At 39.0% G+C, this 178,800-nt stretch carries 147 protein-coding genes, 13 tRNA genes, 2 rRNA genes and 8 pseudogenes (2 of these 170 only partly in view); 49 read left to right on the forward strand and 121 right to left on the reverse strand.

Annotated elements, in window-relative coordinates:
- The 11 genes from R4Z09_RS28495 to R4Z09_RS28545 all read right to left on the reverse strand — a co-directional run.
- Positions 1–805, reverse strand: the 5' portion of a protein-coding gene (locus R4Z09_RS28495) for an XdhC family protein (RefSeq protein ID WP_338450033.1). 23 nt of this gene lie to the left of the window's left edge; only the first 805 of its 828 coding nucleotides appear in the window; the start codon lies at positions 803–805; its stop codon lies beyond the left edge, outside the window.
- Positions 806–839: 34 nt separating this feature from the next.
- Positions 840–1,163, reverse strand: coding sequence for an XdhC family protein (locus tag R4Z09_RS28500; RefSeq protein ID WP_338450034.1), 324 nt, complete (start codon positions 1,161–1,163; stop codon positions 840–842).
- A 352-nt stretch (positions 1,164–1,515) separates the two neighbouring features.
- Positions 1,516–2,373, reverse strand: a complete 858-nt coding sequence (locus R4Z09_RS28505; RefSeq protein ID WP_338450035.1) for a xanthine dehydrogenase family protein subunit M — start codon at positions 2,371–2,373, stop codon at positions 1,516–1,518.
- A gap of 1 nt (position 2,374) precedes the next feature.
- Positions 2,375–4,720, reverse strand: a complete 2,346-nt coding sequence (locus R4Z09_RS28510; RefSeq protein WP_338450036.1) for a xanthine dehydrogenase family protein molybdopterin-binding subunit — start codon at positions 4,718–4,720, stop codon at positions 2,375–2,377.
- Positions 4,717–5,232, reverse strand: a complete 516-nt coding sequence (locus R4Z09_RS28515) for a (2Fe-2S)-binding protein (protein ID WP_422392323.1) — start codon at positions 5,230–5,232, stop codon at positions 4,717–4,719. Before R4Z09_RS28515 ends, R4Z09_RS28510 begins: the two co-directional genes overlap by 4 nt.
- Before the next feature lie 39 nt (positions 5,233–5,271).
- Entirely contained in the window at positions 5,272–5,718 is a 447-nt protein-coding gene (locus R4Z09_RS28520; RefSeq protein WP_338450038.1) for a carbon monoxide dehydrogenase subunit G, read from the reverse strand.
- Positions 5,719–5,795: 77 nt separating this feature from the next.
- Positions 5,796–6,560: a 5-oxoprolinase subunit PxpA gene (locus R4Z09_RS28525; protein WP_338450039.1), complete on the reverse strand. Its 765-nt coding sequence runs from the start codon at positions 6,558–6,560 to the stop codon at positions 5,796–5,798.
- A gap of 54 nt (positions 6,561–6,614) precedes the next feature.
- The gene (locus R4Z09_RS28530) at positions 6,615–7,967 is read right to left on the reverse strand and encodes an acetyl-CoA carboxylase biotin carboxylase subunit (RefSeq protein WP_338450040.1); all 1,353 of its coding nucleotides are present in this window, start codon (positions 7,965–7,967) and stop codon (positions 6,615–6,617) included.
- 47 nt (positions 7,968–8,014) lie between these two features.
- Positions 8,015–8,263: an acetyl-CoA carboxylase gene (locus tag R4Z09_RS28535; protein WP_338450041.1), complete on the reverse strand. Its 249-nt coding sequence runs from the start codon at positions 8,261–8,263 to the stop codon at positions 8,015–8,017.
- Entirely contained in the window at positions 8,256–9,254 is a 999-nt protein-coding gene (locus R4Z09_RS28540; protein WP_338450042.1) for a biotin-dependent carboxyltransferase family protein, read from the reverse strand. The genes R4Z09_RS28535 and R4Z09_RS28540 overlap by 8 nt, the downstream gene beginning before the upstream one ends.
- Positions 9,251–10,120 carry an allophanate hydrolase subunit 1 gene (locus tag R4Z09_RS28545; protein WP_338450043.1) on the reverse strand — a complete coding sequence of 290 codons (870 nt, stop codon included), beginning with the start codon at positions 10,118–10,120 and terminating at the stop codon, positions 9,251–9,253. Before R4Z09_RS28545 ends, R4Z09_RS28540 begins: the two co-directional genes overlap by 4 nt.
- A gap of 381 nt (positions 10,121–10,501) precedes the next feature.
- Between R4Z09_RS28545 and R4Z09_RS28550 the strand changes: the two genes are divergently transcribed.
- Positions 10,502–10,681, forward strand: coding sequence for a hypothetical protein (locus R4Z09_RS28550; protein WP_338450044.1), 180 nt, complete (start codon positions 10,502–10,504; stop codon positions 10,679–10,681).
- A gap of 249 nt (positions 10,682–10,930) precedes the next feature.
- Here the strand turns inward: R4Z09_RS28550 and R4Z09_RS28555 are convergent, their stop codons facing one another.
- Positions 10,931–11,413, reverse strand: a complete 483-nt coding sequence (locus tag R4Z09_RS28555; RefSeq protein WP_338450045.1) for an HAD-IIIA family hydrolase — start codon at positions 11,411–11,413, stop codon at positions 10,931–10,933.
- A 400-nt stretch (positions 11,414–11,813) separates the two neighbouring features.
- Between R4Z09_RS28555 and R4Z09_RS28560 the strand changes: the two are divergent.
- Together R4Z09_RS28560 and R4Z09_RS28565 are read left to right on the forward strand one after the other, a co-directional pair.
- Positions 11,814–12,361, forward strand: a pseudogene (locus R4Z09_RS28560) (FUSC family protein).
- Positions 12,362–13,089: 728 nt separating this feature from the next.
- Positions 13,090–13,253, forward strand: a pseudogene (locus R4Z09_RS28565) (IS4 family transposase); the annotation flags it as partial.
- 540 nt (positions 13,254–13,793) lie between these two features.
- On the opposite strand, the gene sfnG reads toward R4Z09_RS28565, so the two are convergent.
- The 6 genes from sfnG to R4Z09_RS28595 form a co-directional block, all read right to left on the reverse strand.
- Positions 13,794–14,858 carry a dimethylsulfone monooxygenase SfnG gene (gene sfnG / locus R4Z09_RS28570; RefSeq protein ID WP_338450046.1) on the reverse strand — a complete coding sequence of 355 codons (1,065 nt, stop codon included), beginning with the start codon at positions 14,856–14,858 and terminating at the stop codon, positions 13,794–13,796.
- A 318-nt stretch (positions 14,859–15,176) separates the two neighbouring features.
- Positions 15,177–16,301, reverse strand: coding sequence for an FMNH2-dependent alkanesulfonate monooxygenase (gene ssuD, locus R4Z09_RS28575; protein WP_338450047.1), 1,125 nt, complete (start codon positions 16,299–16,301; stop codon positions 15,177–15,179).
- A gap of 49 nt (positions 16,302–16,350) precedes the next feature.
- Positions 16,351–16,893, reverse strand: a complete 543-nt coding sequence (gene ssuE / locus R4Z09_RS28580) for an NADPH-dependent FMN reductase (RefSeq protein WP_338450048.1) — start codon at positions 16,891–16,893, stop codon at positions 16,351–16,353.
- Positions 16,894–16,943: 50 nt separating this feature from the next.
- A complete protein-coding gene (locus R4Z09_RS28585; protein ID WP_338450049.1) occupies positions 16,944–18,131 on the reverse strand; it encodes an acyl-CoA dehydrogenase family protein in 1,188 nt (395 codons plus the stop codon).
- Between the two features lie 98 nt (positions 18,132–18,229).
- Positions 18,230–18,577, reverse strand: coding sequence for a hypothetical protein (locus R4Z09_RS28590; protein ID WP_338450050.1), 348 nt, complete (start codon positions 18,575–18,577; stop codon positions 18,230–18,232).
- A 105-nt stretch (positions 18,578–18,682) separates the two neighbouring features.
- On the reverse strand, positions 18,683–20,125 hold the full coding sequence (locus R4Z09_RS28595; protein ID WP_338450051.1) for a 4-hydroxyphenylacetate 3-hydroxylase family protein: 1,443 nt from the start codon (positions 20,123–20,125) through the stop codon (positions 18,683–18,685).
- Between the two features lie 854 nt (positions 20,126–20,979).
- Here R4Z09_RS28595 and R4Z09_RS28600 point away from each other — a divergent pair.
- The 3 genes from R4Z09_RS28600 (at position 20,980) to R4Z09_RS28610 (ending at position 23,461) form a co-directional block, all read left to right on the forward strand.
- The gene (locus R4Z09_RS28600) at positions 20,980–21,591 is read left to right on the forward strand and encodes a TetR/AcrR family transcriptional regulator (protein ID WP_338450052.1); all 612 of its coding nucleotides are present in this window, start codon (positions 20,980–20,982) and stop codon (positions 21,589–21,591) included.
- Positions 21,592–21,987: 396 nt separating this feature from the next.
- Positions 21,988–22,575 carry a 50S ribosomal protein L25 gene (locus tag R4Z09_RS28605; RefSeq protein ID WP_338450053.1) on the forward strand — a complete coding sequence of 196 codons (588 nt, stop codon included), beginning with the start codon at positions 21,988–21,990 and terminating at the stop codon, positions 22,573–22,575.
- A gap of 619 nt (positions 22,576–23,194) precedes the next feature.
- On the forward strand, positions 23,195–23,461 hold the full coding sequence (locus tag R4Z09_RS28610) for a hypothetical protein (RefSeq protein WP_338450054.1): 267 nt from the start codon (positions 23,195–23,197) through the stop codon (positions 23,459–23,461).
- A 316-nt stretch (positions 23,462–23,777) separates the two neighbouring features.
- On the opposite strand, the gene R4Z09_RS28615 is transcribed toward R4Z09_RS28610, so the two are convergent.
- Positions 23,778–24,854: an S-layer homology domain-containing protein gene (locus R4Z09_RS28615; protein WP_338450055.1), complete on the reverse strand. Its 1,077-nt coding sequence runs from the start codon at positions 24,852–24,854 to the stop codon at positions 23,778–23,780.
- Positions 24,855–25,312: 458 nt separating this feature from the next.
- Here R4Z09_RS28615 and R4Z09_RS28620 point away from each other — a divergent pair, with 458 nt between their 5' ends.
- Complete coding sequence (locus R4Z09_RS28620; protein ID WP_338450056.1) at positions 25,313–25,564, forward strand: hypothetical protein; 252 nt, start codon at positions 25,313–25,315, stop codon at positions 25,562–25,564.
- 260 nt (positions 25,565–25,824) lie between these two features.
- Here the strand turns inward: R4Z09_RS28620 and R4Z09_RS28625 are convergent, their stop codons facing one another.
- Positions 25,825–26,211 carry a YkvA family protein gene (locus tag R4Z09_RS28625; RefSeq protein WP_338453382.1) on the reverse strand — a complete coding sequence of 129 codons (387 nt, stop codon included), beginning with the start codon at positions 26,209–26,211 and terminating at the stop codon, positions 25,825–25,827.
- Between the two features lie 352 nt (positions 26,212–26,563).
- Here R4Z09_RS28625 and R4Z09_RS28630 point away from each other — a divergent pair, with 352 nt between their 5' ends.
- The 3 genes from R4Z09_RS28630 (at position 26,564) to R4Z09_RS28640 (ending at position 32,676) form a co-directional block, all read left to right on the forward strand.
- A complete protein-coding gene (locus tag R4Z09_RS28630; protein WP_338450057.1) occupies positions 26,564–27,457 on the forward strand; it encodes a permease in 894 nt (297 codons plus the stop codon).
- 12 nt (positions 27,458–27,469) lie between these two features.
- A complete protein-coding gene (locus tag R4Z09_RS28635; RefSeq protein ID WP_338450058.1) occupies positions 27,470–28,324 on the forward strand; it encodes a TIGR03943 family putative permease subunit in 855 nt (284 codons plus the stop codon).
- Between the two features lie 650 nt (positions 28,325–28,974).
- On the forward strand, positions 28,975–32,676 hold the full coding sequence (locus R4Z09_RS28640) for a polysaccharide deacetylase family protein (RefSeq protein ID WP_338450059.1): 3,702 nt from the start codon (positions 28,975–28,977) through the stop codon (positions 32,674–32,676).
- A gap of 788 nt (positions 32,677–33,464) precedes the next feature.
- On the opposite strand, the gene R4Z09_RS28645 is transcribed toward R4Z09_RS28640, so the two are convergent.
- Complete coding sequence (locus R4Z09_RS28645) at positions 33,465–34,166, reverse strand: hypothetical protein (protein WP_338450060.1); 702 nt, start codon at positions 34,164–34,166, stop codon at positions 33,465–33,467.
- A gap of 481 nt (positions 34,167–34,647) precedes the next feature.
- Between R4Z09_RS28645 and R4Z09_RS28650 the strand changes: the two genes are divergently transcribed.
- Both R4Z09_RS28650 and ilvA read left to right on the forward strand, forming a co-directional pair.
- Positions 34,648–35,394 carry a 3D domain-containing protein gene (locus R4Z09_RS28650; protein WP_338450061.1) on the forward strand — a complete coding sequence of 249 codons (747 nt, stop codon included), beginning with the start codon at positions 34,648–34,650 and terminating at the stop codon, positions 35,392–35,394.
- 273 nt (positions 35,395–35,667) lie between these two features.
- A complete protein-coding gene (gene ilvA, locus R4Z09_RS28655; RefSeq protein WP_338450062.1) occupies positions 35,668–36,897 on the forward strand; it encodes a threonine ammonia-lyase in 1,230 nt (409 codons plus the stop codon).
- A gap of 154 nt (positions 36,898–37,051) precedes the next feature.
- Here ilvA and R4Z09_RS28660 read toward each other — a convergent pair whose 3' ends face one another.
- The 3 genes from R4Z09_RS28660 to R4Z09_RS28670 all read right to left on the reverse strand — a co-directional run bounded on the left by R4Z09_RS28660 (position 37,052) and on the right by R4Z09_RS28670 (position 43,694).
- Positions 37,052–40,012 carry a DPP IV N-terminal domain-containing protein gene (locus tag R4Z09_RS28660; RefSeq protein WP_338450063.1) on the reverse strand — a complete coding sequence of 987 codons (2,961 nt, stop codon included), beginning with the start codon at positions 40,010–40,012 and terminating at the stop codon, positions 37,052–37,054.
- 153 nt (positions 40,013–40,165) lie between these two features.
- Positions 40,166–41,908, reverse strand: a complete 1,743-nt coding sequence (locus R4Z09_RS28665) for an amidohydrolase (RefSeq protein WP_338450064.1) — start codon at positions 41,906–41,908, stop codon at positions 40,166–40,168.
- Positions 41,909–42,332: 424 nt separating this feature from the next.
- A complete protein-coding gene (locus R4Z09_RS28670) occupies positions 42,333–43,694 on the reverse strand; it encodes a sigma-54 interaction domain-containing protein (RefSeq protein ID WP_338453383.1) in 1,362 nt (453 codons plus the stop codon).
- A 296-nt stretch (positions 43,695–43,990) separates the two neighbouring features.
- Between R4Z09_RS28670 and fumC the strand changes: the two genes are divergently transcribed.
- On the forward strand, positions 43,991–45,370 hold the full coding sequence (gene fumC / locus R4Z09_RS28675; RefSeq protein ID WP_338450065.1) for a class II fumarate hydratase: 1,380 nt from the start codon (positions 43,991–43,993) through the stop codon (positions 45,368–45,370).
- Positions 45,371–45,556: 186 nt separating this feature from the next.
- Here the strand turns inward: fumC and R4Z09_RS28680 are convergent, their stop codons facing one another.
- Genes R4Z09_RS28680 through R4Z09_RS28690 form a run of 3 tightly spaced genes read right to left on the reverse strand, consistent with a single transcriptional unit; the run spans position 45,557 to position 48,557 of the window.
- Positions 45,557–46,648 carry an endospore germination permease gene (locus R4Z09_RS28680; protein ID WP_338450066.1) on the reverse strand — a complete coding sequence of 364 codons (1,092 nt, stop codon included), beginning with the start codon at positions 46,646–46,648 and terminating at the stop codon, positions 45,557–45,559.
- 19 nt (positions 46,649–46,667) lie between these two features.
- Positions 46,668–46,898 (reverse strand): hypothetical protein, encoded by a 231-nt coding sequence (locus R4Z09_RS28685; protein ID WP_338450067.1) that lies wholly within the window; start codon positions 46,896–46,898, stop codon positions 46,668–46,670.
- A 60-nt stretch (positions 46,899–46,958) separates the two neighbouring features.
- Positions 46,959–48,557, reverse strand: a complete 1,599-nt coding sequence (locus R4Z09_RS28690; protein WP_338450068.1) for a spore germination protein — start codon at positions 48,555–48,557, stop codon at positions 46,959–46,961.
- A 182-nt stretch (positions 48,558–48,739) separates the two neighbouring features.
- Here R4Z09_RS28690 and R4Z09_RS28695 point away from each other — a divergent pair, with 182 nt between their 5' ends.
- Together R4Z09_RS28695 and R4Z09_RS28700 are read left to right on the forward strand one after the other, a co-directional pair.
- On the forward strand, positions 48,740–49,942 hold the full coding sequence (locus R4Z09_RS28695; RefSeq protein ID WP_338450069.1) for a Ger(x)C family spore germination protein: 1,203 nt from the start codon (positions 48,740–48,742) through the stop codon (positions 49,940–49,942).
- 107 nt (positions 49,943–50,049) lie between these two features.
- Positions 50,050–50,289: a hypothetical protein gene (locus R4Z09_RS28700; RefSeq protein ID WP_338450070.1), complete on the forward strand. Its 240-nt coding sequence runs from the start codon at positions 50,050–50,052 to the stop codon at positions 50,287–50,289.
- Between the two features lie 345 nt (positions 50,290–50,634).
- Here the strand turns inward: R4Z09_RS28700 and R4Z09_RS28705 are convergent, their stop codons facing one another.
- From R4Z09_RS28705 to R4Z09_RS28730, 5 genes are all read right to left on the reverse strand, one after another.
- A complete protein-coding gene (locus R4Z09_RS28705; RefSeq protein WP_338450071.1) occupies positions 50,635–52,089 on the reverse strand; it encodes a gluconate:H+ symporter in 1,455 nt (484 codons plus the stop codon).
- Positions 52,090–52,728: 639 nt separating this feature from the next.
- A complete protein-coding gene (locus tag R4Z09_RS28715) occupies positions 52,729–53,952 on the reverse strand; it encodes a type III PLP-dependent enzyme (protein ID WP_338450072.1) in 1,224 nt (407 codons plus the stop codon).
- Positions 53,953–53,978: 26 nt separating this feature from the next.
- A complete protein-coding gene (locus tag R4Z09_RS28720; protein ID WP_338450073.1) occupies positions 53,979–55,202 on the reverse strand; it encodes an MFS transporter in 1,224 nt (407 codons plus the stop codon).
- A gap of 6 nt (positions 55,203–55,208) precedes the next feature.
- Positions 55,209–57,311, reverse strand: a complete 2,103-nt coding sequence (locus R4Z09_RS28725) for an IucA/IucC family protein (RefSeq protein ID WP_338450074.1) — start codon at positions 57,309–57,311, stop codon at positions 55,209–55,211.
- Positions 57,311–59,308, reverse strand: a complete 1,998-nt coding sequence (locus R4Z09_RS28730) for an IucA/IucC family protein (RefSeq protein WP_338450075.1) — start codon at positions 59,306–59,308, stop codon at positions 57,311–57,313. The genes R4Z09_RS28725 and R4Z09_RS28730 overlap by 1 nt, the downstream gene beginning before the upstream one ends.
- Before the next feature lie 497 nt (positions 59,309–59,805).
- Here R4Z09_RS28730 and R4Z09_RS28735 point away from each other — a divergent pair, with 497 nt between their 5' ends.
- On the forward strand, positions 59,806–60,705 hold the full coding sequence (locus R4Z09_RS28735; RefSeq protein WP_338450076.1) for a VOC family protein: 900 nt from the start codon (positions 59,806–59,808) through the stop codon (positions 60,703–60,705).
- A gap of 140 nt (positions 60,706–60,845) precedes the next feature.
- Here R4Z09_RS28735 and R4Z09_RS28740 read toward each other — a convergent pair whose 3' ends face one another.
- The 6 genes from R4Z09_RS28740 to R4Z09_RS28765 form a co-directional block, all read right to left on the reverse strand.
- Positions 60,846–61,391 (reverse strand): group II intron maturase-specific domain-containing protein, encoded by a 546-nt coding sequence (locus tag R4Z09_RS28740; protein WP_338450077.1) that lies wholly within the window; start codon positions 61,389–61,391, stop codon positions 60,846–60,848.
- A gap of 118 nt (positions 61,392–61,509) precedes the next feature.
- On the reverse strand, positions 61,510–62,754 hold the full coding sequence (gene ltrA, locus R4Z09_RS28745; RefSeq protein ID WP_338450078.1) for a group II intron reverse transcriptase/maturase: 1,245 nt from the start codon (positions 62,752–62,754) through the stop codon (positions 61,510–61,512).
- Between the two features lie 518 nt (positions 62,755–63,272).
- Positions 63,273–64,043, reverse strand: coding sequence for a group II intron reverse transcriptase/maturase (gene ltrA, locus R4Z09_RS28750; protein ID WP_338450079.1), 771 nt, complete (start codon positions 64,041–64,043; stop codon positions 63,273–63,275).
- A 687-nt stretch (positions 64,044–64,730) separates the two neighbouring features.
- Positions 64,731–65,735: an amidohydrolase family protein gene (locus R4Z09_RS28755; protein WP_338450080.1), complete on the reverse strand. Its 1,005-nt coding sequence runs from the start codon at positions 65,733–65,735 to the stop codon at positions 64,731–64,733.
- A gap of 212 nt (positions 65,736–65,947) precedes the next feature.
- Positions 65,948–66,427, reverse strand: a complete 480-nt coding sequence (locus tag R4Z09_RS28760; protein ID WP_338450081.1) for an aromatic-ring-hydroxylating dioxygenase subunit beta — start codon at positions 66,425–66,427, stop codon at positions 65,948–65,950.
- A gap of 16 nt (positions 66,428–66,443) precedes the next feature.
- Positions 66,444–67,730 carry an aromatic ring-hydroxylating dioxygenase subunit alpha gene (locus tag R4Z09_RS28765; RefSeq protein ID WP_338450082.1) on the reverse strand — a complete coding sequence of 429 codons (1,287 nt, stop codon included), beginning with the start codon at positions 67,728–67,730 and terminating at the stop codon, positions 66,444–66,446.
- Positions 67,731–68,186: 456 nt separating this feature from the next.
- Between R4Z09_RS28765 and R4Z09_RS28770 the strand changes: the two genes are divergently transcribed.
- Positions 68,187–69,005 (forward strand): alpha/beta hydrolase, encoded by an 819-nt coding sequence (locus R4Z09_RS28770; RefSeq protein ID WP_338450083.1) that lies wholly within the window; start codon positions 68,187–68,189, stop codon positions 69,003–69,005.
- Between the two features lie 175 nt (positions 69,006–69,180).
- Here the strand turns inward: R4Z09_RS28770 and R4Z09_RS28775 are convergent, their stop codons facing one another.
- Complete coding sequence (locus R4Z09_RS28775; RefSeq protein ID WP_338450084.1) at positions 69,181–69,477, reverse strand: hypothetical protein; 297 nt, start codon at positions 69,475–69,477, stop codon at positions 69,181–69,183.
- 785 nt (positions 69,478–70,262) lie between these two features.
- Positions 70,263–72,383: an ATP-dependent Clp protease ATP-binding subunit gene (locus R4Z09_RS28780; protein ID WP_338450085.1), complete on the reverse strand. Its 2,121-nt coding sequence runs from the start codon at positions 72,381–72,383 to the stop codon at positions 70,263–70,265.
- Positions 72,384–72,684: 301 nt separating this feature from the next.
- Between R4Z09_RS28780 and R4Z09_RS28785 the strand changes: the two genes are divergently transcribed.
- Positions 72,685–72,912, forward strand: coding sequence for a hypothetical protein (locus tag R4Z09_RS28785; RefSeq protein ID WP_338450086.1), 228 nt, complete (start codon positions 72,685–72,687; stop codon positions 72,910–72,912).
- A 78-nt stretch (positions 72,913–72,990) separates the two neighbouring features.
- Here the strand turns inward: R4Z09_RS28785 and R4Z09_RS28790 are convergent, their stop codons facing one another.
- The 3 genes and pseudogenes from R4Z09_RS28790 to R4Z09_RS28800 form a co-directional block, all read right to left on the reverse strand.
- Positions 72,991–73,488 carry a DoxX family protein gene (locus R4Z09_RS28790; RefSeq protein ID WP_338453384.1) on the reverse strand — a complete coding sequence of 166 codons (498 nt, stop codon included), beginning with the start codon at positions 73,486–73,488 and terminating at the stop codon, positions 72,991–72,993.
- Between the two features lie 398 nt (positions 73,489–73,886).
- Entirely contained in the window at positions 73,887–75,188 is a 1,302-nt protein-coding gene (locus R4Z09_RS28795) for a glycerophosphodiester phosphodiesterase family protein (RefSeq protein ID WP_338450087.1), read from the reverse strand.
- A gap of 112 nt (positions 75,189–75,300) precedes the next feature.
- Positions 75,301–75,474, reverse strand: a pseudogene (locus R4Z09_RS28800) (ATP-binding protein); the annotation flags it as partial.
- A gap of 236 nt (positions 75,475–75,710) precedes the next feature.
- On the opposite strand from R4Z09_RS28800, the gene R4Z09_RS28805 reads away from it, so the two are divergent.
- The 4 genes from R4Z09_RS28805 (at position 75,711) to R4Z09_RS28820 (ending at position 81,171) form a co-directional block, all read left to right on the forward strand.
- Positions 75,711–76,826: an acyltransferase gene (locus tag R4Z09_RS28805; protein ID WP_338450088.1), complete on the forward strand. Its 1,116-nt coding sequence runs from the start codon at positions 75,711–75,713 to the stop codon at positions 76,824–76,826.
- Between the two features lie 424 nt (positions 76,827–77,250).
- A complete protein-coding gene (locus R4Z09_RS28810; protein ID WP_338450089.1) occupies positions 77,251–78,210 on the forward strand; it encodes a DUF4097 family beta strand repeat-containing protein in 960 nt (319 codons plus the stop codon).
- Positions 78,211–78,658: 448 nt separating this feature from the next.
- On the forward strand, positions 78,659–79,852 hold the full coding sequence (locus R4Z09_RS28815; RefSeq protein ID WP_338450090.1) for a glycerophosphodiester phosphodiesterase: 1,194 nt from the start codon (positions 78,659–78,661) through the stop codon (positions 79,850–79,852).
- A 191-nt stretch (positions 79,853–80,043) separates the two neighbouring features.
- Positions 80,044–81,171: an NADH-dependent flavin oxidoreductase gene (locus R4Z09_RS28820; protein WP_338450091.1), complete on the forward strand. Its 1,128-nt coding sequence runs from the start codon at positions 80,044–80,046 to the stop codon at positions 81,169–81,171.
- A 135-nt stretch (positions 81,172–81,306) separates the two neighbouring features.
- On the opposite strand, the gene R4Z09_RS28825 is transcribed toward R4Z09_RS28820, so the two are convergent.
- The 4 genes from R4Z09_RS28825 to R4Z09_RS28840 all read right to left on the reverse strand — a co-directional run bounded on the left by R4Z09_RS28825 (position 81,307) and on the right by R4Z09_RS28840 (position 84,868).
- Positions 81,307–82,281: a 2-keto-3-deoxygluconate permease gene (locus tag R4Z09_RS28825; RefSeq protein WP_338450092.1), complete on the reverse strand. Its 975-nt coding sequence runs from the start codon at positions 82,279–82,281 to the stop codon at positions 81,307–81,309.
- A 128-nt stretch (positions 82,282–82,409) separates the two neighbouring features.
- Positions 82,410–83,441: a Gfo/Idh/MocA family oxidoreductase gene (locus R4Z09_RS28830; protein WP_338450093.1), complete on the reverse strand. Its 1,032-nt coding sequence runs from the start codon at positions 83,439–83,441 to the stop codon at positions 82,410–82,412.
- A 134-nt stretch (positions 83,442–83,575) separates the two neighbouring features.
- Positions 83,576–83,911: a 2Fe-2S iron-sulfur cluster binding domain-containing protein gene (locus R4Z09_RS28835; RefSeq protein ID WP_338450094.1), complete on the reverse strand. Its 336-nt coding sequence runs from the start codon at positions 83,909–83,911 to the stop codon at positions 83,576–83,578.
- 42 nt (positions 83,912–83,953) lie between these two features.
- On the reverse strand, positions 83,954–84,868 hold the full coding sequence (locus R4Z09_RS28840; protein WP_338450095.1) for a catechol 2,3-dioxygenase: 915 nt from the start codon (positions 84,866–84,868) through the stop codon (positions 83,954–83,956).
- Between the two features lie 386 nt (positions 84,869–85,254).
- Between R4Z09_RS28840 and R4Z09_RS28845 the strand changes: the two genes are divergently transcribed.
- Positions 85,255–85,968 (forward strand): FadR/GntR family transcriptional regulator, encoded by a 714-nt coding sequence (locus tag R4Z09_RS28845; protein WP_338450096.1) that lies wholly within the window; start codon positions 85,255–85,257, stop codon positions 85,966–85,968.
- 62 nt (positions 85,969–86,030) lie between these two features.
- Here the strand turns inward: R4Z09_RS28845 and R4Z09_RS28850 are convergent, their stop codons facing one another.
- The 3 genes from R4Z09_RS28850 to R4Z09_RS28860 form a co-directional block, all read right to left on the reverse strand.
- On the reverse strand, positions 86,031–86,312 hold the full coding sequence (locus R4Z09_RS28850; RefSeq protein ID WP_338450097.1) for a hypothetical protein: 282 nt from the start codon (positions 86,310–86,312) through the stop codon (positions 86,031–86,033).
- Between the two features lie 596 nt (positions 86,313–86,908).
- A complete protein-coding gene (locus tag R4Z09_RS28855) occupies positions 86,909–87,352 on the reverse strand; it encodes a substrate-binding domain-containing protein (RefSeq protein WP_338450098.1) in 444 nt (147 codons plus the stop codon).
- A complete protein-coding gene (locus R4Z09_RS28860; protein ID WP_338450099.1) occupies positions 87,333–87,749 on the reverse strand; it encodes a LysR family transcriptional regulator in 417 nt (138 codons plus the stop codon). Before R4Z09_RS28860 ends, R4Z09_RS28855 begins: the two co-directional genes overlap by 20 nt.
- A 537-nt stretch (positions 87,750–88,286) precedes the next feature.
- Between R4Z09_RS28860 and R4Z09_RS28865 the strand changes: the two genes are divergently transcribed.
- The 3 genes from R4Z09_RS28865 (at position 88,287) to R4Z09_RS28875 (ending at position 89,443) form a co-directional block, all read left to right on the forward strand.
- Complete coding sequence (locus R4Z09_RS28865; RefSeq protein ID WP_338450100.1) at positions 88,287–88,640, forward strand: hypothetical protein; 354 nt, start codon at positions 88,287–88,289, stop codon at positions 88,638–88,640.
- The gene (locus R4Z09_RS28870; protein WP_338450101.1) at positions 88,612–88,881 is read left to right on the forward strand and encodes a tannase/feruloyl esterase family alpha/beta hydrolase; all 270 of its coding nucleotides are present in this window, start codon (positions 88,612–88,614) and stop codon (positions 88,879–88,881) included. Before R4Z09_RS28865 ends, R4Z09_RS28870 begins: the two co-directional genes overlap by 29 nt.
- Before the next feature lie 337 nt (positions 88,882–89,218).
- Complete coding sequence (locus R4Z09_RS28875) at positions 89,219–89,443, forward strand: hypothetical protein (protein ID WP_338453386.1); 225 nt, start codon at positions 89,219–89,221, stop codon at positions 89,441–89,443.
- Positions 89,444–89,514: 71 nt separating this feature from the next.
- On the opposite strand, the gene R4Z09_RS28880 is transcribed toward R4Z09_RS28875, so the two are convergent.
- Positions 89,515–90,012 carry a DoxX family protein gene (locus R4Z09_RS28880; protein ID WP_338453387.1) on the reverse strand — a complete coding sequence of 166 codons (498 nt, stop codon included), beginning with the start codon at positions 90,010–90,012 and terminating at the stop codon, positions 89,515–89,517.
- Positions 90,013–90,234: 222 nt separating this feature from the next.
- A complete protein-coding gene (locus tag R4Z09_RS28885; RefSeq protein WP_338450102.1) occupies positions 90,235–91,671 on the reverse strand; it encodes a LysM peptidoglycan-binding domain-containing protein in 1,437 nt (478 codons plus the stop codon).
- 1,163 nt (positions 91,672–92,834) lie between these two features.
- On the opposite strand from R4Z09_RS28885, the gene R4Z09_RS28890 reads away from it, so the two are divergent.
- Positions 92,835–93,797: a DUF3895 domain-containing protein gene (locus R4Z09_RS28890; RefSeq protein WP_338450103.1), complete on the forward strand. Its 963-nt coding sequence runs from the start codon at positions 92,835–92,837 to the stop codon at positions 93,795–93,797.
- 753 nt (positions 93,798–94,550) lie between these two features.
- Here R4Z09_RS28890 and R4Z09_RS28895 read toward each other — a convergent pair.
- The 5 genes and pseudogenes from R4Z09_RS28895 to R4Z09_RS28915 all read right to left on the reverse strand — a co-directional run bounded on the left by R4Z09_RS28895 (position 94,551) and on the right by R4Z09_RS28915 (position 100,539).
- Positions 94,551–95,756 (reverse strand): glycosyltransferase, encoded by a 1,206-nt coding sequence (locus tag R4Z09_RS28895; protein ID WP_422392324.1) that lies wholly within the window; start codon positions 95,754–95,756, stop codon positions 94,551–94,553.
- Between the two features lie 533 nt (positions 95,757–96,289).
- Positions 96,290–97,864: an exosporium glycoprotein BclB-related protein gene (locus tag R4Z09_RS28900; RefSeq protein WP_338450104.1), complete on the reverse strand. Its 1,575-nt coding sequence runs from the start codon at positions 97,862–97,864 to the stop codon at positions 96,290–96,292.
- Entirely contained in the window at positions 97,861–98,082 is a 222-nt protein-coding gene (locus R4Z09_RS28905) for a hypothetical protein (RefSeq protein WP_338450105.1), read from the reverse strand. Before R4Z09_RS28905 ends, R4Z09_RS28900 begins: the two co-directional genes overlap by 4 nt.
- Positions 98,083–98,639: 557 nt before the next feature.
- Positions 98,640–99,652: pseudogene (galE, locus tag R4Z09_RS28910) on the reverse strand (UDP-glucose 4-epimerase GalE).
- A gap of 533 nt (positions 99,653–100,185) precedes the next feature.
- Positions 100,186–100,539, reverse strand: coding sequence for a hypothetical protein (locus R4Z09_RS28915; RefSeq protein WP_338450106.1), 354 nt, complete (start codon positions 100,537–100,539; stop codon positions 100,186–100,188).
- Positions 100,540–101,040: 501 nt separating this feature from the next.
- Between R4Z09_RS28915 and R4Z09_RS28920 the strand changes: the two genes are divergently transcribed.
- Positions 101,041–101,652 carry a hypothetical protein gene (locus R4Z09_RS28920; protein WP_338450107.1) on the forward strand — a complete coding sequence of 204 codons (612 nt, stop codon included), beginning with the start codon at positions 101,041–101,043 and terminating at the stop codon, positions 101,650–101,652.
- 259 nt (positions 101,653–101,911) lie between these two features.
- On the opposite strand, the gene R4Z09_RS28925 is transcribed toward R4Z09_RS28920, so the two are convergent.
- From R4Z09_RS28925 to R4Z09_RS28935, 3 genes are all read right to left on the reverse strand, one after another.
- A complete protein-coding gene (locus R4Z09_RS28925; RefSeq protein WP_338450108.1) occupies positions 101,912–103,492 on the reverse strand; it encodes an FMN-binding glutamate synthase family protein in 1,581 nt (526 codons plus the stop codon).
- 376 nt (positions 103,493–103,868) lie between these two features.
- Positions 103,869–104,141: a DUF1292 domain-containing protein gene (locus tag R4Z09_RS28930; RefSeq protein WP_338450109.1), complete on the reverse strand. Its 273-nt coding sequence runs from the start codon at positions 104,139–104,141 to the stop codon at positions 103,869–103,871.
- Between the two features lie 220 nt (positions 104,142–104,361).
- Positions 104,362–104,484 carry a GapA-binding peptide SR1P gene (locus tag R4Z09_RS28935; protein ID WP_338450110.1) on the reverse strand — a complete coding sequence of 41 codons (123 nt, stop codon included), beginning with the start codon at positions 104,482–104,484 and terminating at the stop codon, positions 104,362–104,364.
- A 451-nt stretch (positions 104,485–104,935) separates the two neighbouring features.
- Here R4Z09_RS28935 and R4Z09_RS31210 point away from each other — a divergent pair, with 451 nt between their 5' ends.
- Positions 104,936–105,205 (forward strand): TM2 domain-containing protein, encoded by a 270-nt coding sequence (locus tag R4Z09_RS31210; RefSeq protein WP_422392226.1) that lies wholly within the window; start codon positions 104,936–104,938, stop codon positions 105,203–105,205.
- A 206-nt stretch (positions 105,206–105,411) separates the two neighbouring features.
- Here the strand turns inward: R4Z09_RS31210 and R4Z09_RS28945 are convergent, their stop codons facing one another.
- From R4Z09_RS28945 to R4Z09_RS28970, 6 genes are all read right to left on the reverse strand, one after another.
- Complete coding sequence (locus R4Z09_RS28945; RefSeq protein WP_338450111.1) at positions 105,412–105,660, reverse strand: hypothetical protein; 249 nt, start codon at positions 105,658–105,660, stop codon at positions 105,412–105,414.
- Between the two features lie 331 nt (positions 105,661–105,991).
- Entirely contained in the window at positions 105,992–106,732 is a 741-nt protein-coding gene (locus tag R4Z09_RS28950; RefSeq protein WP_338450112.1) for a CPBP family intramembrane glutamic endopeptidase, read from the reverse strand.
- A gap of 187 nt (positions 106,733–106,919) precedes the next feature.
- Positions 106,920–107,042 (reverse strand): GapA-binding peptide SR1P, encoded by a 123-nt coding sequence (locus R4Z09_RS28955; protein ID WP_338450113.1) that lies wholly within the window; start codon positions 107,040–107,042, stop codon positions 106,920–106,922.
- 51 nt (positions 107,043–107,093) lie between these two features.
- A complete protein-coding gene (locus tag R4Z09_RS28960; RefSeq protein WP_338450114.1) occupies positions 107,094–107,216 on the reverse strand; it encodes a GapA-binding peptide SR1P in 123 nt (40 codons plus the stop codon).
- Between the two features lie 360 nt (positions 107,217–107,576).
- Positions 107,577–109,055, reverse strand: coding sequence for an S-layer homology domain-containing protein (locus R4Z09_RS28965; protein WP_338450115.1), 1,479 nt, complete (start codon positions 109,053–109,055; stop codon positions 107,577–107,579).
- 275 nt (positions 109,056–109,330) lie between these two features.
- The gene (locus R4Z09_RS28970) at positions 109,331–109,732 is read right to left on the reverse strand and encodes a FadR/GntR family transcriptional regulator (protein ID WP_338450116.1); all 402 of its coding nucleotides are present in this window, start codon (positions 109,730–109,732) and stop codon (positions 109,331–109,333) included.
- Between the two features lie 84 nt (positions 109,733–109,816).
- On the opposite strand from R4Z09_RS28970, the gene R4Z09_RS28975 reads away from it, so the two are divergent.
- Positions 109,817–110,113 carry a Gfo/Idh/MocA family oxidoreductase gene (locus R4Z09_RS28975; protein ID WP_338453389.1) on the forward strand — a complete coding sequence of 99 codons (297 nt, stop codon included), beginning with the start codon at positions 109,817–109,819 and terminating at the stop codon, positions 110,111–110,113.
- A gap of 187 nt (positions 110,114–110,300) precedes the next feature.
- Positions 110,301–111,238: pseudogene (locus tag R4Z09_RS28980) on the forward strand (2-keto-3-deoxygluconate permease).
- Between the two features lie 362 nt (positions 111,239–111,600).
- On the opposite strand, the gene R4Z09_RS28985 reads toward R4Z09_RS28980, so the two are convergent.
- The 9 genes and pseudogenes from R4Z09_RS28985 to R4Z09_RS29025 form a co-directional block, all read right to left on the reverse strand.
- Positions 111,601–112,725 (reverse strand): endospore germination permease, encoded by a 1,125-nt coding sequence (locus R4Z09_RS28985; RefSeq protein ID WP_338450117.1) that lies wholly within the window; start codon positions 112,723–112,725, stop codon positions 111,601–111,603.
- Between the two features lie 18 nt (positions 112,726–112,743).
- Complete coding sequence (locus R4Z09_RS28990; protein ID WP_338450118.1) at positions 112,744–112,977, reverse strand: hypothetical protein; 234 nt, start codon at positions 112,975–112,977, stop codon at positions 112,744–112,746.
- Between the two features lie 6 nt (positions 112,978–112,983).
- On the reverse strand, positions 112,984–114,177 hold the full coding sequence (locus tag R4Z09_RS28995; protein WP_338450119.1) for a Ger(x)C family spore germination protein: 1,194 nt from the start codon (positions 114,175–114,177) through the stop codon (positions 112,984–112,986).
- Positions 114,178–114,202: 25 nt separating this feature from the next.
- Positions 114,203–115,729, reverse strand: coding sequence for a spore germination protein (locus R4Z09_RS29000; protein WP_338450120.1), 1,527 nt, complete (start codon positions 115,727–115,729; stop codon positions 114,203–114,205).
- Positions 115,730–116,597: 868 nt separating this feature from the next.
- A complete protein-coding gene (locus tag R4Z09_RS29005; RefSeq protein ID WP_338450121.1) occupies positions 116,598–117,512 on the reverse strand; it encodes an endonuclease/exonuclease/phosphatase family protein in 915 nt (304 codons plus the stop codon).
- Positions 117,513–118,293: 781 nt separating this feature from the next.
- The gene (locus R4Z09_RS29010) at positions 118,294–118,617 is read right to left on the reverse strand and encodes a metalloregulator ArsR/SmtB family transcription factor (protein WP_338450122.1); all 324 of its coding nucleotides are present in this window, start codon (positions 118,615–118,617) and stop codon (positions 118,294–118,296) included.
- 170 nt (positions 118,618–118,787) lie between these two features.
- Complete coding sequence (locus R4Z09_RS29015; RefSeq protein ID WP_338450123.1) at positions 118,788–120,212, reverse strand: PAS domain S-box protein; 1,425 nt, start codon at positions 120,210–120,212, stop codon at positions 118,788–118,790.
- Between the two features lie 114 nt (positions 120,213–120,326).
- Complete coding sequence (locus R4Z09_RS29020; RefSeq protein ID WP_338450124.1) at positions 120,327–121,022, reverse strand: Na-translocating system protein MpsC family protein; 696 nt, start codon at positions 121,020–121,022, stop codon at positions 120,327–120,329.
- 451 nt (positions 121,023–121,473) lie between these two features.
- A pseudogene (locus tag R4Z09_RS29025) lies at positions 121,474–121,641 on the reverse strand (terminase large subunit); the annotation flags it as partial.
- Positions 121,642–121,680: 39 nt separating this feature from the next.
- Here R4Z09_RS29025 and R4Z09_RS29030 point away from each other — a divergent pair.
- Positions 121,681–122,235, forward strand: coding sequence for a hypothetical protein (locus R4Z09_RS29030; RefSeq protein WP_338450125.1), 555 nt, complete (start codon positions 121,681–121,683; stop codon positions 122,233–122,235).
- A gap of 320 nt (positions 122,236–122,555) precedes the next feature.
- Here R4Z09_RS29030 and R4Z09_RS29035 read toward each other — a convergent pair.
- From R4Z09_RS29035 to R4Z09_RS31215, 5 genes and pseudogenes are all read right to left on the reverse strand, one after another.
- Positions 122,556–123,854: pseudogene (locus R4Z09_RS29035) on the reverse strand (CitMHS family transporter).
- Positions 123,855–124,352: 498 nt separating this feature from the next.
- Positions 124,353–126,167 (reverse strand): bifunctional UDP-sugar hydrolase/5'-nucleotidase, encoded by a 1,815-nt coding sequence (locus R4Z09_RS29040; protein ID WP_338450126.1) that lies wholly within the window; start codon positions 126,165–126,167, stop codon positions 124,353–124,355.
- A gap of 216 nt (positions 126,168–126,383) precedes the next feature.
- Positions 126,384–126,656, reverse strand: coding sequence for a DUF1292 domain-containing protein (locus R4Z09_RS29045; protein ID WP_338450127.1), 273 nt, complete (start codon positions 126,654–126,656; stop codon positions 126,384–126,386).
- A gap of 331 nt (positions 126,657–126,987) precedes the next feature.
- Positions 126,988–128,562 (reverse strand): alkaline phosphatase D family protein, encoded by a 1,575-nt coding sequence (locus R4Z09_RS29050; protein WP_338450128.1) that lies wholly within the window; start codon positions 128,560–128,562, stop codon positions 126,988–126,990.
- 887 nt (positions 128,563–129,449) lie between these two features.
- Positions 129,450–130,811, reverse strand: a complete 1,362-nt coding sequence (locus R4Z09_RS31215) for an N-acetylmuramoyl-L-alanine amidase (RefSeq protein WP_422392227.1) — start codon at positions 130,809–130,811, stop codon at positions 129,450–129,452.
- 651 nt (positions 130,812–131,462) lie between these two features.
- Here R4Z09_RS31215 and R4Z09_RS29065 point away from each other — a divergent pair.
- From R4Z09_RS29065 to R4Z09_RS29075, 3 genes are all read left to right on the forward strand, one after another.
- Positions 131,463–133,127, forward strand: a complete 1,665-nt coding sequence (locus tag R4Z09_RS29065) for an amidohydrolase (protein WP_338450129.1) — start codon at positions 131,463–131,465, stop codon at positions 133,125–133,127.
- Between the two features lie 21 nt (positions 133,128–133,148).
- The gene (locus tag R4Z09_RS29070) at positions 133,149–134,528 is read left to right on the forward strand and encodes an MFS transporter (RefSeq protein WP_338450130.1); all 1,380 of its coding nucleotides are present in this window, start codon (positions 133,149–133,151) and stop codon (positions 134,526–134,528) included.
- A 134-nt stretch (positions 134,529–134,662) separates the two neighbouring features.
- The gene (locus R4Z09_RS29075; protein ID WP_338450131.1) at positions 134,663–135,382 is read left to right on the forward strand and encodes a GntR family transcriptional regulator; all 720 of its coding nucleotides are present in this window, start codon (positions 134,663–134,665) and stop codon (positions 135,380–135,382) included.
- A 27-nt stretch (positions 135,383–135,409) separates the two neighbouring features.
- Here the strand turns inward: R4Z09_RS29075 and R4Z09_RS29080 are convergent, their stop codons facing one another.
- The 5 genes from R4Z09_RS29080 to R4Z09_RS29100 all read right to left on the reverse strand — a co-directional run bounded on the left by R4Z09_RS29080 (position 135,410) and on the right by R4Z09_RS29100 (position 141,947).
- A complete protein-coding gene (locus R4Z09_RS29080) occupies positions 135,410–136,351 on the reverse strand; it encodes an AEC family transporter (protein WP_338450132.1) in 942 nt (313 codons plus the stop codon).
- Positions 136,352–137,292: 941 nt separating this feature from the next.
- Positions 137,293–138,060: a tyrosine-protein phosphatase gene (locus R4Z09_RS29085; RefSeq protein WP_338450133.1), complete on the reverse strand. Its 768-nt coding sequence runs from the start codon at positions 138,058–138,060 to the stop codon at positions 137,293–137,295.
- 243 nt (positions 138,061–138,303) lie between these two features.
- Complete coding sequence (gene galU, locus R4Z09_RS29090) at positions 138,304–139,182, reverse strand: UTP--glucose-1-phosphate uridylyltransferase GalU (RefSeq protein WP_338450134.1); 879 nt, start codon at positions 139,180–139,182, stop codon at positions 138,304–138,306.
- A gap of 250 nt (positions 139,183–139,432) precedes the next feature.
- Positions 139,433–141,412, reverse strand: a complete 1,980-nt coding sequence (locus R4Z09_RS29095) for a penicillin-binding transpeptidase domain-containing protein (RefSeq protein ID WP_338450135.1) — start codon at positions 141,410–141,412, stop codon at positions 139,433–139,435.
- A 382-nt stretch (positions 141,413–141,794) separates the two neighbouring features.
- On the reverse strand, positions 141,795–141,947 hold the full coding sequence (locus tag R4Z09_RS29100) for a hypothetical protein (RefSeq protein WP_338450136.1): 153 nt from the start codon (positions 141,945–141,947) through the stop codon (positions 141,795–141,797).
- Positions 141,948–142,177: 230 nt separating this feature from the next.
- Here R4Z09_RS29100 and R4Z09_RS29105 point away from each other — a divergent pair, with 230 nt between their 5' ends.
- The gene (locus R4Z09_RS29105) at positions 142,178–143,446 is read left to right on the forward strand and encodes a LysM peptidoglycan-binding domain-containing protein (RefSeq protein WP_338450137.1); all 1,269 of its coding nucleotides are present in this window, start codon (positions 142,178–142,180) and stop codon (positions 143,444–143,446) included.
- A 439-nt stretch (positions 143,447–143,885) separates the two neighbouring features.
- Here the strand turns inward: R4Z09_RS29105 and R4Z09_RS29110 are convergent, their stop codons facing one another.
- The gene (locus R4Z09_RS29110; RefSeq protein WP_338450138.1) at positions 143,886–145,085 is read right to left on the reverse strand and encodes an MFS transporter; all 1,200 of its coding nucleotides are present in this window, start codon (positions 145,083–145,085) and stop codon (positions 143,886–143,888) included.
- Between the two features lie 154 nt (positions 145,086–145,239).
- Between R4Z09_RS29110 and R4Z09_RS29115 the strand changes: the two genes are divergently transcribed.
- Complete coding sequence (locus R4Z09_RS29115; protein WP_338450139.1) at positions 145,240–146,136, forward strand: LysR family transcriptional regulator; 897 nt, start codon at positions 145,240–145,242, stop codon at positions 146,134–146,136.
- Between the two features lie 586 nt (positions 146,137–146,722).
- Complete coding sequence (locus tag R4Z09_RS29120) at positions 146,723–147,445, forward strand: hypothetical protein (protein WP_338450140.1); 723 nt, start codon at positions 146,723–146,725, stop codon at positions 147,443–147,445.
- Positions 147,446–147,506: 61 nt separating this feature from the next.
- Here the strand turns inward: R4Z09_RS29120 and R4Z09_RS29125 are convergent, their stop codons facing one another.
- Entirely contained in the window at positions 147,507–148,046 is a 540-nt protein-coding gene (locus R4Z09_RS29125; RefSeq protein ID WP_338450141.1) for a PadR family transcriptional regulator, read from the reverse strand.
- A 245-nt stretch (positions 148,047–148,291) separates the two neighbouring features.
- On the opposite strand from R4Z09_RS29125, the gene R4Z09_RS29130 reads away from it, so the two are divergent.
- Positions 148,292–149,524, forward strand: coding sequence for a cytochrome P450 (locus R4Z09_RS29130; protein ID WP_338453391.1), 1,233 nt, complete (start codon positions 148,292–148,294; stop codon positions 149,522–149,524).
- Positions 149,525–149,607: 83 nt separating this feature from the next.
- Here the strand turns inward: R4Z09_RS29130 and R4Z09_RS29135 are convergent, their stop codons facing one another.
- On the reverse strand, positions 149,608–153,159 hold the full coding sequence (locus tag R4Z09_RS29135; RefSeq protein WP_338450142.1) for an EAL domain-containing protein: 3,552 nt from the start codon (positions 153,157–153,159) through the stop codon (positions 149,608–149,610).
- A gap of 193 nt (positions 153,160–153,352) precedes the next feature.
- A complete protein-coding gene (locus R4Z09_RS29140) occupies positions 153,353–153,502 on the reverse strand; it encodes a hypothetical protein (protein WP_338450143.1) in 150 nt (49 codons plus the stop codon).
- A 263-nt stretch (positions 153,503–153,765) separates the two neighbouring features.
- Between R4Z09_RS29140 and R4Z09_RS29145 the strand changes: the two genes are divergently transcribed.
- Both R4Z09_RS29145 and R4Z09_RS29150 read left to right on the forward strand, forming a co-directional pair.
- A complete protein-coding gene (locus tag R4Z09_RS29145; protein WP_338450144.1) occupies positions 153,766–154,578 on the forward strand; it encodes a glycerophosphodiester phosphodiesterase family protein in 813 nt (270 codons plus the stop codon).
- A 128-nt stretch (positions 154,579–154,706) separates the two neighbouring features.
- The gene (locus R4Z09_RS29150; protein ID WP_338450145.1) at positions 154,707–155,555 is read left to right on the forward strand and encodes a sulfurtransferase; all 849 of its coding nucleotides are present in this window, start codon (positions 154,707–154,709) and stop codon (positions 155,553–155,555) included.
- Between the two features lie 89 nt (positions 155,556–155,644).
- Here R4Z09_RS29150 and R4Z09_RS29155 read toward each other — a convergent pair whose 3' ends face one another.
- From R4Z09_RS29155 to R4Z09_RS29170, 4 genes are all read right to left on the reverse strand, one after another.
- Positions 155,645–156,559 (reverse strand): glycine betaine ABC transporter substrate-binding protein, encoded by a 915-nt coding sequence (locus tag R4Z09_RS29155; RefSeq protein ID WP_338450146.1) that lies wholly within the window; start codon positions 156,557–156,559, stop codon positions 155,645–155,647.
- A gap of 20 nt (positions 156,560–156,579) precedes the next feature.
- A complete protein-coding gene (locus R4Z09_RS29160) occupies positions 156,580–157,197 on the reverse strand; it encodes an ABC transporter permease (RefSeq protein WP_338450147.1) in 618 nt (205 codons plus the stop codon).
- Positions 157,194–157,994, reverse strand: coding sequence for an ABC transporter ATP-binding protein (locus tag R4Z09_RS29165; protein WP_422392228.1), 801 nt, complete (start codon positions 157,992–157,994; stop codon positions 157,194–157,196). Before R4Z09_RS29165 ends, R4Z09_RS29160 begins: the two co-directional genes overlap by 4 nt.
- A 291-nt stretch (positions 157,995–158,285) precedes the next feature.
- Positions 158,286–158,993, reverse strand: coding sequence for a DNA alkylation repair protein (locus tag R4Z09_RS29170; RefSeq protein WP_338453392.1), 708 nt, complete (start codon positions 158,991–158,993; stop codon positions 158,286–158,288).
- 201 nt (positions 158,994–159,194) lie between these two features.
- Here R4Z09_RS29170 and R4Z09_RS29175 point away from each other — a divergent pair.
- A pseudogene (locus R4Z09_RS29175) lies at positions 159,195–159,797 on the forward strand (nitroreductase family protein).
- 109 nt (positions 159,798–159,906) lie between these two features.
- Here R4Z09_RS29175 and R4Z09_RS29180 read toward each other — a convergent pair.
- The 4 genes from R4Z09_RS29180 to R4Z09_RS29195 form a co-directional block, all read right to left on the reverse strand.
- Entirely contained in the window at positions 159,907–160,674 is a 768-nt protein-coding gene (locus tag R4Z09_RS29180) for a TSUP family transporter (RefSeq protein WP_338450148.1), read from the reverse strand.
- A gap of 83 nt (positions 160,675–160,757) precedes the next feature.
- A complete protein-coding gene (locus tag R4Z09_RS29185; RefSeq protein WP_338450149.1) occupies positions 160,758–161,312 on the reverse strand; it encodes an NUDIX domain-containing protein in 555 nt (184 codons plus the stop codon).
- A 157-nt stretch (positions 161,313–161,469) separates the two neighbouring features.
- Positions 161,470–161,757, reverse strand: a complete 288-nt coding sequence (locus R4Z09_RS29190) for a hypothetical protein (RefSeq protein ID WP_338450150.1) — start codon at positions 161,755–161,757, stop codon at positions 161,470–161,472.
- A 171-nt stretch (positions 161,758–161,928) separates the two neighbouring features.
- Complete coding sequence (locus tag R4Z09_RS29195; protein WP_338450151.1) at positions 161,929–162,687, reverse strand: DUF2935 domain-containing protein; 759 nt, start codon at positions 162,685–162,687, stop codon at positions 161,929–161,931.
- A gap of 319 nt (positions 162,688–163,006) precedes the next feature.
- On the opposite strand from R4Z09_RS29195, the gene R4Z09_RS29200 reads away from it, so the two are divergent.
- Positions 163,007–163,165, forward strand: a complete 159-nt coding sequence (locus tag R4Z09_RS29200) for a hypothetical protein (RefSeq protein WP_338450152.1) — start codon at positions 163,007–163,009, stop codon at positions 163,163–163,165.
- A gap of 109 nt (positions 163,166–163,274) precedes the next feature.
- Here R4Z09_RS29200 and R4Z09_RS29205 read toward each other — a convergent pair whose 3' ends face one another.
- Complete coding sequence (locus R4Z09_RS29205) at positions 163,275–163,439, reverse strand: hypothetical protein (protein ID WP_338450153.1); 165 nt, start codon at positions 163,437–163,439, stop codon at positions 163,275–163,277.
- A gap of 159 nt (positions 163,440–163,598) precedes the next feature.
- Between R4Z09_RS29205 and R4Z09_RS29210 the strand changes: the two genes are divergently transcribed.
- Entirely contained in the window at positions 163,599–164,174 is a 576-nt protein-coding gene (locus R4Z09_RS29210; RefSeq protein ID WP_338450154.1) for a CBO0543 family protein, read from the forward strand.
- 148 nt (positions 164,175–164,322) lie between these two features.
- Here the strand turns inward: R4Z09_RS29210 and R4Z09_RS29215 are convergent, their stop codons facing one another.
- A complete protein-coding gene (locus R4Z09_RS29215; protein ID WP_338450155.1) occupies positions 164,323–165,174 on the reverse strand; it encodes a patatin family protein in 852 nt (283 codons plus the stop codon).
- Positions 165,175–165,357: 183 nt separating this feature from the next.
- Here R4Z09_RS29215 and R4Z09_RS29220 point away from each other — a divergent pair, with 183 nt between their 5' ends.
- Entirely contained in the window at positions 165,358–167,229 is a 1,872-nt protein-coding gene (locus tag R4Z09_RS29220; RefSeq protein WP_338450156.1) for a bifunctional diguanylate cyclase/phosphodiesterase, read from the forward strand.
- Between the two features lie 182 nt (positions 167,230–167,411).
- Here the strand turns inward: R4Z09_RS29220 and R4Z09_RS29225 are convergent, their stop codons facing one another.
- A complete protein-coding gene (locus R4Z09_RS29225; protein WP_338450157.1) occupies positions 167,412–167,828 on the reverse strand; it encodes a hypothetical protein in 417 nt (138 codons plus the stop codon).
- A 249-nt stretch (positions 167,829–168,077) separates the two neighbouring features.
- On the opposite strand from R4Z09_RS29225, the gene R4Z09_RS29230 reads away from it, so the two are divergent.
- Together R4Z09_RS29230 and R4Z09_RS29235 are read left to right on the forward strand one after the other, a co-directional pair.
- Complete coding sequence (locus R4Z09_RS29230) at positions 168,078–168,740, forward strand: nitroreductase family protein (protein ID WP_422392229.1); 663 nt, start codon at positions 168,078–168,080, stop codon at positions 168,738–168,740.
- A gap of 255 nt (positions 168,741–168,995) precedes the next feature.
- The gene (locus R4Z09_RS29235; RefSeq protein ID WP_338450158.1) at positions 168,996–169,658 is read left to right on the forward strand and encodes a carboxymuconolactone decarboxylase family protein; all 663 of its coding nucleotides are present in this window, start codon (positions 168,996–168,998) and stop codon (positions 169,656–169,658) included.
- A gap of 163 nt (positions 169,659–169,821) precedes the next feature.
- Here the strand turns inward: R4Z09_RS29235 and R4Z09_RS29240 are convergent, their stop codons facing one another.
- Positions 169,822–170,502, reverse strand: coding sequence for a DUF421 domain-containing protein (locus tag R4Z09_RS29240; RefSeq protein ID WP_422392230.1), 681 nt, complete (start codon positions 170,500–170,502; stop codon positions 169,822–169,824).
- Positions 170,503–170,644: 142 nt separating this feature from the next.
- Positions 170,645–171,343: a DUF421 domain-containing protein gene (locus tag R4Z09_RS29245; protein WP_338450159.1), complete on the reverse strand. Its 699-nt coding sequence runs from the start codon at positions 171,341–171,343 to the stop codon at positions 170,645–170,647.
- Between the two features lie 182 nt (positions 171,344–171,525).
- Between R4Z09_RS29245 and R4Z09_RS29250 the strand changes: the two genes are divergently transcribed.
- On the forward strand, positions 171,526–171,903 hold the full coding sequence (locus R4Z09_RS29250; RefSeq protein WP_338450160.1) for a VOC family protein: 378 nt from the start codon (positions 171,526–171,528) through the stop codon (positions 171,901–171,903).
- 81 nt (positions 171,904–171,984) lie between these two features.
- Here the strand turns inward: R4Z09_RS29250 and R4Z09_RS29255 are convergent, their stop codons facing one another.
- On the reverse strand, positions 171,985–172,365 hold the full coding sequence (locus R4Z09_RS29255; protein ID WP_338450161.1) for a hypothetical protein: 381 nt from the start codon (positions 172,363–172,365) through the stop codon (positions 171,985–171,987).
- Between the two features lie 382 nt (positions 172,366–172,747).
- Between R4Z09_RS29255 and R4Z09_RS29260 the strand changes: the two genes are divergently transcribed.
- On the forward strand, positions 172,748–173,842 hold the full coding sequence (locus R4Z09_RS29260; RefSeq protein WP_338450162.1) for a mechanosensitive ion channel family protein: 1,095 nt from the start codon (positions 172,748–172,750) through the stop codon (positions 173,840–173,842).
- Between the two features lie 62 nt (positions 173,843–173,904).
- On the opposite strand, the gene R4Z09_RS29265 is transcribed toward R4Z09_RS29260, so the two are convergent.
- From R4Z09_RS29265 to R4Z09_RS29350, 18 genes are all read right to left on the reverse strand, one after another.
- Entirely contained in the window at positions 173,905–174,228 is a 324-nt protein-coding gene (locus R4Z09_RS29265; RefSeq protein ID WP_338450163.1) for a hypothetical protein, read from the reverse strand.
- A 256-nt stretch (positions 174,229–174,484) separates the two neighbouring features.
- Positions 174,485–175,681 (reverse strand): hypothetical protein, encoded by a 1,197-nt coding sequence (locus R4Z09_RS29270; protein WP_338450164.1) that lies wholly within the window; start codon positions 175,679–175,681, stop codon positions 174,485–174,487.
- A gap of 12 nt (positions 175,682–175,693) precedes the next feature.
- Positions 175,694–176,353 carry a hypothetical protein gene (locus tag R4Z09_RS29275; RefSeq protein ID WP_338450165.1) on the reverse strand — a complete coding sequence of 220 codons (660 nt, stop codon included), beginning with the start codon at positions 176,351–176,353 and terminating at the stop codon, positions 175,694–175,696.
- A 446-nt stretch (positions 176,354–176,799) separates the two neighbouring features.
- Positions 176,800–176,873 (reverse strand) — tRNA-Arg (locus R4Z09_RS29280).
- Between the two features lie 13 nt (positions 176,874–176,886).
- Positions 176,887–176,977 (reverse strand) — tRNA-Ser (locus tag R4Z09_RS29285).
- Positions 176,978–176,980: 3 nt separating this feature from the next.
- Positions 176,981–177,055 (reverse strand) — tRNA-Asn (locus R4Z09_RS29290).
- A 148-nt stretch (positions 177,056–177,203) separates the two neighbouring features.
- Positions 177,204–177,280: transfer RNA gene (locus tag R4Z09_RS29295), tRNA-Ile, on the reverse strand.
- A 9-nt stretch (positions 177,281–177,289) separates the two neighbouring features.
- A tRNA-Gly gene (locus R4Z09_RS29300) sits at positions 177,290–177,363 on the reverse strand.
- A 38-nt stretch (positions 177,364–177,401) separates the two neighbouring features.
- Positions 177,402–177,485: transfer RNA gene (locus R4Z09_RS29305), tRNA-Tyr, on the reverse strand.
- A gap of 21 nt (positions 177,486–177,506) precedes the next feature.
- Positions 177,507–177,583 (reverse strand) — tRNA-Asp (locus R4Z09_RS29310).
- 3 nt (positions 177,584–177,586) lie between these two features.
- Positions 177,587–177,660: transfer RNA gene (locus tag R4Z09_RS29315), tRNA-Met, on the reverse strand.
- Between the two features lie 37 nt (positions 177,661–177,697).
- Positions 177,698–177,790, reverse strand: a tRNA-Ser gene (locus R4Z09_RS29320).
- A gap of 7 nt (positions 177,791–177,797) precedes the next feature.
- A tRNA-Ala gene (locus R4Z09_RS29325) sits at positions 177,798–177,873 on the reverse strand.
- Positions 177,874–177,893: 20 nt separating this feature from the next.
- Positions 177,894–177,982: transfer RNA gene (locus R4Z09_RS29330), tRNA-Leu, on the reverse strand.
- A 37-nt stretch (positions 177,983–178,019) separates the two neighbouring features.
- Positions 178,020–178,095 (reverse strand) — tRNA-Val (locus R4Z09_RS29335).
- 48 nt (positions 178,096–178,143) lie between these two features.
- A tRNA-Glu gene (locus R4Z09_RS29340) sits at positions 178,144–178,218 on the reverse strand.
- Positions 178,219–178,271: 53 nt separating this feature from the next.
- A 5S ribosomal RNA gene (rrf, locus tag R4Z09_RS29345) occupies positions 178,272–178,387 on the reverse strand.
- A gap of 59 nt (positions 178,388–178,446) precedes the next feature.
- Positions 178,447–178,800, reverse strand: a 23S ribosomal RNA gene (locus tag R4Z09_RS29350); it runs 2,578 nt beyond the window's last position.

Consider the following 178,800-nt stretch of genomic DNA (forward strand, 5'->3'; position numbering starts at 1 on the left):
CACCTGCCGGCTGATGTATCGTGTCAGACCCTTTCAAGAATCCACCTGTGTGACCGTTCTTTAACGCAATCATTTCCGCTAAAATACTCATCGCAATTTCCTCCGGTGTGACAGCACCAATATCCAACCCAATCGGACTGTGCATTCGTTTCAGCATTTCTGGAGCAAAGGTAACTCCTTCATCTTCCAACGCTTGTAACATTCGCATTCTCCTAGAACGCGGACCAAGTACACCTACATAGGCCGCAGGGGATGGAAGAACAAATTTCAACGTTTCCTGATCTTTTTCAATATGATGATTCATCACCACAATATAGGTTCTGCTGCTAATTTTTACTTTTTCAACAAATTCATCTGGTTTGGCTAGGATTTGATTGGTTCCGGGGAAACGCTCCTCATTATTATAAGCATCACGCTGATCGATGACGCTTGTGTTGAACCCTAACGAAACGGCATATTTGGCAACGGGAATGGCATCATGACCAGCACCGAAGATCAACAGTTCCACAGGGGGAATATACACATCGATAAACACATGGATCTCCTTTCCTTCCGGCATTGTAAATACCCGTGTCTCCGACTTCGGATTGGATTCAGTTAATTTTCTCCGCGCCAGTTCAGATACACGCAAATTCAGCTCTTCATCTTGTAAATCACCGATACATTTATACTCTTGTGAAATAAATAAACGGCAAGGTTCATTGTCTGCAAATGGTTGATTGATTGGTAGGATAGTAGCCAGAACACATTCCTGCTCTTCCTGCACACTAGCTAACCATGCCTCAAATGGTGATTGCTTCCCCATTTTTAACCCTCCTTTGAATTTTCCTTTATAGAGTTTACGGCCTAACAGGTTCGATAAAGATTTTAACCGTACCGGGGCAGCCCAGTCCAAGTCCCCAGACCACATCCTCACCAAGATCATATGTTTTCAAAACAGGGGTTCCTGTCTCTATCACGGACATTGCTACTTCAGCTACATCCGACTCAAGACAGCCGCCAGAAATCACTCCAGTTAAATTGGCATCCTCATCAATCAGCATTTTCGTCCCCTCTCTTCGATAGGCCGAACCCGAAACATTGACGATCGTTGCTAAAGCAGACCGTTTGCCCAGCATCTGTGTTTGGCGAATCGCCTCCAGCAATAATTCATGATCAGTCATTCTATGTCCTCCTTCTTTCTATTAGGAAAATAGGGGCTTCTTGTAAAAGATCCCCCCTATTAAATTACTATTTTTAAAATAGATTCTGTTATTATTCATTGTTGATTTTCGTGTAGGTATATAAATTCATAGGCGGAGAATTTCCGTCTAAATGTATATAGTGGAGACTTATTAGCAGATATAAGCGGAGATATTCCGATTAACTGCTCTAAATAAGACAAAATCCAAAGGTTTGGATAATATAAACGGAAAAACCCCCTTTATTCTTAGGAAAATATAGGTATTTCCAAATATTAACGGAATTTTTCCGTTTATTTTTCAAAGGAAATCAACATTCAGTTATAACAGAGCCTTATAATAAAACAGACTTCAACGCTCTTTCCGTATACACCTTACAAAGATTTTCTCTATACTCTGCTGAAGAGAATAAATCATGCGCCATTTCAACATTATCAGCAGCGTGTTGGGATGCTTCCTTAATCAATATTTCTGATAATGGCTGCCCTAAAAGTCTCTCTTCTACAGCCACTGCACGGTAGGCAACGTCCCCAACACCTGTGATCGAAACTTTTGCATAATCGATTACATTATTTTTATTCACACCGGCAATAACCGCGACACCGATAACCGGGTAACCGGATGCCGGATGGGAAAATTTTAAATAAGCGGATTTCGTGTGGGCCGGCGGAATTGCAAAGGAGATGGCCGTTAAGATGCTATTTTCAGGCAGCATCGTGATGAGCGGGCCGATCACAAAGCTTTCCATATCCATTGTTTCCAAGCCGTCTTCTTTTTGAATCATGATTTCAGACTCAAGGACATGGGCAGCGGCCGGTAAATCTGCGGCAGGATCGGCATGGGCAATATTCCCGCCAATCGTCCCCCGGCTTCGCACCTGTAAATCACCGATTTGACGGACCGTTTCCGCCAAGACAGGAATATGTTCTTTCACAATCGGATCATTGGCCACTTGGTAATGGGTGCTGAGCGCGCCGATTACGATACGATCCCCAACTTTACGAACACCCTTCAGCTCGTCAATCCGGCTAATATCAATTAACACTCCTGGCTCTGTTAAACGAAACTTCAAAAGCGGTACTAAGCTGTGACCTCCGGCAATGAGCTTTCCTTCCCCATTACACTGCTGTAATTGCGTAATCGCCTCATCAATTGAATGTACGCGGACATAATCAAATTTAGAAGGTATCAACTTACATGCCCTCACTTTCCGAAATGGCACGCCATACTTTTTCAGGTGTAAGCGGCATTTCAATGTCTTTTATCCCATATGGCTCTAATGCATCCATAACAGCATTCATGATGGCAGGTGTGGATGCCGTCGTTCCAGTCTCACCGACACCTTTGGCCCCAAGCGGGTTAACAGGGGATATTGTTTCGGTAAAGGCTGTTTCAAATGTAGGGAAAAAGCGTGCCTTTGGCATGGCGTAATCCATGAATGTACCTGTTAGGTTCTGGCCATCCTTGCTATAAACAATTCCTTCCCATAAGGCTTGACCGATTCCCTGGGCTAGACCGCCATGCACCTGGCCTTCAGCTGTCAGCGGGTTGATGACACGTCCTACATCATCGACTGCCACATAACGCTTCAGTTCAATTTGCCCTGTTTCTTTATCCACTTCTACAACGGCAATATGTGTTCCAAATGGATACACAAAGTTTTCCGGATCGAAAAACGAGGAGGCTTCAAGGGATGGTTCTAACCCTTCAGGAAGATTCCATGCCATATTCGCTGATTTGGCAATCTCCTTGAAGGTCCGTTGAAAGTCTGGGGATCCTTTAACAGAGAAAACCCCATTTTCAAATACAATTTCCTCAACAGATGCCTCAAGTTCATGTGCAGCAATTTTCTTAGCCTTTTCTATGACCCGGTCTGCCGCAATCGCCACAGAGGAGCCTCCTACAGCTACCGAACGGGAACCATATGTCCCCCAGCCCATTGAAACAGACTTTGTATCACTAAAAACGAGTTCGATATCATCAAGCGGGATACCCAGTTTTTCAGAAACAATTTGCCCGAATGTCGTGGCATGTCCCTGTCCATGTGGCGAAGTGCCGCAATAAACAGTAACACTTCCACGAGGATGAACACGAACGGTGGCATTCTCCCATATACCGCCTTGGAAACCGATGCCGCCTGCTACCTTTGACGGTCCAAACCCGCATAATTCCACATACGTGGAAAAACCAATACCAACTAATTTTCCTTGCTTTCTTAATTCTTTTTGTTCTTCTCTAAACTTTTGGTAATCAACGATTTCCAATGCCTTCTCTAGCGGCTTTTCATAGTCCCCGCTGTCATATACAAGACCTTGTGCGTTTGTAAAAGGAAACTCCTCTCTTTTGGCCATATTTCTCCGTCGGATTTCCACAGGGTCCATCCCGATTTCTTTTGCGAATAAATCAATCGCCCGTTCAATCTGGTAGGTGGATTCCGGCTTTCCAGCACCGCGATATGCATCAGTTGGTGTTGTATTGGTGTAAACCCCAAACGTTTCACACATCGCATAGGGAATTTTATAAATACCGGTAATCATTAACCCAAAGTCGATCGTTGAGACACCTGGTCCCATTGTTGATAGGAAGGCCCCGACATTATGGGTGTTGGTCACGCGAAGGGCCGTTAACGTGCCATCTTTTTGCCCGTAAAGTTCAACATCAATCACTTCATCGCGGCCAAAGTTAGCAGCCGTAAAATGTTCACTGCGCTCCTCAATCCATTTCACTGGACGGCATAGGTCGCGGGCAGCATAGCCGACAAGCGCTTCGTCAGGGTAGACACCGATTTTCCCACCAAAGCCGCCGCCTATGTCAGGAGCGATGACCCTTAATTTAGCCTCTGAAATATCCAGTATTTCTGATAAAACCATCCGGTGAATATGCGGATTTTGCGAGGTGCACCAAAGGGTTAGTTCACCGCTTCCCGGATTGTACTGACCAATGGCCGCACGGGTTTCAATCGGACTAGGGGCAACCCTTTGGATGTAAAAGCTTTGCTTAACCGATACCTCAGCCTTTTCGCAAACCTCTTCAGGCACGGCACCTGCCATCCAATGAAACGCAAGATTATTCTCGATCTCATCATGGACAAGGGGAGCATTTGCCTTCATCGATTCCTTTTGACCTATGGCAGGGTCAAGCGTTTCATATTCCACATCGATTAAATACATCGCATCTCTGACGGTATAACGATCTTCCGCGATCACAAGGGCCACACCGTCCCCTACATAGCGGACACGCTCAATCGCCAGCGGATATTGCGGTCCTTCTTTTAAATCACAGCCTGGAACATACCATGAAGTAGGAACAGGACCAATTTTTCCTTCCAGATCCTTTCCGGTATAGACCGCGACAACACCAGGTAGCTTTAAGGCTTCTTCGATATTGATTTTTTTGATGACCGCATGTGCATGCGGGCTTCGCAGCACAGCAGCATGCAGCATGCCAGGGAGTTGAATATCATCTGAAAAATTCCCATTTCCCGTAATCAGCTTCGGATCTTCTTTTCGCTTTAAGCGGGCACCAACAACCTTTGTCATGATGGGCGCTCCTCCCCTACTAATTGAACTTTCGTTTCAGCCTCACTCATAAGCTGTGCCGCATGTTTCACAGCATCGACAATAAATTGGTAGCCGGTACAACGGCAAATAACCCCTTCAAGTCCTTCACGAATGTCTTCATCACTAGGATTAGGATTTTGCTGTAATAGACCAACCGCTGCCATCATCACACCAGGAGTACAATAGCCGCATTGCAGTCCATGCTTTTCCCAGAAGCTTTGCTGGATTGGATGTAAATTCCCCACTTGTCCAAGACCTTCTACTGTTGTTATCTCGGAACCATCCGCTTGAACGGCCAATAATGTACAGGATTTCACCACCTGTCCATCAACCATGACGGTACAGGCCCCACACTGACTTGTGTCACAGCCAATATGCGTACCTTTCAAGTTCAGCTCATCACGGATAAAGTGTGCCAAGAGGGTTCTTGGCTCCACATGTACACTTCTTTCTTTTCCGTTGATTTTCACCGTTACATTCACTTTTTCAATTTCCAATCATTGCACCTCCTAAATGATTTCGTGATTGGATTACACAATCTGCTTTGCCTCTTCATCAATTTCCTTGAAAAATTGTCCAAGCACGACTTTTGCTACACCACTCATGACTCTCTGTCCAACAGATGCGAGAACCCCCGTTAACTTTACTTCTGCACTACATTGAAGACGAGTACCTTCCTCTGTTTCTTCAAAAACCATTTTGGCATCTGCATCAATCTCACCTGGTTTGCCCTTGCCCCGTACCAGTAAACGATAGGATTCAGGTTCATCTCGGTCCACTTGCCGGACATCACTTGTAAACAATCCCTTAACAGGTCCAATGCTGATACCAAGCTCTGACGTAAAAACATCTTCCTGCACTTCTTCAAACGACTTACAGCCTGGTAACGCCCTTTGCAACACCTCCTTATTTTGAATCGTTTTCCATAACACGTCCCTTGGAATCCCTTTAAAGGTATAGGTATGTTCAATGTTCAATACTTTCGCTCCTTTGGTGTTGTTTTTAAAATATTCAAATATTTCTTTGCGGATGTTCTCCCATTTATAGGATTTTTTTATAGGATTGTATGAATGGGGGCCACTTCGATGTTGTTTTCTTTTAATGCTTCAACGATTTTCTTTGCTAACTTTGGTGCGCCTGGTGTATCTCCGTGGATACAAATCGTATCCGCTTTAATCGCTGCATCTTTGCCATCGTACGTCAGGACGCGCTCTTCTTTCACCATCCGTACCACACGCTGGGCCATGGCATCATAATCTGTAATCTCTGACCCTTTTCGTGTCAGGATAATCGAGCCTGTTTCTGTATGCTCACGATCGGAATACGCCTCTCTTGCAAAAGGTACACCCATTTTGATGGCTTCTTCTATTACTTCGGATTGATTCATAGCAAAAATAATCATCTCCGGATCAATTCTATGCATGGTTTCTAAGATGGCTCTTGCCAATTCCTTATCTTCGCCTGCTTTCATATATAAAGCCCCATGCGGTTTACAATGTTGAATTCTAACCTTTTCTGCAGCGCAAAACTCTCGTAATGCCCCGACTTGATAGAGGATATAATCTTTAACTTCTGATGGCGTACAGGTCATATAGCGCCGGCCAAAACCTAAAAGATCAGGAAATCCGGGGTGCGCACCGATTCCTACACCATATTTTTTCGCCAGTTCCACCGTTCTTCTCATGACATGCGGGTCACCCGCGTGGAAGCCGCAGGCAATATTGGCTGAAGTAATATAAGGCATAATCTCTTCGTCATTGCCCATTTGATAAAGACCAAAGCTTTCTCCCATATCACAGTTCAAATCTACTTTATACATCCTTTCACCTCTCCCTAATCAAACAAGCATTTGTTGGCATGATCATGGTAAACCTTAATTTTTCAGTAAGGTCCCTTGGTTTTGTGTAAGAAATTGCGTGGTATAATCTCCGCCAATAAATTGGTCGTTCTTCATGATTTTTACAAGGAGTGGCTGATTGGTCTTGATGCCTTGAACGTTCATTCCTTCAAGCGTTTTTCTCATCTTCTCAATGGCATGATCGCGATTGAGGCCATGAACGATGATTTTTCCAATCATCGGATCATAGAACGGGGTTACCTTGCTGCCGCTTTGAAAGCCGAAATCATATCGGGCCTCCTCTGGCAATTCCATTGTGGTAATCACCCCCGGGCTGGGGAAGAAGGTAACAGGATCCTCTGCATAAAGTCGGCACTCAATCGCATGGCCGGCTTTCGTGATCTCTTCCTGTTTAAATGGGATTGCTTCTTTTGCCGCAATCTTCAACTGCAGTTCCACTAAATCGAGCCCTGTTATTTCTTCGGTTACTGGGTGTTCTACCTGCAGACGGGTATTCATTTCGAGAAAATAGAAATCCTTTTGTTCGTTAAAAATAAATTCCATCGTACCGACATTCCTATATCCGATTTGCTTCACACCACGAACCGCTGCTTCCAACAGCCGCTGTCTAAGCTCCTCGTCCAAAAATGGCGACGGGCTTTCTTCAATAACCTTTTGGTTTCGCCGTTGAATCGAGCATTCCCGCTCATATAGATGGAGCACATTCCCATGCGCATCAGCAATGACTTGGACTTCAATATGACGCGGCTCGGAAATCCATTTTTCGAGAAACACCGTGCCATCATTGAAATAAGAGCTGGCTGTCTGTCTTGTCGTATCAAAAACCTTGATTAACTCATCCTCGTTCTGCACAAGCTGCATCCCGATCCCACCGCCGCCGGCACTTGCTTTTAACATGAGCGGATAGCCGAGATCGTCTGCAATCTTGATTGCTTCCTCGATGGAATCAATACTTTGATCCGTTCCCGGCACAACCGGAACCCCCGCTTTTTGCATTTGAATCCGGGATTCCAGCTTACTACCCATCAGACGAATCGTTTCAGCGGAAGGGCCAATAAAAACAATATTCTCCTCTTCACAACGCCTAACAAACTCAGGATTCTCCGAAAGAAAACCATAACCTGGATGAATGGCATCGGCATTTGTTTCCTTCGCTGCCTGAATCACTTTTTCCATATTCAAATAGCTTTTTTTCGCTTGGGACGGTCCAATACATACGGCCTCCGTTGCCTCGCTGACATGCAGCGACTCAGCATCTGCCTCAGAATAAACCGCGACTGTTTTAATCCCGATTCTATGACAAGTACGGATAATTCTTCTGGCAATTTCGCCTCTATTTGCAATCAGTACTTTTTTAAAATAGGCCACCCGTGTTCCCCCTCCTTTTTGCTAAAAGATTCTTCTATAAAATCGCTTTATTGTTCAATAATGACTGCGATTTCCTGTCCAGCATCAAGAAGCTCTTCATTCTCAACAAAGTATTGGGAAAGGATGCCTTCATTCTCTGCTTTTATCTCGTAAAAGCTTTTCATTACTTCAACAAGTCCGATGACATCGCCGACTTTGACATAGCCGCCTTCTTTTACATATTCCTCTTTATCTGGTGCTGGCTTACGATAAAACACGCCAGGAATGGGTGAGATTACTGGGTTTTGATTAGCCATTTTGAAATCCTCCTACTTGTCCTAGTACTTGCTCTTTTATTTGGTTGATTCTGTTCTGGTACTCTTTCCGAATGTTAAGGGCTTCATGAATATCAACCGCAACAAAGCGGACTTTCTCATTTGTTTTGATTTGTGCCATTTTATCTAAATCGGTGCTGATAATCGTACAAATGGTAGCATACCCGCCTCCTGTTACCGCGTCATTTAATAAGGCAATCGGTTCAACACCATCTGGAACTTGAATCGACCCAATCGGATAGCCTAAATCCACCACATTGGAAGGGTTACTTCCGGCGCCAAATGGCTGTTCACGCTCGACAAAGTTCAAGCGCTCCCCTTTAAAACGATAGCCCACCCGATTGGCCTCAGGTGTAACGGTCCAATCAATTGAAAAGAACATCTCTTTGCTCTCCTCTGTTAATCGATAACTGCACAACCCAACAACCACCCGAACTTCATGCTGCTTTGAAAAGGTCGGTATGAGGTCATCACTAATTCGTGTTCCCTCCGCGATCGTCCTTTCGTAGTCATCGCCAATTTTCAGCACATCACCTGCTTGAAGGGCACGACCTTCATAGCCGCCGATCCCGCATAATGTGTAGGTGGCGCGTGAATCCATCACAAGCGGCACGTCAATTCCCCCGGCAACGGCTAAGTATACGCGGGCCCCTTGTTTGATAAAATCGAATGACAGGACGTCGCCTGCTTCCACTTGCAGCGTTTCCCACATGGCGGCCGGCTGGTCGTTGATTTTCGGCTGCATCACTCCACCTGTAACAGCAATCACCGTATCTTGTTGGAACTCTAGCACCGGACCCATATAAGTAATCTCGAGAACCGCAGCCTTTTCATTGTTACCAACTAATAGATTACTAGCTATATAGGAATACTTATCCATTACACCCGATGGGGGCATCCCTACCTCGTAATAGCCAATTCTCCCAAAATCCTGTACGGTTGTTTGAAGACCAGGACTGACGACATTAATCATGCATACAACCTCCCTAATACAGACTCTGAAAACGCTTTTGGATTTTCAAGCACTTCATGCGGTTTGAACGTAATTTCCTTTGTTAAATAGCGGAATTCACCGCTTCCTACCTGTTTACGAATATCTTCGTATTCCTCCATCGTAATGCTGCGGTAGCGGAACACATCTCCTTGTCTTGGGAAGGTCATCGATTCTTTGAAATCATATAACCGCTGTTCTTTTTCAAAAATAGGTGCAGCCGCCGTCCCAAACAGCTGGTAACCGCCTGCCCCTTGTACCGGGTAAATCACGGCAAACGCCCCGCCAAAGCCAAAAGCCCGCTCCGGTGTAAATGTTCTCGGACGTACATATTTTGGCGCTTCTATTTGCTGTTCGTTCGGTACCATTTGATAGCACCATGGCAGCCCAGGTACAAATCCAATCATTGAAACAAGATAAGGGCTGTCAGTAATCGCCTTAATCAGTTCCTCCTTTGAGTTGAAACCGTTCGTGCGCGCCACATACTCAAGGTCTGTCGATGAGGGGTCCTGGTGTCGATCCCGGAAGCGCATTAATGCCTCATGTGTCCAAGGGTCTTCAAATAAGACCGGTACATCAACAGCCCGGGCAGTGATTTCAAAGTTCTCCAGCGAAACCTCCTGCTCAAGCTCTTTCAATTTTGCAATTAATATATCAGGCTGTATCATGTCAGGATTAAAACGAACCATATACGATGCATTAGAAGGACAAATATCTAAAATTCCTGGTATTTTCTCCTCTCTTAACGTCCTCGTGATCGCCATCGCCTGAAAGTTCACTTCCAAACTCATTGCCTCAGACAATTCCACAAAAATAAACTCGTCACCGCCATATTCATAACGACTCAACAAACGTCACCTCGCCATAAGTTAGTTAACACTAACAACATTGTTGCAAGTATCATGCCAACTTGGTTTTTGGTTTATTTTTCAGATTATTCATACACTTTTAGAGTTAGCTAGTCTCCTAATCTTTCAGAATTGAAATTGTGTCTTTCATTTTTGAAAGATTAAGGAAGCATGGGGTGGTTTGAGATTGCTGAAAAAGGTTAAGCTACCGGGTTACGTAGGGACAGGTACCGTGACCCAGTTTTCTCAACCATACCATTCCGGGTCACGGTGCCTGTCCCTGGGTTCCAAGGTGCAACTTTTCAGTCCCTCAATTTTACATTTTCAATAATCAAGCAGATAATATAGATAGATCATTATAATGAAGAAAGGTGAAATACTTTGTCTGATGAGAATAAATATAACGGATACGACACATCGATTGTTTACAACTACACAGATTATCCCGATAAACAAGCAGGACGTTGTGACAACTGCGGTCATTCTAATTTCAAAAGTACGGCGAAGGATTATAAGTTCATACGAGAATGCCGGAATTGTGGAATGAAAAAGTCCATTTAGCGGTAACACAAACATTGGAGCGGGTCCGTAAGACTTTCATGTTAAGCAGGCTAAAAGAAATATAAAATTTGAATTTTTATTTTAACCTTTCAAATTTCATTTTGACTAGCTATGATGTATTTAACAAATCAAAATAAAGGCGGTTTTGGATTATTTTTAACCTTAGGTGGGTTGTTTTAACTTGAAAGATTTTGACTCATCTATTAGGAGAATACATGAAAACGCAGGAGCAGTTCTGGTGTATCACCATCAGAACTGCTCCTGCGTTTCCCTTACAGTTAACAAATAATCAATGAATTCCCTAACTGCACCCTCTCCACCGTTTCTTTTACAAACAAAATCAGCAATGTTTATAACCGAATGGACTGCATCTGCCGGACATCCTATCAATCCACATAGCTTCATGGATTCGATGTCATTCTCATCATCACCAATATAGGCGAGTTCTTTAAGATCATATTCATATTTATCTGCTATTTGTCTTAATATCTTAACCTTATCTTTTATACCTTGATGAACCTCAGTAATTCCTAGCTCTTTTGCTCTCTTTTCTACTATTCCCGATATACGACCTGTAATAATGACAGGAACAATATGTTGAGTTTGAAGTTTAACAATTCCTAACCCATCTTTTACGTTAAAAGCTTTCATCAATTCTCCTTGAGAACCGATATATATTTTTCCGTCTGTAAGTGTTCCATCGACATCTAAGACTAGCATTTTTATATTCATAACCATACCCCTGCATTAAAATATTAAGTAACTAAATTCTCCGACTACCATTCTATTATAAGGAATGGATTGGTTCTCGTCTCGGTCTATTTGAAACTACTAATTGATTTAAAATTTAATCAAACATTTGTTTAAATTAACCAGCAAAACAAATTGGGTCGCGGTGCCTGTCCCCGTGTTCCTGCGCAAATTTCGACAAATTCCAAGTCGTTCCTGTGACTTTATTTGAAATAACATAAAGGTTTAGATATACTTAGTTTATAATGCCGATGCAGTCATGAATGAACCAACAGCTAAAATTAATCAAGTGATTCGAATTACGAGACCCTCACTTAAGACCACCTTTAGTGGAGCTCTTGATAAAAATTCCATTGTTTTTATTTCCTCTTTGCGATTAAGTATGATCACGATCATTGCTGCTATTATAGCCTATGAATTTGAAATAGTACGCTCCTATTGGGTACCTTTATCTTGTGTAGCCGTTATGTCTGGCTCTACTCTTGTGGCTACTTATCATCGTCCGATTCAAAGAGGAATTGGTACAGTCCTGGGATCTTAATTGCTAGTTTTATACTCGCCATGCAGCCATCTGGATACATAATAGTCCTTTATATTTTACTTTTGACCATGATTACAGAGCTTTTTATTGTGAAAAATTATGTATTAGCTGCATTGTTCTTTACACCAAATGCTTTACTTATGGCGGAAAGCACAACTCAAGGAAGCTATACCTTTCGCCATGCCTTTGCGATTATTTCTCATAAAAGTAAGGTAGATATTTATCAAATAATGCGTTCACTAGGACATGAAAAAATTGAAACGACTATGATCTATTTGGAAAAGATTTTTGAAAAAGAACGACATGCAATTCACGGTTGGAATCCTGAAGTATTTGGGGAGTATATAATAGAAGAAACAAGAAAATCAATAATTCACTCTTTAAACTGAAGTTTTGAAAAAAAAGTGAATTAAATTGAAGTTGCAAACTTCGAAAAAAAAGTGCAAAAAGAGTATGTTTTGAAAAAAGGGTTGTTCGGAAACTAACGGGGCGTTTTTGGAATTTCATTTATTTACTATTTACCTATTATTTCCGGCTCTGTTTTCACTTATTAGTCCTACTCTTCAAACTTAAATAGATGAATTGGTTTTCGTGCTAACTGGCTGAAGCCGACCGAGAACTCATACCAAATAGGGACCCTCCTATCTGTCTCGGTCAAACCAACAGTATAGCACGGAAAACAAGCCTCCTTGTATAGCGCTCTTCCTTTTGTTGCCTCCCTTCCAAGCTTAACCAAATAGGCATCACCAAAACCTCCACTATTTCTTCTTTTTAACCGGTGGATTCTGCGCTATAGCTACCTGTTTTTTCGTTTCTAGCATGTCCTACATAACCTCGATTAGTTGCTGATCTCTCTTATTCAATGACTTTTCTATATAGCGCTACTGCACTTCTAATTTGGCAAGCAATTGCTGGTTAAACGCTAATTGTTGCGACTTAAATTGTGAAACTACTGAATTTTAACAAAATGCTACTTTATGCTGTTAATCCAACAGTTAGTGGATACAATTCACTCGATTTTGGGATAACGTCACATATCCATCAAGCTACAGGCTTCCCCAAAAATGAAAAAACGTTATTCTTTCAGTAAAATACTCGAAAAGGATCACGTTTTTTCATGGTTCTCTCGGTTTCTGAAGAATTACATCTATTCTCACAAGAATTACAACGTTTTCTATCTCCAACCGTCCTGAAAGAAATCACCAAACAAGTGGCTTTGTACAACGATCTAGTAAGTATCAAGCAAACGGACTCATTGCCTTTTGCGTATGGGTTAGTCAGTGTCTTCGATTTGATCAAGACAAGCTTGTACCCTCCTCTCCAAATCATGAAACTGCTCATTAATTCGACTAAATACACTTTCCTATTTATCTCGAACTTAACCAAAATGATAAAGGAAACCAACCTTCCTTTTTTATTGCATCGGTCATCGTTTGTAGGACCACATACTTTTCGTCACGCATTTGCGATTATCTCACATTTAAGCAAGGTAGATGTTTATCAAAATATGCGCTCAACAGGGCATGAGAAAATTGGGACAACCATGATCTATTTAGAGAAAACCTTTGAAAAGGAACGACATGCAATTCAGGCTTGGAAACCTGATGTTTTTGGGTAGTATATTTAAATAGAAGGAACTCGGAAAGACTATAAGATATAAATACTAGCTAGAGACCTGGAGCAAAAGGAATCTAGCTGGTTAAAATGCAGTACAATTTTAGTACTAATTCGACTACTGATTCAATTGCTAATTGCACTACTGATTGTAATTTTGTACTTCAAAACCCAACCCGTTATCCTTCTATGGAGTTTTTATATTTTTCAGGAAACTACTAACTCTTTTTCTTTAACGATTGGAATGACCTTCTCTCCAAACGCTCTTAGGTCTTCTTCATAGTGAAGAAACCCTGTCAGTACAATGTCAACACCAATTTTTTTAAGTTCAATGATGCGGTCCGCCACTTGCTCGGCTGTTCCAATTAATCCTGTTTTAAAGCCATCATTATATTGGACAAGATCTTCAAAAGTGGATTCTGCCCACATTCCTTTTCCTTCAGGCGAGGATGCCCCTGCTGCTTGGACAGCACTTCTAAATCCTTCTACTGCATCACTATCCGCATTTTCGACTATATCACGTAATACTCTTTTGGCCTCTTCTTCTGTATCACGGACAATGACGAAACCATTTACGCCAAATTGAATGTCCCCTTTTCCATTCACCTTTCTTAAAGCTCTTACTTCCTCTATTTGTTCCTTAATTTTTTCAAGAGAGCCACCATTCATAAAATAGACATCTGAAACGCGTCCAGCCATTTCTTTAGCTGCTTTGGAATTGCCTCCTTGAAAGATTTTTGGCGGATTAATCGGTTTTGGTTTTAATGGTGCGTTGTTTAACCGGTAAAAATCGCCTCGATAATTTGCCTCTTCTTCTGTCCACATTTCCTTAAGAACTTCGATAAATTCTTCGGAACGTCGATAACGTTCGTTGTGGTCCAACCATGGTTCTCCATAGCCATGGAATTCACCTTTAAACCAGCCACTTACAATATTAACAGATGCACGCCCGTTACTAATATGGTCAATGGTCGAGATGATTTTCGCCATTACACCTGGATGCCATAGACCAGGCAGCACGGCTGTAATAATGTTCAATTTTTTTGTCACAGCAGCAAGTGCAGAAGCAAGTGCAGCTGCTTCTAATTGATTTTCTGCACCATAGCTTGCAAAAAAACGTGTTTGTAATAGAACATAATCAAATCCAATTTCTTCAGCAATTTGTGCATAGCGTTTATTATCTTCAAAGGTCCAGCCTGTTTTTTGTGGTAAACGAGAAACGACTAGACCGCCACTAACGTTTGGTGCCCAATAAGCAAATTGTAAACTCATGAAATTTCCTCCTTTATATTAGAAAAATGATATTATAGAAAAAGAGGCTCAAATCAGAATCCTACATGAAAGGAATCGACTTGAGCCTCTGGTAGTCCAGTCGGCTATTGTAGAAAAAGTACTTTCTTTTTAAATAATATTAAACCTATCGATTAAGGTTGTTTTAAAAATATAGTTTAGCATATTAAAAGAAAGATTCTCTCTCCTCTAGAAAGTGAATGAAACAGAATAAGTGCATTCTGTGTCCAATTAGAAACTAGGATTTATAAAAAAAATCAAAAACCTCTAGTTTTCTAGTCGGTTCTTCTATTATTATTATTATTTAACAACTGCCGGTTTTATATCACCACCGAACGGACTTAAGAAGGTTCGTTGATTTGAAGTATCCTTTTGTTGTAATGGCAGTTTAGGGAATAACAATTCTGCTGTTGTATAGGCTTCCTCTAAATGAGGGTAGCCTGATAAAATAAAGGTCTCAATGCCTAAATCCGCGTATTCTTTCATCCTTGCAACAACCGTATCGGGATCTCCTACAAGAGCCGTACCTGCACCTGTTCGCACTAAACCTACACCCGCCCATAGATTTGGACTTACTTCTAATCGTGCACGGTCGCCTTCATGCAGGCTCGTCATTAAGCGTTGACCTTCTGAATCCATCCGCTTAAATACTTTTTGCGCTTGGGCAATTGTTTCGTCATCCACATGTTCAATGAGCTTATTAGCCGCTTCCCATGCTTCCTCTTCTGTTGGACGGACAATGATATGCAGTCGTATCCCGAATTTTAAAGTTCTTCCTTGAGCTGCAGCAAGCTCACGCATTTTATTGATTTTTTTCTCCACTTGAGCTGGCGGCTCACCCCATGTTAAATAGACATCAACGTGCTCTGCAGCCACATCTAAGGCAGCTGGTGAAGAGCCTCCAAAGTATAGTGGCGGATATGGTTTTTGAACCGTGGGGTATGGTAATTGTCCCCCTTCAATTTGTAGATATTCTCCTTTTACATCGACTTCTTCTTCTGTAAATAATTGACGCCAAATCTTTAAAAACTCATCGGTTAACTCATAGCGTTCATCGTGATCTAAAAAGACGCCTTCTCCTGCCATTTCTACTGGATCTCCCCCCGCTACCACATTAATCAACAAACGGCCATCCGAAAATCGATCCAATGTGGCAGACATACGTGCTGCAAAGCTTGGTGACATTAACCCTGGGCGTACGGCAACTAGATACTTTAATTTTTTGGTTACCGGTACAAGTGTAGAAGCGACAATAAATCCTTCTTCGCAAGTTTTCCCCGTTGGAATTAACACACCACTATAACCTAAATCATCGACAGCTGTGGCAATTTGCTTGCAATAGTCATACGTTGCAGGACGCGAACCCTCACTCTTATTTAATTGGCGAAAATCACCGTTTGTAGGAATGAACCAAAAAATTTCCATTTATATACCACCCTCTCTATCTATCATTCTATCTTAATTAACAAGTGTTTTATTTTATCGTTTCTTCCCTTGGCAGCTTATTTAATAAATTGTTCAAAGCTGCTTTTAGTCTTTGTTCGATTTCTGGGTCAGCAAAAGCAAGCTGCTCCTTGTAACTAACTTGTGAATCAACCATATAGACTCCATTAACGATTTCCTGACTGCCTAATACTGAAAACACTGGATTAAAGGCATACTCTATTGATAAAAGATGGGAAAAGGTTCCACCTGTTACAACCGGGAGAACGACTTTATTCACAAGTCCTTTTTCTGGAATTAAATCCAAAAATGCTTTTAACACGCCTGGATAGCTCGCCTTGTAGACCGGACTTACAACAATGACTCCTTGAGCCTGTTGTATTAGTGATTGAGCCTTCTTAATCTCCGAACTATTGAAGTTAGCAAATAATAAGTCTTCTGCTGGTAAATCACGAATATGAATAGTATTTACTCGCTTCCCTTCCGTAACTAAAATATTTTCTAAATAGCTAGAAATAGCAGAACTTCTAGAGGGTTGAGACGGACTACCAGAAATAATAACGATATTTGACATGTTTCTTGTCTCCTTTTCTTTGTTCTATTTCATTCATTTATTTATTGATTTTAAGAATAAGGTGTAATCTCAGGCAACTGATCATTTAGAGCCCAGTTTCCAAGATCCCGAATTTTATATTCAATTGGATCATGCAGGGTATGAGTTCTTACATTACGCCAAAAACGATCGAACCCATACCGTTCTGAAGTAGCCCTTGCTCCCATCACCTCAAACATTCGATTTGTTACCTCTAATGCTGTTTGGGTAACGGAAACCTTTGCTGTGGCAATCTTTATCCCACATTCTCCTCGCTCCTGTTCTGTTACTGACCTCTCTTTTTCCCATGCTTCTTGTAAAGCATCTACCGCTTGTTGAGCTAATGCTTCAGAGGCCTTTAACTGAACGAATAGATCTCCATATTGGCGAATATTATAAGGATCACGCTTGGCTTCATCTATTCCGGAAGTCAACCAAGGACGAGAAACATTTTTTGTATAACTCTTAGCTTCTTCGAATGCTCCTTCCGCCACACCAAGGAGAACATGAACTAAAATCGTTTGCGCAATATGTGTCCGTAAAGTAGGAAACAGATTTTCTCGCTGTTGTTCGTAAAAATCCAGCACCTCCTCTTTTTCTAGCAGCACATCATTAAAAAGGACGGATCCACTGTCTGTTTGACGCTGACCAAAGCTATCCCAATCACCATTTATCACTATTCCTGTTCGTTTAGTTGGAATAACAGCAATAACAGGTCTATTATGTTCTGGATTTTTGGCTGAAATAAGCAGTTGATCTGAATCTGTAGCGCCGGAACAAAAGGATTTCTTCCCATTCAATCGAAACGAAGTACCTTCTTGCTTGACTATTAAATTTTCATCTCGAGGATTAAAGGCATTGCCCCAAAACCAATCATTTTCAGTAGTTTCCCGATAAAGCTTTTCTTTTTGCTGTTCTGACCCGTATAGATGAACAGAGGTCAAGCACAAAAAGTGGTAACCGAATAAATGAGCCATCGAGCCATCGATTTTTGCCAATTCACGGATTATGAGAAAAATCGTTTTCCAATTCTCACCATGTCCCCCTAACGACTTTGGAATGATAAGAGAGAGTAATCCGCTTTTACGAATGAGATCACGCTCCACCTTTGCTGTTCCACCTTGTTTATCCCGCCCGATTGCCGTTTTGGCAAATTCTTTTGCTAATGAATTAACGATCTCAGGGTAATCCTGTTTTGTATCTTTTGCCGCTATACTCATGTCTGAAAATCCTCCTTTTTTTCTCCTAACGCTGAAAGTCAATCCCTAAGAGGACTCACCATCCTTTTACTGGATATTACGGACAGAAAATACTGTGTTTAGATTATATATTTATCGCTTTCCGATTCCTTCATAAACTCTTGGAGCTTAGTAATAAGTCCGCCATTTCCAAATCGTATATACTTATGATGATTCTGTTTTAAATTCGATTCTGTAACAAATTCCAAAAAACCTAAAAGATAGATTCTACGGTGAATAATATTCTCTATTCCATTTTGATAAAACCAGCGATCTATCGTGTTATATACTCCCTTATTTACCCTATATTGCCTCTCACAAAAAAGAAAAAAATCTATATCTGGTAAGTTGAGATACTCGCTTCTTTCTGGATTTCCCCTTTGTACTTCTTTAGAATGTTCTAATAAGCTAACTTTTTCTGTATTCATATGAAATACCCCTTAGTCATTGATGTATAGAACGATTGTTAAATCGTAAGAAGCCTTTTTCTTTTCCTGTCATAGTTAAAGGTCTCAACCAGTTATGTATTTCACCTACTTACTGCTTTCCCTTAATAACCGCCAAATCGGCTCTGTAAAAGAGGTTTGGTCTGATTCACAATACTGTTTGGCATAAGCACGAACCGGATCACCCGCATAAAATCGTTCATAAAGTTCATGACGTGACCCTAAAGGACTCCCGATTAAATCCCAAGCTAGCTTAAATAATTGTACTTTTTTCTCCGCACTGACCGTTTTTCCTTCAAAGTAGTGATGCATGTGATTAGAATTTACTCCAAAGAAATCTTCAAACTTAGAAGGAACCTGAACAAATCCTCCTCCGCCTATTTGTTGTAAAATTTCGAGGGCTCTCGGATAAAAACGGGTTCCGATATTTCGAGCAGTATGGATATAGGAGAGTTCAGGCACTAAAACTCCCGATTCATCTAGCTTTGCTTGAACCTCTGAGGCAATCACAAGGGCCTTTATGGTATCAATCTGAATAAGCAGCTCACCCAACTTTTCTTGGATATGCAAATATTCATTAACACCTATTGCTTCCGCTACTGCAAAGGTGATACCTGTCACGAATTCCAACTTTGCAACGTATCGAACAATATTCTGATGAAAAGCAAGCGAATTAGCTGTTTTATTGGCTCGAAGTGCTAATACCTTCTCTGCGTTATCATGAAGCAAGACCCTTTCCCATGGAACGAAGACATCATCGAAAAATAGAACTGAATCCATTTCCTCATATCTAGAACTTAAAATATGGTCGTTTTTCCTTCTATCAGCGAAGGATTCCCGACAAACGATATGAAGCCCCCTAGAGTTCGCTGGAACAATCAGAACGTGTGCGTGTTTCGCCTGTTCCGGTTTAAATTCTAGAAAGGAAGATATAATAAAATCATGTGTATAGGGAGCCCCTGTTGCAATCATTTTAGCACCGCGTAAAATGATTCCATCATTGGTTTCTCTTACTATATGGAGAAACCTTTGAGCCACTCTGGTATCCTCCAGACCACTAGAGCGATCAATTTGTGGATCGACAATAGCAGTGGTTAAAAACAAATCTTGATCCCTTGCCTCTGTATAGTAAGCTGTAATCTTAGATTCAAAATGTGGATCTAGCTTCCCAAGTTCTTTTCTAGCTGCATACCATCCTGTTATCATCGATCGTGCATAATCAGACAACCGGCTCATCATACCATGAGTTTCTTTAGACCAGTAATGGAACGCCATGCTGCGCTTTTGTAAACCCTCTAATGTATAGGGTACTAAAAACGAATTGTGTACATATGACTTTCTTCCTGGTAATTTATAACCAACATTTTCTTTTTCATTGGGATCATCTAGCATATTGAAAAGCCGTGTAATGGTTTCAAGAGTTCCTTTAAACGCTGGATGAGATGCCAAACCCTCTATTCTTTCACCTTCAAGTAATACACTGCGTCCATCATTTAAGCTTTTTATAAATCGTTCTCCTCTGCTTAGCACTTGCGAACCTCCTTCCATCCAAATTAAACAGTTTTATACGTTTGCCCTAAGAATGCCAACAAACAAAAACAGAGACCTTTATTATTAGCTTAAACCTCAAGGGATTAAGCCTACATAAAAGTCTCTGGTAGTCCAGTTGACATATTAAATTAAGAGTGTTTTTACATATACCTATAATTCGCATTAATAAAATCGGAATTTGATATTTATTATAGCAAGACTACACTCCATTGCAACAAACATTTAACACTATTTTGACGTTTAATATATATTCAATTTATAAATGTTTTATATTTCTAAATTAAACCACATTTTTTTATAAATTGTACATTAAAGATTCTAGAAAAATTCTTTTACTCCTTTAATTTTTTAACATCATACTGAAATTCATCGAGATAATCCGTTTTGAAAGATTGACAAGTATGTTCTTAAAAATAAGTGGCTATAGTAGCTAAATCAAATCCTTATTACAAATTTTTTACAACAAAACTTATAATTCATATTGATTAAATTGGAATAGTATGATTATTATAATTACATTAGCGAAGATCTTATTATCAATCAATTAATAGCATTTCGACGTTTTATGGATACTTAATTTATAAGTGTGCGATAAATTGGGATCTTTCATTGGATGTATTTTATTGATCTGTCATAAATCAAACTGAAGAAACTTATGAATAAGAATAAAATGAAATTTGGGATATATCGATTTCAAAGCAAATCATTTTCTTCACATAGTAGCGATAAAATTCCACTTGAATAACTACTCTTCTATAGATTTTAGAAACAATCTAAAAAGAGATTTTTGGCTTTAACTTCGAATTTTATTCATTTCTTTTGGAGGAGGTAAAATGGAGAAACTTCAACCCATTCTTGACCGCCGAATTACCAGGACTCGTCAACTTATATATGAAACTTTTATATCTTTTATTTCGGAAAAAGAATTTACTCAAATATCTATTAAAGACATTACCAATGGAGCTAATATCAGCCGGTCTACTTTTTATGCCCATTATCAAGACAAATATGATTTGTTAGATAAAACGATTCAAGAGAAACTATCAGAATTAAATAATTCTTTAGTAGAAACCAAATCTAACTATATAAATTATCAGTCTAACATTGAGATTTCTGACCCCTACTTTGTAACATACTTTGAACATTTAGCTATGAATCATAGATTCTACCATACAATGTTCACTAAAATGGACTCCTCCGAATTTCTTTCAAAAATGTATGAAGTGATTAGAGAGAGCTTTTACATCCGTGTATCAAGTATGGAGAAGGAACAAAAATTATTAGTACCATTAGACATATTACTCGATTATTGTAGTTCATCAATTATAGGCATTACAAAGGTATGGATGGAAAATAATATGATTTATTCCCCTCATTACATGGCTTTACAACTAACGCGTCTAGCTATTTTGGGCATTTATAAAACAATGGGTAAAATGAATTAGAATTGTAGGAAAGTCATGCTCCAAAGACATAAATTATACTTTCTTAATATAATAAACACATAAGTTACAACAAAACTATTAGGACACAAGAATTGTGGAACGCCAACAAAGGTAGAGTGAAAACTTTATGAATATATTGATTACCCAAAAGAGAAATCCAAACAAAAAACACACTTATATAAGTGGCGATTAATTTTTCTTGTGGCGTGAAACCGATTGACATTGACAATTCCTTTTAACCAACCCCAAATACGCTCGACGACATTCAACTAGAAAAGTGCTTGACGTTGAATAGGATGATAAAAAGAATAGTAAGCTAATTTTAATAATTCTTAGATATTTCTATAAAGATGAAAGTCTAGGATTTATATAATCATTCAGGAAGGTGGAAGTTAAGTGAATACGTTAGTAGCTGAAGAAAGATATGAGTTTAAAAAATCTGCTTTGAAAAAGTGGAGAAATGATGGGGAGATTCCCACAATTGTTTATGGAAGTGATATTAACACTAAATCTATTTTTATTAAAAACGCAGATTTAGTTAGAGTCATAAAGAATGTTGGTAGAAATGGTATTATCTCTCTAAATCTTGATGGAGATTCCAAAGATGTTATTTTAAGAGATTACCAATATGAACCTTTAAAAAAGGAAGTACTTCATGTAGATTTCCTTCAAGTTAATAAGGATACTGAACTTGATACAAAAGTTAGTGTCTTTCTAAAAGGAACATCTGTTGGCGAAAAAGCCGGAGGCATTGTTAAACAATTTCTTCATGAATTAGATATAACAGCAAAAGCGAATGATATCCCAGATAATATTGAAATTGATATCACTAATTTTGATATTGGTCATTCCGTTCGAATAGCAGATATTAAAAAAGTTTATTTTAATTGTACAATCAACCATGAGGATGAAGAAATCATTGTTATGGTCGACTATGTAAAATCTGCAACGGAAGAGGAGGAAATTACTCAAGCCCAAGCATAAAATAATTGAAATAAGTTAAAGTGACAGAAATCAAACTTGATTTAGCACTCTATGCTAATAATCTAGCATATGAAACTTATTTCAAATTTTATACTTCGTCTATTTTCCCTTTTAAAGTATAAATAAAACGAAAAACTATGTCAATAATTTTCAAGAAAATATTCATTGGTTTTAATCAGTCTATAGCAGAGGCATTTATTTGTTCTTCTGCTATAGATTAGCATATCGTTCCTCCTGAAAGTATGCCTGCCGCAAGTTAACACAACCGAACTGGGTCGCGGTGCCTGTCCCCCTGTTCCATAGCAATTACATCCCGCCTAAAAACGGCCGATCTTAAAATTACTCAGTAAAAAAGAAACCTTTCCTAACCTTCGGTCGTGCGGCTGAAGATTTTTTTACATTTATACTTGTAAGTGATGGTACTGTTACCACTCTATGGCCTCCCAGAGTTTGTCAGTGCTAGGAAATGAGGAGAAATTCCAAAGATAATTTTTGTCAAACAAATTTTTTTGGTATTTTTCAAGCGAATAGACAATAAACTCTCAATAGAACAGCAATGTGGACAAGTAGGTTTCATATAAAATATAGAAGAAATTTTGAATGAATAGGAGGAAACGGGTTGAGCAAAGGCAAAAAAATCATTAAAGATACAATTAACAGAGCAGAAAAAGATTTAGCCAACGCACCGAAACAACAAACGTATGTTTTTTGGATATGCGTAATTATGACTATTTATTTTGTGTTTAGCTTGATCGTATATCACCACATCCTTTACTTGATTTTAATACCTATTTCTTGGACTCTATATTTTCTGAAAGTCGGATTAGATAAATGGTATCGCAGAATCATTGATGAGAGAAAAGAAAAATACAAAGATCTTTTATAAATCTTATAACAATTCTCGCGTTACCTTTTGAAACGTGAGAACCGCCCCCTTTTCAATTCAACCCTTCCATCCTTTTCTGCATGAAATAAACCGTTCTGGCTGGCAAATATAGTATTAATGTTAGTAAACGTGGAGACGGTTCTCACGTTTCTAAAAAGTCTTACTTATACCTAATAGACACACATCAAAATCGCCCCTACTACCGTTAATAAATTGTTAAATAAGTTTTTTCGAGGATAACCAAAAAGACCTATTCATTAAAACGAATAGGTCTTGGGTTTATATGTTGTGAAAATTACTCTTTTTTAATAAGGAATTAAAGATTCTCTGCTAAAAATTCTTCTTCATCAAAGCTTGGCAGGTAGTTGTATATCTTCCATTCTCCGCTGATTGGATCTTTTTTAAGATTGTAGATACCATCCATATTTTCTCTAGCGTCCATATTAAAATCTGGACTCTTGATGACGATGGACATGATCATGCCAGTCGCTTCTACTGTAGCAAATCGGTTTGACTTTTGAAGGACATTTAAATTCAAGTTCTCATCATCGATTTGAACGGTATATTCCATTCCTTCTTCTTGTGGACTCAGCCATTCGGTTGTCAAAAGACCTTCAACTAGATAGTAGCCTGTTCCATGTTCATTGTATAAAGCTGCAAGCTCAGCAAATGAATTCGTTTCAGCAAGGGCGTTTTCGCGAGTAATATGATCTGTTAAGAAGGCTGTAAGATCCGCATCATTCGGTAATGCTGACTGTTCCTTTTGAAGCGCACGATGGATCATAACCATTGCTTCAGCTCTAGTAGCATTTTTCGTTGGATTGAATTGGCTTCCATTTCCATTCACAATATTAGCTGAAGAAGCTTTGCTGATGTACTCATATGCCCAGTTTTTTGAGTCTACATCTGTAAAGGCCTTACTGTTTGTATTTTGGAAATCCACTGTTTTTTCAAAGGATTTAACAATAATTTTCGTGATCTCAGCACGGGTAATATTGTTATTCGGATAAAACTGACCATTATTCCCACTAATTATTCCTAGATCACTCGCAATTCGAATTGAATCGGTGTACCAGTGATTTTGTTTTACATCTGAAAAAGTCGTTCCAGGGCCATCACTAGTTAACCCTAAAGCAGATACGATAATTTTGACGAATTGGGCACGTGTAATGCTATCATTTGGTTTCACATACATATTGTTTTCGTCATCCACGTATCCATCAATAATATCGGCATTGATGAGATCTGTCATTTCCTCATTTGCCCAATGGTCGTAAAAGACTTCATCCATAGGAATATAGGAATCTAGTGTTTTTGTTCCTGCAGCAAAAGCAGATTGAAGGGGGATAAAAACAAATAATAATACAAGTAACAATATTTTGACAGCTTTCATGTTTTTCTCCTCTCAGGATAATATCATTCTATGTAGATGATATAGTATTAATAGAGAATAGTCTAACTATTTTGTAATATTTTTGTCATTTTGAAGCTAAATTTGTAAAATTTCAGGAAACACTATGTGGCTACTTGTATCCTTTATACTTATTTTATGAGAAATCACTTTTCCTTTATCAAAGAATTTAGCTAAGTAGTGGTTTCCAGACCATGGTGTAAATTCCTTCTGAAGGTATGCCTGCAGCAGGTATTATGTAATTGAACTGGGCCGCGGTGCCTGTCCCTCCGGCCCACAAAAAATCTTTCACACACTCATCACTTTGCCCATATAAATCCACTGGTTTTCATCTTATAATGAAAACATCAACTCATGAGATAAGTCACAATTCAATACCTTTGGAAACTCCTATCTGCAATCCTCTAGAACGCAAATTCACATAAGGCGGCGATTGAATTTTGGAAGAATTCCTATCTGGAAACTATATTTCAAGAGAAATTAAACAAGTCATCAACGATGTTGGCGATGAACTCGAATTTGAAATCATCCGCTACAAAGACCGCTACTCTGTAGTCGTAACCATTAGTCAGGATAAACCACCTTTTAAAGAATACATTGGTTTTGGCGAAGATCCACGCAGAAAAAAAAGAGCCCTGCGAATGGCTCTGAAGGAACTTTATTTGCAAGCTTATGGGGAAAAACCAGACTAATAACTCTAAAACATCAGTTATAAGGCTCTATCTCAGGATCAAGCTTGTATTCGAACGTTTATTGTGAAACTCTAGGTGGAGTTATAGAACGAAATGAATTCCCATTCTGACAAAGCGAAGGAAAAAAGGAGAGGGTTTGTCAGTATAAAGATTCCTTTCTGACAAAGTGAAAATAGAATAGCTAGGTCTTTTCAGAATAACAACCCCAAACCGCTCCCCTTACTCTACAAATCCCAGCGATCACCGCAACAAAACTCAATTCATCCCAATTTACCATCAATATCCGAAGTATCTACCCCATCACCAAACCAATCTTTCAATTTTTCTCTGGCTTGATTCTTAACATCTGCATCAATATACATGGATACTTGCCATAATGCTGCAAGAATTACTCCGATATCATCAGTATATCCAACTCCCGCTACTACATCTGGAATCCAGTCTAAAGGCAAAATAAAGTAACCTAATGCCCCAATAATAACAGCTTTATTTTTCATAGGTACTTCTTTCTTTTGTAATACATAATAAAGGAGCAGCACCGCATACACCGCTGATGAACCGGCTTTTTTAGAGTATTTCTTAATCTTATTCCAAAGTCCATCTTCTGAATAATGTTCACTATGTTTTTGAAGTGTTTCTTCATCCATCGTTTCTGCTTTACCCTTTAAATGCTCTACTTCTTCATTACTAAGATGAATCTCTTCTCCTTCAACTACATCAAGTAGCTCCTCTTCCTGTTTTTTCTTTCTAAATTTGTCAAACATTTTTATCCTCCCTAGTACTACACATTTTCAACATAAGGTATCTAATATTAGTTTAACAATATTTCCATGTTTATGTAAAAAACTATTATAAATAGCCCAATGTACGATCAAATGAAACGCAAGATTCCCTGCCTTCCCCCACATCCCACAGGTAAAAACAAGAAATTGACTTTCACTATAGACAGGATTATCATTGATAAGCATTTACTTCGCCTTTTTTTGGAGGTGTATGGTGATGAGTTATCAGTCACTGTTACAGCTGAATACGATTTTTATTAGTATATTCATAGAATCCTTTCCCTTTATTTTACTAGGGGTGCTTATTTCAGGGATTATTCAAATGTTTGTGTCAGAAGAAATGATTGCAAAGGTCCTGCCAAAGAACCGCTTTCTGTCTGTTCTGTTTTCAATTGGCTTGGGGATTTTATTTCTTGCCTGTGAATGCGGGATCGTTCCGATTACGCGCCGATTAATCGCCAAGGGCGTTCCGCTTCCATCGGCTATCGCTTTTATGCTCTCAAGTCCCATTTTGAATCCAATTGTTCTTTTCTCTACTTATATTGCTTTCGGGAACAGCTGGAAGATGGTGATTTATCGCGGGGGAATCGCGCTACTCGTTGTCTTAATTGTGGCCTATCTCATTTCGCTGCAATTCAAAACTTCGCAGTTGAGAGAGGAAAATGATTCACACACACACCAACATGCACACGAACATCACGAACATACATTTAAAGAAAAATTAGTAGGGATGTTCAAGCATTCGATTGATGAACTTTTTTCAGTAGGAAAATTATTAATCATTGGTTCCTTGATTGCTGCAGGTATTCAAACCTATTTAAATACATCTCTATTATATAGTGTTGGCCAAGGAAAAGTTTCGGGGAACCTAATTATGATGGGTTTATCCTATGTAATGTCCCTATGTTCCCAGGCAGATGCGTTTGTCGCTAGTTCTTTCCGAAGCACGTTTCATGCTTCATCGCTCGTTTCTTTTCTCGTGTTTGGAGCCATGCTTGATATCAAAAATACAATTATGCTATTAGGTACGTTTAAAGCAAAATTTGTTCTCTATTTAGTCATCTATATTTTTCTATCCGTACTAGGCCTAACTTTATTACTCACTTTTTAAGAGGGTGTGACCATGCGATTATTTATATTAATAGGAATCAATTTTTTGTTTATGCATTTACATGCCTCTGGTAATATATCGAAATACATTAATATGAAATATTCTTATGTATCAAAAATGGCGATGATCATCCTTGGTATTTTTACCATTATGGAATTCTATATTTATTTAAAAGAGGATCCTGATCGCGAGCATCACGATCATCATCATCATGATGACTGTGATTGCGGCCACGATCATTCTCATGAAAACAAGGGCTGGAGGAAATATGTGATGTACCTTCTCCTTTTATTTCCTGTTTTCACAGGCATCTTTCTTCCAGTGGCAACAATGGATTCCAATATTGTTGATAAAAAAGGCTTTAACTTTTCTGTATATGATGATTCAGATCCATATAGCTCGCACCAATTCCTGCAGCCTGATACGAGTCTTTATTATGGAAAAGATCAATATCTAACCTTAATGGAAAAATCAAGGGATCAATTATTGCATAAAAACGGTCTTACCTTAAACGACAGCAACTATCTGAAGGATTTGGAGATCATTTATTCTTATCCAGGGGAATTTACCGGGAAGCAAATGACGTTAACTGGATTTTCCTATCAAAACTCAGAGGGCTTGGATCCGAACCAAGTATTTCTATTTCGATTTGGGATCATTCACTGTGTATCCGACTCGGGAGTATTTGGGATATTAGTGGACATGCCAAAGGACCTTCATCCTCAAAATGATGAATGGTACACCGTCACCGGCGAACTGGAAACGATGTATTATCAGCCATTCAAGAAAACGATCCCTGTTTTAAAGGTTTCTTCTTATACGAAGATGGAACAGCCGGAAGAACCGTATGTGTATAGAAAATATTAAGAATACTTTTTGAGATCAAAATGGACGGAGCGTTTACGCGCTCGGTCCATTTTTTATTGCAGCTGCTGAAACACGGGGATGGATCGAAACTACTTATTCATAAGAATAAGTGTACATTCTTAATAGATATAGTAAATGCGCAAAGCTTATATTCCAATAAAATAGGTTATGCTACTTCCCTTTTCGAAAGCTTATCTCTTATTGTCTACCGAAACAAAGCCATTTTTCCTTTTTCGGTAGCTTATCACCCTTATCACAATTGATTTCAGTCACCACCAACGGATTTCGTGCAATACCTGTCTAAAATTGCTTACGAAGAAACTATTCCAGCAGTCTCAGACGGTTCTCGCGCTTCACGAAAGCCGCAGGTGACCACCGTGACAAGTTCCGATTTCGCTCAAAATGATCGGGACATGTTACCCATCCCCTTTTCCCTAAATATAAAGAACTTCTTCTCCTACCCCCATAAACTTAAATGAAATTCCTAAGTTTTTAATGTAAAGTCATTTTTTGTCGAAAAGTCTTCCGCTTGATGAGCAGCATTCAAATTCACTTCGGTTAACGTTCCAATCCATTGTTTAAAGATAATAAACTCATCTATTAAACAGAATGATAGCTTTTTTGATACTACACCTATGAGGAGGAGTTTAATGAATAGATTTTTTAGGTGGGTGATCCGATCCTTATTTGCACCTGTTACCGGACATGCAGGATCCATTGCAAGTACACTCGGTTTTTTTCTAGCCTTTTTGCCATTAGATAATTTACAAATTCCATTATTGTTTGCTTTTTCACTTTTGCTGCGGCTTAATATTATTGCCTTATTCCTTGGAACGTTGATTACGACTTTTATTCCAACTATCCGTGATTTACCCGTTCTCGATTTACCTATTTCGAAAGATTTAGGGTTAATTTCTGACTTACTAACGAACGAACAAGTTTCACAATCCGTTGCAGCAGGTGCCCTAGGAGGCTTAATCGGTCTTGTGTGCTATTTTTTCTTCCTCTGGTTTTACAATTTAGGGCTGAAAAAAAGGGAGCAAAATCAAGAACATGTTTTTCTTGATCCTGGCAAAAGACGTTGGTCTATTATTACACGAATAACTGCAGGCTTTGCTGCTTTCATTATTTTAGTATCGTCTTTTTTCATTGAAAGCCTTTTTACTAACCCAGAACTTCCTGAGCTTCAATTGAAAAAGAGCACGGCAATCGAGCCGATTCATACAAGCTTCAGTGAAGAAGAGCTTGCTTCTCAGCTGCAAAAAACGTCCCCTTCCCCTCCTACAGAAGAAACGATGGGGCTATTAAACAAAACACAAATGACTAGCAAACAGGAAGTGTATGGCTTTTATGTCAATTGGGACGAAAAAAGCAAAACTTCTTTTAAAAAGAATATCGATTCTCTTACAGCGATCGTGCCGGAATGGGTGCAGCTTACTCCCAACCTTACCTTTAAGACTAGTACGGACAAGTCAATTGTTACAGAGGCAAAGGCGAATGATGTAAAAATTCTTCCATTAGTTAGTAACTTTACTAATAATAAATGGGATGGCGATATCCTGCACCAGTTATTTACTACTCCTGGCGCTGAAGACCTTTTTATAAAAAATTTATTGGCTTATGTGAGAACCAATGATTTTGACGGGATTAATATAGACTTTGAAAATATGAATCAACAGGATAAAGATCATTTTACTCGTTTTATGAAGAAAGTATCTGAAGCCTTTCACCAGCATCATCTCATGGTGACAGTGGCTGTCCCGCCGCTGAATGATAGTATTGACTATGCTTCTGTAGCAGCTAGTGTTGATCGGATGTTCGTTATGCTATATGACCAGCACCACTCCATGAGTACACCCGGACCTATCGCTTCAACTGAATGGTTCAAAGAGACCTTATTCAAGCTTGATATTCCTTCCGAAAAATTGATTGTGAGTTTAGGAAACTACGGCTACGACTGGGAAGAAAACTCTCAACAGCCCGCAGATGCGATGACGTTCGGGGATGTCATGAATCTGGGAGTAGGCACGAACCTTCAAATTTATTGGAACAAACAAGCAGGAAACCCTTATTTACGTTATAAAAAGAACGGAAAAAACCATGTTGTTTGGTTTTTAGATGCTGCTACGTTCTATAATCAAATGAAATTATCGATAGCCAGCGGCTCGAAAGGAATAGCGGTTTGGCGCCTCGGTTCTGAAGATCCTTCAATTTGGAATTTTATGAATAAGCCAAAGGAAATGGACGATCCCTCCAATGCCCTTAAAACCTTGGTCAGTTCTGATCCTGTTCACCATACAGGGGCTGGAGAGGTCGTAAAAATCATTTCTGAATTAGAAAAAGGGAAAAGAACAATTCAATTGGATTCAAATAGGTTGATTCAAGACGAAACCTATGCGAAATTACCAAAGCCTATTCATGTGGCTAGGTATGGGAAATCGGAGAAAAAAGAAGTTGTCCTTACCTTTGATGACGGTCCGGATCCAACCTATACAACACAAATATTGGACATTTTGAACAAGAATGATATAAAAGCGACCTTCTTTATCGTTGGTAAAAATGCTATGATGCATCCCGAATTAGTGAAAAGGATGTATACGGATGGCCATGAAATTGGCAGCCATACCTTTTCCCATCCGAATGTTGCATCCCTCACCTCTTTTCAAACGAAGATGGAGCTTAATGCCAATCAACGTTTATTTCAAGCCATTACAGGTCATTCCATGAGCCTATTCCGCCCACCGTTTGAGGCCGGTGCAGAGCCGAGTACAAAGAGCCAGCTGCTGCCTATCATGCGGGCACAGGACATGGGGTATACCATGGTCGGTGAATTTATTGACTCTGACGATTGGCAAGAAATTTCCAGCACCGAAATTGTAGAGAGGGTATTGGATCAACTGCCAGAAGGAAATGTTATTTTGCTGCACGACGCTGGCGGAGACCGCTCTAACACGGTAAAGGCCTTGCCAATGATTATTAAAGAGCTGAAAAAGCGCGGATACACTTTTACCACCACCGGTGAACTAATCGGAAAAAGCGAAAGTCAAATGATGCCCCCGGTTACGAAGCAGGACAGCCCTTTTCTAATCTATGACAAGGCAGTATTTAAGATCATACAAGGCTGGGGTTCAGTTATAAGCCTCTTGTTCTACTCCGCTATCGTTTTAGGAATCTTGCGCCTGGCTATCTTCGTCTTTCTTTCTAGAAAGCAGATAAAAAAGTATAAAGAGACTGAGATCGACCCTGCCTTTACACCTTTTGTAAGTGTCGTAATCGCTGCCTATAACGAGGAGAAAGTCATTTGTAAAACGGTTGATTCGATTTTATCCAGTGATTACCCAAACTTCGAGATACTTGTTATCGACGATGGATCAAAGGATGATACGGCTGCTGTTGTTCAAAAAGCTTATGCCAATCATCCTCAAGTGAGATTAATTAAAAAACCTAATGGAGGAAAATCATCCGCTGTTAATCTTGGTTTTAAAGACGCAAAAGGAGAAATCGTGGTAGCTCTTGATGCGGACACACTCATTGCCGAAAATGCCATCTCACTGCTTGTCAACCATTTTAAAAATGAAAATGTTGCCGCTGTTTCAGGGAATGTAAAAGTGGGTAATAAGGGGAATCTCCTTACAAAATGGCAGCATATTGAATATGTGACAGGCTTTAATTTAGAGAGACGGGCCTTTGCCGTCCTGAATTGCATTACGGTTGTTCCGGGAGCAATCGGTGCATGGAGAAAATCAGAGGTAGAAAAAGCCGGTTTCTATAAAGAAGATACATTGGCAGAGGATACGGATATCACGCTGACTCTTTTACGTCTTGGGAAAAAAATTGAATTTGAAGAAAGAGCGTATGCCTATACAGAAGTACCAGAAGATATAAAAAGCCTTGTAAAGCAGCGTTACCGTTGGGTTTATGGTACGTTACAATGCTTATGGAAACATCGTGGGGCATTATTTAATAAAAAACATCACTCATTAGGATTTATCGGTCTTCCTAACATGTGGCTGTTCCAATATATTTATCAAACCATTTCACCAATTGCAGATGTATTGTTTATTATGGCTCTTTTTGGCAAGCACCCTGGTAAAGCAGCTATTGGATTTGTCCTGTTCTACTTGTTGGATTTCTTTACTTCTCTATATGCATTCCGATTGGAGAAAGAAAGTCCCAAACCGCTAGCCTCATTGTTTCTACAACGAATTATATACAAGCAGCTTATGGCTTATGTCGTCATAAAATCGATCTTTTCGGCGATAAAGGGAGTAACGGTTGGTTGGAATAAGCTAAAAAGAAAAGGGAATGTCACACAAGAAACACCTCTTGTGGAGGTTAAAGAAAAAATATAAAGAAGACTTCCATAAGTGGGGGTTTTTCTCATCCCCCACTGATGGTTAGTCACGCGGAGCCTGACTGACCTTTCTAAGAGCTAAAGCTCTAAGAAAAGATCTTGTCGGACCTTTACGGGCAGTTGCTCTCCCACCTACCTTCTTCAAATTATATACTCAGAATCTTGAGGCGGGAGTCTTACTACCCGTTAAGAGTGGGATAAATGAATATCAGCTATAGGCCTTTCCATTTGGAAAGGCCTTTTATTATGATGTATAAAGGAAAAAGGACCACCGTCTTAGGGTAAGTAGTTCAGTTTTGTGGAGAAACGGATAAAATATCATATTAATTAACAGGCTAAATTGCATAGTAATTTAGGTGCTTATAATCCTTGTTATATAATTGAATATCGAACTTTAGCATATTAAAAATCATAGCAAACAACACACAAAATAACATAGTGATAATAACTATTGTCATCTTGTAAGTTGGAATGTTAACAGGACACACGTTCCGTTATTTGCAGTAAGAATTATGATTTTACATTTTTATAGGACATACTTTCAGCTATTTATATGAAAGGTTGTTATTTTTTCGTTATTTTTAACAAATAACGTACTCAGTGTCCAAAGGCTCTCCAAAATAGATTTATTTATGATAATAACGTACTCAATGTCCACAAAACCTGTTATCCATGCGTTTCTGTTTGTTATCTCTATTGATTTTTCTGTTGTGATTTCGAATGTTTTTTACATTTTCCCCACATTATCGGAACTACTTAGTCTTATAGTGATCCTTTTTGAAAGAACTACATATTCTTTCCGTTATTCGCTTTTTTAACTTGATTTTCTTCTTTTACAGCTTGAGAAACTTGTTGTCCATAATTACCTGCAGCTGCTGGATTAGCTCCCGGCGCATTAGGTTTAGTTGCTGCAGCTGGTGCTGGTACACTTGGTGTGGTCGTTTCTGGTGCCGTAGGTGTAGGCGTTGGCGCTTGTTCATTTGGTGTAGGCGTTCCTGGCGTCGCAGGTGTAGTCGTTGGCGTTGGCGTTGGCGCTTGTTCACTTGGTCTATTCGTTACTGGCGTCGTGGATGTACTCGTCGGCGTTGATCCTTTTGAGCTAGTTCCAGAAGGAGGTGCGGCCGTTGTCACATTCGATTGGTCAGAAGTCGTTGTTGCGGTCTTGGTTACTCCCTCAGTATTCTGGCTACTGGCGGCTATCGTCTTTGTATCACTTATGCTTATATTATTTTCAGCCACTTGGACAGCAGCAGGATTAAGTGAAGGCTTGGTTTCCACGTCTTTCACATTCGGTGTTGATATTTGAGCTTTCGATTTTTTTTCTTCTCGGTTGATTACATCCGATTGTTTCGGTGCTTCAGATATCGTGACATCATTTTCTTTTTGCACCTGTTTAGTAGATTCATGGACTAACAGGGCATTCGTGACAGAAAACGTAACAGCACCCGCTAAAACCATAGCAAAAGCTCCCTTGGTCATTTTTTTCATGTTATTCCCCTCATGTCTAATCTATTGTCATCTTAATAGAATACGTATCACCTTAATAGTTTATGGGGGTACTACGAAAACAAAATGGTGAATCTTATTAACTCGCTCTCAACTTCAATACTGTGTTTAGGAAAGCTATTTTGGCATATATTGACAAACTTTGGGTGGTCACAGTGACGTAATATTTGTTCTTACATTCTATATATTGCCTCTTCACCGGATAATCTTGCTTCTTTCATTTCTATGATCTAGAACATTAATCTTTCACTAGTAAACTGATCCTGAAAAAAATGGCAATCATTGAGTACTTGGAACCGAATTCATATACATGTCCCCCATATCCCTAGTGACAGCACTCCCGAAATATTGTCATAATTCTGTCATTTTCGTCATCCAATTAATATCTTCCTGTCCCATTTCTGTAAGATTACTATGTTAAGATATTCAACATGAAACGAACAGCCGATGGGAGGCAAACAGATTGAAACAAAAATTATTTTCTATCATTACAGCAGTTACATTCTTTATTATAGCCAGCACAAGTGTACAAGCAGAACAAATCGTCGTACATAAGGGAGACACTCTTTGGGACCTTTCAAAACAATACGGAGCATCAGTAGAATCAATTAAAAAATGGAACAATCTATCAACTGATGTGATTCATCCAAATGACCTTCTCGAAGTATCACCTATTAAACACCTACTTGTAAGCGAAGGGGATACTCTCTGGAATATTTCTCAAGTATACGGAGTTACAGTAGATGACCTAAAGAAATGGAACAATCTCTCTTCAGATTTAGTTCATCCTGGTTTGAATTTGATCATATATACGGATTTATACAATGAAGCATCAGTTAAAGCAGAAACAGTTACTACAAACGCACAAAGCGTTCAACAAAATCCAGCACCAGCTGAAACTGTAAACCCAGTACAAGGCTCTAAGGAAATCACGGTCGAGGCAACCGCCTATACAGCTGAATGTGAAGGCTGTATAGGAATAACGAAAACAGGTGTCGATCTAAAAGCAAACCCGGATGCAAAAGTAATTGCAGTCGATCCATCTGTTATTCCTCTGGGTTCAAAAGTCTACGTAGAAGGATATGGGTATGCAACCGCTGAAGATACAGGCGGAGCAATCAAGGGAAATAGAATTGATGTGTTTGTTCCTAACCATGATGACGCATTACAATGGGGCAGAAAGCAGGTCAAAGTGACGATTATTGAATAAATAGAGATAAGAGAGCCCCCATTTTTTGGGGGCTCTCTACGTGTTTCATAAAAATGAAAAGATGGTTATTGCGTTTAGCACTATGCTTTCCGGGCATCCCAGTGTGACCATATATTCGTGGAATATTTTATGAAACAAGATTTTTCGGTGTGTTCCCTAGTTGAGTGGGGGTCTGTTCGAATCCCTGTGGGCATTTTCTGAAATCTAGACATAGTTTCCTTCTCCCCGTACATCCTAAAAAGAAGAACTCTGGATGGATGAAAGGAAGAGTACATGATGAACATCAACGATATAATCATTGCACGGGAGAAGATGAAAGGTATTGTCTACACAACTCCCCTTGATTATTCAAAAACATTTAGTCGGCTTTCACATAATGAAGTCTATTTAAAACTGGAAAATCTGCAAAAGACAGGCTCATTCAAAGTAAGAGGCTCCTATAATAAGCTTATGTCCCTATCAAAGGAAGAGTTAAAAAAGGGAGTAATAGCAGCATCAGCAGGAAATCATGCTCAAGGGGTTGCGTATTCAAGTCAAATGCTTGGCGTTCCCTGCACCATTGTGATGCCCAAAGGCGCACCGCTAAGTAAGGTAGAAGCAACGAGGAACTATGGTGCAGAGGTAATATTAGAAGGCACAGTATTTGATGACGCTCTCGCCTATGCCTTAGAACTGAAAGAGCAAATGGGCGCCACATTTATTCATGCTTTTGATGATGATGCCATCATTGCAGGACAAGGAACGGTCGGATTAGAAATTATCGAACAACTTCCGGAAGTTGAGGCGATTATTTGCCCTGTTGGCGGAGGCGGACTTATCGCTGGTGTTGCGCTGGCAGTGAAGGAGAAAAATCCTCATATTTCTGTATATGGGGTTCAAACCTCTGCTTGTCCAAGCATGAAGCAGTCATTGTTGGAAAACAAACCGGTAATGGTTGAATCCTCACCCACGATGGCTGACGGAATAGCCGTTAAAAAACCAGGGCTAAGAACTTTCGAGATCGTTCAAAAATACGTTGATGATATTTATTGTGTAGAGGAAATGGAAATTGCCAGGACCATGCTAATGGCTTTAGAGAGAAATAAGCTGCTAGTAGAGGGATCGGGTGCCTGTTCACTTTCTGCACTGCTTTATGAAAAATTAAAACTGAAAGAGAAAAAAGTCGTTGCTGTATTGAGTGGCGGAAACGTAGATATGAATTTTATTTCAAGAATTATTGAACATGGCATGGTTGAGTCAGGAAGATATGTTACACTAACCATTACCTTAAAAGATAAACCAGGTGAACTTGAAAGAGTATTAAGTACAATCTCTGATCTTGATGCAAACATTCAATCGGTTAACCACAACCGAATTGGTAAGAATATTTATCCTGGTTATGCCCAGCTTGAGATTTCAGTTGAAACAAAAAATCATGATCATATTGGGCAGCTTTATAGGATTTTAACAGAGAAGAATTACAATGTAGAAATGAGTGATTTTTACCCGTCAGCAAACGAGTGAAACCGTGGAGGCGATTGGTCGCGGTTTTCAACAAGGAAGTATGCAGGCACCTTGACCCAGTATTTTTCTCAACCATACTGGGTCGCGGTGCCTGTCCCTCCGTTCCATTTAATGTCAAATTCCGGAGCGTCACTGTGACGGCACTTAAGCGAATCTAATTTTGTTTATTAAATGGAGCGATAATGTCATCGATTGGATATACTTTCCCATCTTTCATAACCATTTGAACGTTAACGGTATCTTTTATATTTTCTAAAGGGTTCCCCTTCACGAATACAAGATCCGCAATCTTACCTTCCTCAATGGTTCCTAAATCATCTTCAACACCCATCTTTTTCGCTGGGTAGTATGTGGCAGTACGTAATGCTTCATATGGTGTCATTCCATATTCAGTCATAGCCATAAGTTCTGCGTGCGTACTAAAACCCATTGTTACAAGTGGTGAATCTGTACCGTTTATTACCACTCCGCCTGCATCAATAATGTCCTTTAATATCGCCACATCCTTAGCAACACTCTCTTGATATTCCGTTGAAGCAACCTCATACTCACTCTTAAATGATTGATATTGCGAAGGTGTATACAATTTTTCGATACGTGGATCTGAAAGGAGTTCAGGATAGAATCCAAGCATGTTCGCAAACAGGGTGGATGTGACAGACATTCCAGATTCTCCAGCTAATTTCACGACATCATCATAGGCATATCCGCTTGGACTGACTGTTCGGGAAAATCCTAGACGTTGTGTAGCGGAAATATGAGATGTTCCATCTTGTCCGAATGCCATAGACGGGAAGAAGTAATGTGAAAACGCAGGTATTCCGATTTTGTGAGCCGCATCAATCACATAAGCTTGATAATCATTTGGCAGTCTCACATAAGTTTTCAAAAGATCCACATCTAGGGACTCGGCTCTTTCTACTTCTCGCTTAACAGCATCTAAAGAAGTAGTAGGTCTCATATTGCTATAGTACACGCGTGAACCCTCGATCAGCTCACTTGATGCAAAATAGCGTGGAGCTACCCGGTTTCCAGATTGGATTGCTTCACGGTCCTCAATCGCACCATACGCATAATCTCCCATTGAAACCGTACTTGTCACGCCAAAAGAGAGTAATTGACGTCCTTGTCTAGAACCGTAATAAGACTGTGATAACTGCTGGTGAATATGCGTATCCCATAATCCTGGAATCACGGTAAGATCACTCGCATCGATTACTTTTCCGTTATGCTCTTTTTTATGCGGTCCAATATCGACAATTCGGTTACCTTGTAACGTGATATCAACATTTTTCTTTAGTTCTTTACTGACTCCATCCCATAGTCCCCCAACATGAATCACAGTCTTTCCAGTTGGAAGCTCGGATTTCCATTTCATATTGAAAGGTACTGTCTGTGATGAACCTCCATCGATTGAGATGAGTTTCAACTCTCCCTTTGATAGATACATCAATGTGTTTGAATCTCCACTCCAGCTAGGCGAATCGGCAATTTCATCTGAAACGAGTCGAGGCTCTCCTTTTGGCTGTCCATTTTCATCAACCGCCATCACCCAAAGCTGACTTTCAATAATAAAGGCTATATGTTTTCCATCTGGTGACCATACAGGTCCTGAGTTATTTCGGTTGCTCAGTGATTTGAAAGGGATCGGATCAACAAAGTTTTTCGTTCCTGTTTTAGTATTAACAACATAAACTTGATTGGTTCCTTCACGGAATCGACTTGAGAATGTATTAATCGCTGCTAACGCAATGGTTTTACTATCAGGTCCCCATGCAGGAGGTCCAGGTAAGTTTAGTCTTTCTATTACTTGTTTTGACTCTCCAGTGCTAACATTGACTGTATAAGTTTTTCCATGTTCATCTTGATAAGCAATCTTCTCCCCATCCGGAGACCATGCAGCAGCAAATTCAGCACTGTCAGACGTTGTTAAACGTTGTTCCTTACCTGAAGCCAAATCTAAAAGATAGATATCTTCTGTTCCTTCCTTATCAGATGAATAAGCAATCTGCTTTCCATCTGGAGACCATGTTGGATCAAGCTCCATATAAGAGTCATCTGTCAATTGGCGTGGCTTTCCATTGCCTACGTCTAATAGCCAAAGATCATTAAGAGCAATAAAAGCAACTTGCTTTCCATTCGGTGAAAGTTTCGGTGCAACAATTCCTTTTACATCCTTTTGTTTCTTAGAATCAAAATCATGTTCTTTTGATTGATATTCTTGTAAATTTAAAGATATCTCTGCACGAAAAGGAATGGTTTCTGCCTTTTCTTGATCTAGCTTTCTTGTTTTTATGTGGCCATCAGCAGTGTATACGATTTCATTTGTTGACAACCATTCGACAGGAAAAGGGAATACATCTTCATTATTTGTTACTTGCTTACCAGAAATTTTTAAGTTGCTTTGTAGTCCATCTTTTACAACATAGGCAATGTCTTTACCTTCTGGTGACCAAGATGGATTTGAGATTGTCCCTGATTCTTCTGTTATGATCGTGCGAATATTTCCAGATGCATCAACAACTTTGATTTGTTTGCCATCTACATAAGCAATTTCATTTCCATCTGGAGACCATGTTGGTTGATACTCTTCACTTTTTGCATTCGTCCAAACCTTTACTTCATTTGTGGCTAAATCCAATACCCATATATCATAATTCCCTCCACGATCTGACGAAAAGGCAATTTTAGATCCATCAGGAGAGTAAGCTGGTTCACGATCATCATATTTCCCAAAAGTAAGTTGTTGCATATCAGATCCACCGGGGTTCATAGACCAGATATGATAATTTCCGCCTTGATAGGATTGGAACGCAATTCGTTCCCCATCTGGAGACCAATCTGGAAAAGAAGGATCAACATATGAATCAGAAACCTTTTTAGCCTTCCCACCTGACATAGGTAGTGTCCATAATATCCCCTGTAAATCCATCACAATTTGACTATGATCCGGAGAAACAGTAACAGCAATATTGGTTCCCTTGGTTACTGTTATACTTTTAGAACCATTTTCAGCATTTGCCTTAGATGAAGCACCTGTCAATATATCTTGTCCAAGGAACAAAATAGGGATCAACATTAAAATAGTCCATCTGAAAATGTTTTTTCTTTTCATAAAGCAACTCCTCATACTTTCATGTAAATGAATGAAACATTACTATACTAGTATCAATATAAATGTAGGTTAATCTGCAACAGGTACAGTCAGCCCAATAGCTGTTGTTGAACATGCCAACAATACTATTTCGACATGGAACTGCCACCAAGCCTATTGATTAAATGAAGGATTTGTATAAACAATCTCCCCATTAAATACAGTCATTAAGGTTTTCGTTTCACTGATTTCTGATTCTGGAATTTCAAAAAGGTTTTTCTCTAAAACAACTAAATCAGCGCTTTTACCTTCTTCTATAGAACCTGCTTCCTCTTCTCTAAAATTCGCATAGGCTCCATTAATTGTATAACTAGTAATCATTTGAGCAAGGGATACTCTCTCCTCTGGCCATAATACTTTATTCGGATCGGTTTCACCTGGAGCTAATCTTGTTACCCCCATTTGTATTGCCTTAAGCGGCCAAAAATCATTTACTGGAAAGTCACTTGAAGAAGCAACAGGAATTCCAGCATCAAAATAACTTTTCATTCGAAACACGTGATTGGCTCTCTCTTCTCCAATCGTCCTTACATAGGATTCATTTTTGGCAAACCAGAAAGGCTGCATAACAGGAATAACCCCTAAATCTTTAAAACGTTTCAAATCTTCCTCTTTAACGAGGTGCAGGTGAGTAATTTCATGACGGGAATCTCTTTTTCCATTAACCTTTGCTGCCTCTTCAAAACCATTTAGAGATACCGTGACCGCTGCATCCCCAATAGCATGGATATGAACACGAAATCCTTCTTTATCCAAAGCTGTTACAGCCTTCTTGAATTCCTCTTCATTCCAAACAGGATGTCCGTACTCGCCAGGCATATGAACGTATGGTTCGTGGAGATAGGCAGTTCCTGCTGCAAAGACTCCATCCATAAAGATTTTAACGCTATTAATCTCAAACAAACCGCCTTTATGTTCCTCACGTTTCTCGATAAAGTGTGGGATTTGCTCTTTCCATTTATAAGGATCAACGTATAGGGCTACTTCGTATCTTAATGTTAATTGGTCATTCTTCTCTAGTTCTCCCAATGCATCAATGAGACTGTCGGTCGGATAGTGAACCGGAACGAATACAGACGTCACTCCTCTTTCAGCAGCTACCTTCTGAAAAGCAAGAATGGCCTCTTTGTACTCTTCCACGGTAAAGTCCGGAACAGGTAGAGCATTAATGACTAGTTCTTGGGCAGAAAACTCGTGTACGATCCCTGTCGGCTCATTTGTTTCTACGTCGCGTTCAAAAACACCGCCCACTGGATCCGGTGTATTGGCATCTATTTTTGCATTCTTAAGAGCCTTTGAGTTTACCCATAAAGAATGATGGGCACTCGTGATGAAAACAGCCGGTATATCAGATACTACTTCATCAAGCCATTCTCTAGGCTGAAGATCTCCAGAATTACTAGTGACAAGCCTCTCATTCCAGCCAATAGCCCGCAATTGCTCTAGGTCCGGGTGTTCTTTTACATAATCTTGAATCGCTTTTTTGTATTCTTCTAATGTAGAGTAAGAAGATAAATCCAGCCAAAAGAGGCTTTCAGACATAAGATAGGCATGATTATGACTATCTGTTAATCCTGGTAAAACCATTTTCCCTTCTAGATCAATCACTTTTGTCTTAGGTCCTTTTAGTGACATAACACTATTGTTATTCCCAACATAGACAATTTTTCCATCTCGAACACCAATCGTTTTTGCGATACTGCTATTTTCATCAGAGGTATAAACATATCCATTTTTTAAAATCAAATCTAAAGGTTCATTGTTTTTTGGTGTTGCAACGTTCTTTGCTGATGCAACACTAGTTAAAGTTGAACATAAAAGGATAAACACTAATAGATAAACAAAGGATTTTTTCAAAATAAATCAAGACCTTTCTGTACTTTTTTTGTAGACTTCATTCGTCAAGTTAACTAGCATTCATGACCTTATTCATACATACACCTTCCTTCAACATTTCTAATAAAATAAGACCTCATTTTTACAATTCCTAAATTATTAAATAGATTAAGAATAGTGGAAATTGTCTTACTGCATATTCGTATTTGCATTTTTCGTGCCAGTTTTACAAAAAATGAACTATTTTTTAAATAGATTTATATTAAAATGATTTAAATTCTTAAAAAACGTATGATTATGTAAAAAATTATTTTTATAAAAAATAGAAAATCTCGAAATAAATCAGCTTAATTTCCACGAAATTAAAGTTAAAAAAATAGAAAGTAAAAATAATTTTACTGATTTCAGTAAAAATATTTTTACTTTCTATTGAATCGATAGAAATCTATTCCTTTAATTTATATTTGTCCATTTTATATTTTAAGAGCTGTTTCGAAATACCTAATCGTTTAGAAGCCTCTGTCATTTTTCCATTCATGTTGTCTAGTTCTTTAATGATCAATTCTTTCTCAAAGGACTCTACTAATTCTTTTAATGATTGTGATGACTCTTTAAGCGGCCCAATTGCAGGAGAAACATTAAAATCTTTAATTCGTTTCGGAATATCATGTAAAGTAATCACATGGGTAGAGACATTATTATAGGTTGTTTCAATGGCGTGTTTTAATTCACGTATATTACCAGGCCAATTATATCTTTTAAAACACTCAATCACTTGGTCTTCTACTTCATCGACAAATATATTCATATTATTATTATAAAACTCAATATAATACTGAGTGAGTAATTCAATGTCTTCTATTCTTTCCTTCAGTGTTGGTAAATCGATTTGGACAACAGCTAAACGGTAATATAAATCCTCGCGCAGCCTTTTCTCAGCTACCAATGTTTCTGGATTTTCATTTGTAGCGGCTATGACTCTTATATTTAAATAAATATTTCGGTTCCCGCCAATTCTTCTAATCATTTTTTCTTCAATCGCTTTTAAAATTTTTACTTGCAGATAATAATCTAATGAATTAATTTCATCTAAAAACAGTGTTCCACCTTCAGCTTGTTCAAACAAACCTATACTATCACTTGCCCCCGTAAAACTTCCTTTCACTGTACCGAATAGAGTACTTTCCATTAAGTTCGGAGGAATGGCTCCGCAGTTTACAGAAATAAATGGTCCTTGGTAAGATTCACTCAAGTTGTGTATGGATTGTGCTACAAGTTCTTTTCCTGTACCCGTTTTACCATGGATTAAAACCGTAGAGTTTGTTCTGGCAACGTTTTTGATTTTTTGTTTAACCTCTTCCATTTTTGGACTTTTCGTTATTAGATTATCAATTGTATAGATGGTATTATTCTTTCGATAGAGTTTATGACGGGCTATTTTATCTATAGATTTAATATTCTCCCTATTATATAAATGTTTCGAAAATTCAATAGCGCCAATCACTTGATTGTTTTCTATAATCGGATACGTAGAACTAATTGATATAAAGGAACCACCTTTTTTTGTTATTAGTTCTTGTCTTTTATTACACACAGGAGTACCCATTTTTAAAGCAGCCATAATGGTACTATTTTCATCGGATAGATTTTGATAAAATTTTAAAAAATGTTTTCCTATGATTTCTTCGGGTCTCAGTCCGATTTCTCTTAAAACGTATAAATCAGCCAACTCATAAAAAATAATCATTCCATCCTTATCTGCCACTAACACATTGTCATACTCGGATAGATGCTGATAGTTTTCCATTTTCAATTTGATCATCTCCCCATCCAACTTCAAACGATCTTTTTAAAAATCCACTTTAGCCTTTTTGTACATTGAATTTATCTTCAATTAAATGATTTAAATCCTGATTAGTAAATAACATAAGGCTCCCTTTCATACACTAATCTTGATACCAAATATATGTCTCTACCATACGATTTCAGTCAAATAAGGTCAATTCCATTTTGACTATCGACAAATTTCGATGTTTTTTTGAGGTATTTCTGGGAGTCACTGTGACGGAAACAAACTGGACCAAAACAATGAGGTGGTTAAATATGGACAATTTTCGTATAGAGAAGGATACACTCGGTGAGGTTCGTGTACCTAAGGAGAAACTTTGGGGAGCGCAAACACAGCGGAGTAAGGAAAATTTTAAAATTGGGAACGAAAAGATGCCTTTGGAAGTTATTTATGGCTTGGCTTTTATCAAAAAAGCAGCAGCAATCGTCAATTTCCAATTAGGTAAATTAAGTGAAATCAAAATGAATGCCATCCAAAAAGTTTGCGATGAAATCTTAAATGGGGATTATGATGAGCATTTTCCATTGGCTGTTTGGCAAACTGGCAGTGGAACACAATCGAATATGAACGTAAATGAAGTGATTGCCCATGTGGCAAATGGACGGCTAGAGGCTCAGGGAGAAACGGAGAGGATTCACCCAAATGACGATGTCAATATGTCCCAAAGCTCCAATGATACGTTTCCAACGGCCATGCATATTGCAGCCTATATGAAAATAATGGAGAACCTCCTTCCTGCCATTCAAGAGTTAAAACAAACATTTCTTGAAAAAGAAAAGGCTTATTCAAACATAGTCAAAATCGGCAGAACACACTTGCAGGATGCGACACCACTGACACTTGGGCAGGAAATCAGCGGTTGGAGGTTTATGCTTGAGAAGAATGAAAAAATGATCACAGAGGCAGCAAAGTTTTTGCTTGATTTAGCAATTGGCGGGACAGCTGTAGGTACAGGAATTAATGCCAGTCCTCAATTTGGAGCTGATGTAGTGCAACAATTGTCAAACCTAACCGGCTACCCTTTTCGCTCTTCTGAAAATAAATTTCATGCCTTAACTAGCCATGATGAAATCGTTTATGTACATGGAGGATTAAAAGCTTTAGCAGCGGATTTACTAAAAATTGCAAATGATGTTCGCTGGCTTGCGAGCGGCCCAAGAAGTGGAATTGGTGAAATCCGCATTCCTGCCAACGAACCAGGAAGCTCAATCATGCCTGGAAAAGTAAATCCAACACAAAGTGAAGCCCTGACAATGGTCGCAAGCCAAGTGTTTGGGAATGACGCCACTATCGGCTTTGCAGCAAGCCAAGGTAATTTTGAGTTAAATGTGTTTAAACCCGTTATTATTTTTAACATGATCCAATCCATCACATTACTATCAGATGCGATGATTTCCTTTAATCAACACTGTGCAATAGGAATAGAAGTGAACGAAGACATTATTAAAGAACATGTGGAACGATCACTTATGCTTGTGACAGCATTAAACCCTCATATTGGCTATGAAAAGGCAGCAGCAATCGCCAAACTTGCATTTAAAGAAAACATCAGCTTAAAGGAAGCGGCAGTTCAAACAGGGTATCTATCAGCAGAACAATTTGATCAATGGGTTAAACCAGAGAACATGGTATAAAGGTGAAACATCAGAATCAAGGCGTACTGTGAAGTAGATCCAGTCCCTCGTCCCCCAGAAAAAAAAAGAAAGCTCTGTGAGAATATAAAATCTCTGCAGAACTTTCCTTTTTGTTTTTAATCGTTGCAATTTCCCTAGTTCGCTTTTTGTTCTTTATCAATCCAAATGAAAACTGTCCCCTTGTCCCTATTTAGTTTTAGTACGGACATAGCCAACAATTAATATAAGCAGTGGCAGAAATCCTCCAGCAATGTTACTAAGAATTAACATCCCCTGTATATCCCATTGCTGCTGTTCAATTACATTCGGAAACATCATGGAAGCAAATGCAGTTAAGATCATCCCCATTGGTAAAACAATGGGACGATAACTTTTTAGGTTCAAAATTTGTCCAAGTCCCGAACAACATGCATAAAAGTATAGAATCAACTTAAAATAAACGGCTATAAACCACATGGTCGCTACAATGACTTCTATTCGTTTCACAAATTCACCAACATTAATTTTTTGGGCTAATAAATAACTCGGGAAACGAAGTCTTGCAGTGAGTTCCTCTCCTAAAACTAAGATAGCTAATATCGTGGTAATAAAAGTGATAATTCCTCCTATTATTAGACCTATATAAAAGGATCTTTGCGCTTCCTGGGGATTGCTTACACTTGCTGGAAAGATCATTAATATATAAACAGCAGTAAATGTAGAAACACTTACTAGTATTAGAGTAGGAAATAGCAATGGCTTTAAGCCAGATTCCAAAACGGGTTGTATATTTTGAAACTTGATTTCAGGTATCACAAACAGCAGGACCAAAAAAAGGAAAATAAAGATTATCCAAAATATTTCGGCTGCACGTGAAAATGTTTCCAAACCGATGCGGACAGCCATTACCAAAAGAAGGGCTGTCATGATATGGAGGACTTCTATTGGTGTTTCTGGCATGAGATTAATCCGAAAGAAAGTACCTGAATTGTATAGAAGTTCTGCAGAAGCAATAAATGCGACCAAAACCATAAAAACTGTAAGTAATTTCCCAAGCCACTTTCCAAATACTTTTTCATTAATTTGTGCAATATTCATATTTGGGAAAAGCTGAGCAATCTTGCTAAACATCCATATAACGGTTAGCCCTATGCCTATACTAATAATCACGACTAACCAAGCATCCTGCCTTGCATATTTTGCTAAAATGGATGGATACACAAGTATACTAGTTCCAATAGTAAAAAAGGTTACTAATATTCTAAATTGATGAGCTGAAATTTTTTCATTTTCAAGCATCGGCTTTTTCCCTCACTGATTATGTTAAAAGTTCATACATATAGTTACTTAAAGGCTGTAAAATCGTATTAATTCCTTTTAATGGGTTAGGAAGTGGTATATGAAAACTACATGCAATAGATAAACCAACGCCAATCAATAGAAGAACAGTAAATACCCATAGTTCTTTTTTTAACTTATTTCTTTTTAGATGAGGGACATCGATCGCAATAATAATCAAAGCTGCAGCTATTACTACTATTGACATCATGTGAAAACTCCTCTCATACCGTACCGACATTAAATCCTGATATTTTACAACAAGTCCGTTTTAATTATTTCCTTGGTCTGGTTTCGGAATATCTGAATCCTCTCTTTTTATATTCCTTTGACTAATTAAACGCTGACGTGTGGATAGAGCCCACCTTGGAAAAAGAACTAATGCATCCTTTTGATCTTCTTTAATATAAGGAGCAAATGGTACCATATAAGGTACACCAAACGATCTCAAACTGCATAAATGAAGGATGACTGCAGTAACCCCAAATGTTATTCCAAAAAAGCCAAATGAAGCAGCTAATCCCATGAATGGAAAACGGAGCATTCGAATGGAAATGGATAAATTATAAGAACTAACAATAAAACTTGAAATCGCGGTAATGGATACAACAATAACCATCCCCGCTGAAACGATTCCTGCTTCTACTGCCGCGGATCCTATGACTAGAGTTCCAACAATTGAAACCGCCTGACCAATAGCCTTTGGCAATCTCAAACCTGACTCACGTAAAATCTCAAATGTAACCTCCATCATAAGAGCTTCTACAAATGCTGGAAACGGAACGCCTTCACGCTGTGCTGCTAGGCTAATTAATAATGGAGTTGGCAGCATCTCCTGATGAAATGTCGTAATCGCAATATAGACGGATGGTCCTAACATTGCGATTAACAAACCGATAAATCTTAAGATTCGTAATAATGTTGTAATATCGGCACGACTATAATAATCATCTGGAGCATGAAGAAATTGGACAAATACAGCTGGAACGATCAATACAGACGGGGTTCCATCAACAAGAATGGCGATCTTGCCTTCTAAAAGGTTCGATGCGATAACATCTGGGCGTTCAGAATGATAGATGGTTGGAAAAGGAGTATATGTAGTATCTTGGATGAGCTCTTCAATATATAAAGAATCCAGGATACTATCAATGCTAATCCGATCCAAACGGCTCCTTACTTCTTCTATTACTTCCTCATTGGCAATCCCTTTTATATACATTAAAGACACATTAGTCTTAGTTTGTTCTCCAATTTTTCTTGATTCTAGCCAAAGATTAGGATTATTTATTTTTCGGCGAATTAAGGCAGTATTTACACGAATATTTTCCGTTAAGGCTTCCCTTGGCCCCGTTATCGAATTTTCGGTAGATGGTTCTGTTACACTTCGTTCTTTCCCTCCCTTCATGCTAATGGCCAATCCGACGGAATATCCATTGATCAAGAGAATGACATTTCCTGAAAAAAGTGATTCATAAAGTAATTGGTAATCAGAAATATCTTTTATATCTGCAACTGTCAGGGTTGTTTCTTTTATATTTAGAACAAGATCCTCCATACTTTTAGTGTTAAAACCTGCCTGTGGAAAATCTTTCATTAATGATTCTAGGATGAATTCTTGATTAGAAATAGTATCGACGAGCCCATCGGTAAAAATAATGCTGGCTTTTATTGAATTTTCTCTTCCGATACGGAACTCACGGATAATGATGTCTTCACTGGATCCAACTGTTTCTTTTATTTTTTGAAGGTTTTCCTTTAAATGATTACTTAATTTACCAGTGCCATTTTGATTTCGTGAAGTATTTTTTGGTTTAAGATGTTTATTCTTTATATCATTACTTCTTATTGATTTTTTGAAAAAAACCACAGATGATCCCCGCTTTTTTAAACCTTATTTTTTTCAAACTTTATTCCTAATATACTCGTAAAAAGGTTATTCTTAAAACGAATTCAGCTTTTGACCATCTCCTCTTGTATAAGAAGAATATTTTGGATTTCATTCGCTTAGGCTATCCATGTAAGCCCATTTTGAATTAGAGGAGTTCGCGAATGAAACGTAAAATCCTTATTTTTTGTATTTATCTATCGATATTGTCGATTACTACGGGATGTTGGGCTCGAAAAGAGTTAAATGAGCTAGCAATTGCTGTTGCAATGGGTATTGACAAAGTGGATGAGCAATATCTGATAACTGTACAAATTGTAAATCCAGCTGAGATTGCTTCTAATAAAGGGGCGGGGAGAAGCACCCCTGTCATTGTCTTTCAAGAAAAAGGGGATACCATATTTGAAACATTGAGAAAAATGACAACGAACGCTCCCAGGAAAGTATACTTAGCTCACCTTAGAATGGTAATCTTTGGAGAAGAGTTAGCAAAAGAAGGAATTAGGAAAACACTAGATTTCTTTTCTAGAGATCATGAATTTAGACCGGACTTTAATATTGTAGTAGCAAAGGATTCAAGAGCAGAGGATATTTTGAAAGTACTGACCTCTTTAGAGGCTATTCCAGCTAACAAATTATATAATACCCTTAAAACCTCAGAGAAAGTTTGGGCTCCATCAATGTCCGTTACATTTGATACACTTGATTCAAAGCTTTCAAGTGAAGGAGCTAATCCGATTTTAACTAGTGTTTTCAAAACGAGTGATAAGCAGTCTGGCGGGGCCAAACAAAATATAGAGAATACAGATCCTCCTGTTAGACTCAAATACAATGGATTGGCTGTTTTTAAGGATGAAAAATTAATAGGCTGGTTAAGTGAAGATGAAAGTAAAGGGGTGAATTATGCACTTGGAGAAGTGAAAAATACAATTGTTACATTTTCTTGTCCACAAGAAGGAAAAGTATCATTAGAAGTGTTAAGAACAAAGGCCGATTTAAATACAAGTATGATAAACGGAGGTCCAATGGGATCTATAAAGCTAAACGTAGAGGCAAATGTAGCTGATGTGGAATGTGCTGGTTTAGACTTAAATAAAGTAAGCACGATTTATGATCTCGAAAAAAGAGCTGAAAAAGATATTAAAGGTCTAGTTATTTCGTCTATAGAAGCTGCCCAAAAAAAATATCAAACAGATATTTTCGGTTTCGGTGATACTTTACATCGTTCTGATCCTGAATCTTGGAAGAAATTAAAAAAAGATTGGAATCAAAGGTTTGCAAATATACCAGTCACAGTAGATGTTCAAATGAAAATTCATCATACCGGTACAATTAGAAATTACAGCACTCAAGATACAGAGGAATAAGGATAACCGATTTCGGAAAAAATTGTGGAATGACTCCATTGGGTGTTATAATAAAAAGTGAAACCAAAAGGTGTTACAATTTTTAATTTCTTTAGGAGGCAAAAGCTATGGACCAGCAAGGACAAGAAATGTTTTTAAATTTTATTTTAGAAAGAGTTCAAGAGGGCAAAGAAGGTGAGGCAAAAGAAATCCTAACAGAAAACTTCAAGAAACTAACTGAAGGCACTTTTTCACAAGAAGATATTCAAGTGTTTCTCCCTAAGATGATTAGTCTATTAAAACCAGATAAACTAGAGGAAGTTGCAGGAGTAGTGAAGCAATTTTCTGGAGAGTTTGGAATTAAATAAGGTCTACCAATCTAAACATATGTTTTCCAAGTGATTTCAGACCCTACCCGCAGCAGTATGTTAAAACTTCTTGCTTAAAGGGAAATAGCTTAAATGGCTGAATATTTTCCAATAAGCCGTATAGCTGTAAATAAGCATTACATATTCTATCTGACTCCGTTCTTGTAAAAAGGCGACGCGAAACCCATTATATACTTAAAGAGGTAGAAAGCGTTTCGTTATAAGAGAACCAAAATTGTGATATTCACAATCTTGGTTCTCTTTGTTTTTTAGTCCTTTTTTCAATATTTATTCTACAAATTCCGACAAATTGCGGGTGTTTTCGGGTGGTCCCAGTGACGGAAACTAAGCAGTAATATCCTCCATCTGCTTCTTCTTATTTCTTGTCCCTTCAAGCATATGAATCACTACCGCAGCAATTAGGATAGCTGCAATAATTACACCAGCTAGTATGATACTAGTATCCAATAAGAGGACGAGAATAATTCCGACAATGGATGCGACGGATGAAAGAATTGTATAAGTCGCAAATGTTTCTTTCATTGTTAAGCCAAAAAATTCTTTTACCATCCAGAAGCCCGGATCATTTACGTGTGAGGCAAATGCTGTTCCCGCTCCAGTTGCAAGAGCAACAAGTGCTAAGTTGGCGTCAGGATATGCTTCAAGCATTGGAAGTACTAATCCTGCAGTTGATAAGGCTGCAACCGTTCCTGAACCTAAACAAATACGGAAAATGACAGCAATCATCCACGAAAGTAGAACGGGAGAAATAGAAACATCAGTAAACAGACTTGCAATATACTCCCCAACTCCGCCATCGATAATAACTTGTTTGAATGCGCCGCCACCACCAGTGATTAAGATTAGCAATCCAATCGCATTGATGGATGCTCCAGCAGAAGCCGTTAAGTCTTTCATAGGAATTTTTCTAGCAATTCCCATTGTATACATAGCTAATAATAGTGAGATTAACAAAGCTACTGGAGCGTTTCCGACAAAACGAATGATTACTATTAAAAGATTATCGGCAAACCCCAATTGTTTTTGGAAAATATCTAAAAAGGCTGCAGCAAACATCAATAGGATTGGAAATACCGCTGTTAAAACACTGATACCGAATCCAGGTGTTTCTTCTAATTTCCATGGTTTATGATCTCCAATTGCATCCGCATTGCCTGTTTTTTCAAAAGCACTGGGGATCCACTTTTTGTTGATCTTCGGGAACCAAACTCCTGCAACTACAATAGTTGGTATAGCAATAACGATTCCATAAACTAATACCATGGCGAGGTCTGCTCCATACTCCTGAGTAACGGCAGTAATTCCTGGATGCGGCGGCAAGAAGCTGTGTGCGACAACTAAAGCACCTGCCATTGTAAGTCCAAAGTGTGTAATAGAAATCTTTAGTTCCTTGGAGATCATATAAATGATTGGTACTAATAGAATAAAGGCAACATCCCAGAATAAAGCAATTCCTACAATAAAGGAGGAAACAGCAATCGCCCATTGAACATTCCTTTTTCCAAATTTATCAATCAATGTCATTGAAATACGATAGGCTCCTCCTGCATCAGCGATCAAACGACCAATCATCGCTCCGAAGCCTAAGATTAACGCAATATGACCTAAAGTACCACCTAATCCAGCTTCAACTGAAGCGACAATCTCTCCAAGCGGCATCCCTAATGCTAGCGCTACAATAAACGATACAATAATTAATGAAATGAAAGCGTTTAATTTTAAGCCAGTGATTAAAACAATTAATAGAATAACTCCAAGTGCAACCATTAATAATGGCATTTTTATTGTCCCCCTTTTATTTTAATCTTTAAGTCTCAATTTTGCCAATTGCCCCCTCAGCCCTAAAAATATTCAGAAAATCTATTGGTATTTTGACATTTATAAATTTTCGGAATGTTTTTATTATAATAACAATCAATTTTAATATCTAATAGAATATATTTTATAAAAAAACATTTTTTCCAAAATATGTTTAATAGTTGTAAGTCGGGAACACCGGGACGATTCTTACCTTTCCCTTAATTTCCTCTAGTAAAGAACATTTAGGATTACTGTTTGAACCGGTAGTTTTACTTCACACAAAATCATCTTAAAAAATGCAAAATTATTTTTGATCGATCACTTTGAGTGGGAGAATCGCCTATTCAGCTAGAGTGTGAATACAAACAAACTATCAGAATACCAGGTAATGGAGTAGGAACGATTGATTTAATAATTGGGAAAGTTGTCATGGTTCATATTAAAGATGAATTTATTAGCCTTGAAGGAAAAAAGAGCTAACATTCCTCTTATCGAGTGATGATATAATAAAAACCACCCGTGAGGACGGATGGTTTTTTCTACAGATACGCGGGGAAGTTTCTAGCGTTTCACTAAAAACATTAGAACCGCCCCCGTGCTTCATTTTCCTCCTAATCTTCAAATCTCAACAAATTTCGGGGCGTCACTGTGACCAATAGAATCAGATTCTACGTAAAGATGCTCAGGATGAGGGTGGCTGAGAAAATCATGATGAGATATAGCCCAGCCGTAGGCCCCGGCATAACTAAAAAGAAGAATATCTCCCACTCTGACACGTGAAACGAATTGATCTCTAGCAAGGATATCGTTAGGAGTACACAGTTCCCCTGCTACAGTAATTTCAGACTCGTTTACTTCAGGCCGCATAAAGGGGTATGACCATTTTTCTATGGGTACAATGGTAAAAGGATGACTCTGTTTCCATGCAGCCGGAAGTCTTAAGTGATGACTTCCCCCGCGAAGGACACAAAAGTAACGGCCATGATTTTGTTTGATATCTAGTACTTCTGCTGCATAGTAGCCGCATGAAGAAGTGATATAACGGCCGCATTCAAACAATGTCTGCCAATTGGCATCCTTGTGCTTTTCTAGTACTCTATGTAACGATTTCATGAAGTCATCCCAATCAAACTGCTCGTCTATATTTTGATAGTTAATTCCAATACCTCCGCCTACATTTACATAGGAGATATCGATATCCCACTCCTTTCCCCATCTTTTCGCCAGTTCATAGCAATGGTCTACAAATGCTGCATGGGCCTTTGAGTCACCATTATTAGACATTGCATGAAAATGGAAACCGAGGAGTTTTACATTAGGTAATTTTTTTGCTAACGCAATCGCCTGTGGCACTTCAACTTCATCAATTCCAAATTGTGTCGGTACACCCGCCATTTTCAATTGTGCATTTGGAACCGAGTGACGCAGATTCACTCGCAGCAAAATAGATACGGTTGTCCCTTTTTGACTGGCAATGTGATTGACTAGCTGTAATTCATGTAAACTCTCGACATGGAGCAATGTAACTCCGTAATGAATGGCCCCTTCAATCTCCTCCTGTGTTTTCCCCGGCCCGCCGAACAGTATGGGGATTTTTTGATCCACAGCTCTGACTTTCTCGATCTCCCCTAATGACGCTACTTCAAATCCATGGACAATCGGAGCTAAGGTTTTCATAAGAGTTTCATCCGAGTTTGCTTTAATGGCATAAAATAAACGACAACTTGAAGGCAGAGTTGTCACTAATTGGTTTACATGTTGGCGCAGTTTCGGTAAATCATATATATAAGCACAAAAAGGTTTCTCTCGCTCCATCCTAAGAGCTTGTACGATTTTTTCCATTGTTATATACTCCCTCTATCATTTCATTATAAATTCATTATTTGCCGTCTTGTTAAAACGATGACGAATGTTATAACAATACAGCCTATACCCATGACGCCCCCTGCCCAAAGAGGTCCAGTCCAAGTGGCAATAGCCCCAATGAGTATTGCTCCTAAAGGGATAAATCCTCGATCCATTAAAGCAATACTTAAAATTCTCCCACGCAGAGTATCGGGGACATTCATCTGTAACGTAATCCGGCTTAATGTTCGGTAGGTTTGACTTGTTAATCCAACAAGAAACATAGCTGCCCCTGCTATGAACAAATTTTCGCTTCCGATAAATAAAAGCAAAGAAAACCCAAAACCGAAAATAGAATAAATTAGCCATTTTCCCGCGCTCTTGATTTCTCTGCCTAGTGAAAGCCAGGTTGTACCGACGATAGCACCGACCGATGAAACCGATAAAAGCAATCCAAATCCTTCTGGTCCAAGGTTTAAAAGATCTCGAGAAAATAATGGCAGCATGGTGGTATAAGGAAATCCAAATACCATCGGCACAATTGCTAAAATGAGTAATGATTGAACAGAAGGCTGCCGTTTCACATAATCTGCTGCCTCACGAAGAGTGGCTTGTTCACCCTTCTTTTGGCCGGAAGATGTATAGGAATCCGTCCGAATCATAAGTAATGAGAGTAGTACAGCTAACGTACCCCATGCATTGATATAAAATAATTGGGCAATATCCATCATGGAAATCAATACTCCTGCAAGTGCAGGTCCAATAATCCGTGAGAGGTTAATGACCATTGTATTAATAGCAATAGCACTTGCCATAGAGTTTGGCGATACTAGATTGGGGATGAATGCATTCCGAATCGGCGGGTCCATAGCTGCCAGCATCGATCGCAGTGTAACGATGAATGCAAAAAGCCAAAAAGACTGTCCTGCCTCGACAAGAGAGCCAAGGCAAAACGTTAGTAACATCATTCCGACTTGAAGCCAAATTAATAGTTTTCGTCTATCGTACCGGTCAGCCAGGATGCCTGCCGGTATACTTAGTAAAAAAGTAGGGACCAAACGGCATGCATTTATGATCCCTAAATGAAGCGGAGAGTTTGTGAATTGTAATACCGCCCAATTTAAGGCGACTAAATCCATCCAATCCCCTACCCGTGTCACCAAGCTTCCAGACATAAACATTCTAAATGTCCTTGATCGAAGAGCAAAGCTTGATGACGTTTGTAACTGAGCATCTACTTGTGCCATGAATCCTTAATCTTCCTTCCGGTTAAATTCATAAAGCGGATTAGGGACGGCGGCGTAGGAGTAGTCTTTCCCTTCAGGCTCTAAACGCATTTTAGTCAGTGCCTTGTGATCGACTTCAGCTTGATACAATGCTTTCCTGTCCATTCGAACACTTTCTGCATATTGCGGTAAAGACTCTAGCTGACCAAAGACTTTTTCACAAATCCGGTAAATCTCCTGCCACAACTCGCCTTCCCCTAATCCAATGTGTTTGCATACCTGCAGAACAAGCTCACCGCAGTGATTCTGAAAGACTGTATAAAATACCTTATTATGCATTTCCTTTAGATGCTCCGTCACAGTAACGGAGCCAGGGTAGAACTGCACTTGAACTTGATGCTGCTGGAGCCTGTTTCGATATATTCTAGCTCCTCCCCAATCGCGAAACAGCATACGAACAGGACGCCCCTCTTTAAATACCATTACACTGTTTTGCAGGTGACCTTCTAAACCAATTCCGTACTTTACCATAAGGGTAAGAAAGCCTGGAAGGGCAATCGAAACATATTCTGAGAAAAACTGAAAGGCTGCCTTGCGTAAGGATGTTTCCTTCCTTTTTTTAGCGTAGCTTTCCATTAATTCGATCAGGATCGGCTTTTCCGTTATAGGTGATTCGGCAAAAAGCGAGCTTCCAACAATTGCAACTTCATCCAACACTGTAAATGTTTCTACATTTTCACGTATCACAGCCGATAGATTTCTGCTTTTTAACGGATCATTTTCGAAACATTTCTCTGTTTCTTTCATTTTAAAATTATATCCTGCACACTCACACACAGGTACAAACGTTTCAGCCAGGTCTTGTTCCTGCTGCATGACGGAACGAATGAGCCGAGTAAAAACGGCAGCGTTGTTTGTCGTATTTGCAGATATAGAGCGGACAGTGGAAGTCATCTGACTGTTGACCGCTACTTTGATGGCATATTTTGGTTTCTCTCCATTCATAAGTGGTACCACTGTTCGAAACGAAGAGGTTGCCCCGCTTGGCACCACAAAACCGCGTACAGGTACAACAACCTGTTCCTGGATTTCTTGTTGATAGATCTCTGGAATCGCCTTTTCCAGCTGCCAAGAATGCACTGGGACAAATACATAATCGTTTATCGTAAGTCCATATTCTGAAAACTCTTGCTCAGCAGCCTCTGGTAAACGGGGATATTCTTTAAAAAGAAAAACATTTGCATCCTGCTGCTTTTCCTCTATTACACCCCACTCCGCATAATCCTTCCGTATTCCAACAAACTTAATATCCGTTACCCCATCAAATTCCGGCGCATAACGGAATACAGCCTCTGCTTCCATTCCTATTTTTGTTTTGGTACCCGGGTGAAGATTATGTCCTTCGATGGATAGCTGTTCAAAAAATAAACTTGAATCAAACTCACGATTTTGTTTCTTTTTTAATAAGACCCAATCAATCGTCGTTGAAATCCCCTGTTCTTTTGCTTGCTGCTGAAGCTCTTTTTTCTTCAGGTCCCAATAGGCATAGGAAAGCGCCAAATTAGCACTGCCGTTTATTACCTCCTGAGCCAGCTTCGACCAAGAACTTTGCTCGTTGTCAGCTTCTTCTTTGCAGCGCATGAGTGCAAGAAACTCAGCAGCGTGTTCAATCGTTTTTACTCCCGCTTGAGAAATATGTAAAATAACCCCATCGATTTCGACACGATTAAAGGCATAGGTTCGGCTTACAGGAATGACTAGACATTCCCTCTTTGAAAGTGGATACAGCTTATACACCTTTCCACTTTTTAATTCGTAATTATGAAGGACACCAATCATCGTTTGCCAGTATTCATCAATAGCCGGAACATTCAGGGCATGGATAGAACCAATCACATATAAATCATGCGAATTCGAAGTAAGTCCCATAATATCTTCCCGCAGCATGGAACCAGCAAGACGGCGTAAAATTCCTTGCCGTCCTTTTTCTAGAGATGACAGATAGGGAGAAACCAATTGAGGTTCGTTACTCTTAAGAAAATTCAGAACCTTCACTTCGTCGTTAAACAACCCTCCCTGATTAAATGGACTTTGTTCTTTTTTAAGAAGTTGTGTTGTGCCTGTACTCATTACAGAATCTCTCCTTCCCATACCGCCATCGGATTTGGAACTTTTGCATACGGATAAACGGTCACATCTCCCCGAAGTCTCATCGTTGTCAGAGCCTTTAATTCGATCAAAGGCTGAAATAAGGCTTGTTCATCTGCTGCAGCCTGTTTGGCTATAGCGGGATCCTTCTTTAGTTCTGTAAAAACGTTTTTACACACTGTAACAACCTCCTTCCAAAGCTTCTTCTCATCGATTCCTAGATTTCGAACGATGCATGTAATCAATTCAGCAAAATGGTTTTGCATGACAGAATACGAAATAATATTTCGCAGTTGTTCTACCTTTTCCGTTACAATAGAGGAACCGGGGTAAAATTCTGCTTGAAATCCTTCCTTTTTTAGTCGCCGTGGTAAAATCCGTATTCCTCCGAAATCTCTTAAAAGAATACGTACAGGCTCTCCATGACGAAATACCGAAACGCTATTTTGCATATGGCCCTCTAAACTAATTCCATACCGTACCATTAAAGTTAAAAATCCAGGCAAGGACATTCGCGCATATTTATAGATAAATAAAGAGGCCGCCTCTCTTAAATCTGAAACATGAAGACTTTTTGCTAATTCTTCTATCAGTTCAATGGCAATCGCCTTCCCACTAATCGGTGATTCCGCTAAAAGCGAAGCAGCCGCCATTGGGATTTCTCCTTCATTTTTCACATGATTCTCTGGGTTCTCTCGTAAAATAGAGGCCAAGTTCGCTTGTAGTGTCCAACGCTCATCCTCCGTCATATCTTGACACAGTGGCTGAAAATAACTGCCTGCTCGTTCTTGAAGCACAACAAAACTTCCGCCAAAATGATTTTCTTTCTCTTGAATGTCACTTAGTATCTTCGAAAGAATGGGCCCATTCTCCACTGAGTTAGGTGACACAGTCCGTATCGCACTGGTGGTCTGTACATTGACCGCTGTTTTAATATGATGCTTTTTCTGACCTTTGCTTTGAATAGGAGCTAACGAACGAAATGAAACCAATGACTGTGTTGGAATACGAAAGTCCGAAATCAATATGACTTTCTTTTGTTCGATCTCCTTCTTGTACAGGGTATTTAACGTATGATCAAACTGCCAAGGATGAACAGGAATCAGTTCATACTCTTCAGCTTGAAGCCCTTTTTCGTGTAAGTGTTTCTCTATGGCTGATTGTAAGCCGTCATACTCTTGGTACAACAAAGTTGTGATCGTTTGGGCATCAATTGAAATCGTTTGGCAATAGTCTTTAGAGACGGCTGCAAGAGCCACTTGTGGTGCTGCTCCCCATTCTGGAGAATACTGAATCACTTCCCCCGTATCAATTCCAAACTTTGTCTTCGCTCCGGGGTGCAGCGGATGGCCATCAACGACCCATTGTTCATAAAAGACTAGAGGACTAAAATGCTCATTGTCCTTTCTTTTTTTAACTACCCATTCTAAAGAGGTCTCTATTTGATCTAATTTTGCCTTAGTGATTAACTCCTCTTTTCTCCTAGCTGCACCTGTCAACGCTAAAGCTAGATTAGCCACCCCATTTTGGATTTCTAGTTTAAATCGTTGAAACTGCTTTTCCGCGGCCTCCTCTATCAATCCTTCCTGCCTGATTAACTCTAGAAGTTCTACAGGATGAAACAAAATAGAAGTGGTATCAGCGGTACAAATTTCTATATCTCCTTCAATATCAAATCGTCCAAGCGAGTGTCTCTTTTTGACGTTAGCCTTCAGTTCTTTCCCACTGGGTAGCTTGACGCAAATCGTGGTACTTACTCCTTCCAGCCACGCAACACTCTCTTCGTTGATAATCCTTTCTCGGATAAGTGCCTGAATGAGACGTTGAAAAATCCCCCTTCTCCCTGCCTGACGATTCAGAAGGTAATCCGCTTCCAATTCAGGGTGTTCATTTTTGATGTAGGCTAACGTTTTTGCTTCTTCCTCATCCAAAAACTCATTTTGTGCCATTCTCCCATTTTCAGTATGTATAACACCCATTTCATCTCTCCCTATCTGTATATTACATATTTTTACAACGATGATAATGATAATCTTTATCATTTGTATTTTCTGATTACTATATTAAATGATAATGATTATCATCGTCAATTAATCTTTGGTCCTATAATTCCTTCATATCTAACTGTTTTCTATTTTTAGTAGATATTATGACCTATTATTTCATCTTCTGTTAGTTTAGTCTCAAATTCACTTTAATTATAAAAAGAACGTGAAATATTTTGTGTAACAAGATTTTTCGGGGAGTCACAGTGACCAGGTCCGAATTCCTAAAAAATACATTACATTTTTGAGTTCCTTTGGACACCCTAAATAGTAAGTGAATAAATGAATAGGCAAAAGAGCTTATTTTGAACCTTCAGCAGTCTTGTTTTTATATGCACGTGGGTAGGCTTACATATTGTGTTTTTACCGAATGAAGGTCATCCTGATTCGGCAAAATAGGTGTGTATTTATTCTAAAGGAGGATATTATTAATGATTCGCCATAAAAAATTAGGTTACGTTGTATTAAATGTAACAAATCTTGATAAATCCGTTGATTTTTATGAGAATATTGTTGGACTGGAGGTAGTTGAACGTAAAAATACTATTGCATTCTTAAGATGTAGTAATGACCATCATAATTTGATACTTGAACAAGCAGCAGAAGCAGGTTTGAAAAGAGTGGCCTATGAACTTGAAAAGAATGATCAATTTCAAGGGGTTTTCAACTATTTAACAGAACAGGGCTTAAATCCGATAGAATCTAGTGCAGAAGAAACACAAAGTTTGAATCAAGGCAGAACATTGCGATTTAAAGATCCACATATGGGAGTAACCTATGAATACTATGTTGATATGAAACAAATGGATTCACCATTTACTCCTAAAAAGGCAAAAATCACAAGATTTTTACATGTCGTATACGAAACAAATAAATTTGATGAGATGTTAGATTTCTTTACTAATACATTAAACTTCAGAGTATCAGATACCTCATCAGATGAAAAAGGTGCATGGGCATGGTTAAGAGCGTTCCCTTCACCATATCACCATGACATGGCGATTACGAAAGGATCAGAAAATAAATTGAATCATCTTGCTTACCAGGCTGAAAGAGTGGATGATATTGGTATTCAAGTCAATAAATTAAAAAATGCAAATGTCCCAATCCTTTTCGGACCAGGAAGACATCGTCCATCTAGCAGTGTTTTCCTTTACTTTGCTGACCCTGATGGCATAACGCTTGAATATAGCCAAGGAATGGAGGAATTCCCTGAAGAAGGGGCAAGGGAACCACGTGAATTAGAGCCAACTCCAGAGACCATCGACGAATGGGGAGGAACTCCGGAGCCTGGTTTTGGAAAATATGGTAAGTTGATTAGTGAGGATTAAAAAACAATCAATAAATAGTAGTAAAAAAGTTCGTAACTAGTCGTTACCCCTATGGACATCAAATAGAGTAGGCGCATGAAAATATCATGCGCCTCTCACAGATCCGTACGTGCGGGTCATCGCATACGGCTCCTCCATGCTTATCCCCGCTGGGGATGTAGTTCATTATAAATATCCAGAAGAAAAACAAGTTTTATATCACGAAACCTTTCATTAGGAATCGCAAAATGTACATGTTGGGTCAACGAACTTCTCCATTTAGTCATTGAGAGATGAGGAAGTTCGCCCTCCCACTTCCTTTTTCGAAGCTCCCTGTGGAGCTTTCTTATTTTCCTCCAACTTCTTAGTTGAATCATCCGAAGCCTTCTTCGAATCCATGAATCCAGTTGTTGAAACAGTTTCTTTGAAAATCCAATACCAAAGTATCTACCCCATCCTCTGATGATGGGATTCAACCGATGCTTAACGAATTCTTCCAGATTTAATGTTTGATTTCTTTTCGTTACATCTTTGATACGTTTCTTGAATTTCTTTACTGCCTTGTCTGATGGTGAATGATAGTATCCTTGCTTGAAAACATATCCTAGAAAAATAATCGGTTCTACAAGATTATCTACAATCTTGGTTTTATCAGGATGGACTTTTAAACCCAACCCTTCTTCTAATAGCTTAACTACCGTTCTCAAAACCCTTTCAGCACCCTTTCTTGATTTGCAACAGATGACGAGGCAAGTAGACCACTGGAACCTCCCCAGTAGCCCCTCTCAGAACCGGACGTGAACCTCTCAGCTCATCCGGCTCCCATTATTCAGCCGTAGGTTTAATACCTATTTCCCAATGTTTAAATAACTTGGGATTCTGATTTGCAATTCTACCTAAGAAATGTTCTGCTCTTTTCTTGTGACGAGCTAACCTTTTGTATTTCTTTCTTGCCCACATTATTAAGGCTTTGTTGATGTGCCTTAATGTTGGGTACATTTCTGATTTGTAGAATTTCCCATAGAAATTTATCCAGCCTATTATCTTTGAGTTAAACATATTTGATAGGTCAGTAAGGTCCTTATCAGCTTTTAACTGTAGCTTCCAATCCCTTACTTTTTGCCGAATTGATTTCTTAGATTTGTTACTAATTGCTGGTGTAAAGTTAATAAAATGCTTTCCCCATCTATTCTTAGAACGTCTTGGCCTGAACGTATATCCTAGAAAATCAAACGAAATATTTTCGTGATATTCTTTCCTAACTGCATCTTTACAATATACAATTCTTGTTTTAGTTGGATGTAGTTCAAGTTTACATTCGTTCATCCTAATGCTTAATGATTCAAGCAGTCTTATTGCCTCAGCTTCTGACTTGCAGTGAATGACAGCATCATCTGCATATCTCGCAAATGGATTATTAGGATGGTTAATTGTCATCCATTTATCAAATGTGTAGTGTAGAAATAGGTTCGCAAGAACTGGACTTATGACTCCGCCTTGCGGTGTGTCAGAAGTACGTTCTTTTACTCCTTCTTTTGTTTGAAAAGGTGCCTTTAGCCATCTTTCAATGTATAGCTTCACCCATTTAATACTTGTGTGTTTTTCCACTGCTTTCATTAATAACCCATGATCAATGTTGTCGAATAAGCCCTTAATATCAAATTCCAGAACCCAATTGTATCTCCAACATCTTTTACGAGTTATTTCCAATGCTTGGATGGGACTTTTATTTGGTCTATAACCATAAGAGTCCTCATGAAAGAAAGGTTCCACTGAGGGTTCAAAATACAGTTTCACAACCATTTGTGCAATTCTATCTGTAACAGTTGGAATTCCTAATGTCCTAGTGCCACCAGCTTTCTTTGGAATCTCTACAGCTTTAACTGCTGGTGGAAAGTAACTACCTGAGGACATTCTGTTCCACAGTTTGTAGAGATTATCCTTTAGGTTCACTTCAAATTCCTCTATTGACTCATGATCAATTCCAGCTGACCCCTTGTTTGCTTTAACTCTAAGAAAGGCTTCATAAACTGCCTTTTTGGATATATTGTACGGCTTTGTCTTATTCATAAGTTCCTCCCAATTTAATGGTTGACCTGTTAATAAAACTGAATAACATAACCCCTTTGCTCCATCTCCGTTAGAAGGTTTCATAGCTACTACGAGTTATTCCGCCCCTATACATGGCATTGGTACTCTGATTCTTGTGGGGATCCCACTTGAAATCTCTCCCTTAGCATCCATGTCGTAGGTTCCCACGTTCCACACCCAAGCCTATATTAAGTTCACGCCGCCTTTATACCGGTCACCGAACGGACAGTAAACAGGTTTCCTCCGAACTTATCCTGAGTTAACGACTCCCCCTCAGTTTTGATGACATCCTTACGCTTTCGATACTTCTTCAGCGGTTCAGTGGTTTTCGTCTCCTTAATACGTACCTGACAGAGTCTTGCTCTGCCTTTTCCCTAACGCTCAATACCATAGCTTTTGACTACAGCACCTTAGGGTGGTTTGCAATCTCTACCTGTATAGCGATTGCGAGAGGCCTACTCTCATCTCAAGTGCAGCATAGCTTATTGGGGGTGCCGTTAGGCACACTTTCCTTGCTTTCGTGGCACACAGTCATCTGCATACCTTGTAATGCGGTGACCTCTTTTAGTCATCATTTCATCAAGTGGGTGTAGATAGATATTTGCTAGTAGCGGACTAATTACGCCGCCTTGAGGGCTCCCGTTATCGTTTTCGTAGAAAACACCGTTTTCAAGGATTCCCGATTTTAAGAACTGTACAATTAAAGCTAAAACACTGCTATCCACTACTTCTTCTTTAATTAAGTTAATAAGTTTATCGTGGGGGATTGCATCAAAGTACGTCTTAATGTCGGCGTCAATTACATACATATAACCTTCCATCAAATCCTTACGGATTTTGTCAATAGCCATATGTGCACTACGGTTAGGACGAAATCCATAACTACAGTCTAGAAACTTCTGTTCAAAGATAGGTTCAAGTATTTTCTTCGTTGCTGCTTGAAGAATTCGGTCTTCAACTGTTGGTATTCCTAATGGACGTTTAGAACCATCAGCTTTTGGAATATACACTCTTCTGACAGGTTTTGCCCGGTATGTTTTAGTACGCAAAGATTCTTGGAGCACTCTTAAGTTGTGTTCCAATTTTATTTCATAATCTTTAATTGTTACTTTATCCACACCATGCGAGCCTCGGTTTTTCTTCACATCATTGAAGGCTTCTTCCAAGTTTTGATAGTTCCAGATTTTATCAATTAGACTGTACCATTTGCGTTTCTTTTTAGAACTCTCAACTACACGTAAGCTTCGTTTTCCTATTGATTCATTCATGTATTCGTTTCCTTTCCCAATACAATATCGACTGAATAGGTAGCCCAATGGTCGATATTTGATATTAGTACTACGCCCTAAACAACCTACTTTCTTTCGGTCTCGATTCTTAGGCTATCTACCTCATCGACTTCTGTTTAGTACATGACAAGTAAATAGGTTCGTAATGCTTTTCTTACATGGGCAGACGGGCTTCGCATCAGTTCATTGCCTTTTGGGTCAACGTCTGTCTTACCAACATTGTGATGAGTCACTTATCTTTGTGGCATTTCCGACAAGTTTATTCACTACTATCCCCTGCTCTGACTTCTCACCTTCCATAGTCAATTTCTCGTCCATCGCGGCTTTGAAAAAGGGTTACCACCAATTTGTGGAGAAGATAAGATCTCCTTGGGTCACGTCATCGCCTTTCACTCGAAACCAGTCCTCATAACTAATAAGATACAGAGTGGTATTGGACTTCCCCATCCTTTGCAAGGTTATCCCATCTTACCAGCCAACATGGTTACAGCCACCTGTTCCGAGTTTTGCCTTCAAGTCCTCCGCACGAAATCTCACGACACTCGCACTACCTGTCAGCTATACATTTCCGCCACAACGGCACGTTAGGGACTTTCACCCATTAGAGCGATGCGCTGCCAAGCGCACAAAGGTTCAAAAGCATGTAGCTTTTGAACCTTTACTTATTTAAGTATTTTGCAGAAACCTCAACGCATTCCCGCCCATGATGGCCTCTCTTTGTTCCCGAGTTAAATAATTGGTTTCCAACACAGATTTCCCTGGAGGAGATTCTTGAATCGCGAAAGGATAGTCGGTTCCCATAAACAGACGCTCGTGACCGAACAGACGGGTCAGGTATTCCACATTTATCGGATCATAAACGAGTACATCGTAATAGAAATACTTTGCATAATGACTAGGAGGATGAGGTGTTTTTCTCGATTCAGGGAAAACATGCCAACCCTGCTCCATCCGTGGAAGGATAAAAGGAAAGGCTCCCCCTCCATGAGCTAAGCAGATTTTCAGCTTCGGAAACCTTTCAAACATCCCGTTCATGACGAAATTAGCTGCTGCCAAGGCCAATTCTATTGGCATCGCTACGGTATAGGTGAGACCCGATTGAGCTGTCCGCTCTTTTCCAACCATGTCGTAAGGATGGAAAAAGAGCGGGACATTCCAATTCTCGGCCTTCTCAAAGAAAGGAGCAAAAGAAGGATCATCTAACCCTAAACCGTTAACATTTGTTCCTAGTTCAATCCCCTTAAGTCCGATCGTATGTATACAATAATCCATTTCCTTGATCGCAGCCTCTACATCTTGGAGAGGGACTGTCCCTAATCCGATAAAACGATCTGGATGCTTCTTTACCAAATCTCCTATATACTCATTTTGCAAACGAGCTATTGCCGCTGCTCCTTCGGCTGGAGCCCAATAACAAAGACCAATGGGAATCGGTGACAAAACCTGCATATCAATTCCGTCGAGATTCATTCTTTCTATTTTTTTTGCCGGATCCCATGTTTCACTACTGATTATTCTAAAAACTTTCCCCTGTACCATAATATGAGCGGTATTTTCGTCCACTCTTACGATACTTGGCCAGCGTTCACCTCCATACTGTTTCCCGAAATCAGGCAGTTCTTCTGGAAGGATATGCGTATGAAAATCGATTTTCTTTACTGCTTTATCCATGGTCATCTACTCCCTTTCCATTACTCTATTCAAAACTAGACTTGATGCTCCATTAAGATGAGAAGCATCATGCTATTTATTATTAGTTTTTTTCATTAAAAGAATGAAAAGGCCCGGTTAAACAAGAGCCTTTTAAATGGAGAAATAGATTGCTCCCTATTCGATTCATGAACAGGAAGTAATCTATTTCTATGGAAAAACTATAAATCATTTTAAAGAATGATACTGATTTTTCCTTGTGGACGTAAAGCTTCTAATGAAAGAATCACTGTTTTCGATTTAATTTTTAATTCTTCGTCTTCTTTCACCAAGAGATAGTCGTTAACACCCACATAAACATCAAGGAAATCGCGTTTTGCACGATAAGTTGAAAAGTTACATTTTACCGATACAACATCCCCTTCATTACTAACAATTCTTACATTGCTAACATTATGAAGAGTTTTTGAATGTGGAAACTCAACATGTGCTTCTTTTTTCAACAAACGTAATGCTCTTTGTTCTAAACGTGCGCGATCATCATGAGCTAAGAATAATGACGTTTTAAAATCAGCATTAGGGTTTCCAATTGGCGGAATTTGATAGGTTCCATCAGCTGAAAATAACGCTGCCCATTCTTCCATTTTCCAGTTATCAAGAAGCTCTGCTTCATGGTATAAAAATTCTTCAATTTCTTGACGTGTTATATTCATGCTTGCCCCCAACCTCTTATTTAGTTTCTACTTTAACTTCTTGTGCTGTAATAAGTTCATTCCATCTACGCCAGAATGCACGCATTTGTGCTTCATCTGTCGCTTGAGGTACATCACGATTCATACCTTTAGAAATATCATTCCAGCCTGCACCTTTAGCATTTAAAAAACCTTCTTGGCAAAGTTCAAGTGCTTCGTTATCATCTGGAGTTGCAAAGCCCCCTGGTCCTAAGAATTCTAAAAAGCTGTCATTACGAACTTGTCTGAAATTTTCATTCTCAGCTTTAGGTGCTAAGGCGTAACCAGAAACTTCAATGTAACCTGGTTCGATTGGATAGAAAGTTCTGATTGTAATCGCCATAATATCGTTAATAATGAGGTTCGGGAAGATCCAAATATTACGATTCTTTTTAGCGATTCGATGTGCTCTTTCTTTGCCAAACTTCTCCTCTAATCTTGCAATGTTTCCTTCGATGATTCCTTTAGCTTCTTCTCCATAACCTTCGATCCATTTTCCTACTGGTCTTGGCCAAGCCGAATAATATTCCATAACAGCATGGCCATTACCTAGATCTTTCCCTTCACCGACAAGAGTATCTTTTTCCATTGTTCCACCACGAGTGGCAACGATTTCAAAGTATGTCTTATGTGTTGGTATTCCATGATATAAGTCAACACTGTTTTCACCCAAAAGTTTCCAGTTTGCGCGCACGCTGTATTCTTGAGGATCTTTTAAAACTTCCATCCCTAATTCTGGATCTTCTGCTGCAAATGCTTGATCCGCAACAAGATCAAGATATTCTTTAGCATTTCCTAAATACTCTTCTAAAGAAACCGCATTCTTATCATAGTTAACAAAAATGAATCCACGATAGTTTTCAAGGCGTTCTACTGTTACAAGGTTTTTAGAACCATCACAGTTATGATCTTCTGGAAAACCAGCCTTATCGGGCATACCAACTAATTCACCTTGGTTATTAAAACTCCAAGCATGATAGAAGCAGCGGAATACTTTTGAGTTTCCACATTTTTCACGAGTAACTAATGCTCCACGATGGGGACAGCTGTTATAAAAAGCTCTTATTTCTCCATCTTGGCTGCGAGTCAATATTAAATTTCTCCCACCGACTTTTCTTCTGTGGTAATCACCCTTATTAAGCAATTCTGATTCATGTCCGATATACAGCCAACATTTACTAAAAATAGCTTCTCTTTCTAATTCTAAAATTTTGGGATCAACAAAAGCTTGGCGATTGACCTTGAATGATAGTTTTTCTTCGTCTTCACGAATATAGTTTGTCATCAATTTCCCTCCTAGAACTTTTTCAAGACTTTCTTAAACTAACTATTTCGAAGTGTTTACTGTCTAAAATGATTTATTCATTACACAAAGATTTTTGGATCTATTCTCATTTAAAAATCTTAGTTAATTAATACCTGAAATTGAAATTTCAAAAAAATTTTTGACATACGTTAAACGAAAATCGAGCCCATTTCCTTTAAGAAATCAGGCTCAACTATTTTGCCGCGAAGTTTGACTTAATTATTTTAAGTAATTTCATCCTACTTTGTAGTTCTGATTTTGCTGCTTTAGTTACAATAAACACGAAATCATCCCCTTTTTGTTTCCTTTTGAAGCGGTGGGATATTCATAAAATAGTATTTACTTTCTTTCCTGATAATACCCCTAATAGCCTCAGAAAAAATGGTCACAATAATATGAGTCATACGAAACTTATTTAAAAAGGAGGAAAATTAAATGGTTGAAGATGGAAAATTTGGTGATGTAAAAGGAATTAATACGCACTATCATGAGGATGGAAAAGGTGAACCAGTTCTTCTTATTCATGGTTCTGGCCCAGGGGTTTCAGCGTGGGCAAACTGGCGATTAGTTTTCCCTATTCTTTCAGAGCACTATCACTTATATGCACCAGATGTTGTCGGATTTGGTTATACCGACAGACCTAAAGATATTAAATATTCAATCCATGTGTGGGCAGACCATATGATTGATTTTATTGAAACCATTATCAAAGAAAAGGTATCGATTATTGGTAATTCCTTTGGCGGAGCCATTGCCCTTCATTTGGCAAAAAAGCGCCCAGACCTTGTCAATAAATTAATTTTAATGGGAAGTATGGGAACAGATCATCCTATTGCTGACGGATTGGACAAAGTATGGGGGTATTCACCAAGTCCTGAAAATATGAAAAATCTCATAAAGCTTTTTGCTTATGATCAAAGTATGGCTGAAAATGGTGACTTAGTTCAAATGCGTTATCAATCAAGTATTCAAGAAGGATTTCATGAAGCATTCTCTTCCATGTTCCCTGAACCAAGACAACAACATGTTGATGCGATGGCATTAACGGAAGAGGAATTAAAAGCAATTGAATTCCCAACACTTTTGATTCACGGTAGAGAAGATCAGGTTATTCCTGTTGAACAAACAAGCTGGGTTCTTGCAAAAACTTTACCAAATGCACAATTCCATACATTCCCTAAATGTGGACACTGGGTACAAATTGAAAAAACAAAAGAATTTGCTGGTCAAGTCATTGAATTCTTGAATCAATAACAGAGTCATTTGGTATTAAAGTTGAACCCCGTTCTTAAGATTTTAAGACGGGGTTCAACTAAGTTTTAATTTTAGGGAAGGATAAGAAGGTCAATAAGTCCCCGCATCAACATCTGAGGTTTACGGAAAATTTACATCTCCTTGTTTAAATTGATTTGAACCCTTATGAAAATGACTACTTGTTTATAGAGTTAATATTATTGCTCACATCACGATTTTCGGAAGCTGTATGGTCATCTACTTCAGCCCCCTCCCCCATCTGGTTACCAATAGTAGCGCCTGAAACACCGCCTATAACCGCACCAATTACTCCAAATGGAGCACCTATCATAGCACCTGTAACGGCTCCATTAAATGTTCCAGTTGTTTCACCATAGTTAGTGGCATCTTGGATAGCAATACTGCCAGCTTGATTATTGCTACTTTCTTCTGCATTTCCATCAAAGTTCTTGCGTTCGTTACCCTGATCCATATATTCACTTCCTTGTTAATTAATAGGGAATATGCTAATTATGGAAGCACATCATCCCAAACATATACTACCCTGTAGAAGTAGTTTTACTCACTATATGTTAAGTGGAGAATTTCTATTTTCTATTACTTGGTTGTATCTATACTGGTCTGTCATTGGGAAGCACGTTTTATCCTCATTAATGCAGGTCTATAGATATACACCCAAGGGCATTGCTGGATATTAGGAGGAAAGATGGAATAGGTATGAGAATTCATAGGCAGAGAATTTCCGGCTAATGTATGTAGTGGAGGCTTAAGAAGCAGATATAAGCGGAGATATTCCGATTAACTGCACTAAATAAGACAAAATCCAAAGATTTGGATAATATAAACGGAAAAACTCACTTTATTTTTAGGGAAATATAGGTATTTCCCAATTTAAACGGAATTTTTCCGTTTATTTTTCAAACACAGGGAATCAACATTCAGAGAGCCAAAATCAAATAACTTTGTCTGATAATCCGATTCATTACCGAGGGGAAGTATTTGTTTACGACTCCTTTCTTATACATAATTTAACATGGTAATTTGCATCTATTTAAGCAATTCAATTATCAGATTCGCAAGTTGTTATTTACTATGCGATTTGCTCAAAACATAAAAAAATAGGATGAGGAAATTACTGCGATTTCGCACCCTATTTGCATTGCGATTTACTGTTTTGCACATTTAAAAAGAACCCCCACTCATTTGAAAAGTGGGGGTTCTCGACAAGCTGAAAGGATAACTGAAGATCATCTACCCTTATGCTACGTTAATTTTATTATTTTCTACTGAAACAGTGATCACGGTTACGTTTTCGTTATTAATAATTAAAGTAGTGATTTTATCTTCAATTTGTTCTTGGATAACGCGTCGAAGTGGTCGAGCACCAAATACGCTGCTATAACCTAGTTCAGCAATCTTTTCTTTTGCTTCCTTATCCATTTCAATCGAGATACCTTGTTCTTCTAATGTTCCTTTAAGCTCTCCAATCATAATATCGATTATTTCCACAAGGTTCTCTTTTTGTAGGTGATTAAACTCAATAATCGAATCGATACGGTTTAAGAATTCAGGCTTAAAGAAATTTCCAATTTTGTCGATAATATTTGATTCTACTACTTCTTCCTGTTCCTCGCTGCCAAAACCAATTGGACCTAAATTCTTGCTGCCAACACCAGCATTTGAAGTCATGATAATAATCGTTTCAGTAAAGCTCACGACTCTTCCTTGGCTATCCGTTAACCTGCCATCTTCCATGATTTGAAGAAACATATTCATTACATCTGGGTGTGCTTTCTCGATTTCATCTAGCAGAATAATGGAATAAGGATTTCTACGAACCTGTTCCGTTAACTGACCTGCTTCCTCATGTCCGACATAGCCGGGAGGTGAACCAATGAGCTTTGAAACAGAGTGCTTTTCCATATATTCACTCATATCTAAACGAATCATCGCATCTTTACTGCCGAATAATTCTGCTGCAAGAGTTTTCGTTAACTCGGTTTTACCTGTACCCGTTGGACCTAAGAATAAGAATGAAGCTGTTGGACGTGTTTTAGGTTTTAATCCTACGCTTGCCCTTAAGATGGCATTGGATACTTTTTCAATTGCTTTATCCTGACCAATAATTTTACTTGCGAGTCTCTCTTTCAAGTTTTTCATTTTTTGTTGTTCTTCTTTTTGCAGCTTTTGTACAGGGATTCCAGTACTCTTTTCAATAATCTCTTGGATCATTTCTACGGTAATATCCTTCGTTATATCCTCTGAGTATTCAGATAATATTTCTTTTATTTCTCTCTCTTCATCACGAAGAATCGCAGCTTTTTCGTAGTGTTCTAATTTCGCTGCTTGTTGTTTTTCTTCAGCAATATCTTTTAAGCGCTGTTTTAAATAGTTAACATCTAGCCCTCCATGAGCAAGGTTTAGCATGGCACCGGCCTCATCCATTAAATCGATGGCCTTATCTGGTAAGAAGCGATCTTGAATATAGCGTTTTGATAGTGTAACACATGCTTTTAGTACATCATCTGAATATGTCACATCGTGATACTTTTCATAGGCTGGCCGAATTCCTTTTAGAATATCAATCGCTTCATTCACAGACGGCTCTTTAACGATCACCGATTGGAAGCGACGCTCAAGTGCTGGATCCTTTTCAATCATGCGATACTCTTTCATCGTTGTTGCTCCAACCACTTGGATATCACCACGCGCTAACGCTGGTTTCAATATATTCCCTGCGTCCATTGAACCGTTAGAGGTACCTCCAGCACCAACCATCATGTGCAATTCATCAATGAACAAAATGACGTTCTCACGTTGTTGTAATTCAGTAACAAGTTGGTTCATTTTTTCTTCAAATTGTCCTCTGTAAGCTGTACCTGCTACAAGTGAACTTATGTCTAGCAAATACACTTCTTTCCTTTTTAGCTTCGCAGGTACTTTGCCTCTAACGATTTGAAGAGCAAGGCCTTCAACAATCGCTGTTTTCCCTACACCTGCTTCACCAATTAAGACCGGATTATTTTTTGTACGACGGTTTAGTATCTGAAGGACACGTTCAATTTCTTGATCCCTGCCGATCACGCTATCAATTCGCCCTTCTCTTGCTTCATTCGTCAAGTTCCGTCCATGTTGATCAAGAAAGCCATCTGTTTCACGATACTTTAGCTGGTTAACATTGACATATTGCTCGGACTGACTGCCATCTGTGTCAAATTGATCAAACATTTGGTCATCAAAATCAATGGAACCGTTTTCTAATCTTTGTATTGCGATTTCATAGCATTCTTCACACAAATTAATTTCACTTTGACTCTGATTAAATGATATTTTTAACTTAAAACTCGCCTGCGTTGTTCGACAGTTTTCACAAATCACCTTTCAATCCTCCTTCAACTTTGACTAATTTTGACTATGAATATATGAAAAAGAGCCACTTCTTCTAGTAGGCCCGCTGAACTATTTATTAAGTTTTCTCTAGTATATTGTACTTTTAATGACATTTCTACAGGTAATGGTTGGGTGTATATCCAACCTAGTATGAAACGCCGAAACGCCAGATAATGATAAGCCTTAAATTGGACTTTTTTACTATTTTCATCTTTTTATTGTTCTAAAATGTAAATTCCTAGAAAAATAATGATTCTTAATATATATTATATTAAAAGGGGGGATAAAAATGGTTCGTATGACAGTCGCTGGTATCGGGGGATTTTTCCTCGTTTTTATTGAGGCATATATTGTCATAATGTTAACAGGCTACCACTCTATCGACTTTGATGGCATCAGTCCATTTATCTCTATCTGGTCCATGAACTTTTTCCTTCTGTTTTCCATTTTGACTAGTATCAAACCTTGGATTGCTGAAAGAATGTCAAAAAATCAAGAAACTTCGCTAAGAAGATAATTTGTAACCTTTTAAATGATACCAAAACCAAAAAGCCTTAGTCCTTTTGTTTGAAAGGAATAAGGCTTTTATATATATTTATCTTTTTGAAGGAACTGCAACATCATTCTCTTTCTTGTTCATGATGTGACGTACAATAGGTAGAACCCAACGGTCTAATCCATATTTTCCTGCATTTGCACCAGCTACAAGAATGAATACGATGATTAACGCCATTAAGGCATTAGGATTTGCTACTCCAGAAAAAAGGAAAGAAAAGTTCATAACTACTCCAAAAAAGGCGGCTGCTGTTGTTAAACATCCTAAGATTAATCCAAGACCAACTAAAACTTCACCCCATGGAACGAGGAAATTAAAAAGACTGATGTTAGGAAGTGCAACACCTTCTAGGAAAGAAGCCCACCAGCCCTCTACTACTGGATTATTAATCGCACCTTGAAGGAAACCAGAAGCATCAAATCCACCACCGCTAACCTTTTCCCATCCATGGATTAAAAAGGTAGAACCTACATATAATCTAAGTAATACAAGAATGATAGCAGAAACATTGCTTTCTCTTAACCATTTAACCATAATTTCCACTCCCTTAATCTTATTTCCTTTACAATTAGATTGTACTACATTATCTTTAATTAAAAATATCTAAACTAAAGATTTCACTGTTTCGAAACACTTATTTGACAATATTGTTAAATATAGATTTTGTCTATTGATTATTGCTTTTGAAATAAAGTTTTTTTCAAAGAAACGCTGACGGGTCCATTTCATGTAATGAAACACCTGGATGGTTCTGACAAACGATCGTGTTGGCGCAAAACCAGTGTACCTACCCAATAAATGTACATCTCAGAAGGTAACCCCGACCAACAGTTTAGGAAACTATTGCTCTAACATATATAGGTAAAAAAATACAATTTATAAATTCTACCATTCTACAAATATCAACAAAATTTGGGGCGTCACTGTGATGGAACTTAAGGTACAATATAAGAAAAGATATCTTGGATAGTGTGGTCCTCACTGTAGTAGGTTAAGGTATCTCCGTTGGTGTTGTTTAGGAATCCAGCAGCCAATCCATTGTAATAATGTCCAGGACGGTTCGTTCCTGGGCCAGGATACACACGAAGTAAGCTGCCAGGTTCGATTTCAACCCCGTCTCCAATTCGTAAAAGGCTACTGGCCTGGTCGCGTAAATAATGGTTGCTTACATTAATAGTCTCATCGGTGATGTTGCGAAGTGTAACATGCTCTCCTGTTTCAGGCTGGATATCGTCACCACTTGGGTTTGGAAAAACATGATCGATCACGACACCGCTTTTGCGAAGATTTATATCTTTTTGGGAACGTACTCTTAATGCAGTAGTTGGTTGGTTTGTCACTAAGTAGTCGTAGCCTTGACATAGAGCCATTTCGATTTGCTCCGGACTATCGACTGGGTCACAGTAGACTTTGAGGCCGCGGGCATGGGCACGTTCAATATCGGATTTACTTGTTTTCCGTGGATGTGAGAAGACACCTACTGTCCAACTGGCAAGACGGTCAAGTTCTGAATCTGCCAGCATATCTCCTCCAGTGAGGAACAACAGTTGAACGTTTGGAGCGACTTGGTGGAATTCTTTAAGAGCCGCTTCATCACGAGAATGCACCATCATTCGATACGCACCTGAATGCAAAGTTCCTCCGTCAGCAAGACCAGCATCCACTAATGCTTGTGCGAGTTTTGTAGCAACACCAGGGCTGTTTTGTGGCGATTTAAGTTCAAATGTTACCCCTGTGTTCTTATCAAGAAGCGCTAACACCTCTTGCACGGTTGGAATTTTCTCTCCAGCAAAACGGGAGTCAAACCAAGATCCGGCATTAAGCTGCTTGATTTCAGCCAAAGTAAGGTCCCCTGGTCTCCATGGAGAACGGTCTGGAAATATTTCTTTAACATTGGTTGTACGAATTAAGGTATCATCGTGCAAAAGGATCATCTCTCCATCTTTCGTTAACTGAACATCTCCTTCTAATACCTCTACTTTTTCTTCCATTGCCTTTTTATAGGATGCAAGTGTTTCTTCTGGGGCTAATAAAGGTGAACCACGGTGTCCAACTACTATAGCATTTGCGCCGACACCTTTACCTTTACCAATCTTTCCAGTCTCCTCCGCAAAAACTTCACTAGAATCAAGCGAAAATAAGTCCGTTGTTCCTAGTGTTAACGCAAGAGTACTAACTCCGCCTACTTTTAAGAACTTTCTGCGGTTCAAACCCTTGATTTGACCTTGTTGAGTCATGATAAATACGCCTCCTTGAGATTAATTACCATTCTCTATTAATAAAACTAGTAGATCGATATTAATTAACTATTTGTCTAGTATTAATATTTCGTAAATTTACATAATTTTAGATATACATCTCCCCCTCTTCAAGATAAAACATATCTAATGTTTTCTTCAGGAACTCTGCCATCTCATCGAGAAACAAGACACATCGATGGACGAGTGAGTTCTCACCGGGTTTTGGCGTGGTTCCGCCGCCTATAATGAAAATAGATGAAGCAGAATGATTAGGATTTTGATACCGAGCTTAGTTATTTTGGGGATATCAGTCTTTCCTTCGATAATTGATACAGACTCATTACTTCTAGCTATTCCTCATCCCTTATTTAAATGAACTTTTTCAGTGGTCTCAAACCGTCCCGGCTTTCCAAGTTAGAAAATACTGAATCATTTAGTAGACAAACTGCAACTTAAGCCTATTATTCTACTGTTAATTTTTATTAAGGAAAAAAATGACACGATGAAGGGCAGAGAAAAATGGGTCGAATCTTGTATCTAGACAATCTACGTGTTTTTCTAACCATGCTTGTGGTTGTGTTTCACACATCCATTGCATACGGAGGAGCTGGTTCTTGGATATTAAAAGATGTGGATGATAGTCAATTAAGTTTAACGGTGATTATATTAAGTATCTTCACTGGAGTTTGCCAAGCGTTTTTTATGAGTTTGTTTTTCTTTTTATCTACTTACTTTATTCCATTTTCCTATGATAAAAAAGGTCCAATAGTTTTTCTAAAAGGGAGATTGATTCGCATCGGAATCCCGCTTTTATTCTATTATTTTATCATTGGACCCATAACTGATTGGTTTGCTCATTTCTACAACAGGATGACATTATCACAATTTTACATCCAAAAGGTTTTTTCGTTTCAACAGAATTTTTTTGGACCCGCTTGGTTTTTAGAAACACTTCTTTATGTGAGTATATTTTATGCTCTATATCAATTCTTTACAAAACCGAATAAGGAAATTGAAAAAACAAGGAATTTTCCTAAAGGTAAGACGTTAGTTCTGATCGCTTTTATTTTTGGATTCATTGCATTTTCAGTTCGTATGATTTACCCAACTGGAACAGGTATTTGGGGGCTTCAATTTGGTTATTTCCCATTGTATTTACTCCTCATGTGGACAGGAGTTGCGGCATACCGTCAAAAATGGCTTGAAAATATGCCGGCAAAATTGATTAAAACATGGAAAATGATTGGCCTTGTAATGATTTCCATTTTCTCCGTTGGTTTAATTGCCACTGGTGCTCTTAGTGGCAACCTCAACTTTTCAGGAGGAATGAATACTCAAGCCCTGTTTTATGCGTTATGGGAACCGTTCTTATGCTTCGGTGTAAGCATAGGCCTGATTGTTTATTTTCAAAAACGTTGGAATTTCACGAATGATTTTATTAACAGGCTGCGTGAAAGTGCCTCCACTGTTTATTTGATTCACCCTCCTGTTATTGTTGGATGGACAATGGCATTTCGCACTTTAGGATTACCGCCATTTATAAAATTTGTTTTGGTTGCCACTCTGAGTGTGGCTACATGTTTTATCATTGCTTTTTTCATTTTAAGAGTTCCGCATATGAAGAAGATATTATAAAAAATAGAAATAACATAGGGGGCTAATTTCATCTTAAGAAACGATGGTTCACATCACCGTCCCGGTGGTTCAAAGAACCTCATTTTACTTCATATCTATCCAGCGGTTCCTCATGACCATTCTCCCTGAATGACATACTTAGTCATTTTGGGCAGTCAGTGACCGAGCTCCAAATTCATGACTACCTTCACTAGGGTCATATGACTTTTTCTTTATATAGTAAAGTTATAAGGTTTCAGAAGGAAACTTCAAAATGAAGAAAACCCGTTTGCGTTAGAAGAACGATGAAAAGTGTTGTCGGCTGATGATCAAGAAAAGCTAATCGAACTGTATGAAGTTCAGTTATGACCATTATTGCAATTTTATCTGCCTCTATGGATTGTGGAAAAATTGGAACATGAAATGATTAAAAGGAGAATACAAAATGAGAAAAATAATATATGGAGCGCTAGGACTTGTGCTGATTGGAGTGATCGTTTTGATCATGGAGCTCAACACATCAGATATAGAAGCTTTTACATTTAGCTCAGTAGATGTTCATGAAACGAGAGATGTATCGGCAGAAGGGATTCGGAATATACTCATCGACTCTCCGGCTGTCGATGTAAATGTTCAGCCTACAAGTGATGATAAAATTGAAGCTGTGTTTTCAGGAAAAGTAGGAAAAAAGAGTAAAGATTTATATAAACTGGATTTTGACAAAGACGGTGATACAGTTAAAATCTCGATGGAAAAGGAAAATAAGTTTCAGTTCATGATGTTTAACTTCACACGAGTAAGCCTGAATATCAAAGTACCTGAAAAAGTTTATCACTCCATTAAATTAAATGCTGCATCTGGTGATATGGCCGTAGATGAAGTTGAAGCCAAAAAGTTAACAATCGAAACAAAGTCTGGTGATATAGAAGTCAGTGATGTTAGGACCGAGGATACTCTTTCCCTTACAACTTCAAGTGGAGATATTGCTGCTAATAATAATCATTCAAAAAGAATGGAAATGGAAACGAGCAGTGGTGACATTACAACAAAGGATAACGTAGCTAAAGGATCAGATTTACTTGCTAGCAGCGGTGATATTATTTCAGACAATCAAGCTTTAGAAGATAGTAAGATTCATACATCATCTGGTGATATTTCAGTAGAAATGGATGAATTGAAAGGGAACATAGAGTTAAAGGCTAGTAGTGGTGATATCGATGTAAACTTTACAAAAGCACCAACTTCATTGACCCTAGATTACAAAAGTAGTTCAGGTGAAGGAACGGCACATATCGACGACATGAAATACTCTGAGAAATCAGAACATCGAATGATCGGAGAAATCGGAGACGGTCATGTTAAGTTAACGGCAAGAACAAGTTCAGGTGATTTTCAATTAAAATAGAGGGAGACGCGGGGGCGGTTCTGATGTTTAATAAAAGCTCTGCATAGATTTCTCTCCATAGGGCCTTTCCTGTCATTGAAACGCGAGAACCGTCCCCCTGCTCCCAAAACAACAGCAATTAAAACTGAACGAAAACATCATTTTTTAGTTAGGGAAAAGTCCCTTATCCCGCAGAAAAAATAAAGGAAAGCTATGTGAGAATATAAAATCTCTGCATAACTTTCCTTTTTGATTTTAATAATTACATATTTCCCTATTTCGCTTTCTGTTCTTCAATAAAACACTTCGTGGAACATCCTGCGAAACAAGATTTTTCGAGGCGTCACAGTGACACCCTTTTACATTCTCGTAAACTCGCTTTTACTATCGTTTACTCCTGTTTAATAGGGTTTCAATAATAGTCTGGTATTTTTAAAGAGATATTTAGTAAAAGATGGGAGATGATGAATTGAAAAGGAAATGGAAGTCAGCGATTGGTGCACTTGTCATTGGAATCAGTATGTTTAACTTTGGGAGTTATACACTCGCTGCGGACGAACCGGTTCGGGATGTGGAAAATCTCTTCCCATATCCGGACGGGGAACTAACGCTCATCAATCACCGAGGCCTGTCCCCGAGCATGCCGGAAAATACATTGGCGGCCTTCCGCAATTCGGTGGCCATGGGCGTCGATGTCATTGAGATCGATTTGCGTCCCACAAAAGACGGTGAGATTGTGATTCTTCACGATGCAACAGTGGACCGCACCACCAACGGTACCGGTGCAGTCAAGGACATGACACTGGCGGACGTCAAGCAGCTTGACGCGGGCAGTTACGCTGGGGAACAATTTGCTGGAGAGCAGATTCCTACCTATGCCGAGGTACTAGAGACAGTAAAGGGCACAAATGTGCGACTTCTGCTGGACATCAAAGATTCCTCTCAGGTTTGGCAGATTGTTCAGGTCACTGAACATTACGATATGATCGATCAAGTAATTGTAGGCCCCCGTTCAGTAGACGCGCTGAAAGAGTTCAAGGCCCTCAACCCGGACCTGACCACACTCGGATTTATCAGCACCATGTCGGATGCCGATGCCTTCATTAACGCGAGCGTTGACTACATCCGTCAATGGCCGGACTGGATTCTTGCCTCCCGTGACGATGCCTCATGCCAGGCTAACTATGCCGAGCGAGTGGCAGCCTATGAACGTGAAGAGCGCAGCCATCCCGGCTCAGCGTCTTGTGTTGTAGAAGAAGTGGTCTCTCGTGGTGTTCCGGTGTGGTCTACCACAAACGATATGGGCTATGAGGGAATGGATGAGCTCCTGCAACTTGGCGCCACTGGACTTCTTTCCGATGTTCCAGAGGTACTGGATCAGTTGTTAGAAGATATCGAGAAAAAGCGCTTCGTAACCGCTGACGAGAAGCTCGAGAGCCTAAGCCAAAAGCTTGATGATAAACGCGGTGCCCATCATTTGTACATACGTGCCAATCAGATCGTTGGGAAGTATGTGGATGCTGGCAACGCCAAGCGTGCCTGCGAATCGCTGGACGTGCTAACGATCACTACAGATAGGGCAAAGCTGGAAGACGTTATCAAGGATCGTTACCTCCTCGACATCGAGGATATCGAGACCACACTGGCCTGCTCACGCTTCTAAGCCTGCTGCGAGGAAACGCGGGGACGGTTCTGATGCTCCATAGCAAAACGCACGAACCGTCCCGACGTTTACCTGAAACATATTGTGAAACAAGATTTTTCGGGGCGTCACAGTGACGGTGAATATTTGTTTCCATAATACCTAATCCTATCTATTGTTGCTTTAGAGTACAGAATGACTGGAGGCATGAGATGAACACAAAATATAACCCGCTTTTTCAGCCAATTACCCTTAAAAGTGGTATACAACTAAGTAATCGTGTTGTGATGGCACCCATGACGAATTTTTCTTCAAATCAGGATGGGACTGTATCAGAGGATGAATTGGCCTATTATCGAAGACGTTCAAATGGGGTTGGAATGGTTGTGACCGCATGCGCCTATGTGACCCGTAACGGAAAAGGGTTTCCAGGTGAATTTGGCTGTGATTCCGATGATTTCATTCCAAGCTTGCGCAGTTTGGCTTCTACCATAAAAGACCAAGGTACAAAAGCTGTTTTACAAATCTTTCATGGCGGCAGAATGTGTCCTCCTGATTTAGTGCCAAATGGCAGAATCGTCAGTGCCAGTGCAGTTCCTGCAGAGCAAGGTGCCTCAGGCCAAGTACCGGATGCATTGACTGAGGATGAAATCCAATCAATCATACAAGATTTCGGCGCTGCCACTCGAAGAGCGATAGAAGCTGGATTTGACGGAGTTGAGGTTCACGGGGCGAATGGATACTTAGTCCAGCAGTTCTTTTCCCCTCATTCAAATCGGCGAGAGGATCAATACGGCGGGAGTTTAGAAAAAAGACTAACCTTTCCTTTGGCTGTTGTGAATGAAGTGAAAAGAACGGTTGCAGATCATGCAAGCGAACCGTTCTTAGTAGGCTATCGATTTTCACCAGAGGAACCTGAAACACCCGGTATTACAATGGCTGAAACTCTAACGTTAGTGGATGTGCTGGCTGATAAAGAGCTCGATTACCTTCACGTATCATTAAATGAGTATTGGTCAACACCGAGACGAGGCGTTGAGGATTCCCGAACACGACTTGAAATTATTCAAGAGAAAGTGGCTGAAAGAGTACCAGTCATTGGAGTCGGCTCGATCTATACACCGGATGATGCGTTAAAGGCACTTCAAACCGGCGTCGACATGATTGCAATCGGCCGTGAAATCATTATTGATCCGGATTGGGTGATGAAAGTGAAAGAAGGAAAAGAATCGGAGATCGAGACAAAACTAAACAAAGATGCCCAAAAACGCCTAGTAGTACCTGATCCGCTTTGGCAAGCCATTATCAATGCACCTGGCTGGTTTCCGATAGAAGATTGAAAAAGAAACGCGGGGACACCGTCCCGGCGTTTCAAAAGCATTTTTTAAACATTTTGTGAAACAGGATTTTTCGGGGAGTGACCAGGCACCGATCCCTATTGGGTGCAGTTCATCAACACTGTCCCCTTTTAGCTCTTAGTCAGCGGTTGCAATTTCTGATTCTGCTAGTTTCAGCTCTTGTTCTTTTTTCTTTTGACGTTTATAGACTAATGTCGTTAGCAGTGGTGTCAAGATTACAGAGACTATTACTGCAGCTGCTACTTGCAGGGTTGCGATTGGAGCGATAGCAGCAAAAGTTGGATCAGCTAAAGCGACTGCTTTTGGAGTTGCTACTGCATTACCTGCAGTTCCGGATGCTGCAACACCAGCAATTCCAGTACCACCAGTTAATCTATCAGCAATCATACACACAATACCAGTGATTAGAACCGTTGCCACTCCTAAAAGAATTCCACTCCAGCCGGCTGATACCACAGATTTCAAATTGATCGTATTTCCCAATGCGAAACCGAAAAACGGAACAAGAACATCTTGATGTTTCGAACAAAATGCACGGATATCCTTGTCCAAATTCCCTAAGATAGCTCCTAGAATAATAGGAATAATAACAGAAATCATTGCTAGAAATGGTATATTGGCCAGCCCGGCACCAGCTAGTACCAGCATGGTAAGAAATGGTCCTGTTTCAATACTTTGAACAACATAGGAGCCAGTGTCATTTTCATCCCCCATACTGCTCGTTAAAGCAATAAATAATCCACCATTTGTATCATTCATTGCTGCAAGAATGGCCAATGCTGATAATCCCCAAAGGTCACCGTTAAATAAGGTGGCAATAGCTAGTGCAATCGCCGATGCGATACCCACTTTTGCAAACATAATCGAAAAACCTTTTTTCAGCATGACAGGGGTTCCCTTTAAGGTCATTTTGGTTCCTACACAAAATAGGTAGGCTGCGATAAGTGTAGGAAACCCTACAGCACCTAAAGATTCTGTGAAACCACCGATCTTAATAATTTGAGGAAAAAATGTGTTAATAATTGCACCAATAAATAAAGGAACAATCATCAATCCTCCAGGTATTTTCTGAACGCGTTCTAATATTTTCATAATAGCCCTCCAATTCAACCATAATGTGACCTAATCGCACCAACCCGATTCCTGTTCTGATTGGTGCGGACAATATTGACATGACTAAAACAGGGTTTTGATGATTTATTCCTATATCAAATCTCTTATTACTTCACAGTTGTGAAAGAGTCTTCCAGCATAATGACTCTCTTTTCTACAGCAGATCTTTGAGCTGCTTCAATAATTCTCAGCTGAGTGATAATTTTTTCACCAGAAGTTAAAGGTTCTCTATCCTCAATAATAGAATCCACAAACTCTTTCATCTGGATGGCAAAATTGTGAGGAATCGATTCTCCTGTCATAATCCGTTCTCCATTTACAATCAAATCTGTATCAGCTGTACCAATTAGGCCCACATGGTCTCCAGTTTGACTCCAGAAAATACTTCCCTCTTTTCCGATTAGGTGTCCTTCATGCTTAGGATAGCGGTTATTTGTGCCTAAGAAGCATGTTGCTTGTGTTCCATCATTAAATCCGATGATGATCGTAATATCATCATGACCCTCAAAATCAGGATTGTTGGAAACACCTGATGCAAATACAGAGACTGGATCACGGTCATCTAACATCCATAGAGTAATATCAATAGCGTGGGATCCAAGCATCGGATAGGCTAGTCCACCTGTAGCTTCTTTTGACTGCCACCATTGCGGAGCAATGTCTTTATCAAAGAAGCATGTAAAGTTATACAATGAATTCGTGATTTTTCCTATTTTATGAAAATGCTTTCTAGCCTCATGGAAGGCTTGGAAATATCTTCGGCTTTGCGCAACCATTAGCTTTTTATTATTATTTTTAGCGGCTTCTACCATTGAAAGACCTTCTTCAACACTAGTTGCCATTACTTTTTCTACAAGAACGTGCTTTCCTGCGTTGCTTGCCTGAACTGAAATAGGCTCATGCAAGTCATGCTGCAAACAAATAACAACTGCATCTACATTAGGATCTTCTAAACACTTTTCTACTGATGTATAATAAGGAACATTAAATTCTTCTCCATAAGACTTAGCCAAATCTTCTTTGATATCTACTACAGCAGTCAGTTCACATAATTCTGGAAAATGTTCGATCGCATCAATATGTGTACGAGCAATTCTTCCTAATCCGATAATAGCAATTTTCACTTTTTCTACAGTCATTTTGTAACCTCTCCTTATATTAAAATAAAATTTAACTACTTATCATGTTATCAGACATGTTGATTAAAAACTGAAGAATCAGAAAATATTCGTGATTCTTCGAGATTCAATTTAGCCAACATCTCTGTATAGACCTATTTCATTTCACTAATTGTTTCTACCTTTGATTCATTTAGTAATCTTTCATAATCTTCTATTGTGATAATTTCAAGATCACTTTTTGGAGTCATGTAACAGGCCAATGCATAACCATCAGCTAATTCTTCATCAGATAATGCATCGTGTGAACGAACTAATTCCTGCTCATATTCACCGTCAAGCACCTTCACTTTGCACATGCCGCATCCGCCTCGCTGACATCCGGTTGGAATCGGAATAAACTGGTCACGAGCGGCCCGTAATGGCGTTACATTCAGCGGACAATCATACTCAAACTGCTGCCCTCTTGCTTTAAGTGTCACTTTATACATCATATCCCTCCCTATTGTTCGTTTCTTAGAGGATCTCTTCCATTATGTTAGTGCCTTCATAAAAGACTCAGACAATTCACGGCGATGATAGAAAATCCCTTGTCCAATCTTATCTTCAGTCCATGTAATGGTTGGCATATCAGGATATGACAGATATCCACCAGCAAATGCCTCATTCCGATTTCCAGACGGGTCAAAAAAATAAATCGTTTCCCCTCTTGTAATACCGTGACGTGTCGGAGTGACATCAAATGGAACTTCATACATGGATAAAAGATCCGCTGCTTTAAATACATCATGAAGAGAATCAACATGGAATCCAGCATGGTGAAGCTTTGCATCCGGACCTTTTACAAAAGCAATATCATGTGCTTTATTGGTCGTAAACAAGAAACTTCCTAGTAACTCCTCTCCATCTACAGTCGTTATTCTTTCACTTTGTCTGAAGTTAAGCGCTTCAACAAAGAATCTTGTCACTGTTTTTAAATCATCACCCGTTAATAGACAATGGTCTAGACGATGCGGGGCAATTCCTTTTTTACCTAACGGCCATGGGTGCGGATTTAGATTCCCAACGGCAGTCCCTACTAACTCAATTTCCTGATATAATTCACAATGGTGACCTGTTGGTAGAATAAAATGTACCGCTTCTCCTTCAGCCAATCTTGTATGGTTAGAAATACGGGTTGTCGTACAGCCAAATTCTTCTATTTTCTTTTCATAGTATGCTAAGTCATCTAATGTCTCTACTTTAAAAGCTATATGAGCAACTCCAGCACTAGTTGATTTTGTTAAAATCACACTATGATGATCGAATTCATCCCATGCTTTTAAGTACACGCTGTCACCCTTACGTCCAGTTTCTTCTAAACCGATAACATTTGTATAGTAATCTACTGATTTTTCAAGGTCTAATACCTTTAATTCTATTCGACCCATGCGCATCACTCTGGCCATTCGGTTTCCCCCTATATGTAGATTTTATGTAATCCTTACAAAATGGCAGATACATTCAAAATGTCATGAAATAGTCACTTTCCATCAACTAATTCCCTTGCAGATTAGAATAAACATATATATGATAAAGATATCAGTATATCATGTTATCAGACAAGTTAGTGTTAAAAAAAGGAACATCCTATTTCATGTACCTGCCTTTTTATAAAAAGAGTAAACGATGAAAGTTGACTTCAAGTTCTAAACCAAAGTAGAAATCGTTTACAAAACATATACTAGCAAATAACATATTAGTTGTCTACTGAATTTTCTGAAAAAATAATCTCTTTATTACGACAATTTTTTTGATTTATTTATAGAAAATAGAAGAAAAAAGGGGATTCCATATGAAACCGACAAAAATAAACAGACAAAAAATTTATGAAATCATTGCTGAACAAATTAAAGATCAAATTCTTAGCGGTGCTCTGAAACCTGGGGAGCGGCTGCCTACCGGAAAAGAACTATGCGAGATGTATCAAGTTGGAAGATCAACCGTAAGAGAAGCCTTAAGCGCTTTAGAAATCATGGGACTTATTGAGACTCGGCAAGGAGAAGGAAGTACGGTAAAAAAATTCAATCCAGAAGACGTAGGACTTCCGGATTTTCAACAAATACTAATTAGTGAAGAAACCATCATAGAGCTAATGGAAGCTCGTAAATCCCTCGAATTATCGAATGCACGACTAGCAGCTCAAAAAAGAACAGAAGAAGACTTAAAAAAGTTAGAAGACAATTTGAAGACGATGGAATTAAATATAACAAATAAAAAAGAAAGCAAAAGGATAGATATGCTTTTCCATCAAATCGTGGCACAGTCCACCCAAAATACGATTATGGCAAGACTTCTGGAAACCATATCAGACTCCATGGATAAGGCTATGGAAGAAATACGAAGAATAACCTTTGATAATCCCGTATTAACAAAAAAAATTCTCGAAGAACACCGCCAAATCTATCATGCAATAGTAGAACAAAACCCCCTCCTCGCGCAACAAAAAATGGCGGAACACCTTGATCATTTTGAAGGTGCAATGAAGAATTATTATCAATCTAAATAAAGAAACATAGGGATGGTTCTGATGTTTCACAGTGAAGCACAAGAACCGCCCCCGTGTTTCGTCTAATTATTATTGCTCACATCACAATTTTTGGAAGTTGTATTGTTATCTACTTCAGTACCCTCCCCCATCTGGTTACCAATAGCACCGCCTGAAATACCGCCTATAACAGTACCAATTAGTCCAAATGGAGCACCTATCATAGCACCCGTAACGACTCCATTAAATGTTCCTGTTGTTTCACCATAGTTAGTGGCATCTTGATTAGCATTACTACCAGCTTGATGATTGCTACTTTCATCTACAGTTCCACCAAAGCGCTTGCGGTCGTTACCTTGATCCATCCATTCACTTCCTTGTTTATTAATGGGAATATGCTAATTATGAAAGCACACTATCCCAAACATATGCTACCCTGCTGAAGTAGTTTTCTCACTTTATGTTTAGTGAGAGATTTCTAATTTCTATTACCAGGTTGTATCTAGAAACGTGGGGACATTCTCGCGTTTCTACCGCAAGGATTAAGGGTATTGTGGGATTTCATCTTGGAGAAATTACACAAAATAAGCAATCCCTGTAGAAAATTAGCTCTTACAGAGATTGCATGATTCACGGAACGTTTTGTGAAACAAAATTTTTCGGAGAGTGTCATTATACAAATATCAACAAACTTCGGGTCACTGTGACAGAAATTATGCTACGTTAATTTTATTATTTTCTACTGATACAGTGATCGCAGTAACGTTTTCGTTATTAATAATTAAAGAAGCTTTCTACAGGGAATGGTTGGGTGAATATCCAACCTAGTAGGCGTTTACTCCACCATGAAACACCAGGACGGTTAAATGTATTAAGATAAAACTAAAAGGATTGACCCTCGTACAATACAGAGAACAATCCTCTTTTAGTTGCATGAAAATATTTGTATAACTTTTTGGGTTCAGTTCAAGTTGTAGTGCTGTTTAAGATATTCCACAAATGCCTTTACCACAGTAAAGGTAGTGTCTTCCTCGCGGTATAGCGCCCAAAGGCTTCGTAAAAATGGTTGACCATCTATGTGAGTCAACGGAAGAATAAAAAGATCTTCCGTTAATTCCTCTTTTTTGAACATATATTTAGGCAATATACAGTATCCCAATCCTTGCATTACCATTTCTTTACACGTTCCTGGTCTATTAACCTCCATAAAAATAGAAGGCGGGCTTGAAAAATGCTCATACCACCATTTGTGGTCATCCTTTTGTGCGGTGTGATCCATTTTCTGAATAATTCGAGGAAGATTTGGAAGTTCATCCAGTGATATGGAATGTCTTGAAATCAAGCATATTTGACTATTGTTCAATAACAGTTTGCCATCATTCCATTCATAGTCGCCCCGGAGCATGCAAATATGGTACTCCGCGTTTGTAAACTGATCTAAAAATCGTCTTACTATTGTCTGAGTGAATTTTTAAACGAACGTTTGGATAAAGTTGATGAAAGTTTTTTAAGATCTCTGGTAGATCATATTCATCTACATTGCTGCTAACACCAAGTCTCAATTCCCCATGGATCTCACCTCCTATTTCCGAAAGTTGATCTTTTAATTTCTGCAATTCATTGCTCATTTTTTTTGCATATTGTGCTAAACATCTTCCTTCTGGTGTAAATTTAATTTCCCTTCTGCCCCTGACAAAAATTTTTATACCGAATTGGTTTTCTAATTGATTAAGCCTGTAGGTTAGAGCAGGCTGAGAAGTATGTAGTTTCTGGGCTGCTCGAGAGATATTTTTTTTCTTCATAAACGACCTGCAAATAAGTCCAATCTTTATCATCCATTCTCCTACAACCTCCTCTATGGAATAAATTTAATTATAAATAAATTTTTATATTTTTTAAATTTTTTATATTTTATTTATTTTTAAACGAATTGTATACTTTTTTAAGAAAGCTAGTTTAGAAGAATTATAAAGTAAGCGCATGCATGAATGGCTAGGAGGTGAAATGAAGGAATAGTTAGATCAAAAAGTGTATGAAATAGCAGTTAGATCTATTCAATTAAATGTATAAAGTTTCATTGCTAAGTCACTTGGCATGGAGACTCTGAGGGTATAATATTTCTGCAAAGGAATAAGCCGTAGGGCTTTGATAGGTACACGAGTCTAACATACCCACACCCCAGAAAAAGCAGTTGATATACATTGAATAGAGCTACTCTAGATTGCCAAATCCTACATTTTTTAATGTCAGCAACACATAGGGGAATTTTGTATGAAATTGGAAGTTGTCTTTAACCCTAAACGACAGTCTATTACGTATGTGAAAAGAGGAATTGAGAGATGGGGAAGTTAAAACGTTCTATTTTTTTTATGTTAGTCCTTTTAATTGCAAATAGCATACTAGGCTCCACGATTTATGCAGAAGAAACAAATGATCAGAAGAAAGAATTGACTTCCACGGTAAGTGAGGCCAGTTGTTCAAACCTAAGCGGAATGAATATTTCTAAATCTTCTATTGGATTACGCACTACGGGCGCTACCATTACTTCAGCTAAACTTGTTAATGATAATAATGGAGAGTTTTGTAAGACATTAGGTGCCATTCATCCGGTTGATTCTTCTACACCAGATATTCTATTCGAAGTCAATTTACCTACAGAATGGAATGGAAAAGCACTTCGGCGGTGGATTTGATGGTGTTTTAATAACAGGTTTAGATAACAACAAATACGATCAAACCAATGCCCCTACTCCATTGAAGAATGGCTATGTAACATTCGGAAGCGACTCGGGACACTCATTAAAATTTAAATGGGATGGTTCGTGGGCATTGAACGATGAGGCGTTAGCAAACTTTGCGGGGGACCAACTGAAGAAAACCCATGATGTAGCCATGAGTCTTTATCTTTCCAATGAACAGAGGGATATCGTTTGAAACACTTTCATCACCAGGGACATAAATGGGTCCTTCTAATTTTCCGCACTCTAATGTAGTATTTTTATTTAACAGGCAACTAATAAATGCATCTAAGTCTTCGTTATTTTGTTTATGTTTTTTGGGATCAATGTTCGCAGATAAGAAGTTATGTACAACAAATACAGCAAAAGAAGCATTTTGCTTATTGATCGGTGGTATTCGGTTGTTTAAAGCTGAGGACACCACCCCCACGTTTCCACTATTTTCATCTTTTTATTGTTCTAAAAATGTAAATTCTAGAAAAATAATGAATCTTAATATATATTATATTAAAAGGGGGATAAAGTTGGTTCGTATGACAGTCGCTGGTATCGGAGGATTTTTCCTCGTTTTTATTGAGGCATACATTGTTTTAATTTTAAAAGGCTACCACTCCATCGACTTTGATGGTATCCGTCCATTTGTTTCTATCTGGTCCTTGAACTTTTTCCTTCTGTTTTCCATTTTTACTAGTATCAAACCGTGGGTTTCTAAAAGAATGTCAAAATATCAAGAATCCTCGCTAAAAGATAATTTATAAACTTTTAAATGACACCAAAACCAAAAAGCCTTAGTCCTTTTGTTTGAAAGGAATAAGGCTTTTATATATATTTATCTTTTTGAAGGAACTGCAACATCATTCTCTTTCTTGTTCATGATGTGACGTACAATAGGTAGAACCCAACGGTCTAATCCATATTTCCCTGCATTTGCACCAGCTACAAGAATGAATACGATGATTAACGCCATTAAGGCATTAGGATTTGCTACTCCAGAAAAAAGGAAAGAAAAGTTCATCACTACTCCAAAAAAGGCGGCTGCTGTTGTTAAACATCCTAAGATTAATCCAAGACCAACTAAAACTTCACCCCATGGAACGAGGAAATTAAAAAGAATGATGTTAGGAAGTGCAACACCTTCTAGGAAAGAAGCCCACCAGCCCTCTACTCCTGGATTCTTAATCGCACCTTGAAGGAAACCAGAAGCATCAAATCCACCACCGCTAACCTTTTCCCATCCATGGATTAAAAAGGTAGAACCTACATATAATCTAAGTAATACAAGAATGATAGCAGAAACATTGCTTTCTCTTAACCATTTAACCATAATTTCCACTCCCTTAATCTTATTTCCTTTACAATTAGATTGTACTACTTTATCCTTAATTAAAAATATTCGAACCGGAGATTTCACTGTTTCGAAATACCTTATTGACGATATTGTTAAATATAGATTTTGTCTATTGATTATTGCTTTTATCGTTTTTTCAAAGAAACGCGGGGAAGGTTCGCGTTTCACTCTGAAACATCAAAACCATCCCCGCGCTTTTATTTATGTAAGTGATATTAAAGTCATTTGTTGACCTCTTTTTACTTCAAGTGTAAGTGTTACTGTTTTCCCTTGCTGCTGAGATACTTCATTCCTCAAATGACCATATCCTGCTGCACGGGTTTTTCCATCGGACGTGATAAAATGAAAAGCTCCAGGTTCTATACCGGTTATTTGAGCCACTACCTTTATTTGATTTGAAGAAGCAGCTATGCCGTTAGGAATTTTAATAGCTTGTCCAATTTTCAGTTTTGTTGGTTCGACTGCTGGGTTTAATTCTTGAATAACTAAGACAGAGATACCTAAAGTTCTTCCGATTTTAGCAAATGTATCACCTTTTTTAATCACATATTCTGATGAACCATTTTTAGCATTTGTCCCAGTTTTAGTTGCTGCTGGTTTTATATTCGTTAAATAGGAAGCACTGACAAACGCTACTTTGTTATTGAAATCGATCTGAGCCCACTCATTCTTTATCGATTTTACGGACACAGTATCGTTTAATTTTAGCTTCCCTACTATTGAACTATTAGTAGATGCTGACTCCCTTACTCTTAACGTAGATGCCGTTACATACATCGTTTTTTCCTGCGATTTAACTGTACTAGTAGGAGCTGTAGTTGTTGCAGGGATATTAATTTTTTGTCCAATTTTCAGTTTAGTTGGCTCGACTGTTGGGTTTAGTTTTTGAATAGCTGAGGTAGAGACACCTAAAGTTCTGCCAATTATAGCAAATGTATCACCGCTTTTAATTACGTATACAGTAGAACCAGTGTTGGCGTTAGATTTCTCCCTGACTTTTTTTGCAAGATAATCAGAACTCACATAACAAAGTCTTCCTTTAATCAGAATACCAGCCCAGCCATTTTCCTCAAATGCAACCTTAACCATATCCCCTTTTTGATATTTGGCAATAATACTACTTTCTGTATTCGGGCGGGAACGGACATGTAGTATTGTAGCCGTTACCATTTTGTCCTGTACTTTAGGTAAAAGAATTTTTTTACCATCTATTGAGGTTATTCCATTAGCATCTAATATTTCTTGTACTGTTACACCATGATTCAAAGCGATATTTTCAATTTTATCACTGTTTTTTACCTGATATGTATATTCTTGAACCCACCCGGCATTCGTGGAAATGGTATTAAAACCAAGAATAACCGTAAAAATCCCAGTCACTACTAGTTTTTTTACTGGATTTTTTTGAATCCACTGGTTCATTTGTGAAACATATGTATGCCAATTATCTCTAATGTCATTTAGAAATCCTTTAATATCTAAAACATTTCGTATATCAAATAGATTTTCGTTTTTATAATATGCTCGTTTTTCCATTCTTGAAGAGAAAACGGGTTCTATTTTTGTATGTTTTCTTCTGATATGAGTTTCTGTTCTTCGTAATACCAATTTCCCATTTTCAAATAATTCTTCTGTCATAATGATAAAGTCTCCTATTCTGTTTCTATGTTTGATACATGTCACCAAATTAAATATTTCTTCATTAATAGAATTCGAGGATTTTGTCGATTTCTGACGGTTCTTTATCAAATAACAGGAAAAATAAACATATTGAACTACCAATAACCATAAATAGTAATAATATCCATTCATTTTTAATAGTTATTTTTTATTTTAAAAATTCCAGAAACACGGGGCGATTCTAACGTTTCTACATGAGGATTGTGGGTATGGTTGATTTTATATTTGAGAAATCAAAAAAAAATCCCTATAGAAAGTTACTCCACAGAGGATTGCTTCGATTTTATTATTAAAATGCAGAACGTCCCGATGTTTTAATGGCTTCCAGTTTCTCACTGGATTTAAAGTTAGCTCACCTTGAAGAAATTGGCTTTTTCGATGGATTTTTGAAAAACATAGTTCAATAGAGCTAATGAATAAGAAATAAGAAAAAGGATTGTAGAGTTAAACTTTTTTAATTTATAATGACCTATTTTCTGAGAAACTGCATTAAAGGGATAGGCAAAAAGAAGATCCATGATTAAATTACAAATTGCATATAAAGAAAATTTTCCATATGTAAAATGAAATACCCACAAATTAATAGTAAAAAATGGTCCAAATACAAAGGCTAATGTATCGAATACTGCATATTTGATTCCTCCTTTTACCTCCCACCATTTGAAAATGAAGTTTAGCAGTGATTCAATTAGCAAAATACAGGAGCAAAATAAGGTAACCGGTAAATATCTTTTAAAGGATTTCCTTGGAAGAAAGAAAATGACAGTAGCCCACAAAACAATCGCATTAAATATTCTAAAAAAACTCGCCAACAATATCATCACCCTTAGTTTTGTTTTTAGGATGTGATAGTTTATAGATTCTATTCTAACGTCTGAAAACTAATATGAAAGTGCAATGCCCCTTTCTATTTATTTAATTACTTTTTCAAGAAAAAATTTCGTGGAACATCTTGTGAAACAAAATTTTTCAAGTCATCACAGTGACCGAAGCTTTTGGGTTTTCGGGGAATGCCATTGCAGTGAGCCTTCTTGGATGATATTTGTCACCGATATTGGGTCGACGTGCCTGTCCCCTCGTCCCGTCAAGCAATGTTATAATATTTCCAGGAGGTGGCTTTAATGGACTATTTCTATACTTCGCAGCAAAGAGATGCAAGGTTAAATACTTTAACGGAAGATCAGCGTCTTTATCTGATTGAAAAGTTAAAAAGAGGAAAGAGAACCGTTTTCTCTAATGAATTAGCAAAGGGAAAAGGTACCTATTTAGGTTCGGATCAAGATTTAGAACGAGAAATTGAACAATGGGAATTCATTGATTTATTGGATGGCGGAGAAGGAAATCGTCCTTATCGCTGCGAGTGCGGCATGTCCCTCCGTTATCAGTATATTGTTAAAAACACACGCACTGGGGAAATAAAGAAATTCGGAAAGAATCATTTCGAATTTCACACAGGTATTCCTGCTACTATTGTGAAAGATATCATTAAAGGATTTGAGCAAATTGATTATGAATTAGATGAAATCCTTTATAAATTGGAGAATGGCTGGGATCGATCGATTATAAAGAAAATCATAGATTATAAAATAGAGATTCCGTTAGAAATATATAAACAGCTTCAGCTTAGATTGCCTTTACTTGATAAACAAATGAACAAATTATCCAGATTTGTAAGGGAAAAAGAAGAAGAATTACATAAACAAGAATATATGAAAAAGCTTGAAAGACTAAAAGCAGAGCAAGCGAAAAGAGATAGTTCTGTTTCTAGACCTGCAGTGAAACCTGTTAATGCGATAACAAGATCGAATCCCAAAAAGCTGGCCAAGAAGCCTGTGCTCTCTTCCCCTTTAGGAACAGATGCCCACCGATTGATTATTCAATTATTAGAGACCAATGGGACCATCAGTGTACTAGAAATTTGCGAGGAATTGGATACAATCGAGCATAACTTTAAAGGCTTTTTCAGCACTGGAAAACCCTTAGTCTTCCCACAAGTGGCAATAATTTTGGATCAATTCGTTCAGCAAGGGATATGCCGTTTAGAAAAAAGCAATCTAGATGATCGGTGGTATTCGGTTTTTTGAAGCTGATGGCACAGTGAAAGTTCTTTAAGAGGTCAATCGGAGGTTTTATGGAAACGAAGGGACGGTTCAACAACTCCGTGACAAATGTTCAAATGATTCGTGACGTTTGTTTTATTTGAGTGAAATATTCAACTAGTGACTAAATCTTAAAGCTTTAACCGAAAGAGGATGACTTACATATAAAATTAAATAAATTAATATAGAATAATTCCTTTGTATAATATAAGTAGAAATCTTATATAATTACAAAAGACTGAGCACAACTTCTATTGCAAGGGTGACAGTTGTCACTGTTTTTCTACTTTTAGGAGAACCACCCTGCTTATCACGGCTAGGGGTGGTTTTCTTGTTATCTATAACGTTTTTTCGAAAGGTATAAGCAAAAACTCCCCTCACAATCCTCTTCAAAGCTTAACGAACGAATTCAAGAAACGTTTCTATGATCATTACCCTTCCTGAAACGAAGCAAGGCCGACAACCAACCACCCTCACAATATCCAGTTGATCTTTTATTCTATCATACTCTTATATTCATCTACTCTATCAATCCTCGATAAAATTCGAGTGTCACAGTGACGGAACTATAGCACTTCCATTTAACAATGAAAACGGTAGCATTTTTCTTAAATTTGACCTATTTACTATACTAGGCGCTAATCCAATCACTTCAAACAATCGTTTGATTAAAAATGTGGAGCATTTGTAAAAACAAGATTTTTCGGGGAGTGACACCGATTCGTATTTTACCCTTTTTTAATAAAACTTTGAGTTGCTTTCAACATCTCTAGCTATATTCAGGGGCAATTGTTTGATTTTGGATTGAAGGCGTTTCAAAGCAGTATGGCCTAAATAACGTTTGTTTTCGACATAATAAGCACATATTGAGATTTCATAATCAAAAAGATAGTCATAAACATGGTAATCAACAAAAAGAATATCGTCCTTAGGGAAAGGTATTTCTTTTCCTTGCAATGCGTACATCAAACCTATGTTGTGTTTAGATTTTATTCGATACATTTTTGCAAGGTGGTACAAAGGCTCAGCTCTACTCGGTCTGTGCTCCCAAGAGTTCTGAAAATAAGTAGTAGCAAGAGCAAAAAATTGTTCTTCCTGATGAATTAAGCTATCTATTGTGGAATGATCCATTATCGATTTATTTTCTTTCGACTCTTTGATCAGCTGTTCCCGTTTGAAGGAAGAAATATTAGCCAAACGCTCATAACACAGACCTATTTGTAATAGGGAATAAAATACTTCTTCCACCCACCCACCAGCTTCAACTCTTTTCTTGTACCATTGAATGGATTCCTCAAGTTCATCGAGACAAAAGAATGTTTGTGCTAAGTAAAACATGTATCTGATTTTTAAATCTGGCGGGGTTGTTTGATCATTAATTCCTTCTAATAATAATCGTTTATCCCGTTCAAATTTATCAATCCTACTACCACCATCCTGTTGATCGTAAATAATTAGACTATCGAGTGTTCCCTTTGTTTCTAAGTAAGTAGATTGATCAGTCCCTAATCTTGAACGATCTATATCCCAATATTCATGTGTAACCCCAACAGATTTCCATGGTAAAGATGTCTTAAGAAGACGAGTAAGCCAATATTTTATTTGGTCATCATATTGCATCGTAAGATAGTGATCATACTCTAAGCTGGACTTATCAAAATGAGGACTCACTGTTAAGATCATATCAGCATCAAGCAACAACAAATAATCCGCCTCTAGATAGGTCTCTTGAGCCAGTGATAGAGCTAAAGTTCGATTATATCCAAAATTTTTAAAAGGTTGATGATGAACAGTACCAGGGATACTGTTTTCTTTGCACCAATTCTCAATCATTTCAGGTGTATTGTCAGTAGAACCTGTATCACAAATGGAAACAAAATCAATTATAGACTTGGCCGAATTTAAACACCTTTCTATAATGCTTGATTCATTTTTTACAATCATACAAAGACATATTTTCTTTTCCGATTCTTTATGTTGTGTTATATTTGGTATTTTTTCTTCCACTATTTTTTACCCCCTTTTTATTTTGGCTATAGATTAGTACAGTCACATATTTTATTTTTGAACTTGTATTAGTAGCTGGTAATTAATCACTCTACAGAATTGTTAGCGGCTGCCCACCCTATTAAAAAGTGAGTAGCGGATTTTAAGTAATTCCCGACTTTAAACGATTAACTCTGATCGCGGTCCATATTTTACCTCAAGGACATAGAGAGAAAAATCAATTCTATATTATGCTAAACAGGGAAAAATTGTGTTCCAACGGATCTGTTATCTCCTCTAATGCATCTGCATGCGGCCATAAAAGAACCACACATGGGCATAATGGTTGATGACTCTTACCACTACTACTGCCTTCATGCTTCGTGACTTGCACCCTAGAGACTGAACCCATGCCAGGTGCACATAAAAAAGAAGGATTACTTAAAAGTAAACCTTCGCAACCTTCAAAGGAATAGTATTCCTGTCTTAAATTAACTGATTCCAATACCTGCACTTGCAACTCCGGTAACAGCAGATGCTGGACCACCTGGAGATGTTACAGAAAAGACCATTATTAGACGCTCTCCGGCAGTTACCGGTATATTTACAGTCGAAGTACCACTGCTAATAGTACCAAGAGCAACTGGTCCAGTGAGTGATGGTGTTAATGTTACAACAGCGCCAGGAATTGGAGTGAAAATGTTTGATGTTGAAGTTGAACGCCATACTTGTGCTTGAATTGTTGCTGTTACAGCATTGTTAAGAGTTATTGCCACTGTTGTACTAAAGAAGGCAGCTAATGAGGTGATCGCTCCACTTCGAGGGACAGAAAACGCAAGATCATCCAAACCTTGAAGATTTATTGTTGCTGCTCCTAAACTTACATTCGAGATGGATTCACCAAATCCAACAATAGCTCCAGCATTAACTGCCCCACCCCCAACAGTACTCAGTGCATTTGCAGTACCGGATGCTAGTGGAATGATAGCTCCAGCCCCTGGAGAACCAGTTCCTCCAGTCGTACCGGTGGCTCCGGTGGCTCCGGTGGCTCCGGTGGCTCCTGTCGCACCTGTAGCTCCTGTTGGACCCGTGGCTCCTGTCGCGCCTGTGGCGCCTGTGGCTCCGGTGGCTCCTGTTGAACCCGCGGCTCCTGTTGGACCTGTCGGGCCCGTGTCTCCGGTGGCTCCTGTTGAACCCGCGGCTCCTGTTGGACCTGTCGGGCCCGTGTCTCCGGTGGCTCCTGTTGAACCCGCGGCTCCTGTTGGACCTGTCGGGCCCGTGTCTCCGGTGGCTCCGGCGGCTCCTGTTGGACCGGTATTTCCTGCCGGGCCGGTATTTCCTGTCGCGCCGGTATTTCCTGTCGCGCCGGTATTTCCTGCCGGACCGGTATTTCCTGTCGGACCGGTATTTCCTGTCGCGCCGGTATTTCCTGCCGGGCCGGTATTTCCTGTCGGACCGGTATTTCCTGTCGCGCCGGTATTTCCTGCCGGGCCGGTATTTCCTGTCGCGCCGGTATTTCCTGTCGGACCGGTATTTCCTGCCGGACCGGTATTTCCTGTCGGGCCGGTATTTCCTGTCGGACCGGTATTTCCTGCCGGACCGGTATTTCCTGCCGGACCAGTATTTCCTGTCGCGCCGGTATTTCCTGTCGGACCGGTATTTCCTGCCGGGCCGGTATTTCCTGTCGCGCCGGTATTTCCTGCCGGGCCGGTATTTCCTGTCGCGCCGGTATTTCCTGCCGGGCCGGTATTTCCTGTCGGACCGGTATTTCCTGCCGGGCCGGTATTTCCTGCCGGGCCGGTATTTCCTGCCGGGCCGGTATTTCCTGCCGGGCCGGTATTTCCTGCCGGGCCGGTATCTCCTCTCGGACCGGTATTTCCTGCCGGGCCGGTATCTCCTCTCGGACCGGTATTTCCTGCCGGGCCGGTATCTCCTCTCGGACCGGTATTTCCTGCCGGACCGGTATTTCCTCTCGGACCGGTATTTCCTCTCGGACCGGTATTTCCTGTCGGGCCGGTATTTCCTCTTGGACCGGTATTTCCTCTCGGACCTCTCTTAACTTTCACTTTTTTATGATCTTTGCATTTGCATTTACGGTGCCCGCATTCTGGACATTTTTCATCTTTGCATTTGCATTTACGGTGTCCGCACTTTGGACATTTTTCATCTTTGCATTTGCATTTACGGTGCCCACATTCTGGACATTTTTCATCTTTGCATTTGCATTTACGGTGTCCGCACTTTGGACATTTTTCATCTTTGCATTTGCATTTACGGTGCCCACATTCTGAACACTTTTTGCGTTTACTCAAATTACTTTATCCTCCTTCTATTAAATTCAATACACGTTATCATATGAGTCGGGAATTAAATTTGATTGGACAAGTATTGATACATACTGCCTAATTTGAAAAATTTAATTTCTTTTATGTCAGAGAGATTTACAATTCATATTTTGCTAATCAATCTCTTTGCGTTTGTTCATTATGTTTAAAAGCTCTTTCACCAAAGCAATTTATATACAAATGTTATTTAACCTTCAAATAGAAAGATTAAGACGATGAAAACAATGCAAAATTTATATCAAACTACTATGAGAATTCACTTCTGTAATTTTTGAAAAAAGTAATACTAAAGAAGATGCAGCTCATTCATATTAAAAAAAAGGAAGAGAGCGATAATTTATCAATCTATTGAATAATCATAAACAATCATTAATTCATTCAGCAGCTATCCCTTCCCTATATTTACTTATGTTCTCAATAAAATTCCGTGGAATATTCTATGAAATGATTTTTCGAGGATTGCCTGTCACCAGGTCCCTGCTAGTATATTGAATCCTTATTTATACCCATCCGGATTCCTCTTCTGCCATCTCCAAGCATCCCTACACATTTCTTCAATTCCCTTCTCTGCAACCCAGCCTAGTTCTTCCTTTGCTTTTGTTGGATCTGAATAGCAGCTTGCAACATCCCCTGGTCTCGGTTCAACAATCCTATAAGGAACCTTCTTCCCAGATGCCTTCTCGAAAGCTGCAACGATTTCCAGCACACTATATCCTTTACCTGTTCCAAGGTTATAAGTATTCACACCCGTACTAGTCATAATCTTTTCCAGTGCCTTTATATAACCCTTAGCTAAATCTACTACGTGTATATAATCCCTTACTCCCGTTCCATCAATCGTTGGATAATTGTTTCCAAATACATTCAGTTCCTTTAACTTTCCAACTGCTACTTGTGTGATATATGGCATTAGATTGTTAGGAATACCATTTAGATCCTCGCCAATTCTTCCGCTTTCATGGGCTCCAATTGGGTTAAAGTAACGTAAAAGGGAAATACTCCAATTAGAATCTGAGTTATGGAGATCACGAAGGATTTCTTCATTCATTAGTTTTAATCGGCCATATGGATTGGTAGATCCTAGAGGAAAGGTCTCTGAAATCGGTACACTTTCCGGGAAACCGTACACAGTGGCAGAATAGCTAAACACCAATTTATTTACACCGCACTGATTCATAACCTCACAAAGAATTAGGGTTCCAGTTATATTATTATGATAATAATGCAACGGAATTTTAACAGATTCTCCTACTGCCTTAAGACCTGCGAAATGGATCACTGCATCAAATCTTATTTTCATTAAATACAGTTTCTAAACCTTGTCTGCTAAGTAGATTCACTTTATAAAAAGGGACTTCTTTCCCGGTGATTTTTTTTTATACGCGACAAAGATTTAAACTTACTATTGGATAGGTTATCTACAACCACTACCTCATATCCTGCGTTGACCAACTCAACACATGTATGACTGCCAATATATCCTGCTCCGCCGATTACTAGTATTGCCATTCTTGTTTCCCTCCTAATAAATAACGATCTTACAAACTTCTGAATTCACAACGATTCATATAAACTTGCACTACATAAAAAAACTCTGACAGAAATTCCTGACAGAGCGTACAATCGGATATAAACAAAATATATGTTCCTAGTATTCTAAAAAGCACAAACTTCGAATAGTTTTATTGAGAGGATTCAAATGCTGCATTCCTTTAAATCTGACCTATATCAAGTTTTGACCAATAAACAGCACTTTTTAGCTGGTTCCATCAATTCTCTACCTTCTTAATGAAACGCCGGGACGGTTCTGATGTTTCATGGATGTTACCCCGCTTTAATAACAATTGAAACGTGAGATTCCGTCCCAGCATTTCCCCTTGATCTGTACCCCACCCCCTTATCTGTATAAAAATACATATTCATCCGCTTTACAATAAAAAGGATACAAGCAATATCCGCTCATATCCTCTACTAAAATTAATTTTCATATGCCCTATCATCATCAATCCAAAATGCATAATTTAGCTTTTTTAAAACTAGCTCTACACCCTCATAATCAATCCATAAAAACGAAATCTTAAAAAATTATTTGAATCGTCACGATACTCTTTAATTTTATCAACTAATTCATATTTCTTTAGATTCCTCAGGTGACCTTTATCAAACCTTATTTCAATGTATTTACCTGCATTATAATAATCAATATTATCCTTTTTTCCACATAACTCAAAAGCACCCAATTGTTTTTTCACTAAATTTGGATGCCGGACCTCCCAAAGATACTCCTTTTTAGGATTTCTCTCTGCAATTAATTTATAATTATTAAGGAATGATGCGATGTAATTCCCGAATTCTTCAGCCTCTGTTAAATTAATAGTATAATCATTTTTGTTCATATCATGCACCCTTTCAACATAGTATATTTTCATGATATTCATAGACGACACAAAAAATATTAACTTATAATTAAAAAAATAAAAACAAAGGAAACGCTGGGGTGGTTCAGCTGTTTCATAGCGAAGCACTTGAATTTTCTTGCTTCAAATAGCAAATGAAACGCGAGAACCCGCGTTTCCATTTTGGATTAAAAACGATCAAAATGTATCTCTAATAGAAAGGGGAAATTTGATGGCATGGTTACTCCTGCTTGCAGCTGTTATTTGGCTTATTTTATTTTTACGCAAAAAGCTCTCATTTAAATTTGGTTTATCTCCAAAATAACCATTAAAAGGCTTAAAGAAACTAAGTGATAACCTGGAGCAGTCCCTTAGTAAAAGTTATATGGAAAACGTAGAAGAGAGAGTAAAGAAATTAAGCTAAAAGAAAATGAGTACAACTGGCGTCTTCTAGATTTAAAACGCTACTTTATTTTGACTTCTCTTTTAAAAGAGGTTCCAATGTTTAGCGGAAAAGTCGATGATCTGTGGCATCAGATGCTCATGTTCACCCGTGAGTATGATGATTTTTCAAAAAAATATTTAGGTAGTGTCCTTCATCACAGTCCAAATGTAAAAGAGTCGCCTGATCCCGATTTACGAGGATTTTTTGATTGGGTATATAGTGAGCTCTTTTTCATAAGAAAAGAGAATATCTATCTTTATAAGGGGTTTTTCAGGCACCCTGTACATCCGAATATCATTGATGAATTTAGAACTTTACCAGAAAACGAACTTATCAATCTATACTTTAAAAGTGATACCCAATATATGCCTACTGTACTCTCGCTTATCTCCTCAATGAAAAAAACGGCAAATAGTGTAAAGGATTATGAAAAACGCGTCATACAAGACAAGATGAAAAAAAGCAAAACTCAGCAAAATTTCAACCTGATGCTCGTTCCGTTCTTATCTGTTTCATACTTTCATTATGATGAATTTGCAAGTTATATGACAATTGGCAGCAACAGTTCATCATCAAGTTGTACAAGTTGCGGGTCGTCATCTAGCTCCTGTAGTTCTTGCTCGTCCTGTAGTTCCTGCTCAAGCTGTGGTGGTGGGGGCGGGGATTGATATTCTGGGACGTTACGAGACAAATGAAAAAGAAAAGGATGTAGGTCAGCTACTAAATGTAGGAGGACTACTTCCTTTTTTTACATTATATTTATTAAAAATTCCGCTAACAGTTCAATGTAAATCCTTTATCAACAGTCACGGACGGTTCAGATGTTTCATAGCTATAATGGCTGGTTCCATTCCCATGTTTCATCAACGTCATGCTTCAAATGGCAAATAAAACGCGAGAACCGTCAAGGTGTTTCTACCAAAAAAACTATAGTTTTTCCATAATTTTTTCTAAAGGAATGACCACGCCTTTTTCATCCTTAAACATGATATGCTTTGGTTCAAAATGAACGGGAGAATCCAAACCAGCAGCCGCTGCTGCACGAAAAAGTCCCTTTCTGAGTGTAATAAGATAGTTGGCAACACGGTGTTTCTTTTCGTCAATGACTAGTGCATCCTGTAATTCAGGGTCAGTTGTTGCCACACCCACAGGACAGGCATTGGAATGACATTGTAATGTCTGAATGCATCCCACTGTAATCATAAAAGCACGTGCGATATTGACAAGATCGGCTCCCATCGCCAAAGCAACAGCAATTCTATCAGGAGTAAACAGCTTCCCAGAAGCAATAATTTTCACGCGATCACGAACGCCGTATTTCTGAAGAGTGTTATGAACGATTGGAAGAGCTGATTTGATTGGCAGGCCAACACTATCTATCAGTTCTTGATAGGAAGCACCAGTTCCTCCTTCACCGCCATCGACTGTGATAAAGTCAGGACCTTTTCCTGTCTCTTTCATGTATTTGGCGAGATCTTCTATACTATCTGTGCCTCCGACTACAATTTTCATTCCGACCGGGATTCCTGTATGATTACGGATTTCTTCAATAAACTCAACCATTGATGGTACATCACCAAACTGAACGAAACGGTTAGGGCTGTCAATCGATTTATATGGTTCCACTTTGCGAATCTCCGCAATTTCAGGATTGACCTTCTCGGCATCAATATGCCCCCCGCGTGTTTTAGCGCCTTGGGCCAATTTGATTTCAAAAGCTTTTACTTGAGGAATTTCGCTTTTCCTTTTTAACTCGTCCCAGTCTATGTTTCCATTTTTATCACGCACGCCGAACATGGCTGGTCCAATTTGCATAATGATGTCTGCTTCACCTTTTAAATGGTAAGGAGATAACCCTCCCTCTCCTGTATTCATCCATGTACCTTTCGCTATTCCAAGCCCCTCCGATAATGCTGTGATGGCATTTGGTCCCAGTGCACCGTAACTCATCGCTGACATTCCGATTAACCCTTTCAAGACAAAAGGATATTTGGTATTAGGACCGATCACAACAGCATCGTCTTCATGTAATAGATAGGCAGCTGATTCTTCATCCTCTAATTTTTCCTTTCTTTGAGTAAAAAGCGGATCATTTAGCAACAGATATCTTTTGGTTAAAACCTTTACATCTCGATCGAACTTTAATTCCTCGTTTAACTTCGGAAACATATCATTTCGAATGAAGAACCCTTCCTCGTCAAAATCACGTTTCGAACCAAAGCCGACAACATTCCGTTTGTATTTTGCCGATTTGACAATATGCTCATAATCGTCCCTTGAAAAGGGCTTCCCTTCGTTATCACCGTTAAACCAATATTGACGGAACTCAGGACCGATATTTTCTAGAAAATATCGTATCCTGCCGAGCAAAGGATAATTTCTTAAGATAGAATGCCGCTTTTGATTTTTGTCAAAAACAAATAAAAAACTTAGATAAATGACGATGACGATAAAAAGCAATATGAGCAAAAACCCTCCAGCAATAATAAAAAAATCCGCAAGATTCATCGGTATCCTCCTTTTTAACTATATATGAATCTAATTTTCATCTTGAGGGATAAATTTATACTGTGCAGTCAAATCATTTTCTTCGAAAAAATAAAAATAACCGATATAAAATCCCATCTTATTCGTTTATAATCAATCTTTTTAACAGAAGATAAGGACAGAAAACTACAAAACTGTTATGGATCTTTAGGATGAGAGTGGCTGATTTACTAGTTAAGTGCCTTGAACAAGGGGGTAAATAATATATTTTAGGGGTTACCGGTGAGGAAAAAAATTGATCTTATTCGAAAAGCTGGGACGATTCGTCCCCGTGTTTCCTCCATATAAATAGGCGCTGATTAGGCGCCTATTTGAAAAATTTCATTCATCGTAGATTCTATTCCTCTTCTTCATCCATGATTTCTTCAAAAGCTGCGGAGACTTTATCGAATTCTTTGTCACTGTCTATCGCTGCGAAGTCACCATCCTGGTCCACTTTTAAAAAGAAGATATCGATGTCTTCATCCGTTTCTTTCTGGACATCCTCATGAAAAGCCACTGCCACATAGTCTGTACCTTCAATATTCATAGAAGCCAGTACTTCAACTTCCATATCCTCGTCATTTTCATCGCTAATCGTAAAGATTTCTCCAACTTCAATCTTTTCCATGACAAAAACCCTCTCCTTTTGATAAATATCCTAGTATCATTTCATTTATTTCCTAAATGGTTCGGATTCATGCAGGAAAAGCGATTAATTATATAAAAAGCACCGGGTTCTTAACGAAATAATAGAACCACTTCAAACTCTTTCGATATGAAACGCCAGGATAATAAAAACCGTTCTCAACATATGAGAACGGTTTTTATAATATCGATATATGCTTGAATTATTTAGAAGCCTTCTTTTGTTCTTTATCACAGCAAGTGCATTTTCCGTACAAAGTTGAAACTTTCTCATTCTCAAAATGATCAATTGTGTTATTGCAAATTTGGCAAATGATAGTTCCCATTAGAAAAACTCCTCTTTTTTGAATTTATTTAGATAAACCATTCTAATCTTTAAAAATGTAAACGTTTTTTTCATTTGTTAATATTATAATAGTATGTCATATTTAATTTATCAATCGTAAATTGTATAATACATTTAAGGAAATAATGTCTACAAAATAACTAGGTCCACTTTAAACAATTACTTTGATTTAATAACCGCGAGAAACATATTGTGAAACAAGATTTTTCAAGGTGTCACAGTAACGCATAGAAAATCAGTCTAATAGTCCTATATTTTTATATATATCCAATGATTCATTCTTTTTTATAAGTTATAATGACTATATAAAGGAAAATTGCAATACCGAAATTAAAGGAAAAAATTATTGTAAAAAATGCATAGATGAATTATTCGAAGAAAAAAATAAGAAAATTGAAAAACTGGAAGATACCTCAAAAGCATCCCAACCTATGGTTTTTATGAATGCAGGTGGTGGTGGAGGGGCCTCTAGTTCTTCGTCTTCTTCATCTTCTTCAAGTGCAGGCGGGGCATTTGGAGGACGGTATACAAAAAGTAAAGTAGCAGCGGGTTTATTAGGAATTTTATTAGGCAGTTTTGGGATACACAAGTTTTATTTAGGAAGATGGGGCTGGGGAATTATTTACTTACTATTCTTTTGGACATATATCCCAGGAATATTCGGCTTTATTGAAGGCATAATCTATTTTAATATCAAGTGATGAAAGTTTTGCTAGAAAACATGACAAAGGATACCGAAGTTTTAGCCTAAGATAGCTAGATCATTTATTTAAATACTTTTACTCTCATAAATAGAATTAACCACCTATTATTTTAGAAATTCCATCATAAATAGGTGGTTTTTATATGTATTAAAACGCCGCGCGGTTCTATAACTTAATAACCTGGAAAGGTGTTGATTAGCATATTAATTAAAATCTCCTGAACTATATCTGTTCAATAAGTTTCCTTGAACAAATTGCCTGCATTCAGAAGATAAGGAAGACCTTTGAAGATGAATTAAATCTCCAAAAGGCATACCACCTACAAATTTCACCTCACCCTCAAACTCTTCCCCTAAAATGGCATCATATCCAGCCACTTTCACAAAAATTGTATTGTGTTGAGTTTTTTTGAAATCAATTATATTTAAAATATGATTACGTTTTTCATACATCCCATATCCCCCCTTTTTATGATGTATAGTTACATCAAATCTGTTATAAAGGAAATGTCAAGCAACTTAAAGCTCAAAAGAGCCTTGTTCGGCTCTTTTATAAATATAGTACTTTTAATTAATTAATCTAAGTGTAAATTGATAATATTTTATAGATTGGGGTGTAAAACGTACAATTATCTTCATAGAGCTCAAATTAATATATATTGTTTCAAAATGAGCTTACATAGCTCTCCATCCCTTATTTTAATTTTTCTTACATCAAACATTCCGTGAACCCCCTTGTGAAGCAAGTAATTTCGCGGAGTATTTGTGACTGGACTTCATTTACTCAATAAACCAATACATTCATAATAATTTGAAGGGAGATCCCCGAAAAGAGATTAAATGTTCCATGTGAAATCCATGCTGCTAAAAATCCGAATCTGAGAAATAATAAAGTATCAATAACACCTGTAATAAAATATAAAGGAAAGTTCAATACGTTTGGGCCGTGAGCTAACGCAAATAGAATATTGGTGAGAATTAGCCAAGTGATGATAATAGTTTTTTTATTTTGGTCAAAAAGCTTCTTGTAGCGTTCGTATTTTAAAATGTTGTTCCTTAATGAATAGGAAATAAAAAGTGCGACTCCGGCAAACAGCCCATATCTAAAGATAAATTCTTCAGTAAAGGGGCCAAAAACAACACTGCCGATTTCCAAACCAATGTCTGTAATTCCTTCTACGGTCGTTACTTGGTTAGAGCCAACACCTATTACTTCGTGCCCTAACCAGTAGGGGACAAACCGATAGAGATTGACCAAAAATGTCATAAGAACCGATAACAGAATAGGGAAGCATATGGCTTGATGGAGCTTTTTCTTATCTAACAAAAACCACTTATTAAAGTCTGACCTAAGCATAGGATAGACAATAATAAGAGAACAAATCATGACAAGGGGAGTAATGAAAATATCCAAGCCGGCATCGCTCGTCAACCCAAGATGAAAAGCATTATCTAAAAATACCATAATAATTGTTAAAAGGGTTAAAACCCCGATGAAGTAAAGCATTCTTTTAAGTCCATACATCTTGTCCCCTCCCTTTGTCAATATATTAAGGAAGAGAACTATTTATGTGTGAAAAAGAAACGAGTGGACGGTTCCTCGAGTTTGTTTCTTAAATTCTCGACAAACTTCGGGTGGTCTTTGTAACAATACGTTAAAAACCGTTCCCAAATATGAGAACGGTTTTTTAAAGTATTGTTATATGCTTGAATTATTTAGAAGCCTTCTTTTGTTTATCATCACAGCAAGTGCATTTTCCGTACAAAGTTGAAACTTTCTCATTCTCAAAATGATCAATTGTGTTATTGCAAGATTGGCAAATGATAGTTCCCATTAGAAAAACTCCTCTTTTTTTGGATTTTTTTCGTATTTATATATGCTTGATTTATTTAAAAGTCTTCTTTTGTTCTTCATCACAGCAAGTGCATTTTCCGTACAAAGTTGAAACTTTCTCATTCTCAAAATGTTCAATTGTTTTATCGCAAATTTGGCAAATAATAGTTCCCATTAGAAAAACTCCCCTTTTTGAATTTTTTAATTGAAAAATTCTATTATTTTAAAATGTAAACGTTTTTTTATTTGTTAATATTATAATAGTATGTCACATTTCATTTGTCAAACATAAATTGTATAGCACATTTAGAAAAATAATATTAAAAAAATTAACTAGTCCACTTTTAATCAATAACTCCGATTTAATAAACACCTGTAACATATATTGTTAAACAAGATTTTTAGGGGTCACAGTGACGAGAAAAAAGCTCATAACCCCCATTTAGGTTATGAGCTTCTTTTTTCAATCATTACGGATTATCCCTTCGTACATGTTCAATCCATCAAAGCGAGCTGTTTGTTGTTTGTCCGTACTTTATTCTGCAGCTCTATATAAGAACAAAGCATAGTCACCGCGTTTCGCATGGTCATGCGTACCAAAGCTTGTGTCCGACGTTCCTTTTGTAACACCGTTGTTTACAAGTGCAGAGACAGCCATTGAATATCGGTCTGCGACATCATCGAACGGTAATTCACTGTTGCCAGCCTGAAGATCGAACGCTCTTTGAATCCAGATCGCCAGCTCTCCGCGTGTAATTTCACTTTGAGAATCAAACGTAGTCTCGGTTTTTCCGCTTGTGATCCCTTTTGCTTTCAGTGCATTCACATGTTTGACAGCACGAGCTGGTACATCTGTAAACCCTGAAGCTGGAGCAGATTCGATGTCAAGTTCAAGCGCATTTGCAAGCATGACAGCAGCATCAACCCGTTTAATATTGTAGTCCGTTCCAAAAGTGGCTTCTGAAGTCCCTTTTACTCCTTTAGAAACAAGAAAATTCACAGCGTCCTGATATTTCGGCGCTACATCGGTAAAGGTTGTAACTGGCGGTTGTACCGTAATGGGACCAGAAGTCCCCTCAACCTTTTCAATATAAGCGGATGAAATATAGCCCATATTCTTTTTATCAACTGTTTCTACCGGAACCCATACAAATTGGTTTTTACTATTCGGATCTGGATCATATAGAAAATCTCCGGTCACTACCAACTCTGTGTTTTTAGACAGCTTGATGGCGCCTTCTAATTGATCAGGCTGTGGTCGCAGGTTTACATTTTCCACCGTTACAACAGCATGATCATCCTTTTTTAAAGAATAAACAGAGTCATGCGTTTCCTCTACTATATATTCGGTCTCTAAAAACTTAATATTTTCATCACTAGCAGAATCATATTGAAAATCATCTGTTTTGAATGGAAACTCTCCCAACTGAGTACCGTTTATAAAGCTATTTTTTTCAATCAAAGCAAAAACCTGCTCCTGATAAGCGTTAAGATTTTTATTGCCTGTTGCTTGTTCAAGCGGACTGTTAACAGGCTTTGTCCCATTGTAGGCCAAAAACGGGAAATACCAGTTTTCAATAACCTGTTTATCAGCACCTTTGATTTTTGGCAGATCCGTACGTTCATACATACTTTCAAGGATGGCAACACCCGCGTTGATATTGTAGACAATATCATTTTTCAATTTTTCTTCATCATAATTGGATTGATTGGTAATCTGCATGATTCCAATACCGCCATCTTCAGAGATGAGAGGGTCCCCATTGTCATCAAACTGCTTCCAGCCCGACTCCTTTTCCGCGACCGCTTTAACTACTTCTGGAGGAATGCCGGCATTTATTGCGGCATCTGTCAACAATTTATTTATTACTTGAAAAGAAAGTACATTCTGATTCACTTCACTATAGGAGGATACTGATTCTCCCGCTTGCCCCGTCTCTGCAGATGCTTCCCCATAAAACAAACCTGTTGCCAAACAAGTTATAAGTCCAACCTTTAAAACTGAAGACTTCATTTCTAATTCTCCTAACTCTCACTTTACTAATCTATTTAAATAGTAACATAAAATTTAGTGGATTAACTTTGGAAAGTGCGGAGAATATATTTCACGGCTCTTGTTCTTTCGATAGCATCTGAATAAACCTTTTCCTTTAAATCTACAAAGCAGACCTGGTACCACCCTAAGTACCAGGTCTGCTTTGTACAATCACTTCGATTAAACGTGTGAAACATTCTGTGAAACAAGATTTTTCGGTGAGTGACACCCTAAATCATTTCTCTTTTTGTTTTTTAATACTCGATCATTTCATTCTCAAAATGTTCAAGATGATCTAACATATTTTGTTGAGCTAATATTGGATTTTTCTCCACTACTGCCTGATAAATACTACGATGTTCTTCAAGGATTCTTTTCGTTAAACCTGGTCGATTAAATGAAATCCTGCGTATTTCTTCCATTGCTTTGTCCATTTGTTCCGATATTGTTTCCAATAAACGAACCATAATAGAATTGTGGGTTGATTGTGCTAAAATCCTATGAAAAAGTATATCAATTTTTTTACTTTCATTCGCATTTGTTATATTTAACTCCATATTGTTTAGATTTTCTTCTAGTTTTTTCAAGTCTTCCTCTGTTCTTTTTATCACGGCCATTCTTGAAATTGAAATCTCCAATGATTTACGGGCCTCCATAAGCTCAAGAACCGTTTCCTCACTTATTAAAAAGCAACATGTTTCTTAGGAATTAATAATAGCTATCCAATTCATGAAGGAAATATTATTGGAAAAAAAGGCACGATAAAGTGGAGTCAATCAGGTGACCATGTGGGTCTAATTGGAACAGCAGATACTGACTTATATGTAAATGGGGAGCTTATCATGTCTGGTGCCTCTGAACCTCACAATTTCGCTATTCAAATGAAAGAGTTTGTTGATTCCGTTATTGAGGATAGAGAACCTCTTACGTCTGGTGAAAAGATTATGACTCAATTAAAGATTATTGAAGCTGCTCAAAAATCAGCTGTAGAAAAACGAGTAATTATGTTAGAAGACTCTCTGTCAACGGTGAACTAATCCAAATAGGTAATCTATTTAGAAATTGTCAAATCAAGACCCTATTTAAGTAATTCCAGTATTGTTCGTATTCAGCATTGACCAACCCGGATCATATTCGGTTTGGTACAATCGGGTTATATAATAATGAAATTGGAAGGGTATTATGAAAATTTTAGAACGTGTTCAGAAAATACCTGGAGGATTGATGCTTGTTCCTCTATTTATTGGCGCAATCATTAATACATTTTTTCCTCAAATTATTAATATCGGAGGTTTCACTCAATCTTTGGGTGCCGTAGGGTTTCCCACTCTTATAGCAGCATTCCTGTTTTGTGTAGGATCGAAAATGACCTTAAAAGGTACCCCTGTGATGCTGAAAAAAGGTTTTTCTATTATGCTTGCAAAAGTGGGCATTGCTACTGCAGTTGCGATGACAGTTGCCACGCTATTTAATGGTGACCTTTGGGGATTATCAGCCTAGCGATTCTTGCAGCCATGAACGATACAAATGGAGGTTTATTTATTGCATTAACGAGCAGTATGGGTGATGAAAATGATACTGGTTCCTATGTTGTTCAAAGTATTGAAACAGGACCATTTCTTACAATGCTAGTACTAGCTGGTGCTGGGTTGGCTAATATTCCATATCTGACAATGATCTCTGTTATTATTCCTATTTCCTTAGGAGCAATTTTAGGAAACTTGGACAAAGACATCCGTGAATTTTGTTCTAAACATCAAGATATTTTTGTTCCGTTCTTTGGTTTCGCATTAGGAAATACGATTCATTTAATATCTATCGTATCTGCAGGATGGGGTGGCATTATTTTAGGAATTGTAACTGTGTTACTCACGGGCATTGTATGTATGATTGCTGATAGATTGACTGGTGGTACTGGAGTTGCTGGTGTTGCTGCATCTGGGATTGCTGGAAATACAGTAGCTACACCAAAGGCGGTTGCAATGGCAGATCCAACGTTTGCTGCTATAGCCCCTATTGCCACTCTTCAAGTGGCAGCAGCAATGATTATCTCTGTTATTTTAACCCCTTTACTAACAACATTAGTTTATAAACGTCAAAAGAAAAAGAAAAAAGAGCCTGATCTAGCCCATTCGGAGATAGCAATTGGAAGTAGCGAGTAAGTTAATCAAAGCCCCACTAGAAGTCATGAATAGACTTTTTGTGGGGCTTTAATAGTCTATTCGGTGCTGGTACAAACCTCGAATTTTGTCAAAATATAAACAGAAACATAAGGCTAATACCGAACATCTATGGTTTTTATATAACGAAAATTTGTTATTAATTTTTTATTCCGAATAAAAATTGCCCATAAGGAAGGTAATATCCATAATGGATTGTCTGTCTGATTCTTTTTGTACCAGAACCTTTATATTTATATCTTCCCAAGTATGTTCTGGACACTTTCAATTCTCTATAATCATTCTTTCTACATTGATGATAATGAACGCTTGAAAAATTTTGTGAAACAAGATTTTTCGGGGCGTCACTGTGACCGGGTATGGGCGTCACTGTGACCGGGTCTTTTGTTTTTTTTAATTTTACCTATCACTAATAACAGCAGCGGAAGAAAAAGACAAACCGTTAACGAATAAGGCGTCCATGCTTTAAGGACAAATTGTCGAAAATGAACAATGTTTGGGTGGGTAAAGATGGCAAAGCTAATAATCAAAAAAGCTAAAGGGAAAAGTAGGATTTTATAGTCCTTTAGCTCTAATACTTGCGCAAGTCCAAGTGAAATCCCATAAAAGGAAATCGTCAGCTTAAAGTAAATGGTAAAAAACCAAATGATGGCAACAATGACTTCAATCCGTTCTAAAAAATCGCCAATGCTGATTTTTTTCCCCAATATGTAAGATGGGTAGGCTTGTCTTGCGGTTGTAGCAGGATCCAATACAAAAATGGATAAAGCCGCGATACTAGATAGGATGAGTCCGCCAGTGATGAAGCCCAGATAGAAAGCTTTTTTTGTTTTTTCTTTATCCGTTATATATGGCTTAATCATTAAAAATATGGCAAGTTCCAAATAGGGTAGTCCTAAAATATGGTATGCTCCCTTTAGAGTGGGTTTTAGTCCTTCCCCTAACATTGGCTGGATATTTTCTATTTTGATTTCCGGAATGAGAAATAAAAATAACAAAAAAATTAACCCGATCGTCCAAGGAAAAAAGATTACCGCTGTACGGCAAATGACTTCTAGCCCTAACCGGACTCCTAGTAAGCTAACCACTACAAACATAATCATAACTATTTGGAGCGGTGTTTCAACTAAGATTTGCGTGGTGAAAAAGTCTCCTATTTCCCTCAACAACTCAGATGAAAGGTAGAAGAAAAAATAAATATATTGGAGAGACGTGATTTTGCCAACCCATTTCCCTAAAATTTTTTCATTGTATTCGATAAATGTCATCTCTGGATATAGGGATGCCAAATGATTGTATACAAAAATAAACGATAAACTAATGATTATCGCCAAAATGGAAGCAATCCAGGCATCCTGCTCAGCTATCGATGCCAATAAAGAAGGGGAAACAAGGATCGAGCTTCCGATCGTATACACGATAACTAAAATATGAAATTCACCGGCATTAATTTTCCCCTTTTCAAGCATTATGGGTAAGCCTCCATCCTAAGATAATAACCGATCCACGAAAGAAGTAATGGGACTATAAATTTTTATTAGTACATCTAAGGGTGTTGGAATGGCAACATTTTTAATGAGCAAAATAGATAATGTAAGTCCAGTTGAAAGCAATAGAAAATAGACAACTATTTCTCTCCACCACTTCTTTTTTATAAGAGGACGGATTTCGAAAAAGGAAATAATCGCTCCAATAAGCAAAATTCCAATGATTTTCAACATCGTTACTTACTCCTTGATTTCTTCGTAAAAGGTTTCTGTAATCGTACCTAACCTGCGAATAGCTGCTGTTACTTCAATATTTACTTCTAAATTGGCAAATTCCTGTTCCCAATTCGGTTCAAGCTGTTTCCAAGCTCTAGGATCTGCCCGATGAATGGCTTCCCCGAAACCAAAGATGTCGGATTGGAAATCCTCTTGGGCGCGATTAAGGGCTTTCTCTACATTCTCTGTTATAGATTTTTGGTATTTTTCTTCTATATCTCTAATGGTTTCCGGTTTCAATAAATCAACCTTACATTGAACTTCGCCAATATTTCCTTCCGAAGTGATGTGTATGTCTATTTTCGGTTTACCATTTTCAATTTTTCCAGTGACATCAGTTTTAGAGTGGATTGTGACAACTGAGATTTTCCCAGATTCACACGGGATGTTTACAATCGTACTTTTAACATTATCTGTTATGTAATTATAACCTGTGCTCTCATCACTGCTTAACCACGCTAAAAGTTTGTCCTTCTTAAAAGCGGCAATTTTGTCGATTCTTAGTCCGGATTCAGGCGAAACATCTTGCACATTGGAAAACTTACTGGCAGATTCAGTTTTACCGTATTTATAGATCCCCATTAATACAGCTTCCTGTCCTTTGCTGGTAATACTCGAAATTAACTCGTCTAATTCAACCGTCTTAGTTGGGGCCCAAATATCTTCAGAATTTTGTAAGGCACCAAAAAGTTGATTTGCTGGTATGGGCTCTAGAGCAGTTTGAACATTCAAAATTTCAGAGGCAGTGCTTCCCTTAGCGACAGAAATATAGAAATCTGTCCGCATTTCGGGATGTCTTGAAAGGAGGTCGAGCGCTTTTCCAATCCCTTCTTTTGCCATTTCTTCTCCAAAGATAATTTGACGAAGATGTGCTAGATAAATTCTTCTTGGTGCGTCTGTGGAAAGTATTCTCCCGGCTTCAAATAGTGTTTCTCCTGTTTGCATAAACCTGACAACTTCCGTTCGGCCAGATTTGACTTTACCAGCGAGCTCTGAAGGATTAATAATTTGTACGGTTAAAAGATATCCATCTTCTTTTTTATCTACCCCTAATGCAGTAGCAATAGCGAGTTCGTTTAACTCTTTTCTGCTCCAGCACGCGCTTAAAAAAACGCTTATGAAAACAAATATAATACATAAACAAATTGTTTTTTTCAAACTCTATCCCTCATATCATAGGCTTTTACGAATTTGGTGGTTTTGGAATCGGTGTATCTTCCCGGTTTAGCTTTTTTTGATTAATTAAGCGTGGTCTTCGATAAAATGCCCAACGGGGCAGACGTATAAAATTGTCCGCTTGGTCTTGTAAAATAAATGGCGCATTCGGTGCCAAATAAGGGATTCCGAATGATCTGAGGCTATTTAAATGAAGGACCATCACAATGAGCCCTAAAATAATCCCAAACAAACCGAATGAGGCTGCAAGAATCATGAGCGGAAAGCGTATAAGTCTTGCCGCAATTGCCATATTAAAGGCAGGAGAGACAAAGCTCGAGATTGCTGTTAACGCGACGACAATTACCATTGTTGCCGAAACAATTCCTGCCTCAACAGCTGCTTGCCCAATAACCAAAGCTCCGACAATCGATATCGCTGAACCAACCGCTCTTGGCATTCGAACCCCTGCCTCACGCAATATTTCAAAGGTTGCCTCCATCATGATCGCCTCAACAACGGCTGGAAAAGGAACACCTTCACGCTGGGCTGCAAGGCTGATCAGTAATTCAGTCGGCAGCATTTCTTGGTGAAATGTTGTCACTGCGATATAGGCTGAAGGTGTCAACAACGCTAGGAAAAAAGCAAAATACCGAAGTAAACGTACGAATGATGAGATATCTGCCCTTTGATAATAATCTTCACTTGATTGAAAGAAGTGGACAAAGAGAGCTGGAACAATAAGGACAAAGGGTGTTCCATCTACAAGAATCGCAATTCTTCCTTCTAATATCGCTGAAGCAACTGCGTCAGGTCTTTCCGTATTATAGACGGTTGGGAAAGGGGAGTACTGGTTATCCTGAATCAGCTCTTCTATATATCCACTTTCAAGGATGGCATCGATGTTAATCCGGTTAATACGTTCACGTACTTCGTTGACGATTTTTTCATTGGCAACGCCTTTTAAAAACATAATGGACACATCTGTTTGTGTCTTTGTTCCAATTTGCTTTGTCTCAAGCCATAGGTTCGGATCTTTTATCCTACGGCGGATTAGAGCCGTATTCTTCCTAAGCGTCTCGGTAAATCCATCCTTTGGGCCTCTCACAACCGTTTGAGAAGAAGGCTCGTTAACACCTCGATCTGCCCAAACTCTAAAACTAATCGCCATTCCTTTTGAAAAACCATTAACTAAGATAATGGCATCTCCTGATAACAAGAGTAAAAATAATTTTTGGTAATCGCTTATATCTGTAATTCCTGAGACAGGTAAAGATTCTTTTTTTAAAGCTTCCATCCAATTCAATGAATGAAAGACATTTGAATCAATTTCGACATCTCGAATTTTCACCATCAATGTTTCTAACACAAACTCTTGTAGACCTGCGGAATCCGTTAGTCCATCTGTATAAACAACAGCTATTTCAAACTCTCCATTTTTGCCAGCTTGGAATTCCCTTATGACAATATCCGTACTATTCCCAAGCGTTTTTTTTATGTGATCTAAATTAAATTTCAAATCTGAAGAGATTTTCTCTTGTTGTTGAGAATCCATATTTTGTTTTTTGTTTGTGATTTCCTTTTGAGATTTGATAGATTGTTTATCTTTTAATAATTTTTTTACGGAGATCGGAGCTCGAGATTTCAGTGCTAGCCACCTCGCTGTATAAATAATGAATCCCAAAAATAAAAAATCAACCACTTTTATATTATTGAAGCTAATATTCAGTATTAACAGTTGGATAATTACTAAACCAACTTTACACACTTTATTCCTTTTTCACCTTAGTTTCATAAAGCTGAGCTGGGGTGGAAGTGTTGATAAGTGTCCAGCCTTTTCATAGTAGTAGTAGTAGTAGATGAAGTGAAGAAAGTGGAGCACAACACGCAAAGAATCCATTTTACTCTAGGGGGATTCCGGGGATACAGTAAAAGCTATTTTTTGAGTTATCGATCGTTTAATTTTAGTGATAATTGCTCTTAGCATTTTGTTTTAAGATAAGAGTATAACCCAAGCGAGTATGAACTCTATGTCTCTTATGAAACGGAAGATGAATTGGAAAAGACCATTAATGATATTATCTGTGATATGGAATTAACGGCTTATAGATAGAAGGATTTGGTAAAAGAATTTAATCATACTGGGCTGACTTATCGCGAGAAAACGTTCCCTCCTAGTTAAATAAAGGAGGGAGCTTTTTATAAATTTAACCTTTGTTATTCCTGAACTCAGTTCACTAGATTAAGTAAATGGCTGATGTAATAAAGAGAAGATTAATAGTGCACCAAGAATAACAGCAACCCAAGATAATTAGATTCATTTCATTGTAACAGGAGGAAGAACCTAAGCAGCAAAAGGACTTGCACTCAAAAAAAGCCAAGCACCATTCAACTATATCAATGGTCTTGGCTCATTTTATCTTTTATTTATTGTAGGTTAAGGTGATGTCAGCAATTACTGGGAAATGATCACTTGGAAATTGTCCATTCTTCTGATAGTTAACGATTTCAATTTCATTAGTTGTAAGGTTTCCTTTTCCGAGAATCCAGTCAATACGTCTGTCAGGTCCTTCACCAGTAGGATCATCAAAACCATTAAATGTTCCTAAATCTTCATTGATTCTTGTCTCAGCTGTTTCCCATAAATCATCAAATCCTCCATTTGTTAAAATTTGATGTGGAAGACTCTCTGGGCCAGCATTGAAGTCGCCTGTTAAAATAACTGGTAACTCTGGGTCAAATTCTTTTGTTACTTCAAGAATTAATTCTGCACTTTTTTCTCTTGCATTGGTCGATTGATGGTCAAAGTGTGTATTGACGAAATAGAACTGTTGGTTGCTTTTCTTATCAAGAAACTTAGCCCAAGTAACCATTCTTGGAATATTGTTTCCCCATGTTTTTGAACCAATTACTTCTGGTGTATCTGATAACCAAAAGTGATCATACTCTAATACGGTGTAATCCTTTTCATTATAAAAAATAGCAGAGTATTCTCCACGATTTCCGCCTTCACGACCTAATCCAATCCAATTATACTGAGGCAAAGTATTTTCTAAATCTTGTAGTTGTGTATATAACACTTCTTGCGTCCCAATGATATCAGGATTCTCCATATTAATCAGTTTTTTAATGGTAGGAACCCTTTCATCCCAAGTGTGTGGTGAGGGATCATTATTATTTTTGTATCTTAGATTAAAAGTCATCGCTTTTACATCTACCACCGTCGATTGGTCATTATTTTCTGCAGCAAACCCTGTTGACGTTCCCGGGAACAAACCACTTAGGAAAACTAGTAAACCGGCCACCATTAAAAATAGGGGCTTTAAAACCTTCTTCACTTTAATTCCTCCTCGATATTTGAATATGTATTACAGTTAAAGGATACCTTTCCTATGTTAATAGAATGTTATTAATAGATTTAATCATGTAAATATTATAAGAAGTGCATAGAACTTAATGACATCAATAAATCGAAAGAAAAAAGCAGGAGAAAAAGAAAATGAAAAGTAAATTTATTCGGGATATTTTTCCTAGGGAAATAAATGAAAAGATTAATTGATGTCATAATCTTTACAGTGGGGTAAATAAACTGAGTTTTTCAGGTCTTTTGAACCAATCGTGTGTTAGATGACCTGCTGTGAAGTAACTATGCTTCAAATATCAGTTGAAACCGGCCCTGCAATTCCCTTATTGTTGATATGAATACAATGTACTCCAAACCAAACGTTCGTTAACTAACTCACATCGAGCTCCTGTGAGCTTTTGTAAGGTGAGAACATTACCAGAAGCTAATTCATTTAATGTCCCCGACCTTGAATCATCGATTGAACGATTGCCATCAGATGAGCGTACGCAAAGTTGATTTATTAACTATAAATTGTGGCCTATAGTTGATTTTTTTGAGGGGACGTCTCCCGTATATCTGTTTGAGCAGATATACATAATGGGAGGCGTTCTTTTCCTTTCTCCATAATTATAAATACCAAATATTTTGAAATATATAGACATTATAATTGTCTAATCCCAGCCAGGAAATACCGTCAACTTTTGTCATTTGGGAATGGTAATAACAGTAAACTTCCATTTAATCTCTAATACTATTGCTAAAGTTCTTGTTCCTCAATCTTTAGATCTATCTAGTATTTGAATAGTTCCGATTAGGTGACTATTAAAAATTTGCCTAGCGACCAAAAGTAAATCAATTATTAGCGGGTCCCGTAATGAATAAATGACACGATTACCGCTTTTTGTACCAACAACAATATTTTTGTTTCTTAATACCTTAAGTTGTTGAGAAACAGTAGAACTTTCATTGCCAATTACCCTTTGAATTTCACTTACACCCATTTCTCCATTAGAAAGTACCTCTAAAATTTTAATACGAATGGGATTAGAAAGGGCTTTAAAAAAATCTGCTTTAAATTTTTGCAATTCATAATCCATTTTATTAACTCCTTATTGGTTATATTTGAATTTCCTTATTGCATAAATAATGCTTTAAAAGTCTTGGGTAGCCACGAACATTTTAAGAAAAGATCGTCTCTAGTATCCACATCACACCAAACAAAGGGGACTATTTCATTTGTTAAATAAGAAAAAGAGAAAGTAACAATCTACGAAACTGGTAAATCAATTTCTATAGTAGTTCCTTTTGAGCAACTTTCTATATTTATTTTTCCTTTATGTTGTTCAATTATTTGGTTACAAATCATAAGCCCCAAACCTGTTCCATTTTCTTTTGTAGTAAAAAAGGGGGTTCCGATTTTTTTTAATATATGCTCGGGAATACCGTGTCCTTGATCTACAATTCGAACGATGAGTGACTCCGAATTTTTACTTTGTACTTCAATGGTGATTGCCCCACCTTTTGGCATAGCTTCAATTGAGTTTTTTAAAAAGTTGATAAAAACCTGTTTTAGTTGATTTTCATCACAGCTAATCAACGGTAAATTAGGCTCGATTTTTGTTATGATCTCAATACTATTCATATTCGTCTGGGTCTGTAGCAGAGTGACAATTTGCTCTAAAATATCTTTAAGGTTACCTTGGCTATATTTTGATATTTGTTGTGGTTTTGAAAGGACAAGTAGCTCATTTAAAATCATTTCAATTCGATTCATTTCAGATGAAATAATGTCAAAATACATCTTTTGGTCTTTTAACTCACTTTCCATTATTTGAAGAAATCCTTTAATGGCCGTTAAAGGGTTTCTTACTTCATGGGCAATGCCAGCAGCTAATTGTCCAGCAACAGTAAGTTTTTCAGAGTTTATCATAAGTTCCTGTGTCTGTTTCCTTTCACTAATATCCCTTACAATTGCATGTATAGCTGGTTGGCCCTTATAAATAGTAGGAATTGTTTTTATTTCTACATCAATTTCTTTCCCATCAAACCGGACAAATCTTTCCTCTATCGGACCCACTGACTCACTACGTATTTTATTTTCTACAAGATTTTGTAATTTGCCGTAGTCACTATGGTCTATAAATTCATATATGGACTTTCCTATGATATCTTTTTTAGCAGAGGCCCCAAGAAGTCCAACACCTGCTTCATTTATAAAGAAACATCTTCCTTTTCTTAAGATAATTATTGCGTCAGGGGATTCCTCTACAATGCGCTGGTATCTTTTTTCCCCCTCATAAACTTTTTTTTCGGCCAGTTTTAGATCGGTAATATTCTGTATCTGACTAACAAAATACAAAGGATCTCCTTGATTACTTCTTACTAGGGTCAGGCTCAATAACGCCCAAATCTCATCATTGTTTTTATGTACGTAACGTTTTTCTGTATGAAATGAATGAATTTTCCCCTCTAATAACAAACTTAGCTTAGACTGATCAATCTCTAAATCGTCAGGATGTGTAATTTCTCGAAAAGATAATTTCAATAATTCTGATTCCTGATAACCAAGAAGATGACATAAAGAGTGATTAACTTTTAAAAGTGCTCCGTCTACAGCTACTATAGCTTTGCCTATAGCAGCATAATCAAAGGCATGGACTAATAGTTGATTTTCTAGTTCAATCTTATCCATATTTTTTTTCTCCCTTTTTTGTTTTTTTAAAGCAAAATAAAAAGCCAAATAAGAAGCAAAAGCTTCTCATTTGGCTCATGTCTAACTCCATTCGTTTAGTTCATTTCCACCATTTTATAAATTTGGCTTTATAATAAAAACAATTGCACTTTTATTTTTAAAAAAATCCCAGTCAACAAAAATGTCAATTACATTTGCTTTAAGAAGTGATTCAAAGTGGTTATTATTATGTAAGTACGTTTTCTCCAAGCTTCTTTTTGCTATAAGTAATATCTCCTGATATCCCTCTCTAATTAACTGTTTTTCAATATTTACCAAGATATCGTTACGAATCACGAGAATCGTTCTAGGGTTTAATTGGCATGAATAGATTTCAGCCGGGGCCTTTTCCACCTGTTGGCTAATATTAGATATTTCTTCATGGACTTTTTCTTTTCCTTCATATTCTTCAGTTAACCAAAGGTTTTCTGTATCTAAGTTCGTACTTATTCCTACAAATATCCCTGATTTATTGTGTATTCCCCAGTCATAGTAGAATTCACGAATTTCGATTCCCGTCAAGATCTTAATATAAGCTTTTATTTCAGGGATAAGCACTTTCATCAAGGAGTCTCTTGTTTGTTGAAATATTTTTTCTTGATTTTGTTCAATAAGTACTCTTTCAGTAGGTGACATGAAATTTCGGAGATAAACGGTAAGAACCGACTTTTCGATTGTAACAAAAACGGATTCTGGCCCTTTCCCAAAGTTATCACGTAGTAATTTCCCTATATAGCTAGTCAATTCAGTTTGTTGTGAATTACTTGACATTTATTTTCAACATCCTTGTTTGAGGTAAAAGCGTCATATCCTTTACCCTAGTTTTAGTTTAGATAGATATACCAATATTTTCAACAAAAATGCCTTTTTTAAACATTCGGATCGAAGGATCATACATTATTGTGAATACTAACCTTAAGCATTTTAGGTGTCACAATTGATGCTTCAGCAGGAAATAAACTAGAGATTTTTTTAATGGAATAATAATTCTTTTAAAATGGTAACAGAAGTTCCGTATCATATGATGAAGCTATTAAGTAATAAAAAAGTTGGTATAGCCTTCAGGCAAAGGTATATTGCAGATACTTATTATGTAGTTGTTCTAAAATGGAATGGAGACAGATTAGTTCTACACGAAGAACTATACTCTAATTACTACCTACAATTGAAAAGTTTTATAACGAAAAAATATCATAAATACTTTTTGGGGAGTGACCGGCACCAATCCTTTCTGTGACTGGATTTTCTGCTCGTTTTTTAGTTCTGCTATAGATTTAGGTTCAGCTGAATCTGCTGTTATTTCATTTGATTCGTACCCTTTTTATTTAATCCACTTTGCCAGCTCTCGATTGCTGATTTTTTGGCCATAAAATTCGTCAATCGCATAAATGCCATAAATTTACGCAATCTATTTAATGGAGGTGGAAAAATGGAGAACCAAAATAATCATAAAACTATAAATAACTATGGAATGGACGATCAGGATAAGGAAATCTTAGAAGAGATCAGTAATATCATAGGAATCGAAAACCAAAATCATCATCAAGCTAACAATAACGATAAAATGGACAATCAGGATAGGGAAATCTTTGAACAAATCGGTAATTCAATAGGAATCGAAAACCAAAATCATCATCAAGCTAACAATAACGATAAAATGGACAATCAGGATAGGGAAATCTTTGAACAAATCGGTAATACTATAGGAATCGAAAACCAAAACCATCGTCAAGCTAACAATAACGATAAAATGGACAATCAGGATAGGGAAATCTTTGAACAAATCGGTAATATTATAGGAATCGAAAACCAAAATCATCGTCAAGCTAACAATAACAATAAAGTTGACAATCAAGATAATGGAATCTTTGAACGAATCGGTGATAGCATTAGTAATGTGGTTAATAATGTAGTGGATGCAGTTACAGGTGAAGATCAAAACAATGATCAACAAAAAGGTAAGAATAACAAGAACCGTCTTTAATAAACGCCGCTTTGGCGTTTTTTCTTTCTTCTTCGGTTTCCTTCATTGCCAAACAGTCTCGGTGAATATATCCCTATCAGTCTTGTTAAGCACCATTCAACATATGGAGTCCCAGATAACAGTTGGATAAGAAGATTGCTAAATTAATCGGGGAAGTGACTGGCGCCCTATCCCAATCTTTCCTCCTATTTCTCAAATATAAATAATTGAAAAAATGAAAAGTAGACCTAGGGCGTCTTATTCCCAGGTCTACTTCAGTTAAATAAATACGTGGAACATTTTGTGAAACAAGATTTTTCGGGGCGTCCCAGTGACGTCGTTTAGAATGGAATCGCGCCTGTCAGGATCGCCGCAATGGTCATGACTATAGTCGTTCCAAACGCCCATTTAAAGAGAAACTTTTGATGTTCTCCAAAATCGACTCCAACTAATCCAATCAGAATAAATGTAGCAGGAACCAAAGGAGACAGTGGGAATCCAGTTGTTGAATGCCCCAATAAAGCTGCCCGTCCTATTTCCACTGGATTAATCCCAAAGCTAGATGCGGTTTCACTAATAATAGGAAGAATTCCAAAGTAATAGACATCAGGCGAAAAGACAAAACCAAGAGGAAGACTAGTAAGCGCAACGACTAAAGGCATGTGTGGACCAAGCCAATCAGGAATAACTGAAACGATTGTAGCTGCCATGGAATCCATCATTTTAGTCCCGGTGAATACTCCTATAAAAATTCCTGCTGCGAATACCAGCGTACTAATTGTCACATAGCTGTTTGCATGTCTTAAAATCTGTTCTTGTTGTTTAATTGGATTAGGAAAGTTTACAAACAAGGCAATCGTAAAGGCAATGGCAAACAAAACCTGAATTGGCAAGACCTCCATGACCAACATGACCATAAGAGCAAGCGTCAGTAGTAAGTTAAACCAAAATAATTTAGAAGATCTCTTATCGATTTCAAGTGCTGCAGCTTGTTCGGCGAAAGCGTGAGTGGACTCCAATTGAATAACACCTAATCTATCCCGTTCCTTCTTACCAAGTATATAGGCGGAAAAAAGTGTCCATACAAGCCCCGCAATCATAACTGGGATAAGCGGAATAAATAAATCATTCACTTCTACCTGAAGGCTCGCAGAAGCTCTTACCAAAGGTCCTCCCCATGGAATGATATTCATTACACCTGCTGCTAATGCAACCACACATGCTAAAACTAGGCGATTCATACCTAATCTTTTGTAAAGCGGAAGCATGGCTGAAATTGAAATCATAAACGTTGATGAACCGTCTCCATCCAACCCAACCAATATGGTAATAATGGCAGTTGCCATAACAACCTTTAAAGGATCACCTTTAACAAAACGAAGGATTCAGGCAATCATGGGATCAAATAAACCAACATCTATCATCAATCCGAAATATAAAATTGCAAAAACAATCATAATTGCCGTAGGTGCAACTGTAATAATACCATCAAACATCATCTTTCCCATCTCTGAGCTAAACCCGCCGATTAATGCAAAAGCAACAGCAACAAAGACGAAAGCAACAATGACTGAAAAACGCTTAGAAATAACTAATAAAAGAAAAGTGGCAATCATGCAAAAGCCCAAAAAAGACAACATTTCAAAATTTCCCCCTTTTAAAAACGAAACAATATTTAGCCTACCTTTTTCAAAACAGGCCCTTATTTTTAATGAAACAATTCTTTCTGCAATTTTCACAATCACATAGATAAAAAACGATCGGCTTTATAAATTAAATATTCGGATAATTTAAATAAAAAATAACTTCCCTGTTGCCCCCCCCTCCAGACTATTTACCAGGCCAACAAACTCTGAATTTTCAAAAATAATCAAAAAAATAAAATATTTTCCATTATACCATTGAAAATATATATAGTAAAAAATTATTTAAGAGAATTCTTTATATATGGGAAAGAAGGGACATCGGGACAAGTCCTTCGTTCCAGTAGAAAAATTAGAAAAATGAGGATCAAAAGAAATATTGAGATATGTGGAAAAAAACAAGGAAAGTTCTGCAGAGAATCTACATTCTCTCTCAGAGCTTTCCTTTTTTATTTCCTGGCAGGATAAACCTATAGATCTTTTTACTATTGATTATTAAGAATTTGATGCTGATGTAACTCGGTTTAGTGCTGGTGGTTCTATGACTTTTTGTTCTTTTAAATAGTTGAGGAACGCCCAATAATCTACTTCAGTCCGCACAGGTTCGCGATATTGTTTAAATGTCGGGTATCCGTCTGCTCCGATGACTAAATAGGCTAGTGATGCCACCCGGTAGGAGCCGTCCAGGTCGAGTGGCTCCCCATTAATCATAACCTTCTCTGGATCAATTCTCTCATTTATTGGTTTGCTTTTATCGTGAGTATATTTGACGTTGTACGAAACAGCGAGCGGGTGAAAGCTTTCGGATCCGTTTGCGTTCTTTCTCCATTGCTCCTCAAGGATTTGTTTTATTTGCTGCCCACTTAATGTTACGACCAATACTGGATTTTGATAGCCATGTGCTTGCCATGCCTCTCCAAATAGGATCTGTCCGTCACTGTCAGAAGCATTACTGCCTTTTTTGTATAGTAAATCACCCCGTAACGGACTAGCTGCTGTCAAAGCAAATTCAGCTGGATTATCCGCTTTTTTTCCAGAAGCATAGTGAGCATCTGCCGCAAGATTTGCAAGTGTGCTTTCTCCGTTTGCATTACGTGCTCTAGTCAGATCGCCCGTTAATTTTGCAACCGGCTCTGCCCAGCGCGCCTTTCCACGCTCTACCCAGTAAGATACCATCTTTTCAATCTCTGGGTCTGCTGGTATATCACGTGTAACCGGGTGGTTCATGGATGTAGTCAAATTACGTACAACATCCTTGGTATCCGGATCAATCGACAAGTTCAGTTCGTTGAGAAGGCGACCATGATTGGCTGCTTCTACCACTGGACGCGGGTTGCCTGCAGGGTCTTCAATGAAGGCATTAAACTTAGCATGCCAATGTCCGGAAACAATTGCATCAATCGCTGGTGATGCCTCTTTTGCAAAATCGAAAATAGGACCAAAAGGACTGTCAGAACCGTTAATGTCCGTACCGTCACTTTTTGTTGATCCTCCCTCGTGAACAACAGCAATAATCGTTTCAACCCCTTTTTCCTGCAATTCTTTAGCGTATTTGTTTGCTGTTTCAACAAGAGGATCAGCAGTTAAGACGCCTTCTTGAAACGATGTCGATCCTGTTATGGTTGTTGGGGTCGTAAGAGCGATGAAACCAACAGGGATGGAACCGCCTTTTCCATCATGGATTCTTTTAATCGTATAAGGCTTTAACACTAATTGCCCAGTTTGTGCATCACGAATATTGGCGGAAAGGTAGTCATAGTCTGCCCCTTTAAATTTTTTCCCCTTGGAGTCGGTGAAAGAACTGTCAACATTGCGGACTCCAAAGGTTTTTCCCTTCATGATATGTTCGGTAAGGAATTCCTTTGAAGCATCGAACTCGTGGTTGCCAGCAACAGAAAAGTCTAATCCTATTGCATTGAGGAATTCAATTGTGGGTTCATTGTGATGTGATGCCACTTCAAAAGGCCAGCCGCTGAAGTCGTCACCCGCCGAAAAAAGGATTGAGTTTTCGTTCCCAGCTTTTAGCTTATTAATATGAGCGGCCACATACGCCGCACCGCCAACAGTAAGTGGGCCATCTGTCGTCATAATTTGACCATTAGACTTGTCATTTAATGCCTGAAGGTACCCATGGAAGTCTGTTAAGCTTAGTAATTGGAGATTGACAAGCTCGGTGTTTCCTTTACCGTTATTGGATACTGCTTGTCCATCATTTTCGGATGCAAAAGTTTGAGAAGTACTCATAAAGATACTGCTGCTAAGTATGGCGACAGTAGAGGCTGCACATAGACGTTTGAATGCTTTTTTCAATCGTATTTCCTCCTTAGATATTGGTCTATTAAAAATAGTAGCTAACATGTGTTAAGTTCTGGTTAACAGGATGTAAATTATTGGAAAATTCCTTTTTTTGAGCAGCACTCTATTTTATTTTGGTCCTCTTTTTATGTTTACTTGTATGTTGGGAAATATCCATATAAATAGGCGCTAATTAGGCGCCTATTTGAAAAATTTTATTCATCGTAAATTCTATTCCTCTTCTTCATCCATCATTTCTTCAAAAACTGCGGAGACTTTATCGAATTCATTGTCACTGTCTATCGCAGTGAAGTCACCATCCTGGTCTACTTTAAAAAAGAAGATATCGATGTCTTCATCTGTTTCTTCCTGGTCATCCTCAAGAAAGGCCACTGCCACATAGTCTGTACCTTCAATATTCATAGAAGCTAGCACTTCAACTTCCATCTCTTCGTCATTTTCATCGCTAATCGTAATGATTTCTCCAACTTCAATCTTTTCCATGACAAAAACCCCTCTCCTTTGATAAATATCAAAGTATCATTTCATTTATCTCCCAATCAGTTATGATTCATGGAGGAAAAGCAATTAATTATGTAAAAGCACCGGACCCTTAGCAAAGTAATAGACCGGCTCCAAACTCTTTCTATTAAAAAACGCTCAGCTGTTTTAATAAACAATTGATTAGATGCCAGTTTTTTATAAATCAATTGTTTGTTTAAGGAGGATTCTGTACATGATAACATAATCTGACCGGTCAGAATTGGAACTCGCAATGGAATCCACTTACGAATTAGATGTTGGATTTCCATTTACTTCTATTAGGAAAATCTAATTATATTCGAACAGCTCCTGGCTTTCCATTCTCAACTATAAATGATGCACGATTTGAAATAGGTGCACCTGGCATTGTAACATGAGGAACAACCATAAAATCGGCACGCAATTGTTCTGGTGTAAGCTGACAACGTACATATCCACGCTGATTATTCATCCATTTGACATGCGGATTTTCAGACATGATATCGATACCTGCTTGATCCATATCTTTTCCGTCTCCACCTGATGAAATACTTGTACCGACAAATTCCGTAGCTAAAGTACGGGAATCTAGATTAAAAAAGTCTTCTTTCAAGTCGTTGACCCAATTTCGATGAGAGTCGCCCGTAATAACAACCACATTGTTTAGATCGTTTTCTGTTATACAGTTAAATAAGCGATCTCGATTAGCTACATATCCGTTCCAGTTATCAGTAGCAAACTCATAACCTTCCCCTAATTTCGTGTCACGTTGAGCCATGAGTACTTGCTGAGCGAGAATATTCCAATGGGCATTGGAACGACTAAGCCCATCATAAAGCCAGCTCTCTTGCACTTCCCCCATCATGGTCTTGTTGGGGTCTAATCGATCGGAGGTAGTATTCGTCCGATATTGTCTAGTATCTAAAACATTAAATTCAGCGAGATTGCCAAAATTGAAACGACGATAGACCTGCATATCAATACCAGAAGGAAGCGCAGAACGTCTTAGCGGCATATGTTCATAATAGGCTTGAAAGGCTGCTTCCCTTCGTGCCAAAAATTCTTCTTTTGAGGCGTACTTATTCGGATAATTTGTTGCATCGCCCCCAAAGTTGTTCTCCAGTTCATGATCATCAAGAGTCACGATCCATGGGAACACTGCATGGGCTGCCTGAAGCGACGGATCACTCTTATACTGACCATATCGAACCCGGTAGTCTTCTAAAGTAAAGATCTCCTTTGCAGGCACATGCCCTCTTCCAATCGTTCCTTGACCACCATTCTCATAAATATAGTCACCAAGGAAAATAACAAGGTCTAGATCTTCTTTCACCATATGATCGTAAGCTGTGTAATAGCCTGCAGGAACATTCTGACAAGAGGCAAAAGCAAAATTTAACTGGTCCAGTTGGCTCCCATAAGCTGGGGCTGTTTTGGTTTTTCCTACCGGACTGAAGTCATTACCTGACTTAAATCGGTAGTAATATTCTTTTCCAGGTTCCAACCCATATACTTCAGCATGAATGGAATAGGCATAGTCAGGGGTTGCAACTTCATGACCTCTTTTAACAATCGTCTTGAACTGTTCATCTACAGCTACTTCCCATTTAACGATAACCTCTTCTTCAGTCATTCCTCCAAGACCATCTGCTGCTAGAGGATCTGGAGCAAGTCTTGTCCATAACACAACACTCTCCGGTAATGGGTCCCCTGATGCAACTCCTAATGTGAAAGGATAGCTAGGAAACTTAGCTGCCGCTGCTTCCTTTTCCCCAATTGAGAAAGGAATCGTCATTCCTATCGTTACAGCAACTGCCGCCTTGCTAGAGGCTCCTAGAAAATTTCTTCTGCTTATCTTTGATCCTATTCCATGTTCATTATTGTTCAATTTTGTCACTCCTTGTACAAATATAAGCTATAATCAAGTCTGTATTAGCTAGTAAATACTCGTTTCAACTAGATCAAGAATTCTTTTTTTTGTGTGAAAAATGCACGACGAATGAGAGTATAGTAATCTCTAAGGATGTGTTTGTTTAACTCTTTCAAACTATGAATCTAAAACGGAAATAACAATTACTGATTTACGAAATATTTTTTCTGAATTTTCATTTTTTTATAGGCTTATTTAACCCTTTAAATAAAATAGTACTTTAGTTAATTTTTGAATTTCCTTTATTTTGTGGCCGGCGGCTTTACTTATTTCAGTAAATCTCTGAAGGATAAAGGGGTATTAATTGATCAAGTAATCATTTCAACCCAAGTATGATTATTAAGGACAATCAATCCTATTTATTGGGTTTTATATTTTGCTAGCCTCTCTAGAGTATCAAAGTTTTATATACATCTAATTAATATATGTAAAAATGTAATAAATTTCTTATTAAATTTTGTAAAAAGTCATAAGATTTACAATTAATTCGTCGTATTCTGTTAATTTATTTCCACTTGGTTTTGAAACGCGGCGACGGTCCTGATGTTTCATAAAAGCCCTGCATAGTTTTCTCTCCATATGGCCTTTCCTGTTAATGAAACGCGAGAACCGTCCCCATGTTTCTCTTCTTAATGTCATGGACTCCCAAATGGAAGTGTCCGTAATCAAGGAAGAAATGAAAAAGTAGACCTAGAACGTTCAATGACCAGGTCTACTTCAAACAATTACTACGATTAAAGAAACACGTAAATCATATTGAGGATTTTTCGGGGAGTAACCACATTCCTATGAGACACCATTCCCATGGAAATAACAAATGAACCGTCACGACGCTTCCCATTATTTTATTGGTTATTTTTAACTTCATTTAAGATGATGTCCAGAGTTTGTTTTGTGGAGTTGATCATTTTTTCATAGATGCTTAAAATTGACTGCCCGTAGGTTGTGCCAGGAACAGCCCACTTTCCATTTAAGGCTGTCCATGTGGAAGCAGATCCTCTTTTTACAAAGTGGAAACGGGGATCAACCAGAGGGTATTTATCTAGTAATGGTTGTGTTGTAGCGTACGCGTAAAGGTGTTGAATGTGAGCAAGAACTCCTTCCTCTGGTGTTGTAAAACTTGCACCTGAATTACTAGGCCCTGTAGCTCCTATTCCGGCAAAATTGTTTTGTTCAGGTTTAACGATTCCAGTAAACCGGAAATAGTTTGTTTCGTGTAAGGCCTGGGAAAAAGCAACATCGCCTCTTATTCCATAGTATTCTCCTAAGGTTAAATAGTAGCCTCCTAATTCGGGTGCGTTTGGATTAACTGATTTTGCAAAACGATTCATTTGTTCTGGGGATAAATAAGTAGGCCCAAGTATAGAGTACCCAGTTGGGACTGATTGTGGTGGAGGCGTGCTTGAAACTGGTGGTTCTACCATTATGAAGGCATCTGTAATTCCAACGTTATGAACTTCCTGGAGACGGGCTTCCGCATTTGCGCGGCTTGAAAAAGCACCTGCTTGAACCCGATACCACGTTTCACCAGAAATAGTGGTTGTCACAATAAACGCTTCTATACTCTTTGAGCGAAGGAACGTGACACGATCGTCTGCGTTTGTTCTTAGTTTGAATGATCCAGCGATTACCTTGTAAATGGTTCCGGGAACTTCAGATTTGGCGTTTAACCCAAATACTTTTGCAATTCCATTTGCATGTGCTTGAGCAACATTTTGGCGCCATGAATCTTGTTTCATCAAGGCAGCATCGTGTGGATGATCAATAAAGCCATTTTCGGATAGAAAGGCCGGCATGGCAGTTTCCCGGAGAACATGGAAATCGGCCTTTTTCTTTCCGCGGTCAATTAGCTGATTTAATTTAATTACCTCAGCATGGATGAGATCCCGATATTTTGCGGTTACAGAATTGTCAGATAAACTGTTGTGGATATAATCCTCATAACCTTGAGCAGTCCCATTAAAGGCATTGATATGAATGGAAATATAAAAATCAGCACCCCAAGAGTTAGCTTCATTTGTCCTCTCGGTTAAATCTTTTGTGATGTCACCTGAACGGCTCATCAAGACTTCAATATTTTCATAATTATTCATTAAGATCGTTCGTATTTTAAGAGCAATATCCAGCGTAATATCTTTTTCAGTTAGTCCATTCCCTGTTGCTCCGGGGTCAGCACCTCCATGACCTGGATCTAAGTATAGTTTCATAGAATCCCTCTCCTTTGAATAGTTTATATTTATTATATTATTGTGAAAGTAAATATTAGCTTATTTACTTGTCCAATTTAGCTGTAATTTTTTATTTGCTATTTTTTACAAACATGATTTAAAAAAATATTGAGGTTATCCAAAAAAGCTTTTTATTACGTCGGTTAAAGTAAAACGTGGGGATGATACCGTTCGCGTGTTTCCGAACTTCTGGTGGTCACAGTGACGGAACTTCAAAAATGTGAACCGGCTTTGAAACGCCGGGACGGAGCTGATGTTTCATAAAAGGCCTGCATAGATTTCTCTCCATATAGCCTTTCCTGTCAATGAAACAATAACCGTCCTCGTGTTTCCAAAACCATTAATATAAATATTTGCCTGTGGAACATTTTGTGAAACAAGATTTTTCGGGGATTGACTGGCACCATACCACGAATGTTCCAAAAATAATCGATAAATTTTAAAATATTCTTGATTTTACTAACAATTTTGTTTTATATTAAATCTACAAGATAACTGGTAATGACAACATGACATCACAATGACATAATAACTAGTAATCTTTTTATAACTACAAATGATAGGTTTGCCTGTTTTGAGAACCCTTACATTCAGTCAACCAATACAAAGGAAAGAGAGGAAAAAGAAAAAGTGAGAGTTGATCTAATTATTCAAAACGCTAACATAGTCACACTAGACTCTAGTCATTCCATAGGTAAATCGGTAGCCATAGCAGATGGGAAAATTGTTGATATTTCTTACGAAAGAAACTTACATGAACATGAATACAATACACATCCAGGTACACAAATTATAGATTTAAAAGGAGCGACCCTTCTCCCTGGTTTCATTGACACACATAGCCACCTTTTAATGTATGGTGAAATGATGGATTATATCGATTGCCGTTCTCCATTTGTGCATAATATACTGAATATTGCGGAAAAGGTTTACGAAAAAGCAAAACAAAGTCTCCCTGGACAATGGATTTTAGGCTGGGGCTACGATGATACCTTACTCGAAGAAAAAAGACATCCAACTAGATTTGACCTTGACCTTGTTTCACCAAACAACCCAGTCTTTATTCGTCATATTTCCAATCACTTTGCTGTAGCTAACACAAAAGCACTCGAGCTAGCCGGTATCTCGCGGGACATAAAGGACCCTCAAGGCGGCTTCTTTGGAAGAAACGCTGAAGGAGAATTAGATGGAGTCATCTATGAATTCTCTGCCTTAGATAGGATCTATCCTTTTTTACCAGTACCAACCAAAGAAGAAAGTGTCGAACAAATTAGAAGAGCTTCACAAGTCTATCTATCACAAGGAATCACTACATTTACTGATGCTTGTGTTGGCCTTGATAAAGGAATGGAAGAAATCGAAGCTCATATAGAGGCTGTTAACACGGGGGCCAACCCAATGACGACCAGAATGATGATTAGCAGTCAATTATTAAAAGGAAACAGTCCTTTTGCTGGGTACACTGCCTCTCAGCTTCAGGAGGAATTACAAAAGAGATCAAATGGTAAAATCCACCTTGATAGCGCCAAACTATTTCAAGATGGCTCCATTCAAGGCTACACAGCTGCATTAAGAGAACCGTACAAATCAAGGGATACACACCTCGGGGAACTCATCCATCCTCAAGAAACCTTAAACAAAGAGGTGTTAGATTTCCATAATCGAGGGTTCCGAATCGCCACTCATGGAAATGGCGACAGGGCAATTCACTCGATCATCTTGGCTTATCAAGGAGCCCTAAAACAGAACCCTAAAGAAAATCATCAACATCGAATCGAACATGTACAAACCGCAAGTGATGAGGATTTAAAAGCCATGAAAGTGCTTGGCATAGTGCCTTCCTTCTTTATTAACCATGTCTATTATTGGGGAGACCGCCACAAAAATATCTTTCTTGGCCAAAAACGTGCCTCTCGAATGAATCCACTCGCGGAGGCAAAGGAACTAGATTTATTATTTACTCTTCATTCAGATTGCCCGATTACCCCGATTTCACCTTTATTTTCCGTGTGGGCCGCAGTCAATCGCGTAACAAAAGAAGGCTATGTTCTTGGGGAAGAGCAAAAAATAGATGTAGAAACAGCACTCAAATCCATGATCAGCTATGGTGCCAAATTAAACTTTGAAGAAGAGACAAAAGGCACGATTGAAATCGGTAAGGAAGCAGACTTCGTTGTTCTTGGACAAGACCCATTAACCTGTCCGCCAGAAGAGATCAAAGATATTGAAATTCTATCGACCATCATTGGCGGCAAAGTCGTGTGGGAGAAGGAAATGGCTTGTATAAGTAATTAAAGTGGATGAGGGGGAAAAGTGATGAAGGAAATCACTACAATCAACGCAAATGCCGTATATGATAAAAGCAAATTTAATCGTTTTCACTTAAGTCTATTCTTATGGTGTTCATTCATCATTTTATTTGATGGATACGACACAACCCTTTTTGGTGCGCTCGTTCCAGTTCTCATGGACGAATGGGGAATGACTCCAGTAGAAACGGGCTCTATCGGAAGCTACAAATTGATTGGAACCATTGTAGGAGCTATTATTTTTGGGATTCTCGCTGACAAAATCGGCCGAAAGAAAAGTATTATCATCTGTGTTGTTCTTTTTAGTGGATTTACCCCTTTATCTGCCTTTGCCAACGGACCTGAATTTTTTACCGTTTGCCAAGTAATCGCAGGAATTGGACTTGGGGGAGTCATGCCAACTATCGTCGCATTAACGTCAGAATTCGCTCCAAAAAAATCAAGAAACGCGATGGTTTCCGGTATATTTTGCTTTTTTGCTATAGGGGCCATCCTGATTTCCTTTGTCGGAAAATATGTGGTCGCCTCCATCGGCTGGCAGCCTTTATACTACCTAGCGGCAATCCCGCTTCTATTATTGCCTATTTATGCAAAAACACTGCCAGAATCCCTTCGTATCCTAGCGAAAAGAGGAGATGACGCTGAGATTCGCAGAATTTTGCAAAAGGGTGTACCTGAAGAAAAGATACCAAGCCATGTTCAATTTGAAAAACCACAGGAGGAAAACCAACAAAAATCCTCCATTGGTTCTTTGATGAAGGAAAAACGCGGTCTTAGTTCAATGATGTTTTGGATTGCTTCTCTTAGTTCATTCTTATTGATGTCTTCTATGAATACATGGCTGACTAAATTAATGATCCAAGCAGGCTATAGTTTGGATTCTAGTTTAACGTTCCTTGCCTTTTTAAATGGAGGATCGGTTGTAGGGATTATTCTTTTTGGAAGATTAATTGATAAATATGGATTCAAGAAGACACTCATTCCGCTCTTTCTTGCAGGTTCCATTTCTCTGCTGTTTGTATCCGTTACCAAAATAACTCTGGTTGCTTACGTATTAGTCATGATTATTGGCGCTGCATCTACAGGTATGCAAAGTTTACTGTTACCAATCGTGGCTCAGTATTATCCAACAGAAATGAGATCAACTGGAACAGGAATTATGATGGCATTCGGCCGTATTGGAGGAGTGATCGCTCCTATATTAATTGGTTATCTTATTGCGCAAAATTTTGCAGTAACAACGAATTTCCAAGTCATTTCGATTGCTGGCTTCATTGGCGCCCTATCCCTTGTCTTTATCCAGGAAAAATATGCTGATTATCGAGAAGCACCGGTTAGTGAACCTGCTCAGGAAGTTGAGGAAAGAGAAGTAGTGATTACCCATTAACGACAAAAAACTTGTAGAGATTACGGTGATCTCTGCAAGTTTTTTTATTTTTTGTCCTATATAAAAATGCCCCAAGGTCAATGTCTTGATATAATAGATAAAACAGATATTATACCAGAAAAAGGAGGGCCGGAATGATGAAACTTGACCCCCATAATCCTATCCCACTGCATGTTCAGTTAAAAACGATCCTTGAGAGGCAAATCAATCAAGGTTATTTTCAAGATAAAATTCCAAGCGAGAGAGAGTTAACGGAGCAATATGAGGTGAGTAGAACCACCGTGAGAGAAGCCGTGTCTCAGCTTGTTCAAGACGGAATATTAGAAAAAAGACACGGAAAAGGGACATTTGTATCCGTTCGTCCGATACATGAATGGCTTGGAAGCTTGAGCAGCACGACAGAAACGGTCAAAAAGATGGGAATGACTCCGGGGGCTGAATTGCTTTCACATGGAATCGTCGATTCACCTCCACATTTAGAAAGCTATATACCTGATAAGCAAATGTATTTAATTAAAAGACTTCGCTACGCAAATGATGAGCCATTATCAATTGAGACTCATTATTACCCGGTTGATATTGGAGAAAAGATGGCACGGTATGATATTGCTACAAGACCCTTGTATGAAATACTGGAAACAGAATTGCATATTCAGCTTTGGGAAGGGGAACAAATGATTACGGGCCGTACATTGACGAGTGAGGAGGCCGAGCTTTTAGGAGTAAAAGAGAACCATCATGCACTTCTTGCAGAAAGGTATATTACCGACATAGAAGGAACGCTGATTGAACATTCAACATCTCTATATCGAGCGGATCTATATTCCTTCCATATGAAATTATTGCGCAAATAAAGAACGCTCCTTCTTGAGCGTTCTTTATTAAAAGACAAAAAACATATTTACTACGTATAGCATGAGAGGAATGGTGGATAAAGAAATAATGGTGGAAAGGATGGTTGTAATAGCCCCCATTCCTTCATCTGCCGAATACTTTGAAAATAAAATCGATGCAAGTGTCAAGGTCGGCATCATGGATTGAACGAGAATCGTTTGATTGATGACAGGATTAAAAGCATATACATGAATCAATAGCAGCACCGTTAAGGGAAGAATGATAAGCTTTACAGAAAGTGGTACCCAAATTTGCGACCCTGATTCACGAACCTTTGAAGCTTTTAATGTCATGATTAATACGCCAATGTAAATCATTGCAATGGGTGTAGCTAAAGCTGCCAGTTGGCTTGTTAATTCGATCATTAATATTGGCGGCTTTATGTTAAAATAGGCCGTTCCCAGTCCAAGTACAATAGCGATGGTTGGAACATTGATCATTGATTTTAAGGTTTTTAAGTCAAATCTGCTATTCTTTTGCAAGATCAGTGCACCTACCGTCCAGATGACAAAATCAACACCGGCATCAAAAATCGCTGCAAACAATGCTCCCTCTGGTCCGATTAAAGTGGCACATAAAGGAATTCCGATGAATCCTGTATTTCCAAGACCTGATAATATGGCGAGTTCCCGTTTTTTATTCGAATCCTTATAGAACACTTTGGTAATGCTCCAGCCTAGAGCGATTCCAATAGAATTAATGACGATCGATAAACAGAAAACAAGGACCATTAATTTAAAGGTATCCTTATTGATTTCTACTTTAAAAATACTAGAAAGAATAATACAGGGCATAGCAACGTTGACAATCAAACTTATAAATAGTTTCCTAGTATCTTCATTAAAAGGAAAGGTCTTTGAAAGCACAACCCCGATGAAAATCATGATGGTAATAATTAATATTGATTGAAATACTACAGAAAACTCCATGTTCTTCCCCCTCAAATCCTAACATGTACATTGCTGCGTTACATGTGGTAATGTCATCATTACCAGTTATAATATATCAAAAATTCTATCAATTGTACAGGTAAATTAGCTTGAGAGCCCGAAACGTGAAAATCGTCCCCCTACTTCTGAAAACAGCCAGCACTTTATTAAGGGAAAAATAGAACGCATCAAAATAAAAATTTTTTCGCTTTTGGTACGTATAGGCGTGCCACTTTGATTCTTGCAGTATCGATTATTTTGGATAGAGTTTAAATAATAATTGATTCATAATCATCCATAAGAGGTTCACCTACACAGTATTATCCAAGCGAATACCATAAATAAAACGCCGAGACGGATCTGATGTTTCATAAAAGACCTGCATAGATTTCTCACCATAGAGCTTTTCCTGTCAATGAAACGCAAACCGTCCCCGTGTTTCCAAAACCATTAATATAAATATTTGCCTCGTGGAACATTTTGTGAAACAAGATTTTTCGGGGCGTCACAGTGACCGGATCTTAAAATAAAAAGATGAGCACGAATGAGCATGATTCATAAGAGATAACTTTTTATCATAATTTTCTTTAAACCAACTAGAATACCCTTGCAAAAATAATCTTAAATGTGAATAACACCCTATGCTCAAGTGATTTGTAATATCTTTTATGTTTAATTCTATCGTTCTTCTAAGTTTTGTGAGTTCATTCTAAGTTAGTTATTCATTTGTAACAAAGTTAGGGACTTTTTAAAAATTACATAGAATAACAATAATAATAAATGTATTTATTAATTACATAGGGCATTTCCAATAAAACCCCAAAAATGAAGTTTTTCCAAAACTCAAATTCTTAAAAATGAAACCTAACCAAAACAGTTCAACCCTTTAATTAAAATAACCTTTAAAAGATACCCTCATTATTCATATCTAATTTATACCCTTAAAAAATTCCAAAAAACTTTCTCCTTACTACTCTCTCAGGAATCTCCCGATAAACATTCTTATTTTTAACAACTAACTCCGCATTCTCCCTAAACAAATAAACCATATCAATCCCGTAACTCTTCTCAACCTTATCCATTGACTCAACCATCTTAAACGCCCGGTTCGTCACATTATGAGCATCCGAAGCAACAAAATGAGTCAGATTTGCCTCAATCAACTGATGTGAAAACTTCTTGATCTTTTTCCCAAAATAACCGCATATACTCCCAGCCGTAACTTGTGATAATGCTCCATTCTTCACAAAGTTATACAACATATCTGGGTTATCAATCAATTCCTGGTTTCGTTCCGGGTGAACAATAATTGGTGTGAGTCCTTCTGTTTGGATCTCAAAAAGTAACCGTTCTGCATAACGTGGGACATGACCTGAAGGAAATTCAATAAATAGATAAGAGCTCTCCGCTAATGGAAGAATTTTGCCGCCGGCCAGATAATCATCCAAAATCTCCCCGTATAGTCGGGTTTCCTGCCCTGGCAGAATCGAAAGTGGAATCTCTTCTTTAACAAGCTGTTCATTCAACTGGGATACTTTTTCAATGATGGAAGTTTTATCATTCATATATTGACGATTGTGATGGTGTGGAGTAGCAATGATTGTCGTGATCCCCTCGCGGACCGCTTCCTTTACCATTTGGATGGATTCTTCAATTGTTTGCGCACCGTCATCAACTCCCGGCAATATATGACAATGGATATCAATCATTACGTACACCTCCAAAAATATTTCAATATGCAAAATAGAAGATAACAATACCCCTGCCGGCAGCTTCAGTAAACCACTTGCTTTTTCACCCATAAATGTCAGATAAATATACATTCTACTATGGTTTGACTACGAATGAAACTTTTCGTATACCTAATCTTTTTCATTCATTTTGGAAGATTAATGGGAATAGATAAGTAAAAAAGACAGAGGATACTGACTCCATCTGTCTTTTTTTAAAGATTATTGTTCCTGCTGCTCCAGCTGCTTTGCCATAAACTTCAGCAAATCTTCCCGCAAATCCTCATGCTGCAGCGCAAACTCAATCGTCGTTTCAATAAATCCAAGCTTCTCCCCGACATCATAGCGTTTGCCCTCAAACTCATAAGCAAACACGCGCTGAATTTGATTCAGCTGCTGGATCGCATCAGTCAGCTGGATTTCCCCGCCGGCACCGACCATTTGTTTATCTAAAAACATAAAGATTTCCGGTGTGAAAATATATCGGCCGATGATTGCCAGATTTGATGGGGCTGTTCCCTGTGCCGGCTTTTCGACAAAATTGCGGACCTGGTAGCTGCGTCCGAAGCTTTCAACCGGATCAATGATCCCGTAACGATGCGTTTCACTGTCAGGAACCTGCTGGACGCCAATGACAGAGGAAAGTGTTTTTTCATGCTGAATCATTAACTGCTTCAAGCATGGTGTTTGCGCCTGAACGATGTCATCTCCGAGTAACACCGCAAACGGCTCATCGCCGATGAAATTGCGTGCGCACCAAACCGCATGACCAAGTCCCTTTGGTTCCTTTTGGCGGATATAATGAATATCAACCATATTGGCAATATTGCGGACCTCTTCTAAGAGCTCGTATTTTTCCTTGCTTTTAAGGTTTTGCTCGAGCTCGACGGCATGGTCAAAATGATCTTCAATCGAGCGTTTTCCTTTTCCAGTGACGATAATAATATCCTCGATGCCTGACTCGATTGCTTCCTCGACAATGTACTGAATCGTCGGCTTATCGACAATCGGGAGCATTTCCTTCGGCATCGCTTTTGTGGCCGGCAAAAACCGAGTGCCGAGTCCCGCTGCCGGGATAATCGCTTTACGTACCTTTTTCAACCTGAATCTCCCCTTGGGTTTTGTTGTTTTTATGTGCTGTTAATATCTTATTAATATGGTATCATGTTTTATTCTTTGTATGGTAATAAGTGCTTGTATGTGGTGGTCCCTTGTCTATGGGCTTTTTTTCTACTATTTTCAGTGTGTGAAAACGCTTTTCTTCTATTATATATGTATTATTTATAGAAGTATTGATCAGTTTAGACTAATCAGCGAAAAAGGGGCTGCTCATACGAACAACCCCAGCTATTTACTGTGTGAACACATTCCTTACTTTTTCCACTACAATCGACGAGCCTGTCTCTTGAACGCCTTCGACCATCATGGCGATGAGGAGAGATGGATTTTCCGTATTGTACGCGACAAACCAACCGTTTTCGGTACCTTTTTCCCCTTGCTTTGCCTTCAACTCAGCCGTACCAGTTTTCCCTGCCAATGGCATACCAGGGATATTTGCCTTATGGGCAGTGCCTTGCGGATCCTGGACTACTTTTTCCAACATTGAATGAATCAGCGCAGCCTGCTCTTCACTGACAACATTCTGCTTCCACGCTTTGCTTGTTTCATCCTGCATCAATAAGGTCGGCGTAATGAGCTTGCCAGCATTGATGAACGGTGTGTACGTTGCCGCGAGATGCAGGACATTCATTTCCACCTGCGCCTGTCCGTAGCCGGAATCAGCCAGATGGATTTCACTGTCCATTGCGCCTGTCTTCGATGGTTCAAGCGGGAATGGGTATTTCATTTCCTCTTCAAAGCCAAACCCTTTTAGGCCGTCCGTCAGCTTGTCTTTTCCAAGTGCTAGGGCCGCCTGGGCAAAGTAAATATTGTCCGAGTAGAGCAGTGCTTTTTCCAAATCAACCGGTGTGCCTGGGTCCTTGACTCTTGTGACATAATAGTTGCCCCAGGAGGCATCCTTCTGCCATTGCAGACCGCTGATGTTGAGCGTTGCAGCAGGGTCAAGCGTGCCTTCTTTGAGACCGATTGCCGCTGTGAGCGGTTTAATGACGGAGCCCGGTGCATAGTTGGCGCTGAATCGGTTCAGCAGCGGGTTGAGCGGATCGTCCTGTAAAGCTGTCCATTGCTCTGTTGTTGCTCCTAGTGATAATAGGTTCGGGTCATAGCTTGGTGAGCTCACTAAGCCAAGGGTTTCACCTGTTTTCGGATGGATCGCTGCAGCGGTTCCGGCTTGTCCAGAGAGCTGCTGGTAGAGCTTTGTCTGCATCGTGCCATCAATGGTCAGCTGGACGTTTTCGCCGTCTTTGACTTCTTTTTCAGCAAGTGTTGTTTCCGTTCCGTCTGCTTTTTTGATGGTGATTTTGACGCCGTTTTCTCCTTTGAGCTGTTCATCGAGTACCTGCTCAAGGCCTCTTTTTCCGATATAGTCGTTGGATGTGTAGCCTTTCCCTTCACGTTCCTTCAGCTCCTCGGCGGTGATGGGTCCGACATAGCCGATCAGGTGGGCAGCCGCTTCCTTCATTGGATAGACGCGGGCGGCAACCTGCTTCGAATTGACGGAGGGAATTTCCGTTAGGTTGGCAACGAGCTCCTGCTCCTCGAGTGGCAGCTTCTTGAGCGGAACAAAATATTCCGGCTTCACCCATGATGCGTTCAGGGCATTATTGATCTTTTCCGTTGTAATCCCAAGTTTGGCCGAGAATTCGTTGATAATCGCGTCCCTTTGCTCGCCCATTTCAGCGGGAACGATGCCGACCTCATACACCTGACCGTTGACCGCCAGCCCTTGTCCGGTGCGGTCGATGATCTCGCCGCGCTTGGCTGTGACGGTGTCGAAGCCGATTTTGGCTCCCTCTTCAAGCTCTGGGAAGATGTAGGTAGTGTTCCAGTCGATCGTCCATTTATCCTCTTCTTTTACGAGCTTGGCTTTGTGGTCGAAGTTGATTTCGCCGGCAACGCTATTCATGCTCGCGGAGAAGGGATAGGTGATCGTGTCCTCTTTTGGTTTTTGTTCGTCGTTTGGCTTCGTGAACTTGGCGTTGAGTTTTGTGATTTCGAGATCTTTGTAGTATTTTTCATAGCGGTTAACGAAGTCCTCTTTGCTGATGGTAGTTTGCGCTTTTGTTGATAAGAGATCGTACATTTGAGCGAACTTCTGTTTGTTCCAAAGATTTATGTAGTTTGTCATGGTGTCAGCCGGGTCTGGTGCTTTGTTGCAGGCTGTGAGAATTAATATCATGATGAAAATAAGAGCAAGGATGGGTTTTTTCATTTTTTTGTCGCCTCCTTAGGGTTAGTGTACCACTGTGGGTGGTTTTTAGTTATTGTATTGGTTTGTTGATTGTGTTTTTTTGAGTTTGATGGGATAGAGCTTTTTAATGGGTTTTGTATTCGGACTGAAGCGGGCTTGTTACTGCTTTGGCTTGTCTGAATGAAACATAGCTTCAGACAGTGGCTGCTTGATTTCTTTGCCTGGTCCAAGAATATTATTGTCTCAACGGGAACGAATCCATCTTGATTGTTTTCCGCTTTTTCTGTCCGAATGAACCACCTCAGCCATGAACTCACTTTTTTCACATTATCGGCTATTAAAAAGAGACTGTCTGATGCTGCCCTTGAAGTGGGCCTTTCCAGTCAGTCTCTTGGTGCCGTATTTAGTTGTTTTGCGATAAGATCATGCGCAGGTCGCCTTCCATGTCCTTCAACAGGTCTTTCGTGGAGACTCTTTCGTCGCTTTCTCCCTTTTCATACATTCTTTGCAGCAGGTTTTTAAACAACTGCATTTCTTTCGATTTTTGCTCTTTCATCCTCTCACCTTTCTCTGGTTTCAATCTATACCCTATTGGTTATCCGAAGTCGCTTTTTGTCATTCTTGTGTTCTATATAGAAAACACAATACGAACTTATTTTACTAATAAACTACTAAAATGGCAATATCTATCAAAATATTCGAACATCTCTTAAAATATCTATAATGTGAGGGTAGATTATGATAGAATAAGGATATATTATGTGACTTTTGGGAGTGAATGTCAATATGGAAAAAATGGTTGCCACGATCGCCACTGCAGCTGTCCTGTCGTCCACGTTCGCGTCGACGGCGTTAGCCAGCACCTATACAGTCCAACAGGGGGACACCCTTTTTAACATTGCAAAAAAACACGGCACGACTGTAAGTAACTTAAAACAATTGAACGGATTGTCATCAGACAATATTTATGTGAATCAGACATTGAAAGTTGCGGATACTGGTGAACAAGTGCAAGCAACTGCTCCTGCTGCGCCCGCTCCGGCGCCAGTGACTTCATCGGCATCTGCTGCAGCTTCCTATACGGTTGTTTCCGGAGATACGTTAAGTAAGATCGCCTACCGCTCCGGCATTTCACTCACTGACCTGCGAGCCATGAACGGTATTTCCGGTGATTTGATTTATGCTGGACAGACATTAAAGGTACCTGCTGGTGGAAGCACATCTGCTGCGAATCCTTCCGCTGCACCGGCTGTTGCGGCTTCAGGTTCTACCTATACCGTTGTATCCGGGGATACGTTGATTAAGATTGCCAATCGATACGGTATCTCTCTTGCCGAATTACAAAGCTGGAACGGTATTTCCGGTTCGCTTATTTATCCTGGCCAGGTGTTGAAGGTGTCGGGAGGCTCTGTCGCGAGTACCCCAGTGGTGACTGAGCCTACAAATGCAGTCCCTACAACAAATAATGCATCAGGGTCCGTATATGTGATTAAAAGCGGTGATACATTAGGCAAGATTGCGCTGCAGACTGGGTTGAACGTTTCGCAGTTAAAGGCGTTGAACGGATTGACATCCGATTTGATTTTTCCTGGGCAGACGCTGAAGATCAGCGGAACGGCAAGTACGAGTGTGACGCCGGTGACGAATAACACCCAAGGGGGTACGCAAACTAGCGTTGTTGAGGCTTCAACTCCAACGATTGCGGAAGTTCTAAACCATGCCAAAAAATTGATTGGTGTCCCATACGTATTTGGCGGTCAAACACCGGCAGGCTTTGACTGCAGTGGTTTTATATATTATGTCTTTAACCAAGCAGGTGAATCTATCAGTCGCCTATCCGCCGCAGGATATTATGACCGAGCCTTCGAAGTAAGCTCACCACAGGTCGGCGATTTAGTCTTTTTCAAAGATACATATATTAAAGGAATCTCCCATTTGGGAATCTATATCGGCAATGGCGAATTCATCCACGCCGGCTCAGACGGCGTCGATATCTCCAGCGTCAATAATGTATACTGGAAGAGTCATTTTGATAGTTATAAGAGATTTTATTAGAGTGGGTCGGGGGGACAGGCACCGTGACCCGGTTAAACAATTTAGAATTGATGCTACAACGTAAGGTAGTTAGTAAATAAGATTATAATAATAGATACATAGAAATCCCAATCCGTGGACAGCTGATGGCAGATGTTCACGGATTGGGATTTTTCAGTTTTTTTAAATGAGCGATTTCTTAGTTGGCTAAAGCGATAGTTTGATGTTTATTCCTTTGTACATAATTCCCTCCGCTCTCGTTCTGCTCTCTTCTTGGGCACTATCAACCTCTCATAGTGACCGTCTTTCTCGTTTTGCTCTCTTCTTGGGCATTATCAACCTCTCATAGTGACCGTCTTTCTCGTTTTGCCCTCTTCTCGAGCACTATCCATTAACCATAGGTACAAAAGGACAGGCACCGTGACCCTGTGGGTCACGGTGCCTGTCCCCGCGTTCCAAGTTATCTTTCCATTGATGGAGCAGTTGCTTCTTGTACAGAAGCTTTTTTTCCAAATAAGAAATGGTGTAATGGTATACAAATGACAGCGATGATACCTAGAACGAAGTATAATCCACTATATCCCATTGTAGGAACAAAGAATCCTTGGATGAACGGTCCAAGTCCTAAACCGATATCGGTTAGAATGAAAAATGTTGATGTGGCTAATCCGACTCGATGTGGTGGTGCTGATTGAACTGCGACGGTCTGAGAACTTGACATATAGGTTCCGTAGCCAAAACCGATGAATGCCCCAGCAATTAATAGAACGAAGCCGACATATGATTGACTGAGCACAAACAACCCGATTAATAAAGAAATTAGTGACGGGTACATAATAAAGTTTGGTCCCTTCAAATCAAACATACGGCCGGAGAATGGTCTTGTTACAAGAACTGCAGCTGCGTATACAACAAAGAAGAAACTTGCTGCTGTAACGATCTGATTTTCAGCTGCATAGAACGAAAGAAATGATAAGATACCAGAATAACAGAAAGCCGTAACGGTTGCCACGAGCGTAATCGGTACAGATTTTTTCTCAATGAAATTAGATAATTTGAATCCTCTTAATTCTGCCTTTTGCGCTTCTGTTAAGGTAATTTCTTTCACTTCTATGTTAAAAGATAGAATTAAACCGATCACGATACAGATTAAACAAAACACAAAGATCATGGAAAATTCAAAGTGCTGTTGAATAAACATTCCGATGAACGGTCCAATGGCAGTAGCCAATGTCATACTTAACGCAAAGTACCCGATTCCTTCCCCGCTTCTGGCCTTTGGAATGACTTGGGCTACAACAGTTCCTAATACTGTACCGGCAAGACCAAATGCAAAGCCATGTAATAAGCGGTTTCCGATGAGCATACCAAAACTATCGAGAAAGAAATAGAGAATGGCTGAAATCACCATAATCACGAGGCCGGTTATCAGAAGTTTTTTTCTTCCTAAACGATCAAGGTATTTTCCGCCAATGATCCTCCCAACGAGTGCTCCAATGACAAATATACTGGAGGCTAACCCCGCTTGACTTTCAGAGGAATGAAATTCATTTACTGCAAATACTGATATAGTAACCATTAATAAATAAAAGGTTAACATGAGAAAAAAGTTGGTGACTAAGATTCCTATATAGCTTTTTGTCCATAATTTTTCCTTCAAATGATTTCCTCCTTAATTATTTTTCTTAGGGGTTCCTTGTGTTATTAACAGACACAAAATGTTCATGGATATTACTCTAACAGATTTTTTATCATATAAAAAATATATTTATTGTTATAATAGTATATATAAAATATATAACCGAGGGCTTTTTATGGATATGAAACAACTGAAGTACTTTAAAACCATTGTCGATGAGGGGAATATTTCAAAGGCAGCAAGGGTACTGCATTTGGCACAACCGCCCCTTAGTCAACAGCTTAAGCGTTTAGAGGAGGAGCTGGGGACGGTGCTAATCAAACGTTACACCCAGCAATGGGAGCTTACCGAAACCGGGGAAACTCTCTATCGGCATGCGGTGCGAATGCTGCAGGATATAAAGGAGATCAAACAGGAAATCAGTGAAATCGAAGAAGGCATTCGAGGGACGTTAACCATTGGAGTAGCCCCAAGTTGTGTGGGATTTCTCCCACCAAAGGTTCGTGAATTTCGAGAGAAGTATCCAAACGTTTTTATAAAAGTCTGGAAGGAAGATTCCTCCTCCCTCCAACAATTACTGTTTGATGGTGAAATTGAACTCGCATTCATGCTGCTCCCCACCAATTTTCAAGACTATCATGTGATCCATTTGCCGCAAAATCCTTTTGTTGTCGTGATTCCGTCCAGGTGGAAAAGTCAATTTCCCAAAGATACCGTAAAATTAAAGGATATGATTCATTATCCCTTTCTAATGCTGGGACCGATGAAAGGATATTCCATGTATGAATATATATTAGGTCAATTTCATAAACATCAATTCTCACCCAATATTGTCATGGAGTGCAAGGATATCTCGACACTACTCAGCTTTGTTTCCGCAGAAATCGGCATTTCAATCATCCCAAAATCAGACATTTACGGATCCTTTCATCAGGATCTTACAGCCCTTGAAATTGAGGATTTCTCACTATATGTAGAACCCGCTATTCTTTACCGAAAACAACATCGACTCACCAAAGCCGCAGAGCATTTTGTAAGCGGGTGGATTGGGTCGGAGGGACAGGCACCGTGACCCAGTGGGTGTGGGTCGGGGGGGGGGGGACAGGTCCGTTGGCCCGTTGGTAGAGTAGATCATTGAACAATTACAAAGAAGGTCCTATCACGTAGATTAGAGGGATAGGGCTTTTTCTATTAAAACAATGTTTAGAGACAAGGGTCCCGTGTATTTCAAGGGTTTGGTGATAGTCAAAGTTCTCATTTCCCCTCTACACAAGCTCTACTCTTGAATAAGTGATCAGTAAAAGGACTGATTTTAATAATTGGCAAGGGACTTTCCTCCGGCAGCTGTATGAATCGGGCTTTCTTATGCTTTTTTTGTATGAATTTAGGTAATTTTTATAGATTGAACCTTCAATAATAAACCATCATTTGATGCCCCCAAATTATATCCGCGGTTTTCAGCCATTTATCCGTACTTTTACTTTTTCTACCAATTAAAACCGTGATCCAACTGGGTCACGGTGCCTGTCCCTTCGTTCCAAATTTCCGAGGTTCTATTTTTAGGATTAAGAGAATAGCATTAGGACATGGCCATTTTAATCACTTAAAAAGTATAACCACAAGAGTGAATATGATAATAAAAGGGGTTGTTATGAAAAATGTTTGACTCTTTAAAACTGTTTTATCAATTGCAACGAGGCCTCTCGGATGTAGATATGGGGCAGCAGAAATTTGGAGGATTGTTTAACTTCAATCAACCGTATATGCGATGGACAGAAGATATGTTCAAAATGTACCAATCAGGCGGTTGGATGGGAATGGGTGCTGACGGGTATTGGAAATTTTTCACGGCATATTCTGATATTTTTCAAAAGACGGTCCTCGAGTACCCTATGGCTACCATGAATGTTTATCAACGATGGTATGATTCTTACTATGAAAAATATAATGAAGCCATTGAGGAAAGTCGGCAAGAGCGAAATGTACAAACAATCCAGGCACAAGAGAAAAACTATCCGGCTGACTGGGATGAAGAAAAAGAAGATCTGCTCATCCAGTCGGTTATTGAGGGCACCAAGGAGGCAAAAACGCTTGCTTCTATTTTTGAAACAATAGGTGAAGCAATCGGAATCTCCCCTGCCAGATGTTCAACATACTGGTACACAAAAGTTGACCAAAGCTACAGGGATCAAGTGAATCGGATTAAACAAGAGCAGGCCAAAAATTGGACAGAAGAAGAGGAAGAAATTTTAACAAAGATCGTGACAGAAGAATATCCTCATTTGTCCATATTTCAAATCTTTCCGATCGCCAGCAAACGATTGAAACGCCATAAAACAGATGTCCAAAGAAAATGGTTTTCTCTTCTGACGAGAAATTAGGAGAATTAGAGGGACAGGCACCGTGACCCGTTGGGTCATGGTGCCTGTCCCTCAGTCCCTTTTAGATATCCCCTTGTTTAATTCGTTTAATTAATTCTTCCAGCCAATAAATGGTGTGTTCTGTTCTAGTTGAAACATAGCCGCTAACGAATTCCGCGAATTTTTTGTGTTCTTCGTCTATCTGGATCTGTTTTTCTAAATGACTAATTTGCTCCCAATGAGCCTTAATGTTTTTAATCTTCTTTTCTAATATTTCTACTACTCTTTCACGGTCCACATACTTGATGCTTTCTAAGCCTACCACCATATCACTAATTGCCTTCGCGTTTTCAAATAACTTGTAGATTTTTTTCGGCAATTCTTCACGGCCTTTTTCCGTTATCGCAAATACTTGCTTATCCGGTCGATGTTCTTCTTTTATGATTTTGACCGTCTCAATTAAACCTTGTTTTGCTAATGAATCAAAATGGTAATATAGTTTGCTTTCTGTCAGCCCGCCTAGTTGATCTAACGGAATGGGTTCTGAAAGCTGTTTTTTTAATTTATATGGGTAATTGTTATCTTCCATTAATTTACTCAAAATAAAAATTTGAATGGACATTTTCTATGCTCCTTCAAGAAGAATTCTCCTCTTATTTTAACAAAACTAAGCCATGATTTCCGTTACAGCCTTTGTTTCTCTATTGGCATTATTTTAACAATAAACGCGGCAATCGCAATATGAAACCCTAAATTCAATCATTAACAGGCTCCATATCCTATTACCATTTCCTCTGTAAAAAATACTATAATTAAAGTACTCTAAAAAAGGTAAAATCATTTTTTTGAAGGAGGAATAGAATATTGATGAATAGAGAAGTTATTCCAGTTAATGAAATTACAAATTTTCACTCACGTGCAGAGGAATTTTTTCCGATTGAGTGGTTTAAAGAAATGTTACACAATCAGCCTGTCTATTATCATGAAAAAACAAACACCTGGAATGTGTTTAAATATGACCATGTTAAACAGGTATTAAGCAACTATGAAATTTTTTCAAGTGAAGGGAACAGAACAACCATCTTCGTTGGCGCAAATAACAAACAGGCAAATGCCTCACCTCTGATGAATCTTACACTTACAGATCCTCCTGTGCATCGGAAGAGCCGCTCTCTGTTGGCAGCAGCTTTCACACCACGCAGCCTGAAGAACTGGGAACCACGTATTCAACAGATTGCCGCTCAACTTGTCGAAAACATTGAGGATCATTCTACCGTTAATATTGTGGAAGCTTTGGCTGCTCCTTTGCCAGGTCTCGTTATCGCCGATCTGTTTGGGGTGCCGGTACAAGATCTGCAGCAGTTCAAAAAATGGGTGGATATTCTTTTTCAGCCTTATGATAAAGATAGGTTAGAAGACATTGAGCAACAAAAACAAAAGGCTGCAATGGAATATTTCCAATATCTCTACCCTATTGTCCTTCAAAAACGTTCGAACCTTAAGGATGATATTATCTCTGACTTAATCCAAGCCGAAGTCGACGGTGACAGGTTTACGGATGAGGAAATTGTCCAGATGACCATGCTGCTTTTAGGTGCAGGAGTGGAAACAACCAGCCACGCCATTGCTAATACGTTTTACTCATTGCTCTATGACGATGAGTCCTTATACGGCGAACTTAGAAACCATGTGGAATTAGTCCCAGATGCAGTTGAAGAAATGCTCCGCTATCGGTTTCATATGTCACGAAGAGATCGTACGGTAAAACAAGACAATGATCTGTTAGGCGTTGATTTGAAAAAAGGTGACGTAGTCATCGCGTGGATGAGTGCAAGCAATTTGGACGAAGACATGTTTGCGGATCCTTTCACGCTCGACATTCACCGTTCAAACAATAAAAAGCATCTGACATTCGGAAACGGCCCACACTTCTGCTTAGGTGCACCCCTTGCCCGACTGGAAATGAAAATCGCACTAGAGGCATTTGTAGAAAAATTTGCCCGTATCGAGCCAGTAGAAGGGTTTGAATTAGAAAATAACCTAATTGCCTCTGCAACGGGACAGTCCTTAACTTATTTGCCGATGAAAGTTTACAAGTAAGGGATGGTGGGTCAAAGGGACAGGCACCGTGACCCGATGGGTCGCGGTGCCTGTCCCTGCGTACCTAAGTACCTACTGCGTATCTATGTCATTGGTGATATAGGTAATCGCACTTCAACTGTTGTACCTTGATTCTTTTTACTTTTAAAACCTATTGTTCCATTGTGCTGCCTGATAATCCTAAAGCATAACATGAGACCTAGTCCTGTTCCTTTTTCCTTGTTACTAAAGAAAGGCTCTCCTAATCGTTGAAGACGTTCTTCACTGATCCCCATTCCATTATCTATGACTTTTATAAGAACATTTTCTGGTTCTTTCACAGCTTGAATCTTCACGAAACCGCCATTCGGCAGCGCTTCAATACCATTTTTAACTAGATTAATAAATACTTGTTTGATTTGGTTCCTATCACACATAATGGTTGGAATGTCTTGTCCAAACTCTTGAACTAATTGTACGTTTTGTAAATGGGCTTCTGAATTCAGCAATGTCTCCACATCATTTAGGACTGTTTTCAGATCAGCCCTTTTCAATTGAATATCTTGTGGCTTGGCTAAAGTAAGAAACTCTCTGATAATTTCTTCGATACGATTGAATTCATTAAAAATAACGGGAAAGAATTCCTCTTTTACCATACCCTCTTGGAATAGCTGCATGAATCCTTTTATGGAGGTGATCGGATTTCTAATTTCATGGGCCACACCTGCAGCGAGCTCCCCTACCACTGCTAGCTTCTCTGATTTTGCTAGGAGTTCTTCTGCTTTTCTTTTTTCTGTAATGTCTCTCCCCACCACAATCACATGCTTTACTTCTCCATTGCTCCCAATCACAGGGGTACCGACGCCTTCAACTAATATCCAATTTCCATTTGCATGCAAGGAACGATATTCAATTTGAGAAGAAGATTTCGTCCTCATTACCTGTTCAAATTGACTCATGACAAATGGTTTATCTTCCGGATGTATTTTATCAAATGAGCTTTTGCCCTCATAATGTTTTGATGGAAAACCAAGTACTGTTTCAAAAGATGGCGAGGCATACAAAATCATTCCATTATGGTCCACTAAAGTCAAAATGTCAGTCATGTTTTCTGCAATCAGGCGATATTTATACTCGCTTTCTCGTAAAGCTTCCTCGGCTTGTTTGCGGTCTGTTATATCCACACATGAACCAATGAACTCTACTACTTCTCCACCTCGTTTAATGGGACGTAAATGAGCTAGATAATGAATTCCATTTAACCGATCCTCATACGAAACAAGTTCTTCTCCGTCCCAAACCCTATGGTAATACTCGCTTTTTTTACTGGCGCTTTCATGTGGGAGAAACTCGTGTAATTCTTTACCGACCACTTGAGTGGGAATGGCTCCTAAGCGGTACATTAATTCTCCATCGCATAGTGTATGAATAAATCGCCCATTGATTTTTTTTACCTTAAAGATCATTCCTTGTTGTAAACGAACCGTATCTTCCATCTCTTTCTTCGCTAAATTCAATAATTCTTCTGCCCACATCCGTTCGTTCAGATCTTGAGAAATCCCATGGTCTTTTACGATTTGTTGGATGTCGGGAATTCGCTCTTCTAATTGTTCTTTAGTGAGTGGCTTACTAAAGAAATATCCTTGTCCTTCGTCACACAGATGCTGTTGTAAAAATGCAAGCTGCTCCTTTGATTCAATTCCTTCAGCTACTACGGTCAAATTTAAGTTATGAGTCATGGAGATAATGGTCTTCACAATCGTTTCATCGTTTGGATTTTTGTATAGTTCTCGAACAAACGACTGATCAATCTTTAAGGTATCGACAGGAAGCTGTTTTAGGTAGTTTAAAGAGCTGAATCCCGTACCAAAATCATCAATGCTTATGCGAACACCAAGCTTCTTCAATTGTTGTAACGTTGAAATGGTGCGTTCAATGTCCGCTGTCATACTCTCTGTAATCTCCACTTCTAAACAGTGTGGTTCAAGTCCTGTTTTCTGAAGAACCCTTGCAATGGTTTGAACTAAATTCGATTGCTTAAACTGTCTAGGTGATAAATTGACAGACACGACTGTTGAAAAACCTCTTTGCTGCCATTCTTTATTCTGTTTACATGCGGCATGCAATGCCCATTCTCCAATCGGTATGATTAACCCCGTTTCTTCCACCAGCGGAATAAAGGTCCCAGGTGATACCATACCCCAGTCTGGGTGAAGCCAACGGATTAAAGCCTCCACACCCGTTATCTTTCCTGTTTTCAGATTAATCTTTGGTTGATAGTGTAACAATAACTCCTTACGTTCTATCGCTTTATGAAGCTCCATCTCCATTTTCAAAGGGTTGATTCTTCCTCCATGTTCATGAGATGAATAAAAATGATACCTGTTTTTACCGGCCTTCTTTGCTTGGTACATGGCAAAATCCGCATGCTTTATCAATATCTCACCCGTTTCTCCATCCTCAGGGAACAAGCTGATCCCTATACTTGGAGAAATGAAAATTTCATACCCTTTTATGTTAAAAGGAACAGCTAGAACATCAATGATTTGTCTCGCAACTTTTGAGGCTCTATTTCTATCTGCATCTGTTAACGTAACCGTGAATTCATCTCCACCTTGACGATAAATGGTATCGCGATCATGCATAGATGCCTCCAACCGGTTTGCTACTTCTTTTAATAGCAGATCTCCCATATTATGGCCAAGAGTATCATTAATGACTTTAAACCGATCCAGATCAATAAATAAGACAGCCATGCTTTGCTTTTTTTCAAAAGCTTGGGTAAGTTCATTTGGAAGACGTCTATTTAACATATTCCGGTTAGGTAAACCTGTTAAATAATCGTGAAAGGCCAAGTATTCATTCGATTTTTCTATTTCTACTTGTTTCGTTATATCTTGTGCTATCCCATATACACCATCTACTTGTCCTTTTACCATAATCGGTACAATCGTGACATTTAAGTGAACGAGAGAACCGCTTTTTTGATAAAGGGAGGTTCTAAAGTTTTGCGGTGTTCCTTTTTTCGCTAATTCAAAATATTTTAGTGTCCGTTCTCTTTCTTCAGGTGTTATTAGGGCATTAAAATGCATCCTGTTTAAAAGTTCTTGTTTGCTGTAACCACTCACTTTTTCGCAAACAAGGTTACAGCACGTAAAATACCCATTTAAATCAAAAGAGAATACACTATTCTCGTTATACTCAAACAAGGATTGATATCGTTGTTTGTTTTCTTCTATTTGATCATCGAGCTTCTTTTCCTCTGTAATATCTTTCCCCATCGTCATAACAGCTGGTTTTCCACCATATGGAATAACCACCCTGTTAAATTCTATATCTATTATTCTCCCATCTAACGTTTTTACTTTGTATTCAAAAGAAGGTAGTTTCTCACCGTTTAACACTTTATCCAGACGCTCTTGAAAAGCATCTATATCTTCCGTAACAATAAGTTCTTGAACAGGTTTACCTAAAACCTCATTCTCATGATTGGCACCTATGGTTTTCAAACTTTTCGGGTTTGCATAAACAATTTTTCCTCCCTGGTGAATAAAAATAAAGTTTGGAGATAACTCAACAAGGTTCCGATATTGTTCCTTACTTAAACTAGTATCTCTATTCTTTCGCAATAGATCATCAATATAACTGACATCCATTTAGATTCCCCATTTATTATCTAATTTTGAAAAAGCTACTTCCTTGGGACATAGGTGGGTCAGAGGGACAGGCACCTTGACCCAGTTGGTGCATTAAAATTGTCAACCATCGCAACCGCACTCATATTCCTTGAATTTATATTCTTTATATAGTCTAAAATCTTTAAAAACTCTTGTATCAGATTCATAGACCTTAACCAAAGGGGGCAACTTCCAGCTTTGCCAATTCCCTTATTTGTTTTTCCAAATCCTTCATTGTGTCAATATTATATTCGTTCATATCTAAATAAATATTATTGTGTTCACAAACCTCATACGTCACTGCGATATAATATTTTTTCATCATTCTACTCCTAAATTTTCCCCTAATATGTCCCATTCCTGTTGATCGATCCTCGGTTAGTGCAACAAGAAAAAAGATTTCCGCAGCTATTTTTCACTCAAGCTTTTGTTCATTTACATCTAGTATTTCAAAAATATTTTCTTCCCTTAGTTTTATTATAATAACAAAATTTTCTTAATACTAACACAAAATTAATATGCTATTTACACTTCCAATGTATGGTTAAAGCGTAGCGATTTTTTAAGAGAAGGAAGTGGAGAACCGTGAAGAAGAAAGGAATCTTAGGTTTGGCAGTGCCATTTATGTTGGCATCCTCTGTGTTTGGCGGTGTTGCAAGTGCTGCGCCGAGTGATAACTGGTTAAAAAGCAGCAAAACGGAGTTAAGTGCTCACCGTGGTGCACAAGTAGCTGCACCGGAAAACACATTGGAGGCGATCACACAGGCAGGTAAATTAGGATACGGCTTTGTTGAAATTGATGTCCAACGAACAAAGGACGGCGAATACATACTAATGCATGACAAGACGGTTGACCGTACGACTACAGGCTCTGGCGCGGTAAAAGATTTAACATTAGAAGAAATTCAAAGGTTTGCTATTGAGGATAAAGCAGGCAATGTCACGGAGTATAAAGTACCAACACTTGAAGAAGTGCTAGATGAAGCTCATAAATACAATGTTGGGATCAATTTTGATGGCTCAAAAGGCGACTGGAATGATAAGGAGTTTGTAGACGATATTATCGAAGAAGCTGAAGAAGCCAAAGTATTAAATCATTCATTCTTTGTCTTAAGTAATGATGACATTCGTAACCAGTTTAATGAATGGTACCCAGAAGCAACTGTGACATTCCTTGGAAATGCATTGAAAAATGTTGATGCTGATATTGAAGAATTAAAACAGTATGATAACGCGATTTACTCAACTTCGATTAACAATGTAGATGAAGAAACGGCCAAAAAGATTAGAAAAGCAGGCCTTAAACTGCATGTATATTCAGTAAATACTGCTGAAACCTATGAAAAAGCGAAAAGTATTCATCCACGATTGATTGAAACAGATGTAATCGTACCTTAATAAGGGGATAGAGGGACAGGCACCGTGACCCGCTGGGTCGCGGTGCCTGTCCCTTTGGTCCGCTTGTAATAAAGAAAATCTAGAAGTATATTTAATGCAGAATGGTGCTATTTAAAGGTGGGTATAAAGTGCATTTTAAAAATCAACATAAGTTGCTTTCACCAGTCGACCTTAAGAGACTTATAGAGGGTTCTAAAGATCAAATCTACCCAAAATTTATGATTGTCTTTGTTGGATCTGGTAAACAAAATGATGTTAAGGATGGATTTATTCCGGGTTCCATGTATCTTGATATTAATTTAATAGAAGGTGGACCATTGTGGAATCTTGTTTCAATGGAACAACTAGAGATCATTTTAAATAACTTAGGTATTTCTAATGAAACCACAGTTATTATTTACGGACAACAATTAATGGCTGCCGCTCGGGCTGCGTGGGCATTCATGTACGCGGGTGTAGATGATGTTCGTTTGGTGAATGGAGGAATCCATGCATGGAAAGCCCTAGGATATGAAGTTGAAGAACATCCTTCGATCATACAAGTAAACAAAGGGCCTTTAAATCGAATAAGCCCGAAATCAACCTATCTTGCTACAAGAAGTGATGTTGAAAAAAGTTTAAACGATAAAGACTCTATTGTCGTTGATGTTCGTAGTTGGAATGAATATACCGGTAAAACCACTGGGTATGATTATATGAAAGAAAAGGGCCGTATCCCAAATTCCATATGGGGCTACGCTGGTTCTGATCCCTATCATATGGAAGACTTTGAAGAAAAAAATGGAGAACTCAAAAACCTTGAGGAAATAAAGGGACTATGGGAGAAATCCGGAATTACTCCGCAAAAAAAGGTCATTTTTTATTGTGGTACTGGCTGGAGGGCTAGTGAAGCATTCTTTATTGCACATCTAATGGGATGGCCTACTATCAGTGTATATGATGGCGGATGGTTGGAATGGAGTCAGTCAGAAGAATAGCCCAAGCTACTCGATTACGTGAGAGTAGCTTGGGCTATTTTTTATGAAAAAGAAGATAAGAAGCTTTCTATCTGCTTTTTCCATTCATCTTATTGAATAAGACCTTTTTCTTTCAACCAATCTTCAGCTACTTTTGCTGGGTCTTCTTTGCCGATTTCAACTTTTGCATTTAATTTCTGCATTTCTGTTTCATCAATTTGGTTGGATAATTTATTCAATACTTCTTCTAATTCAGGATGTTCTTTAAGGACTTCATCTCTAAAAATAGGTACGGCATCATAAGGTGGGAATAAATGTTTATCGTCCTCAAGAAGAACTAAATCATATTCTGATAGTTTCCCTTCAGTAGAATAAGGAATGATCACATCAACCTCTTTATTTTCAATGGATGGGTACCATAATTCATAAGTCATTGTGACAACTTTTTTAAAGTTTACATTATATGTCTTCTCAAAAGCAGGGAAACCATCCTCGCGTCCAAGCCATTCCTGTCCAGTACCAAAGATTAATTGATCGGATTTTGCGGCTAAATCAGAGACCGTTTTAATTCCTAATTCTTCAGCTTGGTCTTTACGCATCGAAACAACATACGTATTACTAAATCCAATTGGTTTTAACCATGAAATTCCATACTTCTTAGGAAACTCTTTAGCTACTATGTTATATACTTCTTTCGGATCAGTTACAGGTTCGTGTTTTAAAATATTGATTAGACCCGTTCCAGTGTATTCAACATAGCCATCAATGTCGCCCTCTTTTAATGCTTCCCAAGTAATATTTGCTGCCATTCCAGTCTTTAATTCAACATTTAAATCGGTATCATTCTCGACCAAAAGTTTCATCATATTCGAAAGGATTGCTTGTTCAGCAAAATCCTTTCCGCCAATTGTAATGGTATCCGACCCGGCACTGCAACCAACCATACTAAAAAGAAGGCCTAAGCCGGTCAAAGCCATCATCATTTTACGAGTAAAACTTGAATTAAATCTTTTTATTACATTCATTTTCATTCTCCTGAGTTTTTTTATTTTTTACGTAATCCCTTAGGTGTTAATAGGTTATCAATATATAGCAGGAATCGATCAAGGAAAATCGCAAGTACAGCTGTCGGTATAGCACCAGTTAAAATGATTGCCGTGTCAAGCATGCCGATCCCTCTCATAATTAGATCGCCTAGACCGCCAGCCCCAATAAATGTGGCAATCGTGGCAACACTAATGGTTTGAACGGCAGCCATTCGGACGCCAGCCATAATCACGCTTCGTGCCATAGGTAATTGAACTAACCAAAGAATTTGTCTCTTTGTCATTCCCATACCTGTTCCAATGTCAATGAGGGACTTGTCTACCTCTTGAATTCCAGTAAACGTATTTTGTAAAACGGGTAATAGAGAGTAAAGGATTAAAGCGACAATCGCTGGAAGTGTCCCGATCCCAAATAAGGGAACCATAAAACCTAACAATGCTAGACTGGGAATGGTTTGAATAACCTGTACGACCCTAATGACGGGCGTAGCAATTCGGTCATGATTCGCAAAGTAAATTCCTAAAGGAATGGCAATCAAGCAAGCGATCAAGAGGGCTGTAAAGGATAAGTAAAGGTGTTCCCCGGTTTTTGAAAAAATCTCCGTCCAACTCATCATCTCGGTACACTCACTTGATCATCCAGCGAATTCATTTGTTGGATAAATGAATCTTGAAAGTATTTTTCTCCAATAAATTTGCGGACAAATTCATCTTTAGGTTGACGAAGTAGATCAATGGGATCACCACTTTGAATGAGTTCGCCATCATTAAGAAGTATGATTTGATTGGATATTTTTAATGCCTCCTCCATATCGTGAGTAACAAAGATAATCGTCTTTTTCAATTTCTTTTGTAAAGAAATAAGCTCATCTTGTAATTGAATACGACTAATCGGATCAAGGGCACTAAACGGTTCATCCATCAAAATAATCGAAGGATCTGCACAAAGAGCTCTTGCGACTCCGATTCTTTGCTGCTGCCCTCCGCTCATTTCATGCGGATAACGATTTCGATATTGTTCAGGTTCAAGTCCGATTAAATGTAATAGTTCAGTCACGCGATCCCTCATTTTTTCGTCCTTTTTTGCCCCTTTTAATCGAAGAACAAGTGAAATATTCTCTTCAATAGTCATAAGTGGAAAAAGACCAATTTGCTGTATCACATAACCAATATTTCTGCGAAGATTCACAGAATCCATTTGACTGATATCCATTCCATCAATAAGAATTTTTCCTTCATTGGGTTCAATCAATCTATTAATCATTTTCAGTGTAGTTGATTTCCCACATCCAGATGGTCCAATAATGGTTGTAATTTTTTCTTTTGGAAAGGTTACATTTAAATTCTTTACTACACATCTATCATCAAAAAATTTACTGATATTAACAAACTCTACCGCAGCAGTATGATTCATATTTACATACTATCCTCTCATTTGATTTCACCATTACTATTCCTGTTAAGGTGATTCTAGCCTTGTAAATCTGCAAACATGAAAAATATCTTCAAAACCATATTTTTTCTCTTTCTTGGTCTTTGTGCCAATAAAGTTTAACACTAATCTTATTGACTATTCCATTCAATCTATCTATCAAATCGAACGATTTTAATCGGTTTTTTCGATACATTATAAATAATGTTAAAAAAGAATAAAAGGACAGCACCGTGACCCGATGGGTCGCGGTGCTGTCCCTTCATACCATATTTAACATCTTACATACTTGCGTTTGAAACCAATCTTTCCTCTATCTATTTCCTTTTGAATGCTTTCGTAAGCGTTTAGGAAGCTGCTTTTTTTCTTTTCCCGTTTGATTTCTACCTGGCCTACCGCCTTTGCCGTTTCGAGTGCTTTTTCATGGAGAGGCAAATAGGAAACCCCCACCGTATAAATGAAATTATTCATAGAAGCTTTCGTTCTTTCTGGAGCATCGTGAATTGTGTTTTTTACCATTTCAAGCATATTGGCCAGCTTGCTTTCGGAAAACTCCTTGTCCTTGCGATTTCCTAAAAGCCAGCAGTAACAGCTCCAACCTCCAGACATTCTCAGTTCTTCACCGCTTGCGATCCATTTATCAGCCACTTCTTGTGCAATACCTGCTTCCGCTAACGTTACGGCTACGACATAATCGGACAGCATATAAAAGTATGCCGAATCCATCCATCGATCAAAATCTGACTCCGTCATGGCTTTTGGGTCTGCAATAATGCCTGCAAAGTACATTGCGTCATAGTTCCCTGTGGCATAAAGCTCTTCAGCTAAAGCTTGATTTATTTTTATTTTCTTCGCGATTGGCTTCATTGCACCTGTCGCCACACCGAAAAGCGGCTCGTGCGCACCATTGGATATGTACATTTTTTTCATTCGTTCCTTGCCAAGGGCTTCAAGCTCCTGCATAACCATTTCTAGATTCACCATTTAACACTTCCCTTTTTTTGGAGTTTCTCTTTTCTATCAGCTGCATCATATTTATCTTATAACATACCACCATCTGCCAGCAAAACTACCGTCTATTAAGCAATTTGCTTGAAATAGAAAAAGTGCTTTGAAATAATACCAATTTTATAATCATACGTGTTAAGGATATCAATCATTTTGACAAACGTACTAGAGACTGTGCATGCAAAGGACTTTTTTTCAGCAGTAAAGGCAAGACGCTCTTATTATTCTATTAATAAGGAAAAGGTTATTTCTGATGAAAAAATCTAAGAGATTATGAATCAAGCTGTATTACATAATCCTTCACCTATGAACTCCCAGAGTTCAAGGTCTGTTTTATTATTAGATGAAAATCATACAAAACTCTGGAGCATGACAACGGAAACGTTAAGAAAAATTGTTCCAGCTGAAAACTTTGAACCAACTGAAAATAAATTGAATGGTTTTGGTAATGGCTATGGAACGGTACTATTTTTTGAAGACCAAGAAGTGGTTAAATCTCTTCAGGAGGAATTTGAATTATATAAAGATAACTTCCCTGCCTGGTCTGAACAAACTTCCGGTATGCTGCAAAACACGATATGGACAGCCTTAGAAAGAGAAGGATTTGGTGCATCTTTTCAGCACTATAATCCATTGATTGACGATGAAGTTAAGCAAGAATGGGCTATTCCAAGCCATTGGAAGCTCGTTGCCCAAATGCCATTCGGCAAACCTACTGCTCCTCCAAAGGAGAAACAGTTCCAGCAGCTTGAAGAACGTGTTTTCGTGTTTAAGTAATTTATTTATAAAAGAAAGGGATCGTCGGTTTGACGGTCCCTTTTTATTGGAACAGTGGGACAGGCACGCTGACCCAGCGAGCTGGGTCGCGGTGCCTGTCCCCGCGTTCCTATTGAATATAATCATAAATATTTTTTGCTAACAATAAACAAGTTACTGTGATAAAGAGTGCTCGAACGTAGCTGCTTCCTTTTTTAAGCGCAAATTTTGAGCCACAGATAGCACCGGCTAGTTGTGCCGCTCCCATGATGATTCCATAAGTATAGTTTACTTGTCCTAAAAACATAAACATTAATAAACCAGCTATATTACTGCCAAAGTTTAAAAATTTTGCGTTCCCCGCTGCTTTTATAAAATCAAAACCAATCAATAAGAAAGAAAAAATTAAAAAGGAACCTGTTCCAGGACCAAGAAATCCATCATAGAAACCAATCGCGAAAATGGCAGCCATAAAAAGAATGAAATGACGGATTGATAATTTTTTTGGTGATGAAATGCTGCCCCAATCTTTCTTGAAAATCGTGTAAACCGCAACTGCCGCAAGCATGACCAACATCAATGGTTTTAGCACTTCAGGGTTAATCAAATGAACGGTCCATGCTCCCAACATCGAGCCAAAAAACGAGAGTGGAAATAATTTGTACACTGATTTTATATCGATTTTACCAGAACGATAAAACATAAATGTACTGGTTAAAGAACCGATTGTCGATGCTAGTTTATTGGTAGCTACTGCCGCTGCTGGACTCAGCCCCGTAAATAATAATGCAGGCAATGTAATCAGCCCGCCGCCCCCTACAACTGAATCAATAAATGCTGCTAAAAATCCAAAAACAATCAAAATCATTAATAACGATGGGTCTAAATCAAAAAACATACAAATCAGCCTTCCCTATAGAGTGGAATGGAGGGACAGGCAACTTGGCCCAAATGGGACGCCGAGCACTGTCCCCCGGGTCCCTATTGCCATAATCGATATCCGTTAGATGGTACACCTGGTTGTTCATTTAATTGAAAACCTTTTTGGTTTTCATTGATGACAAGTTGAGCAAGCTTCCAGGTAAAATCGGCTACATCGAGTTGCTTCATTTCTTCAAGAGAATAGAAGCCTGCCTCGTCCACTTCCATCCTGTCTGCAATAGGTTCCCCACTAACATAATCCATTAAAAACGTGATATATGTATCATGTACCCTTCCAGGTTTATCTCCAAGGCCAATTATACGATTAACCCTTACGTTTACGCCTGTTTCCTCCAATACTTCACGAACGATCGTTGATTCAATGGTCTCGTGCTGCTCAATAAAACCACCAGGATTTGTCCACTTTCCTTTCCCGGGATCGTGCATGCGGCGAACCAATAGAAGCTTATCATCCTTCATCACTAACGCCCCGACTCCGACGCTATAATTGCCCCAATGGACAAAGGAACATTCTGGGCAAGCACGGCGCACTTCTCCGCCAATTTCTCTGTCCTCTAAAGCTTGTCCACAATTCATGCAAAAATTGATATTCATCTAACTCATCTCCAAACTTCTTGCTGTCTTTTAGTAGATTGTAGATTTATTTTATAGTAAAGAGTAGATTTTTGTCATTTTTATTTTTGCACAATGAAACAGGGGGACAGGCACCGTGACCCGATGGGTCACGATGCCAGTCCCTGCGTCCTTATTTTCACTTACATTTATGCCTTGGTTTTGGCTTCTTCTTTGGCTTAGGTCTCTTCTTATGCTTTGGTTTTGGTTTTGGTCTCTTCTTATGCTTTGGTTTTGGTTTTGGTCTCTTCTTATGCTTTGGTTTCTTCTTGTCTTTTTTCTTCTTGTCTTTCTTCTTGTCTTTCTTCTTATCTTTTTTCTTCTTCTTGTGTTTCTTCATTTCTCTTTCCAGTTCTTCCAGTTCTCTTTCCAGTTCTTCCAGTTCTTCTTCCAGTTCTTCCATTCTCTTATCCTCTTTTCTCATCATTCGATCCCTCCTTTCTTTAAGTTTCTATATATCTTATTTGGACAGGCAATGATCAGTAACGGCAATGTTATTGGGTCATATGAATTAAATTTGGAAAAGTTGAGAATCCTGCTCCGAGAACAAGGACAGGCACCTTGACCCATTTGGGTCAAGGTGCCTGTCCACGCAATCTTACCTAGAGGATTCTGCCAGCTTTGTTAAATAATATTGCTCCTCCCGATACATATGATCCGCCATTGATGGTGTAAAGGCACTTAACACCTCGGCGTTTACCTCCAGTTCCTCTAGTTCCTGCAAAAAGGTCATAAATAACCTCATTTCTACTTCGACTTCATTCGTAAATCGTTTTAGGGCCGGAAAATGATGGACATTGGTACGTAAATATCCGGCTAACTCAACTGCTTTTAAATAAAACTGCTCAAAGTGTTTCGTAAAGGCTTTGCTTTTTTTCTTCAGCATTTTTTCCACGGCATCCATTTGGTCGTTGATGGCGCCTGCATGGCCGGCAGCATCCAGCAGCCAAATTAGATGATGGTGCAGCTCGTGAAAGACCGGCGGTGCCTGACCTTGCTTGAGGTGGCTTAAAACCCGCTGATATTCTTCTAATTCGTTCACCATATGATTGAAGAACGTCGGAGTAAGATGAACGCCCATTTGCCCTGTCAGATGGCGCCGGAGGATGGAAAGCTTAAATTCTTTTAACTGGTTGACAGCCTCCTCGACCGTCGTGGTAAAAGAAATCACATTTGCTTGATTAAGAGATCCCACCTGCGCCAGCAGCTGATCAAATTGCTGAATAAAATGAAGGGCTTTGGCAATGTCCTCCTGCTGTGATGGATATAGCGAATCACGAATGAACCGGGAATGGTCCCCCAGCACATGAAGCCAAAACTGATGCTCAAAAACGGCAGCGTTTAAATGATTACTCAAACAGTATTCCACTCCTTCATGGATGACTTTGTACCAATTTATTCGGGAGTGGGAAGTTTTATTATTACGTTTTGGAAGGAGCTGAGGGTTTCTTATCCCGGACATGTTCGGTCCAACGTAGTAATCCCTGTTCTTCTGTTCAGAAACACCGACACTCGAAAATCCTGCAAAGATACTCTTGTCTCTTTAAAATTTCCTTGGATTCCTAAATAACTATATTTAATTGGGGCACCGTACCGTCCCTATGTTCTATTTTTTCTGCATTTTTACACGTTAAAAGGGGAAAGTAATATAAAAATAAGTGAAAGAGGGAATACCAATGACTGAAAATCGCAAGTTACAAAGAGGTTCGAATAAAACAGATCATTCGATGGATCACGTATCCATACAAGATAGTTTAAATAGCGATAATGCATATAGCGATCGTGGATTGGAAAATGCGCGGCTATTAGAAGAATCTTTAAAAAAGAATAAATAGAAATAACCGTAGTTGATACTGAAAAAACATTTCTGATGTTCATTTTTTTGTGGAATCCGGAATTAACAGCGGATCATGACAAATTAAGCACCCAAATAGGGTGCTTTTTCTACTGTTGTTCAATTACTGGTTCAATTTTTCTGGTCACTTTGTTATCTACACTAGCGAATTCCGTTCCGTATTTACCGGAAGATCCTGCTTGGTGCCGTGATGCCTCTGCTTGATTCGCACGTATTTCAGCATCAGATGAACGCGATTTTTGGTTACTTCCCATTCGTCATCACCCCCAGAGTATTAATTTAACCAAAAATTTAAAGTTTATATAAATTACAAGACTGGTTCGACTGGAAGATATAAGTTCATCTCACAGAAGGGCAGGTTATTTATTGCAAAATCTTGGAAACAATAGATAAAAAACAACTCAGGTGAACAAATGCTATATTTAAAAATAGGGTTACTTATCACCATCATTCTCATGGGAATCGGCTGCCTCTACTTCATACGATTGGATTGGAAACGGTATGGCTTCCTATATCTGCTTTCTGCCAGCTCAGCCAATGTTATCTGTTATCTACTGACATTTGCAGGCTTTTATTCATTTCCGGATAACCTTTTACATGGAAATTTATTAATCCCTTATGCATTAGTCTCAACTGCATTTCCGCTCGCCGTGTTGATAGGGGTCCGATTCTGCCCGGAAAAATGGATCTGGAAGATTCCATTTTACTGGGCCATCATCCACTTAGGTACGCTGTTCGAAGTCGCGTTACTCGCGACCCCGATCTTTGACTTCAAACCGGAATGGGATCTCTGGGACTCTTATTCCTTAAGATGGGTTTACTATCTGCTGTTTGAAATTGCCGGTGGTAAAATCATTCCTCCGTCTCTCAGAAAGCCCATTCCCCATGAATCCTTTCGCTACGGCCGCTGGGCCTGGATCATCTTTCACATTATTCTCATTTCAACCATCTTCCTCGCCGGAGTTTATGTAGGTGCCACAGTATTTTAAGGAATTGGGGCGGGTTTGGGGATTGGAGATTGGGAAGACAGATTCCTCGACCCAGTTCTGCATTAAAGCGATGGGGGACTGTCCCCCATCGCTTTAATGCACTACTCCAGCGGGGGACTGTCCCCCGCTGTTTTAAATCACCACCGCTTTAGTGTGTTAAAAATTCTTTTAATGGGTGGATGATGTTTTTTATGTCGTTGATTCCTTGTTGGTATAGGGTGGTTAGTTTTTTCTTGTTTTTTTCGACGCGGCCGACGTTTAGTTTTTCAGATGGGCATACGACGAAGACATTGCCTTTTTTCTCTTCATCAAAGATGTATTGCAGGGTTTCGTTATAGACAATGTGACGCTGCCCAATTGCTTTAACTAAACCAGGATAATCCCGATACTTTTTCTCGATATAGCGGCCGAAGGATTGAGGTTTTTTATAGTAGCCTCGGTTTCTTGTTAACACTACTACGTTTTTGGCATTTCCATCTTTTATCGATTGTTTGATGGGAATCGGGTCTGAGATCCCGCCATCCATCAGGATTCGGTCCTCAAATGGAACAACGGGTGCAAAGAATGGCAAGGAACTGGAGGCGCGAAGCAGCGTCAGCATGTCCTTCGCATATTCTTTTTTATTATAAAAAACGGGTTCGCCTGTGAGACAGTCTGTTGTCCCAACAACAAACTCCTCCTCCGCTTCATTAAATGTTGCAAAATCAAATGGTACAAGCTCATTCGGTACCTTGTCGAACAAAAAGTCCATCCCAAACAGCTGTCCCTTTTTTATTAAATTACGAAATGATAAATATTCGGGATGTGTGACAAGATTAATATTTACTGCCCTATTTCGATCCCTTTGGCGGGAAATATAAGAACACCCATTGCAGGCTCCGGCAGATACACCAATGGTGTAAGGGAAATAAATTTCCTTTTCCATCAAATATCGAAGAACTCCCGCAGTATAAATGCCTCTGCTTCCTCCGCCTTCTAAGATAAGTCCTATATTTTCCATAAAATCTCCTTTTATATCCCCCTGGAATAAGTGCGTTTTTATACTATTGTACCACTTTTAAACGGGCTGAGGGGACAGGCACCTTGACCCGCTGTCCCACCTATGATATATGTTACATTTCATTTAGTTTTATTGTGGTAAAATAGTAATAATTTACTAGATTAATTTGGATGGTGAGATCTTGTGCAATTTAAAGGAAGAATCATCACTTCTTCGCTTGTTTTTATAATAAATTCACTCTATATGACTTATTATTTTGTGACAGATGGGTCTGTCAGCTGGATTGAAATGATTGGCTTTCCGATCATGGTATCTACGGCCTGGTTTTTTGGGAAGCAGTTCGATCAAGCGCAATGGTATTTAAGCAGGCTCAAAGAGAGTAATGCGGAACTTGATAGTCTTTTTAATAACAGTGCTTCCTTTCTATGGAGCAGCGATATAATCAAGCGAAAAACGACAGTGTCGAAGGGAATTAAAACATTATTGGGCCTTGATTTGAAAGAATTCGAGAAGGATTTTGAATTTTGGATAACAAAAGTACACAAGGATGACCGCGAAAAGATAAAGCATTTTTATCAAGAATTATTGTCGGGAAAACCCGCGAAGTGTGATTGGAGATACAAGGATAAAAATGGAGAAGTGAAATGGCTGGAGACCTTTGGCAACCCCGTATTTGATGATTCAGGCCGTACGAAAAAGCTTAATGGTGTAGCGAATGATATTACCTATCGCAAGCAAATGGAAGAAACGCTCCATACAATGGCTTTCTACGATCACCTTACCGGTTTGCCGAACAGAAATTTGTTACATGAGCACATTCATCAAGCATTGTCCCACTCAACGCAGCATCATGCGCTGATGCTGTTTGATTTGGATCGCTTTAAGCTCATTAATGATACACTCGGGCATACGATGGGAGATTTGTTGTTAAAAGAAGTCTCGAACCGAATGACCCGATTGATCACTGACCATTCGATACTTGCCCGATACGGCGGGGATGAGTTTATTATTTTTCAAAAAAATACTTCTTATCCTGAGGTCGCTGCATTGGCCGAGCGTGTTATCCATGAATTTTCAAACCCAATTATCGTCAATGGGAACCCCTTTTTTATCTCGCCAAGCATTGGGATCAGCCTGTATCCTGCGCATGGTGATAGTTCGGAATTGTTAATTAAACATGCGGATACGGCCATGTATCAGGCGAAAGAGAATGGTGGGAATGGCTATCACTTTTACGATTGCGAGCTGGATGAAAAAAATAAAAAAATCATGCGGATTGAGGCCGGCTTGCGAAAAGCGTTGGAAAACAATGAGTTTACCCTGGTGTATCAGCCACAGATTCATTTAAAAACGGGACAGGTAGTCGGCGCAGAGGCTTTAATTCGCTGGGAGTCCCCTGAATATGGTTTGATCTCCCCTAGTGATTTTATTCCCATAGCTGAAAAAACAGGACTGATTGTGCCGATTGGTGAATGGGTACTGGAAACGGCCTGCAGGCAGAACAAAAAATGGCAGCAGGAAGGTTTGCAGCACATTCCGATTGCTGTCAATGTTTCAGGCTATCAGCTGCAGCAGAGCCATTTTACGACATCCGTAAAACGACTATTACAAGCTTTGGAGCTTGATCCAAATTTCCTTGAAATTGAAATTACGGAGAGTGTGGTGCAAAACAAAGAGCAAGCCACTATGCTATTGAAGGAATTGAAGGCATTAGGTGTCAAGATATCGGTGGATGACTTTGGAACAGGCTACTCGTCATTAAGTTATTTACAACATTTACCCATTGATAAGCTGAAAATCGACAAGTCGTTTGTCGATGATATTACTACCAATTCCAGCGGCAGGGCCATCGTGCAGACGATTATCAACATGGGAAATAATTTGCACTTCAATGTGACAGCAGAAGGAATTGAACATGAGCAGCAGGCGGCTTTTTTAATGGAGAATGAATGCTGCTTTGGGCAGGGGTATTTGTTTTATAAGCCTTTGTCCGCGGAGGAGATGGCGCGAGTTATGGTGAAAAATGATAGGCGCATTGAGGCTGGGATTGGGTGATGGTTGGGAGAGTGGTAGATTAAGAAATATTTTAGAAGGAAATTTGTGGCGACCATTTGTTGGTTGCTTTTTTTGTGACCCGCCGGGAGCTGGTGCCTCTGTCTGGGACGCGGTGCCTGTCCCTCTGACCCACCTGGGAATGTGATTCTACACTGGGTCGCGGTGCCTGTCCCCGCGACCCCCTATGGGACAAAGAGGTTCGATATTACTTGCTCCATTTCCTCTGCAACTATTTGCTGTCCGGCGTGCGCTTCATAAATCGCACCAACTCCTTGGATCCAGTCACCGAGAACTGCCATTTTTGCTCCTTCTAACTGGCCAGGAGTCCCACTGGATAGGACCTCCCTTGTTACACCAACGGCTTCTAAGAATTGTCCAATGGTTTGAATCCAAACTCCTTGTACGGCTTGATTTTCAAATGGATCCGTTCGAAGTTCCTCACTCTGCCGTAAAATCTCTGATAAATATAATGCCTCCATGATTTTTCCAATTGTTTGTATCCAAATGGAAACAGAAACTTGTTTCTCAAGTTGTAGAATCAATTCCTTATTATTACCGCTTTCTTTGGGTTGATTTTTCATTTCTGATTGAATATCCACATTATTCACCCCATTCTTTATATTTGTATGCCCGATATAGGCAAATGCTAATGAAAGAGTGGGAGAATATTTCTAGAACTTGCATTCTTGGTTGAGCCTGAGTATTGGATCGGCTCATTTTCCTTTTAAAAAAACTTACTTTTCACAAGGCAAATATTTCGTGTCTTTGATTATAAAGAACGGCACATACTAACCGATATGTTAGACAATTCAATGTTGATACTACATTTTTAAAAGGAAAGTGAAAGCATGACTCAATCTAAATTAATGGAAAATGAACAATTTCTAAATCAAAATGATTTTTACCAAATTGTCCTGGGCCGCCGCTCCGTTAAAAGCTATGATCCGTCTGTGAGGATCAGCCGGGAGGAAATGGCCGAAATCCTGGAAGAGGCGACTCGTGCGCCGTCCTCTGTTAATATGCAGCCATGGAGATTTGTGGTGATTGAAACTCCTGAGGGCAAAGAGAAGCTGGCGAAACTGGCGCGGTTCAATCAGACGCAGGTTTCCACTTCTTCGGCTATGATTGCTGTCTTTGGCGATATGAAGAGTGTGGAATATGCCGAGGATATCTACTCGAAGCAGGTGGAGCTTGGCTATATGCCTCAGGAGGTTAAGGAACAGCTGCTGGCCGCCTTCAAGCCTTCTTACGAAAACATGCCGCAGCGTGACATGCGGGACGTGGTTCTGATTGACTCAGGGCTTGTCTGCATGCAGCTAATGCTTGTTGCGCGTGCTCATGGATATGATACGAATCCAATCGGCGGCTATGAAAAGGATCAGATTGCCGAAGCTTTTGGACTGGATAAGGACCGCTACGTTCCGGTTATGCTGATTTCGGTTGGGAAGGCCGCGAGCGAGGGGTATCCGTCCTATCGGCTGCCGGTGGAGACAGTGACGACCTGGGTGTAGTTTGAATCGATTCATAATGGATGAATGATTAAACAGAATCACGGGGATAGGCCCCAATTCGAACACTCCGCCTGTCCCTGTGTCTTTCTATGCTTTTTTATATGTCTGTGGGTCGAGTCCTGTCCCTCCGACTCTTTCGGATAAAGAATTATCAATGTAGAAATACTAAATGACGAAGTCTAAGTTTGTTTCAAAATACTTTTATTAAAATTGATTGTCGGAATCTTTTATGTAATTAAAAAAGGAGTTTTACCTATGTCGAGCGATTTATACTCAAAAGAATACATTAAAAATTTATCTCAGTTAAAAGAGCTTGTACCAGAACAAATGAAAACCTATCGCGATTTTAGTGCTGCGGTTTTTACAGAAGGGGTCTTGTCGAAAAGAGAAAAGGAACTCATCGCTGTTGCCATTACGCATGTAACAGAATGTCCTTATTGCATTGATTTTCATACAAAAGCGGCGAAAAAGGCTGGGGCGACATTGGCAGAATTAGCTGAAGCTGTATTTGTCACCGTTGCAGTTGAAGCAGGCGGGGCCATTACACATAGCACCCATGTACATAATGCCAAACAGAAAGATGCATCAGATGTACTCTATGCCCGTTCCAACCTAAAAAATTTAGGTCAATTGGGTACATTTGCACCTGAAGGTTTTAAAGGTTATCAAGCATTTAGTGCTGCGGCTACAAAAGTGGGGAACCTAAGTGCAAAATTCAAAGAAATAATCGCTGTAGCTGTTGCCAATGCTACTCAATGTCCGTATTGCATTGACGTTCATACGAAAAAAGCTGAACAGCTAGGCGCAACGAATGAAGAATTAGCTGAAGCCGTCATGGTCACCTCTGTCGTACGCGCAGGCGGAGCTTATGTTCACATGGCTAATATGATACAAAGTTTTCGGGAGAACGAGGGGTGAACCAAGGGGACAGGCACCGCGACCCAGTTTGAATACTCTGCCTGTCGCAGTGTCTCCCTATAACTTTTTATATGTCTGCGGGACGAGGTTGTGACTTGTCCTTGCGGCTCTTACTCTATTTATGTCCTTGGAACGAGAAACCTGTCCCTCCAACTCTTTCAGCTCACGCGTGTGACTTGGTCTGAACAAAAATCCCATCCCCCTCCAGCCACTCAGCTAAAAAAACATCCTTATAATCCGAAACACTCTTTGAGCGGAGCTGCGTTTTTAGCCAGGATTCATTGAATCCCAAGTCCTTCACTTCATCCCAAAGGACCTTGCCATCCCGAATCAGCGTAACCGCGACATGGGCTGGCTTTCCAGGCAGGTTGAAATCTTCCAGCGTTGTTTTCTGGTACTTGGGCTTTTTTAAGATACTGAGGGATCCGTTGGCCTCGAGGTAACAAAAGGCAACCTCGCGAATTGAAAAGGTCTCGCTTTGCCGCAGCATGCTTTGCAGTTGATTGATATTCATGCGGCTTTTTTTCAGCGCCTCGCGATCGATCATCCCGTTTTTGATGAGAGCAACCGGCTTTCCTTCAAAAATTCCGCGGAAAAATAACGATTTTTGGCCAAGGTATTCCACCATCAATAATAAAAGCCCCCACAAACACATGGAATAAACGATGTAACGAATCCCAATTTTATCATCATACAAGGCGTTTCCAAGTAATTCACCCAACACAATTGAAGCAATAAACGTAAAAGGTGAAATTTGTTTAATTATTTTTCTCCCGACAATTTTCACAATCAAAAACAACAGGAAAAAGCCAATAATCAATTCAACGGTTAAATAGCTACCCATTATCAAGCTGAAAACTCCAATCAATACCATAATTTTCCTTATATTAACCAAAAAGTAATAATTTATGAGCAGGGACGGGGGGGACAGGCACCATGACCCAACTGGGTCACGGTGCCTGTCCCCCCGTCCCGTTCCGTTCCTCCTAATGCAACAAGTCATTTCTCTGATCAATATACAAACTTCCATCCTTTTGTACCTCTGCGTAAAAGACATCGGAAATCGAATGGACACCACTGCGTTTCAATTCCTGCTCTAGCCATTGCTGGTCGAGATGCAGTTTGGCCAAGTTCTCCTCCTTGATTTCTCCGTCAGAGATGACTTCTGTCGCAATAGGATAGATCGTCGCTTTTGTCTGGATGGTATTCAGGTCGCTCTTCGTTACAGGCTGCTGCGCTTCTTTTTTCATAACGGAAAGAGTTCCGTCCGTTTCAAAAATGGCGTAGTCCACATCGGAGGCAGAGAAAACATTTTTCTTTCTCAATAAAGCGAGTAAGGTATCCATGTTTAAACGAGCCTTTCGCAGCTCCTCTTCCATGACCTGTCCTTTTTTTATCAAAATGAATGGCTGGCCTTCAACTGCTTTACGAAATGCGGGGGATTTGACATCTAAGATGCTCATTATAACCGTGAAGGCCGTCCAAGCGGCTAAAGCGATTAGCCCATTTCTGATACTGATGGACGGATCAATAGCAAGGGAAGCCCCTAAAGTCCCGATGGAAATGGCCGATACGAAATTAAAAAAGGTCATTTGAGAAATTTCTTTTCTGCCCATGATTCTTGTTAAGGCAAGTAAGGTGATGAAGGCAATCGCAAGCCTGAGGATTAATTCTGTAATTGACATACTAAACTCCTTCTTCTTTTTGGTAAATATTGTGCCAACCTTTTCTTTTTTCATGTAATTAGGTCATAAGGAACGGGTCAAGGGGACAGGCACCGCGACCCATTTTCGTTCTAGGTTGTATATATCAGAAAAATCAGACTATAATAGTATTGATACGAAGCGAAGAAAAGGAGAACTGATATATGATTGATATTGTGGGTCAAATTATGCTGTATGTGGATAACCAGGAGGAATCGTTGAAGTTTTGGACGGAAAAGGCTGGGTTTACCTTGATTTCCGAAGAGGAAGGCGGACCAATGAAATGGTATGTGGTTGCTCCATCAAAGGACGCTCAGACAAGCATTGTTTTGCATAATAAAGAATTGGTAGCCAAGATGTCACCGGGAGTGAATTTGGAGACGCCGTCATTAATGTTTTTTACAAAGGACATTGAACGGCTGTATCAGGATTTTAAAGCAAAACAAATTACAGTCGGGGATATGGTTGAAATGCCAGGGGGCAGGGTATTCAACTTTGCCGATCATGAGGAAAATTACTTTGCTGTGATGGAGAAAAATTAGGACGCATGAAAAGGGTCAAAGGGACAGGCACCGTGGCCCAGTTGGTTAACTGGGTCGCGGTGCCTGTCCCCGCGACCCGTTTTACTTATGTGTTCTTTCGAATTCCTTACAAAATCGCTTTACCTCTTCCTTTTTAGATGAGATAAATAGTGGTTTTGAATAGCCTTCTGTTTGACCATTCTTTACGACAAGCTCAAAAACTCCTATCAGTGGGTATTCGGGATATGCAGGCATTGGTATACCGTATTGTTTGGCTGTCTCTGATGACATCGCCCCTGATGTTCCTATACAATCATAAACCCAGAGCTCATCCTCTAGATCCGTATATTTATCCGCTTGCTCGTCACTATCCTTATAACCTTTATAAATAATAATCAGATCAAACTGTGAATCGTGGCTGTTACGTTCTTCTTCTAATTGTTTCGTGTTACTTTTTCCAAAAAACCTGCTGAAAAAACCCATTGCCTCGTCTCCCTTCAAAGCTGCCTCATAGCTTAATCCGCTATGAAAATGATGAATTCCGTAAAAGTTTCTATCTTTCTATTTAATTTAACACTAATTGGGTCACAGGGACAGGCACCGAGACCCTGAGTCGAGGTGCCTGTGAACTACTAGAGAATTTTGATAATGCCCGGTACTCTTAATCTTCTCTCTTTATGAGCACTATCAACCCCCTATTTTCTCTTCTTAAGCTATAATCAATCTATGACTTTTGTTGTATTCAAATATCGTAACTATCAAGTTATGATATGAGGATGAAAAGTTAGGTGTTGGCAATTCTTTTTCCAGAAACATCTATTATTCTATCAAATAAGTATTGAAGAAAGAGGGAAGGTATTATCGTATGTCTTTTTTACCAGCTGGGTTTGATTATGATATGTTAATAAACTTAGGAATTTCGATTGGAATTCTCGTTTTATTTATTCTTTTTCGAAACCTATTTACCAAATATGTATTTCAGTTGATTGTTAAATTGGCTCGGAAAACACCAACGGAATTTTTAACAAAAATCTGCTTAAGTTTTGAACGTCCTTTAGGATGGGCGTTTATTATTGTTGGTTTGTATGTGGCGATGGATTATTTCCCATTCATTGAACAGCATAATGCGTTATTTTTAAAATTTCTGCGGTCGATGATTATAGTTTTAATTACATGGGGATTGTTTAATCTGTCATCTCCTACAACGGGGATCCTAATCAGTTTGAACGAAAAAATGAACAATAAGATCGATTTAATTCTGCTTCCGTTTATTTCGCGAACGATCCGCGTCATCTTAGTTGCCATCAGCATCAGTATTATCGGCCAGGAATTCGACTATGATGTGAACGGTTTGGTCGCCGGTCTTGGATTAGGAGGACTCGCGTTTGCGTTGGCGGCAAAGGAAGCGGTCGGGAATCTGATTGGCGGAATTGTTATTGTCACAGAAAAACCTTTTTCAATTGGTGATTGGATTTTAACACCAAGTGTTGAGGGGACAGTTGAGGATATTAACTTCAGAAGCACGAAAATACGAACGTTTAGCCAGGCACTCGTGACCGTTCCCAATTCTACTTTGGCAAACGAGCCGATTACCAACTGGAGCCGCATGGGCAAAAGGCGGATCACGTTCAACTTGCAACTAAACTATAAAACAACCAAAGAGCAAATTCAAAGAGTGGTTGCCCGGATCGAATTGATGCTGCGGAATAACGAGGAAGTTCATCCAGATACGATAATGGTCGCATTTGATCATTATAATGAGAGCAGCCTCGATATTCTGATTTATTTCTTTACCAATACGACCGTTTGGGCCGAGCACGTGAAAATCAAACATGATATCAACTTAGCAATCATGGGCATTTTAGAAGAGGAAGGCGTTGAAACAGCCTTTCCAAGCCGGACTATTTATGTCACACCACAAAACGATGAGTTATTGCAGACAATGGGGTCTGTGGATTAAAAAAAGAGATGGGGGGACAGACACCGTGAACCAAATGGGTCATGGTGCCTGTCCCCCCGTTCCTACTTTTTCGCTAAAAAATGAGTGATCACAACCGTTATGATGTTTGCTGCGTTGCAAATGGAAATCCCATAAATAAATAGATTCCAAACAATACCTCCACACCTTGACCGGTTACCGGGTCTGTTATTTCTATTATCCAGATAAAGCCGGCCACCATTTAACAGCTGCAGGGCGGTCATGATGATGACATTCCCGATTGATTTGAGCACGACTGTTTTGTTCGATTTCGTGATTTTTTTCTGTAAAAGAATACCGATGACACATGGCAGTACAAGAAAAATAATTGATAGTAATAGGCCTACTAGCAGGATCATAAGTCGCACAATATTTCCCCCTTCACATCAAAAAAATCAAGACTTCCAAATGTGGAGGTCTTGATTTTTTTGATTTGGTTTCAATTGCCCGCTTGGGATGTACTCTGAGCATTTTGTGTTTGATGTCAGTAGCCTTGACAATGCAACTGTCCCTTTGTGGTGCCTGACATCGAAAGAAGTGGGTCAGGGTGCCTGTCCCCGCGGTCCGCCGAAAAAAGGGTCAAGGTGCCTATCCCCATGACTCCGACTGTCCCCATGACCCGGCTTAGAATGACAGGAATCCTTTGCCTAGTTGTTTGAGCATTTCTTTTTTGCGGGTGTTTTGGTACATGTCTTTTTCCCATTTTTTCACTTGCATTGGTGTGTAGAAAGGTGGTGTGCCTTTACTGTATGACAGTGGCTCTTGGGCTAGTATTTCGCCTTCCTTGAGTCCTTTTGTGATTTGCTGGACGTTGTTTACGCGAAGGCCGGTTGTGACTTTTTGCTTTTGCACTTTGCCATTTTTGAGCATGTAGACCTGTTTGACTTTGCCATTTTTTTTGATGCTTTCATATGGAACTGTAAGGGCGTTCGCTACAGCCTTTTTGACTATTTTTACATCAACATGGGTACCATGGGCGAGGTCATCAACCTGTTTGTCGAGAACGACGGTAAACGGATACTTGCTCTCCTTTTTCACCTTCGGCTCGTCTTCAGGGAAGTGAGCAACCTCTTGGATGCTGCCTTTGTATGTTTTCCCGCTATTTGGTAGTGTGACGGTTACTTCCATTCCCGGCTCGATTTTGGATTGCTCTTTTTCCGTAAGCATCCCTTTAACCATGCTTTCCTTTGATACAATCGTGATAATCGGGTTAGTAAGATCCTGATTGATGCTCTTCACTACCCCGTTGATGTCGCTGATTTCCTCGAGCTGTGGCAGCTTTTTATCAATAGAAGCAATCTGCTCATCATATTTCTCGATTTCGCTCTCTAAGCGGCTGATTTCAACTTCAGTTTCGTATAGGTCGATTTCAACTGAATAATCATTTATTGTCAGCTCGTCGTCGAGCACTGATCGGGATGTGTCATAATCGATATCATTCAGGTCGTCCCATTTCTGCTCAAGAGCGTCGAGCTGGTTCTCAAGACTCTTACGTTCAGCCTCTAGCACTGCGATGGCGTCTTCATAGGATTCCGTTGAATAATAGAATAAGGTCTTTCCGGATTGGACCTCTTCGCCTTTTCTTACTAAAAAGCCTTCAAAACTGCCTTTTCGCTCATCATAATAGACCGGCTGCTCTTCAAGCGGCGCGGTAACGCCTTTCGTTTTCATCGTATCCTGAATGTTTTGCTCCTTGGCTGTCGTCCACTCTGGTACATAGAGAGAACGGGCAACCTTGCTGTTATCTTTATAAATAAAATATAAATTCGCGGCGACAAATAGAATACTTGCACCGATGATGATTTTGGACTTCCATTTCACGTGGACCACCTCCTATAACAATTTTTCAAGATCCATGACTTGTAAAAATACAGATATGACCAAAAGAATGAGATTGAAGCCGACCACGAATAAAGCAGTCTGCAGCCGTGAACGTTCTGATAGGACTTTGACATATTTGTATTGCAGGACCATGGCCCAAATGTTAAAGATGGTGATGCCGCCTAGAAATTGCAGGATGATGTTATGGGATGTAAGATATTGTCCAATAACGCCCAACGAAAATGGATTCGAGATGTCGGGCAATCCTATTAGGATCGTAAATGGCACTGTGATAATTTTGCCAATTAACAGAATCGTCAATACGTAGAATTGCATAGTGATGAATTTCTTCGACTCAATGTCTGACAAGGCCCAGAAAAAGAGCGAAGGTATGATGAGAATGATAATGGCTGCAAGCATGGACCAGATGATTTGTCCGCCTGCAAATAAAAGCTTGACTGCCTCGAACTCCGTGTTGGAGCGGGTATGTATCTCCTTTGACATGATTTCGTTACCGATACCGAAATAGGCCGAAAGTGCGGCTAATAGAAACGTTATCACTAATAGCAGGAGCGCTTTTGTCCAAAATCCTCCTACTTTTTCGGCTTTCACTAATTGCTGCGCTTCAACATGAGGCTCCCGTATCCCCCTGAAAAGCCGTATATGATACATGATCATTCATCCCCCATAAACTTTATCTAATATCTTATTTTACATGATTCGCGGGGCATCTACCACACTTTTGGTCGAATGATGGAGATGGAGGCGGTTACAATTTGGAAGGGGGTTTTAGAGAGAGAAAGCAGAGGTGTGTGCTGGAGGCAGGGGGACGGTTCTTTTGCTTCCGGAATTAGGGAAATTAGTAAAAGTGCGGATATGTGGTCTATAACCGCGGATATGTGATGAAAAAGCGCGGAAATTAGCCGTAATTCAGCTCCTCTATATGAAAATACGTATTTCGGATATGGAGTAGGATAGCTATATCCCACTTTAAAGTGGAAGCATGAGAACTGTCCCTCTGCTTCCTATTGAAGTGTGCACCAGGCTCGTACATTTGCTGCTTCGCACAATAAAAAAACAACGAACCCTTGATTCGAGATCAAGGATCCGTTGTTGAGCGCGCCTTAGAGGATTCGAACCTCTGACACACGGCTTAGAAGGCCGTTGCTCTATCCAGCTGAGCTAAAGGCGCATCTAAATATGTATGGCGGAGAAGGAGGGATTTGAACCCTCGCGCCGGTTACCCGACCTACACCCTTAGCAGGGGCGCCTCTTCAGCCACTTGAGTACTTCTCCATATGGCTCCGCAGGTAGGATTCGAACCTACGACCGATCGGTTAACAGCCGATAGCTCTACCACTGAGCTACTGCGGAATAATGCTTTATATACATAATCTGTCTAGCTTCGGCTCCTAGCTTTTCGGCCGCTTCGATCCGCTCCCGCAAATCCAAAACCAGGATTTGCATGATCGGCTCTCCACCGTCTCTCAAAACTGGGCAGTCGCCTACGCATTTCAATTAATGGTGGGCCTAAATGGACTCGAACCATCGACCTCACGCTTATCAGGCGTGCGCTCTAACCAGCTGAGCTATAGGCCCATTATTTTATGGAGCGGGTGATGGGAATCGAACCCACGACAACAGCTTGGAAGGCTGTAGTTTTACCACTAAACTACACCCGCATATATGGATAGTTATTTTCACTACCGTGAAAAAACTTTGGTGGAGGGGGACGGATTCGAACCGCCGAACCCAAGGGAGCGGATTTACAGTCCGCCGCGTTTAGCCACTTCGCTACCCCTCCATATGCTATTGAAAAATAAACTGGCGGTCCGGACGGGACTCGAACCCGCGACCTCCTGCGTGACAGGCAGGCATTCTAACCAGCTGAACTACCGGACCATATTGCGGGGACAGGATTTGAACCTGCGACCTTCGGGTTATGAGCCCGACGAGCTACCGGACTGCTCCACCCCGCGATAATAGAAAATATTGATTTGTACCATTTTTTTAAAATGGCGGAGGAAGAGGGATTCGAACCCCCGCGCGGTTTAACCCGCCTGTCGGTTTTCAAGACCGATCCCTTCAGCCGGACTTGGGTATTCCTCCATTACATTGGTGGAGCCTAGCGGGATCGAACCGCTGACCTCCTGCGTGCAAAGCAGGCGCTCTCCCAGCTGAGCTAAGGCCCCGTATTATAATTTTGTAAAAATGGTGCCGAGGACCGGAATCGAACCGGTACGGTAGTCACCTACCGCAGGATTTTAAGTCCTGTGCGTCTGCCAGTTCCGCCACCCCGGCAATAATAGAAGATTATTTTCACGAAGTGAAAAAATCATGGTGGAGGATGACGGGCTCGAACCGCCGACCCTCTGCTTGTAAGGCAGATGCTCTCCCAGCTGAGCTAATCCTCCACATTTCTTCTATACTATTATGGACTAAAAGTTCACATAATATTATTATGGTGACCCCTACGGGATTCGAACCCGTGTTACCGCCGTGAAAGGGCGGTGTCTTAACCGCTTGACCAAGGGGCCAATATCAGAATAGATAAAAATAATGCCCCTAATAGATTCTATAAGGGGCTTATGCCCGGCAACGTCCTACTCTCACAGGGGCAAGGCCCCAACTACCATCGGCGCTAAAGAGCTTAACTTCCGTGTTCGGGATGGGAACGGGTGTGACCTCTTTGCTATAGTTACCAGACTAATGTCTGTAAAGGTTTATTCCTTCAAAACTAGATAATTGACAAGTTCATTGAAAGTATGGTTAAGTCCTCGACCGATTAGTATTTGTCAGCTGCACGTGTCACCACGCTTCCACCTCAAACCTATCAACCTGATCATCTTTCAGGGGTCTTACTAGCTTGACGCTATGGGAAATCTCATCTCGAGGGGGCTTCATGCTTAGATGCTTTCAGCACTTATCCCTTCCGCACATAGCTACCCAGCGATGCTCTTGGCAGAACAACTGGTACACCAGCGGTGCGTCCATCCCGGTCCTCTCGTACTAAGGACAGCTCCTCTCAAATTTCCTACGCCCACGACGGATAGGGACCGAACTGTCTCACGACGTTCTGAACCCAGCTCGCGTACCGCTTTAATGGGCGAACAGCCCAA

Origin of the sequence: Niallia oryzisoli, from assembly GCF_036670025.1 — a bacterium.
GTDB classification, from domain to species: domain Bacteria; phylum Bacillota; class Bacilli; order Bacillales; family Cytobacillaceae; genus Bacillus_BD; species Bacillus_BD oryzisoli.

Coding starts and splice junctions, on each gene's coding strand:
- R4Z09_RS29100 (WP_338450136.1), bottom strand. CDS start 141,947: ATGAAAGAGCAAAAATCGAAAGAAATGCAGTTGTTTAAAAACCTGCTG.
- R4Z09_RS28810 (WP_338450089.1), top strand. CDS start 77,251: ATGAGAAAAATAATATATGGAGCGCTAGGACTTGTGCTGATTGGAGTG.
- R4Z09_RS28920 (WP_338450107.1), top strand. CDS start 101,041: ATGTTTAGCGGAAAAGTCGATGATCTGTGGCATCAGATGCTCATGTTC.
- R4Z09_RS28700 (WP_338450070.1), top strand. CDS start 50,050: ATGGACCAGCAAGGACAAGAAATGTTTTTAAATTTTATTTTAGAAAGA.
- R4Z09_RS28795 (WP_338450087.1), bottom strand. CDS start 75,188: ATGACTCAACAAGGTCAAATCAAGGGTTTGAACCGCAGAAAGTTCTTA.
- R4Z09_RS28955 (WP_338450113.1), bottom strand. CDS start 107,042: ATGGGAACTATCATTTGCCAATCTTGCAATAACACAATTGATCATTTT.
- R4Z09_RS28630 (WP_338450057.1), top strand. CDS start 26,564: ATGAGTTATCAGTCACTGTTACAGCTGAATACGATTTTTATTAGTATA.
- R4Z09_RS29085 (WP_338450133.1), bottom strand. CDS start 138,060: ATGATTGATATCCATTGTCATATATTGCCGGGAGTTGATGACGGTGCG.
- R4Z09_RS28890 (WP_338450103.1), top strand. CDS start 92,835: ATGGACTATTTCTATACTTCGCAGCAAAGAGATGCAAGGTTAAATACT.
- R4Z09_RS28835 (WP_338450094.1), bottom strand. CDS start 83,911: ATGTATAAAGTGACACTTAAAGCAAGAGGGCAGCAGTTTGAGTATGAT.
- R4Z09_RS31210 (WP_422392226.1), top strand. CDS start 104,936: ATGGTTTTTATGAATGCAGGTGGTGGTGGAGGGGCCTCTAGTTCTTCG.
- R4Z09_RS29180 (WP_338450148.1), bottom strand. CDS start 160,674: ATGTTTTTTGATTTAGACCCATCGTTATTAATGATTTTGATTGTTTTT.
- R4Z09_RS28660 (WP_338450063.1), bottom strand. CDS start 40,012: ATGAAAAGAAAAAACATTTTCAGATGGACTATTTTAATGTTGATCCCT.
- R4Z09_RS28775 (WP_338450084.1), bottom strand. CDS start 69,477: ATGGATCAGGGTAACGAACGCAAGAACTTTGATGGAAATGCAGAAGAA.
- R4Z09_RS29200 (WP_338450152.1), top strand. CDS start 163,007: ATGACTGAAAATCGCAAGTTACAAAGAGGTTCGAATAAAACAGATCAT.
- R4Z09_RS28915 (WP_338450106.1), bottom strand. CDS start 100,539: ATGAACAAAAATGATTATACTATTAATTTAACAGAGGCTGAAGAATTC.
- R4Z09_RS28930 (WP_338450109.1), bottom strand. CDS start 104,141: ATGGAAAAGATTGAAGTTGGAGAAATCTTTACGATTAGCGATGAAAAT.
- R4Z09_RS29255 (WP_338450161.1), bottom strand. CDS start 172,365: ATGGGTTTTTTCAGCAGGTTTTTTGGAAAAAGTAACACGAAACAATTA.
- R4Z09_RS28730 (WP_338450075.1), bottom strand. CDS start 59,308: ATGGGTGTTATACATACTGAAAATGGGAGAATGGCACAAAATGAGTTT.
- ltrA (WP_338450078.1), bottom strand. CDS start 62,754: ATGAATAAGACAAAGCCGTACAATATATCCAAAAAGGCAGTTTATGAA.
- R4Z09_RS28875 (WP_338453386.1), top strand. CDS start 89,219: ATGACAGTCGCTGGTATCGGAGGATTTTTCCTCGTTTTTATTGAGGCA.
- R4Z09_RS28540 (WP_338450042.1), bottom strand. CDS start 9,254: ATGATTAATGTCGTCAGTCCTGGTCTTCAAACAACCGTACAGGATTTT.
- R4Z09_RS28960 (WP_338450114.1), bottom strand. CDS start 107,216: ATGGGAACTATTATTTGCCAAATTTGCGATAAAACAATTGAACATTTT.
- R4Z09_RS29210 (WP_338450154.1), top strand. CDS start 163,599: ATGCTATATTTAAAAATAGGGTTACTTATCACCATCATTCTCATGGGA.
- R4Z09_RS29075 (WP_338450131.1), top strand. CDS start 134,663: ATGATGAAACTTGACCCCCATAATCCTATCCCACTGCATGTTCAGTTA.
- R4Z09_RS29205 (WP_338450153.1), bottom strand. CDS start 163,439: ATGGGAAGTAACCAAAAATCGCGTTCATCTGATGCTGAAATACGTGCG.
- fumC (WP_338450065.1), top strand. CDS start 43,991: ATGGACAATTTTCGTATAGAGAAGGATACACTCGGTGAGGTTCGTGTA.
- R4Z09_RS29250 (WP_338450160.1), top strand. CDS start 171,526: ATGATTGATATTGTGGGTCAAATTATGCTGTATGTGGATAACCAGGAG.
- R4Z09_RS29185 (WP_338450149.1), bottom strand. CDS start 161,312: ATGAATATCAATTTTTGCATGAATTGTGGACAAGCTTTAGAGGACAGA.
- R4Z09_RS28805 (WP_338450088.1), top strand. CDS start 75,711: ATGGGTCGAATCTTGTATCTAGACAATCTACGTGTTTTTCTAACCATG.
- sfnG (WP_338450046.1), bottom strand. CDS start 14,858: ATGAGTTTACAATTTGCTTATTGGGCACCAAACGTTAGTGGCGGTCTA.
- R4Z09_RS29135 (WP_338450142.1), bottom strand. CDS start 153,159: ATGGATGTCAGTTATATTGATGATCTATTGCGAAAGAATAGAGATACT.
- R4Z09_RS29275 (WP_338450165.1), bottom strand. CDS start 176,353: ATGTATCATATACGGCTTTTCAGGGGGATACGGGAGCCTCATGTTGAA.
- R4Z09_RS28850 (WP_338450097.1), bottom strand. CDS start 86,312: ATGGATCAAGGTAACGACCGCAAGCGCTTTGGTGGAACTGTAGATGAA.
- R4Z09_RS28990 (WP_338450118.1), bottom strand. CDS start 112,977: ATGTTGAAAATCATTGGAATTTTGCTTATTGGAGCGATTATTTCCTTT.
- R4Z09_RS29215 (WP_338450155.1), bottom strand. CDS start 165,174: ATGGAAAATATAGGACTTATCTTAGAAGGCGGAGGAAGCAGAGGCATT.
- R4Z09_RS29120 (WP_338450140.1), top strand. CDS start 146,723: ATGTTTGACTCTTTAAAACTGTTTTATCAATTGCAACGAGGCCTCTCG.
- R4Z09_RS28525 (WP_338450039.1), bottom strand. CDS start 6,560: ATGTATAAAGTAGATTTGAACTGTGATATGGGAGAAAGCTTTGGTCTT.
- R4Z09_RS29245 (WP_338450159.1), bottom strand. CDS start 171,343: ATGTCAATTACAGAATTAATCCTCAGGCTTGCGATTGCCTTCATCACC.
- R4Z09_RS29015 (WP_338450123.1), bottom strand. CDS start 120,212: ATGGATAAGATTGAACTAGAAAATCAACTATTAGTCCATGCCTTTGAT.
- R4Z09_RS28825 (WP_338450092.1), bottom strand. CDS start 82,281: ATGAAAATATTAGAACGCGTTCAGAAAATACCTGGAGGATTGATGATT.
- R4Z09_RS28770 (WP_338450083.1), top strand. CDS start 68,187: ATGGTTGAAGATGGAAAATTTGGTGATGTAAAAGGAATTAATACGCAC.
- R4Z09_RS28535 (WP_338450041.1), bottom strand. CDS start 8,263: ATGGCTAATCAAAACCCAGTAATCTCACCCATTCCTGGCGTGTTTTAT.
- R4Z09_RS29020 (WP_338450124.1), bottom strand. CDS start 121,022: ATGTCAAGTAATTCACAACAAACTGAATTGACTAGCTATATAGGGAAA.
- R4Z09_RS29155 (WP_338450146.1), bottom strand. CDS start 156,559: ATGAATGTAATAAAAAGATTTAATTCAAGTTTTACTCGTAAAATGATG.
- R4Z09_RS28765 (WP_338450082.1), bottom strand. CDS start 67,730: ATGACAAACTATATTCGTGAAGACGAAGAAAAACTATCATTCAAGGTC.
- R4Z09_RS28725 (WP_338450074.1), bottom strand. CDS start 57,311: ATGAGTACAGGCACAACACAACTTCTTAAAAAAGAACAAAGTCCATTT.
- R4Z09_RS28705 (WP_338450071.1), bottom strand. CDS start 52,089: ATGCCATTATTAATGGTTGCACTTGGAGTTATTCTATTAATTGTTTTA.
- R4Z09_RS29160 (WP_338450147.1), bottom strand. CDS start 157,197: ATGATGAGTTGGACGGAGATTTTTTCAAAAACCGGGGAACACCTTTAC.
- R4Z09_RS28600 (WP_338450052.1), top strand. CDS start 20,980: ATGGAGAAACTTCAACCCATTCTTGACCGCCGAATTACCAGGACTCGT.
- R4Z09_RS29070 (WP_338450130.1), top strand. CDS start 133,149: ATGAAGGAAATCACTACAATCAACGCAAATGCCGTATATGATAAAAGC.
- R4Z09_RS28635 (WP_338450058.1), top strand. CDS start 27,470: ATGCGATTATTTATATTAATAGGAATCAATTTTTTGTTTATGCATTTA.
- R4Z09_RS28830 (WP_338450093.1), bottom strand. CDS start 83,441: ATGACTGTAGAAAAAGTGAAAATTGCTATTATCGGATTAGGAAGAATT.
- R4Z09_RS28820 (WP_338450091.1), top strand. CDS start 80,044: ATGAACACAAAATATAACCCGCTTTTTCAGCCAATTACCCTTAAAAGT.
- ilvA (WP_338450062.1), top strand. CDS start 35,668: ATGATGAACATCAACGATATAATCATTGCACGGGAGAAGATGAAAGGT.
- R4Z09_RS28625 (WP_338453382.1), bottom strand. CDS start 26,211: ATGGATGAAGAAACACTTCAAAAACATAGTGAACATTATTCAGAAGAT.
- R4Z09_RS28500 (WP_338450034.1), bottom strand. CDS start 1,163: ATGACTGATCATGAATTATTGCTGGAGGCGATTCGCCAAACACAGATG.
- R4Z09_RS28950 (WP_338450112.1), bottom strand. CDS start 106,732: ATGTATGGACTTAAAAGAATGCTTTACTTCATCGGGGTTTTAACCCTT.
- R4Z09_RS28715 (WP_338450072.1), bottom strand. CDS start 53,952: ATGGAAAAAATCGTACAAGCTCTTAGGATGGAGCGAGAGAAACCTTTT.
- R4Z09_RS28970 (WP_338450116.1), bottom strand. CDS start 109,732: ATGGAGGCCCGTAAATCATTGGAGATTTCAATTTCAAGAATGGCCGTG.
- R4Z09_RS29010 (WP_338450122.1), bottom strand. CDS start 118,617: ATGGATTATGAATTGCAAAAATTTAAAGCAGATTTTTTTAAAGCCCTT.
- R4Z09_RS28965 (WP_338450115.1), bottom strand. CDS start 109,055: ATGAAGTCTTCAGTTTTAAAGGTTGGACTTATAACTTGTTTGGCAACA.
- R4Z09_RS31215 (WP_422392227.1), bottom strand. CDS start 130,811: ATGAAACTATACTTAGATCCAGGTCATGGAGGTGCTGACCCCGGAGCA.
- R4Z09_RS29140 (WP_338450143.1), bottom strand. CDS start 153,502: ATGAAAAAATATTATATCGCAGTGACGTATGAGGTTTGTGAACACAAT.
- R4Z09_RS28640 (WP_338450059.1), top strand. CDS start 28,975: ATGAATAGATTTTTTAGGTGGGTGATCCGATCCTTATTTGCACCTGTT.
- R4Z09_RS28590 (WP_338450050.1), bottom strand. CDS start 18,577: ATGAATACAGAAAAAGTTAGCTTATTAGAACATTCTAAAGAAGTACAA.
- R4Z09_RS28840 (WP_338450095.1), bottom strand. CDS start 84,868: ATGGCCAGAGTGATGCGCATGGGTCGAATAGAATTAAAGGTATTAGAC.
- R4Z09_RS28755 (WP_338450080.1), bottom strand. CDS start 65,735: ATGGATAAAGCAGTAAAGAAAATCGATTTTCATACGCATATCCTTCCA.
- R4Z09_RS28845 (WP_338450096.1), top strand. CDS start 85,255: ATGAAACCGACAAAAATAAACAGACAAAAAATTTATGAAATCATTGCT.
- R4Z09_RS28555 (WP_338450045.1), bottom strand. CDS start 11,413: ATGAATATAAAAATGCTAGTCTTAGATGTCGATGGAACACTTACAGAC.
- R4Z09_RS29130 (WP_338453391.1), top strand. CDS start 148,292: ATGAATAGAGAAGTTATTCCAGTTAATGAAATTACAAATTTTCACTCA.
- R4Z09_RS29095 (WP_338450135.1), bottom strand. CDS start 141,412: ATGAAAAAACCCATCCTTGCTCTTATTTTCATCATGATATTAATTCTC.
- ssuD (WP_338450047.1), bottom strand. CDS start 16,301: ATGGAAATTTTTTGGTTCATTCCTACAAACGGTGATTTTCGCCAATTA.
- R4Z09_RS29080 (WP_338450132.1), bottom strand. CDS start 136,351: ATGGAGTTTTCTGTAGTATTTCAATCAATATTAATTATTACCATCATG.
- R4Z09_RS29260 (WP_338450162.1), top strand. CDS start 172,748: ATGTCTTTTTTACCAGCTGGGTTTGATTATGATATGTTAATAAACTTA.
- R4Z09_RS28685 (WP_338450067.1), bottom strand. CDS start 46,898: ATGATGTCAATAGTAGTAATAGCTGCAGCTTTGATTATTATTGCGATC.
- R4Z09_RS28680 (WP_338450066.1), bottom strand. CDS start 46,648: ATGCTTGAAAATGAAAAAATTTCAGCTCATCAATTTAGAATATTAGTA.
- R4Z09_RS28645 (WP_338450060.1), bottom strand. CDS start 34,166: ATGAAAAAAATGACCAAGGGAGCTTTTGCTATGGTTTTAGCGGGTGCT.
- R4Z09_RS28585 (WP_338450049.1), bottom strand. CDS start 18,131: ATGAGTATAGCGGCAAAAGATACAAAACAGGATTACCCTGAGATCGTT.
- ssuE (WP_338450048.1), bottom strand. CDS start 16,893: ATGTCAAATATCGTTATTATTTCTGGTAGTCCGTCTCAACCCTCTAGA.
- R4Z09_RS28935 (WP_338450110.1), bottom strand. CDS start 104,484: ATGGGAACTATCATTTGCCAAATTTGCAATAACACAATTGATCATTTT.
- R4Z09_RS29240 (WP_422392230.1), bottom strand. CDS start 170,502: ATGGGTAGCTATTTAACCGTTGAATTGATTATTGGCTTTTTCCTGTTG.
- R4Z09_RS29030 (WP_338450125.1), top strand. CDS start 121,681: ATGGAGAACCAAAATAATCATAAAACTATAAATAACTATGGAATGGAC.
- R4Z09_RS29115 (WP_338450139.1), top strand. CDS start 145,240: ATGGATATGAAACAACTGAAGTACTTTAAAACCATTGTCGATGAGGGG.
- R4Z09_RS28735 (WP_338450076.1), top strand. CDS start 59,806: ATGATTCGCCATAAAAAATTAGGTTACGTTGTATTAAATGTAACAAAT.
- ltrA (WP_338450079.1), bottom strand. CDS start 64,043: ATGAATGAATCAATAGGAAAACGAAGCTTACGTGTAGTTGAGAGTTCT.
- R4Z09_RS29230 (WP_422392229.1), top strand. CDS start 168,078: ATGACTCAATCTAAATTAATGGAAAATGAACAATTTCTAAATCAAAAT.
- R4Z09_RS28865 (WP_338450100.1), top strand. CDS start 88,287: ATGGGGAAGTTAAAACGTTCTATTTTTTTTATGTTAGTCCTTTTAATT.
- R4Z09_RS28885 (WP_338450102.1), bottom strand. CDS start 91,671: ATGACAGAAGAATTATTTGAAAATGGGAAATTGGTATTACGAAGAACA.
- R4Z09_RS29045 (WP_338450127.1), bottom strand. CDS start 126,656: ATGGAAAAGATTGAAGTTGGAGAAATCATTACGATTAGCGATGAAAAT.
- R4Z09_RS29105 (WP_338450137.1), top strand. CDS start 142,178: ATGGAAAAAATGGTTGCCACGATCGCCACTGCAGCTGTCCTGTCGTCC.
- R4Z09_RS28985 (WP_338450117.1), bottom strand. CDS start 112,725: ATGCTTGAAAAGGGGAAAATTAATGCCGGTGAATTTCATATTTTAGTT.
- R4Z09_RS28855 (WP_338450098.1), bottom strand. CDS start 87,352: ATGCTCCGGGGCGACTATGAATGGAATGATGGCAAACTGTTATTGAAC.
- R4Z09_RS28695 (WP_338450069.1), top strand. CDS start 48,740: ATGAAACGTAAAATCCTTATTTTTTGTATTTATCTATCGATATTGTCG.
- R4Z09_RS28510 (WP_338450036.1), bottom strand. CDS start 4,720: ATGACAAAGGTTGTTGGTGCCCGCTTAAAGCGAAAAGAAGATCCGAAG.
- R4Z09_RS28925 (WP_338450108.1), bottom strand. CDS start 103,492: ATGAATCTTGCGGATTTTTTTATTATTGCTGGAGGGTTTTTGCTCATA.
- R4Z09_RS29125 (WP_338450141.1), bottom strand. CDS start 148,046: ATGTCCATTCAAATTTTTATTTTGAGTAAATTAATGGAAGATAACAAT.
- R4Z09_RS29235 (WP_338450158.1), top strand. CDS start 168,996: ATGTCGAGCGATTTATACTCAAAAGAATACATTAAAAATTTATCTCAG.
- R4Z09_RS28870 (WP_338450101.1), top strand. CDS start 88,612: ATGGAAAAGCACTTCGGCGGTGGATTTGATGGTGTTTTAATAACAGGT.
- R4Z09_RS28945 (WP_338450111.1), bottom strand. CDS start 105,660: ATGTATGAAAAACGTAATCATATTTTAAATATAATTGATTTCAAAAAA.
- R4Z09_RS29165 (WP_422392228.1), bottom strand. CDS start 157,994: ATGAATCATACTGCTGCGGTAGAGTTTGTTAATATCAGTAAATTTTTT.
- R4Z09_RS29000 (WP_338450120.1), bottom strand. CDS start 115,729: ATGGATTCTCAACAACAAGAGAAAATCTCTTCAGATTTGAAATTTAAT.
- R4Z09_RS28760 (WP_338450081.1), bottom strand. CDS start 66,427: ATGAATATAACACGTCAAGAAATTGAAGAATTTTTATACCATGAAGCA.
- R4Z09_RS28785 (WP_338450086.1), top strand. CDS start 72,685: ATGGTTCGTATGACAGTCGCTGGTATCGGGGGATTTTTCCTCGTTTTT.
- R4Z09_RS28670 (WP_338453383.1), bottom strand. CDS start 43,694: ATGGAAAACTATCAGCATCTATCCGAGTATGACAATGTGTTAGTGGCA.
- R4Z09_RS28860 (WP_338450099.1), bottom strand. CDS start 87,749: ATGAAGAAAAAAAATATCTCTCGAGCAGCCCAGAAACTACATACTTCT.
- R4Z09_RS28615 (WP_338450055.1), bottom strand. CDS start 24,854: ATGAAAGCTGTCAAAATATTGTTACTTGTATTATTATTTGTTTTTATC.
- R4Z09_RS29190 (WP_338450150.1), bottom strand. CDS start 161,757: ATGATGAGAAAAGAGGATAAGAGAATGGAAGAACTGGAAGAAGAACTG.
- R4Z09_RS28720 (WP_338450073.1), bottom strand. CDS start 55,202: ATGGCACAAGTAGATGCTCAGTTACAAACGTCATCAAGCTTTGCTCTT.
- R4Z09_RS28895 (WP_422392324.1), bottom strand. CDS start 95,756: ATGATTGTAAAAAATGAATCAAGCATTATAGAAAGGTGTTTAAATTCG.